The sequence below is a fragment of the Streptomyces sp. NPDC085946 genome, assembly GCF_044540485.1.
In the GTDB taxonomy this organism is placed as follows: Bacteria; Actinomycetota; Actinomycetes; order Streptomycetales; family Streptomycetaceae; genus Streptomyces.
In genome coordinates this window covers 166,028-391,335 of the sequence record NZ_JBITSF010000005.1, presented here as the reverse complement: position 1 = coordinate 391,335, position 225,308 = coordinate 166,028, and the positions used below count along the sequence as shown (strand labels likewise).

199 protein-coding genes, 4 tRNA genes, 1 pseudogene and 1 riboswitch (2 of these 205 running past the window's edge) are annotated in these 225,308 nt (G+C 73.0%); of the genes and pseudogenes, 90 read left to right on the top strand and 114 right to left on the bottom strand.

From position 1 onward, the window contains the following. Positions 1 to 1,034: the 5' portion of a cystathionine beta-synthase gene (locus ACIF8T_RS14010; protein WP_400034594.1), read on the bottom strand. 352 nt of this gene lie to the left of the window's left edge; only the first 1,034 of its 1,386 coding nucleotides appear in the window; its start codon is at positions 1,032 to 1,034; its stop codon lies beyond the left edge, outside the window. Between the two features lie 181 nt (positions 1,035 to 1,215). Between ACIF8T_RS14010 and ACIF8T_RS14005 the strand changes: the two genes are divergently transcribed. The 3 genes from ACIF8T_RS14005 (at position 1,216) to ACIF8T_RS13995 (ending at position 4,820) form a co-directional block, all read left to right on the top strand. After that, a complete protein-coding gene (locus ACIF8T_RS14005; protein ID WP_400034592.1) occupies positions 1,216 to 2,235 on the top strand; it encodes an SGNH/GDSL hydrolase family protein in 1,020 nt (339 codons plus the stop codon). A 255-nt stretch (positions 2,236 to 2,490) separates the two neighbouring features. Then, complete coding sequence (locus tag ACIF8T_RS14000) at positions 2,491 to 3,711, top strand: acetyl-CoA C-acetyltransferase (protein ID WP_400034590.1); 1,221 nt, start codon at positions 2,491 to 2,493, stop codon at positions 3,709 to 3,711. Between the two features lie 296 nt (positions 3,712 to 4,007). Beyond that, the gene (locus ACIF8T_RS13995) at positions 4,008 to 4,820 is read left to right on the top strand and encodes a hypothetical protein (RefSeq protein ID WP_400034588.1); all 813 of its coding nucleotides are present in this window, start codon (positions 4,008 to 4,010) and stop codon (positions 4,818 to 4,820) included. A gap of 56 nt (positions 4,821 to 4,876) precedes the next feature. On the opposite strand, the gene ACIF8T_RS13990 is transcribed toward ACIF8T_RS13995, so the two are convergent. Further along, positions 4,877 to 5,188: a hypothetical protein gene (locus ACIF8T_RS13990; protein ID WP_400034586.1), complete on the bottom strand. Its 312-nt coding sequence runs from the start codon at positions 5,186 to 5,188 to the stop codon at positions 4,877 to 4,879. 102 nt (positions 5,189 to 5,290) lie between these two features. Between ACIF8T_RS13990 and ACIF8T_RS13985 the strand changes: the two genes are divergently transcribed. Further along, the gene (locus tag ACIF8T_RS13985; protein WP_400034585.1) at positions 5,291 to 5,518 is read left to right on the top strand and encodes a DUF4287 domain-containing protein; all 228 of its coding nucleotides are present in this window, start codon (positions 5,291 to 5,293) and stop codon (positions 5,516 to 5,518) included. Positions 5,519 to 5,625: 107 nt separating this feature from the next. Here the strand turns inward: ACIF8T_RS13985 and ACIF8T_RS13980 are convergent, their stop codons facing one another. From ACIF8T_RS13980 to ACIF8T_RS13970, 3 genes are all read right to left on the bottom strand, one after another. Beyond that, entirely contained in the window at positions 5,626 to 6,534 is a 909-nt protein-coding gene (locus ACIF8T_RS13980; RefSeq protein ID WP_400034583.1) for a Bax inhibitor-1/YccA family protein, read from the bottom strand. A 214-nt stretch (positions 6,535 to 6,748) separates the two neighbouring features. After that, a complete protein-coding gene (locus ACIF8T_RS13975; RefSeq protein WP_400034581.1) occupies positions 6,749 to 7,924 on the bottom strand; it encodes a 4-hydroxybenzoate 3-monooxygenase in 1,176 nt (391 codons plus the stop codon). Positions 7,925 to 8,141: 217 nt separating this feature from the next. Continuing rightward, positions 8,142 to 8,225 (bottom strand) — tRNA-Leu (locus ACIF8T_RS13970). 393 nt (positions 8,226 to 8,618) lie between these two features. Between ACIF8T_RS13970 and ACIF8T_RS13965 the strand changes: the two genes are divergently transcribed. Together ACIF8T_RS13965 and ACIF8T_RS13960 are read left to right on the top strand one after the other, a co-directional pair. Next, entirely contained in the window at positions 8,619 to 9,389 is a 771-nt protein-coding gene (locus ACIF8T_RS13965; protein WP_400034579.1) for an ABC transporter ATP-binding protein, read from the top strand. Between the two features lie 89 nt (positions 9,390 to 9,478). Continuing rightward, positions 9,479 to 12,007, top strand: a complete 2,529-nt coding sequence (locus tag ACIF8T_RS13960) for an ABC transporter permease (protein ID WP_400034577.1) — start codon at positions 9,479 to 9,481, stop codon at positions 12,005 to 12,007. Positions 12,008 to 12,077: 70 nt separating this feature from the next. Here the strand turns inward: ACIF8T_RS13960 and ACIF8T_RS13955 are convergent, their stop codons facing one another. Both ACIF8T_RS13955 and ACIF8T_RS13950 read right to left on the bottom strand, forming a co-directional pair. Next, on the bottom strand, positions 12,078 to 13,370 hold the full coding sequence (locus tag ACIF8T_RS13955; protein ID WP_400034575.1) for a class I SAM-dependent methyltransferase: 1,293 nt from the start codon (positions 13,368 to 13,370) through the stop codon (positions 12,078 to 12,080). Between the two features lie 221 nt (positions 13,371 to 13,591). Next, positions 13,592 to 14,980, bottom strand: coding sequence for an NAD(P)/FAD-dependent oxidoreductase (locus tag ACIF8T_RS13950; protein ID WP_400034573.1), 1,389 nt, complete (start codon positions 14,978 to 14,980; stop codon positions 13,592 to 13,594). A 553-nt stretch (positions 14,981 to 15,533) separates the two neighbouring features. On the opposite strand from ACIF8T_RS13950, the gene ACIF8T_RS13945 reads away from it, so the two are divergent. Beyond that, on the top strand, positions 15,534 to 15,806 hold the full coding sequence (locus tag ACIF8T_RS13945) for a type II toxin-antitoxin system Phd/YefM family antitoxin (protein WP_400034571.1): 273 nt from the start codon (positions 15,534 to 15,536) through the stop codon (positions 15,804 to 15,806). After that, positions 15,803 to 16,072 (top strand): type II toxin-antitoxin system RelE/ParE family toxin, encoded by a 270-nt coding sequence (locus ACIF8T_RS13940; protein ID WP_400034569.1) that lies wholly within the window; start codon positions 15,803 to 15,805, stop codon positions 16,070 to 16,072. Before ACIF8T_RS13945 ends, ACIF8T_RS13940 begins: the two co-directional genes overlap by 4 nt. Positions 16,073 to 16,076: 4 nt before the next feature. Here ACIF8T_RS13940 and ACIF8T_RS13935 read toward each other — a convergent pair whose 3' ends face one another. The 12 genes from ACIF8T_RS13935 to ACIF8T_RS13880 all read right to left on the bottom strand — a co-directional run bounded on the left by ACIF8T_RS13935 (position 16,077) and on the right by ACIF8T_RS13880 (position 30,191). Continuing rightward, positions 16,077 to 17,018: an exopolyphosphatase gene (locus tag ACIF8T_RS13935; protein ID WP_400034567.1), complete on the bottom strand. Its 942-nt coding sequence runs from the start codon at positions 17,016 to 17,018 to the stop codon at positions 16,077 to 16,079. After that, on the bottom strand, positions 17,015 to 17,548 hold the full coding sequence (locus ACIF8T_RS13930; RefSeq protein WP_400034565.1) for a DUF501 domain-containing protein: 534 nt from the start codon (positions 17,546 to 17,548) through the stop codon (positions 17,015 to 17,017). The genes ACIF8T_RS13935 and ACIF8T_RS13930 overlap by 4 nt, the downstream gene beginning before the upstream one ends. 30 nt (positions 17,549 to 17,578) lie before the next feature. Further along, positions 17,579 to 18,055, bottom strand: coding sequence for a septum formation initiator family protein (locus ACIF8T_RS13925; protein WP_400034563.1), 477 nt, complete (start codon positions 18,053 to 18,055; stop codon positions 17,579 to 17,581). 95 nt (positions 18,056 to 18,150) lie between these two features. Continuing rightward, positions 18,151 to 19,431, bottom strand: a complete 1,281-nt coding sequence (gene eno / locus ACIF8T_RS13920; protein WP_400034561.1) for a phosphopyruvate hydratase — start codon at positions 19,429 to 19,431, stop codon at positions 18,151 to 18,153. A 251-nt stretch (positions 19,432 to 19,682) separates the two neighbouring features. After that, complete coding sequence (locus ACIF8T_RS13915; protein WP_400034559.1) at positions 19,683 to 20,411, bottom strand: transglycosylase family protein; 729 nt, start codon at positions 20,409 to 20,411, stop codon at positions 19,683 to 19,685. Between the two features lie 4 nt (positions 20,412 to 20,415). Then, positions 20,416 to 20,584: riboswitch (cyclic di-AMP (ydaO/yuaA leader) on the bottom strand. Positions 20,585 to 20,777: 193 nt separating this feature from the next. After that, on the bottom strand, positions 20,778 to 21,815 hold the full coding sequence (locus ACIF8T_RS13910) for a transglycosylase family protein (RefSeq protein WP_400034557.1): 1,038 nt from the start codon (positions 21,813 to 21,815) through the stop codon (positions 20,778 to 20,780). 146 nt (positions 21,816 to 21,961) lie between these two features. Next, positions 21,962 to 23,266, bottom strand: coding sequence for a cytochrome P450 (locus tag ACIF8T_RS13905; RefSeq protein ID WP_400034555.1), 1,305 nt, complete (start codon positions 23,264 to 23,266; stop codon positions 21,962 to 21,964). Continuing rightward, positions 23,263 to 24,270, bottom strand: coding sequence for a nucleoside triphosphate pyrophosphohydrolase (locus ACIF8T_RS13900; RefSeq protein ID WP_400034553.1), 1,008 nt, complete (start codon positions 24,268 to 24,270; stop codon positions 23,263 to 23,265). Before ACIF8T_RS13900 ends, ACIF8T_RS13905 begins: the two co-directional genes overlap by 4 nt. Before the next feature lie 166 nt (positions 24,271 to 24,436). Continuing rightward, the gene (locus ACIF8T_RS13895; protein WP_400034551.1) at positions 24,437 to 25,084 is read right to left on the bottom strand and encodes a SurA N-terminal domain-containing protein; all 648 of its coding nucleotides are present in this window, start codon (positions 25,082 to 25,084) and stop codon (positions 24,437 to 24,439) included. A 158-nt stretch (positions 25,085 to 25,242) separates the two neighbouring features. Next, a complete protein-coding gene (locus ACIF8T_RS13890; RefSeq protein WP_400034726.1) occupies positions 25,243 to 26,730 on the bottom strand; it encodes a protein kinase in 1,488 nt (495 codons plus the stop codon). A 38-nt stretch (positions 26,731 to 26,768) separates the two neighbouring features. Further along, entirely contained in the window at positions 26,769 to 27,413 is a 645-nt protein-coding gene (locus tag ACIF8T_RS13885) for a hypothetical protein (RefSeq protein ID WP_400034549.1), read from the bottom strand. A gap of 396 nt (positions 27,414 to 27,809) precedes the next feature. Beyond that, positions 27,810 to 30,191 carry an N-6 DNA methylase gene (locus ACIF8T_RS13880; RefSeq protein WP_400034547.1) on the bottom strand — a complete coding sequence of 794 codons (2,382 nt, stop codon included), beginning with the start codon at positions 30,189 to 30,191 and terminating at the stop codon, positions 27,810 to 27,812. Between the two features lie 226 nt (positions 30,192 to 30,417). Between ACIF8T_RS13880 and ACIF8T_RS13875 the strand changes: the two genes are divergently transcribed. Continuing rightward, positions 30,418 to 31,110, top strand: a complete 693-nt coding sequence (locus tag ACIF8T_RS13875; protein WP_400034546.1) for a hypothetical protein — start codon at positions 30,418 to 30,420, stop codon at positions 31,108 to 31,110. 257 nt (positions 31,111 to 31,367) lie between these two features. Here ACIF8T_RS13875 and ACIF8T_RS13870 read toward each other — a convergent pair whose 3' ends face one another. Then, the gene (locus tag ACIF8T_RS13870; RefSeq protein WP_400034545.1) at positions 31,368 to 32,123 is read right to left on the bottom strand and encodes an HNH endonuclease family protein; all 756 of its coding nucleotides are present in this window, start codon (positions 32,121 to 32,123) and stop codon (positions 31,368 to 31,370) included. A 281-nt stretch (positions 32,124 to 32,404) separates the two neighbouring features. Between ACIF8T_RS13870 and ACIF8T_RS13865 the strand changes: the two genes are divergently transcribed. Next, on the top strand, positions 32,405 to 32,584 hold the full coding sequence (locus ACIF8T_RS13865) for an antitoxin (protein WP_400034543.1): 180 nt from the start codon (positions 32,405 to 32,407) through the stop codon (positions 32,582 to 32,584). 420 nt (positions 32,585 to 33,004) lie between these two features. Here ACIF8T_RS13865 and ACIF8T_RS13860 read toward each other — a convergent pair whose 3' ends face one another. Continuing rightward, positions 33,005 to 33,919, bottom strand: a complete 915-nt coding sequence (locus ACIF8T_RS13860) for a hypothetical protein (protein WP_400034541.1) — start codon at positions 33,917 to 33,919, stop codon at positions 33,005 to 33,007. A 104-nt stretch (positions 33,920 to 34,023) separates the two neighbouring features. Here ACIF8T_RS13860 and ACIF8T_RS13855 point away from each other — a divergent pair, with 104 nt between their 5' ends. Further along, complete coding sequence (locus ACIF8T_RS13855; protein ID WP_400034539.1) at positions 34,024 to 34,638, top strand: TetR/AcrR family transcriptional regulator; 615 nt, start codon at positions 34,024 to 34,026, stop codon at positions 34,636 to 34,638. A gap of 383 nt (positions 34,639 to 35,021) precedes the next feature. Here ACIF8T_RS13855 and mfd read toward each other — a convergent pair whose 3' ends face one another. The 3 genes from mfd to ACIF8T_RS13840 all read right to left on the bottom strand — a co-directional run bounded on the left by mfd (position 35,022) and on the right by ACIF8T_RS13840 (position 42,240). Beyond that, positions 35,022 to 38,555, bottom strand: a complete 3,534-nt coding sequence (mfd, locus tag ACIF8T_RS13850) for a transcription-repair coupling factor (protein ID WP_400034537.1) — start codon at positions 38,553 to 38,555, stop codon at positions 35,022 to 35,024. Positions 38,556 to 38,875: 320 nt separating this feature from the next. Beyond that, positions 38,876 to 41,455: an ABC transporter permease gene (locus ACIF8T_RS13845; protein ID WP_400034535.1), complete on the bottom strand. Its 2,580-nt coding sequence runs from the start codon at positions 41,453 to 41,455 to the stop codon at positions 38,876 to 38,878. Continuing rightward, on the bottom strand, positions 41,452 to 42,240 hold the full coding sequence (locus tag ACIF8T_RS13840) for an ABC transporter ATP-binding protein (protein ID WP_400034533.1): 789 nt from the start codon (positions 42,238 to 42,240) through the stop codon (positions 41,452 to 41,454). The genes ACIF8T_RS13845 and ACIF8T_RS13840 overlap by 4 nt, the downstream gene beginning before the upstream one ends. A 441-nt stretch (positions 42,241 to 42,681) precedes the next feature. Here ACIF8T_RS13840 and ACIF8T_RS13835 point away from each other — a divergent pair, with 441 nt between their 5' ends. From ACIF8T_RS13835 to ACIF8T_RS13825, 3 genes are all read left to right on the top strand, one after another. Continuing rightward, positions 42,682 to 44,199, top strand: a complete 1,518-nt coding sequence (locus ACIF8T_RS13835; RefSeq protein WP_400034531.1) for an MFS transporter — start codon at positions 42,682 to 42,684, stop codon at positions 44,197 to 44,199. 695 nt (positions 44,200 to 44,894) lie between these two features. Next, on the top strand, positions 44,895 to 45,314 hold the full coding sequence (locus ACIF8T_RS13830; RefSeq protein ID WP_400034530.1) for a DUF485 domain-containing protein: 420 nt from the start codon (positions 44,895 to 44,897) through the stop codon (positions 45,312 to 45,314). Next, complete coding sequence (locus ACIF8T_RS13825) at positions 45,311 to 46,924, top strand: cation acetate symporter (RefSeq protein ID WP_400034528.1); 1,614 nt, start codon at positions 45,311 to 45,313, stop codon at positions 46,922 to 46,924. The genes ACIF8T_RS13830 and ACIF8T_RS13825 overlap by 4 nt, the downstream gene beginning before the upstream one ends. 114 nt (positions 46,925 to 47,038) lie before the next feature. Here the strand turns inward: ACIF8T_RS13825 and ACIF8T_RS13820 are convergent, their stop codons facing one another. The 3 genes from ACIF8T_RS13820 to ACIF8T_RS13810 form a co-directional block, all read right to left on the bottom strand. After that, positions 47,039 to 47,923, bottom strand: coding sequence for a cellulose-binding protein (locus ACIF8T_RS13820; protein WP_400034526.1), 885 nt, complete (start codon positions 47,921 to 47,923; stop codon positions 47,039 to 47,041). Positions 47,924 to 48,111: 188 nt separating this feature from the next. Continuing rightward, a complete protein-coding gene (locus ACIF8T_RS13815; protein ID WP_400034524.1) occupies positions 48,112 to 50,667 on the bottom strand; it encodes an SUKH-4 family immunity protein in 2,556 nt (851 codons plus the stop codon). Positions 50,668 to 50,676: 9 nt separating this feature from the next. Beyond that, positions 50,677 to 51,696, bottom strand: coding sequence for an SMI1/KNR4 family protein (locus ACIF8T_RS13810; protein WP_400034522.1), 1,020 nt, complete (start codon positions 51,694 to 51,696; stop codon positions 50,677 to 50,679). A 307-nt stretch (positions 51,697 to 52,003) separates the two neighbouring features. Between ACIF8T_RS13810 and ACIF8T_RS13805 the strand changes: the two genes are divergently transcribed. Beyond that, positions 52,004 to 52,519 carry a YwqJ-related putative deaminase gene (locus ACIF8T_RS13805; RefSeq protein WP_400034520.1) on the top strand — a complete coding sequence of 172 codons (516 nt, stop codon included), beginning with the start codon at positions 52,004 to 52,006 and terminating at the stop codon, positions 52,517 to 52,519. 94 nt (positions 52,520 to 52,613) lie between these two features. Beyond that, complete coding sequence (locus tag ACIF8T_RS13800; protein WP_400034518.1) at positions 52,614 to 53,108, top strand: SUKH-3 domain-containing protein; 495 nt, start codon at positions 52,614 to 52,616, stop codon at positions 53,106 to 53,108. Between the two features lie 24 nt (positions 53,109 to 53,132). Here ACIF8T_RS13800 and ACIF8T_RS13795 read toward each other — a convergent pair whose 3' ends face one another. Beyond that, complete coding sequence (locus ACIF8T_RS13795; protein ID WP_400034516.1) at positions 53,133 to 54,437, bottom strand: sensor histidine kinase; 1,305 nt, start codon at positions 54,435 to 54,437, stop codon at positions 53,133 to 53,135. A 167-nt stretch (positions 54,438 to 54,604) separates the two neighbouring features. On the opposite strand from ACIF8T_RS13795, the gene ACIF8T_RS13790 reads away from it, so the two are divergent. The 8 genes from ACIF8T_RS13790 to ACIF8T_RS13755 all read left to right on the top strand — a co-directional run bounded on the left by ACIF8T_RS13790 (position 54,605) and on the right by ACIF8T_RS13755 (position 61,118). Beyond that, on the top strand, positions 54,605 to 55,477 hold the full coding sequence (locus ACIF8T_RS13790; protein ID WP_400034514.1) for a hypothetical protein: 873 nt from the start codon (positions 54,605 to 54,607) through the stop codon (positions 55,475 to 55,477). Between the two features lie 6 nt (positions 55,478 to 55,483). Further along, positions 55,484 to 55,554, top strand: a tRNA-Gln gene (locus tag ACIF8T_RS13785). Positions 55,555 to 55,680: 126 nt separating this feature from the next. After that, positions 55,681 to 57,129, top strand: coding sequence for a bifunctional UDP-N-acetylglucosamine diphosphorylase/glucosamine-1-phosphate N-acetyltransferase GlmU (glmU, locus tag ACIF8T_RS13780; protein WP_400034512.1), 1,449 nt, complete (start codon positions 55,681 to 55,683; stop codon positions 57,127 to 57,129). A gap of 135 nt (positions 57,130 to 57,264) precedes the next feature. After that, positions 57,265 to 58,245: a ribose-phosphate diphosphokinase gene (locus tag ACIF8T_RS13775; RefSeq protein ID WP_400034510.1), complete on the top strand. Its 981-nt coding sequence runs from the start codon at positions 57,265 to 57,267 to the stop codon at positions 58,243 to 58,245. A 201-nt stretch (positions 58,246 to 58,446) separates the two neighbouring features. Further along, on the top strand, positions 58,447 to 59,037 hold the full coding sequence (locus ACIF8T_RS13770) for a 50S ribosomal protein L25/general stress protein Ctc (protein WP_400034508.1): 591 nt from the start codon (positions 58,447 to 58,449) through the stop codon (positions 59,035 to 59,037). 69 nt (positions 59,038 to 59,106) lie between these two features. Next, positions 59,107 to 59,709, top strand: a complete 603-nt coding sequence (gene pth / locus ACIF8T_RS13765; RefSeq protein WP_400034507.1) for an aminoacyl-tRNA hydrolase — start codon at positions 59,107 to 59,109, stop codon at positions 59,707 to 59,709. A gap of 83 nt (positions 59,710 to 59,792) precedes the next feature. Continuing rightward, complete coding sequence (locus ACIF8T_RS13760; protein ID WP_400034505.1) at positions 59,793 to 60,284, top strand: hypothetical protein; 492 nt, start codon at positions 59,793 to 59,795, stop codon at positions 60,282 to 60,284. Positions 60,285 to 60,422: 138 nt separating this feature from the next. Continuing rightward, positions 60,423 to 61,118, top strand: a complete 696-nt coding sequence (locus tag ACIF8T_RS13755; RefSeq protein ID WP_400034503.1) for an LPXTG cell wall anchor domain-containing protein — start codon at positions 60,423 to 60,425, stop codon at positions 61,116 to 61,118. A 71-nt stretch (positions 61,119 to 61,189) separates the two neighbouring features. On the opposite strand, the gene ppc is transcribed toward ACIF8T_RS13755, so the two are convergent. Further along, on the bottom strand, positions 61,190 to 63,919 hold the full coding sequence (gene ppc / locus ACIF8T_RS13750; RefSeq protein WP_400034501.1) for a phosphoenolpyruvate carboxylase: 2,730 nt from the start codon (positions 63,917 to 63,919) through the stop codon (positions 61,190 to 61,192). A gap of 291 nt (positions 63,920 to 64,210) precedes the next feature. Here ppc and ACIF8T_RS13745 point away from each other — a divergent pair, with 291 nt between their 5' ends. Together ACIF8T_RS13745 and ACIF8T_RS13740 are read left to right on the top strand one after the other, a co-directional pair. Further along, the gene (locus ACIF8T_RS13745; protein WP_400034499.1) at positions 64,211 to 65,227 is read left to right on the top strand and encodes an acyl-CoA desaturase; all 1,017 of its coding nucleotides are present in this window, start codon (positions 64,211 to 64,213) and stop codon (positions 65,225 to 65,227) included. Next, on the top strand, positions 65,224 to 65,901 hold the full coding sequence (locus ACIF8T_RS13740; RefSeq protein ID WP_400034497.1) for a TetR family transcriptional regulator: 678 nt from the start codon (positions 65,224 to 65,226) through the stop codon (positions 65,899 to 65,901). Before ACIF8T_RS13745 ends, ACIF8T_RS13740 begins: the two co-directional genes overlap by 4 nt. Positions 65,902 to 65,913: 12 nt before the next feature. Here ACIF8T_RS13740 and ACIF8T_RS13735 read toward each other — a convergent pair whose 3' ends face one another. Next, positions 65,914 to 66,732: a trans-aconitate 2-methyltransferase gene (locus ACIF8T_RS13735; RefSeq protein WP_400034495.1), complete on the bottom strand. Its 819-nt coding sequence runs from the start codon at positions 66,730 to 66,732 to the stop codon at positions 65,914 to 65,916. 125 nt (positions 66,733 to 66,857) lie between these two features. On the opposite strand from ACIF8T_RS13735, the gene tamR reads away from it, so the two are divergent. After that, a complete protein-coding gene (tamR, locus tag ACIF8T_RS13730; RefSeq protein WP_400034493.1) occupies positions 66,858 to 67,355 on the top strand; it encodes a MarR family transcriptional regulator TamR in 498 nt (165 codons plus the stop codon). On the opposite strand, the gene ACIF8T_RS13725 is transcribed toward tamR, so the two are convergent. After that, positions 67,314 to 68,081, bottom strand: coding sequence for a LuxR C-terminal-related transcriptional regulator (locus tag ACIF8T_RS13725; RefSeq protein ID WP_400034491.1), 768 nt, complete (start codon positions 68,079 to 68,081; stop codon positions 67,314 to 67,316). The two genes, tamR and ACIF8T_RS13725, sit on opposite strands and share 42 nt — an antisense overlap. Before the next feature lie 304 nt (positions 68,082 to 68,385). Between ACIF8T_RS13725 and ACIF8T_RS13720 the strand changes: the two genes are divergently transcribed. After that, complete coding sequence (locus tag ACIF8T_RS13720; RefSeq protein WP_400034489.1) at positions 68,386 to 68,841, top strand: GNAT family N-acetyltransferase; 456 nt, start codon at positions 68,386 to 68,388, stop codon at positions 68,839 to 68,841. Here the strand turns inward: ACIF8T_RS13720 and galK are convergent. The 3 genes from galK to galT are packed head-to-tail and all read right to left on the bottom strand — an operon-like array spanning position 68,834 to position 72,046. Then, positions 68,834 to 69,997, bottom strand: a complete 1,164-nt coding sequence (gene galK / locus ACIF8T_RS13715; protein ID WP_400034487.1) for a galactokinase — start codon at positions 69,995 to 69,997, stop codon at positions 68,834 to 68,836. The two genes, ACIF8T_RS13720 and galK, sit on opposite strands and share 8 nt — an antisense overlap. 28 nt (positions 69,998 to 70,025) lie before the next feature. After that, positions 70,026 to 70,988: a UDP-glucose 4-epimerase GalE gene (gene galE / locus ACIF8T_RS13710; protein ID WP_400034485.1), complete on the bottom strand. Its 963-nt coding sequence runs from the start codon at positions 70,986 to 70,988 to the stop codon at positions 70,026 to 70,028. Further along, positions 70,985 to 72,046: a galactose-1-phosphate uridylyltransferase gene (galT, locus tag ACIF8T_RS13705; protein ID WP_400034483.1), complete on the bottom strand. Its 1,062-nt coding sequence runs from the start codon at positions 72,044 to 72,046 to the stop codon at positions 70,985 to 70,987. Before galT ends, galE begins: the two co-directional genes overlap by 4 nt. Positions 72,047 to 72,238: 192 nt before the next feature. Here galT and ACIF8T_RS13700 point away from each other — a divergent pair, with 192 nt between their 5' ends. Both ACIF8T_RS13700 and ACIF8T_RS13695 read left to right on the top strand, forming a co-directional pair. Further along, the gene (locus tag ACIF8T_RS13700) at positions 72,239 to 73,933 is read left to right on the top strand and encodes a sodium:solute symporter family protein (protein ID WP_400034481.1); all 1,695 of its coding nucleotides are present in this window, start codon (positions 72,239 to 72,241) and stop codon (positions 73,931 to 73,933) included. Between the two features lie 21 nt (positions 73,934 to 73,954). Continuing rightward, positions 73,955 to 74,266, top strand: coding sequence for a hypothetical protein (locus ACIF8T_RS13695; protein ID WP_400034479.1), 312 nt, complete (start codon positions 73,955 to 73,957; stop codon positions 74,264 to 74,266). 396 nt (positions 74,267 to 74,662) lie between these two features. Here ACIF8T_RS13695 and ACIF8T_RS13690 read toward each other — a convergent pair whose 3' ends face one another. The 10 genes from ACIF8T_RS13690 to rsmI all read right to left on the bottom strand — a co-directional run bounded on the left by ACIF8T_RS13690 (position 74,663) and on the right by rsmI (position 87,696). Further along, the gene (locus ACIF8T_RS13690; RefSeq protein ID WP_400034477.1) at positions 74,663 to 75,340 is read right to left on the bottom strand and encodes a LuxR C-terminal-related transcriptional regulator; all 678 of its coding nucleotides are present in this window, start codon (positions 75,338 to 75,340) and stop codon (positions 74,663 to 74,665) included. A gap of 335 nt (positions 75,341 to 75,675) precedes the next feature. Beyond that, on the bottom strand, positions 75,676 to 77,556 hold the full coding sequence (locus ACIF8T_RS13685) for a PQQ-binding-like beta-propeller repeat protein (RefSeq protein WP_400034475.1): 1,881 nt from the start codon (positions 77,554 to 77,556) through the stop codon (positions 75,676 to 75,678). 46 nt (positions 77,557 to 77,602) lie between these two features. Further along, a complete protein-coding gene (locus ACIF8T_RS13680) occupies positions 77,603 to 79,381 on the bottom strand; it encodes a PQQ-binding-like beta-propeller repeat protein (RefSeq protein WP_400034473.1) in 1,779 nt (592 codons plus the stop codon). Positions 79,382 to 79,606: 225 nt separating this feature from the next. Then, entirely contained in the window at positions 79,607 to 81,415 is a 1,809-nt protein-coding gene (locus ACIF8T_RS13675) for an ABC-F family ATP-binding cassette domain-containing protein (RefSeq protein WP_400034471.1), read from the bottom strand. A gap of 295 nt (positions 81,416 to 81,710) precedes the next feature. Continuing rightward, positions 81,711 to 82,616, bottom strand: a complete 906-nt coding sequence (locus tag ACIF8T_RS13670; protein WP_400034470.1) for a 4-(cytidine 5'-diphospho)-2-C-methyl-D-erythritol kinase — start codon at positions 82,614 to 82,616, stop codon at positions 81,711 to 81,713. Further along, positions 82,617 to 83,483, bottom strand: a complete 867-nt coding sequence (gene rsmA, locus ACIF8T_RS13665; protein WP_400034469.1) for a 16S rRNA (adenine(1518)-N(6)/adenine(1519)-N(6))-dimethyltransferase RsmA — start codon at positions 83,481 to 83,483, stop codon at positions 82,617 to 82,619. It abuts the gene before it with no gap. A 108-nt stretch (positions 83,484 to 83,591) separates the two neighbouring features. Next, positions 83,592 to 85,106 carry a ubiquitin-like domain-containing protein gene (locus ACIF8T_RS13660; RefSeq protein WP_400034468.1) on the bottom strand — a complete coding sequence of 505 codons (1,515 nt, stop codon included), beginning with the start codon at positions 85,104 to 85,106 and terminating at the stop codon, positions 83,592 to 83,594. Between the two features lie 133 nt (positions 85,107 to 85,239). Then, positions 85,240 to 86,121, bottom strand: a complete 882-nt coding sequence (locus ACIF8T_RS13655) for a TatD family hydrolase (RefSeq protein ID WP_400034466.1) — start codon at positions 86,119 to 86,121, stop codon at positions 85,240 to 85,242. A 9-nt stretch (positions 86,122 to 86,130) separates the two neighbouring features. Continuing rightward, positions 86,131 to 86,604, bottom strand: a complete 474-nt coding sequence (locus ACIF8T_RS13650; RefSeq protein WP_400034464.1) for a hypothetical protein — start codon at positions 86,602 to 86,604, stop codon at positions 86,131 to 86,133. Positions 86,605 to 86,850: 246 nt separating this feature from the next. After that, entirely contained in the window at positions 86,851 to 87,696 is an 846-nt protein-coding gene (rsmI, locus tag ACIF8T_RS13645) for a 16S rRNA (cytidine(1402)-2'-O)-methyltransferase (RefSeq protein WP_400034462.1), read from the bottom strand. A 62-nt stretch (positions 87,697 to 87,758) separates the two neighbouring features. Here rsmI and ACIF8T_RS13640 point away from each other — a divergent pair, with 62 nt between their 5' ends. From ACIF8T_RS13640 to ACIF8T_RS13625, 4 genes are all read left to right on the top strand, one after another. Next, on the top strand, positions 87,759 to 89,501 hold the full coding sequence (locus ACIF8T_RS13640) for a dolichyl-phosphate-mannose--protein mannosyltransferase (protein WP_400034460.1): 1,743 nt from the start codon (positions 87,759 to 87,761) through the stop codon (positions 89,499 to 89,501). Between the two features lie 178 nt (positions 89,502 to 89,679). Beyond that, a complete protein-coding gene (locus tag ACIF8T_RS13635) occupies positions 89,680 to 90,273 on the top strand; it encodes a hypothetical protein (protein ID WP_400034458.1) in 594 nt (197 codons plus the stop codon). 114 nt (positions 90,274 to 90,387) lie between these two features. Further along, positions 90,388 to 92,010, top strand: coding sequence for a penicillin-binding transpeptidase domain-containing protein (locus tag ACIF8T_RS13630; RefSeq protein WP_400034456.1), 1,623 nt, complete (start codon positions 90,388 to 90,390; stop codon positions 92,008 to 92,010). Positions 92,011 to 92,105: 95 nt separating this feature from the next. Then, on the top strand, positions 92,106 to 93,776 hold the full coding sequence (locus tag ACIF8T_RS13625; RefSeq protein ID WP_400034454.1) for a penicillin-binding transpeptidase domain-containing protein: 1,671 nt from the start codon (positions 92,106 to 92,108) through the stop codon (positions 93,774 to 93,776). A 45-nt stretch (positions 93,777 to 93,821) separates the two neighbouring features. Here ACIF8T_RS13625 and ACIF8T_RS13620 read toward each other — a convergent pair. Beyond that, positions 93,822 to 94,178, bottom strand: a pseudogene (locus tag ACIF8T_RS13620) (SsgA family sporulation/cell division regulator); the annotation flags it as partial. 180 nt (positions 94,179 to 94,358) lie between these two features. On the opposite strand from ACIF8T_RS13620, the gene ACIF8T_RS13615 reads away from it, so the two are divergent. From ACIF8T_RS13615 to ACIF8T_RS13590, 6 genes are all read left to right on the top strand, one after another. Then, positions 94,359 to 95,438, top strand: coding sequence for an energy-coupling factor ABC transporter permease (locus ACIF8T_RS13615; protein ID WP_400034452.1), 1,080 nt, complete (start codon positions 94,359 to 94,361; stop codon positions 95,436 to 95,438). A gap of 1 nt (position 95,439) precedes the next feature. Further along, positions 95,440 to 96,201 carry a cobalt ECF transporter T component CbiQ gene (gene cbiQ, locus ACIF8T_RS13610; protein ID WP_400034450.1) on the top strand — a complete coding sequence of 254 codons (762 nt, stop codon included), beginning with the start codon at positions 95,440 to 95,442 and terminating at the stop codon, positions 96,199 to 96,201. Continuing rightward, positions 96,189 to 96,968, top strand: a complete 780-nt coding sequence (locus ACIF8T_RS13605) for an energy-coupling factor ABC transporter ATP-binding protein (protein ID WP_400034448.1) — start codon at positions 96,189 to 96,191, stop codon at positions 96,966 to 96,968. Before cbiQ ends, ACIF8T_RS13605 begins: the two co-directional genes overlap by 13 nt. Positions 96,969 to 96,982: 14 nt before the next feature. Continuing rightward, positions 96,983 to 97,456 carry a MarR family winged helix-turn-helix transcriptional regulator gene (locus ACIF8T_RS13600; protein ID WP_400034446.1) on the top strand — a complete coding sequence of 158 codons (474 nt, stop codon included), beginning with the start codon at positions 96,983 to 96,985 and terminating at the stop codon, positions 97,454 to 97,456. A gap of 126 nt (positions 97,457 to 97,582) precedes the next feature. Further along, on the top strand, positions 97,583 to 98,029 hold the full coding sequence (locus ACIF8T_RS13595; RefSeq protein WP_400034444.1) for an organic hydroperoxide resistance protein: 447 nt from the start codon (positions 97,583 to 97,585) through the stop codon (positions 98,027 to 98,029). Between the two features lie 86 nt (positions 98,030 to 98,115). Continuing rightward, on the top strand, positions 98,116 to 99,285 hold the full coding sequence (locus ACIF8T_RS13590) for a serine hydrolase domain-containing protein (protein ID WP_400034724.1): 1,170 nt from the start codon (positions 98,116 to 98,118) through the stop codon (positions 99,283 to 99,285). Positions 99,286 to 99,484: 199 nt separating this feature from the next. On the opposite strand, the gene ACIF8T_RS13585 is transcribed toward ACIF8T_RS13590, so the two are convergent. From ACIF8T_RS13585 to ACIF8T_RS13570, 4 genes are all read right to left on the bottom strand, one after another. After that, positions 99,485 to 99,763 (bottom strand): DUF1876 domain-containing protein, encoded by a 279-nt coding sequence (locus tag ACIF8T_RS13585; protein WP_400034442.1) that lies wholly within the window; start codon positions 99,761 to 99,763, stop codon positions 99,485 to 99,487. Positions 99,764 to 99,843: 80 nt separating this feature from the next. Continuing rightward, positions 99,844 to 100,689 (bottom strand): EamA family transporter, encoded by an 846-nt coding sequence (locus ACIF8T_RS13580; RefSeq protein WP_400034440.1) that lies wholly within the window; start codon positions 100,687 to 100,689, stop codon positions 99,844 to 99,846. Positions 100,690 to 100,853: 164 nt separating this feature from the next. Further along, positions 100,854 to 103,061 (bottom strand): MMPL family transporter, encoded by a 2,208-nt coding sequence (locus ACIF8T_RS13575; protein ID WP_400034438.1) that lies wholly within the window; start codon positions 103,059 to 103,061, stop codon positions 100,854 to 100,856. A 99-nt stretch (positions 103,062 to 103,160) separates the two neighbouring features. Further along, positions 103,161 to 103,760 (bottom strand): TetR/AcrR family transcriptional regulator, encoded by a 600-nt coding sequence (locus tag ACIF8T_RS13570; RefSeq protein ID WP_400034436.1) that lies wholly within the window; start codon positions 103,758 to 103,760, stop codon positions 103,161 to 103,163. Between the two features lie 155 nt (positions 103,761 to 103,915). Here ACIF8T_RS13570 and ACIF8T_RS13565 point away from each other — a divergent pair, with 155 nt between their 5' ends. Beyond that, complete coding sequence (locus ACIF8T_RS13565) at positions 103,916 to 107,149, top strand: S41 family peptidase (RefSeq protein ID WP_400034434.1); 3,234 nt, start codon at positions 103,916 to 103,918, stop codon at positions 107,147 to 107,149. A 322-nt stretch (positions 107,150 to 107,471) separates the two neighbouring features. Here ACIF8T_RS13565 and ACIF8T_RS13560 read toward each other — a convergent pair whose 3' ends face one another. The 4 genes from ACIF8T_RS13560 to ACIF8T_RS13545 form a co-directional block, all read right to left on the bottom strand. Further along, positions 107,472 to 107,651, bottom strand: a complete 180-nt coding sequence (locus ACIF8T_RS13560; RefSeq protein WP_400034432.1) for a hypothetical protein — start codon at positions 107,649 to 107,651, stop codon at positions 107,472 to 107,474. A 76-nt stretch (positions 107,652 to 107,727) separates the two neighbouring features. Further along, complete coding sequence (locus tag ACIF8T_RS13555; RefSeq protein ID WP_400034430.1) at positions 107,728 to 108,612, bottom strand: SDR family oxidoreductase; 885 nt, start codon at positions 108,610 to 108,612, stop codon at positions 107,728 to 107,730. Next, positions 108,609 to 109,526 carry an alpha/beta fold hydrolase gene (locus tag ACIF8T_RS13550; RefSeq protein ID WP_400034429.1) on the bottom strand — a complete coding sequence of 306 codons (918 nt, stop codon included), beginning with the start codon at positions 109,524 to 109,526 and terminating at the stop codon, positions 108,609 to 108,611. Before ACIF8T_RS13550 ends, ACIF8T_RS13555 begins: the two co-directional genes overlap by 4 nt. Continuing rightward, on the bottom strand, positions 109,523 to 111,058 hold the full coding sequence (locus ACIF8T_RS13545) for a flavin-containing monooxygenase (protein ID WP_400034427.1): 1,536 nt from the start codon (positions 111,056 to 111,058) through the stop codon (positions 109,523 to 109,525). Before ACIF8T_RS13545 ends, ACIF8T_RS13550 begins: the two co-directional genes overlap by 4 nt. Positions 111,059 to 111,190: 132 nt before the next feature. Here ACIF8T_RS13545 and ACIF8T_RS13540 point away from each other — a divergent pair, with 132 nt between their 5' ends. Beyond that, positions 111,191 to 111,862 carry a MerR family transcriptional regulator gene (locus tag ACIF8T_RS13540; RefSeq protein WP_400034425.1) on the top strand — a complete coding sequence of 224 codons (672 nt, stop codon included), beginning with the start codon at positions 111,191 to 111,193 and terminating at the stop codon, positions 111,860 to 111,862. A gap of 49 nt (positions 111,863 to 111,911) precedes the next feature. Here ACIF8T_RS13540 and ACIF8T_RS13535 read toward each other — a convergent pair whose 3' ends face one another. Continuing rightward, the gene (locus tag ACIF8T_RS13535) at positions 111,912 to 112,715 is read right to left on the bottom strand and encodes an exodeoxyribonuclease III (RefSeq protein WP_400034423.1); all 804 of its coding nucleotides are present in this window, start codon (positions 112,713 to 112,715) and stop codon (positions 111,912 to 111,914) included. A 102-nt stretch (positions 112,716 to 112,817) separates the two neighbouring features. Here ACIF8T_RS13535 and ACIF8T_RS13530 point away from each other — a divergent pair, with 102 nt between their 5' ends. Further along, positions 112,818 to 113,294 carry a GNAT family N-acetyltransferase gene (locus ACIF8T_RS13530; RefSeq protein ID WP_400034421.1) on the top strand — a complete coding sequence of 159 codons (477 nt, stop codon included), beginning with the start codon at positions 112,818 to 112,820 and terminating at the stop codon, positions 113,292 to 113,294. 80 nt (positions 113,295 to 113,374) lie between these two features. Here ACIF8T_RS13530 and ACIF8T_RS13525 read toward each other — a convergent pair. The 7 genes from ACIF8T_RS13525 to galU form a co-directional block, all read right to left on the bottom strand. Next, a tRNA-Ala gene (locus tag ACIF8T_RS13525) sits at positions 113,375 to 113,448 on the bottom strand. A gap of 83 nt (positions 113,449 to 113,531) precedes the next feature. After that, on the bottom strand, positions 113,532 to 114,803 hold the full coding sequence (gene glpR / locus ACIF8T_RS13520) for a gephyrin-like molybdotransferase receptor GlpR (RefSeq protein ID WP_400034419.1): 1,272 nt from the start codon (positions 114,801 to 114,803) through the stop codon (positions 113,532 to 113,534). Between the two features lie 172 nt (positions 114,804 to 114,975). Beyond that, positions 114,976 to 115,632, bottom strand: coding sequence for a GNAT family N-acetyltransferase (locus ACIF8T_RS13515; protein WP_400034722.1), 657 nt, complete (start codon positions 115,630 to 115,632; stop codon positions 114,976 to 114,978). Next, positions 115,629 to 116,171, bottom strand: a complete 543-nt coding sequence (locus ACIF8T_RS13510) for a molybdenum cofactor biosynthesis protein B (protein ID WP_400034417.1) — start codon at positions 116,169 to 116,171, stop codon at positions 115,629 to 115,631. The genes ACIF8T_RS13515 and ACIF8T_RS13510 overlap by 4 nt, the downstream gene beginning before the upstream one ends. After that, positions 116,168 to 116,662, bottom strand: coding sequence for a cyclic pyranopterin monophosphate synthase MoaC (gene moaC, locus ACIF8T_RS13505; protein ID WP_400034415.1), 495 nt, complete (start codon positions 116,660 to 116,662; stop codon positions 116,168 to 116,170). The genes ACIF8T_RS13510 and moaC overlap by 4 nt, the downstream gene beginning before the upstream one ends. Positions 116,663 to 116,794: 132 nt before the next feature. Next, a complete protein-coding gene (gene glp, locus ACIF8T_RS13500) occupies positions 116,795 to 118,117 on the bottom strand; it encodes a gephyrin-like molybdotransferase Glp (RefSeq protein ID WP_400034413.1) in 1,323 nt (440 codons plus the stop codon). Continuing rightward, positions 118,114 to 119,025: a UTP--glucose-1-phosphate uridylyltransferase GalU gene (gene galU, locus ACIF8T_RS13495; RefSeq protein WP_400034411.1), complete on the bottom strand. Its 912-nt coding sequence runs from the start codon at positions 119,023 to 119,025 to the stop codon at positions 118,114 to 118,116. Before galU ends, glp begins: the two co-directional genes overlap by 4 nt. Positions 119,026 to 119,128: 103 nt before the next feature. Here galU and ACIF8T_RS13490 point away from each other — a divergent pair, with 103 nt between their 5' ends. Further along, on the top strand, positions 119,129 to 119,743 hold the full coding sequence (locus ACIF8T_RS13490; protein WP_400034409.1) for a 5-formyltetrahydrofolate cyclo-ligase: 615 nt from the start codon (positions 119,129 to 119,131) through the stop codon (positions 119,741 to 119,743). Positions 119,744 to 119,809: 66 nt separating this feature from the next. Here the strand turns inward: ACIF8T_RS13490 and ACIF8T_RS13485 are convergent, their stop codons facing one another. Continuing rightward, positions 119,810 to 122,632, bottom strand: coding sequence for a penicillin acylase family protein (locus ACIF8T_RS13485; RefSeq protein ID WP_400034407.1), 2,823 nt, complete (start codon positions 122,630 to 122,632; stop codon positions 119,810 to 119,812). Positions 122,633 to 122,878: 246 nt separating this feature from the next. Here ACIF8T_RS13485 and ACIF8T_RS13480 point away from each other — a divergent pair, with 246 nt between their 5' ends. The 6 genes from ACIF8T_RS13480 to mscL all read left to right on the top strand — a co-directional run bounded on the left by ACIF8T_RS13480 (position 122,879) and on the right by mscL (position 129,038). Further along, complete coding sequence (locus ACIF8T_RS13480) at positions 122,879 to 124,408, top strand: potassium/proton antiporter (RefSeq protein ID WP_400034405.1); 1,530 nt, start codon at positions 122,879 to 122,881, stop codon at positions 124,406 to 124,408. A 249-nt stretch (positions 124,409 to 124,657) separates the two neighbouring features. Continuing rightward, positions 124,658 to 125,947, top strand: coding sequence for an MFS transporter (locus tag ACIF8T_RS13475; protein WP_400034403.1), 1,290 nt, complete (start codon positions 124,658 to 124,660; stop codon positions 125,945 to 125,947). A gap of 67 nt (positions 125,948 to 126,014) precedes the next feature. Then, on the top strand, positions 126,015 to 126,332 hold the full coding sequence (locus ACIF8T_RS13470; RefSeq protein ID WP_400034401.1) for an FmdB family zinc ribbon protein: 318 nt from the start codon (positions 126,015 to 126,017) through the stop codon (positions 126,330 to 126,332). Between the two features lie 337 nt (positions 126,333 to 126,669). Beyond that, a complete protein-coding gene (locus ACIF8T_RS13465; RefSeq protein ID WP_400034399.1) occupies positions 126,670 to 127,512 on the top strand; it encodes an S-methyl-5'-thioadenosine phosphorylase in 843 nt (280 codons plus the stop codon). Positions 127,513 to 127,886: 374 nt separating this feature from the next. Beyond that, entirely contained in the window at positions 127,887 to 128,432 is a 546-nt protein-coding gene (locus ACIF8T_RS13460; protein WP_400034397.1) for a hypothetical protein, read from the top strand. Between the two features lie 129 nt (positions 128,433 to 128,561). Beyond that, positions 128,562 to 129,038, top strand: a complete 477-nt coding sequence (mscL, locus tag ACIF8T_RS13455) for a large conductance mechanosensitive channel protein MscL (protein WP_400034395.1) — start codon at positions 128,562 to 128,564, stop codon at positions 129,036 to 129,038. A gap of 49 nt (positions 129,039 to 129,087) precedes the next feature. On the opposite strand, the gene ACIF8T_RS13450 is transcribed toward mscL, so the two are convergent. After that, on the bottom strand, positions 129,088 to 129,264 hold the full coding sequence (locus ACIF8T_RS13450) for a hypothetical protein (RefSeq protein ID WP_400034393.1): 177 nt from the start codon (positions 129,262 to 129,264) through the stop codon (positions 129,088 to 129,090). Positions 129,265 to 129,614: 350 nt separating this feature from the next. On the opposite strand from ACIF8T_RS13450, the gene ACIF8T_RS13445 reads away from it, so the two are divergent. The 3 genes from ACIF8T_RS13445 (at position 129,615) to ACIF8T_RS13435 (ending at position 133,047) form a co-directional block, all read left to right on the top strand. Then, positions 129,615 to 130,655, top strand: a complete 1,041-nt coding sequence (locus ACIF8T_RS13445; protein ID WP_400034391.1) for a P1 family peptidase — start codon at positions 129,615 to 129,617, stop codon at positions 130,653 to 130,655. Positions 130,656 to 130,902: 247 nt separating this feature from the next. Further along, positions 130,903 to 132,123: an Ig-like domain-containing protein gene (locus ACIF8T_RS13440; RefSeq protein WP_400034389.1), complete on the top strand. Its 1,221-nt coding sequence runs from the start codon at positions 130,903 to 130,905 to the stop codon at positions 132,121 to 132,123. Between the two features lie 177 nt (positions 132,124 to 132,300). Then, entirely contained in the window at positions 132,301 to 133,047 is a 747-nt protein-coding gene (locus ACIF8T_RS13435) for a DUF6227 family protein (protein ID WP_400034387.1), read from the top strand. Positions 133,048 to 133,247: 200 nt separating this feature from the next. Here the strand turns inward: ACIF8T_RS13435 and ACIF8T_RS13430 are convergent, their stop codons facing one another. The 5 genes from ACIF8T_RS13430 to ACIF8T_RS13410 form a co-directional block, all read right to left on the bottom strand. Beyond that, positions 133,248 to 133,538 carry a hypothetical protein gene (locus ACIF8T_RS13430; protein ID WP_400034385.1) on the bottom strand — a complete coding sequence of 97 codons (291 nt, stop codon included), beginning with the start codon at positions 133,536 to 133,538 and terminating at the stop codon, positions 133,248 to 133,250. A 103-nt stretch (positions 133,539 to 133,641) separates the two neighbouring features. Continuing rightward, positions 133,642 to 135,834 (bottom strand): fructose-specific PTS transporter subunit EIIC, encoded by a 2,193-nt coding sequence (locus tag ACIF8T_RS13425; protein WP_400034383.1) that lies wholly within the window; start codon positions 135,832 to 135,834, stop codon positions 133,642 to 133,644. 259 nt (positions 135,835 to 136,093) lie between these two features. Next, positions 136,094 to 137,041: a 1-phosphofructokinase gene (gene pfkB, locus ACIF8T_RS13420; RefSeq protein WP_400034381.1), complete on the bottom strand. Its 948-nt coding sequence runs from the start codon at positions 137,039 to 137,041 to the stop codon at positions 136,094 to 136,096. Beyond that, the gene (locus ACIF8T_RS13415) at positions 137,038 to 137,799 is read right to left on the bottom strand and encodes a DeoR/GlpR family DNA-binding transcription regulator (protein WP_400034379.1); all 762 of its coding nucleotides are present in this window, start codon (positions 137,797 to 137,799) and stop codon (positions 137,038 to 137,040) included. The genes pfkB and ACIF8T_RS13415 overlap by 4 nt, the downstream gene beginning before the upstream one ends. A 163-nt stretch (positions 137,800 to 137,962) precedes the next feature. After that, the gene (locus ACIF8T_RS13410) at positions 137,963 to 139,477 is read right to left on the bottom strand and encodes an MFS transporter (protein WP_400034377.1); all 1,515 of its coding nucleotides are present in this window, start codon (positions 139,475 to 139,477) and stop codon (positions 137,963 to 137,965) included. A 61-nt stretch (positions 139,478 to 139,538) separates the two neighbouring features. On the opposite strand from ACIF8T_RS13410, the gene ACIF8T_RS13405 reads away from it, so the two are divergent. Continuing rightward, positions 139,539 to 140,564, top strand: coding sequence for a helix-turn-helix transcriptional regulator (locus ACIF8T_RS13405; protein WP_400034375.1), 1,026 nt, complete (start codon positions 139,539 to 139,541; stop codon positions 140,562 to 140,564). 184 nt (positions 140,565 to 140,748) lie between these two features. On the opposite strand, the gene ACIF8T_RS13400 is transcribed toward ACIF8T_RS13405, so the two are convergent. The 3 genes from ACIF8T_RS13400 to ACIF8T_RS13390 all read right to left on the bottom strand — a co-directional run bounded on the left by ACIF8T_RS13400 (position 140,749) and on the right by ACIF8T_RS13390 (position 144,438). Then, the gene (locus tag ACIF8T_RS13400; RefSeq protein WP_400034373.1) at positions 140,749 to 141,603 is read right to left on the bottom strand and encodes a TetR/AcrR family transcriptional regulator; all 855 of its coding nucleotides are present in this window, start codon (positions 141,601 to 141,603) and stop codon (positions 140,749 to 140,751) included. 463 nt (positions 141,604 to 142,066) lie between these two features. Next, positions 142,067 to 143,065, bottom strand: a complete 999-nt coding sequence (locus tag ACIF8T_RS13395) for an RNA polymerase sigma factor RpoD/SigA (protein ID WP_400034371.1) — start codon at positions 143,063 to 143,065, stop codon at positions 142,067 to 142,069. 587 nt (positions 143,066 to 143,652) lie between these two features. Then, positions 143,653 to 144,438 carry a dioxygenase gene (locus tag ACIF8T_RS13390; RefSeq protein ID WP_400034369.1) on the bottom strand — a complete coding sequence of 262 codons (786 nt, stop codon included), beginning with the start codon at positions 144,436 to 144,438 and terminating at the stop codon, positions 143,653 to 143,655. A 120-nt stretch (positions 144,439 to 144,558) separates the two neighbouring features. On the opposite strand from ACIF8T_RS13390, the gene ACIF8T_RS13385 reads away from it, so the two are divergent. Further along, on the top strand, positions 144,559 to 145,119 hold the full coding sequence (locus ACIF8T_RS13385; protein WP_400034367.1) for a MarR family winged helix-turn-helix transcriptional regulator: 561 nt from the start codon (positions 144,559 to 144,561) through the stop codon (positions 145,117 to 145,119). Positions 145,120 to 145,235: 116 nt separating this feature from the next. Here ACIF8T_RS13385 and ACIF8T_RS13380 read toward each other — a convergent pair whose 3' ends face one another. Both ACIF8T_RS13380 and ACIF8T_RS13375 read right to left on the bottom strand, forming a co-directional pair. Continuing rightward, positions 145,236 to 146,768: an MFS transporter gene (locus tag ACIF8T_RS13380; protein WP_400034365.1), complete on the bottom strand. Its 1,533-nt coding sequence runs from the start codon at positions 146,766 to 146,768 to the stop codon at positions 145,236 to 145,238. Positions 146,769 to 147,110: 342 nt separating this feature from the next. Then, positions 147,111 to 147,755, bottom strand: a complete 645-nt coding sequence (locus tag ACIF8T_RS13375) for a TetR/AcrR family transcriptional regulator (protein ID WP_400034363.1) — start codon at positions 147,753 to 147,755, stop codon at positions 147,111 to 147,113. Between the two features lie 270 nt (positions 147,756 to 148,025). Here ACIF8T_RS13375 and ACIF8T_RS13370 point away from each other — a divergent pair, with 270 nt between their 5' ends. The 3 genes from ACIF8T_RS13370 (at position 148,026) to ACIF8T_RS13360 (ending at position 151,368) form a co-directional block, all read left to right on the top strand. Beyond that, the gene (locus tag ACIF8T_RS13370) at positions 148,026 to 149,312 is read left to right on the top strand and encodes a M6 family metalloprotease domain-containing protein (RefSeq protein ID WP_400034361.1); all 1,287 of its coding nucleotides are present in this window, start codon (positions 148,026 to 148,028) and stop codon (positions 149,310 to 149,312) included. 238 nt (positions 149,313 to 149,550) lie between these two features. Beyond that, on the top strand, positions 149,551 to 151,227 hold the full coding sequence (locus tag ACIF8T_RS13365; RefSeq protein ID WP_400034359.1) for an IclR family transcriptional regulator C-terminal domain-containing protein: 1,677 nt from the start codon (positions 149,551 to 149,553) through the stop codon (positions 151,225 to 151,227). Between the two features lie 68 nt (positions 151,228 to 151,295). Continuing rightward, positions 151,296 to 151,368: transfer RNA gene (locus ACIF8T_RS13360), tRNA-Arg, on the top strand. A 105-nt stretch (positions 151,369 to 151,473) separates the two neighbouring features. Here the strand turns inward: ACIF8T_RS13360 and ACIF8T_RS13355 are convergent. From ACIF8T_RS13355 to ACIF8T_RS13305, 11 genes are all read right to left on the bottom strand, one after another. Then, a complete protein-coding gene (locus ACIF8T_RS13355) occupies positions 151,474 to 152,604 on the bottom strand; it encodes a tyrosine-type recombinase/integrase (protein WP_400034357.1) in 1,131 nt (376 codons plus the stop codon). Next, a complete protein-coding gene (locus ACIF8T_RS13350; protein WP_086739638.1) occupies positions 152,604 to 152,816 on the bottom strand; it encodes a helix-turn-helix domain-containing protein in 213 nt (70 codons plus the stop codon). Before ACIF8T_RS13350 ends, ACIF8T_RS13355 begins: the two co-directional genes overlap by 1 nt. Continuing rightward, on the bottom strand, positions 152,809 to 154,104 hold the full coding sequence (locus ACIF8T_RS13345) for a replication initiator (protein ID WP_400034355.1): 1,296 nt from the start codon (positions 154,102 to 154,104) through the stop codon (positions 152,809 to 152,811). The genes ACIF8T_RS13350 and ACIF8T_RS13345 overlap by 8 nt, the downstream gene beginning before the upstream one ends. A gap of 153 nt (positions 154,105 to 154,257) precedes the next feature. After that, complete coding sequence (locus ACIF8T_RS13340; protein WP_400034720.1) at positions 154,258 to 154,503, bottom strand: SpdD protein; 246 nt, start codon at positions 154,501 to 154,503, stop codon at positions 154,258 to 154,260. 25 nt (positions 154,504 to 154,528) lie between these two features. Further along, complete coding sequence (locus tag ACIF8T_RS13335) at positions 154,529 to 154,723, bottom strand: hypothetical protein (protein WP_055690856.1); 195 nt, start codon at positions 154,721 to 154,723, stop codon at positions 154,529 to 154,531. A 15-nt stretch (positions 154,724 to 154,738) separates the two neighbouring features. Then, positions 154,739 to 154,930 (bottom strand): mobile element transfer protein, encoded by a 192-nt coding sequence (locus tag ACIF8T_RS13330; RefSeq protein ID WP_085478225.1) that lies wholly within the window; start codon positions 154,928 to 154,930, stop codon positions 154,739 to 154,741. A gap of 2 nt (positions 154,931 to 154,932) precedes the next feature. Beyond that, the gene (locus ACIF8T_RS13325; RefSeq protein WP_400034352.1) at positions 154,933 to 155,115 is read right to left on the bottom strand and encodes a hypothetical protein; all 183 of its coding nucleotides are present in this window, start codon (positions 155,113 to 155,115) and stop codon (positions 154,933 to 154,935) included. Between the two features lie 16 nt (positions 155,116 to 155,131). Further along, positions 155,132 to 155,782 carry a DUF2637 domain-containing protein gene (locus tag ACIF8T_RS13320; RefSeq protein WP_400034350.1) on the bottom strand — a complete coding sequence of 217 codons (651 nt, stop codon included), beginning with the start codon at positions 155,780 to 155,782 and terminating at the stop codon, positions 155,132 to 155,134. Between the two features lie 88 nt (positions 155,783 to 155,870). Further along, positions 155,871 to 157,250 carry an FtsK/SpoIIIE domain-containing protein gene (locus tag ACIF8T_RS13315; protein ID WP_400034348.1) on the bottom strand — a complete coding sequence of 460 codons (1,380 nt, stop codon included), beginning with the start codon at positions 157,248 to 157,250 and terminating at the stop codon, positions 155,871 to 155,873. Next, the gene (locus ACIF8T_RS13310) at positions 157,250 to 157,606 is read right to left on the bottom strand and encodes a hypothetical protein (RefSeq protein WP_400034346.1); all 357 of its coding nucleotides are present in this window, start codon (positions 157,604 to 157,606) and stop codon (positions 157,250 to 157,252) included. The genes ACIF8T_RS13315 and ACIF8T_RS13310 overlap by 1 nt, the downstream gene beginning before the upstream one ends. 155 nt (positions 157,607 to 157,761) lie before the next feature. Continuing rightward, positions 157,762 to 158,547, bottom strand: coding sequence for a GntR family transcriptional regulator (locus ACIF8T_RS13305; RefSeq protein WP_367529854.1), 786 nt, complete (start codon positions 158,545 to 158,547; stop codon positions 157,762 to 157,764). 107 nt (positions 158,548 to 158,654) lie between these two features. Between ACIF8T_RS13305 and ACIF8T_RS13300 the strand changes: the two genes are divergently transcribed. Genes ACIF8T_RS13300 through ACIF8T_RS13285 form a run of 4 tightly spaced genes read left to right on the top strand, consistent with a single transcriptional unit; the run spans position 158,655 to position 160,261 of the window. Then, positions 158,655 to 159,062, top strand: coding sequence for an NUDIX hydrolase (locus ACIF8T_RS13300; RefSeq protein WP_028959277.1), 408 nt, complete (start codon positions 158,655 to 158,657; stop codon positions 159,060 to 159,062). Positions 159,063 to 159,108: 46 nt separating this feature from the next. Beyond that, a complete protein-coding gene (locus ACIF8T_RS13295) occupies positions 159,109 to 159,540 on the top strand; it encodes an ATP-binding protein (RefSeq protein WP_400034344.1) in 432 nt (143 codons plus the stop codon). After that, positions 159,534 to 159,881, top strand: a complete 348-nt coding sequence (locus ACIF8T_RS13290; protein ID WP_400034342.1) for a hypothetical protein — start codon at positions 159,534 to 159,536, stop codon at positions 159,879 to 159,881. The genes ACIF8T_RS13295 and ACIF8T_RS13290 overlap by 7 nt, the downstream gene beginning before the upstream one ends. Further along, positions 159,878 to 160,261, top strand: a complete 384-nt coding sequence (locus ACIF8T_RS13285) for a hypothetical protein (RefSeq protein ID WP_400034340.1) — start codon at positions 159,878 to 159,880, stop codon at positions 160,259 to 160,261. The genes ACIF8T_RS13290 and ACIF8T_RS13285 overlap by 4 nt, the downstream gene beginning before the upstream one ends. Before the next feature lie 2 nt (positions 160,262 to 160,263). Here ACIF8T_RS13285 and ACIF8T_RS13280 read toward each other — a convergent pair whose 3' ends face one another. The 5 genes from ACIF8T_RS13280 to ACIF8T_RS13260 form a co-directional block, all read right to left on the bottom strand. After that, entirely contained in the window at positions 160,264 to 160,698 is a 435-nt protein-coding gene (locus tag ACIF8T_RS13280; protein WP_400034338.1) for a hypothetical protein, read from the bottom strand. A 375-nt stretch (positions 160,699 to 161,073) separates the two neighbouring features. Beyond that, positions 161,074 to 163,104, bottom strand: a complete 2,031-nt coding sequence (locus ACIF8T_RS13275) for an NACHT domain-containing protein (RefSeq protein WP_400034336.1) — start codon at positions 163,102 to 163,104, stop codon at positions 161,074 to 161,076. A gap of 891 nt (positions 163,105 to 163,995) precedes the next feature. Then, the gene (locus ACIF8T_RS13270; RefSeq protein WP_400034334.1) at positions 163,996 to 164,370 is read right to left on the bottom strand and encodes a winged helix-turn-helix domain-containing protein; all 375 of its coding nucleotides are present in this window, start codon (positions 164,368 to 164,370) and stop codon (positions 163,996 to 163,998) included. Continuing rightward, positions 164,367 to 164,765 carry a hypothetical protein gene (locus ACIF8T_RS13265; protein WP_400034332.1) on the bottom strand — a complete coding sequence of 133 codons (399 nt, stop codon included), beginning with the start codon at positions 164,763 to 164,765 and terminating at the stop codon, positions 164,367 to 164,369. The genes ACIF8T_RS13270 and ACIF8T_RS13265 overlap by 4 nt, the downstream gene beginning before the upstream one ends. A gap of 981 nt (positions 164,766 to 165,746) precedes the next feature. Next, positions 165,747 to 166,130: a helix-turn-helix domain-containing protein gene (locus ACIF8T_RS13260; RefSeq protein ID WP_149553074.1), complete on the bottom strand. Its 384-nt coding sequence runs from the start codon at positions 166,128 to 166,130 to the stop codon at positions 165,747 to 165,749. 101 nt (positions 166,131 to 166,231) lie between these two features. Between ACIF8T_RS13260 and ACIF8T_RS13255 the strand changes: the two genes are divergently transcribed. From ACIF8T_RS13255 to ACIF8T_RS13230, 6 genes are all read left to right on the top strand, one after another. Next, the gene (locus ACIF8T_RS13255; protein ID WP_400034330.1) at positions 166,232 to 166,633 is read left to right on the top strand and encodes a RidA family protein; all 402 of its coding nucleotides are present in this window, start codon (positions 166,232 to 166,234) and stop codon (positions 166,631 to 166,633) included. 734 nt (positions 166,634 to 167,367) lie between these two features. Further along, positions 167,368 to 167,592 (top strand): cold shock domain-containing protein, encoded by a 225-nt coding sequence (locus ACIF8T_RS13250; protein ID WP_400034328.1) that lies wholly within the window; start codon positions 167,368 to 167,370, stop codon positions 167,590 to 167,592. A 363-nt stretch (positions 167,593 to 167,955) separates the two neighbouring features. Beyond that, a complete protein-coding gene (locus ACIF8T_RS13245) occupies positions 167,956 to 169,026 on the top strand; it encodes a Gfo/Idh/MocA family protein (protein ID WP_400034326.1) in 1,071 nt (356 codons plus the stop codon). 343 nt (positions 169,027 to 169,369) lie between these two features. Continuing rightward, positions 169,370 to 169,870: a hypothetical protein gene (locus tag ACIF8T_RS13240; RefSeq protein ID WP_400034324.1), complete on the top strand. Its 501-nt coding sequence runs from the start codon at positions 169,370 to 169,372 to the stop codon at positions 169,868 to 169,870. Continuing rightward, complete coding sequence (locus tag ACIF8T_RS13235) at positions 169,776 to 170,198, top strand: CPCC family cysteine-rich protein (protein WP_400034322.1); 423 nt, start codon at positions 169,776 to 169,778, stop codon at positions 170,196 to 170,198. The genes ACIF8T_RS13240 and ACIF8T_RS13235 overlap by 95 nt, the downstream gene beginning before the upstream one ends. A 162-nt stretch (positions 170,199 to 170,360) precedes the next feature. Next, a complete protein-coding gene (locus ACIF8T_RS13230) occupies positions 170,361 to 170,822 on the top strand; it encodes a hypothetical protein (RefSeq protein ID WP_400034321.1) in 462 nt (153 codons plus the stop codon). Positions 170,823 to 171,837: 1,015 nt separating this feature from the next. Here ACIF8T_RS13230 and ACIF8T_RS13225 read toward each other — a convergent pair. From ACIF8T_RS13225 to ACIF8T_RS13215, 3 genes are all read right to left on the bottom strand, one after another. Next, positions 171,838 to 173,166: a phosphatase PAP2 family protein gene (locus ACIF8T_RS13225; RefSeq protein WP_400034319.1), complete on the bottom strand. Its 1,329-nt coding sequence runs from the start codon at positions 173,164 to 173,166 to the stop codon at positions 171,838 to 171,840. 347 nt (positions 173,167 to 173,513) lie between these two features. Further along, entirely contained in the window at positions 173,514 to 174,425 is a 912-nt protein-coding gene (locus ACIF8T_RS13220; protein ID WP_400034317.1) for a hypothetical protein, read from the bottom strand. A 244-nt stretch (positions 174,426 to 174,669) separates the two neighbouring features. After that, positions 174,670 to 175,908: an MFS transporter gene (locus ACIF8T_RS13215; RefSeq protein WP_400034315.1), complete on the bottom strand. Its 1,239-nt coding sequence runs from the start codon at positions 175,906 to 175,908 to the stop codon at positions 174,670 to 174,672. 70 nt (positions 175,909 to 175,978) lie between these two features. Between ACIF8T_RS13215 and ACIF8T_RS13210 the strand changes: the two genes are divergently transcribed. Next, complete coding sequence (locus ACIF8T_RS13210; RefSeq protein ID WP_400034313.1) at positions 175,979 to 176,962, top strand: ArsR/SmtB family transcription factor; 984 nt, start codon at positions 175,979 to 175,981, stop codon at positions 176,960 to 176,962. 9 nt (positions 176,963 to 176,971) lie between these two features. Next, complete coding sequence (locus ACIF8T_RS13205) at positions 176,972 to 177,481, top strand: glutathione peroxidase (protein WP_400034311.1); 510 nt, start codon at positions 176,972 to 176,974, stop codon at positions 177,479 to 177,481. Positions 177,482 to 177,584: 103 nt separating this feature from the next. On the opposite strand, the gene ACIF8T_RS13200 is transcribed toward ACIF8T_RS13205, so the two are convergent. The 3 genes from ACIF8T_RS13200 to ACIF8T_RS13190 all read right to left on the bottom strand — a co-directional run bounded on the left by ACIF8T_RS13200 (position 177,585) and on the right by ACIF8T_RS13190 (position 179,919). Then, on the bottom strand, positions 177,585 to 177,776 hold the full coding sequence (locus ACIF8T_RS13200) for a DUF397 domain-containing protein (protein ID WP_400034309.1): 192 nt from the start codon (positions 177,774 to 177,776) through the stop codon (positions 177,585 to 177,587). Between the two features lie 226 nt (positions 177,777 to 178,002). Next, positions 178,003 to 178,860: a helix-turn-helix domain-containing protein gene (locus ACIF8T_RS13195; protein ID WP_400034307.1), complete on the bottom strand. Its 858-nt coding sequence runs from the start codon at positions 178,858 to 178,860 to the stop codon at positions 178,003 to 178,005. Positions 178,861 to 179,154: 294 nt separating this feature from the next. After that, the gene (locus tag ACIF8T_RS13190; protein ID WP_400034305.1) at positions 179,155 to 179,919 is read right to left on the bottom strand and encodes a GPP34 family phosphoprotein; all 765 of its coding nucleotides are present in this window, start codon (positions 179,917 to 179,919) and stop codon (positions 179,155 to 179,157) included. Between the two features lie 237 nt (positions 179,920 to 180,156). Between ACIF8T_RS13190 and ACIF8T_RS13185 the strand changes: the two genes are divergently transcribed. The 3 genes from ACIF8T_RS13185 (at position 180,157) to ACIF8T_RS13175 (ending at position 186,803) form a co-directional block, all read left to right on the top strand. Then, positions 180,157 to 183,051: a D-alanyl-D-alanine carboxypeptidase gene (locus ACIF8T_RS13185; protein WP_400034304.1), complete on the top strand. Its 2,895-nt coding sequence runs from the start codon at positions 180,157 to 180,159 to the stop codon at positions 183,049 to 183,051. Between the two features lie 164 nt (positions 183,052 to 183,215). Then, positions 183,216 to 185,060 (top strand): MFS transporter, encoded by a 1,845-nt coding sequence (locus ACIF8T_RS13180; RefSeq protein ID WP_400034302.1) that lies wholly within the window; start codon positions 183,216 to 183,218, stop codon positions 185,058 to 185,060. A 174-nt stretch (positions 185,061 to 185,234) separates the two neighbouring features. Next, positions 185,235 to 186,803 (top strand): sodium:solute symporter family protein, encoded by a 1,569-nt coding sequence (locus ACIF8T_RS13175; RefSeq protein ID WP_400034300.1) that lies wholly within the window; start codon positions 185,235 to 185,237, stop codon positions 186,801 to 186,803. Between the two features lie 79 nt (positions 186,804 to 186,882). Here ACIF8T_RS13175 and ACIF8T_RS13170 read toward each other — a convergent pair whose 3' ends face one another. Both ACIF8T_RS13170 and ACIF8T_RS13165 read right to left on the bottom strand, forming a co-directional pair. After that, the gene (locus tag ACIF8T_RS13170) at positions 186,883 to 188,001 is read right to left on the bottom strand and encodes an ADP-ribosylglycohydrolase family protein (protein ID WP_400034298.1); all 1,119 of its coding nucleotides are present in this window, start codon (positions 187,999 to 188,001) and stop codon (positions 186,883 to 186,885) included. Positions 188,002 to 188,181: 180 nt separating this feature from the next. Next, positions 188,182 to 188,979, bottom strand: a complete 798-nt coding sequence (locus ACIF8T_RS13165) for a helix-turn-helix domain-containing protein (protein WP_400034296.1) — start codon at positions 188,977 to 188,979, stop codon at positions 188,182 to 188,184. A 436-nt stretch (positions 188,980 to 189,415) separates the two neighbouring features. On the opposite strand from ACIF8T_RS13165, the gene ACIF8T_RS13160 reads away from it, so the two are divergent. The 4 genes from ACIF8T_RS13160 to ACIF8T_RS13145 all read left to right on the top strand — a co-directional run bounded on the left by ACIF8T_RS13160 (position 189,416) and on the right by ACIF8T_RS13145 (position 191,249). Next, complete coding sequence (locus tag ACIF8T_RS13160; RefSeq protein ID WP_400034294.1) at positions 189,416 to 190,228, top strand: Scr1 family TA system antitoxin-like transcriptional regulator; 813 nt, start codon at positions 189,416 to 189,418, stop codon at positions 190,226 to 190,228. After that, on the top strand, positions 190,225 to 190,440 hold the full coding sequence (locus ACIF8T_RS13155) for a DUF397 domain-containing protein (protein ID WP_400034292.1): 216 nt from the start codon (positions 190,225 to 190,227) through the stop codon (positions 190,438 to 190,440). The genes ACIF8T_RS13160 and ACIF8T_RS13155 overlap by 4 nt, the downstream gene beginning before the upstream one ends. Before the next feature lie 32 nt (positions 190,441 to 190,472). Further along, the gene (locus ACIF8T_RS13150) at positions 190,473 to 190,664 is read left to right on the top strand and encodes a DUF397 domain-containing protein (protein ID WP_400034290.1); all 192 of its coding nucleotides are present in this window, start codon (positions 190,473 to 190,475) and stop codon (positions 190,662 to 190,664) included. A 69-nt stretch (positions 190,665 to 190,733) separates the two neighbouring features. Beyond that, positions 190,734 to 191,249: a DUF2165 domain-containing protein gene (locus ACIF8T_RS13145; RefSeq protein WP_400034288.1), complete on the top strand. Its 516-nt coding sequence runs from the start codon at positions 190,734 to 190,736 to the stop codon at positions 191,247 to 191,249. On the opposite strand, the gene ACIF8T_RS13140 is transcribed toward ACIF8T_RS13145, so the two are convergent. Then, a complete protein-coding gene (locus ACIF8T_RS13140) occupies positions 191,242 to 191,802 on the bottom strand; it encodes a hypothetical protein (RefSeq protein WP_400034286.1) in 561 nt (186 codons plus the stop codon). The genes ACIF8T_RS13145 and ACIF8T_RS13140 overlap by 8 nt on opposite strands. A gap of 137 nt (positions 191,803 to 191,939) precedes the next feature. Then, on the bottom strand, positions 191,940 to 194,525 hold the full coding sequence (locus ACIF8T_RS13135) for a bifunctional FO biosynthesis protein CofGH (protein ID WP_400034284.1): 2,586 nt from the start codon (positions 194,523 to 194,525) through the stop codon (positions 191,940 to 191,942). 286 nt (positions 194,526 to 194,811) lie between these two features. On the opposite strand from ACIF8T_RS13135, the gene ACIF8T_RS13130 reads away from it, so the two are divergent. Continuing rightward, positions 194,812 to 196,344 (top strand): CehA/McbA family metallohydrolase, encoded by a 1,533-nt coding sequence (locus ACIF8T_RS13130; protein ID WP_400034282.1) that lies wholly within the window; start codon positions 194,812 to 194,814, stop codon positions 196,342 to 196,344. Positions 196,345 to 196,546: 202 nt separating this feature from the next. On the opposite strand, the gene ACIF8T_RS13125 is transcribed toward ACIF8T_RS13130, so the two are convergent. Then, positions 196,547 to 197,374 carry an endonuclease/exonuclease/phosphatase family protein gene (locus tag ACIF8T_RS13125; protein ID WP_400034280.1) on the bottom strand — a complete coding sequence of 276 codons (828 nt, stop codon included), beginning with the start codon at positions 197,372 to 197,374 and terminating at the stop codon, positions 196,547 to 196,549. A 338-nt stretch (positions 197,375 to 197,712) separates the two neighbouring features. On the opposite strand from ACIF8T_RS13125, the gene ACIF8T_RS13120 reads away from it, so the two are divergent. Together ACIF8T_RS13120 and ACIF8T_RS13115 are read left to right on the top strand one after the other, a co-directional pair. Next, positions 197,713 to 200,673, top strand: a complete 2,961-nt coding sequence (locus ACIF8T_RS13120; RefSeq protein ID WP_400034278.1) for a BTAD domain-containing putative transcriptional regulator — start codon at positions 197,713 to 197,715, stop codon at positions 200,671 to 200,673. Between the two features lie 222 nt (positions 200,674 to 200,895). Next, positions 200,896 to 201,063, top strand: a complete 168-nt coding sequence (locus tag ACIF8T_RS13115) for a hypothetical protein (RefSeq protein WP_400034276.1) — start codon at positions 200,896 to 200,898, stop codon at positions 201,061 to 201,063. A 93-nt stretch (positions 201,064 to 201,156) separates the two neighbouring features. Here the strand turns inward: ACIF8T_RS13115 and ACIF8T_RS13110 are convergent, their stop codons facing one another. From ACIF8T_RS13110 to ACIF8T_RS13100, 3 genes are all read right to left on the bottom strand, one after another. After that, complete coding sequence (locus tag ACIF8T_RS13110) at positions 201,157 to 201,711, bottom strand: hypothetical protein (RefSeq protein ID WP_400034274.1); 555 nt, start codon at positions 201,709 to 201,711, stop codon at positions 201,157 to 201,159. A 171-nt stretch (positions 201,712 to 201,882) separates the two neighbouring features. Then, positions 201,883 to 204,270, bottom strand: coding sequence for a PQQ-binding-like beta-propeller repeat protein (locus tag ACIF8T_RS13105; RefSeq protein ID WP_400034272.1), 2,388 nt, complete (start codon positions 204,268 to 204,270; stop codon positions 201,883 to 201,885). 189 nt (positions 204,271 to 204,459) lie between these two features. Beyond that, positions 204,460 to 205,182 carry a VOC family protein gene (locus tag ACIF8T_RS13100; protein WP_400034270.1) on the bottom strand — a complete coding sequence of 241 codons (723 nt, stop codon included), beginning with the start codon at positions 205,180 to 205,182 and terminating at the stop codon, positions 204,460 to 204,462. Between the two features lie 135 nt (positions 205,183 to 205,317). Here ACIF8T_RS13100 and ACIF8T_RS13095 point away from each other — a divergent pair, with 135 nt between their 5' ends. Next, a complete protein-coding gene (locus ACIF8T_RS13095; RefSeq protein ID WP_400034718.1) occupies positions 205,318 to 205,953 on the top strand; it encodes a TetR family transcriptional regulator in 636 nt (211 codons plus the stop codon). An 82-nt stretch (positions 205,954 to 206,035) separates the two neighbouring features. Here ACIF8T_RS13095 and ACIF8T_RS13090 read toward each other — a convergent pair whose 3' ends face one another. Next, positions 206,036 to 206,506, bottom strand: a complete 471-nt coding sequence (locus ACIF8T_RS13090) for an Lrp/AsnC family transcriptional regulator (protein WP_400034268.1) — start codon at positions 206,504 to 206,506, stop codon at positions 206,036 to 206,038. 82 nt (positions 206,507 to 206,588) lie between these two features. On the opposite strand from ACIF8T_RS13090, the gene ACIF8T_RS13085 reads away from it, so the two are divergent. The 3 genes from ACIF8T_RS13085 to ACIF8T_RS13075 all read left to right on the top strand — a co-directional run bounded on the left by ACIF8T_RS13085 (position 206,589) and on the right by ACIF8T_RS13075 (position 208,435). After that, the gene (locus tag ACIF8T_RS13085) at positions 206,589 to 207,218 is read left to right on the top strand and encodes a LysE family translocator (protein WP_400034266.1); all 630 of its coding nucleotides are present in this window, start codon (positions 206,589 to 206,591) and stop codon (positions 207,216 to 207,218) included. An 82-nt stretch (positions 207,219 to 207,300) separates the two neighbouring features. Next, on the top strand, positions 207,301 to 207,759 hold the full coding sequence (locus ACIF8T_RS13080; RefSeq protein WP_400034264.1) for a pyridoxamine 5'-phosphate oxidase family protein: 459 nt from the start codon (positions 207,301 to 207,303) through the stop codon (positions 207,757 to 207,759). A 10-nt stretch (positions 207,760 to 207,769) separates the two neighbouring features. After that, the gene (locus ACIF8T_RS13075) at positions 207,770 to 208,435 is read left to right on the top strand and encodes a pyridoxal 5'-phosphate synthase (protein WP_400034262.1); all 666 of its coding nucleotides are present in this window, start codon (positions 207,770 to 207,772) and stop codon (positions 208,433 to 208,435) included. 40 nt (positions 208,436 to 208,475) lie between these two features. On the opposite strand, the gene ACIF8T_RS13070 is transcribed toward ACIF8T_RS13075, so the two are convergent. The 3 genes from ACIF8T_RS13070 to ACIF8T_RS13060 form a co-directional block, all read right to left on the bottom strand. Beyond that, positions 208,476 to 209,429, bottom strand: coding sequence for a GNAT family N-acetyltransferase (locus ACIF8T_RS13070; protein ID WP_400034260.1), 954 nt, complete (start codon positions 209,427 to 209,429; stop codon positions 208,476 to 208,478). Between the two features lie 41 nt (positions 209,430 to 209,470). After that, entirely contained in the window at positions 209,471 to 209,686 is a 216-nt protein-coding gene (locus ACIF8T_RS13065) for a DUF4287 domain-containing protein (protein WP_400034258.1), read from the bottom strand. 88 nt (positions 209,687 to 209,774) lie between these two features. Continuing rightward, the gene (locus tag ACIF8T_RS13060) at positions 209,775 to 210,398 is read right to left on the bottom strand and encodes a GNAT family N-acetyltransferase (protein ID WP_400034256.1); all 624 of its coding nucleotides are present in this window, start codon (positions 210,396 to 210,398) and stop codon (positions 209,775 to 209,777) included. 208 nt (positions 210,399 to 210,606) lie between these two features. Here ACIF8T_RS13060 and ACIF8T_RS13055 point away from each other — a divergent pair, with 208 nt between their 5' ends. Both ACIF8T_RS13055 and ACIF8T_RS13050 read left to right on the top strand, forming a co-directional pair. Then, on the top strand, positions 210,607 to 212,211 hold the full coding sequence (locus ACIF8T_RS13055) for a subtype B tannase (protein WP_400034716.1): 1,605 nt from the start codon (positions 210,607 to 210,609) through the stop codon (positions 212,209 to 212,211). A gap of 289 nt (positions 212,212 to 212,500) precedes the next feature. Continuing rightward, on the top strand, positions 212,501 to 213,724 hold the full coding sequence (locus ACIF8T_RS13050) for a flavin-containing monooxygenase (protein ID WP_400034254.1): 1,224 nt from the start codon (positions 212,501 to 212,503) through the stop codon (positions 213,722 to 213,724). A gap of 410 nt (positions 213,725 to 214,134) precedes the next feature. On the opposite strand, the gene ACIF8T_RS13045 is transcribed toward ACIF8T_RS13050, so the two are convergent. Then, positions 214,135 to 215,478 carry an MFS transporter gene (locus tag ACIF8T_RS13045; RefSeq protein ID WP_400034252.1) on the bottom strand — a complete coding sequence of 448 codons (1,344 nt, stop codon included), beginning with the start codon at positions 215,476 to 215,478 and terminating at the stop codon, positions 214,135 to 214,137. 71 nt (positions 215,479 to 215,549) lie between these two features. Between ACIF8T_RS13045 and ACIF8T_RS13040 the strand changes: the two genes are divergently transcribed. Next, positions 215,550 to 216,575, top strand: a complete 1,026-nt coding sequence (locus ACIF8T_RS13040; protein WP_400034250.1) for a GlxA family transcriptional regulator — start codon at positions 215,550 to 215,552, stop codon at positions 216,573 to 216,575. Positions 216,576 to 217,121: 546 nt separating this feature from the next. Here the strand turns inward: ACIF8T_RS13040 and ACIF8T_RS13035 are convergent. The 3 genes from ACIF8T_RS13035 to ACIF8T_RS13025 all read right to left on the bottom strand — a co-directional run bounded on the left by ACIF8T_RS13035 (position 217,122) and on the right by ACIF8T_RS13025 (position 219,639). Further along, positions 217,122 to 217,598 carry an ATP-binding protein gene (locus ACIF8T_RS13035; protein WP_400034714.1) on the bottom strand — a complete coding sequence of 159 codons (477 nt, stop codon included), beginning with the start codon at positions 217,596 to 217,598 and terminating at the stop codon, positions 217,122 to 217,124. Positions 217,599 to 218,584: 986 nt separating this feature from the next. Further along, positions 218,585 to 219,097, bottom strand: coding sequence for an EF-hand domain-containing protein (locus ACIF8T_RS13030; protein WP_400034248.1), 513 nt, complete (start codon positions 219,095 to 219,097; stop codon positions 218,585 to 218,587). A 161-nt stretch (positions 219,098 to 219,258) separates the two neighbouring features. Continuing rightward, a complete protein-coding gene (locus ACIF8T_RS13025; protein WP_400034246.1) occupies positions 219,259 to 219,639 on the bottom strand; it encodes an STAS domain-containing protein in 381 nt (126 codons plus the stop codon). A 350-nt stretch (positions 219,640 to 219,989) separates the two neighbouring features. On the opposite strand from ACIF8T_RS13025, the gene ACIF8T_RS13020 reads away from it, so the two are divergent. After that, entirely contained in the window at positions 219,990 to 220,577 is a 588-nt protein-coding gene (locus ACIF8T_RS13020) for a sigma-70 family RNA polymerase sigma factor (RefSeq protein ID WP_400034244.1), read from the top strand. Next, the gene (locus ACIF8T_RS13015; protein WP_400034242.1) at positions 220,574 to 222,019 is read left to right on the top strand and encodes a zf-HC2 domain-containing protein; all 1,446 of its coding nucleotides are present in this window, start codon (positions 220,574 to 220,576) and stop codon (positions 222,017 to 222,019) included. Before ACIF8T_RS13020 ends, ACIF8T_RS13015 begins: the two co-directional genes overlap by 4 nt. A 93-nt stretch (positions 222,020 to 222,112) precedes the next feature. On the opposite strand, the gene purU is transcribed toward ACIF8T_RS13015, so the two are convergent. Both purU and ACIF8T_RS13005 read right to left on the bottom strand, forming a co-directional pair. Next, a complete protein-coding gene (gene purU, locus ACIF8T_RS13010) occupies positions 222,113 to 222,994 on the bottom strand; it encodes a formyltetrahydrofolate deformylase (RefSeq protein WP_400034240.1) in 882 nt (293 codons plus the stop codon). Positions 222,995 to 223,055: 61 nt separating this feature from the next. Continuing rightward, complete coding sequence (locus ACIF8T_RS13005; RefSeq protein WP_400034238.1) at positions 223,056 to 223,556, bottom strand: hypothetical protein; 501 nt, start codon at positions 223,554 to 223,556, stop codon at positions 223,056 to 223,058. A gap of 117 nt (positions 223,557 to 223,673) precedes the next feature. Between ACIF8T_RS13005 and ACIF8T_RS13000 the strand changes: the two genes are divergently transcribed. Then, complete coding sequence (locus ACIF8T_RS13000; RefSeq protein ID WP_400034236.1) at positions 223,674 to 224,984, top strand: ABC transporter substrate-binding protein; 1,311 nt, start codon at positions 223,674 to 223,676, stop codon at positions 224,982 to 224,984. Positions 224,985 to 225,056: 72 nt separating this feature from the next. On the opposite strand, the gene ACIF8T_RS12995 is transcribed toward ACIF8T_RS13000, so the two are convergent. Beyond that, positions 225,057 to 225,308, bottom strand: the 3' portion of a protein-coding gene (locus ACIF8T_RS12995; RefSeq protein WP_400034234.1) for a hypothetical protein. 1,497 nt of this gene lie beyond the right edge of the window; 252 of the gene's 1,749 nt are visible here — the last part of the coding sequence; its start codon lies off the right edge, out of view; it ends in the stop codon at positions 225,057 to 225,059.

The following is a 225,308-nucleotide window of genomic DNA, read 5'->3' as shown; positions in this document are numbered from 1 at the left end:
GGGTGCATGTGGACGAGCGAGGGCATGCCGCCCTCCTTGTCCCTGAGGACGTCGGCGACGCGGGCACTGGGGCCCTCGTCCTCCAGGAAGCCGTAGTCGGCCATCCACTCGTCGTTGAAGATCTTGCTGAGGTAGCCGCGGCCGCTGTCCGGCAGCAGCACGACCACCACGTCGTCCTCGGTCAGCCGCTCGGCGACCCGCAGCGCCGCCACGACCGCCATGCCGCAGGAGCCGCCGACCAGCAGGCCCTCCTCCTTGGCCAGGCGGCGGGTCATCTGGAAGGAGTCCTTGTCGGACACGGCGACGATCTCGTCGGCGACCGTCCGGTCGTAGGCGGTGGGCCAGAAGTCCTCACCGACGCCCTCGACGAGGTACGGCCGTCCGGAGCCGCCGGAGTAGACGGAGCCCTCGGGGTCGGCGCCCACGACCCGGACCCGGCCGTCGCTGACCTCCTTGAGGTAGCGCCCGGTGCCGGAGATGGTGCCGCCGGTGCCGACGCCCGCCACGAAGTGGGTGATCCGCCCCTCCGTCTGCTCCCACAGCTCCGGGCCGGTGGAGTGGTAGTGGGAGAGCGGGTTGTGGGGGTTGGAGTACTGGTCGGGCTTCCAGGCGCCCGGCGTCTCGCGCACCAGCCGGTCGGAGACGTTGTAGTAGGAGTCCGGGTGCTCGGGGGCCACCGCCGTCGGGCAGACGACCACCTCGGCGCCGTACGCCCGCAGCACGTTGATCTTGTCCGTCGACACCTTGTCGGGGCACACGAAGATGCACTTGTACCCCTTCTGCTGGGCCACGATGGCCAGTCCGACGCCGGTGTTCCCGCTGGTCGGCTCGACGATCGTGCCGCCCGGCTTCAGCTCGCCGCTCTGCTCGGCCGCCTCGATCATGCGCAGGGCGATGCGGTCCTTCACCGAGCCGCCGGGGTTGAAGTACTCCACCTTGGCCAGGACGGTCGCCCTGATGCCCTGGGTGACGCTGTTGAGCCTGACGAGCGGGGTGTTGCCGACGAGGCTGATCATCGAGTCGTGGAATCGCACCGTTGTCTCCGGATGCCGCAAAAGATGTGGTCGTAGTGGTTCCGCCAGCCTAGGCCCTGCCGCGGGCCCGCGACGGTCGTGCCGGAGACCCGTGACGGTCGTTCACTCCCCGTCGCGATTGGGCGACGCCCTGTACGGGGCAAGCAGTGGGTGTAGGGGTTCGAGGAGGTGGCGGCGACGCATGACGAGCATGGCGAGGGCGAGGGTGGCCCGCCGGATCGCGGCCGGGGCGGCGTACGGCGGCGGCGGGATCGGCCTGGCCGGTGCGGCCGCCGTCGGGCTGCTGGTGGCCCAGGTACAGCTGGCACGGCGCCGCGTGGGCAACGGCACGTCCTCCCGCGTACCGAACGCGGAAGGTCTCTACGGCCGCACCTGTGCCGTTCCCGGTGAGCCGCCCCTGCGGCTGACCATGCTCGGCGACTCCACGGCCGCCGGCCAGGGCGTCCACCGGGCCGGGCAGACCCCCGCGGCACTGCTGGCGTCGGGCGTCGCCGCGATCGCGGAGCACCCGGTCGAGCTGCGCTCGGTCGCGCTGCCCGGGGCGCGGTCGGACGACCTGGACCGGCAGGTGGCGCTGGCGCTGGCGGACCCGACCCGGGTGCCGGACATCTGCGTGATCATGATCGGCGCGAACGACGTCACCCACCGCATGCCCGCGACGCGCTCGGTGCGCCACCTGGCGTCGGCGGTGCGGCGGCTGCGGACGGCCGGCGCGGAGGTGGTGGTCGGCACCTGCCCCGACCTCGGCACGATCGAGCCGGTGCGGCAGCCGCTGCGCTGGCTGGCCCGGCGGGCCTCCCGCCAGCTGGCGGCCGCCCAGACGATCGGCGTCGTCGAACAGGGCGGCCGGACCGTGTCGCTGGGCGACCTGCTGGGACCCGAGTTCGAGGCGAACCCGCGCGAGCTGTTCGGCCCCGACAGCTACCACCCCTCCGCGGAGGGGTACGCGACCGCGGCGATGGCGGTGCTGCCCACCGTCTGCGCCGCCCTCGGCCTGTGGCCGGCGGAGGACGAGCGTCCCGACGCCTCCCGCCGGGAGGGCTTCCTGCCGGTGGCCAAGGCGGCGGCGGAGGCGGCCGAGGAGGCCGGCACGGAGGTCACGGCCGCGATGCCGACCGGCCCCCGGGGCCCCTGGGCCCTCCTCAAGCGCCGCAGGCGCCGCCGCCTGCCGGAACCGGAACCGGCGGCGCCGTCGGCCTGAGGGGGGGCGCGGCAACGCCGGGGCGTTGCCGGCCCGGGGCTCCGCGGGAAGGGCGGGGCGTTGCCGGCCCGGGACCTTCCGGGGGCGACACGCCTCCGGAGGCCCGGACGGAGGCGGCAGGGCCGCCCTCCGGAAAAAGCAAGCGCTTAGAAAACTGCGGCCAGGGTCACACCGCGCCACCCGTGACCCGGGCCATACGTACGGGTAACTTCCCAACCAGCCCGCCCAACCACCCGGTATGCCCCTGGAGCCGTGATGCCCGAAGCCGTGATCGTTTCCGCCGCCCGCTCCCCCATCGGCCGTGCCTTCAAGGGCTCCCTGAAGGACCTGCGCCCGGACGACCTGGCCGCCACCATCGTCCAGGCCGCCCTCGCCAAGGTCCCCGAGCTGGACCCGAGGGACATCGACGACCTGATGCTCGGCTGCGGCCTGCCCGGCGGCGAGCAGGGCAACAACCTCGGCCGGATCGTCGCCGTGCAGATGGGGATGGACCACCTCCCCGGCTGCACGGTCACCCGCTACTGCTCCTCCTCGCTGCAGACCTCCCGCATGGCGCTGCACGCCATCAAGGCCGGCGAGGGCGACGTCTTCATCTCGGCCGGCGTCGAGACGGTCTCCCGCTTCACCAAGGGCAACTCCGACAGCCTCCCGGACACGCACAACCCGCTGTTCGCCGACGCCGAGGCCCGCACCGCGGAGGTCGCCCAGCAGGAGGGCACCACCTGGCACGACCCGCGCGAGGACGGCCTGCTGCCCGACCCGTACATCGCCATGGGCCAGACCGCGGAGAACCTGGCGCGCTGGAAGGGCGTCACCCGCCAGGACATGGACGAGTTCGGCGTCCGCTCGCAGAACCTCGCCGAGGAGGCCATCAAGAACGGCTTCTGGGAGCGGGAGATCACCCCGGTGACCCTCCCCGACGGCACGGTGGTCAGCAAGGACGACGGCCCGCGCCCCGGCGTCACCCTGGAGGGCGTCGCCGGCCTCAAGCCGGTCTTCCGCCCCGACGGCCTGGTCACCGCCGGCAACTGCTGCCCGCTCAACGACGGCGCCGCCGCGCTCGTCATCATGAGCGACACCAAGGCCCGCGAGCTCGGCCTCACCCCGCTCGCCCGGATCGTCTCCACCGGCGTCTCCGGCCTGTCCCCCGAGATCATGGGCCTCGGTCCGGTCGAGGCCTCGCAGCAGGCGCTGCGGCGGGCCGGCCTGACCATCGACGACATCGACCTGGTCGAGATCAACGAGGCGTTCGCGGCGCAGGTCATCCCCTCCTACCGCGACCTGGGCATCCCGCTGGAGAAGCTGAACGTCAACGGCGGCGCCATCGCCGTCGGCCACCCCTTCGGCATGACCGGCGCCCGCATCACCACCACGCTGATCAACTCGCTCCAGTTCCACGACAAGCAGTTCGGCCTGGAGACGATGTGCGTCGGCGGCGGCCAGGGCATGGCCATGGTCATCGAGCGCCTCAGCTGATCTCCGCGCCCCGCCCCCTCGGTGCCGCCGCACGGTGACCGGCGCGGCACCGAGGGTGAAGCTTCGGCCCAGAACCCGGGAAACACCAGGGTTCTGGGCCGTTTTGTGACCCAAACGACCCCAGGATGTGACCTATCTCCCTCGCCTGCCGGATCACGCAGGTCAGAGAGGTGCACTACCGGCGCTTCCGTAAAAACAGCTGTCCGTTTCGTGACGTTACGCACTGACAGCGGGTTAGTCCGCCCTTCAAGCTGATGTAGGAAGTCGGGGGTCGACTTTGAACCGGGAGTACGTCAGTGAGCGCCATGCCGATCGCCTTGCTGGTCACCACGGCAGCCACGGGCGCCGTGGGGGTCGCCGTCCTGCGCACGCTCATGGTGCTGCGCCGCCAGGTGGCGGCCCTGCACACCGAGCTGGCCGCGAACCGCGCCGCCACCGCCCGCGCCCACGTTCCCGCCGCCCGCACCACCGCCGACGCCGAGGAGATACGCGCCGCCGTGGCCGAGGCGCTCGCCGAGGAGCGCGAGCGGGAGCTGGCCGAGGCGCGCGCGTTCTGGGCCGCCCAGGAGGCCAGGGACGCCTCCGACGCGCCCTCCCTGCTGGGCCTGCCCGACAGCGACCTGTTCCTGCCCCGGCAGGCCGACTTCGCGGGCCTGGAGGCGATCGCCGAGCCGCGGGAGGACGCCGACGAGTACTCCTCGAAGGACTTCGTCCAGGGAGGCACCTCCATGGACTCGCCCGAGCTGGCCGCGGCCCGCCGCCGCCACCCCTCCCACCCGGACTTCGTCCCGGCCGCCTCGCCGGTCGTCGACGACCACGAGCGCACGGTCGCCACGCTGGAGGAGCTGGCCGCCGACCGGGTCGAGCTCACCGACGTCCGCCCGGGCCCCCTGGGCACCCTCGACGTCTACGTCTTCGCCGACGGCACCACCCTGTGCATGACCCCGGGCCACCGCGAGACCGCGGAGCGCCTGGCCGCCGCCGTGCGCGCCGGCCGGACCCCGGTCCTGCTGGGCGGATCGGGCGTCTCGGGCGCCTACACGCTGACGTTCGAGTGCGGCGAGGAGAACGTCTACGTCCTGGCCGACCGGGTCATCGCGTCCCTGTAGGGCACCCGCGCCCGCCGTACCGCGGGCGCGTCGGGCGCGTCGGGCGCGTCAGGGGCTCACACCCCCGCCCGCTGCTGCGCCTCCCCCACCAGCCGCACGGCCTCCTCCACCTGGTCCTCGCCGCTCAGCACGACGGCCAGGTCGTGCCCGGCGACCATGATCTGGTCGGCCGCGGCGAACATCCCCGCGTCGGGCATCTCCCGGGGCTCGGCCCCGGGCGCCTCCAGCAGCTGGGCGCGCCGGGCCAGCTCCCTGGCGAGGTGCAGCGCCTCGGCGGCGGCGCCCCGCTGCAGCCGGCTCTGCGGCGCGGCCCTGAGACGGTCGGCGAAATGCTCCACGGCACGGGTGAGAGGCGTCGTATCAACCACGGCGCGAGCCTACGCACCGCACCGGGACTGTTGCCAACGGGCGGACACTCAGGCACGGTGACCTGAAGGACCGGCTTACATCCCATACGTCCGGAGGCGCCGATGTCCCAAGTCTTCTCCGAGGAGACCCACCGCAACCTGCTCGCCCGCATCCCCCACTGCACCGGTCGTGACCTCACCGACTGGCTCCGCACCGTCGAGGAAGGCCCCGCTCTCCGCTTCGAGGAGAAGGTCAGCTGGCTCCGCCACGAATACGACCTGGCCTACGGACACGCCAAAGCGATCATCCACGAGTACGACCTGAGGAGGGCCGCGCGCAAACTGCTCTAGCGCGCACCGCCGGCCGGGCGGCCGGCACGACGAAGGGCCCCGGAGGATTCCGGGGCCCTGTCACGAGGACGGTGCGCGACGCCCTCGGGCGCCGCGGCGGATCGTCGCTAGTCGTTGCTGTTGAGGATCGAGATGAGCCGCAGGAACTCGAGGTAGATCCACACCAGCGTCAGCGTGAGGCCGAAGGCCGCGAGCCAGGCCTCCTCGCGCGGGGCACCGTAGGCGATGCCGTCCTCGACCTGCTTGAAGTCCAGGGCGAGGAAGCAGGCGCCGAGGATGACGCCGATGACACCGAAGAGGATGCCCAGGCCGCCGCTGCGGAAGCCGAGGCCGTCACCGCCGCCGAACACCGCGAACAGCAGGTTCACGGTCATCAGCAGGATGAAGCCGAGCGCGGCCGCCATCACGAAGCCGTAGAAGCGGCGGTTGACGCGGATCCAGCCCGCCTTGTAGGCGACCAGCACACCGGCGAAGACCGCCATGGTGCCGAGCACGGCCTGCATGGCCGCGCCGTCGGCGATGCGGTTGTCGACGATGTTGGAGACGACGCCGAGGAAGACGCCCTCGAAGGCCGCGTACGTCAGGATCAGCGCGGGCGAGGCCTTGCGCTTGAAGGACTGCACGAACGCCAGGACCATGCCGATCAGCGCGGCACCGATGCCGATGCCGTAGGACCGGCTGATGTTGGCGTCGTCGACCGGCAGCAGGGCCCAGGACAGCGCGGCCGTCACGATGAGCACGCCGAGCGTGCTCCCCGTGCGCATGACCACGTCGTCGATCGTCATCCGCCCGGCGGTGACCGGAGCCTGCGGCGGAGCGCCGTGCTGCAGGTCCTGCTGGGCGTAAGGGTTCTGCGCGTACGGGTTCTGCGCGTACGGGTTGCCGGTCGGCTGGGCGTACGGGTTGCCCTGCGTGGCGACGGCGGGTCCCCCGGCCTGCGGCGCGGTGTTGAAGCCCGCGTAGCCGTTGTCGCGGCTGAACCCCCGTCGCGAGAAGACCGGGTTTCTGCTCCTCATTTCACTCCTCCATGGCCACACAGCATGGCCTTGGCTCAAGAGTAATAGGTAGGCAAAGGATTGACCCTAGTGCTTGGGGAGGATCTTTCCCTCGTCGTGCTGCGCAACACGCTACGCGGGTCCGTGATTCCCCTCACCGGAGGAGGGCATTCATGACCGACCCGCTACACGTCCGGTACCGGCCGGAGACCGGCGCCCCGCGCCGGCCCGGGCGTCACGCGAACGGGAAGCCCGTGTAGCCCTCCGCCAGGTCGGTCTCGGCGGCGCGCGAGGAGGTCAGGCGCTCCAGGCGGGCGAGCTGGACGCGGTCCTCGAAGGGGGTGGCGTCGGGGGCGGTGTGCAGCAGCGTCGTCATGTCGTACGAGAACCGCTCGGCCTGCCAGACCCGGCGCAGGCAGGTCCGCGAGTAGGCGTCCAGCAGCTCGGGCGACCCGGTGCTCCGTTCGTGGACCAGGGCCCGCGCGAAGGTGACGACGTCGCCGACGGCGAGGTTGAGGCCCTTCGCCCCGGTCGGCGGGACGATGTGCGCGGCGTCGCCGGCGAGGAAGAGGCGGCCGTGCCGCATGGGCTCGTGGACGAAGGAGCGCATCGGCGTGACCGACTTCTGGGTGATCGGGCCGCGCCGGAGGGTCCAGTCGTCGTCCGTCTCGAAGCGGCGCTCCAGCTCGTCCCAGATCTCCTCGTCGCTCCAGGTCTCGGCGTCGGTGCCCTCGGGGACCTGGAGGTAGAGGCGGGAGACGGACGGGGAGCGCATGGACAGCAGGGCGAAGCCGCGGTCGTGGCGGGCGTAGACGAGCTCGTCGTGCGAGGGCGGGACGTCGGCGAGGACGCCCAGCCAACCGAAGGGGTACGTACGTTCGAACACCTGGGACAGCGAGGCGGGGAACGCCTGGCGCGCGACCCCCCAGAAGCCGTCGCAGCCGACGACGTAGTCGCACTCCAGGACGTCCTCGACGCCCTGGTGCCGGAAGCGGACACATGGGCGGTCGGTGTCGGCGCCCTCGACGGCGAGCGCCTCCGCCTCGAACAGCAGCGGGCCGCCCCCCTCGAGCTGGAGGGCGATGAGGTCCTTGCAGACCTCGGTCTGGGCGTAGACCATCACGGACCTGCCGCCGGTCAGGGCGGGGAAGTCGACGCGGTGGCGGCGCCGGGCGAAGCGCAGCTCGATGCCGTCGTGGCGCAGCCCCTCGCGGTCCATGCGGTCGCCGGCGCCGGCCGCGCGCAGCACGTCCACCGTGCCCTGCTCCAGGATCCCGGCGCGCTGGCGCCGCTCGACGTAGGCGCGGTCACGGCTCTCCAGGACGACCGAGTCGATGCCGGCGTTGTGGAGGAGCCGCGCCAGGAGGAGGCCGGCGGGGCCGGCTCCGATGATGCCGACGGTGGTGCGCATCGGTCGTTCCCCTTCTCTTCTTCTCTTCCGTCCCGCCGTCGCCTCGCGTGCCGACCGGGACCGGAGTATGCTGTTCGTATAGTGAAATTTTCTTCACTTTCGTCGGATGCGAGTCTCCGACGGCGTGCGGCCGCTGTCAACGGGTGTGCGGTGAAGTCCTCGAGGGACGGGGCGGGGAAAGAGCCGCGCGGCGCCGCGGGGGACGGGCGGCGGGAAGTGCCCGGAGCCGGACTCGAACCGGCACGCCCGCGAAGGGGCAGCGAGGTTTAAGCTCGCCGTGTCTGCATTCCACCATCCGGGCAGGCCATGGGCCCCGCAAAGAGGGTCCGAGCCTATCGGGACGCGCTCCTCGAACAGCGGGCGGGCGAGCCGATGTTGTCTTATTTTATTGACGTCTGAGGGAGCATCAGCACTCGGAACGCGCCATCCGCACTTGCCAACAGCCTTGCGTGCGACGGTCGGCCACGCATGCGGAATGACGGAATTTCACCGTCTGAACAAGGGCACTCCACCTGTTCTTGACATGACCCGCTGTCAGGGTCGCTCGTCATCCCCAGGTATGACAGGGACCCGCCCGGTCCCCCCGAAGTCGCCCCCCGGAACCGGAACAGCGGCTGACTCCACGGCGCCCGGCCGCCGGGACGATGGTTCGGACCTCACCGACACCGCCGTCCCCCGACAGGAGCGCCCTCCCGTGACCACCGCACCCCTCGCCGACCGGTCCACCGCCGTGGCCGCGCGCGCCACGGACCTGTCGAAGACCTACGGACAGGGCGAGACCCAGGTGGTCGCCCTGGACCGGGTCTCCGTCGACTTCCGGCAGGCCGAGTTCACCGCGATCATGGGCCCGTCCGGCTCCGGCAAGTCCACGCTGATGCACTGCGTCGCCGGTCTGGACACCTTCTCCTCCGGTTCCGTGCGCATCGGCGACACCGAGCTCGGCTCCCTGAAGGACAAGCAGCTGACCCGGCTGCGCCGGGACAAGATCGGCTTCATCTTCCAGGCGTTCAACCTGCTGCCGACGCTGACGGCCCTGGAGAACATCACCCTCCCGATGGACATCGCGGGCCGCAGGCCGGACCGAGAGTGGCTGGACTCCGTGATCGGCATGGTGGGCCTCGCCGACCGGCTGGGCCACCGGCCCTCCCAGCTCTCCGGCGGCCAGCAGCAGCGCGTGGCCGTGGCCCGGGCGCTGGCGTCCAAGCCCGAGATCATCTTCGGTGACGAACCCACCGGCAACCTCGACTCCCGCTCCGGCGCCGAGGTGCTGGGCTTCCTGCGCAACTCCGTGCGGGAGCTCGGGCAGACGGTGGTGATGGTGACCCACGACCCGGTGGCGGCGGCCTACGCGGACCGGGTGGTCTTCCTCGCGGACGGCCGGATCGTGGACGAGATGTCCGGCCCCACGGCCGACTCGGTGCTCGACCGCATGAAGCGGTTCGACGCCAAGGGCCGCACCAGCTGACCCCCGGCTCCGCCACCGAGGTCCGCACCGGCCGACCCCCGCCCGTCCCTCCGCCTCCCCTCCCCCGTACGTCTGGACTGACGACACCCATGTTCCGTACCGCCCTGCGCACCGTACTCGCGCACAAGGCCCGGCTCCTGATGACCGTGCTCGCCGTGATGCTCGGCGTGGCCTTCGTGTCGGGGACCCTGGTCTTCACCAACACCCTCTCCGACGCCTACCAGAAGAGCTCCGCCAAGGGTTTCGACCAGGTCGACGTGTCCGTGCGGCCGGCCTACCGGGACGCCGAGGGCGACACGGTGGGCCGGGCCGCCGAGCTGGACCGGGCGGTGCTCGACCGGAGCGCCCGGGTGCCGGGGGCCGCGCACGCCATCGGGATCGTCAGCGGCTTCACCGCCCTGGCCGACCGGGACGGCGAGCTGGTCGGCGACGGCTTCCAGTCGCAGGGCGGCAACTACTGGGGCCCGGAGGACCCCCGGTACCCGCTGGCCGGCGGCCGCGCGCCCGAGGGCCCGGACGAGGTCCTCATCGACTCCGCGACCGCGCGGCGCACCGGGTACGAGATCGGCGACCGGCTGCGGCTGTCGGTCGACGGCCCGGTCCTGACCCCGGAGATCACCGGCGTCTTCACCACCGACGACGGCAACGTCGCCGCCGGCGGCAGCCTCGCCCTGTTCGACACGGCGACCGCGCAGCGGCTGTTCGGCAAGCCGGGCACCTACGACGAGATCGCCGTCGAGGCGAAGCCCGGCGTCACCCAGGCCGCGCTCCGGGCCCAGCTGGACGAGGCGCTGCCGAAGGACCTCGTCGAGACCACGACCGGCCGGGAACTCGCCGACGAACAGGCGGAGATGATCGCCTCCTCGATGAGCGGGCTGCGGCAGGGACTGCTGGTCTTCGCCGGCATCGCGCTGTTCGTCGGCACGTTCATCATCGCCAACACCTTCACCATGCTGGTCGCCCAGCGCACCAGGGAACTGGCGCTGATGCGCGCGGTCGGCGCCTCCCGCCGGCAGGTGACGCGGTCGGTGCTGATCGAGGCGTTCGTGGTCGGCGCGGTCGCCGCCGTGACCGGGCTGGTCGCCGGTGTCGGCATCGGGGCCGGGCTGCGGTCGCTGCTGGGCTCGCTCGGGGAGACCGTGCCCGACGGCCCGCTGGTCGTCACGCCGGGCACGGTCGGCGCCGCCTTCGCGGTCGGCATCCTGGTGACCATGCTCGCGGCCTGGCTGCCGGGCCGCCGGGCCGCGAAGATCCCGCCGGTGGCGGCGATGAGCAGCGTGCACGCCAAGGCGACGACCAAGTCGCTGGTGCTGCGCAACACGCTGGGCGCGCTGTTCTCGGCGGCCGGTGTCGCGGTCGTCCTGGCCGCCACGACGATGGACGGCTCCGACGGGCAGGCCCCCATGGGCCTCGGCGCGGTGCTGCTGATCATCGGCGTGTTCGTCCTGACCCCGCTGCTGTCCCGTCCGCTGATCGCCGCGGCGGCGCCGGTGCTGCGCGTCTTCGGCATCGCGGGCAAGCTGGCCCGGCAGAACTCGCTGCGCAACCCGCGCCGTACGGCCGCCACCGCCTCCGCGCTGATGATCGGCCTCACCCTCATCACCGGCATGACGGTGATGGCGGGCAGCCTCCAGAGGTCCATCGACAAGATGGCCTCGGACGCGATCCGCGCCGACTACGTGGTCTCCATGGCGAACGGCCACACCCTCTCCCCGGACGTCGCGAAGAAACTGGAGCGGACCGACGGCGTCACCGCCACCAGCCCGCTGCGCAACGCGCCCTCCCGCATCGACGGCCGGACCGAGTACCTGACCGGCGTGGACGGCGCCACCATCGGCGACCTGACCGACCTCCCGGTCGACGAGGGCTCGTTCGAGGTCGGCGGCGCGCGGGTCGTCGTGGACGACGAGACCGCCGAGTCGTACGGCTGGACGGCCGGTTCGGCCTTCACCGTCGCCTACGAGGACGGCGCGCGGCAGAAGCTGACGGTCGCCGGCGTCTACCGGGGCAACGACATGATCCGCGGCATCATGCTCGACGTCGCGACCCTGGCCCCGCACGAGTCGGACCCGGCGGACATGCAGGTCATGGTGAAGACCGCGGACGGCGCCTCGGCCGCGGCGAAGGACCGGCTGGAGAAGGCCCTCGGCACCAACCCGGCGATCCGGGTGCAGGACAAGGAGGACATCTCCGACGAGATCGCGCAGATGTTCACGCTGCTGCTGAACATGGTCTACGGCCTGCTCGCGATGGCGGTGGTCGTGGCGGTCCTCGGCGTCGTCAACACCCTGGCCATGTCCGTCTTCGAGCGCTCCCAGGAGATCGGCATGCTGCGGGCGATCGGCCTGGACCGCAGGGGCGTCAAGCGGATGGTCCGCCTGGAGTCCCTGGTGATCTCGCTCTTCGGCGGGGTGCTGGGCATCGGCCTGGGCGTGTTCTTCGGCTGGGCGGCCGGGCAGTTGCTGGGCACCCGGATGGCGACGTACGAACTGGTCCTGCCGTGGGGCCGGATGGCCGTCTTCCTGCTGCTGGCCGCGACGGTCGGCGTCCTCGCGGCGCTGTGGCCGGCCCGCCGGGCGGCGCGCCTGAACGTCCTCCAGGCGATCAAGGCGGAGTAGGCGTACGAGCGCCGAGGGCCCCGCTTCCGGGAGGAGGCGGGGCCCTCGGCGTCCGGCCTTGCCGGGGCGGTCAGTTCCAGGTGCGGGAGCGCAGCGGCATCCCGGAGTCGCCCGATCCGGTGGTCTTCACGGCCAGGACCTGGTTGACGCCGATGCGGTTGCGCTCGAAGGACAGCGCGGAGGCCGCCATGTACAGGCGCCAGACACGGGCCCGGCCGGGACCGGCGAGCCGCACGGCCCGCTCCCAGCCGGCCTCCAGGTTGGCGACCCAGCGGCGCAGGGTGAGGGCGTAGTGCTCGCGGATCGACTCGACGTCGCGCACCTCGAAGCCGGCGCGTTCCAGCTGGGTGACGGTGGTGCCGACGGGCTGGAGCTCGCCGTCGGGGAAGACGTAGGCGTCGATGAACGGGTCGGCGTCGTGGGCCGATTCGTCCCGGTGCGGGCGGCGGGCGATCTGGTGGTCGAGCAGCCGCCCGCCGGGCCGCAGCAGGCGGTGCAGGCCGGTGGCGTAGTCCAGGTACCGCCCGGCGCCGACGTGTTCGGCCATGCCGATGGAGGAGAGGGCGTCGTACGGGCCGTCCTCGACGTCCCGGTAGTCCTGGACGCGGATCTCGACCCGGTCGGCGAGGCCCTCGTCGGCGACGCGCTTGCGGGCGTAGGCGGCCTGCTCCCGGGAGAGGGTGATGCCGACGACGTCCACGCCGTGCTCGCGGGCGGCGTGCAGGGCCAGGGAGCCCCAGCCGCAGCCGACGTCGAGGAGGCGCTGACCGGGCTTCAGGGCGAGCTTGCGGCAGACCAGTTCGAGCTTGTCGCGCTGGGCGGTCTCCAGGGTGCTGTCCGGGGCGGGCCAGTAGGCGCACGAGTACACCATGGAGGGCCCGAGGACGAGCTCGTAGAAGTCGTTGCCGACGTCGTAGTGGTGGCTGACGGCGCGTCGGTCGCTGCGCCTGGTGTGCAGTCCGCGACGGGGTCTGCGGGCCTCCTCGCGCGGCGGGGCGGGCGGCAGCGGGAGGCCCGCCAGGGCCACCAGGCCGCGGACGGCGGCGCGGACCCGGGGGTCGCGCAGGGCCCGGGCGAGGGTGCGGGCGTCCTCGTCGCGTTCCCAGACCAGGCCGGCGAGCAGTTCCAGGGCGGGGTAGAGGTCGCCCTCGACGTCGAGGTCGCCGGCCACCCAGGCGCGGGCCAGGCCCAGTTCGCCCGGTTTCCACAGGAGGCGGCGCAGGGCGCGGCGGTCGCGCACGACCAGGGTCGGTGCGCCCGGCGGGCCCGCCAGCGAACCGTCCCAGGCGCGGATGCGCAGCGGGAGAGGTTCCCCCGCCAGCTGTTCGGCGAGGCCCTTCAGCCGCGACGCGGCGTCCGGCATGGTGCACCACCTCCGTGACAGGTGATCCGGAAATGTCCGTCGCCTACGTAAACACCCGCGGGGCCGGGTCGCCGCCCCCGGCACGCGTCATGACCGCGCAGAACCGCTTCTGCACACGCCGGGGGGAGCCCCGCCCCGGCCTCGGCCGCGGACAGGCCGAAGGGGCCGCCCGCACCACGGATGGCGGGCGGCCCCTTCGGGGTGGACCGGGTGACCGTCGGTCAGGAGGCCTTGGCCTTCTCCTCGGTCTTCTCCTTCGGCGCGGCGGCGACCGGGGCCGGCTTGGCGGCCTCGTAGAACTCCTCGCGCGGGGACTCGATGGCACCCAGGGAGACGACCTCGCGCTTGAGGAACATGCCGAGGGTCCAGTCCGCGAAGACGCGGATCTTGCGGTTCCAGGTCGGCATCGCCAGGCCGTGGTAGCCGCGGTGCATGTACCAGGCGAGACGGCCCTTGAGCTTGATCTTCATCTTGCCCATGACGATCATCGCCACGCCCTTGTGCAGGCCGAGGCCCGCCACCGCGCCCTTGTTGGCGTGGCTGTACTCCTTCTGCGGGAAGCCCCGCATGCCGGAGACCACGTTGTCGCCGAGGACCTTGGCCTGGCGCAGCGCGTGCTGGGCGTTCGGCGGGCACCAGGCGTTCTCCACGCCGGCCTTGCGGGCGGCGAGGTCCGGCACCTGGGCGTTGTCGCCCGCGGCCCAGATGTAGTCGGTGCCCTTGACCTGGAGCGTCGGCGCGCAGTCGATGTGACCGCGCGGCCCGAGGGGGATCCCGAAGCGGGACAGCGCCGGGTTGGGCTTGACGCCCGCCGTCCAGACGATGGTGTTGGCGTCGACCTCGAGGCCGTTCTTCAGCACCACGTGGCCGTCGACGCAGGAGTCCATGGAGGTGGACAGGTAGACCTCGACACCGCGGCTCTCGAGGTGCTCCTTGCCGTACGCGCCGAGCTTGGGGCCGACCTCGGGGAGGATCTTGTCGGCGGCGTCGACGAGGATGAAGCGCATGTCCTCGCGGGACACGTTCTTGTAGTACTTGGCCGCGTCGCGGGCCATGTCCTCGACCTCGCCGATGGTCTCCGCGCCGGCGAAGCCGCCGCCGATGAAGACGAAGGTGAGGGCCTTGCGGCGGATCTCCTCGTCCTGCGTGGAGTCGGCCTTGTCCAGCTGCTCGAGGACGTGGTTGCGCAGGCCGATGGCCTCCTCGATGCCCTTCATGCCGATGCCCTGCTCGGCGAGGCCGGGGATCGGGAAGGTGCGGGAGACCGCGCCCATCGCGATGACCAGGTAGTCGAAGGGCAGCTCGTACGCCTCGCCCACCAGGGGGGCGATCGTGGCGACCTTGCGGTCCTGGTCGATGGTGGTGACCCGGCCGGTGAGGACCTCCGCCTTGGGGAGCACGCGTCGCAGCGGGACGACGACGTGACGCGGGGAGATGCTGCCGGCGGCGGCTTCGGGGAGGAAGGGCTGGTAGGTCATGTACGACCGGGGGTCGACGACCGTGACGGTCGCCTCGCCGTAACGCATCTTCTTCTGGATGCGCCGAGCTGCGTACAGGCCTACGTACCCACCGCCTACTACGAGGATCCTGGGACGCTCCGTGGTGCTCATGGCATCGAGTATCCACCCGTCCGGAGGGGGTGGCTCGTGCGCCCCTTCACAAGCTCTGACACCCCCTGTGCTACACTCCCCGGCCCGCGTGACTTAGATCATGTCCAAGTACGGGAACCGTGAGGCATCCCGCCCCGTTGTCAATGCCGCGTGAGCTGCCTCTCTGGGCGGCGGACCCGGGTGTGAGCCGTCCATGACCCGCTCGCGGGTACGTGATCCGAAGGTGCCCCACGCCCACCTTCTGAACATGTTCAACGGCCCTTCGGACCCCCGAAAGGGCCAACCGGCCCCTTCCGCCGGTCCGGCGGGACCGAATTCCTTGTGAAGAACTTCACGAACTTTCCCGACAGCATGTCAACGAGGGGCCCGCGCAGGGCCCCTCGAGGTCGCTCAAACGCTATCCGAGCTGCTCAACCGTGGCTACCGATGAGTAACAAAAGAGAGCTACGCCACCGACCAGGCGATGCCGTCGAGGATTCTCCATGAACGCGACTCCCGCACGCGGCGACGTCTGCACCCGGCTGGTGTACACGCAAGTGCGTACACTTCTTTCATGGCCGACAACACCGTGACCGTCAGGGAAGCACGCGCACACCTCGCGGAGCACATCAACCGCGCCGAGGAAGGCACTCCGACCGTTATCACGCGCAACGGCGTCCCCGTAGCCGCGGTCGTGCCGATCACCGACTTCGAAGCACTGGAGGAGGCGGCCGACGTGATGCTGGCCCGGGAGGCGGAAGCGGTTCTGGCCGACGGCGGGCCCACCGTCTCCATGGCCGAGTTGCTGGCGGACCTGTTCAGCGAGCGCGGTGAAGGCGCCGCGTGAAGTGCGCCTTCCGGTTCACCGCGGCGGCACAGGGGCAGCTTCGGGCCATCAGCCGGCACGATGCCATGCGCATCCTGACCGCATTGACCGCGCTCGGTGACGATCCGTACCGCGAGGACGCCGATGTCAAGAAGCTCACCGGGCCCTCGGGGCTCTACCGGCTCCGGATCGGCAGCTACCGGGTCGCCTACCAAATCAACGATGGCGAACTCGTCATCCTCGTCGTCAAGGTAGGCGACCGGCGGGACATCCACCGCGGCCTGTAGACGGTCAGGCCACCGACCAGGCGATGCCGTCGAGGATGTCGTGCTCGCTCACCACGACCTCCTCCGCACCGATCCGCTCCATGATCGCCAGCAGGACCAGGGCGCCCGCCCCGATGACGTCCACGCGGCCCGGGTGCATCGACCCGATCGCCGCGCGCTCGGCGTGGGTGGAGCGCAGCAGCCGGGTCGTGATCTCGCGGACCCGGTCGCGCGGGACCCGGGAGTGGTGGATGGCCGCCGAGTCGTAGGCGGGCAGGTCCTGGGCGATCGCCGAGACGGTCGTCACCGAGCCGGCCAGGCCCACCAGCGTGCGCGCCTCGCGCAGCGGGACCGTCTCCTCGGCGAGGTCCAGGGCGGCCTCGATGTCGGCGCGCATCGCGGCGATCTGCTCCTCGGTGGGCGGGTCGCTCACCACGCCGTCCCGGACCAGGTGCCGCTCGGTCATGCGGACGCAGCCGACGTCGACGGAGCGGGCCGCGCGCACGTGGTCGTCCCCGACGACGAACTCGGTCGAACCGCCGCCGATGTCCACCACCAGGAACGGCCGGTGCAGGTCCTGCCGCCCCGTCAGCTCCCTGGTGGCGCCCGTGAAGGAGAACTCGGCCTCCTGGTCGCCGGTGATGACCTCGGGCTCGACGCCCAGGATGTCGAGCACCCCGCGCACGAACTCGTCGCGGTTCTCGGCGTCCCGGGAGGCGGAGGTCGCCACGAAGCGCACGCGCTCCGCGCCGTGCTCCTTGACGACCTCGGCGTACTCGCGGCAGGCCGCGAAGGTGCGCTCCAGTGCCTCGGGGGCGAGGCGGCCGGTGCGGTCGACGCCCTGGCCGAGGCGGACGATGGTCATGCGGCGATCCAGCTCGACGAGCTCGCCGGTGTCCGGGTGCGCGTCGGCGACCAGGAGCCGGATGGAGTTCGTACCGCAGTCGACGGCGGCCACGCGGGTCACTGGTCGTCCTCCTCGTCCGTGACGGTCACGCACGCTCCCTTGCGCCACCACTCGGGCAGCATCGCCAGCGCCTCGTCGCCGAGCGGGTTCACGCCCGGTCCGGCCGCCAGGGAGTGGGCGACGAGCACGTGCAGGCACTTGACCCGGTCGGGCATGCCGCCCGCGCTCGGGAAGTCCTTCAGCACCTCGATCTCGTCGCGGCGCCGGATGTAGTCCTCGTGGGCGGCGCGGTACCGGGCGGCCAGCTCCGGGTCGGCCGCCAGGCGCTCGGTCATCTCCTTCATCACGCCGTTCGCCTCCAGCGTGCCGATCGCCGAGGCGGCCTTGGGGCACGTCAGGTAGTACAGCGTCGGGAACGGCGTCCCGTCGGGCAGCCGCGGAGCCGTCTCCACGACGTCCGGCTGCCCGCACGGGCAGCGGTGCGCGATCGCGCGCAGCCCGCGCGGGGGCCGCCCGAGCTGCTGCTTGAAGGCCTCGACGTCCGCGTCGGTGGGGTCGGTGCGCGGGGTGGTCGGCGGAGGCGTGTCCATACCTGTCTTTCTACGGTCTCACGGGAGGTCTCACTGGGCGGAGGCGTCGGACTTGTCGACGCCCTCCCAGACGTTCGCGTACCAGGGGCGGCCGGCCGCCCCCGCGTCGGTGCGGGTCTTCTTCGCCGCGTCCGGGTCGATCACGATGTAGCCGGTCTCCCCGGGCATGACGTAGTGCAGCCGCTGCCGGATCTGCTGTTCCGCGTAGGCGTCGTCCTGCCAGCGCGCCTTGAGGTCGCGCAGCTGCTCGACCCGCTGCCGGGCCTGCTCCTGCCGGCGCTCGTGCTCGGCGATCTCGGCGCGCTGGGAGACGTACTGCCGCATGGGATAGGCCAGGGCCACGATCAGCGAGCAGAGCACCAGCGCGAGCAGCGCGGCCCGGCCGGTCAGCCGGGAGCGGCGGGCCTGGCGCCTGGTCTGCGAGCGGTAGACCCGGGCCGCGGTCTGCTCGCCGATCAGCCGGATCCTGGTCGCGGTGGAGAACCGGTCCCGGTCCTTCACGGCCATTGCCCCGCCTCCCCTTCATACGCACGTACGTCCCCGCACACGGTACGGGACCGAGTACGGGGACGTACGGACGACGCTTCCTACGGAGCGGGTGCTCAGCCCTTGAAGCGCGGGAACGCGCTCCGGCCGGCGTACACCGCGGCGTCGTCGAGGATCTCCTCGATGCGCAGCAGCTGGTTGTACTTGGCGACGCGCTCGGAGCGGGCCGGGGCACCGGTCTTGATCTGGCCGCAGTTGGTGGCGACGGCCAGGTCGGCGATGGTGACGTCCTCGGTCTCGCCGGAGCGGTGGGACATCATGCACTTGTAGCCGTTGCGCTGGGCGAGCTCGACGGCGTCGAGGGTCTCGGTCAGCGAGCCGATCTGGTTGACCTTGACCAGCAGGGCGTTGGCCGCGCCCTCCTCGATGCCCTTGGCGAGGCGCTCGGGGTTGGTGACGAACAGGTCGTCGCCGACGAGCTGGACCTTGTCGCCGAGCCGGGCGGTGATGGTCTTCCAGCCCTCCCAGTCGTCCTCGAACAGCGGGTCCTCGATGGAGACCAGCGGGTACGCCTCGACGAGCTCGGCGTAGTACTCGGTCATCTCGGCGGCCGTGCGGGACTTGCCCTCGAAGAGGTAGGCGCCGTCCTTGTAGAACTCGGAGGCGGCCACGTCCAGGGCCAGGGCGATCTGCTCGCCGGGGGTGTAGCCGGCCTCCTTGATCGCCTCGAGGATGAGGTCGAGGGCCTCGCGGTTGGAGCCGAGGTTCGGCGCGAAGCCGCCCTCGTCGCCCAGGCCGGTGGCCAGGCCCTTGCTCTTCAGGACCTTCTTCAGCGTGTGGTAGACCTCGGCGCCCCAGCGCAGGGCCTCGGAGAAGGACTCCGCGCCGATCGGGGCGATCATGAACTCCTGGATGTCCACGTTGGAGTCGGCGTGCGAGCCGCCGTTCAGGATGTTCATCATCGGCACCGGCAGCAGGTGCGCGTTGGGGCCGCCCAGGTAGCGGAAGAGCGGCAGGTCGCTGGCCTCGGAGGCGGCGTGCGCGACGGCGAGCGAGACGCCGAGGATGGCGTTGGCGCCGAGCGAGCCCTTGTTGTCGGTGGCGTCCAGGTCGAACATGGCCTGGTCGATCAGGCGCTGCTCGGTGGCGTCGTAGCCGACGAGCTCCGGGCCGATCTGCTCGATGACCGCGAGGACGGCCTTCTCCACACCCTTGCCCAGGTAGCGGTTCGAGTCGCCGTCGCGGAGCTCGATGGCCTCGAAGGCGCCCGTGGAGGCGCCGGACGGGACGGCGGCACGACCCGTGCTGCCGTCGTCGAGGCCGACCTCGACCTCGACCGTGGGGTTGCCTCGGGAGTCCAGGATTTCCCGGGCTACGACGACGTCGATGGACGGCACGAGCATCTCCTTCTTGGATGTGACGCGGGTGAGCAGGGCCGCGATGGCTCTGCGAGACGAGCCTAACGGGCTCCGGGTAATCGGCCAGCCGGTCACCCATCTGTTGGACAGAACAGAGCGTAAATTGTTTTCGTACGGAACAAAAGATGCCGTCCGTCCCTCGCGTCACCCGGCGCCGCGCACGGCCCCGCCCCGGCGCGTACGGGGGAACACGCACCGGGGCGGGGAGCTGGGCGGGAAGCCGCTGCCTCTTACTTGAGGTGCAGCTGCTGACCCGGGTAGATGAGGTCGGCGTCCGCGACGATGTCCTCGTTCAGCTCGAACAGCTTCGCCCAGCCGCCCGCGACGTTCCGGTCGGCGGCGATGGAGCTGAGGGTGTCGCCCTTGACGACCTTGTACTCGCCGTCGCCCTTCTTGACCTTCTCGCCGGTCGGGGTGGTGACGGTCTTGTCGCCCTGCTGCGGCTGGGCCGCCGGGCGCTCGGCGGAGCGGGAGGCCGGCTGCTGCTCGGCCTCGCGCGTCTCGGTGGTGCCGGCGGAGCTGTCGGAGCTGCCAGAGCTCTCGGTGCCGGCGGAGCTGTCGGTGGTGCCGGCGGCGGAACCGCCGTCGTAGGCGGCGCCCGACAGGTTCTTGCCGCAGACCGGCCAGGCGCCCTTGCCCTGGCCCGCGAGCACCTTCTCGGCGATCGTGATCTGCTGCGCCTTGCTGGCCTGGTCGGCCGTGGCGGCGTACTGGGTGCCGCCGTAGGCGGCCCAGGTGGACGCGGAGAACTGCAGGCCGCCGTAGTAGCCGTTGCCGGTGTTGATGGACCAGTTGCCGCCGGACTCGCACTGGGCGACGGCGTCCCACTCGGCGGTGGTGGCGGCGGAGGCGTTGCCGGCCGCCATCAGCGGGGCGGCGACGGCCGCGCCGGCGACACCCGCCATGGCGATGGCACGGGTGGCCTTGGACGAACGACGGTGCTTGCCGGAAAACAGCATGGATGGATCCCCTCACCGACGCCTGCGAGGTGAGCTGTCGGGTTCGGGCCGGTTGAGTTGCCCGGCCGCGCCCCTCACGGGACGCGGCTTCACCCCTAGCCGGACTCAGCCTCAAGTGCTGGGCCTGGCACCTACCTTGGGTCCCCCGCTCCTGCCCACGGCGCTTGACGCGACGACTGTTCCCGGGCAGCCGCTGGCAGGATTCGGCGTTGCGGCGGCCGGGGCCCGCGATGGCGAGCGGTCTCGACCGTAGACACGCGATCCGCGGAATTTCAAAGACGATCAGGGCTTCTGAGATCTATCTCTCACCGCACTTATATGGGACATTCAGTGCGAATCGTGGCGCCAACTCCCGCTGTCCGATTACTACTTTTCGTCCGCTCCGGTCTCGACCTCGAGCGCCTGACCGGGCTGGATGAGGTCCGGGTCGGCCCCCACGACCTGCTCGTTCCCGGCGTAGAGCGCGTTCCATCCGCCGTCGTAGTCAAGGGAGTCGGCGATGGACCAGAGGCTGTCGCCGGCGCGCACGGTGTAGGAGCCGTTCACCCCGCCGCGCGCGGCACCGTCGTCGCGCGAGGCGTGCCGCCCCGCCGCCTCGGCCGTACGGGCCTCCTGTGCGCTCTCCTCGGCGCTGGGGCCGCGGTGCCGGCCGGTGCCCGTCGTCGCGGTGTCGGCCGGCGCGGAAGAGCCGTCGCCCTGGACGGACTTGGCCGGCGCGTCGCCCTCCGGCGCGGCCGCGGACGGACTCCCGGATTCCGCCACGTCGTCACGCGAAGCGTCCGACTTGGACGTTTTGCCCTTCTTGTCCGACACATCGTCAGATGACGGCGACACCGACGGGGAGGCGGACGCCGAGGGAGAAGCGGTGGAGGCCCCGGCGGAACCGGAGGAATCCGCGCCCTCGGTGGATTCGGCCGGATCCGGGGAAGCCGAGGACTTGGAGGAATCGGTCAGACCGGACGAACTGGGCGAACCAGAAGTACCGGTCGCGTCCTTCGCCACCCCGGTGTCGACCTCGACCGAGGCCGAGTCCTTCTCCAGGCCGGCGAGCAGTCCGCAGGTGCGCCAGGCGCCGACCCCCTGGTCGGCGAGGATTCTCTCGGCGACGGCTATCTGCTGGGAGCGGCTGGCCTGGTCCGCGCTCGGGGCGTAGTCGAGACCGCCGTGGTTCTCCCAGTCCTCCTGGGTCACCTGCAGTCCGCCGTAGTAGCCGTTGCCGTTGTTCTGGCTCCAGGCGCCGCCGGACTCGCACTCCGCGACCCGGTCCCAGGTGGTGCCGTCGGCGGCGCTGGCGCCGCCGGCCCCCAGGAGCGGGATGGCGATGGCGGAGCCGGTCACTCCGGCCGCGACGAGGAGAGCCGGAGCCTGGCGGGGGCGACGGTGACGACCGTTCCCGGAGAGCATACGGAGACCTTTCGCATGGCAGCAGGGACCGGCGCGGCGTGTGGTGCTGGGTGCCGCGCGCTGATGGGTGAACGTATCGGCAGACGATCACTTGTCACAAGTTCATGCCGCACAGATCACGTGAAGATCACGAAGTTGAGGATGTGTCACGTTCGTGCAGGTGGTGATGGTTGTCCCACCGGCGTGAACGCCACGGGCAGGGTGCGCAGCCCGCGCATGATGAGTCCGCCGCGCCACCGCAGGTCGGCCGGATCCGCCGCCAGGCGCAGGTCCGGGAGGCGGGTGAGCAGCGTGGCGAGCGCGGTCTGGCCCTCCAGGCGGGCGAGCGGGGCGCCCAGGCAGTAGTGGATGCCGTGGCCGTAGCCGAGGTGCTGGTTGTCGCGGCGGCCGAGGTCGAGCACGTCGGGGTCGGCGAACCGCTCCGGGTCGCGGTCCGCGGCGGCCAGGACGACGAGGACGGGGTCGCCGGGTGCGATGTCCTGCCCGCCGAGGGTGAGCGGCCGGGTGGCGAACCGCCAGGTGGCGAGCTCCACCGGCCCGTCGTAGCGCAGGAGTTCCTCGACGCCGGTCTCCAGCAGGCCGCGTTCGCCGGCGGCGAGGGAGCGCTGGAGCCGGGCGCGCTGGCCGGGGTGGGTGAGCAGGGCGTAGGTGCCGTTGCCGATCAGGTTCACCGTCGTCTCGAAACCGGCGAACAGCAGGATGAAGGCCATCGCTGCGGCCTCGTTCTCGGTGAGGTGCTCGCCGTGGTCGGAGGCGCGGATGAGGCCGGAGATGAGGTCCTCGCCGGGGGCGGGCCGGGACGGCAGGGCCTCGCGCTTGCGGTGGATGAGGTCGGCGAGGTAGCCGCGCATCTTCTTCACCGACCGCGCGACGCCGCCCCGCGGTCCGCCGCCGTGCCGGATCATCATGCCCGCCCAGTCCCGGAAGTCGTCCTGGTCCTCGCGCGGGACGCCGAGCAGGTCGCAGATGGCGTAGATCGGCAGCGGGAAGGCGAAGTCGTGGATGAGGTCGGCTGAGCCCTCGGCGGCGAACCGGTCGATGAGCCCGTCGGTGAGCTCCTGCACGCGGGGCGCGAACTCGGCGACCCGGCGGGGCGTGAACGCCTTGGAGACGAGCCGGCGCAGGCGGGTGTGGTCGGGCGGGTCGATGTTGAGCAGGTGGGTCATCAACTCGGCCTTGCGCTCACCGGGGATGCCGGTCTTGCCCTTGGCGTGCGCGGGCTCGTCGTGGTGCGCCGGGTTCTTGGACAGGCGGGGGTCGGCGAGGGCCTGCCTGGCGTCGGCGTACCGGGTGACCAGCCAGGCCTCGACCCCGCTGGGCAGGCGTGTGCGGTGCACGGGCGCGTGCTCGCGGAGCCAGGCGTAGGCGGGGTAGGGGTCGGTCGCGAACTCCCAGGTGAAGAGCTCGGGGGCGGCGGGGGTGGTGCGGGAGGGCTGAGGCTGGTCGGTCACTCCTCGACGGTATCGGGGCGGGAGTCTCCGCCGGCCGTGCCCTCCGCGCTGCGCACCGCGTCCCGGTACGCCCGTGCCGCCGCCCGCAGCGCCGCCTCCGGGTCCACCCCCTCCGCCTCGGCCCGCACCGCCAGCTCCAGCAGCTCGTAGCCGACGCCCTCCACCCGCGGCAGGGGGACGTCCAGGCCCGCGGTGCGCACCCGGGAGGCCAGCTTGGCCGCGAGGGCCAGGCCGGGCTGGCCGAGGGGGATGCCCTCGGTGACGGAGGTGCGCCGCTTCTCCACCGCCTTGGTGCGCAGCCAGTGCGCCTTGACCTCCTCGGGGGTGGTCGCCGTCTCGTCGCCGAAGACGTGCGGGTGGCGGTGGATGAGCTTGGCGACGATGCCGCCGGCCACGTCGTCGACGGAGAAGGGCGCGTCGGGGTGCTCCTCGGCGATCCGGGCGTGGAAGACGACCTGGAGGAGCACGTCGCCGAGCTCCTCGCGCAGCTCGTCGCGGTCGCCCTCCTCGATCGCCTCGACGAGCTCGTACGCCTCCTCGATGCCGTACTTCGCCAGGCCCTGGTGGGTCTGCCGCGACGACCAGGGGCACTCGGCGCGGATGCGGTCCATGACCTGCACGAGGTCGAGGAGGCGGGCGCCGGGCAGGTCGTAGGAGGCGGGCAGCAGCTCCAGGTCGGGCATGCGGACCCGGCCGGAGCCCGCGAGGCGCGCCAGGCCGTCGGTGAGGGCGGGCTCGCCCTCACCGGTCGCCACGACGACCACCGTGCGCCCGCCCGCGCAGGCGTCCACCAGTTCCTCGGCGGTCGGGGACGCCGCGTCGACGGTTATCCCCGCCTCCCGCAGGTACGGCAGCTGCGGGTGCGCGCCGTCCGCGCACAGCACCCGGTCGGCCGCGTGCAGGGCCTGCCAGGCGGGCCAGGACAGCAGACCGGGGGCGACACGGTGGCTGGTGGTGAGCAGGACGATGCGGCCGGGGGCGGTGTCGGGACTCGAAGCGTTCACGGTCCGACGCTAACCCACGGGGCGGACGGGGAGGCGAGTCGTCCACAGGGGTGAGGGTGCGCCGGGGGGCGTCCACGGGCGACGGGCCGAAACGGGCGTCCGGGGAAGGAGGTCGTCCGCGCGGAGGGCCGAGCGGTCCGGGCAGGGAGCCGGCGGGCGGGCCGCCCTACGCCGGCTGGTCCGCCCGGCCCGCCGTGACCTCGCGGAGCCACGGGGTCCTGCCGTCGACGCGGCTGCTCTTCTCCACGTCCCAGCTGCCGTAGCGCGGGTTGAGGTCGATGTCCAGCTTGCCGGACGCGTCGGACAGGGCCTTCCAGAAGTCCGGCCGGCTGGTGTCGGTGCCGAGCTTCTCGGCGAGCTTCTGGGCCTCCAGCTGGAGGCGGAGGTTCTCCTCCAGCCGCAGGGGCGGGATGCCGTACTGCTGGAGCCAGGCCGTCTCCAGCGCCTCGGCGCCGCCGGCCTGCTCCTCCAGCCCGGAGCGCATCCGCTGGACCTCCTTGCGGGTCACCGTGACGCCCGCGTCCTCGGCGGCGCGGTGCAGCACCCGGTCGAGGACCATGGTGTGCAGGGTGTCGCGGGTGAGGCTGCCGGTCCTGGCGATGACCTGCCGGTACTGGGCGTCCCCGTCCACGGCCTCGCGCTGCGCGGTGCGCACCTCCTCGACCCGGTCCTCCAGCTGGGAGACGGTGATCCGCTGACCGCCGACGACGGCCGCCGCGCCGGGATGCGCGTCGTTCCCGCAGGCGGTGAGGACGGGCGCCGCGGCGGCGATCACGGCGGTGAGCAGGAGCGCGGTGCGACGGCGGCGGTGCAAGGAAACCTCCCGAGGAGATTGTGCGACGGTGCACAAAGTCTTGCGGTGATCGATGGTAGGCAGCGGCCGGGCTCTGGCCAACCCATTCGACCAACGATTCGCGACGACTTCCGGCACCGCCGCGCCGCCCGCGCCTCGCGGCCCGGCGCGCGGAGGGGTCAGCCGCGCACCTGCACCAGCCACTGGAGCGTCCGCCGGACCTCCGCGGCCAGGGGGTGCGCGGGGCCCTGGGTGCGCTCCACGTCGTGCAGGAGGCGGACCAGCATGTCGTGGGCGGCGGCGCGGTCGCCGAGCGCGAGGAGGAGGTGGCCGATGCGGCGGCGCACGTCGTGGGCGAGCTCGGGGTCGCCGGCGGCGACGTACTGGTTCTCGTAGTACGGCAGCAGTGCCCGGTACTCGGCGAGCGCCGCCGCCGGTTCACCGAGCTGCTCCAGGCACTGGGCGGCCTCGTAGCGGAAGCGCAGGGACTGCGGGTCGGCCCGGCCGGCCTCGGCGGCCCGCTCGTCGGCGAGGCGGCGCAGTTCGGGCAGCGCGCGCCGGTACTGCCCGTCGTCCAGGAGCGTGGCCGCGTACTGCTTGCGCAGGGTGCGCACCACCGGGGAGCGCTCGCCGTGCTGCTCGGCGGCGACGGGCAGGATCGCGCCGAGGATGTCGACGGCCTGGGTGATGCGGCCCTGCCCGAGCAGGCGCTTGACCTCGTCGACGGCGGCGGCGACGTCGGCCTTCCCGTCCGCGGGGACGGCCGGCGCGGGCTGCGGCGCGGGCGTGCGCGCGCGGTCGGGCCAGGGGGCGTGCGGACGCAGGAAGGGGCGGGTGGGGTCGAGCGGCGCCCCGGTGGGCGTCCCGCGCGCGGGCAGCAGCAGCTCCAGGTGCTCGTACACCTCCTGCGCGGAGGCGGGCCGGTGCTGCGGGTCCTTGGCGAGCAGGCGCAGGACGAGGGCCTCCAGGGCCTCGGGCACCTCGGGGCGGATGCGGCGCACCGGCAGCGGCGGCTCGTACAGGTGCCGGTGCAGCACCCCGAGCGCGGTCGAGCCCGCGAACGGCACGTCCCCGCTGAGGAGTTCGTGCATCAGGACGCCGAGCGCGTACAGGTCCGTGTACGGGCCGACCGCGCCGCCCATTGCCTGCTCCGGGGCCATGTAGGCGGGCGAGCCGATCGGCGAACCGGTGTGCGTGAGGCGGGTGGTGTCGCTGTCCATGACGGACGCGACGCCGAGGTCGAGGACGGTGACCGCGCCGTCCTGCTTCACCATCACGTTGCGCGGCTTGAGGTCGCGGTGCACGATCGGCACGGCGTGCACCGCGCTCAGCACGGCGCACAGCTGCGCGGCGACCGCGACCGCCCACTGCCAGGGGTACGGGGTGTGCTCGGCGAGGTGGTCGGACAGGTCGGCCCCGTCGACGTACTGCATGACGAGGAACAGCTCCTCGCCCTCGCTGCCCGCGTCGTGCACCGTGACCAGGCCGGGGTGGTCGACCTGCGCGGTCACCCGGCACTCGCGCACGAAGCGGCGGCGCAGCTCGTCGGCCTCCTGGCCGGCCACCTTGTCGGGGCGCAGCAGCTTCACCGCCACCCGCCGGTCGAGCCGCTTGTCGTAGGCCGTCCACACCTGGCCCATGCCGCCCTGCCCGATGAGCGTGGACAGTTCGTACCGGCCCGCGACGACCCGGCCCGCCGCCACGCTCACCGTCCGCCCTCGCCGCCGCCGTGGGGGCCGTCCTGGCCGCCCTCGCCGCGGCGCAGGTAGTCGCTCAACTCGTCGAGCTCGGCGCGGACCTGGTCGATGCGGGCGGGCGCCGGGCGCTGGGGCGGCGCGGGCTGCGGTGCCGGGGGCTGGGGCAGCGGGGTCTGCGGCAGCGGCGGCCGGGGCGCCGGCGTGGCGTGCGGGTGCGCCTGCGGCGGGCCCGGGACGGGCGTGGGCGCGTACGGCGAGCCGGACTGCGGATAGCCGTACGGGCCGTGCACGGTCGGGGCGTGGGGGCCCGCGTAGCCGCCGAACTGCCGCGGCCGGTCCTGCGACCGGACGTCCACGACCAGGAAGTAGGTGCTGCTGGCCATGCCGAGCAGCAGGACCACGGCCAGGGCGATGTCCGTCCGGACGTCCTCCTGCGGCAGCGCGCCCACCACGACGAAGCAGGTGATGGACAACGGCATGCTCAGCCAGGCGCCCACCCAGTCCCAGGCGCGGCCGCGCAGGAACGCGATCCGGAACAGCGGAACGCAGGCCAGCACACCGCACGAGAGGATTCCGGCGGCGGCGATCAGCACCCGCAGGGTGATGACCGCTGCCGCGCTGCGGGTGGGCGGCGCCGCGCCGTGGCCGTACATGACTGCTCCTGGACCGGTGTAGCCGATGGGGACGGACGTACAAGGATGGGGACGGACGTGCGAGAGGGGGGTGAGAGCGGGTGATCGGGGTGGAAAGGGGCGGACGGGTCGGTGACGGTGCTCGGTTGGGACTCCGAGCGTATAGGCCGACACGGACAACCGGTCCCGGGTTGTACCGAACCGTTGTCGTGCTGATCACGTCGGGAGATGCCGCAGGTGGCCGCGGGTGGCCGGAAGGGGATCTTCCGGGCCGCCCGCGGGGCCGGGGAGGCGGGTGCGGCACGGGGTGGCCCGGGGTGGCCGGGCGGGTGGTCCGGGGTGGCCGGGCGGTGCGGCCCGGGGTGGCCGGGCGGTGTGGTCCGGTTCCTGTCCGGGGTGGCCGTGGGTGACCCGGTCTCAGTCGGGGGCGACCGTGCCGTCGGTGAGGCCGTCGTACATCCCGCGCACGAGGTGCTCCCCGAGGCGGCTCGCGTGGTGCAGCGCCCGCTCGAACTCGTCCAGCGAGCGGAAACGGGCCCCGTAGCGCCGCTGTTCGTCCAGCGGCAGGCGGGGCACCTGGAGCCGGCGCACGTCGAGGCGGGTGGCGGTGGACGCGTAGCTGCTGGCCCGGCGGTGGTTGGCGGTGCCGCGCAGGAACCCGGCGAGGAACCAGGGGTCCAGCGCCGCGGGGTCGGGGCGCAGCAGGACGAGGTTGCGCCCCAGGGCGGCTCCGGCGGTCGCCTCGTCGATCACCCGCGCCACCGAACCGCCGCCGAGCACCGGGACGACGACGTCGCCCGGCGCGGTGAGCACGGCCTCCTCGTCGCTCTCCGGCAGCGTCCCGGAAGGAGGGCTTCCGGCCAGGACGTCGTGGTCGGTGAGGACGGGCACCCGCGCGTGGCCGCCGTGTCCGCCCGTGCGCATCACCAGCGCGCCCCCGCGCGCGAGTTCGCCGACCGTGGTCAGCGGCCAGCGCGGCACGGTGGGCGTGGTCCGCGCGGGCGGCGGGGTGAGGCCGGAGGCCAGCCGCAGGGTCTCGCCGAGGCGGTCGCGCACCTCCGTGAGCCGCCCGGCGCCGTCGGCCGCCGCCGGGGGCGGCAGATGCCGGGCCGGGGCGAGGTCGACGTCGTCGTCGAGGAGGTCGATGACGGGCAGGGAGCGGGCCAGGCCCGGCCGTTCGTCGAGGTGCCCGGCCCGGTCGAAGGCGTGCCAGGCGTCGAGGACGGCGTCCCGCACGGCCGGCCAGTCCGGCCCGCCGCGCCCCTCGCCGGCGAACTGCCCCGCATCGGCCAGCAGCACCTCGGGCTGCGCGACGACCTGCCCGGACGGCTGCTCGGGCCGGCGCAGCACCCACAGGTGGAGCGCGATGTTGTACGGGGGCGCGGCCCCGACCGGCAGCGCGACGACGGCGCGCAGCGCGCCCCGGCGCAGCAGGTCGGCGCGGATGCGCCGGCCGGAGCGGCGGGAAGCGGCGGCGGGCGGCATGAGCAGGACGGCGGTGCCGCCGTCGCGGAGCCGGGCGAGCGCGTGCTGCACCCAGGCCAGCTCGGACTCGGTGCGGGCCGGGAACCCGTACTCCCAGCGCGGGTCGTAGGCGAGTTCGTCGTGGCCCCAGTTGCGCTCGTTGAACGGCGGGTGGCACAGGACGGCGTCGGCGCGCAGCCCGGGGTGGGCGTCGGCGCGCAGGGTGTCGCCGACGGCGGTGCGCACGCGGGCCCGGCCGTGCAGGGCGAGCCGCAGCGCGGTGAGCACGGCCAGGTCGGGGGCGGCGTCCTGCCCGTACAGCTCCTGGTCGGGGCGGGGGGCGGCGGCGCGCAGCAGGGCGCCGGTGCCGCAGGCCGGGTCCAGGACGCTGCGGGCGGGGCCGGCCAGGTCGGCCATGACGGCGGCGAGGTCGGCGGGGGTGAGCGTGTACTGGCGCGGATTGGCGTCCAGATGCCGGCCGAGCAGGAACTCGAAGGTCTGGCGGGCCCCGAGCTGGGCGGCGAGTTCGGCGACTCCGCGCAGGAGGGGGGCGGAGGGGAGGAGGGCGGGGCTGGTGGGGGGATGGAGGGTCGGGGTGGGCGTGGGGGGTGTGGGTGGGCCGGTCGGCGCGGGGGGTGTGAGTGAGCTGTTCACAGCCGCTGCGGGCGTGAGGGGGTTGTTCACGGCCGCCGGGGGCGCACCGTTCACAGCCGGGGGCGCACCGTTCACAGCGGTCGCCGGGGTGGAGGCCTGCTGGGCGGCGGAGGCCTGCTGGGCGACGGAGGGTTGTTGATCGGCGGGGACTTGGTGGGTGGCGGAAGTGTGTACACGGGCGGAGTCGTGTGAAGGGCCGGAGGTTTGTGAACTCCCCTGACCGTCGACCTCATTGTGAACACCACGGTCTCGGTCGCCCCGCGAAGGGCCGCGATCGGGAGTCGGCCGGCCGAAGCGCGGGGTGAACACCTGCTCCAGGGCATCGGGCAGCAGCGCGGCGAGGCGCTCGTCGGAGCCGGCACCGATCTCCAGCCAGACGGTCGGGCGGTCGTGGATCAGCAGCAGGACGCAGCCGGCGTGGGTGAGGGCGGTGACCGGGCCGTCGGGGTGGCCGACGAGCTGCTGCCAGACGCGTTCCCGCAGGGGCACTTCGGCGAGCTTGCCGTTCCGGCGCAGCCAGGCCTCCACCTCGGCGAGGGCGAAGGAGGGACTGGTCTCGGTGCCGCCCACCGGCTTGGGGAAGTCGGGGTGCCGGCGGCGCCAGTTGCTGACGGCGGCACGGCCCACCCCGGCCAGCCGGGCGATCCCGGCGGCGGTCACCTCTGTCGCGTTGTCCCGCACCCGAACCGCTCCCCTCGCTCTGTGTGCCGCCGAGCATACCGACGAACTCACGACCACAAGTTCACGGCCGTGTACCCAGACCATCGCGTGAACCGTGTTGACTCGGTTCACAAGTTTTGCTGTGATTGTCGACGCCAACGAGCGATCGACGGCGGTCGACGGTCACACCCGTCCCGTCGCTGGTCCGACAGGGGCGGCTGCCGCCGCCCGGGGGAGGGACACAGTCATGGGCATGAAGGGCAAGATCGCGCTGGGCGCCGTCGTGGGGTTCGTCGTCATCGGCGCCGTCTCGGCCAACGGCGGCGGTAGCGGGGAGGGCGGTTCCGGTTCCGGTAGTGGTTCCTCGGCCTCGGCCGAGCGCGCCGGGGGCGCCGGGAGCGACAAGAAGGCCGGGGACTCCTCGGGCGCCGCCAAGCGGAAGGCCGCGTTCGAGGGCGACGGGGACTTCCAGGTCGGTTCGGACGTCAAGCCCGGCACCTACCGCACCACCGGCAACTCCGACGGCATGTGCTACTGGGAGCGCGCCAAGGACGCCTCCGGCGAGCTGGACTCGCTGCTGGCCAACGACAACGTCACCGGCAGCAGCTACGTCACCGTCAAGTCCACCGACAAGCTGTTCTCGTCGAACGGCTGCAACGACTGGGAGGCCGTCGACCTCAAGGCGAAGGGCTCCCCCGACGCCACGCCGGACGGCGACGGCGGGATGTTCCGGGTTGGCGCCGACATCGCCCCCGGTACCTACAAGTCCACCGGCAACGCCGACGACTCCTGCTACTGGGAGCGCGCGAAGAACGCCGAGCACTCCCTCGACTCGATCATCGCGAACGACAACGTGACCGGTACGGCCGTCGTCACCATCAGCGCCTCGGACGGCTACTTCAAGACGACCGGCTGCGAGGACTGGAAGAAGACGGCCTGAGCGTCCGGCTCCGCGGTCCCGTTCCGTTCCCCCGCCGGCTGCCTGCCCGGTGACGGCAAGGCGGACGGCAAGGCGAGCGAGTCCCGCCGGGCCGACCCGCCGGGCACGCCGGGCACGCCGGGCACGCCGGGCACGCCGGGCACGCCGGGCACGCCGGGGGAAACGAAGAAGAAGGAGGAGCCGTTCGCCGGGTCGTCCGGCGGGGAGGTCGCCGACCGGGCCGCGCGGGCCACGACCGGCGCCTCGTCACCGTCGCCTCACCCGCCGCACTGCCTGAGCATGGCCTCCCGGTCGGGCGCGGTCACCGGCATCTCGTACTTGAGGGCGACCTGGGCGAAGCGGACCGCGTAGGCGCACCGGATCCGCTGGTCCGGGGGGAGCCAGGACGCGGGCCCGGAGTCGCTCTTGGCCGAGTTGGCGCGGCCCTCGACCGGGATCAGGTTGAGGGTGTCGTTGGCCAGCCGCTCCCGCTTGGCCTCCGACCAGCGGGAGGCACCCATCTGCCAGCTGTAGGACAGCGGTACGACGTGGTCTATCTGCACTTCGGTGGCCCGCTGCTTGCGCCACTCGATGGTCGTGCCGGTGTACGGGTCGTTCAGCGTCATGGCGACGACCACGCAGCGGGAACCGGAGCGGAAACGCAGCTCCCGGCCGTCCCGCTGGAGGAGGTCGTTGCGGGTGTCGCAGCCGTTGCGGGCGAGCGGGACGCCGTCGGCCGTGTCCATCCACGCGTAGCCGAACTCGTCCCGGTCGTAACCGGTCTTCGGTCCGCGCCCCTTGGTCCGCACCTTCTCGATGAGGGTGCGGGCCGCGGCCCTGTCCTCTTCGCTCGTCACGGGCGCCAGGCCGGGCCCGGTGCCGTCGGGGTTCTCCAGCGGGCTGACGGCGCGCCCGTCGGACGACTGCGCGTCGCCGCCCGTCGCGGAGCCGCTCTGGTCGAGCCCCTCGCACCCGCTGAGGAGTGCCACCGCGGCGAGCACGGCCGTGCCGGTGCGCAGCAGGGAGCCCGTCACCGCGCCGTGCGCACCGAGGGGACCGCGCCGTGCGCCTCGCCGGCCGCCGTGGTGTCCGTCCCGCCGTGCAGTGCGGCCACCTCGCGCGTGCTGCGCCGCCCCGTCCCTCACTCGTGCCACGGTGCGCTTCTCCTCCCGCTCGACTGCCCCGCCCCGCACGGGCGGGCTGTGCCCTGTTCCACCGTAGCGAGCGAGAGGTCCAGACCATAGCGGGCCTCAGAGGGCATACCTCCCATGTCGCGCGTATCGTCGTTTCTGAGTCACCTCGGAAGGAGCTCTGGATGGGCATCTTCGACAAGCTCAAGGAACAGGCGCGCAAGAGGGGCAAGGCTCCCTCCGACGCCGCGGAACGGAAGATCAACGAGAGGACCGGCGGCAAGTACGAGGACCAGGTCGACACCGGGCAGCAGCGCGTCGAGGGCCAGCTCGGCGTGGAACGCGACCGGCCCGACCGGCCGTAGCGCCTCGACCAGCCGTAAGCCGGAGACTCACGGAGGACAGGAGACCCGCCGGTCCCCGGCCCCGGCGTTCCGCACCCCGCGTCCGGTGTCCGGCGCCGGGCATCAGGCACGCGGCGAGGGGCGCCGCCCGGTGGGCCGGTGCTGAACCACCTCGCACACGGGAGCCGCCCGCGAAGTCCCAGCCCCCGCGGGCGGCTTCGCGCGCTTCCGGCAGTCCGTATCCCGGTGGGCCGCCGGGCGGAACGCGGCGGCTCGTCGAGCCGCGGCCCGTACTTCGTCCCGGAGCCGTACGTCCCGTCGCAGAGCGCGCGGCCAGGGCGCCGTAATCGTGCCTGACGACGTCCCTGGGGTCCCCGGGAGCGGCGGGCTCCTCGCGGTCGGTGCGCGCGTTCCCGTCCATGCCGGTCGACGCCGGCCGCCTCACACCTTGCCTATGCCCAGCGTCGACTCCGAGGGCAGGAGTCCGGAGCCCAGGACCGCCACCCAGTAGTCGCCGAGCAGGTCGGCGAGGCGGTCGGTGTCGTCCGGGCCGAGGGCCTGCCAGGGACCGGCGGCCAGCCGGTCGGTGTCCCGCTCCACCCGGTGGCGCAGGTCGCGCCCCGCCCGCGTGGCGGTGCCGTCCCGGTCGACGAGGCCGCGGGCGGCCAGGCGGTCGCGCGCCGCCGTCCACTCGGCGGCGCTCCAGCCGCGGCTCCCGAAGCGCTCGACGGACGCGGCGCCGACGGCGGCGAAGGAGACCAGCGCCTCCACCGGGTCGAGGCCGGCGACGAGCAGGGCGGCCAGGTGACCGTCGCCGCGGTGCTCGCGCAGGATCGTCGCCGCGTGCCACAGCTGGAGGTGTGGAGGTTCCGGCCAGTCCAGCGCGGCGTTGGCCGCGGCGAGCGGGCGGCCCGCCGTGTCCGCCGCGGTCGCCGCGCGCCGGGCCAGGGCGGCGGCCTGCGCCAGTCCGGGCCGGTCCAGCAGGTCGCCGAAGAGGGCGCGGTAGGCCCGGTCGACCGCCCGGAGTCTCGCCCGCAGCACGGCGTCCGGGGGCGCCACCGTCCAGGCCCGCTCCGTGTACGCCGCGACCATGCGCGGGCTGAAGCTGTAGAAGGCGGAGGCGACCGGCCGCGCGCCGACCGCCCCCAGCGGTGCCGCGCGGTACGGGAAGTAGCTCGACCAGCGCTCCCGCGTGCCGTAGCCGAGCGCGGCGGCCTCCTCGAACGCCTCCGGCGCGTAGTACAGCACCGCGTGCAGCGGCTCCAGCAGGTGCCACATCCGGCGCACCCGGCCGAGGTCCGCGCCGCCGTCCGGCACCGCCGCGGTCCTGTCGGTCCCGCTGATGTGTTCCGACATGTCACAACCCCCGTACACGACCGTCCACCCACAACTTGACACTGACAAGATTGCCTCGGCCGCCCGAACTTGTCAATGCCTAGATTCGGCGTACGCTGCCGTCCATGAGCTCCAGCAAGGCTTCCGGGAACGACCCGGGGACGCCCCCGGCGGCGCGCCGCCCGTACCACCACGGCGACCTGCGCCGCGCCGTCCTCGCCGCCGCCCTCGACGTGATCGCCGCCGACGGGCCGGGCGCGCTCAGCCTGCGCGACCTCGCCCGTCGCGCCGGCGTCTCACACGCCGCGCCGGCCCACCACTTCAAGGACCGCACCGGGCTGCTCACCGCCATCGCGGCGGAGGGCTTCGGGCTGCTCGCGACCGCGCTCGGGCAGGCGGCGGACCTCAAGGAGGCGGGCGTCCGCTACGTACGCTTCGCCCGCGAGCACCCGGCGCACTTCCAGGTGATGTTCACGCCCGGGCTGCTGCGCGCCGACGATCTGGAACTGACCACGGCCCGCGCCCTCGCCTCGCAGGCGCTGCGCGACGCCGTCGCCACCGTGCCGACGGGCAGCCGCGGCACCGACGCCCGGCTGGCCGGCGTCGCCGCCTGGTCCCTGGCCCACGGCTTCGCCACCCTGCTGCTCGGCCACAACCTGGACGACCCGGTGGGCGACCGGGACCCCGAGGAGGTGTTCCGCCGGCTGGCGGCGATGCTGTTCCGGCCGGCCGGGGAGTAGCCCGGCCCGTCCGGCGGCCGGTGGACCGGAGGCGACGGGCGGGCCGTACCGCGCGAAGGCCGCCGGTCTCCCCGGCGACGGTCGCCGCACGATCGCCCGCCGCACGATCGCCCGCCGCACGGCGGCCCGCTGCACGGCGGCCCGCCGCAGCCTCCCGGCCACCGCCGACACACCGACCCGGTGGCACACCGGAACGACGACACACCGGCACGGCGGCGGGCAGCCGTGCGGCGAGGTGGTACGGCGGCGTGGCGGCACACCGGCACGGCGGGCCGGCACCGGCACCAGCACCAGCACCAGCACAACGGACCCCGCGGACCGCCGGACCCGTCAGAGTCTCCGGACCCGCCAAGCCTCCGACCCGCCGCCCCCGCAAGCCCCGCCTACGACCCGAGGACCGACGTCAGGAACTCCCCGACCCACGCCAGCAACTCCCGCCCGACCAGCGGCTTTCCACCGATCTTCGCGGTCTTCGGGCGCGGCACCAGCACCTGGTGCGCGGTCGGCTTGATGACCGTGCCGGGGTAGAGCCGCTTGAGCCGCAGCTCCTGCGACTCGCGCAACTCCACCGGCGCGAAGCGGACGTTGGTGCCCTGCAGGACGATCTCGCCGACGCCGCAGGCCCGCGCGAGCATGCGCAGACCGGCCACGAGCAACAGGTTCTCCACCGGCTCGGGCAACTTGCCGTAGCGGTCGACGAGTTCCTCGCGGACGGCCCTGATGTCCTCCTCCGTGGTGGCGGAGGCGATGGCGCGGTACGCCTGGAGGCGCAGGCGCTCGCCGGGCGCGTAGTCGTGCGGGACGTGCGCGTCGACGGGCAGCTCGATCTTGACCTCGAGCGGTGCCTCCTCCTCGACCCCGCCGGTCTCCAGCTGGCGCCGGTAGTCGGCGACGGCCTCGCCGACCATGCGGACGTACAGGTCGAAGCCGACGCCCGCGATGTGGCCGGACTGCTCGCCGCCGAGCAGGTTGCCCGCGCCGCGGATCTCCAGGTCCTTCATGGCGACGTACATGCCCGCGCCCATCTCGGTGTGCTGGGCGATGGTCGCGAGCCGCTCGTGGGCGGTCTCCGTCAGCGGCTTCTCCGGCGGGTAGAGGAAGTAGGCGTAGCCGCGCTCGCGGCCCCGGCCGACGCGGCCGCGCAACTGGTGCAGCTGGGACAGGCCGAAGGTGTCGCCGCGCTCCACGATCAGCGTGTTGGCGTTGGAGATGTCGATGCCGGACTCGACGATCGTCGTCGAGACGAGCACGTCGAACTTCTTCTCCCAGAAGTCGACGACGACCTTCTCCAGCGCCGACTCCGACATCTGGCCGTGGGCGGTGGCGATGCGCGCCTCGGGGACGATGTCCCGCAGCCGGGCCGCCGCCCGGTCGATGGACTCGACCCGGTTGTGGATGTAGAAGACCTGGCCCTCGCGCAGCAGTTCGCGGCGGATGGCCGCGCCGATCTGCCTCTCCTCGTAGGGGCCGACGAAGGTCAGAACCGGGTGGCGCTCCTCCGGCGGGGTGGTGATCGTGGACATCTCGCGGATGCCGGTGACCGCCATCTCCAGGGTCCGGGGGATCGGCGTGGCCGACATGGTGAGCACGTCGACGTTGGCGCGCAGCTTCTTCAGCTGCTCCTTGTGCTCGACGCCGAAGCGCTGCTCCTCGTCCACGATGACCAGGCCGAGGTCCTTGAACTTGGTCTCCGAGGAGAACAGGCGGTGGGTGCCGATGACGACGTCCACCGAGCCGTCCTTGAGCCCTTCCAGGACCGCCTTGGCCTCGGTGTCGGTCTGGAAGCGGGACAGCGCCCGCACGTTCACCGGGAACTGCGCGTACCGCTCGCTGAACGTGCCGAAGTGCTGCTGCACCAGCAGCGTGGTGGGCACCAGGACGGCGACCTGCTTGCCGTCCTGGACGGCCTTGAAGGCGGCCCGCACGGCGATCTCGGTCTTGCCGTAGCCGACGTCGCCGCAGATCAGGCGGTCCATGGGGACCGTCTTCTCCATGTCCTCCTTGACCTCGGCGATGGTGGTGAGCTGGTCGGGGGTCTCCGCGTAGGGGAAGGCGTCCTCCAGCTCGCGCTGCCAGGGCGTGTCGGGGGCGAAGGCGTGGCCGGGGGCCGCCATGCGGGCGCTGTACAGCTTGATCAGGTCGGCCGCGATCTCCTTGACGGCCTTCTTCGCGCGGGCCTTGGTCTTCGTCCAGTCGGCGCCGCCCAGGCGGTGCAGGGTGGGCGCCTCGCCGCCGACGTACTTGGTGATCTGCTCCAGCTGGTCGGTGGGGATGTACAGCCGGTCGCCGGGCTGGCCGCGCTTGGCGGGGGCGTACTCCACCACCAGGTACTCGCGGGTCGCGCCCTGCACGGTGCGCTGCACCATCTCGATGTAGCGGCCCACGCCGTGCTGCTCGTGGACGATGTAGTCGCCCGCCTCCAGGGTGAGCGGGTCGATGGTCTTGCGGCGCCGGGCCGGCATGCGGGTGCCGTCGCGGCCGGCGGCGCGCTGGCCGGACAGGTCGGTCTCCGTCAGCACGGCCAGCCTCAGCACCGGGTCGACGAAGCCGTGCTCGATGGAGCCGCACGCCACGTGCACGACGGACGGGGCGATCCGTCCGAGGTCGGACTCCATGCGGGCCGCGATGCCCTCGCCGCCCAGCACCTCGACCGTGCGGGCCGCGGGGCCGTGGCCCTCGGTGACGAAGACCGTGCGCCAGCCGTCGGCGAGCCAGCCCTTGGTGTCGGCGAGGGCCCTGGCGGTGTCGCCGCGGTAGGTCTCGGGGGCGTGCATGCCGAGCTTGAGGGTGTCGGCGTCGAGTTCGGCGTCGGCGGCGAACGGCGACACCGACCACCACATCATGTCCAGCTCGCGCGCCCGGTCCCGGACGTCGGCGATGGACCACAGGGAGGCCGCGCCGACGTCGATGGGCGCCTCGCCGCCCCCGGCGGTGGCCGCCCAGGAGGCCTGCAGGAACTCCTGGCTGGTGGCCACCAGGTCGGCGGCGCGCGTACGGACCCGCTCCGGGTCGCACACGACGGCCATGGACCCCTCGGGCAGCACGTCGAGCAGCAGCTCCATGTCGTCGACCAGGACCGGCGCGAGGGACTCCATGCCCTCGACGGCGATGCCCTCGGCGATCTTGCCGAGCAGTTCGCCGAGTTCGGGGTGCTGTTCGGCGAGGGCACGCGCGCGCGTACGGACGTCCTCGGTCAGCAGCAGCTCGCGGCACGGCGGAGCCCACAGGCCGTGCTCGGCGACCTCCAGGGAGCGCTGGTCGGCGACCTTGAAGTAGCGGATCTCCTCGACGTCGTCGCCCCAGAACTCGATGCGCAGGGGGTGTTCCTCGGTGGGCGGGAACACGTCGAGGATGCCGCCGCGCACGGCGAACTCGCCGCGCTTCTCGACCAGTTCCACGCGTGCGTACGCGGCGGCGGCGAGGGCTTCGACGACCTCGTCCAGGTCGGCGTTCTGGCCGGTCCTCAGGGACACCGGCTCCAGGTCGCCGAGGCCCTTGACCTGCGGCTGGAGCACGGACCGCACGGGGGCGACGACGACGGAGACGGGGCCGGTCTCGGGGTCGTCGGGCCGGGGGTGGGCCAGGCGGCGCAGCACCGCGAGGCGGCGGCCGACGGTGTCGCTGCGGGGGCTGAGCCGCTCGTGCGGGAGGGTCTCCCAGGACGGGTACTCCACGACGGTCTCGGGCGGCAGCAGGGAGCGCAGGGCCGCGGCCAGGTCCTCGGCCTCGCGGCCCGTCGCGGTGACCGCCAGGACGGGGCGGCCCGCCTCCCGGGCCAGGCCGGCGACCGCGAAGGGGCGGGCGGCGGGGGGACCGACCAGGTCGACGTGCATGCGGTTGCCGTCTGCGGCCGCCTTGATCGCTTCCGCGAGGGCGGTGTCCTTGACGACGGCGTCGAGCAGACCGTGCAGGCTCATTCGGGGGCTTTCCGTCCGGGGGGTGGGCAACACGTCGGGCCCGACGCGCGCTGCGGGCCGGGGGTCTCCAGCGTACGACGCCGCGGTCGCGGGCGCCCGGCCTGTGGATGACGCCCTTTTTCCCGGCCGGGGCGCCGTCTCACCACCCGTCGGGGGGCTCCGCCCTCCGGGTCCCCGGGCCTGTGTCCACCCGCCGTCCGGCACGCTCGGCGACGAAGCCCGGCCCCCGGTCGACAAAGCGCCCGGCGCCGGAAGGTCCTCCTGGACTTCCCGGCGCCGGGCGCTCCCCCGCAACCCCCGTGTGCGGTGGTTCTCGGCGGCTACTCCGTGGCGATCGCCTTCAGGACGTTCATGCGGCCCGCGCGGAACGCCGGGACCAGGGCGGCGAACAGGCCCACGAACGCCGAGCCGATGAAGACGCCGGTGATCGTCGGCCAGGGGATGTCGAGGACGCCCATGCCCTCCAGGGCGAGCAGCCGCTGGGCGGTGGCGCCCCAGCCCATGCCCAGTCCGAGGCCCAGGAGGGCGCCGAAGAGGGCGATGACCACGGACTCCAGGCGGATCATGCGGCGCAGCTGGCGGCGGGAGAGGCCGATGGCCCGCATCAGGCCGATCTCCCGGGTCCGCTCGACCACCGACAGGGCGAGGGTGTTCACCACGCCCAGGACGGCGACGATGATCGCGAGGGCGAGCAGGCCGTAGATCATGTTCAGGAGCTGGCCGATCTGGTCCTTCAGGGCCTCCTTGTAGTCGGTCTGGTCGCGCACGGTGTACTGCGGGTAGTCGTGCAGCGCGGACTTCAGGGCCTGGTAGGCGGCGTCCTGCTGCCCGTCCTTCGCCGAGGCGAAGACCAGGGTGTCCAGCGGCATCTTGTCGGCCGGGACGTACTTGGCCAGGGTGGCGATGGAGGTGTACATCGCGCCCGCGTCGATGACGACGTCGCTGCTGGTGATGGCCCGGACGGTCAGGGTCGCCGTGCGCCCGTCCCGGAACGCCACGTCGATCGTGGAGCCGAGGCGGATGCCGTGGTCCTCGGCGAACTTCTCGTGGACGGACATCGAGTCCGGCTCGTAGGCGTCCGCGAGGTTGCCGGCGACCGTCTCGGTGCGCAGGTCGGTGGCGTAGGTCGGGTCGGCCGCGGTGATCGCGGTGTCCTTGAGGGTCTTGCCGTCGGGGGTGGTGAAGTCGGCCTCGGTCCACTTGTACTCGGTGACCCGCTCCAGGCCCGGCGTGGCCTTGACGGCCTCGACCGCCTGCCGGGTGATCAGCTGGCCGTTGTCGTCCTGGACGATGAAGTCCGTGCCGACGGTCTTGTCGAGCTGGTCGGTGGCGGAGGCGACCATGGAGGAGCCGACCACCGACAGGCAGGCGACCAGGGCGAGGCCGATCATCAGCGCGGCGCCGGTCGCGCCGGTGCGGCGCGGGTTGCGCAGGGCGTTGCGCTCGGCCATGCGGCCGACGGGGCCGAAGACCCGCAGCAGGACCGCGCCGAGGACGCGGACCACGCCGCCCGCGAGCAGCGGGCCGACGACGACGAAGCCGATCAGGGACAGCACCACGCCCACGCCGAGCCACAGGGAGCCCTCCGCGGCCCGGTCGGCCCGCGCCGTCAGGTACAGGGCGAGGACACCGGCGCCGGTGAGGACCGTGCCGAGCACGCCGCGGATCCAGCCGGCCCGGGCGTCCGCCGGGGCGCCCGCGTCGCGCAGGGCGGCCATCGGGGAGATCTTCCCGGCCCGGCGGGCGGGCAGGTAGGCGGCCAGCACGGTGACGACCACGCCGAGGACCAGTCCGGTCACCGGGGTCGTCCAGGCGACGGTCAGGTCGTCGGTGGACAGCTCCATGCCCATCCGGCCCATGAGCTTCATCAGGCCGACGGCGAGACCCACGCCGGCGCCGACGCCGAGCACCGATCCGACGAGGCCGAGCAGCAGCGCCTCGACGAGCACCGAGCGGTTGACCTGCTTGCGGGAGGAGCCGATGGCCCGCATGAGGCCGATCTCCCGGGTGCGCTGGGCGACCAGCATGGAGAAGGTGTTGATGATCAGGAAGATGCCGACGAGGAAGGCGATCCCGGCGAAGCCGAGCATCGCGTACTTCATGACGTTCATGAAGCTCGCGACGTCCTTCTGGCCGGCGTCCGCGCTCTCCTTGGCGGTCTGCACCCGGTAGTCGCCGCCGAGTTCGGCCAGGACGTTCTTCTTCAGCTGTGCGTCGCTGACGCCGGCCGCGGCGGTGACGTTGACGTTGGTGTAGACGCCCGTCTCGCCGACCAGGGTCCGCTGGGCGGTCTCCGTGTCCAGGTAGAAGATCGCGGCACCGGGGTTGGTGACGGTGAAGTCGGCGATGCCGGAGACCTTCGCGGTGTGCGTGCCGACCGCGGTGATCACGCCGATCTCGTCGCCGAGGCCGAGGCCGTGCTTGTCGGCGGTGTCGGCGTCGACCATCACCTGGTCCGGGCCCCGGGGCGCGGCACCGGAGGTGATCTCCATGGTGCGGGCCTCGTTGGCGTTCCAGCCGCCGACGATGGTCGGGGCGCCGCTGGAGGGCGACAGCTTGTCCTTGTCGGCGTCGACGACGGTCACCGAGGTGGAGAACACCGCGCCCTCGGCGGACTTCACGCCGTCCGCCGCGCGCACCTGGGCCAGCACGGACGCCGGCAGCACCGGCGGCTTGCCGTTGTCGGCGGTGGTCTCGCCGCTGTCGGAGGCGCCCTCGGGGCTCACCGTCACGTCCGACGAGGTGGCCGCGAACAGCTTGTCGAAGGTCGTGTTCATCGTGTCGGTGAACACGAGCGTGCCGCACACGAACGCCACCGACAGCAGCACCGCCACCGCCGACAGCGCCATGCGGCCCTTGTGCGCGAGGAAGTTGCGCATCGAGGTCTTGAGCACGGTCATGACGTGCGCCCCCGGGCGTCGAAGTCCTTCATGCGGTCCAGGACCTGCTCGGCGGTCGGCTGGTGCATCTCGTCGACGATCCGGCCGTCGGCGAGGTAGAGCACACGGTCGGCGTACGAGGCCGCGACCGGGTCGTGCGTGACCATGACGATGGTCTGCCCCAGCTCGTCGACCGAGCGGCGCAGGAAGCCCAGCACCTCGGCGCCCGCGCGGGAGTCGAGGTTGCCGGTCGGCTCGTCCCCGAAGATGATCTCGGGCCGGGCGGCGAGCGCCCGGGCCACGGCGACGCGCTGCTGCTGGCCGCCGGAGAGCTGGGTGGGCCGGTGCTTGAGCCGGTCGGCGAGCCCGACGGTCTCCACGACCCGCGCCAGCCACGCCTTGTCCGGCTTGCGCCCGGCGATGTCCATGGGCAGCGTGATGTTCTCCACCGCGTTCAGCGTCGGCAGCAGGTTGAACGCCTGGAAGATGAAGCCGATCCGGTCCCGGCGCAGCTGCGTGAGCTTCTTGTCCTTCAGGCCGGTGATCTCGGTGTCGTCGAGGTAGATCTGCCCGGACGTCACGGTGTCCAGGCCGGCGAGGCAGTGCATCAGCGTGGACTTGCCGGACCCCGAGGGGCCCATGATCGCGGTGAACCGGCCGCGGGCGATGTCCACGTCGACGTGGTCCAGGGCCACGACCCGGGTCTCTCCGGACCCGTACGCCTTCACGACCTGCCGCGCCCGCGCGGCGACGGCCGTACGCTCTCCAGTGCCCCCGTGCCTGGGAATGGTTACAGCCGAAGTCACGGTATGTCTCCTATACGGGTCGTCAAATGCGGGTGTACGGGTCGTCGGACGCAGGCGGAAAGCGGCTGGCGGCCGCCTCTCGTGCGGGGTGACGCGGATCAGTCTTCCGGCGGGGAGGGGCCGGGCGCGCTGGTGCCCGGCGCACTCTTTTCCTGGGGAAAACCCCACCCCCGCCGCTGCGGCCCACCGCCCCCCGACGGCGTAAAGCCAGGTTAAGGACGGTCTCGTGCCCGTCTCGTCCTCCGCCGGTACGAACCCACCCCGGGCCGTAATACCGAGGTACCCCTAAGGGCTCTCCGCCGCCGGGTGGAGGTCCTCTCAGGGTCGCTCCTCCCGACGGCTCGTCCGGGCTCCACCCTCCCGCGGCGTCAGGGTCGAGTGGGAAGCTGTCCGGCGGCAGATAGGTGCAAGGGGCAGACAGGTCCGAGGGAAGGATTCCGGGTGGACGGCACCAGATCCGCGGCGCGCGGGACGGCACGGCCCGCGGCGACCGGCCGGCGCGGTGCCGTCGTCGCCGCGCTGATGCTCACGATGGCGCTGGCGGCGCTCGACTCCACCATCGTCTCGACCGCCGTCCCGCAGATCGTCGGCGACCTCGGCGGCTTCTCCGTCTTCTCCTGGCTCTTCTCCGGCTACCTGCTGGCGGTGACCGTCACCCTGCCCGTCTACGGCAGGCTCTCCGACACCTTCGGCCGCAAGCCGGTCCTGGTCGCGGGCGCGGCCGTCTTCCTCCTCGGCTCCCTGCTGTGCGCCCTGGCCTGGAACATGGCCGCGCTCATCGCCTTCCGCGTCGTGCAGGGCCTGGGCGGCGGCGCCCTGCAGGGCACGGTGCAGACCCTCGCCGCCGACCTGTACCCCCTGAAGGACCGGCCCAGGATCCAGGCGAAGCTGTCCACGGTGTGGGCGGTGTCCGCGGTCGCCGGCCCCGGCCTGGGCGGCGTCCTGGCCGCGTACGCCGACTGGCGCTGGATCTTCCTGGTCAACCTGCCGGTCGGGGCGGTGGCGCTGTGGCTGATCGTCCGTCACCTGCACGAGCCGCGGCGCGCGCCGGAGGCACGCGCGCGCGTGGACTGGCCGGGCGCGCTGGCGGTGTTCGCGTGCGGCGGCGCCCTGCTCACGGCGGTGGTGCAGGGCGGGGTGGCGTGGCCCTGGCTGTCGGCGCCCTCGGCCGCGCTGTTCGGTACGGGTCTGGCGCTCCTGGCGGTCGTGGTGGTCGTGGAGCGCCGGGCGGCGGACCCGATCATCCCCGGGTGGGTGTGGCGCCGCCGGACGATCGCCGCGGTGAACCTGGCGCTGGGCGCGCTGGGCCTGCTGATGGTCGCCCCGACGGTGTTCCTGCCGACCTACGCGCAGTCGGTGCTGGGCCTCGCGCCGGTGGCCGCCGGGTTCGTGCTGTCCGTGTGGACGGTGAGCTGGCCGGTGTCGGCGGCGCTGAGCCAGCACGTGTACCGCAGGATCGGCTTCCGCAACACGGCGATGCTCGGCATCGGCACGGCCGCGCTGGTCCTGAGCGCGTTCCCGTTCCTGCCGTACCCGGGGCGGGCGTGGCAGCCGGCGCTGCTGATGCTGCTGCTGGGCGCGGCCCTGGGCCTGTTCCAGCTGCCGCTGATCGTCGGCGTGCAGTCGACGGTCGGCTGGGAGGAGCGCGGTACGACGACGGCCTCCGTGCTGTTCTGCCGCCAGACGGGCCAGACGGTCGGAGCGGCGCTGTTCGGCGCGGTCGCCAACGGGGTGCTGGCCGCGCGGCTGGGCGGCGCGGGCGACCTCGACGCGGTGACCCGGGCGCTGGACGGGGGCACGGCCCCGGAGGCGACCCGGCGGGCCATCGCGGACGCCGTCCACGCCGTCTACCTCGGGGCGGCGGGCGCGGCGGCCCTGGCGTTCCTGGTCCTGCTGTTCCTGGCGCCGCGGAAGTTCCCGGTCCTGGGGGACGAGCCGTCCGCGTCCTCACGCCCGTGACGGCACCCGCCCGCCCCGGCCCTCGCCCGTGACGGCCCCGGGCGCCGCCCCGCCCGGTGACGCCGGAGCGGCTCCGCGCCCGCCCCGCGGACGCGCCGCTGGACTCCGAGCGCCGCGACCGGGCCTCCTGCGCGCGGTCCGGGCCGGACCGCGGGGACGCCCGCCCCGCACCGGCCGGGCGCGCGGGGCGCCACCGGGCCCTCCGGGCGGAGCGGCGCGCGGGCGCGTGCCGCTTCCACGTCGTCCTGGACGAGGAGGGGCGGCCGGCCGCGTGAACCCGGTCGGTGTGGCGGACGGGCGGGCCGAACTCGGCTGCCGGGCCGGCGCGCACGCGGCGCGCCGGGGCGCGGCGACGGTGGCTGTGGCTGTGGCTGTGGCGTACCGCCTGACCGCCCACGCGTACGGGCCGACGGTCCTCACGGCGGTCAGCGCCCTCGACGGCCCGGTCTCCCTGACCGTCCCGGCCCGCAGCGACTTCCCGCGCGTCCGGGACACGGCCGTCGGCGGCCGCCCCGGCGTCCGCCGGTCCGCCGCCCGGCGCGTGACCGCCGGTAACGTCACAGCTCGGCATACCGACCGCTCAGTTTGGCGAAAAGGCCCTGTGCGCGCGGACAGCCGAGTAGCGTGCGTGGCCCGCACCCCCCACCCTCCCTGCGGTCCGCCCCGCCGGACCCGAGCCGCGCAAGGAGCACGGGATGTCCCACGACCCGTACGCCCGGAACCTGCACCCTCCGCACCGTCCCCAGGACGCCTCACCCCCGTACGCCGCCCACCCCTACCCCTGGCAGCCCGCACCGCCCCCCGAGCCGGCCGGCCACCACGGCGACCTGCGGATCCTGCGCGGCGCCTACCGCTGGCAGCGCCGCACCGCCACGCTCACCGCCCTCGGCTACTTCGTGGTCTTCCTGGTCCTGTCGGCGTCCGCGCCGTCGTTCATGACGGGCACCGTCACCGACGGCGTGCCCACCGGCCTGCTGCTCGCCCTGGTCCAGGTGCCCGTCACCTGGCTGGCCATCTGGCTGTACGAGCGCACGGCCCGCCGCCACGTCGACCCGCTCGCCGCCCGGATCCGCCGGCACGCCGAGCTCGACGCCGGGCGGGGGGCGGCCCGGTGACCACCGAATTCAGCGGAAACGCCCAGGCCATGTCCCTGGTCGGCTTCTCCGCCGTCGCCACGGTCACGCTGCTGCTGTGCGTGATGACCGGGCCCGACCGGGACGACCTCGACGAGTTCTACACCGGCTACAGCTCCCTGTCGCCGCTGCGCAACGGCCTCGCGATCGCCGGCGACTACATCTCCGCCGCGACCGTCCTCGGCACCACCGGCGTCATCGCGCTGGGCGGGTACGACGGGATCGCGCTCGCCCTCAGCACGGCCCTGTCGCTGATGCTGCTGATGTTCCTGCTGGCCGAACCGCTGCGCAACGCGGGCCGGTTCACCATGGGCGACGCGCTGGCCCTGCGCATGCCGGGACGCGCCGTGCGCATCGCCGCCTGCGTCGTGACCCTCGCCGCGCTGCTGCCGCTGATGCTGGTGCAGCTGGCGGGCACCGGGCACCTGATGTCCTTCATCCTCGGCTTCAGCGGCGAGGCGATGCAGACGGGCTGCATCATCGGCGTCGGCGCCCTGATGATCAGCTACGCCGCCATCGGCGGCATGAAGGGCACCGCCCTCATCCAGATCCTCAAGATCGTGCTGCTGCTCGGCTCCGGCGCGGTCGTCGCCGCCCTGATCCTCGCCAAGTTCGACTGGAGCCCGGGCGCCCTGTTCAGCGCGGCCGCCGGCAACAGCGGCGTCGGCCCGGACTTCCTCGCCTCCGGCGTGCAGTTCACCGGCAGCGCCAGCCCCGGCCTGGACATGATCAGCACGCAGCTGACGGTGGTCCTCGGCGGCGCCGTCCTGCCCCACATCACCATGCGCATGTACACCGCCTCCAGCGCCCCGCAGGTACGCCGGTCGATGTCCTGGGCGGTGTCCCTCACCGCCCTGTTCGTGCTCGTCATCACGGTCGTCGGCTTCGGCGCGACCGCCCTGGTCGGGCGGGAGGCCATCGCGCGGGTCGACCCCCAGGGCAACACGGCCTACCTGCTGGGCTCGGGAGCGGCGTTCGGCACCCACGTGTCCACGGCGGAGACCTTCCTGTTCACGACCGTCACCACGGCGGTCTTCCTCACCGTGCTCGCCTCCGTCGCCGGCATGATCCTGGCCTGCGCCAACTCCCTCGCCCACGACGTCTTCGCGGCCCGCGTGCACGAGATGTCACCGCGCCGCGAGATGACCCTCGCCCGCCTCTCCGCCCTGGCGGTGGGCGTCCTGGCGATCGTCCTGGCCACCATGGTCCAGCACCACAGCCTCCAGCCCCTGGTGACCACGTCGTTCTGCCTGGGCGCCTCGGCGATCGCCCCCGCCCTCGTCTACAGCCTCTTCTGGCGCCGCTACACCCGAACGGGCCTGCTGGCCACGCTGATCGGCGGCTCCCTCGCCGTGCTGGTGCTGATGCCGGGCACCAGCCTGGTCTCCGGATCCCCCGTCGCCGCCTTCCCCGACGCCGACTTCAACTGGTTCCCGTTCACCACGACCGGCGTCCTGTCGGTGCCCTTCGGCTTCCTGTGCGGCTGGCTGGGGACGGTGGCCTCCGGCCGGTCCACCACGCAGGAACAGCGGCGCCAGTACGAGGCGGTCGAGGGCTGGATCCTCGCGGGGGCGGTGCACAGGAGGAGTTGACAGCGGGCGTCGCCCGCCGGGAGCCGGCGGCGAGGGCTCCCGGCCGGGAAACCGGCGCGGGACCCCGCCGCCGCTCACCCCGCTCCCTGCCCCGTCACCCCGCCCCTCGCCCCGTCATCCCGCCCCCTGTCCCGTCACCGCGGCCAGCCTGTCCCGCATGTAGTCCATCTGCGCCCGCATGCCCTCCCCCAGCCGCCCGTGCTCGCGCAGCACCCGCTCCGTGTCCCGGGCGATCCGCTCCTCGCGCGCCCGGGCCTCCTCGACGAGCTGCGCCGCCCGCCCCTCGGCCTCCTCCTGCCAGCGCCGCGCCGACTCGGCGGCCTCGGCGAACTCCCTTTCCGCCTCGGACAGTTCGCGCTCCGCCCGCGAGAGGGACCGCGCGTGCCGCGCGTCCAGCTCCGCGGCCCGCGCGGCCTCCTCCCGCTCCAGCCCGGCCCACCGCTCGGCCTGCTCCCGGGCCTGCTCGGCCAGCATCCCGGTGCTCCGCTGCCGCATCTCGCGCAGCGCGGCCAGCGCCTCGCCGCGCCGCTCCTTCGCCTCCCGCCGGGCGCCGGCGCGCATCCCGTCGGCCTCGGCGCGCGCCGCGAGCAGCCGCTGCCGGACCCGTTCGTCGGCGTCCATGCGCACGGCGTCGGCGTACGCCCGCGCCGCTCCGCGCACCCCGTTCGCGTACGCCCGCGCCTCCTCCGCCCGCCGGTGCGCCTCCCGCCACGCCCCCTCCCGTACGGCCGCGGCCTCCTCCTGCCCCATCTCGAACAGCCGCCGCGCCCGCTCGCCGAGCGCGTCGTACGTCTGCGGAGCCAGCCGTGCCACCGCCTCCCGCAGCCGTCCCAGTTCCTCGTCCATCTCCCGGGCGAGCACGGTGAGCCGGGCGGCGCGCTCCCACGCCGCGTCACGGTCCCGGCAGAGGGCCGCGGCGTACGCGTCGACCTGTCCGGGACGGTAGCCGCGCCCCCGTGCGGCCGCGAAACCGTGCGGTGACGCCGATGTGCTGCTCATCCTGGGGCCCCTCTCCGCGGAATGGTCACCGAGTCAAAGAACATGAATCGGATGATTCCGCGCACATCTTGACGGTTCAGAGGGAAGTGTTCACAACACGACACTCCGCACCGGGCCGACGCGCGAAAGGGCCGGGCCCGGCCGACTCCGCGGTCGGCCGGGCCCGGCCCTTCGGGGACCTCAGCGCCTCACAGCAGCCCGTCCCACATCTGCTCCAGCAGCACCGACCACCAGCTCTCCGGCGACCCGAGCGCAGCCGGGTCCAGGGCGGCCAGCTGGGCCTGGAAGTCGACGGTCCAGCGGCCCGCCTGCTCCTGGTTCAGCCCGAACCGCAGCCGCCACATCCGCCCCAGCAGGGCCAGGCAGCGCTGGAACTCGGGCAGGCCGGTGTTCACGAACTGCGGCGGTACGGGCGCCCCGCCCGGCCCCGCCTCCACCGGCACGGCGACGATGTTGGCGGTGCCGTACTGCACGCAGACCGCCTTGCCGAAGTCGCTGCCCATGACCAGGTAGGAGCCCGCGTCCGAGGCCGGCCGCACCCCCCGCTCCTGGGCCAGCTCCGCCAGCGTCGGCACGGGCCGCCCCGGCTGGGCCTGCGCCCAGAAGAACGGACCCATGTCCACCGGCAGACCCGCCACCACCAGCGTGTGCGCCACGATCGGCGGCACGCCCTGCCGGGACACCGCCGCCTGCTCGAACCGGAAGATCCCCGGCCCGAACACGGCCGCCAGCTCCTGCGCGATGCCCTCCGGCGGCACCGGCGGCACCGGCGGCACGGGCGGCAGCGGCGCACGCACCGGCGCCGGACGCGCCGGGCCGTCGGCCACCTGGTGCAACTCGCCCTGGTGCGCCAGCAGTTGCCGCATGCCCTGCTGCCGGCTCGCGTGGTCCGTGCCGTACGGCGCGATGCTCGTGATGCGCGCCTGCGGCCACTGCTCGCGGATCATCCGCGCGCAGTACGCGCCGGGCAGCTCGCACGACTCCAGCTCCGTGTGCAGCTCCAGCACCTGGTCCGGGGGCACGTTCATGGCCCGCAGCTCGTGGAAGATCTGCCACTCCGGGTGCGGCGTCCCCGGCGCGGAACGCCGGATCAGCTGCTGCTCGGAACCGTCCTGCGCGCGGTAGCGCAGCACGGCCTGGTAGCCGGGGCCGACCGTCGGCTGCCCGACGGGCGGCTGCGGGTAGCCGTACGCCGGCGGCACGGCACCGGGGGGCGGGACCGCGCCGGGCGGCACCGGCCGGGGCGCGCCCGGCGTCCCCGGGGCCGGCGGGGGCGTGCCGGGAGCACCGGGGGCCTGCGGCGGCGGAGGGGTGCCGGGGGCGCCCACCGGGGGCCCGGCCAGCACGGTCTCCGCGTGGTGCACCGGCCCGCGCCCGCCCGAGGTGCCCGGCGCACCGGGCGCGCCCGGGGTGCCCGGCGCGCCGGGCGGGTGCGGGACGCCGGGTGCGCCGGGAACTCCCGGCGGGCCGGGCGGGTTCGGCGCGCCCGGCCGGCCCGGGTCGGCGAACATCGTGGCGGCGTGGTGCACACCGCCCGCGGGCGTCCCGCCGGGCGGCTGCGGGGCGCCCGGCGCCTGCGCGGCCCCCTCGGGACCGAGCGAGGACACGAACTGCGTCGGCACGTAACCGCCCGCCGCGCCACCGGGAGCACCCGGCGCACCGGGCGCGGGCGGCGGCGGGGGCGTGCCGCCCGGCCGCGCGCCCGGCGCACCCGGGACGCCCGGCGGAGGCGGCGGCGCACCCGCGCCGCGCCCGCGCCGCGGCGGCGGAGCCGCCTTGCTGGTCGCGGCGTCGGCGATCTCCCCGGCGTGCGGCGGAAGCGGCCGCTCCGCCGCACCCGGAGGCGGCGTACCCGGAACCCCCGGAGGCGGCGTGCCCGGCACACCCGGCGGAGGCGTACCCGGAACCCCGGAGGGCGGCGTGCCCGGCACCCCTGGCCCCTGCGCACCCCCGCCCGCGCCCGGCCCGCCCGCGGTGGCGTCGATCACCGGCGCGAGCGCCGTCGGCGGCAGTCGGCTGCCGCCCGACATCAGCGCCGTCTGCGCGTCCGACATCGCCGCGGGCGGCGCCCCCTCGTCCGTCCCGCTCAGCGGCGGCGCGAACACCGTCTCGGGCAGGGGCACGGAACGGTCGTCGCCGGAGTCGGCGTTGGTGTCCGTACCGGCCCACGGCGTCGCCGCGGCGGGCACGCCCGGCGCCCCCGCGGCGGACCCACCGGACACCCCGGCACCCGCGTCCGCGTCCGCGCCGGAATCGCCCCCGGCAGCCGGCCACGACGCACCGCTCCCCGGCGCACCCGGCACCCCGCCGGCGGTGCCGGACGCGGCACCGGCCGGACCCGCCGCACCGCCCTCGCCCCGCCGGTCCGGGATCCCCAGCCGGTCGGCCGCCTCCTGCAACCACTCCGGCGGAGTCAGCAGGAACGACGTCTGGTTCAGGTCCACCCGCGCCGCGGGCGCCGGCACCGGCTCGTCCCCCGCGTCCGTCCGGCCGTACTCCTCCTCGTACCGGCGGATCACCTCGCCCACCGGCAGCCCGGGCCACAACGTCGCCTCGCCGCTGTCCCGGGCGATCACCAGCCGCTGCGCGCCGCCGTCCGAACGCGGACCGTCCGCACGGTCCTCCGCCCACACCACGAACCCCAGGTCGAACTCCCGCACCCGCACCTCACGGTGCTGGTACGACGGCACGTCCCCGTTGACCCACTCCTCGGCGCGCTCCTGCGCCTGCGCGAACGTCACCATCGCCGCACCTCACTCCCCCGCCGGGGACACCGGCACGACACGCGCGAACCCGCCGTCCACCATCAGATTCGCCACCGTCTCCAACTCCGGCGGATTGCCCGCCAGCCGGGACAGGAAGGCGTCGAAGTCCTCCCCGCACGGCAGCAGCAGCCGCGCCACCCGCTCCGCCGGCGGCCACGAGGGATCCACGTCCCGCGCGTCGTCGTACGCGCAGAACCACACCGAACCGACCCGCTCGCCCTTCACCTTCACGGCCAGCAGACCGCCCTGCACGAACGCCACTCCGAGGTAGTCCTTCGTCAGGTGGTCGCGCAGGCACTTGTTCACGTACACCAGGTCGTTGACCGCCGCCTCGTCCCGCACCGTGAAGAACGGCTGGTCCACCAGCAGCCCCAGCTCCGCGTCCAGCGCCGCCCCCACCGGAGCGCACCCGCCCGCCGCCTTCAGGAACGACCGGTACGCACCCGGCAGCCGGTACCCGAGGTCCTCCTCGACCTGCAGCACCTGCGCCTCCGACACCGCCACACCCGACTTCGGCAGCCCGAAGTGCGCCGGACGCGTCTCCTGCAACGGCCGCGTCCCCCGCTTGTCCTGGTCGACCCCGGCCGTCGCCACCCCACCGTGGTGCCGCAGCAGCGCCTTCACCTCGACCGGCACCAGCTCCAGCCGCCGCGTCCCCGCCACGTGGTGCCACGTCCAGCCGTGCGGCGTCGCCACCGCCGGCACCGTGTCCCACAGCTCGTGCCCCGACGCCGCCAGCGCCGCGTTCGCCGACACGTAGTCCGTCAGCCGCAGCTCGTCGACCCCGAACCCCTCCGGCGGCTCCGCGATCTCCGCGGCCGCCCGCGCGTACGGCGAGAAGTCGGGGTAACCACGCTCGTCCACCCGCACCCCTCTCGGGTGACGGGCCGCCCGCACCGGGTCCGGGAAATGCACGACCTGCCCGGCGTAGGCCGCGTTCGGCGGCGCGGCGTGTCCCCCGGCCTGGCGGCCGGGAGGCGCCCCCAGCCCGAGCCGACCTGTCGTCATGGCGGTTGCCCCCTGCGGCATTCTGTACGACCCGTACCGCCCACCTTTGGCGCACTACGGCCCGTATCGACTGTCACGTCCCGCTCCACGCATCACCCGCGTGGACCGCGGTGCCGACAGCCTATGCGGTACGCCGACACCGGTCACCGGCACCGGTCACCAGCCCCTCCGCTTCCGTGACCAGGCGTCACCCCACCGTGACAGCCTGCCCGAACACGGGCGTGTCGCCCCGCCCCAGCTTCCACAGCGGCCACGCCGTTTGGCACTCTGTGACCTCCCGGGGGATGCACAGGAGGGGATGAACACCATGAGTGCGACACGGACAGGACCGCACACGGGCCGCTCCGGCGACCCCCGCGTCGGCTGGAGCGCCACCGACACCCCCCACGCGCCCACCCTGCGCCACCGCCGCGACGGCATCCTCCCCACCGTCGCCGCCGCGCTCTCCGTCCGCGGCGCCACCCTCACCGGCACCGCCGCCCGCGGCGACACACCCCCCGCCCTGCACCCCCTCGTCCAGGACTTCCTCGACACCCTCACCAGCGGCCAGCGCGACCGCTTCACCGGCCGCTGCGCCGAGACCATCCTCATCTCCCGGCACATCGCCGCCGCCGACGCCGCCCGCAGCAAACGCGCCGCCCGCAGACCCATGACCAACGGCGAAGCCCGCAAAGCCCTCAAACACGCCAAACTCACCGCCCGGCGCATCCGCGAGGACGGCGACCCCCTGCACGGCAGCTTCGCCGCCCCCTGCCGCGCCTGCACCGCGCTCAGCGCCCACTTCGGCGTCCGCATCGTCGACCCGGCCACCGACCAGCGCTGACCCCCGGCCCACCACCCGACCCCACCGCACCACCCACCGGACGACAGCGGCCACACCCCCGGCCGCACCCCCACCTCGACGAGACGAAGGGCAGATGCACACCGACCGCCACTCGACCACCCGATTCCCCGTCCCCGTCGACGCCGCCCTGCGCGCCGCCGGCTGGCAACCCGGACGCTGGGACATCAGACAGGCCGAGATCTGGGCCGACGCCCTGCGCGACCACGTCTCCCCCGCCGGACACCGCCACACCGTCTTCCCCGCCGCCGTCGAGGCCTGGGCCGAATTCGGCGGACTCCACATCACCCCCACCGGCCCCGGCCGCCAGGTCGCCCCCGCCGCCCTCCACCTCGACCCCCTGCACGGCCTCCACCTGGCCCGCACCCTCGGCGACCTCGGCCGCGCCCTCGACACCGAGGTCTGCCCCCTCGGCGCCGAGACCGACACCCAGGCCCTCCTCGCCATCGACGCCGAAGGCCGCGTCTACGCCCTCGACCACACCGGCGACTGGTACCTCGGCCCCGACATCGACCAGGCCCTCGCCACCCTCGTCTCCGGCATACAACCCCTCCGCCTCACCGCCGGCTGAACCCCGCCCCGCCGGAACACCGGCCTACGCCGCCGGAATCACCGCCGACACCCGGAAACCCCCCGCCTCCGTCGGCCCCGACACGAACACCCCGCCCAGCGCCGCGACCCGCTCCTTCATCCCCACCAGCCCGTTCCCCCCGGACGGCAGCCGCGCCGACGACGCCGCCTCCGGCGGCGGCCCGTTCTCCACCTGCATCGCGATCTCCGACACCCGGTGCGCCAGCCGCACGTGCGTCTTCGCCCCCGCCGCGTGCTTGTGGACGTTGGTCAACGCCTCCTGCACCACCCGGTACGCCGTCTGCTCCACCTCCGGCGCGTACGACCGCACCTCCCCCTCCACCGACAGATCGACCACCATCCCCGCCGCGGCCGACTGCCCGATCAGCTCCTCCAGCTCCGACAGACACGGCCCGCTCTCCTCCTCGACCGCCCGCGAAGCCGCCACGGCCGCCGCCACCCCCACCGCCGCCAACGGCACCGACGCCGACGCCCGCCGCTCCACGGCCTCCCCGCCACTGCGCAGCACCCCGAGCATCTCCCGCAGCTCGGTCAGCGCCTGCCGCCCCATGTCCCCCACCAGCGCGGCGTTCCTCACCGCCTTCTCCGGATCCTTGCGCGCCACCGCCTGCAACGCCGCCGCGTGCACCACCATCAGACTCACCCGGTGCGCCACCACGTCGTGCATCTCCCGCGCGATCCGCGTCCGCTCCTCGTTGCGCGCCCACTCGGCCCGCTCCTCGGCCCGCTCCGCGAGCAGCTGCAGCTCCCGCTCCAGACTGTCCGCCCGCTCCCGCAGACTCTCCATCAGCCGCCGCCGCGCCCCGACGTACAGACCCAGCAGCACCGGGGGCGCGGTCAGGCCCAGTGACGTGGTGATCGCGGCGAACGGCACGAACCAGTCCCCCAGGTCCAGGTCCCCGCGCCCCATGCCCTGCCGCACCCGCACGAACGTCACGATGAGCGTCCCCACCAGGCTCATCCCCGCCAGCGAGGCGATGATCCGCCGCGGCAGCTCCGACGCGGCCAGCGTGTACAGGCCGACGATGCCCATCAGGAAGCCCATCTGGGCCGGCGTGACCGCGATCGCCACCAGCACGACGGCGATCGGCCACTGCCGCCGCACCACCAGCACGGAACCGGCCAGCAGCCCGAACACGACACCGGCGGCCACCGGAACACCGGCGGCCCGCGCGAACGGGATCCCCTCCAGCCCGCACTCCAGCGCGGACACCACCGCCAGGCCGACATCGAGCACGGCACTGCGCCGCCTGGCCCACCACCACGGCCCTCCCCGGGCCGCCACGTGGTCTTCCCCCGTCGTGGTCATGTCTCCAGCCTACGGGCGGCCCTCGCGCGTTTTCCGGTGAGTTTCCCGGACCGGCCCCCACCACGGCGCGTGACCGGACGGAAGCGATACGCCCCGATATCCCTCGAACTGCTGAACCGCACACCGTTCGACTCCGGAACTCGCCGTTCCGCCAGGACGGTATGCCCATGGCACATGCACACGGCACACCCGCCGACTTCGAGGAACTCCGGGAACGGGCGGTGGCCCTGCGGCGGGCCGGCCGCAGCCTCCGGCAGATCCGTGACGAGCTGAAGGTCTTCGACAACGACCTCCTCAACCGCCTCGTGAAAGGAGAGCCGCCCCCCGAGTGGACCAGGCGCCCGAACGCGAAGGACGACCTCCGCGAGAAAGCCCGGGAACTCCGCCTCCAAGGGTGGACGTACGACCGGATCCGGGCGGAACTGGGCTGCTCGAAGAGCTCGATCTCCCTGTGGGTCCGGGACCTGCCGAAGCCGGAGCGGCACGACCCGGCCGAGCAGGCGAAGCGCGCCGCGCGGAAACGGTGGGAGCGCGAACTGGCGGTCCGGGACGAACAGCGGCGACGGACCAAGGCGGTCGCCGCCCAGGAGATCGGCAGGCTCTCCGACCGCGAGGTGTTCCTGGCCGGCGTCGCCCTCTACTGGGCCGAGGGCACCAAGGACAAGCCTCACGCCCGGCGCGAACGGGTCACGTTCGTCAACAGCGACCCCGACATGATCCGCCTCTTCTCGGCCTGGCTGCGCCTGCTCGGAGTGGAGCCGGAACGCATCGCGTATCGCGTGATGATCCACGAGTCGGCCGACGTCGAGCGGGCCGAGCGCTACTGGGCGGACGTGGCGCAGGCGGACCGCAGCGCCTTCGGCAGGACGACCCTGAAGCGGCACAACCCCAGGACCGTGCGCAAGAACACCGGCGACGGCTACCACGGGTGCCTTGTCCTGACCGTGCGGCAAAGCGCCGACTTGTACCGTCGCATCGAGGGGTGGTGGTACGGCATAGTAGGGGCTGCCACCGCGCCCGATCCACAAAATCGGACATAGCGGCTATCCCGGGTCGTCTAAGGGCAAGACGTCAGATTTTGGTTCTGATCATGGGGGTTCGAGTCCTCCCCCGGGAGCCCATGCACAGTTCGGGCCCTGACCCCCTCACACCGAGGTCAGGGCCCGCACTCGTACCCCCCACAAAACCCCCCGGTATCCTGCGGATGTCCACCCCCACCCCATCCACAGCCGAAGGGCATCCCGTGAGCGCCAACCGCCCGGCAGCCGTCGTCGTTCTCGCAGCGGGTGAGGGCACCCGTATGAAGTCGGCCACACCCAAGGTCCTGCACGAGCTCTGCGGTCGCAGTCTCGTCGGGCACGTGCTCGCCGCCGCCGGCGAGCTGGACCCCGAGAACCTGGTCGTGGTGGTCGGTCACGCCCGCGAGAAGGTCACCGCGCACCTCGCCGGGATCGCCCCGGACGTCCGCACGGCCGTGCAGGAGCAGCAGAACGGCACCGGCCACGCCGTCCGCATGGCGCTGGAGGAGCTCGGCGGCTCGGTGGACGGGACGGTCGTCGTCGTGTGCGGCGACACCCCGCTGCTCACGGGCGAGACGCTGCGGGCGCTGTCCGCCACGCACGGCGCCGACGGCAACGCCGTGACCGTGCTGACGGCCGAGGTGCCGGACGCGACGGGGTACGGCCGGATCGTCCGCGACGCGGCGACCGGCGCCGTGACGGCGATCGTGGAGCACAAGGACGCGACCGAGGAGCAGCTCGGGATCCGGGAGATCAACTCCGGGGTGTTCGCGTTCGACGGCGCGCTGCTGGCGGACGCGTTGAAGAAGGTGCGGACGGACAACAGCCAGGGCGAGGAGTACCTGACGGACGTGCTGGGGATCCTGCGGGAGGCGGGTCACCGGGTGGGTGCGTCGGTGGCGGGTGATCACCGGGAGATCGCGGGGATCAACAACCGTGTGCAGCTGGCCCAGGCGCGGCGGATCCTGAACGACCGGTTGCTGACGCGGGCGATGCTCGCGGGTGTGACGGTGGTCGATCCGGCGTCGACGTGGGTGGACGTGGGGGTGACGTTCGAGCAGGACGTGACGGTGCACCCGGGGACGCAGCTGCACGGTGCCACGCATCTGGCGGAGGGCGCCGAGGTGGGGCCGAACTCGCGGCTGACGGACACGCGGGTCGGTGCGGGGGCGCGGGTGGACAACACGGTGTCGGTGGGTGCGGAGATCGGTCCGGAGGCGTCGGTGGGTCCGTTCGCGTATCTGCGGCCGGGGACGCGTCTGGGGCCGAAGGGCAAGATCGGTACGTACGTGGAGACGAAGAACGCGTCGATCGGTGAGGGCACGAAGGTGCCGCACCTGTCGTACGTGGGGGACGCGACGATCGGTGAGTACACGAACATCGGTGCGGCGAGCGTCTTCGTGAACTACGACGGGCAGGAGAAGCACCACACCACGGTGGGGTCGCACTGCCGTACCGGTTCGGACAACATGTTTGTGGCGCCTGTCACGGTCGGGGACGGTGCGTACACCGCCGCCGGGTCCGTGATCACGAAGGACGTGCCGCCCGGTTCGCTGGCCGTGGCCCGTGGTCAGCAGCGGAATATCGAGGGTTGGGTGGCTCGCAAGCGTCCGGGGAGCGCGGCGGCGAAGGCGGCCGAGGCGGCTGCCCGGGAGACCGGTGGCGAGGACTGACCGGAAACCGGTGCGTCGGACACGGCGTACCGTGATAAGTGCACACCCGCACCCCTACCAGCTGAGACGGCCTCTCTCACCCAGCTGAGAGGTCTCTCGACAGCCAGCTGCGACATACCTCTGAGGAGAAAGTCTGTGACCGGGATCAAGACGACCGGCGAGAAGAAGATGATGTTCTTCTCCGGCCGCGCCCACCCCGAGCTTGCCGAGGAGGTCGCCCAGCAGTTGGGTGTCGGGGTCGTCCCGACGAAGGCCTTCGACTTCGCGAACGGCGAGATCTACGTCCGTTACCAGGAGTCGGCGCGTGGTGCCGACTGCTTCCTGATCCAGAGCCACACGGCTCCGATCAACAAGTGGATCATGGAGCAGTTGATCATGATCGACGCGCTGAAGCGTGCGTCGGCGCGGTCCATCACCGTCATCGTGCCGTTCTACGGTTACGCGCGGCAGGACAAGAAGCACCGCGGACGTGAACCGATCTCGGCGCGTCTGATCGCGGACATGATGAAGACGGCGGGTGCCGACCGGCTTCTGACGGTGGACCTGCACACGGACCAGATCCAGGGCTTCTTCGACGGTCCGGTGGACCACCTGTTCGCGCTGCCGCTGCTGGCGGACTACGTGGGCAAGAAGGTGGACCGGGAGAAGCTGACGGTGGTGTCTCCGGACGCCGGCCGGGTGCGGGTGGCGGACCGCTGGTGCGACCGGCTGGGCGCGCCGCTGGCGATCGTGCACAAGCGGCGGGACAAGGACGTCGCGAACCAGGTCACCGTCCACGAGGTCGTGGGTGAGGTGAAGGGCCGCGTGTGCGTCCTGGTGGACGACATGATCGACACCGGTGGGACGATCTGTGCCGCGGCGGACGCGTTGTTCGCGCACGGTGCGGAGGACGTGATCGTGACGGCGACGCACGGTGTGCTGTCGGGTCCGGCGGCGGACCGGCTGAAGAACTCGCGGGTGAGCGAGTTCGTGTTCACGAACACGCTGCCGACGCCGAACGAGCTGGGCCGTGATCTGGACAAGATCAAGGTGCTGTCGATCGCGCCGACGATCGCGAGCGCGGTGCGTGAGGTGTTCGAGGACGGTTCGGTGACGAGCCTGTTCGACGAGCAGTAGGGGTTCGCCGGCCCCGTCGGGGGGCGTGGAGATCGTTTTGGGTGCGGCCTCCTTCTCCGAGTAGACTGCTGCAGTTGCTCGGCGAGGGAGGCCGTACCGCTTCACAGGAGGCTCGTACGGCGGTCCGTAATCGACGCGCTCTTCGTAGCAGGCCGTTCGTGGCCGGGTGACCACGTCCGTTCTGATCTATGAGGAGTGATCATGTCCGAGGTGAAGCTCGCCGCCGAGACGCGCACCGAGTTCGGCAAGGGTGCCGCGCGTCGTATCCGTCGTGACAACAAGGTTCCGGGTGTGCTGTACGGCCACGGTTCGGACCCGCTGCACCTGACCCTTCCGGGTCACGAGCTGCTGCTGGCGCTGCGTACGCCGAACGTCCTGATCGCGCTGGACATCGACGGCAAGACGAGCGAGCTGGCGATTCCGAAGTCGGTGCAGCGCGACCCGCTGAAGGGCTTCCTGGAGCACGTGGACCTGCAGCTGGTCCAGCGTGGCGAGCAGGTCAACGTGGAGATCCCGGTGCTCACCGAGGGCGAGCTGGCCGCGGGTGGCAACCTGCTGGAGCACGTGCTGAACGCGCTGCCGGTCGAGGCCGAGGCCACGCACATCCCGGAGTCCGTGACCGTCTCCGTCGAGGGTCTGTCGGCCGGTGACTCCGTCCTCGCCAAGGACATCGCGCTGCCCAAGGGCGTGACGCTGGCCGTGGAGGAGGACGCCGTGGTCCTGCAGGTGCTGGCCGCGCAGGCCGAGGAGGCCGCGGAGGGTGCCGAGGGCGAAGAGGCCGCCGAGGCCTGATCCTCGCCGTCATCGTGTGGTCGGCCGCTGTTCCCGTGCGGGGCAGCGGCCGACGCGTATCAAGGAGACATGGACGTGACGACCGACGCGGGCGCCCCCTGGCTGATCGTGGGGCTCGGCAATCCGGGGCCCGAGTACGCGATGAACCGGCACAACGTGGGGTTCATGGTGGCCGATCTGCTGGCGGAGCGGATCGGGGGGAGGTTCAAGCGGGCCGGGAAGGCGCAGGCACAGGTGGTCGAGGGGCGGATCGGGCCGCCCGGGCCGGGGAGCCGGCGGGTGGTGCTGGCGAAGCCGATGTCGTACATGAACCTGTCGGGCGGGCCGGTGAACGCGCTGCGGGACTTCTACAAGGTGCCGGTGGCGCATGTGGTGGCGGTGCACGACGAGCTGGACATCGACTACGGGACGCTGCGGCTGAAGCTGGGCGGCGGGGACAACGGTCACAACGGGCTGAAGTCGATCACGAAGGCGATGGGGTCGGACTACCACCGGGTGCGGTTCGGGATCGGCCGGCCGCCGGGGCGGATGCCGGTGGCGGATTTCGTGCTGAAGGACTTCGGGTCGGCGGAGCGCAAGGAGCTGGACTGGTTCGTGGACCGGGCGGCGGACGCGGTGGAGTGCCTGGTGATCGACGGGCTGGAGCGGGCGCAGGGGACGTACAACTCCTGAGCCGGGGGACGGGGGTGGACAACTGCTGACTTGTCCCCCACCGGAGTTGACCGGCCGTGCAGGTATGGCCAATGATCCCGGCCATGCCTGCCTCCGCCGTCTCCTCCCGCCGGGCCCCGTCCGCCGCGCTGCGCTGGGGGCGGCTGCTGGCGATGGGGGCGGTCGCGGTGCTGATCCTGGTCGCGGGGGTGTGGGCGTCGTGGGGGACGGCGCAGCACGTGATGCTGACCAAGGGCCGGGAGCGCGGCACGATCGAGGTGACCCGGTGCCGTGCGGGGACCTGTTCGGGGCCGTACGCGCCGCTGTCGGCGGGGTCGCAGCCCCGGCCGAGGGTCGTCATCGAGGACTCGGTGGCGGTGGCGGAGGACCGGACGTACACGGTCGTGGTGAAGCCGGGCGGTGACGAGGTGGTCCGGTCGGGGCCCGCCGGGGTGCTGTACGCGTGGGTGCCGCTGGGCGGGGCGCTGCTGCTGGCGTCGGTCGTGGTGGCGGGCGGGCTGGCGCGGACACGGGCCGCGTGGGTGCTGGCGGGGGCCGGGCTGGCGCTGCTGACGGCGGCGTTCGTGACCATCTGAGGGATTGGCGCGTTCTCCACGTCTGTGGAGGGTCCGAGTGTGGCCGGTTCGTGATGGACAGGCCGCCGGGCGGGGCTGGATGCTGAGCCGCCCCCTCCACGTCTTCCCGTTCCCGTCTCGAAGATGGACGTCTGCCTCATGCGTACTCTCTCCCGCGCCGGTGCTGTCTGCGCCGTCGCTTCCGCGGCCCTCGTGTTCGCTCCGGCCGCCCGTGCCACGGTTCCCGGTGACAACGGGACGGTGAAGATCCACGACGCCGCGACCGACGAGGAGCTGCGCCGCAACGAGCCGCACGTGTGCGCGTTCTACCTGGACGCGTTCGGGTTCGACGGCGGTCAGCGGGTGGACTGGCGCATCGAGGCGGTCGCGCCGAGCGCGAACAAGGGCGAGACGGTGGAGTCGGGCGCGCTGACGCTGGACGGCGAGGGGCACGGCCGGACGGCGGACCTGTCGCTGCCGGACGGGCACTACAAGCTGTTCTGGACGTTCGAGGGCGAGAAGGGCGCGGCCAAGCACAAGGTGTTCTGGTCGGAGTGCGAGGACGGGGAGCAGGAGGGCGGCGGCGCGGTGCCGTCCGGTTCGGCTTCGCCGTCGGTGTCGGCGTCGGTGTCGGCGCCGGCCGCTCCGTCGGGCGCTCCGGGGGCGTCGGTGTCCCCGGGGTCGTCCGCGGGCGGGGGCACGGCCGCGTCGCCGTCCCCGCGGGGCGCCGCGGAGGGCGACCTCGCGGAGACGGGCAGCGGGGTGCCGGTGGGTCTGCTGTCGGGTGCCGCCGCGGCGCTGCTGGCGGCGGGCGGCTGGCTGGTGGCCCGGCGCCGCGGGGCCGGCCGGAGCTGAGGTGACGCGCACAGGGGTGTGCCCCCGGGTCCGTACGGGCCCGGGGGCACACCCCTTCTGCGGCGGGCGGGTCAGCCGGTGTTGCGCAGGCCCGCGGCGACGCCGTTGACGGTCAGCAGCAGGGCGCGGGCGAGCAGCGGGTCGGCTTCCCGGCCGGCGGCGACCGCGTCGCGCTGGCGCTTGAGCAGGGCGACCTGGAGGTAGGAGATCGGGTCGAGGTAGGCGTCGCGGATGGCGAAGGTCTGCTTCAGGACCGGCTGGGCGTCCAGCAGTTCGTCCTCGCCGGTGACGCGCAGGACTTCGGTGACGGTGAGTTCGTGTTCGGCCTTGATGGTGTCGAAGACGTGCTTGAGCTCGTCCGGCACGAGGGTGTCGACGTAGTGCTGGGCGATCCGCAGGTCGGTCTTGGCCAGGGTCATCTCGACGTTGGAGATGAAGTTGCGGAAGAAGTGCCACTGCTGGTGCATCTCGTCGAGCACGGTGTCCAGGCCGGCCTCGCGCAGGGCCTTCAGGCCGGAGCCGACGCCGAACCAGCCGGGGACGATCTGCCGGGACTGGGTCCAGCCGAACACCCAGGGGATGGCGCGCAGGCCGTCCAGCGAGACGCCGGAGCCGGGGCGGCGGGAGGGCCGGGAGCCCAGGTGCAGGTCGGCGAGCTGGTCCACCGGCGTCGACGCGAGGAAGTACGTCGGCAGGTCGGGGTCCTCGACGAGGCGGCGGTAGGCGGCGTGGGCGGCGTCGGAGACGACGTCCATGGCGGCGTCCCAGCGGGCGAGGGCCTCGGTGGACTGGCGGGGTGCGGTGTGCAGGGCGGAGGCCTGGAGGGTGGCGGCGACCGTCAGCTCCAGGTTCTCCCTGGCCAGGGAGGGGATGAGGTACTTGTCGGAGATGACCTCGCCCTGCTCGGTCACCTTGATCTCGCCCTCCAGGGTGCCCCAGGGCTGGGCGAGGATGGCGTCGTGGGTGGGGCCGCCGCCGCGGCCGACGGTGCCGCCGCGGCCGTGGAAGAGGCGCAGCCGGACGCCGTAGCGGTGGGCGACGTCGCGCAGGCGGCGCTGGGCGCGGTGGATCTCCCACTGGCTGGTGGTGATGCCGCCGAACTTGGAGGAGTCGGAGTAGCCGAGCATGACCTCCTGGACGTCGCCCCGCAGCGCGACCAGGCGCCGGTAGGACGGGTCGGAGAGCATGTCCTCCAGGATGGTGTCGGCGGCCTTCAGCTCGTCGGTGGTCTCCAGCAGCGGCACGATGCCGATCTTCGCCCAGCCGGCGTGCAGGTCGATCAGGCCGGCCTCGCGGGCGAGGACGGCGGCGGCGAAGACGTCGTCGGCGCCCTGGCACATGGAGATGATGTACGACTCGATGACCTCGGGTCCGAAGACCTCCAGGGCCCGCTTGACGGTCTGGAAGACGCCGAGGGTCTTCTCGCCGGCCGCGTCGACGGGGGCGGGGGTCGGGGCGAGCGGACGCCGGGAGCGGAGCTCCTTGGCGAGCAGCTTGGCGCGGTACTCGCGGGGCATGTCGGCGTAGCGCCAGGACTCCTCGCCGAGGCGGTCGAAGAGCTGGCCGAGGGCGTGGTGGTGGGCGTCGGCGTGTTCGCGGACGTCCATGGTGGCGAGCTGGAGGCCGAAGGCGGCCAGGGTGCGGATGGTGCGGGAGAGGCGGCCGTCGGCGAACAGGCCGCCGCGGTGCTCGCGCAGCGAGGCCTGGATGATGCGCAGGTCCTCCAGCAGCTGGCCGGTGCCGAGGTAGTCCCGGCCGGGCTCGTGGGGGGTGCCCTTGGCGAGGCGCTGCTTGGTGTTCTCCAGCTTCTGCCGGATGCAGGTGGCCTTGAGCCGGTAGGGCTCCTCGGCGTTGAGGCGCTTGTAGCGGGGGCTGATCTCGGGGAGGTTCTCCAGGTCGGCCCGGAGGGAGGTCAGCAGGTCCTCGGTGGCGCCGGCGTAGCGGATGGAGTTGGACAGGAAGCCGCGCAGCTCGTCGATGGTCTCCAGCGCGTCGTTGATGCCGTGCTCGTGCTGGAGGATCAGGATGTCCCAGGTGACCTGGGGGGTGACGTTGGGGTTGCCGTCGCGGTCGCCGCCGATCCAGGTGCCGAAGGTCAGGGGGCGGGTGTCGTCGGGGAGCTTGACGCCGACGCGCTCCAGTTCGGCGGTGAGGTCCTCCAGGACGTCGCCGACGGCACCGGCGTGCAGTTCGTCGAGGTAGTAGATGGCGTTGCGGGCCTCGTCGGCGGGCTCGGGGCGCACCACGCGCAGCTCGTCGGTCTGCCAGACGAGGTCGATGTTCTCGGCCAGCCGGGTGTCGAGGCGGCGCCGGTCGGAGGCGATGACCGGGGTCTCCAGGAGCGCGGCGATGCGCCGGAGCTTGTTGAGGACCGACCGGCGCGCGGCCTCGGTGGGGTGGGCCGTGAACACCGGGCGGACGTTGAGGTTGCGGACCGTCTCGCGCAGGTGCTCGGGGTCGGCGTCCTTGAGCCGGTCGGCGGTGCGGGCGAGCAGGCCGCCCTCGGCGGCGCGCTTGGCGCGCAGTTCGCGGCCGCGGTGCACCTGCTCGGTGACGTTGGCCAGGTGGAAGTAGGTGGAGAAGGCGCGGACCAGCTTGGCCGCGGTCTCCAGTTCGGTGCCGCGCAGCAGCTCGGCGGCGGCCTCGCCGTCCTCTCGGGTGAGGCGGCGTACCTTCTCGACGAGTTCGAGCAGCTCGGGGCCCTCCTGGCGGACGAGGGTCTCACCGAGGAGATCGCCCAGCCTGCGGATGTCGGCGCGCAGCTCGCTGCTGGTCGTGGTCTGGTCGTCGGCACTGCTCACAGGTGCGGCTCCTTGCAGTGTTGAAGCTCGTCTGGGAGGGGAACCCGGACGGCCTCTCGCGCGGCGGGAGCCGCTTACGGATCGGACATCCGGGAAAACTTCAGAGCGGACCGCGCTGTCCGACCGACACAAGGATAGGTGTCGGCCGTGACGCGCAGGCTCACGGGCTCTTGCCGGGGCCCGACGCGCTGCCATACTTACGGAGCCGTAGGTTACGGAACCGTAGGAAGTGCTGTTCGGCTCCGGCGGCCCGGTATCGCCTCAATCCACAAAACCCCACAGGGGACGCGTATGACCAGTAGTTCCGATGTGATCGACGAAGCGCCGAAGACGCCCGGCCGGACCGGTGACGACGTAGCCTCCGCCACGCTGGGCGGGGAGCGGAAGCGCTCCGTCGAGCAGATCACCCTTCTTCTCTTCATCATCGTTCCGTTCGTGGCGCTGCTGGCCGCGGTGCCGCTGGCGTGGGGCTGGGGGGTGAGCTGGCTGGACCTCGGGCTGCTGGTCTTCTTCTACTTCCTGGGCTGCCACGGCATCACCATCGGCTTCCACCGCCACTTCACGCACGGTTCGTTCAAGGCCAAGCGCCCGCTGAAGATCGCGCTGGCCATCGCGGGGTCGATGGCGGTCGAGGGGCCGCTGGTCCGCTGGGTCGCCGACCACCGCAAGCACCACAAGTTCTCCGACGCGGAGGGCGACCCGCACTCCCCGTGGCGGTACGGCGAGACGGTCCCGGCGCTGATCAAGGGCCTGTGGTGGGCGCACATCGGCTGGATGTTCGACGAGGAGCAGACCCCGCAGGACAAGTACGCCCCGGACCTGATCAAGGACCGGACGCTGCGGGCGATCTCCCGGCAGTTCGTGCTGTGGACGATCGTGTCGCTGGGGCTGCCGGCGCTGATCGGCGGTCTGGTGACGATGTCCTGGTGGGGCGCGTTCACGGCGTTCTTCTGGGGGTCGCTCGTCCGGGTGGCGCTGCTGCACCACGTGACCTGGTCGATCAACTCGATCTGCCACGCGGTCGGCAAGCGCCCGTTCAAGTCGCGCGACCGGTCGGGCAACGTGTGGTGGCTGGCGATCCTGTCCTGCGGCGAGTCCTGGCACAACCTGCACCACGCCGACCCGACCTCCGCGCGGCACGGGGTGATGCGCGGCCAGCTGGACTCCTCCGCCCGCCTCATCCGCTGGTTCGAGGTGCTCGGCTGGGCGTACGACGTGCGCTGGCCGTCACGCTCGCGTATCGATTCGCGCCGGAACACCACCGAAGGCCGCTCCCGGCAGGGGAAGGAACCCGTCGAGGCGGCATGATGGTCGGCGTGGCGACCGACTCGAGCAGCACTCCCAGCAATGACAAGCCGCGGCGCGCACGGCGGACCCGGATGACCGGTGCGGAGCGCCGCCAGCAGCTGCTGGAGATCGGTCGCACCCTCTTCGCCGCGAAGGGGTTCGAGGGCACCTCGGTGGAGGAGATCGCGGCGAAGGCCGGGGTGTCCAAGCCGGTGGTCTACGAGCACTTCGGCGGCAAGGAGGGGCTGTACGCGGTGGTGGTGGACCGCGAGATGCGGCGTCTGCTGGACATGGTGACCAGCTCGCTGACCGCCGGCCACCCCCGCGAGCTGTGCGAGCAGGCCGCGTTCGCGCTGCTGGACTACATCGAGGAGTACACGGACGGTTTCCGGATCCTGGTCCGTGACTCCCCCATCCCCCAGTCGACGGGGACCTTCGCCTCGCTCATCTCGGACATCGCCACCCAGGTGGAGGACATCCTGGGCCGCGAGTTCAAGTCCCGCGGCTTCGACCCGAAGCTGGCCCCGCTGTACGCGCAGGCCCTGGTCGGCATGGTCGCCCTGACCGGCCAGTGGTGGCTGGACGTGCGCCGCCCGAAGAAGGCGGAGGTCGCCGCGCACCTGGTGAACCTGGCGTGGCACGGGCTGGACGGCCTGGAGCAGAAGCCGCGGCTGATCGGGCACCGCAAGAGCTGACCGGGCCGGCGGTCACCGCTCCCGGCGGGCCACGGCGAACACCCGGCGGAACGGGAACGCGGTGCCGTGCGGCCGGGCCGGGTAGGCCTCGCGCAGGGCGTCCCGGTACTCGGCGACGAACGCCTCCCGCGCGTCCGGCTCGTCGGCCAGGGCGGCCAGGACGGGCCGCAGCCCGGTCCCCGTCACCCAGTCCAGCACCGGGTCCTCCCCCTGCAGCAGGTGCACGTACGTCGTCTCCCACACGTCGGCGGCGCAGCCGAGGGCGGTCAGGTGCTCCAGGTAGGCCTCGGGGGTGAGGACGGCGTCGTCGTGGCGCAGGGTGCCGGCGAGGCGGCCGCGCCAGCGCGGGGAGCCGGCCAGGTCGCGCATGAGCCGGTGGCTGGGGGCGTCGAAGTTCCCCGGGACCTGGAAGGCGAGGGTGCCGCCGGGGGCCAGCGCGGCGATCCAGTCGGGGAAGCGGCCGGCGTGTCCCGGGACCCACTGCAGGGTGGCGTTGCTGACGATCAGGTCGCAGGTCTCCGCGGGCGTCCAGGTGCGGGCGTCGGCGTGGGCGAAGTCGAGGCGGCCGCCGCCGGGCGTGGGGCCCTCGTGCTCGACGTGGGCCCGGTCGAGCATCTGCGGCGAGTTGTCGTAGCCGGTGATGCGGGCGGTGGGCCAGCGCCCGGCGAGCAGGGCGGTGGCGTTGCCGGGGCCGCAGCCGAGGTCGGCGATGCGGGGCGGGTCCCCCGGGAGGCGGGGGACGCGGGCGAGCAGGTCGAGGAAGGGCCGGGCGCGGTGGCCGGCGTGGCGCAGGTACTGGGCGGGGTCCCAGGTGGGGGTGGCTGAGGACATGACGCTCCTGGGGGACCGGTGGCCGTGGTCGGCCCGGGTACCCAGCGTGACCACCTTTTTATCTTGATGCCAAGAGACTCAACATCAAGAGACTTCATGTCGACACAACCACTACACTGATCGCCATGGAGGACGAGGTCGATCGGCTGGTCGCAGCGTGGCGCCGGGAGCGCCCTGACCTCGACGTGGAACCGCTCGAGGTCCTCAGCCGGGTGAGCAGGCTCGCCCGGCACCTGGACCGCGCGCGCCGGCTGGCCTTCGCCGAGCACGGCCTGGAGCCGTGGGAGTTCGACGTCCTGACCGCGCTGCGCCGCGCGGGCTCCCCCTACCAGCTCTCGCCCGGGCAGTTGCTGACCCAGACCCTGGTCACGTCGGGCACCATGACCAACCGCATCGACCGCCTGGCCAAGAAGGGCCTGGTGGAGCGCCTGCCCGACCCCAGTGATCGGCGGGGCGTGCTGGTCCGGCTCACGGAAGACGGCCGGGACCGCGCGGACCAGGCGCTGGCGGGCCTGCTGGACCAGGAGCGGGCGATCCTCGCCGAGCTCTCCCGCGCCCAGCGCGGCGAGCTGGCCGCCCTGCTACGCCAGCTGACCGCCCCGTTCGACAACATCCCCGGCTAGGTCCGCCGGCCCGACACCGGCCCGCCGGGCGAGCGCGACGGCGGCGAGGGTGGAGTGCACGCCCAGCTTGCCGAGCACGTTCTGCATGTGGGTGCGCACGGTGTGCGGGGACAGGTACAGCCGCTCCGCGACGGCCTTCCTGCCCAGCCCGGCGACCATGCAGCGCAGCACCTCGCGCTCCCGCGGGGTGAGCGACTCCACCAGCCGCTCGCTCTCGGTGCGGTGCTTGCGGGCCGCGGTCAGCTCGCGCAGCACGCCCGTCAGCAGGGCGGGCGGCAGGTGGGTCTCGTCGCGCAGCACCCCCCGGATGACCGTGAGCAGCCGGGACAGCGAGCAGTCCTTGGCCACCCACCCGGAGGCGCCGGCCTGCAGGGCGAGCGCGGCCCGGCGCGGATCGTCCTTCTCGGCGAGCACGACCGTGCGCACGTGCGGCTGCGCGGTGCGCACGCCGGCGACGAGGGAGATCCCGTCGACGAGTCCGTCGGCGTTGCCGTCCTGCACCGGCACGGCGGGCCGGACGCCCGGCACGTTGCCCCCCAGATCGGCGTCGACGAGCAGCACGTCGAACCGCCGCCCCTCGGCGGCCGCCCGCTCCAGGCTGCGCAGCGCCGCCGGGCCGCTGCCGGCCGCGGACACGTCCACGTCGGGCTCGGCGGCCAGCGCCGCGGCGAGCGACTCGGCGAAGATGCGATGGTCGTCGACGACCAGGACTCGGATACGAACCACGAAACCCCCTTCCCCACGCTCTCGGAGAGCCGGGGATACACCGTCGTCGGAGGACAGCACCGGCGCGGGTACGACGCCGGAGTGCCCAGGCCTGCCGCGCCGTTCGTCCTCGCCGCCACCTGGCCGGGGCGCCGCGGCCGCACGGCCGCCGCCGTGCAGGAACCGCTACCCCCGCTCCGGGCGCCGTACCCGGCCGTCTCGCCCCCTGATGAACAGCACCGGCCCCCACCGGTGCTGTTCATCAGGGTACGGACGGGGGGCGGGAGCGGAAGGTTATTTGCAGAACTGACTGCCCGGCGCGTTTATGGTGAGCCGCATGTTTCGCCTTGAGACAGAAGTCGACAGAGCCCGACGTGATCTGCTCCGCGCGCGGCTGCGCGACACGAACACGGCCGCCTCGCCCGTGCTCTCCGCGCTGCGCGGCACCCCGGGCGAGCGGGAGGTTCCGCTCCACGTCTGGGCGATGGACGCGTCGGACGACCTGGCCGGCGGCCTGGTCGGCCACACCTGGGCGACCTGGCTGCACATCACCTACCTGTGGGTGGCCGCACCGCACCGGGGGGCGGGCCTGGGGACGCGTCTGCTGGCGGAGGCGGAGCGCGTCGCCGCCGCGGGCCGGGGCTGCCGCTCGGCGCGCCTGGAGACCTGGGACTTCCAGGCGCCGGGGTTCTACCGCAGGCAGGGGTACGAGGTGGTGGGCGTGGTCCCCGACTACCCGCCGGGGATCACGGAGTTCACGTTGGTGAAGCGGCTCAGCTGACGCGCCGCGCCCCCGCCGAAGGCACCGCCTCGAACACCCGGGGGGCCGTGAAGCCGCGGGCGGCGAAGGCCTCCTGCACCGCCTTGGTGATCGGCTCCACGCCGGACTCCTCCGCCAGGACGATCGCCGAGCCGCCGAAGCCGCCGCCGGTCATGCGGGCGCCCAGCGCGCCGGCCGACAGGGCGGTGTCGACGACCAGGTCCAGCTCCGGGCAGGAGACGCGGAAGTCGTCGCGCAGCGAGGCGTGGCCCTCGACCAGCAGCGGGCCGATCGCGCGGGTGTCGCCCGACTCCAGCAGGGCCACCACCTGCTCCACGCGCCGGTCCTCCGTCACGACGTGGCGCACCAGGCGGCGGACCTCCTCCTCGTCGCCGAGGCGCTCCAGGGCCGCGTCCAGTTCCTCGTACGGCACGTCGCGCAGGGCGTCGACGCCGAGCAGGGCCGCGCCCTTCTCGCAGCCGGCGCGGCGCTTGCCGTACTCGCCCTCGCTGTGGGAGTGCTTGACCTGCGTGTCCACGACCAGCAGGCGCATGCCCTCGGCCGCCAGGTCGAAGGGGATCTGCCGCTGGGACAGGTCGCGGGTGTCGAGGAAGAGGGCGTGGCCGGCCTCGCAGCAGGCGGACGCCGTCTGGTCCATGATGCCGACGGGGGCGCCGACGTAGACGTTCTCGGCGCGCTGGCACAGGCGGGCCAGCTGCCAGCCGCGCAGGCCGAGCGCGAACAGGTCGTTCAGCGCGAGGGCCACCACGACCTCCAGGGCGGCCGACGAGGACAGGCCCGCGCCCGCCGGGACGGTGGACGCCAGGTGGACGTCGGCGCCGGTCACCGGGTGGCCGGCCTCGCGCAGCGCCCACACCACGCCCGCCGGGTACGCCGTCCAGGTCCGGTCCGACTCGGGGGCCAGGTCGTCCAGGCGCAGTTCGGTGACGCCGCCCTCGACGTCGGCCGAGTGCAGGCGCAGCACGCCGTCCGCGCGCCGCGCCACCGCCGCGACCGCGGTGTGCGGCAGGGCGAACGGCATGACGAAGCCGTCGTTGTAGTCGGTGTGCTCGCCGATGAGGTTGACGCGGCCCGGTGCCGCCCACACCCCGTCCGGCGCGGCCCCGTACAGCTCCGCGAACCGCTCGGCGACCGTCTCGGCAACAGCCTCGCTCATGCCCTGACCCCTGACCCTTCCGTACGTTCTAGTTGCCGTGCCGCCGCGCGAAGTCCCACGCGTCGGCGACGATTCCCGCGAGGTCCGCGCGGGACGGGTTCCAGCCCAGCTTCTCGCGGGCCCTGGCGGCGGACGCCACCAGGACCGCCGGGTCGCCGCCCCGGCGGGGTGCCACGATCTCGGGGATCGGGTGGCCGGTGACGCGGCGGACCGTCTCGATGACCTCGCGGACGGAGAAGCCGTTGCCGTTGCCGAGGTTGCAGATCAGGTGCTCGCCGGGGGTGGCGGCCCCCAGGGCGAGCAGGTGGGCCTCGGCGAGGTCCGCGACGTGGATGTAGTCGCGCACGCAGGTGCCGTCGGGCGTGGGGTAGTCGTCGCCGTAGACGGAGATCGCCTCGCGCCTGCCCCGGGCGACCTGGAGCACCAGCGGGATGAGGTGCGACTCGGGGTCGTGGCGCTCGCCGTACGCGCCGTACGCGCCCGCCACGTTGAAGTAGCGCAGCGAGACCGCACCGAGGCCGTGGGCGGCCGCCTCGCCGGTGATCATGTGGTCGACGGCGAGCTTGGAGGCGCCGTAGGGGTTGGTCGGGGAGGTCGGCGCCGACTCGGTGATCGGGACCTGCTCCGGCTCGCCGTAGGTGGCCGCCGTGGAGGAGAAGACCAGGGTGCGGACGCCGGCGCCGCGCATGGCGTCCAGCAGGGCCATGGTGCCGCCGACGTTGTTGTCCCAGTACTTCTCCGGCTTCACCACCGACTCGCCGACCTGCGAGGACGCGGCGAAGTGCAGGACGCCGTCGAAGGAGGGGTCCAGCCACTTGGCGGCGTCGCGGATGTCGCCCTCGACGAAGGCCGCTCCGGCCGGGACGCCCTCGCGGAAGCCCGTGGAGAGGTTGTCGAGGACGACGACCTCGTGCCCCGCCTCCAGCAGGTGCTGGGCGACCACGCTGCCGACGTACCCCGCGCCCCCGGTGACCAGGTACTTCCCGCTCATGAACTCGCTACCTCTCGCAGTCGCTCGGCCGCGCGCTCCGGCGGCACGTCGTTGATGAACACGTTCATGCCGGACTCGGAGCCCGCGAGGTACTTCAGCTTGCCGGACGTGCGGCGGACGGTGAAAAGCTCGAGGTGCAGCGCGAAGTCGTCGCGCGTCACGCCGTCGAACTCCTCCAGCGCGCCGAACGGGGCCTGGTGCCAGGCCGCGATGTACGGCGTCGGCGGCTCGCCCTCGCCGAAGATCCGGTCGAAGCGCCTCAACAGTTCCAGATAGACCTGGGGGAACTCTGTGCGCGCGGCCTCGTCGAGCGCGAGCAGGTCCGGCACCCGGCGCCTAGGGTAGAGGTGGACTTCGTACGGCCAGTGCGCCGCGTACGGCACGAAGGCCAGCCAGTGTTCACCCTCCAGGACGACCCGCCCCTCGGCGCTCTCCCGCTCCAGGACGGCGTCGAAGAGGTTCTCGCCGCCGGTCGCCTCCTTGTGTGCGGCCACCTGGCGCAGCATCAGGGAGGTGCGGGGAGTGGTGAAGGGGTAGGCGTAGATCTGCCCGTGCGGGTGCTGGAGGGTCACGCCGATCTCCGCGCCCCGGTTCTCGAAACAGAACACCTGCTCGACGGAGGGCAGATGCGACAGCTCCGACGTCCGGTCGGTCCACGCCTCCAGCACCAGGCGCGCGTGCTCCTCGGTGAGGTCGGCGAAGGACGCGTCGTGCGCGGAGGTGAAGCAGACGACCTCGCAGCGCCCGGAGTCGCCGGCCAGGGAGGGGAAACGATTCTCGAAGACGGCCACGTCGTACGAGGAGTCGGGGATCTCGCTCAGCCGGTCGCCCTGGGAGGGGCACAGGGGGCACTCGTCGGCCGGCGGGTGGTAGGTGCGGCCCTGGCGGTGCGAGGCGATCGCCACGGAGTCGCCGAGCAGGGGGTCGCGGCGGATCTCGGACGTGGTGACGGTGCGGTCCAGCGGACGGCGGTCCACCGCGCCGCGGACGGTGTCGTCACGCAGGTCGTAGTAGATGAGCTCGCGACCGTCGGCCAGTCGGGTCGAGGTCTTCTTCACGCCGGACTCCTCGTTCGAGCCGCTCACTGTCGAGGCTGGCTACCGTTCCAACAAAACCAAACATACCAAAACACAACCCACCCCGGCCGTCAACATCACAATCCAACAAAGTGCATCACCGTAAGTGTTCAATTACTGAACGCGGAGGCATAGGTTCCGCACGGATCAGTTCGCGCAACGAAGCGAGGGCTTATGCAGACCCCCACATATCGGGCCCCCATCCCTCTGGCCGCGGAGCTACGGCTCCCCACCAACTGGCTCGATTACACGATCCTCGGTATCTACTTCGTCGTCGTCCTGGGCATCGGTTTCGCCGCCCGCCGCTCGGTCAAGACCAGCCTCGACTTCTTCCTGTCGGGCCGGTCCCTGCCCGCCTGGGTCACCGGCCTCGCGTTCATCGCGGCCAACCTGGGCGCCACCGAGATCCTCGGCATGGCCGCCAACAGCGCCCAGTACGGCGTCTACACCACCCACTGGTACTGGATCGGCGCCATCCCGGCCATGGTCTTCCTCGGCCTGGTGATGATGCCCTTCTACTACGGCTCCAAGGTCCGTTCGGTGCCCGAGTTCCTGCTGCTGCGCTTCGACAAGGCGGCGCACCTGCTGAGCTCGATCCTGTTCGCCTGCGCGGCCATCCTGATCGCCGGCGTCAACCTCTACGCCCTGGCCATCGTGGTCGAGGCGCTGCTGGGCTGGCCGCAGTGGGTGGCGATCGTGGTCGCCGGCTTCTTCGTCCTCGCCTACATCACCCTCGGCGGCCTGTCCTCGGCCATCTACAACGAGGTGCTGCAGTTCTTCGTGATCCTCGCCGCGCTCATCCCGATCACGGTGCTCGGCCTGAAGAGCGTCGGCGGCTGGGACGGTCTGTCGGACTCGCTCACGCAGAGCCGCGGCGACGACTTCATGACCGCCTGGGGCGGCACCGGCATCGGCAGTGACAACCCGCTGGGCGCCAACTGGCTGACGATCGTCCTCGGCCTCGGCTTCGTGCTGTCGTTCGGCTACTGGACGACCAACTTCGCCGAGGTGCAGCGCGCCCTGTCCGCGAAGAACCTCTCGGCGGCCCAGCGCACCCCGCTCATCGCCGCGTTCCCGAAGATCTTCATCGTCTTCCTGGTGATGATCCCGGGCCTGGTCGCCGCCGTCCTGGTCCCGCAGATCGGCACCCCCGACTCGGACCTCCAGTACAACGACGCCATCCCGTACCTCATGGAGCAGCTCCTGCCCAACGGTGTGCTCGGCATCGCGGTCACCGGTCTGCTGGCGGCCTTCATGGCGGGCATGGCGGCCAACATCTCGTCCTTCAACACGGTGTTCACCAACGACATCTGGGCGAGGTACGTGGTCAAGCACCGCGACGACACCTACTACGTCCGCTTCGGCCGGCTCATCACCGCCATCGGCGTGCTCGTGTCGATCGGGACGGCGTTCCTGGCGTCGTCCTTCTCGAACATCATGAGCTACCTCCAGACGCTGTTCTCCTTCTTCAACGTGCCGATGTTCGTCGTCTTCATCATCGGCATGTTCTGGAAGCGGGCCTCGATGAAGTCGGGCTTCTGGGGCCTGATCGCCGGCACCACGGCCGCGATGGTCAACTACTTCGTCATCTACAAGCAGGGCATCATCAGCATCCCGTCCGACCAGGGCGCCAACTTCGTCTCCGCGATCGCGGGCTTCGTCGCGGGCGCGGTCGTGATGGTCGCGGTGTCCCTGTTCACCAAGCCCAAGCCGGACGACGAGCTCCAGGGCCTGGTGTACGGCACCCGCTCGCCCGGCATGGCCGAACCGCCCGCGCCCGGGGACGAGGCCTGGTACCGCAAGCCGGCCCTGCTCGGCTGGGGTGCCGTCGTCCTTGCCGCCGCCTGCTACATCCCGTTCTCGTTCTGATCGCGGGAGGATGGAGAGACCATGTCCGAGTTCTACTCCGAGAAGGACGTCCAGCGGGAAGTCACCGACCTGGAGGGCAAGTCGGCCACGGCCGCACGGCTGTTCGACATCCGGCGGCTCATCGGCGGGCTGTTCGTCGTCTACGGCGTGATCGTCACGATCGCGGGCCTCACCGCGTCCGACGCGGACATCGACAAGGCGGAGGGGGTCAACATCAACCTCTGGACGGGGCTGGGGATGCTGGCCCTCGGGGTGTTCTTCCTGGTCTGGCTGAAGCTGCGGCCCGTGGCTCCGCCGCCGCCGGGAGCCGCCGCCGAGGAGAAGGGCGAGTAGCGGTCCGGCCCGGCAGGGGAGCGCGGCGGGGCAAGCGTTGCGCGCCCCCGGCGCAGCGGGGTGGTGCGGGGCGCGGGCGCGCGATCCGGCGCCACGGGGGTGGCCGCCGGGGGCAGGTCGCTCCGCACCCCGGCGCCCCGGGGCGCCGCCCGCGCCCGCCCTCCCCCGCCCTCGGGCCCTCGGCCGCGCTCGGGCAGGGAACCCTCGTCGCCCCGCGACACGCACGCCCGCGGCTCGCGGCCCCGCCGGCCGCCGTGCGCACGCGCGGATGCCGGACACCCCCGGCACCTTGCCCGGGACCGGTCCGGCGGACCGGGGACGGATCCCCCCGGCGCGGCGCCGGGCTCCGCCGGCCGGCCCCGGGCCGCCGCGGGCGCCCCCGTCCACCGCCGGAGGCTACGGCTCGCGTACGTCCCCCGCCCGGTCCAGCAGTCCCGTCCGGGCGGCCAGCGCGGCGGCCTCCAGGCGGGAGCCGACGCCCAGTTTCATCAGGACGCGCTGGACGTGGGTGCGGGCCGTGGACGGGGCTATGCCCATGCCCGCGGCGATCAGGCGGGTGTCCTCGCCGTCGGCGACCCGGACCAGCACCTCGACCTCACGGGGCGTCAGCATCTGTAGCAGGCGCTGCCCCTCGTCGTCGGGCTGCGCCGCCGGGTTCAGCAGCTCGCCGAACGCGCTCTGCAGCAGCTGCGGCGCCACCGCCGCCTCCCCCGCCCGCGCCTTCATGATCGCCCGCTCGACGCCCTCTATGCGCTCGTCGTGCCGCACGTAGCCCACGGCCCCCGCGGCGAACGCCGCCGCGATCCCGCGCGGGCTGGGCACCGGCCCCAGCACCAGCACCGCCACCTGCGGCCGCTCCCGCTTGATCTTCACCACCGGGTCGAACACCCCCGGCTCCGCCGGCGCCGCCGTCCCCAGCAGGCACACCTCCGGCGCCCGGCTGATCACCAGGTCCGCCGCGCCCGCGGCCGGCGCCGCCGCGGCCAGCACCCGGTGCCCGCGCAGTTTCAGCGCCGAGGCCAGTGCCTCGGCGAGCAGCCGGTGGTCGTCGACCACCATGAGCCGCACTCCCATCGAGCAAACCCCCCAGTCCCCCCGTGGATCCTCATGGATGCTCCCCTATGGATGCCCACAGACCTCCACAGACGCGCACGGTGCCCACGGGTCCGCACGGACGGGAGCCCCCTCCCGGCCCACCCCGCCCTTTCATGCCCCCGGAAGCTACACGCTTGTTCGACGTTGCGCTCCCCCTACCGGCGAGAATCGCCCCGGATCGCCGAACTTCCTCGCATTCGCGGCTCATTCGAAGGTGATGCGCGGTACGTGCACGGCCCCGCCCCTGAGCAGGGACGGGGCCGCAACCCTACAACGGCGGGCCTCCCGGGCCGGCCGCCGTGATCGACCGCCGATCAGCTCGTACCGAACGCGACCGCGAGGTACTCCTTGCCGCCCGAGCCGGACCGCGCGGAGGCGAACACCTGCGACATGAACAGGCGGCCCTGCGAGAAGAGCAGCTCGGCGTACTCCGGCAGCATGCTGGTCTCCACGTCGCGCACCGTGTCCGTGGCCGGGTTCTCCAGCAGCACGGTCTGCTCGAAGCTGCCGCCGTCGATGCTGACGACCTGACCGCCCTTGTCGTACGGCGGGCGCTTGTACGCCAGCAGGTTGCCGCCGTCCATGCGCAGCGGCGAGAGGACGTAGCCGTCGCCCGCGTCGGCCCGCTGGCCGGTCTGCTTCCCGGTGGCCAGGTCGAACGCCACGATCTTGTTGGTGCGCCCGTAGGTGCCCTCGGCCTCTTCCTCCTCGGTCGGCACGAACAGCCGGTCGTTGCCGACCGCCAGTTGGGTGCAGTGCTCGATCCGCGTGATGCCGTCGCAGCGGCCGGCGTACTGGTCGCCGGGCGCCGAGATGCGGGCACGCAGCTTGCCGGTCTTGTTGTCGATGGAGAAGAAGTCCGAGATGCCGCTGCCGTCACCGGCGCTCTCGCCGACGTCCGCCGCCACGACGAGCGGGTTGGTCCACACGATGCCGGCGTACTCGATGCCCTGCGCCATCTTGTACTCCGAGATCACCTTCCCGGACTTCGGGTCGATGGTCTGGACGTGCAGCTGGCGCTGGCCGTACGACCCGCACTTGCGCATCGCGACCAGCTTCTCGCCGCCGCCGTAGCCGGCGTCGTAGCAGGTGTCGCTCGGCTTGGGGCTCCACAGCACCTTGCCCGAGGCGAGGTCGAAGGCGGCGCCGCCGCTGGTGCCGCCCACGGCGACGGTGCTCCGGCTGACGGTGACGTTGTCGAAGTTGGCCGGCTGGTCGCCGTCCTTGACCGTCTTCGTCCACAGTTTGGTGCCCGCGTCGAGGTCGATCGCCGCGATCTGGCTGCACCCGTGCGAGGGCTTGGCCTTGGTCGGCATCGCGGGCTGGAACAGGACGGCCGTCACGTTGTCGGTGCCGATGTGGCGGCTGGCCTGGCAAACCGGGCCGGGCAGCTCGATCGTCCACCGCTCGGTGCCCTCGGCCGGGTCGTAGCCGACGATCTCGGCGACGCCGCTCTTGGCGTACGTCGTGCCGGTGAGCCACGAGCCGTTGACGACGACCGTGCTGACGTCCTTGCTCACCTCCGGCATCGGCACCTGGAAGAGGACCTCGGCGGCCGGGTCGGCGGGCGCCTTCTCCTTGCCGTCCGAGGAGGTGCCGCCGGTGCCGCCCTTCGCGTCCCCGCCGCCGGTGCCGCCGCTGGAGCTGGCGGTGTCGTCCTTGCCGCCGTCGTCCTTGCCGGACGAGTACCAGACACCGCCGCCGACGATCAGGGCGATCGCCACGACCGCCGCGACGATGATGGCCAGCTGCGCGTTGATCTTCCGCCCGCCGCCCGGCTGTCCCGGCTGCGGCTGGAGCGGCATGGTCGGCTGCGGGTAGCCGTAGCCGGGCTGGCCGTAGGGCGGCTGGGGCTGGCCGTACGGCTGCTGCGGCCGGCCGTACGGGCCGGGCTGCTGGCCGGGGTAGCCGTAACCGGGCGGGGCCTGGGGCGGCTGGGGGGCCGTCTGCGGGTAGCCGTAGCCGGGCTGCGGGGCCGGCGGCGCCGGGGGGCCCGCCGGAGGGGTCTGCGGGGTCTGCGGGTAGCCGTAGCCGGGCTGGGGGGTCTTGTTCAGGTCGGGGCCGGGCGCGGGCGGCGGCGTCTGCGGGGGCTGCGGTGCGCCGAAGCCCTCCTGCTGCTGGGGCGGCTGGTCCTGCGGCGGGCCGAAGCCTCCGCCCTGCGGGGGCTGGCCGGGCGGCGGGGGCGGCTGGGTCATGGCGTGGGTACCTCGGTGACGGGGACGGACTGCGGGCGGGAGAAGGTCACTTGCCGTAGGCGAGCATCAACTTCTCCTTGCTCTCGTCGTTGCCGGTCAGCCGGGTCGTGGAGAGGTAGAACCGGCCGTCGACCCAGTCGACGTCCTTGGAGAAGAAGCCGTTCTCGATGTCCGCGGCGCCCTGCGGGTTCTGGAGCAGCGTGACAGGCGCGTGGCTGCCGCCGGTGGTCGGCAGGGACACGACCCGGCCGCCCGCGTCGTACGACGGCTCCACGTACGCGATGAGCTTGCCGCCCTCGGCCTTCAGCGGCTGCATCGTCTCCTCCACGGGGGACTTCACGCGCCACTTCTCCTTGCCGTCGGCAAGGCCGACGGCGACGATCTCGTTGGCCCCGGTGGTCGCCTCGGTCGGCAGGTAGAGGGTGTCGCCGTCGACCACGACGCCCTGGCAGCCCTGCAGGTCGCGTTCGAGGATGGCCCAGCCGCACTCGGGGGCGAAGTCCTCGTCGAAGCCGACCTGGGAGCGGAACTTGCCGCCGGAGGTGAAGGCGGAGATGTTCCAGGCCTTCTTGTCCTCGTTGGTGCTGTAGATCACCAGCGGGTCGAGGGAGTAGGCCCGCGCGACCCGCCAGCCCTTGTCGAACTTCTGGGTCCACTTGACCTTGCCGGTCTTCGGGTCGAGCTCCTGGATCTCGTCGTGCTCGTTGGTGCCGCCGGCGCCGCAGGAGGCGACCTGGATCAGCTTCTCGCCGCCCGCGAAGCCGGCCGGGAAGCAGGTGTCGTCGTACCGCTTCTTGTCGAACAGCTTCTTGCCGCTGGTGACGTCGTACGCCGTGCCGGACTGGGAGCGGCCCGCCATCAGCGTGTCGCCGGTGATGGTCAGCTCCAGGGAGAGCGTGGAGTCGAACAGCTCGCCGTCGGCGACCTCGCCCTTCCAGCCCTTCTCGCCGGTGTCGAGGTCGATCTCCTGGAGCCGGTTGCACTCGGCGCGGTCGCTGCTGCCGCTCATGTACGCGACGACGATCTTGTCGTCGGACGTCTGCTGCGGGGTGGTCGCGCAGATCTTCTGCGGGAAGGTGATCGGGTCCCAGGCCGGGTTGCCGTCGCCGACCCTGTACGCGAAGAGCTGCTTGTACGCCGCCTTCACCGCGGTCTTGTCGGTGATCCACATGCCGGGGGCGTCGGCGCCGGAGGCGGGCGCGTCGGGCGCCGACTTGTACCAGAGCACCTTGGCCTCGCCGGCCCGGCGGCCCTCGTTGAGGTTCTCCGGGTCCTCGCCGCCGTCGCCGCTGCCGTCACCGGGGTTGACCGGGGAGCCGGAGGAGTCGGGCTTGGGGTCGTCGCTGCCCTGGGCGACCGGCTTCTTCCCGCCGCCGTCGTCGCCGCCGGTGACCGCCCACACCGTGCCGCCGACGACGAGCAGCGCCGCGACCGCCGCGCCGATGACGACGGCCGGCCTGCCCTTGAACGGGTTGCGGGAGCCGCCGCCGGGCGGGGTGCCGGGCGCGCCGGGGTACTGCGGCTGCGTCGGGTAGCCGTAGCCGGGCTGCCCGTACGGGCCGGGCTGCTGGGGCTGGGTGTAGGGGCCGGGCGGCCCGTACGGACCGGGCTGCTGCGGCTGGCCGTAAGGCCCCGGCTGGGTGTACGGGCCCGGCTGCTGGGGGTAGCCGTAGCCGGGCTGCGGGGGGCCGGCGGGCGGGGTGTGCGGCGGCGTCTGCGGGGGCTGGCCGGGCGGCTGGGGGGCGCCGAAACCGCCGCCCTGCGGCGGCTGGTCCTGCGGCGCGCCGAAGCCGCCCTGCGGCGGCTGGCTGGGCGGCTGGGTCATCAGTGGTTCCCCCTATGCGACCGATGTGGCACCGCGCCGGACGGCGCTGCGTTTCCGCCACACCCCTGCTTCTCAGACGGTTCTCAGACGGCCCTTTCTATCACCCGGCGCGGACAGGACACCGGGCCGGATCCGCCCCTGTTCCCAAGGGAGGACCGGCCCGTGATGCCCCCGTTACGCGCCTTCACGCCCCCTTCACGCGCCGCACGCGCCCCGCGCGCGGGCTCAGGCGTCCTCCGCCAGTTCCAGCCACCGCAGCTCCAGTTCCTCGCGCTGGCCCGCCAACTCCCGCAGCTCGGCGTCGAGTTCCGCGACCCTGGCGAAGTCCGTCGCGTTCTCGGCGATCCGCGCGTGCAGCGCGGCCTCCTTCTCGGAGACCTTGTCCAACTGCCGCTCGATCTTCTGGAGTTCCTTCTTGGCGGCGCGCACGTCGGCGGCGCTCTTCTCGGTGCGTTCGGCGGCGGGCACCGCGGCGGGCACGGCGGCCGCCACCGCCTCCTCCATGCGCTTGCGCCGCTCCAGGTACTCGTCGATGCCGCGCGGCAGCATCCGCAGCGCGCCGTCGCCGAGCAGGGCGAACACCCGGTCGGTGGTGCGCTCGACGAAGAACCGGTCGTGGGAGATGACGATCATCGAGCCGGGCCAGCCGTCGAGCAGGTCCTCCAGCTGGGTGAGGGTCTCGATGTCGAGGTCGTTGGTGGGCTCGTCGAGGAAGAGGACGTTGGGCTCGTCCATGAGCAGGCGCAGCAGCTGGAGCCTGCGCCGCTCGCCGCCGGACAGGTCACCGACGGGCGTCCACTGCTTCTCCTTGCCGAAGCCGAACGTCTCGCAGAGCTGGCCGGCGGTCATCTCGCGGCCCTTGCCGAGGTCGACGCGCTCGCGCACCCGCTGCACGGCCTCCAGCACCCGCCAGGTGGGGTCGAGTTCGGCGACCTCCTGGGAGAGGTAGGCGAGCTTGACGGTCCTGCCGACCTTGACGCGCCCGCCCGCGGGCTGCCGTTCGCCCTCGCTGTACGCGGCGTCGGCGAGCGCCCGCAGCAGCGAGGTCTTCCCGGCGCCGTTGACGCCGACCAGGCCGATGCGGTCGCCGGGGCCAAGCTGCCAGGTGAGGTGCTTGAGCAGCACCTTGGGGCCGGCCTGGACGGTGACGTCCTCCAGGTCGAAGACGGTCCTGCCGAGCCGCGAGGAGGCGAACTTCATCAGCTCGCTGCTGTCCCGGGGCGGCGGCACGTCGGCGATCAGCTCGTTGGCGGCCTCGACGCGGAAGCGCGGCTTGGAGGTGCGGGCGGGGGCGCCGCGCCGCAGCCAGGCCAGCTCCTTGCGGACCAGGTTCTGCCGCTTGGCCTCCTCGGTCGCGGCGATGCGCTCGCGCTCGGCGCGGGCGAAGACGTAGTCGGAGTAGCCGCCCTCGTACTCGTGGACGGTGCCGCGCTGCACGTCCCACATGCGGGTGCAGACCTGGTCGAGGAACCACCGGTCGTGGGTGACGCACACCAGCGCGGAGCGGCGCTCCTGCAGGTGCCGGGCGAGCCAGGCGATGCCCTCGACGTCGAGGTGGTTGGTGGGCTCGTCGAGGACGATCAGGTCCTGTTCCTCGATGAGCAGCTTGGCGAGGGCGATGCGGCGCCGCTCGCCGCCGGAGAGCGGGCCGATGACGGTGTCGAGCCCCTTGGGGAAGCCGGGCAGGTCGAGCCCGCCGAACAGACCGGTCAGCACGTCCCTGACCTTGGCGTCGCCCGCCCACTCGTGGTCGGCCATGTCGCCGATGACCTCGTGCCGGACGGTGGCCTCCGGGTCGAGGGAGTCGTGCTGGGTGAGCACGCCGAGGCGCAGCCCGCCGGAGTGCGTGACGCGCCCGGAGTCGGCCTCCTCCACCTTGGCCAGCATCCGGATCAGGGTGGTCTTGCCGTCCCCGTTCCGCCCGACGACCCCGATGCGGTCTCCTTCGGAGACGCCGAGCGAGACGCCGTCGAGGAGGGCACGGGTGCCGTACACCTTGCTGACGTTCTCGACATTGACCAGGTTGACGGCCATTTCTCTCCTGACAGGGGGGTCGATCGACCTTCCAGGGTAGTCGGGCGGCGGGGGCGGCCGGCCCGGGTCGCCGGCCCCCGGTCCCCGCGCACCGCTGCCGGTCCGGCACCGGCCGGCCGCGCGCGGCAGCCGGCCGGGGCGGTCCGGCAGGTCCCGGGGGTACGCCCGGGTCTCCTCGCCGGCGTCCCCGCGCCGCACGGCCGCGACCGGGGCTTCCCCGCCCGTCCTCCCCCTCCCGGCGCGACCGCCCGGCTGGCGGCCACCGGTTGGCGGCGACCGGCGACCGGTCAGCCTCTCAGCGGTCCAGCACCGTCGCGCCCGGCACCGGACCCGATGCCGTGCGGACCGTCCGGCAGGTGCCCGACGCCCGCAGCGCCCCGGCGACCGCGGCCGCCGCCGCGGCGTCCCGGGCCAGGAACGCCGTGGTCGGGCCGGAGCCGGAGACCAGCGCCGCGAGGGCGCCCGCGGCGCGGCCCGCCGCGAGGGTGGCGGCGAGCTCGGGGAAGAGGGAGAGGGCCGCGGGCTGGAGGTCGTTGGAGACGGCGGCGGCGAGCGCGTCGGGGTCGCCCTTGGCGAGGGCGTCGATCAGCGGCCGCGACGCGACGGGCCCGGGGATGTCCGTGCCCTCGCCGAGCCGGTCGAACTCCCGGAACACGGCGGGCGTGGACAGCCCCCGGTCCGCCATCGCGAACACCCAGTGGAAGGTGCCGCCGGTCTCCAGGGCCGTGAGCCGCTCGCCGCGCCCGGTGCCGAGGGCGGCCCCGCCGACCAGGCTGAACGGCACGTCGCTGCCCAGCTCGGCGCAGATCTCCAGCAGTTCGTCGCGGGAGGCGCCCGTGCCCCAGAGCGCGTCGCAGGCCAGCAGCGCGCCCGCGCCGTCCGCGCTGCCGCCCGCCATGCCGCCGGCGACGGGGATGTCCTTGGCGATGTGGACGTGCACGTCGGGGCTGCGGCCGTACCGCCCGGCGAGCGCCTCGGCGGCGCGGGCCGCGAGGTTCGTGCGGTCGAGCGGGACCTGGCCGGCGTCCGGGCCCTCGCAGGTGACGCGGAGCCCGTCGGCCGGGGTCACGGTGACCTCGTCGTACAGGCCGACCGCGAGGAAGACGTTGGCCAGGTCGTGGAAGCCGTCGGGGCGGGCGGGGCCGACCGCGAGCTGGACGTTGACCTTGGCGGGGACGCGGACGGTGACGCTCGCGTTCACTTACGCGGACTCCTTGTGCTCGGCGATGCGCGCGAACTCCTCGACGGTGAGGTTCTCGCCGCGCGCCTGCGGGGAGACGCCGGCGGCGACCAGGGCGGCCTCCGCGGCCGCCGCGGACCCCGCCCACCCGGCGAGCGCCGCCCGCAGCGTCTTGCGGCGCTGGGCGAACGCCGCGTCGACCACGGCGAACACCTCGGCCTTGGAGGCGGTGGTGTCGACCGGCCGGGTGCGGCGGACCAGGGACACCAGTCCGCTGTCGACGTTGGGCGCCGGCCAGAAGACGGTGCGGCCGATGGCGCCGGCCCGCTTGACCTCGGCGTACCAGTTCGCCTTGACCGACGGGACGCCGTACACCTTGGAGCCCGGGCCCGCGGCGAGGCGGTCGGCCACCTCCGACTGCACCATGACGAGGGTGCGCTCGATGCCCGGGAAGGTGTCGAGCATGTGCAGCAGCACGGGCACGGCCACGTTGTAGGGCAGGTTCGCGACCAGCGCGGTCGGGGCGGGGCCCGGCAGCCCGGTGACGTGCAGGGCGTCGGAGTGGACCAGCGCGAACCGGTCGGCGCGGTCGGGCATGCGGGCCGCGATGGTGGCCGGGAGGGCCGCGGCGAGGACGTCGTCGATCTCCACGGCGGTGACGCGGTCGGCGACCTCCAGCAGCGCGAGGGTGAGCGAGCCGAGCCCCGGACCGACCTCGACGACCACGTCGTCGGGGCGGACGTCCGCGGTGCGGACGATGCGGCGGACCGTGTTGGCGTCGATCACGAAGTTCTGGCCGCGCTGCTTGGTGGGGCGGACGCCGAGGGCGGCCGCCAGTTCGCGGACGTCGGCGGGGCCCAGGAGGGCGTCGGGGGTGGGGCTGGTCACGGCACTAGGGTACGGGGCTCCCGCCGGCCCCCTCGCCGGGCCGCCCGGCGCCGCACCGCGCCCACCGGCCGCGACGCGCCCCGGCTGCCGCGCCGCTCCGGCCGCCGCTCACCCCTGCAACCGCGCCCCGCAGTGCGGCCAGGGACCGGTCCCCCGGCGCATGTAGAGCTTCTTGGCGCGGTAGGTCTGCTCGGCCGCCGGGGCGTCCTGGGGGCGCCCGCTGCCGCCGAGGCTCTGCCAGGTGCGGGTGTCGAACTGGTACAGGCCGCCGTACGTGCCCGACGGGTCCACCGCGTCGGGCCGGCCGCCCGACTCGCACACCGCCAGGTCCCGCCAGTCGAGGTGGTCGGCGCCCCGCACCGTCGTCGGCTGCGGTCGCGTGCCGACCCGGACCAGCCGGGGGCGCGGCTCGCGCACCAGCTCGGCGCGGACGCGGCGGGGCTTCTGCCGGACGCCGTTGACGGTGCGCACGGTGTAGGTGACGCGGCGCAGGCCGGGCCGGCCCGCCTGGTCGACGACCTCCGTGCCGCGGAACAGGGCGGGGTCCTCGGTGCGGCGCACCTGGAAGGGGACCGGTTCGTCGTGGACCTCCCTCGTGCCGGTGATCCGCAGCACCGTGACGGTCTGCCCGTCGCGCGGGAAGCTCGCGGGCGGCACGGACGTGGTGTCCTGGCCGCGCAGCGTGATCCCGGCCGCCTCGACGACCTCCCGCACGGTCGCCGCGTTGGTGCGGACGGTGCGCGCCCGGCCGTCCGCCATGACCGTCACCGCGCGCTCGGTCCGCACGTCCAGCGCGAGGCCCTCCCGGCCGATCCGCCGGGAGCGCGAGGCGGACAGGTACGCGCCCTCCACCCGCACCCCGAGTTGCCGCAGCGCCCCCTCCACGGTGCGCGCGGTCGTCCACACCTCGCGGCGCCGGCCGTCGAGGGTGAGCAGCACGGGGCGCCCGTAGTGCACGGCGACCTCGTCGCCGCTGGTCAGCGCGGCGCCGGGGCCGGGTGCCACCACGTCGTGCGCCCCCACCTCGACGCCCTCCTCGGCCAGCAGCTCGGTGACGTCGTCGGCGAAGGTGTGCAGCGTGCGCGGCCGGCCGTCGACGTTCAGCTCGATCGCCTTGTCCTCGGCGACGAAGGCGGTGGTGCCGCCCGCCAGGAACGCCACGACCAGCGCCTGCGGCAGCAGGCGGCGCATGGAGCCGTCCGCGCGCTCGGCGGACCGGGCCCTGCGCCGGCGGGCGGACCGCCGTCCCGGGGCGGTCCGCGCGGCGGGCACGGCGGGCGCGGCCGCCTCGGTGTCCTTCACGCCCGGCGCGTCCGGCCCGCCCCGGCGGGGCGGCGTCGCGGGAGCCGGGGTGCCCGGTGCCGTGCCGGCGCGGGTCTGCTCGTAGGCGGGCCGGTAGGTGTCGGCGTACCCGTGCCCCTCGCCGCAGAGGGGGTCCGTGCCGTACGGCTCCCGCGCGGTCTCGTGGGCCTCCCGGTACGGGGCGCCGCCGTACCCGTCACCGCGGCGGTGCCGGCCGGTGGGCGCGCCGTACGCCACTGTCGGGGCGGTGTGCACGTCGAAGCCGCCGTGGGGCGGCCGGGGCTCGTGGGTCTCGAACGTCCCGTACTGCGAGTTGCTCACGCCGACACGCTCCAGGGGGCGGAGGGGGTCCAGAGGGGCCCGGATCGGGCCCCCAGAACCTAGCGGAGCGACTGTCACTCTCCAAAGCGACGCGACTGCGCAGCGTAGCGGCGCCGGGGGTCGGCGGCGGAGGTCAGTAGCCGAAGGCGCGGGCCGTGTTGGCGGCGAGGGCCGTGGCCATCGCGTCCTCGTCGACGCCGCGCACGGCGGCCATCGCGCGCACCGTGACCGGAACGAGATAGGGGGCGTTGGGCCGTCCGCGGTACGGCGCCGGCGTCAGGAACGGCGCGTCCGTCTCCACCAGGACCAGCTCCCGCGGGGCGACGGCGAGGGCGTCGCGCAGGTGCTGGGCGTTCTTGAAGGTGACGTTGCCGGCGAAGGACATGAAGTAGCCGGCGCGGGCGCAGACCTCCGCCATCCGGGCGTCCCCCGAGTAGCAGTGGAACACCGTCCGCTCGGGCGCGCCCTCCTCCTTGAGGATGCGCAGGACGTCCGCGTGGGCGTCGCGGTCGTGGATGACCAGGGTCTTGCCGTGCCGCTTGGCGATCTCGATGTGGGCGCGGAAGGACCGCTCCTGGGCGGCCTTGCCCTCCGGGCCGGTGCGGAAGTAGTCCAGGCCCGTCTCGCCGACGCCCTTCACCTGGGGCAGCGCGGCCAGCCGGTCGATCTCGGCGAGGGCCTCGTCCAGCGCCGCGTCCCCGCCGGGCTCGCGGGCGCCCTGCCGCGACCAGCCGTCGGGGTCGCCGTGGACGATGCGCGGCGCCTCGTTCGGGTGCAGCGCGACCGTCGCGTGGACGCTGTCGTACGCCGCCGCCGTCTCGGCCGCCCACCGGGAACCGGCCAGGTCGCAGCCGACCTGCACGACCGTGGTGACCCCCACCGACGCGGCCTTGGCGAGCCCCTCCCGCACCGTGCCGGACTGCATGTCGAGGTGGGTGTGCGCGTCGGCGACCGGCACCCGGAGGGGGTCCGGCAGCGGCGGCGGGGCGTTCTTGTCGGGGGCGTTCGCAGGCATGCCCCGATCCTACGGAAGGGGCACGCCCGTCCCGCCGGCCGCTCGGCCGGCCTTGCGGTGGAAGGGGTGCAGCAGGCCGGACAGGTGCCAGGGGCGGTGCTCCCCGGGCGCCCCGGGTTCCCCGCCCCGCCCGGGCGCCTCCGTCCCGGCGGCCGGCCGCGGCGGCTCGACGGGCCCGGCGGGCGCCGCCCGGTGCCGCGCGGGCCGGGCCGCGTCCCGGGCGGACGACACCTGGCCCGGCCGCATGATCCGCACCACCCGGCCGTCGCAGTGCCGGCACCTCGGCCGGTTCAGCGGCGAGGGCACGATCCGGCCGTCGGCGACGTACCGCACGAAGGTGTGGCCGTGCGCGTCCGTGTGGTGCTCGATCTCGTACGACTGCTCCCAGCCGTGCCCGCAGCGCATGCAGGCGAAGGAGTACGACTCGTCGACCACGGCGGTCGCCCCGTCGCGAAGGCCGGTCGGTGCTGCGATCTCGCTCATGCCAGCTCCTGTGGTCCGGGGACCCGGCGTCCCACCGACCAGTGGACGCCCGAAGCCAGGCAAAAGCACGCGAAAGAAAGGGAGTTGGGAGTGATTTGGCGTCCGTTGCCGTCTCTTGCCGCAACGCCGCAGCCCGCTTTGCCCCTCCGTGGGGCAACGCCGGGAAAGGGCGCGGGGAGCCGCGCGCCCGGCCGCGGACGGCCACGCCGCCCGAGCCGGCGCGCCCCGGCGCCGAACCCCCCGGCGTCAGACCCCCTTCTTCGCGGCCACCACCGCGTCGAACACCTCGCGCTTGGGCAGCCCCGCCTCGACCGCCACCGCCGCGATCGCCTCCTTGCGCCGCTCCCCGGCCTCCTCGCGCACCCGGACCCGGCGCACCAGCTCGGCCGCGTCGACCTCCTCGGGCCCCTTCTCCGGGGCCCCCTCGACGACGACGGTGATCTCCCCGCGCACCCCCTCGGCCGCCCACGCGGCCAGCTCGTCCAGCGTCCCGCGCCGGACCTCCTCGTAGGTCTTGGTCAGCTCCCGGCACACGGCGGCCCGCCGGTCGGCGCCGAACACCGCGGCCATCGCGGCGAGGGTGTCGTCGAGGCGGTGCGGGGCCTCGAAGTAGACGAGGGTGCGCCGCTCCCCGGCCACCTCCCGCAGCCGCCCCAGCCGCTCCCCCGCCTTGCGCGGCAGGAACCCCTCGAAGCAGAACCGGTCCACGGGCAGCCCGGACAGCGCGAGCGCGGTGAGCACGGCGGACGGTCCGGGCACGGCGGTGACCCGCACGCCCTGCTCGACGGCCGCGGCGACCAGCCGGTAGCCGGGGTCGGACACCGACGGCATGCCGGCGTCGGTGACGAGCAGCACCCGGGCCCCGCCCACCAGTTCCTCGACCAGCTCCGGCGTGCGGGCGGTCTCGTTGCCCTCGAAGTACGACACCACGCGGCCCTTGGGGGTGACGCCCAGCGCCTGCGTGAGCCGCCGCAGCCGCCGGGTGTCCTCGGCGGCGACGACGTCCGCGCCGGCCAGCTCCTCGGCGAGCCGGGGCGGGGCGTCCGCGATGTCGCCGATGGGGGTGCCTGCCAAAACAAGGGTTCCTGTCACGTTTCCATCCTCGCAGGGGCGGTCCACGGGACTCCCACAGACGTGTTCCCTACGATGGCGCGGTGACCAGTACCGCGTCCTCAACGGACACCCGGCAGGACCAGGCACCGCACGAGCAGCGGCCCACCTGGCAGCAGCGGCTGCGCCGTTTCGGCTGCACGGCGGGTCCGACCAGCGATGTCCGTGACCGCCTGGTGCCGCCCTACGCCGCGCCCGGTCCGCGCCTGTGGGCGGCGCTCGGCATCCCGCACGCGCCGGCGGAACGCATCGCGCGCTGGTCGGCCTGGGCCGGTCCGCTGCTGATCACGCTGCTGGCCGGGGTGCTGCGGTTCTGGCACCTGGACCGCCCGAAGGGCGTGATATTCGACGAGACGTACTACGCCAAGGACGCCTGGGCGCTCGTCCACCGCGGCTTCGAGGTCAACTGGGACAAGAACGCCAACAACCTGATCCTGTCGGCGGACGGCGCCGTCCCCATCCCCACGGACGCGGCGTACGTCGTCCACCCGCCGGTCGGCAAGTACGTCATCGGGCTGGGCGAGCTGATGTTCGGCTTCACCCCGTTCGGCTGGCGCTTCATGACGGCGCTGCTCGGCACGCTCTCCGTGCTGATGCTGTGCCGCATCGGCCGCCGCCTGTTCCGCTCCACGTTCCTCGGCTGCCTGGCGGGCGCGCTGATGGCGGTGGACGGCCTGCACTTCGTGATGAGCCGCACCGCGCTGCTCGACGGCGTGCTGATGTTCTTCATCCTCGCCGCCTTCGGCTGCCTGCTCGTCGACCGGGACAGGGCGCGGGCCAGGCTCGCCGCCGCGCTCCCGGTGGACGACGACGGCCGGGCCCGGCCCGACGCCCACGTCGCCGAGACGACCCGGCTGGGCCTGCGCCCGTGGCGGTGGGCGGCGGGCCTGATGCTGGGCCTGGCCATCGGCACCAAGTGGAACGGCCTGTACGTGCTGGCCGCGTTCGGCATCATGACCGTGCTGTGGGACGTGGGCTCCCGCCGCGTCGCCGGCGCCCGCCGGCCCCGCCTGGCCGTCCTCAGGCACGACCTGGGCTGGGCGTTCCTGGCGACGGTTCCGGTGGCCGTCTTCACGTACGTCGCCTCCTGGATCGGCTGGATCCTCTCCCCGAGCGACGGCTCCGGCGGCTACTACCGCAACTGGGCCGCGACCGACGGCAAGGACAGCAGCTGGTCCTGGCTCTTCCCGGACTGGTGGCGCAGCCTGTGGCACTACGAGGCGCAGGTCCTGGACTTCCACACCCACCTGACCTCGCCGCACACCTACCAGTCGAACCCGTGGAGCTGGATCGTCGCCGGCCGCCCGGTGTCGTACTTCTACGAGGACCCCGCCCCCGGCACGGACGGCTGCCCCGTGGACGCGGGCGGCAAGTGCGCCCGCGAGGTGCTGGCGCTCGGCACCCCGCTGCTGTGGTGGGTGGCCTGCTTCGCGCTCCTGTACGTCCTGTGGCGCTGGTTCTTCCGCCGCGACTGGCGGGCGGGCGCCATCGCCTGCGGCGTCGTGGTCGGCTACCTGCCCTGGTTCTTCTTCCAGGAGCGCACGATCTTCTACTTCTACGCCGTGGTCTTCCTGCCGTTCCTGTGCCTGGCGGTGGCCATGCTGCTCGGCGCGGTCGTCGGCCCGCCGCGGGCCACCGACACCCGCCGCGTCGCGGGCGCCACCGGCGCGGGCGTCCTGGTCCTCCTGATCGCCTGGAACTTCATCTACTTCTGGCCGATCTACACCGGCCAGGCGATCCCCATCGACGACTGGCGGGCGCGGATGTGGCTGGACACGTGGGTGTAGCCGGGCCGCGCCGTGCGGCGGCGGCCCGGCCCGCCGGCTGATCCGATGCGCTGACGTCCGGTGATCCGATGTGCTGACGTCCGGCGTGTCCCGGCCGGGCGCACCCCGCCGCCGCGGCGCGCGGGAGTCAAGCTCGCTCTCGACTCCGGAACCCCCGTACTCGAAAGGGAGCGCGCACATGAGGGCTGGGCTGGGAAGCAGGGCAGGGGCGGCCGTCTCGCTGGCGGTGGCCGTGGCGGCGGCCGGGGCGGTGGTCACGCCCGCGGCGGCGACGGGCGGGAGCGCGCGGCCGGTCGCGTCGCACGGCGCGGCGGACCCCTGCAAGCCCGGCCGGCCGGGCCCCGACGACCCGTGCGACGGCGGCGGGCCCACGCCTCCGCCCGGGGCCGCGTGCGGGCCCGCCGTCGACTCGACGCAGCCCAACGGCAACGAGGAGTACCTCGGCGCGCTGTACCAGGGCGTCCCGTTCGCGGGCAGGCGGGACGTCGCTCCCGACCCGGAGAACACGGTCGTCACGTCCGGCCCCGCCGACGCCGTCGGCTGGGACGACCTCAGCGACGTCGCGGGCTTCCCCGGGGACTCCCCGGTCTGCGACATCTCGGTCGCCGCGAACGGCAGCGACGTCTTCTACAAGATCATCACGCTGGACGGCGACGTCTACACCCTGCACTGCGACGGCAGCGGTCAGGCCCTCGTCTGTCCCGCGCCGGCCCAGGGGCAGATCCCCCCGTCGCAGTGGCGGGAAGTGACGGATCTGCCGAACTCGCCGTGAGCGCGGTGTCCCGCACTGGCTGATTCTCGGTCAAGAACAAACAGAAACTCCCCTCACAGACCGCTCTCACGCCCCATACAGTGCGAGGACGGAAACGGGGAGGGGACAGCCGGGATGGGCAGGGGGGTCAAGGCCGCCGTGATCGGCGGCGTGTTCGCGGTGATGGTGGGCGGCGCCGGGTACGGCGGCTACAACATCGTGACCGCGCTGAGCGGCGGGGGCTCGGGGACGGCCGCGGAGACGAGGTCCGGGCCGCCGAGCGGGGACGAGGTCGGGGAGACGACCGAGGCGTTCTTCGCGGCCTGGGAGAAGGGGCAGGCCGCGAGGGCCGCGTCGTACACGAACAACCAGCAGGCGGCCGAGCCGCTGCTGACCGCGTTCGGCGCGGACGCGCACCTCACCGACGTGCGCATCACGCCCGGCACCGCGAGCGGCGCCACCGTGCCGTACACGGTGAAGGCGACGGTGGCCTACGAAGGGAAGTCGAAGCCGATCCGCTACCGGAGCGAGCTGACCGTGGTGCGCGGGGTCACCACCGGGCGGGCGCTGGTCGACTGGCAGCCGTCCGTCGTCCACCCGGAGCTGACCAAGGGCGACACGCTGGTGACGGAGGAGTCGGCGAGCCCGCCGATCGAGGCCGTGGACCGCGACGGGGCCGTGCTGACCGAGGAGAAGTACCCGTCCCTGGGGCCGGTCCTGGACACCCTGCGCGCCAAGTACGGCGCCAAGGCGGGCGGCACCCCCGGCATCGAGCTGGTGATCCGGCACGCCGACGGGACCGCCGACACCCCGCTGCTGACCCTCGCCGAGGGCAGGCCGGGCAAGCTCCCCACCACCCTGGACGCCGGCGTGCAGGCGGCGGCCGAGCGGGCCGTCCGGCGGTACGCCCAGTCCTCGCTGGTCGCCCTGAAGCCGAGCACCGGCGAGGTGCTGGCGGTGGCCAACCACCGCGAGGACGCCTTCAACGCGGCCTTCGAGGGCCGGGTCGCCCCCGGCTCCACCATGAAGATCATCACCGCGGCGATGCTCATCGACCACGGCGTGACCTCGATGAACGGCCCGGCGCCCTGCCCGGACACCGCCGTCTGGCAGAGCCAGACCTTCAAGAACCTCACCGGCATGGAGCCCGACGGGAACGCCACGCTGGCCGACAGCTTCCTGCGGTCCTGCAACACGGCGTTCGTCAAGCTCATCGACGAGGAACCGCTCACCGACGCCTCGCTGACCGCGGAGGCGCAGGAGCGGTTCGGACTGGGCCGCGACGACTGGAAGACCGGCATCACCTCCTTCGACGGCAGCGTCCCCGCCGTGAGCGGCCCGGACCGCGCGGCGGGCGCCATCGGACAGGGCCAGGTCCAGATGAACCCGCTGAACATGGCGTCGGTGACGGCCACCGCGATCACCGGGACGTTCCGCCAGCCGTACCTGGTCCCGCCCGAGCTCGACGGCCGCGCGCTGGCCACCGCCGAGGGCCTGCCCGCGGGCACCGCGGCCCAGCTGAAGCAGATGATGCGGCTCACCGCCACGCAGGGCACCGCCGCCCGGGCCATGTCCGGGCTCGGCGGCGACATCGGCGCGAAGACCGGCTCGGCGGAGGTCGAGGGGAACGCCGCCTCCGACAGCTGGTTCACCGGCTTCCGGGGCGATCTCGCGGCGGCGGCCATGGCCCAGCAGGGCGGGCACGGCGGCGACGCGGCCGGTCCGATTGTCGCAGCAGTGCTACGAGCGGGTGGCTGAGCTCGCCCGCACAGGACGGGACTCTAGGGTGGTGGCCGTCGTCGGCACACGTGAGGGCGACGGGACCCTGGGGATTTCCGGAGGAACGAACAGCAGTGGGCAACAGAAGGCGCGCCGCCGGGCGACGGAAGACGAGTCCCGCCGTGATCGGCTCGGTGATCGCCGTGATCGTCGGCGGTGCCGGGGTCGCGGGGTACGCGCTGTCCGGCGGCGGGTCCGCCGCCGAGAACGGGACGCCGTCGGCCGGCAGGACGAAGGTCAGGACCGGCCCGCTGACCGCGGCCGAGGTCACCGCCGCCGCCGACCGCTTCCTCACGGCCTGGCAGCGGGGCCGGGTGGCCGAGGCCGCGGCCGCCACCGACGACCCCGAGGCCGCCACCGCCCTGCTGACCGGCTACACCAAGGACGCCCGCGTCAAGGACGTCACCCTCACCGCGGGCGCCCGCAGCGGCGCGAAGGTCCCGTTCGCGGTGAAGGGCACGGTGGCCCACAAGGACACCGTCAAGCCGCTCGCCTACGACAGCGCGCTGACCGTCGTCCGCCGCGCCGGGGACGGCGAGCCGCGGGTCGCCTGGCGGCCCTCCGTCGTCCACCCGGACCTGAAGGACGGCGACCGGCTGGTCACCGGCGAGGCGGGCACGCCCCCGGTCAGGGCGCTCGACCGGGACGGCGGCGAGCTGACCACCGCGCGGTACCCCTCGCTCGGCCCGGTGCTGGACGGGCTGCGCGAGAAGTACGGCAAGGAGGCCGGCGGCACCGCCGGGGTCGAGCTGCGCGTGGTGCGCGGGAAGTCCTCCCTGGCCGCCGAGCTGTCCGACAAGACCCTGCTGGAGCTCGGCGAGGGCACGCCCGGCACGGTGCGGACCACGCTGGACCCGCGGCTCCAGGCCGCCGCCGAGCGGCAGGTGGCGAAGAAGGCCCGGGCGTCGGTGGTGGCGCTGCGCCCGTCGACCGGCGAGATCCTCGCGGTGGCGAACTCCTCGCGCGGCTTCAACACCGCCTTCCAGGGCTCGCTCGCGCCCGGCTCCACGATGAAGGTGATCACCTCGTCGCTGCTGATCGAGAAGGGCCTGGCGTCGGCCGACAAGAAGCACCCGTGCCCGAAGTACTTCTCGTACGGCGGCTGGAAGTTCCAGAACGACGACAAGTTCGAGATCAAGGGCGGCACGTTCAAGGCGAGCTTCGCCCGCTCCTGCAACACCGCCTTCATCAGCCAGGCCCCGAAGCTGAAGAACGACGACCTGACCAAGCAGGCGCAGCAGGTCTTCGGCCTGGGACTGGACAACTGGTCCGTGGGGGTGCCGACCCTCGACGGCTCGGTGCCGGTGCAGTCGGCCGCCCCGATGGCGGCGTCGCTGATCGGGCAGGGCGGGGTCCGCATGAACCCGCTGAACATGGCGTCGGTGTCGGCGACCGTCAAGTCCGGCGTCTTCCGCCAGCCGTACCTGGTCTCCCCGGAGGTGGACGGGCGCAGGCTCGCGACGGCCTCGCGCACGCTGTCCGCGGGCACGCTGGCGCAGCTGCGCGAGCTGATGGCGTACACGGCGGCGTACGGCACGGCGGCCGAGGCGATGGCCGGGGTGTCCGGTGACGCCGGCGCGAAGACCGGGTCCGCCGAGGTCGACGGGCAGAAGAAGCCGAACGGCTGGTTCACCGCCTACCGGGGCGACCTGGCGGCCGCGGGCGTGGTCCAGGCGGGCGGCCACGGCGGCGAGACGGCCGGGCCGATCGTGGCGGCGCTACTGAAGGTGAAGGCGGGCGGCTGACCGGGCGGCGCCGGACGCCTGGCCCACCGGTTCGGCGGTGCGCCGGACCGGCTCGGCGGCGGCCAGGTAGGTGCGCCGCAGGAACCTGAGCAGCGTCTTCGTCTCGAACTGCACCACCGACACGCCCTGCGCGGAGTGGAACTCCACCACGGTCTGCACGCGGCCGCACGGCCACACCCGCACCTCGCCGCTGCCCGCGGGGGTGCGCAGGCCCTGTTCGAGGAGCGACCGGGGGAAGCGCCACTCGCGCGCGCCGGCGCCCGGCAGCGCCATCCGCACCGACCGGGGGTCCCCGTCGGGGTCGTACCGCAGGACCACGGGCACGGAGCTGTGCTCGTCGTCCAGGAGGACGTCCGCGTCCGTGACGATGTGGGCTCGTGCGTACTGCTCGACTACGGACATCGGCCGACTCCTCACGGTGCGCCACCAGTCGGAAATACTGCGCGTCCACCCCCTCTCCAATGTCGCATACTTCACAGAACGCGCTTCCCGGACAGGTCCGTCCTGCGGACGGGAGGCCGGCCGCGGCGTAGACGCCCTCGCTCTTGCAAACCGTTCGCATCAAGCCTCTATCATCGAACGGTGCACGTACCTGACGGATTCATCAACGCCCCCACCTCGGTCGCCGCCGGCGTCGTCGCCGCGGGCGCCGTCGCCGTGAGCCTGCGCGGCGCGCGCCGCGAGCAGGGGGGCGCCTCCGGTCCGGACGCGGTCGGCGGGGAGCGGACGGCGCCGCTGGCCGGACTCGTGGCGGCGTTCATCTTCGCGGTGCAGATGCTGAACTTCCCGGTGGCGGCGGGGACCAGCGGCCACCTGCTCGGCGGCGCCCTGGCCGCCATCCTCGTCGGCCCCTGGACGGGGATCCTGTGCGTCTCCGTGGTGCTGCTCATGCAGGGCATCCTGTTCGCGGACGGCGGGCTGACCGCGCTCGGCGTGAACATCACCGACATGGCGATCGTCACCACGGTCGTGGCGTACGCCCTCTTCCGCGGGCTGGTGAAGGTGCTGCCCCGCACCCGCCGCTCGGTCACGGTGGCCTCCTTCGTCGCCGCCCTGGTCTCCGTCCCGGCCTCCGCGCTGGCCTTCACGCTGATCTACTGGATCGGCGGCACGACCGACGTCTCGATCGGCAGGGTCGCCACTGCCATGGTCGGCGTGCACGTCCTCATCGGCATCGGCGAGGCCGTGATCACCGCGCTGACCGTCGGCGCCGTCGTCGCCGTGCGCCCGGACCTGGTGTACGGGGCGCGCGGCCTGCGGCAGAAGCTGCGGCTGCGGGTGGGCGGCGAGCTCGTCGACGTGCCCGACGCCGAGACCGCGCCGGTGGCCGCCCGGGCCTCGCGCCGCACGGTGTGGATCGCCGGCCTGGTCACCTCCCTCGTCCTCGCCGGGTTCGTCAGCTTCTACGCCTCCGCCGACCCCGACGGCCTGGAGAAGGTCGCCGCCGACCACGGCATCGACGAGAAGGCCGAGGACCACGCGGTCGCCGACTCGCCGCTGGCCGACTACGGCGTCCGGGACGTCGACGACGCCCGGCTGTCCGGCGGGCTGGCCGGGGTGATCGGCGTCGGCCTCACGGTCGTCGCGGGCAGCGCGGTGTTCTGGACCGTGCGCCGCCGCCGCAGCGACGACGCCTCGCCCACGGCCGTCGAGCGCGTCTGACATGGGGGCGGGGCACGCGCACCGGCTGTACCGGCACGGGCACTCACCCGTGCACGGCCTGCCGCCGCACACCAAGCTCGCGGCGACCGTCGCCTTCGTGGTCGTCGTGGTGTCGACGCCGCGGGAGGCGGTGTGGGCGTTCGGCCTGTACGCCGTGCTGCTCGCGGCCGTCGCGGCGGCGGCCCGCGTACCGGCCGGGTTCCTGCTCAAGCGGCTGCTGATCGAGGTGCCGTTCGTCGCGTTCGCGGTGCTCATGCCGTTCGTGGCGGAGGGCGAGCAGGTCGAGGTGCTCGGCCTGTCCCTGAGCGTGAACGGCCTGTGGGGCGCCTGGAACGTCCTGGCCAAGGGCACGCTCGGCGTCGCCGCCTCCGTGCTGCTGGCCGCCACCACCGAACTGCGCGAGATCCTCCTCGGCCTCCAGCGGCTCAGGCTCCCGCCGCTGCTGGTGCAGATCGCGTCCTTCATGATCCGCTACGGCGACGTGATCACGGACGAGATGCGGCGCATGCGCGTCGCCCGGGAGTCGCGCGGCTTCGAGGCGAGCGGCGTACGCCACTGGGGCGTCCTCGCCAAGTCGGCGGGCGCGCTGTTCATCCGGTCCTACGAGCGCGGCGAGCGGGTCCACCTGGCCATGGTCAGCCGCGGGTACACCGGTTCGATGCCGGTCATCGACGAGGTGACCGCGTCCCGGGCGCAGTGGTCGTACGCCCTGGCCCTCCCCTTCGCCGCGCTCGTGGTCTGTCTGCTGGGATGGATGCTGTGACAGCTTCTCTGGAGGTCTCCGGCCTCGCCTTCGCCTATCCCGACGGACACCAGGCCCTGTTCGGCGTCGACTTCGCCGTCCGGCGCGGCGAGCGGGTCGCGCTGCTCGGCCCGAACGGCGCCGGGAAGACCACGCTCGTCCTGCACCTCAACGGCATCCTCACCGGCGGCACCGGCACGGTGAAGGTCGCCGGGCTGCCGGTCGGCCGGCAGCACATGGCCGAGATCCGGCGCCGGGTCGGCATCGTCTTCCAGGACCCGGACGACCAGCTGTTCATGCCGACCGTGCGGGAGGACGTGGCGTTCGGGCCGGCGGCGGCCGGGCTGAGGGGCGCCGAGCTGGAGGAGCGGGTCGACCGGGCGCTCGGCCTGGTCGGCATGGCCGCCTTCAAGGACCGGCCCCCGCACCACCTCTCCTTCGGCCAGCGGCGCCGGGTGGCGGTGGCGACCGTGCTGGCGATGGAACCGGAGATCCTGGTCCTGGACGAGCCGTCCTCCAACCTCGACCCGGCCTCCCGCCGCGAACTGGCCGACATCCTGCGCGCCCTGGACGTGACCGTGCTGATGGTCACGCACGACCTGCCCTACGCCCTGGAGCTGTGCCCGCGCTCGCTGATCCTCAGCGACGGCGTGATCGCGGCGGACGGCGCGACGGGCGACCTGCTCGCCGACGACGCGCTGATGCGGGCCCACCGCCTGGAGCTGCCGTACGGCTTCGACCCGCGTTCGGTGCCCACCGCGCCGGGACGCCGAGCCGGTCGGGCCTGAGTGACAATGGCCGCGTGACGAACCGCTGCGAGGACGACGGGACCGAGGGCGCGCCGCTGCTGGACGAGCAGCTCTGCTTCGCGCTGTACGCCGCCCACCGCGCGGTGACCGCGGCCTACCGTCCGCTCCTCGACGAGCTGGGCCTCACCTACCCGCAGTACCTCGTGCTGCTGGTCCTCTGGCAGCGCGGCGAGACCACGGTCAAGGAGCTGGCCGGGGCCCTGCGGCTGGACTACGGCACGGTCTCCCCGCTGCTGAAGCGGCTGGAGGGCGCCGGTCTGGTGCGCCGGGAGCGCGCGGCGCACGACGAGCGGTCGGTGCTCGTGGCGCCGACCGGGCGCGGGGAGGAGCTGCGCGAGCGCGCGGCGCGCCTGCCCGGGGCGCTGCTGGCGGCCACCGGCCTCGGGGAGCCGGAGGTCGCGCGGCTGCGCGAGGAGCTGTGGCGGCTGGCGGGCAGGGCGCAGGCCGCCGCGGACCGCGACCGCTGACCCGGGACGCGGGCCCGGCCCGGGGGTTACCCGCGGTTGCCTCCCCCTGGTGACGACCGCCTCCCTACCGGCCAGTACCTTGTGCACGATGTATCCGCGCGAGCGTGTTTCCGGGGGAGGGCGACCATGACCGACGGCACCGCTGTCGACACCCGTCCGACGAAGATCGTGTACGTCGCCGAGGCCACCGCGCACGGCGGTCGCGAAGGCTATGTGACCAGCCAGGACGGCATGCTGGACCTGAAGGTCGCGATGCCCGTGGCGCTGGGCGGCGACGGCGCCGGCACCAACCCGGAGCAGCTGTTCGCGGCCGGGTACAGCTCCTGCTTCCACAACGCGCTGATCATGGTCGGCAACCGCGCGGGCTTCGACCTGAGCGGCTCCACCGTCGCCGCGAAGGTCGGCATCGGCCCCAACCGGCAGCGCGGCTACGGCCTCGCGGTCGCCCTCAGCGTCTCCCTGCCGGTCCTGGACGCCGACCTCGCGGCGAAGCTGGTGGACGAGGCGCACGCGGTGTGCCCGTACTCCAACGCCACGCGCGGCAACATCGACGTAACGATCGTGCTGGGCTGAGGAGGCCGGGGAATCGCAGGCACGGGGCGGGCGTTGCCCCCACCGTCGCAGGAGATCGGGAGAGGACGGCGGACGTGACGGCGGACGTGGACGTGCACGGCACGGTGGCCGAGGGCTTCGAGCCGGTCAGGGAGGCGTTCGCGCGGAACTTCGCCGCGCTCGGCGAGCGGGGCGCCGCGGTCGCCGTCTACCGGCACGGGCACCGGGTCGTGGACCTGTGGGGCGGCACCCGCGACGTGGACGGGGACGCGCCCTGGGAGCGGGGCACCGCCCAGGTGGTGCGCTCGGCGACCAAGGGCGTCGCCGCCGCCGTCCTCCTGCTGCTGCACCAGCGCGGGGAACTGGACCTGGACGCGCCGGTCGGGCAGTACTGGCCGGAGTTCAAGGCGCACGGCAAGGACCGGGTGCTGGTGCGGCACGTGCTGAACCACCGGGCCGGGCTGCCGGTCCTGGACCGTCCGCTCACCCCCGCCGAGGCGCTCGACCCGCTGCGCGGCCCGGAGGCGGTCGCCGCGCAGGCGCCCGTGTGGGAGCCGGGCACCGACCACGGCTACCACGCGCTGACGTACGGCTGGATGCTCGACGAGCTGGTGCGGCGCGTGACGGGCCGCGGCACCGGCGCGTGGATCGCCGCGGAGATCGCCGGGCCGCTGGGCCTGGACCTGTGGCTGGGGCTCCCGGGCACGGCGGCCGGCCGGGTGGGCCGGGTCGGCCCCGTCGAGGGGCCCGAGCCCGCCGGCGGGCCGCGGCTGCGCCCCAAGCGCTCGGTGACCGCGGCCTACCAGGACCCGGACTCCCTCACCCGCCGCGCCTTCGCCGCGATCACCCCGTTCCCCGACCAGAACGACCCGGCGTACCTGGCGGCCGCGCTGCCCGCCACGAACGGCGTCGCCACGGCCGACGGGCTGGCCCGCTTCTACGCGGCGCTGGTCGGCGAGGTCGGCGGGGTGCGCCTGTTCGACCCGGCCACGGCCGGCCTCGCCCGCGCCGAGGAGTCGGCGGGCCCGGACCGCGTCCTGGTGGTCGGCACCCGCTTCGGCCTCGGCTACATGCTGCACGGCAGCGCCTCCCCCCTGCTGTCCCCCGGCTCCTTCGGCCACCCGGGGCGCGGCGGCGCCCTCGGCTTCGCCGACCCGGACTCGGGCGTCGCGTTCGGCTACGTGACGAACGGGTTCCGCAGGACGGTGACGGCCGACCCGAGGGCGCAGGCGCTGGTGCGGGCGGTGCGGACGGCGCTGGGAGAGACCGCCGCGTAGGTCCCCGCCCGCCTAGGGGCTGTCGTTCGGATCCCGCCGCGGACGCGGGGCCCGGCACGCGCATCCGCGGCGTTGTCGTCGGTTGCCGATGCTCCGCATCGCCGCCCTCCTCCGCCTTGCGGCTACACGCACCGGGCCCCGCTCACCGGCGCCGACGACCTACAGTCGATTCCCCGCGACCTGATCCGAACGACAGCCCCTAGATGTGGATGGGGTGCGAGGTCCGCCCCGACGCCTCGTCGATCTCCTCGTGTGCCTTGGTCAGCAGCCGCATGGCCAGTTCGTTGAGCGCACGGGCCCCGGCGATCTCCTCCCCGACCCGCGGCTGATTGGAGTCCGTGCGGTGCCGGGACGCGTGCCCGTGCGCCCGGACCTCGTTGCCGTCGGGCAGCCGGACCAGCGCGGCCGCCTCGGTGCGCTGGTCGTCCTCCCGGAACTCCAGCTCCACGTGCCATCCCACAGCGGTGTGCATTGTCATGACGTCACCTCCGGAACACCTACTTCCAGGGTGCTCCTCACCGCGTGCGGACGCACCCACGGGGACGGCACCGGACGCCCCTACCCGGCGTGCAGCATCAGCCCGATGCCGACGACCACCAGCCCGGCCGCGGCGATCCGCGGGGCGCCGAACCGCTCCTTGAAGAACACGGCCCCGATCGCCGCGCCCACGATGATCGACGACTCCCGCAGCGCGGCGACGGGCGCGAGCTCCGCCTTCGTCTGCGCCCACAGCACCAGGGCGTACGCGGTGACGGACAGCGCGGCGCCGACCAGCCCCAGACCGGCGTGGGGCCGCAGCAGGGCGAAGGTCCGCCCGCGCCGCCGCCACAGGACGTACGCCGGGATGACCGTGCCCTGCACCGCCATCAGCCAGGCGATGTAGCCGAGGGAGGAGCCGGAGGCGCGCACGCCCAGCCCGTCCACGAGCGTGTAGGCGGCGATGCTCAGCCCGGTCGCCAGGGCCGCGCCGATCGCCGCCCAGTCGGGCCGCCGCCCGCGCAGCCCCCACAGGGCGACGCCGCTCAGCCCCGCGCAGGACACCGCGATCCCGGCGGCGGCCCACCCGTCGGGCACCTCGTGCGCGAAGAGCGCGGCGAGGACGGCGACGACCAGCGGCGCGCTGCCGCGCGCGATCGGATAGGCCTGGCCGAAGTCGCCCAGCCGGAAGGACGTCATCAGCAGCGCGTAGTAGGCGATGTGGAGGGCGGCCGAGCCGAGGAGGTACGGCCACGCCCCGCCCGCCGGGAACGCCGTGAACGGCACCAGGGCCAGCCCGATGAGCAGGCCCCCGCCCGAGATCAGCGTGAAGCCGACGAGCTTGTCGGTGATCTTGTGGGCGATGGCGTTCCAGGCGGCGTGGGTGACGGCGGCCAGCAGGACGGCGGCGGTGACGAGCGGCGTCACGCGAGGCGCTCGCGCACGTCCGGGGCGGTGGGCGTCATGGGGGGCACCGTAGCGGTGCGTGGGCGCGGCACGCGAGGGCCGGGCCCGGTCCGGGCGGCGGGAAGCCGGTGAGGGCGCCCCGTCGCCGTGGAGCCCTCACCGGCCGGTGCCGCGTGCCGGGGCCGTCAGACGCGGGCCAGTGCGCCGTCCGCGTCCGTGCCGGCGTCGGCCGTGCGCAGTCCCTCGCCCTCCACGTCCACGGCGGGCAGGGCGCGGTCCAGCCACTTCGGCAGCCACCAGGCCCGGCGGCCGAGCAGGGCGAGGACCGCCGGGACGAGGGCCATGCGGACGACGAACGCGTCGAAGAAGACCGCGATCGCGAGGCCGAAGCCGATCATCTTGACCATGGACTCGCCGGAGCCGATGAAGCCCGCGAAGACCGCCATCATGATCACGGCCGCCGCCGTGACGACCCGGGCGCCGTGCCTGAAGCCGGTCACCACGGCCTGGCCCGGCTTCTCGCCGTGCACGTAGGCCTCCCGCATGCGGGTCACGAGGAACACCTCGTAGTCCATCGCCAGGCCGAAGACCACGCCCACCATGAAGATCGGCATCATCGACATGACCGGGCCGGTCTCCTCGACGCCCAGCAGGCCCGCCAGCCAGCCCCACTGGAAGACCGCGACCACGGCGCCCAGCGCCGCCGTCACGCTGAGCAGGAAGCCGAGGGCCGCCTTCAGCGGGACCAGGAGCGAGCGGAACACCACGATCAGCAGGAGGAAGGCGAGGCCGACCACCAGGACCAGGTACGGGACGAGCGCGTCGTCGAGCTTCTGCGAGACGTCGATGTTCATCGCGGTCGAGCCGGTCACCAGGACGCCCGCGTCCGTGTCGGCCCGCACCTGCGCGCCGGTGTCGCGGATGGCGTGCACCAGGTCCTCGGTGGTGGCCGAGGACGGCTTGGAGTCCGGGACGACGGTGATCGTCGCGGTGTCGCCGGCCTTGTTGGGCGCCGGCGGCGTGACCGTCACGACGTCGTCCAGGCCCTTGATCTCGTCGCCGACCGCGGTGAAGGCGGCCTGCGGGTCGTCGGACCCCTTGGCGTCGACCACCACCACGAGCGGGCCGTTGAAGCCGGGGCCGAAACCCTCGGAGAGCAGGTCGTAGGCGCGGCGCTGGGTCGTGGACGTCGGCTGGGAGCCGTCGTCGGGCAGGCCCAGCTCCAGCGAGGCCGCCGGGACGGCCGCCGCGCCCAGGCCGACGACACCGAGGAGCAGCACCGCGACCGGGCGGCGGACCACGAAGCTCGCCCAGCGCGTGCCCATGTTCGGGCGGGCCGGCTGCTGCGCCGCGCGCCCGCCGCCCCGCAGCCCGCCCCTGGCGCCCGCCGGGTGCACGCGGCGGCCGGCGTAGCCCAGCAGGGCCGGGATCATGGTGAGGGCGATCAGGACCGCGAGGGCGACCGTGCCCGCCGCCGCGACGCCCATCTTCGTCAGCATCGGGATGTCGACGACCGACAGGCCGACCAGCGCGATGACGACCGTGAGGCCGGCGAAGACCACCGCCGAGCCCGCGGTGCCGACGGCCCGGCCGGCCGCCTCCTCGCGTTCGCGGCCCTCGGCCAGCTCGGCGCGGTAGCGGGAGACGATGAACAGCGCGTAGTCGATGCCGACGGCCAGGCCGATCATCGTGGCCAGTGTGGACGTGGTGGAGCCGAGGTCCAGGGGGCCGGCCAGCGCGGTGATCGCCGAGACGCCGATGCCGACGCCGACGAGCGCGGTCAGCAGGGGCAGGCCGGCCGCGAGCAGCGAGCCGAAGGTGATGACGAGCACCACCGCGGCGACCGCGATGCCGATGATCTCGGTGGTCCCGGTGTGCGGGACGGTCTGGAGCGCGTCACCGCCGATCTCGACGGTCAGCCCGGCGTCCCGCGCGTGCTGCGCGGCGTCCTCCAGGGCGTCCTTGCCGGCCTCCTCGAGCTCCATGCCGGAGACCTCGTAGGACACCTGGGCGTAGGCGATCGTGCCGTCCTCGCTGACGGACTTCGCCCGGTAGGGGTCGGTGACGGAGGCGACCTGGGAGCCGTCGGACAGTTCGCCGACGGCCTTCCGCACGGTCGCCTTGTGACCGGCGTCGGTCATCTTCTCGCCGTCGGGCGCCTTGAAGACGACGCGCGCGGTGGCGCCGTCGGCGCTCGTCCCGGGGAAGCGCTCTTCCAGCAGGTCGAAGGCCTTCTGGGCCTCCGTGCCCGGGATCGAGAAGGAGGTGGAGCCCGCGGCGGGGGCACCGGCCGCGCCGGCGCCCGCGAGCGCCAGCAGCGCCACCCATATCAGGGCGACGAGGTGCCGTCGCCGGAAGGAGAACCGTCCGAGTTTGTAGAGGAACGTGGCCACGAGGGCGTACTCCCGGTCAGGTCGTGGGTGTGTCAGGGCAGGGGTGCTCGGCCCGACGACGTGAGCGGTGACGTCAGGTGGGACTGGCTCGGGGACGTGTCAGGGGGTGGCGACGCCGAGGGCGGGGAGGACCACGGCGTCGAGGTACGAGGTGAGGAAGGCCCGGGTGGGCGGCTGGTCGTCCAGCAGCGCCCGGGTGGCGAACCCTCCGACCATCATGTGCAGGAGGAAGTCCAGCGCCGGGCAGTCGGGGCGGACCTCGCCGCGGTCCACGGCGCGCTGGATCACGCGCCGGAACTCCGCCATCTCCGGTTCGATCAGCTGGTCGCGGAACTCCCGGCGCAGGTCCGGGTTGTTGTGCATGGCCATCGCCACGCCCCGCATCAGCGCCGAGTTCCGTTCGATGGTGCAGTCGTCGTCGCGCGCCACCAGGGCGTGCAGATCGCCGCGCAGGGAGCCGGTGTCGATCCCGTCGACCGGGCCGGGCTTGGTGTGCCGGACGGCTCTGACGACCAGCTCGGCCTTGCCGCCCCACTGGCGGTAGAGCGTGGCCTTGCTGGAGCGGGTGCGGGCCGCCACGGCGTCCATGGTCAGGGCGTCGTAGCCGACCTCGCGGAGCAGGTCGAGCACGGCCTCGTACAGCTCGGCCTCGCGTTCGGGCGTGATGCGGCTGCGCCGCGCCGTCGCGCTGTCGGCCATCCCGGTCACCCTCCATCAGAACGACACCGTTTCGTACACGTCGAGAGTAGCGCATCCGCCCTACAGAAACGAAACGGTTTCGTACGTGGTGCGGGTCACGTCCGTCCGCTCCGGCACGAGTTGCCCCGGCCCGGCCCGCGGAAAAGCATGGGGAGGTGAGCTATCTGCGCCTTCCGCACCTCCATGGCGATCTCGTGTGCTTCGTGGCCGAGGACGATCTCTGGCTCGCGCCCCTCGACGGACCCGGCCGCGCCTGGCGGCTCACCGTGGACCGCACCAAGGCCGGCCACCCCCGCTTCTCCCCCGACGGCCGCCACCTCGCGTACACGAGCTGGCGCAGCCTCGTGCCGGAGGTGCACCTCGTGCCGGTCGACGGCGGCCCGGGGCGCCAGCTCAGCTACTGGGGCAGCGCGGACACGCGCGTGTGCGGCTGGGACCCGGACGGGGCGATCCTCGCCGTCGCCTCGCACGGCGAGCCCTTCTCGCACTTCACCTGGGCCTACAAGCTCTCCCCCGACGGCGACCCGGGCCGCAAGCTGCCCTGGGGTCCGGTCTCCGACCTCCAGGTCGCCGAGATCGACGGGGAGCGCAGGAGCCTGCTGCTGACCGGCACCCCGCCGCACGAGCCGGCCGCCTGGAAGCGCTACCGGGGCGGCGCGACGGGCCGCCTGTGGCTGCACGGGCAGCGGCTGCTCGCCGGCCTGGACGGCCACCTGGACGCCCCGATGTTCGTCGGCGGTCGGATCGCGTTCCTCTCCGACCACGAGGGCGTCGGCAACCTCTACTCGTGCGCGTACGACGGCTCCGGCCTGCGCCGCCACACCGACCACGACGCCTTCTACGCCCGGCACGCCGCGAGCGACGGCACGCGGGTGGTCTACCAGTGCGCCGGTGACCTGTGGGTCGTCGACGACCTGGCCGCGGACTCCGCGCCGCGCCGGATCGAGGTCCGGCTGAGCGGGCCGCGCGCGGGACGGCGCCGCCACCACGTGCCCGCCGCGCAGCACGTCGGCGGGATCTCCGTCGACGAGACGGGCCGCGCCAGCGCGGTCGTGGTCCGGGGCAGCCTGTACTGGCTCACCCACCGGGACGGCCCGGCCCGCACCCTCACCGACACCCCCGGGGTCCGGGTGCGGCTGCCGGAGATGCTGGGCGCGAGCGGGCAGGTGGCCTACGTGACGGACGCCGAGGGCGAGGACGCGATCGAGATCGCCTCCCTGCCCCGGGCCACCGGCGACCGCGCGCCGCGGCGGCTGGCTCCGGGACGGCTCGGCCGGGTGCTGGAACTGGTGTCGGACCCCGACGGCGAGCGGCTGGCCGTCGCCTCGCACGACGGCCGGCTGCTGCTGGTCGACGTGGCGGAGGACTCCGGCGGCGAGGTCGCCGAGCTGGTCCGGTCGGTCAACGGGCCGGTGCGGGACCTGGCGTTCTCCCCGGACGGCACCTGGCTGACGTGGTCCCACCCGGGGATCGGCCGGTCGCTGCGGCAGATCAAGATGGCGCGGATCAAGGACACGTTCGTCGTCGACGTCACCAACGGCCGTTTCGAGGACGAGAACCCGGTGTTCACCCGGGACGGGCGCTACCTCGCCTTCCTGTCCTGGCGCGGCTTCGACCCCGTGTACGACGTGCACACCGGGGACCTGTCGTTCCCGCTGGGCTGCCGCCCGTACCTGGTGCCGCTGTCCTCGGCCACCCCCTCGCCCTTCGCGCTCAACCCGGAGGGCCGTCCGGCCGCGGGCGGCCTGGACCCGGTCGCCGAGGAGGAGTCCGGCGAGGCGGGGGCGGTGACGGTCGAGGCGGAGGGGCTGGAGAGCCGGGTGACGCCGTTCCCGGTCGCGGCGTCCAAGTACTCGGCGCTGCACCCGGTCGCGGGCGGCGGCCTGGTCTGGCTGCGCTGGCCGATCTCCGGCGCGCTGGGCGAGACCTTCGCCAACCCGGACGACCCGAGCGAGCGGCCGACGCTGGAGCACTTCAACCTCGCCAAGGCGAAGAAGTCCGAACTGGTCGGCCACCTCGACTGGTTCGCGGTGAGCGGCGACGGCACCCGGCTGGTCCTGCTGGACGAGGGCGACCTGCGCGCGGTGCCCGCCACCGAGCCCGGCGACGGCGACTCCACCACCTGGATCGACCTGCGCCGCATCCTGCACCAGGTGGACCCGGCCGCCGAGTGGCGCCAGGCCTACGACGAGGCCGGGCGCCTGATCCGCGCCTACTTCTGGGAACCGGGCATGTGCGGCATCGACTGGGACGCGGTGCTGGACCAGTACCGTCCGCTGGTCGAACGGGTCGCGTCCCCGGACGAGTTCGCCGACCTGCTGCGCGAGGTGCTCGGCGAGCTCGGCACCTCGCACGCGTACGTCGCCGCCGCCCGCCGCAACGAGGGCCCCGCCCACTACCAGCGCTGGCAGGGCCTGCTCGGCGCCAACCTCGTCCTCCGCGACGGCGGCTGGACGGTCCAGCGGATCCTGCCCGGCGACTCCTCCGACTCCAAGGCCCGCTCCCCGCTGGCCGGCACCGGCATCCGCGAGGGCGCGGTCCTCACCCACGTCGACGGCCGCCCGGTCGACCCGGTGGCGGGCCCCTACCCGCTGCTGGCCGGGGCGGGCGGCACGACGGTCGAGCTCACCTTCACCCCGGCGGAGGGCGCGGGCCCGCCCCGCCGGGTCGCGGTCGTCCCGCTGGTCGACGAACGGCCCCTGCGCTACCAGGACTGGGTGGCCAAACGCCGCGCCGTGGTGCGGGACCTGAGCGGCGGCCGCTGCGGCTACCTGCACATCCCCGACATGGGCGGCTCGGGCTGGGCCCAGTTCAACCGGGACCTGCGCATGGAGGTGTCCCGCCCGGCCCTCATCGTCGACGTGCGCGGCAACGCGGGCGGCCACATCAGCGAACTCGTCATCGAGAAGCTGACCCGCACCATCCTGGGCTGGGACCTCACGCGCAACGCGCAGCCGGTGTCGTACACCTCCAACGCCCCGCGCGGCCCGGTGGTGGCCCTCGCGGACGAGGCGACCTCCTCCGACGGCGACATGATCACGGCCGCCTTCAAGCTGCTGAAGCTGGGCCCGGTGGTCGGCCAGCGCACCTGGGGCGGCGTGGTCGGCATGACCGGCCGGCACCGCCTCGGCGACGGCACGGTCATCACCGTCCCGATGAACGCCGCCTGGTTCGAGGCCTACGGCTGGTCGGTCGAGAACCGGGGCGTGGACCCCGACGTCGAGGTGCCGCGCACCCCCCTGGACTGGGCGGAGGGCCGCAACGCCCAGCTGGCCGAAGCGGTCCGCCTGGCCCTGACCCTCCTGGAATCCAACCCCCCGGCCAAGCCCCCCACTTACGAGGACGTGCCCGACAGGTCCCGCCCGAAGCTCCCGCCACGACCTTCCTGACGGACAGCAGGGGCGACACCCCTCCGGGCGCGCGGGGAACAGCACACCTCAGGCACGCGGGGAACAGCAGACCTCAGGGGCGCGGGGAACAGCACACCTCAGGGGCGCGGGGAACTGCGCACCCCAGGGACGCAGGGAACAGCACACCTCAGACACGCGGGGAACAGCACACCTCAGGGGCGCGGGGAACTGCGCAAACCCCCCACCACCGCCACCCGACGACACACCCCACCCGGCACAACACCCCGAAGACCCGCACGACAACGCGGGGCACCCTCCAAGGAGGGCACCCCGCATCACCTGCTCAAGCCGAGCGCAGCGACTACGCGTCGTAGTCCTGCTCGACCCGCTCCCGCTCCTCGCGCCGCATGCGCTCGGTGTCCTCGTCCTCGGGACGGCGCCCGCGCTGCTGCTGGCCGCGCTCCTTGGCCTCGCCGATCTTCTGCTTGGCCTGCTCCTGCATGCGCTGGGACTTCTCCTGGAACTGGTCCTTCATACCCATGTGGGTTCACTCCCGTGGGGGGTGAGGGGATCTGGCCCGACCAGATTCACACGGGCGATGACCCTGCGCATGTCGATCACTTACGGTGCGTGACGCGCTCCTGTTCGTCCGCCGCGCCGCCCGCTCCGACCAGCCCCGTGCGCATCCCCTCCAGCCGGTCCGCGAACCGCCGCATCTCCCGCTGCCCCACGGTCCCGATGACCGCGGGCAGATACCCGCGCACGCCCTGCATGCCGCGCAGCCACCACTGCCCGTACACGTGGCCGGCCCGCCGCTCGATCCCGGCCACCAGCCGGTCCACCGCCGGGCCCAGCGGGTACGTCTTGTTGGACGGCCAGGGCAGCCGCTGCCGCAACTCCCGCATGACGTCCTCCTGGTCGGCCCCGCGCACCATGTCGGTGTCGGTCCACGACAGGTAGCCGACGCCGACCTTCACGCCCCGGTACCCGACTTCGGCGCGCAGGCTGTGCGCGTACGCCTCCACACCGGACTTGGAGGCGCAGTACGCCGTCATCATCGGCGCCGGGGTGATCGCGGCGAGGGAGGCGATCTGGAGCAGGTAGCCCCGGGTCTCCAGCAGCAGCGGCAGGAAGGCGCGGGCCGTCACCGCCGACCCGACGAGGTTGACCTCGATCACCCGCCGCCAGGACTCCGGGTCGGACTCGGTGAAGGGCCCTCCGGTGGCGACCCCGGCGTTGGCCACCACGATGTCGACGCGGCCGAAGCGCTCCTTGACCTCCCGGGCGACCCGGGCCATCGCCTCGTGGTCGGTGACGTCGGCGTGCCAGTGGTCGCTGTCGCTGTGCAGCCGCGCGGAGACCTCCTTGAGCGCGTCCGGCTCCAGCCCCACCAGCGCCACCTTCACGCCGCGGGCGGAGAGTTTGCGGGCGAGCAGTTCGCCCACGCCGCGCGCCGCCCCGGTCACCACGGCGACCCGTCCCTCCAGGCTCACCCTGCTCATGCCCCCTCCTTCACCTTCACGTACGTGCTGACGAGTTCGCGTATCTTCCCGGTGATCAGGTCCGGCGCCTCCACCGGCGTCATGTGGCCGATGCCCGGCAGTTCGGTGAGCCCGAGGCACTGCGGCAGCGCGGCGGCCAGCGCCCGGGACTGCGCCGGCGGGGTCAGCCGGTCCGCCGTCCCGACGACCACCGCGGCCGGCACCGCCAACTCGCGTACCGCGTGGTCGAGATCGAGCAGGTCGAGCACCTGCGACCAGCTGTGCCGCACCGCGCGGGGACAGGCGTGCACGATGCGGGCGCAGGCCTCCACCATGTGCGGGGCCGAACCCGGTCCCATGGTGCCGTACTTGAGGATCCGGCGGGCCAGCGGCGTCACCGGTCCGAGCGGGGCGCGGGAGCCGAGGACGTGCCGGGTCAGCCAGGTCCGCAGCGGCCCGGCCCGCATCGGCAGCACCGTCGAGCCGGCGACCAGCTCCGAACTGCCCGTGCTGCACAGCAGGACGGCCGCCGCGTGCTCCCGGAAGCCGGCCCGGGCCGAGGCCGCCATCACCGTCATGCCGCCCATGGAGTGCCCGGCGACGACGGCCTTCTCGCCGGGCGCGAGCGCCGCCGCCAGCACGGCCTCCAGGTCGTCGGCGAGCGCGTCGGTGCTGCACGCGGGGCTCGCCGGACTGCGCCCGTGGCCGCGCTGGTCGTAGGCGACGACCCGGTGGTCGGCGGACAGGGCGCGGATCTGGGCCGCCCAGAAGGCCGTCGAGCAGGTCCAGCCGTGGGCGAGGACGACGGCGGGGGCGCCCTCGGGCCCGTGCACCTCGACGTGCAGCCGGGCACCGTCCGCCGACAGGGCGGTCAGTTCACGGACCGGGGCGGGCGGGGCGTACGGCCCCGAGGAGACGTGCAGCAGGCGGCTCACGCGCCCACCTCCGCGTCCCGCCGGGCACCGGCGTCCCGCCCGGCCGGGGCGCGCAGCACCTCGTACTCACCGAGGTCGACGCGGCGCGTCGCGCGCCGGAACTCGGCGGTCGTGCCGGGCCAGATGGTGGTGTTGCGGCCGCCGGCGTCGAGGTACCAGCTGGTGCAGCCGCCGGTGTTCCACACGGTGCGCTTCATGCGCTCCTGCACCTTGTCGTTCCAGGCGCGCACCGCGCCCGGGCGGGCGTCGAGGGCGACCCGGCCGCCGAGCACGTCGAGCTGGCGCAGGTAGTCGGCCAGGTAGTTCAGCTGGGACTCGATCATGAGGATCATCGAGGAGTTCCCGAGGCCGGTGTTGGGCCCGATGATGGTCATCCAGTTGGGGAAGCCGGCCGCGGAGGCGCCGCGCAGGGCCGCCATGCCGTCCTTCCACGTCTCGGCGAGCGTGCGCCCGTCCGCGCCCACGACCCGCTCGGCGATGGGCATGTCGGTGACGCGGAAGCCCGTGCCGAAGACGATCGCGTCGGCCTCGGCCTCGGTGCCGTCGGCGGCGACGAGGGTGGAGCCGCGGACCTCGGCGAGGCCGCTGGCGACGAGGTCGACGTTGGGCCGGGCGAGCGCCGGGTAGTACTCGCTGGACAGCAGGATCCGCTTGCAGCCGATGCGGTAGTCCGGGGTCAGCTTGGCCCGCAGGGCCGGGTCCTTGATGGCGCGGGCCATGTTGCGCCTGGCCAGCTGCTCGACGAAGCCGAGCTCGTCGGGATGCTTGGTGAACGCCTGGACCTGCAGTTCCCGGATGCCCCACAGCAGTCCGCGGCGCAGCCGGGTGGTGACGGGCAGCCGCCGGTGCAGCCACCGCTCGGCGCCGGTGATGGCGCGGTCCATGCGGGGCATGACCCAGGCCGGGGTCCGCTGGAACAGGGTCAGCCTGCCGACCACGGGCTGGATCGAGGGCACGATCTGGATGGCGGAGGCGCCCGTCCCGATCATGGCGACCCGCTTGCCGCGCAGGTCGTAGTCGTGGTCCCAGCGGGCGGAGTGGAAGACCTTGCCGGGGAAGGAGTCCAGCCCCGGGATGTCGGGGATCTTCGGGTCGGACAGCGGTCCGGTGGCGGACACCACGACGTCGGCGGACAGGTTCCCGCTCGCGGTCTCGATGTCCCAGCACAGCCGCTCGCCGTTCCACGTCATCCGCTGCACCTCCGCGTCGAAGCGGAGGTGCGGCCGCAGCCCGAAGACGTCGGTGACGTGCTCCAGGTACGCGCGGATGTGCTCCTGCCCGGAGAAGGTGCGCGGCCAGTCGGGGTGGGGCGCGAAGGAGAAGGAGTACAGGTGTGACGGCACGTCACAGGCGCACCCGGGATAGCTGTTGTCCCGCCAGGTGCCGCCGACGCTGCCGGCCCGCTCCAGCACGACGAAGTCGGTGATCCCCTCGCGGCGCAGCCGCACGGCGGCGCCCAGCCCGCCGAACCCGGATCCGACCACCGCGACCCGTACATGTTCCTGCGCACGCTCGTGTTCGTGCTCGGCCATCCCGAAGCCTCCACGCATCGCCTAGAACTCCGCCAGTGAACACTGGCGCAATGGGGAGGGTAGAGCAGCTCCGTACTCATGGGTAGGGGTCTCGCGGGGAAAGTTACCGGCGGTACGACTTAAGGTGCCCCCGTGGCCGAGAAGCGTGAATACCGCATGGAAGAGCTGGCGCGTCTGGCCGGCATCACGGTGCGCACCCTGCGCTTCTACCGCGAGCGCAAGCTGATCCCGCCCCCGCGCCGCGAGGGCCGCATAGCCTGGTACGACGACCACCACCTGGCCCGCCTGCGCACCATCGCGGCGCTGCTGGAACGCGGCCACACCCTCAGCGGCATCGCCGAACTCGCGGAGGCCTTCGACCACGGCCGGGACGTGGCCGACCTGCTGGGCTTCGGCACCCTCACCGAGGAGGAGCCGGTCCGCCTCACCCCCGAGGAACTCGCCGCCCGCTTCGAGGGCCAGGACACCCCCGGGAACCTGGCCGCCGCGATGGAGCTCGGCTACCTCGGCACCGACGGCGACGAGATCGTCCACATCAGCCGCCGCCTGCTCGACGTCTCGACGGCCCTGGTCCGCGAGGGCATCCCGCTCTCCGCGGTCCTCCAGGCGGGCGCCCGCGTCCGCGAGCACGCCGACGCCCTCGCCGAACTCTTCGCCGACCTGATCCTCGGCCACGCCCCCGAGGAGGACCTCGCCCGCCTGCGCCCGCTCGCCCAGAGCGTGGTGGACGCGGAACTCTCCCTGGCCCTGGACCGCCGGCTGCGGGAGCAGGGGCGGGAGGCGCCGGACCACGGGCGCGGATGACGCCCGCGCACCGCGCCGCCGTTCCCGGGCCGCCCGCCGGGCGCCGCCGCTACGGCCCGTAGACCACCGTCACCGGCGCGTGGTCCGACCACCGCTCCGCGTGCGTGGCCGCCCGCTCCACGAACCCCTTGACCGCCCGCGCCGCCAGCCCGGGCGTGGCCACGTGGTAGTCGATGCGCCATCCCGCGTCGTTGTCGAAGGCCCGCCCGCGGTAGGACCACCAGGAGTACGGGCCCGCCACACCGGGGTGCAGCGCCCGCACGACGTCGGCGTAGCCGCCGTCGGCCGGGTCCAGGACCCGCCCCAGCCACTGGCGCTCCTCGGGCAGGAAGCCGGAGTTCTTGCCGTTGGCACGCCAGTTCTTCAGGTCGGCCTCCTGGTGGGCGATGTTCCAGTCGCCGCAGACCAGTACCTCGCGCCCGTCGGCGGCGGCCCGCTCCCGCAGCTCCTTGAGGTAGCCGAGGAACTCGCCCATGAAGCGCGTCTTCTCGTCCTGCCGCTCGGTGCCGACCTCGCCGGAGGGCAGGTAGAGGGAGGCGACGGTGAGCCCGGGCAGGTCGGCCTCGACGTAGCGCCCGCTCGCGTCGAACTCGGACGACCCGAAGCCGATCCGGACGCGGTCGGGCTCCCGCCGGGTGTACAGCGAGACCCCGGCGCGCCCCTTGGCGGCGGCGGGGGCGTGCACGACGTGCCACCCCTCGGGCGCGCGGACGGACCCGGGCAGCTGCTCCGGCTCGGCGCGCACCTCCTGCAGGCACAGCACATCGGCGGAGGTCTGCGCGAGCCACTCCACGAAGCCCTTCTTCGCGGCGGCACGCAGCCCGTTCACGTTAACGGAGGTCACAGTGAGCACCCCGGCACGATACCGGCACACTGGACGAGGTCCGATTCTGGACCACGCGCACTCCGCGCCCCCTCCCTCACCACGAGAGTGAATTGATATACGGTGACCAGCATGACTATCCGCCAGGTCCCCTTCGACCACCCCGACGCCGTGAAGCTGAACGACGAGGTCCAGGCCGAGTACCACGTCCGGTACGGCGACGGCGGCGACGCGACCCCCCTGGACCCGTCGGACTTCAAGCCGCCGAACGGCCTGTACCTGCTGGCGTACGACGTGAACGGCGTGCCCGTGGCCTCGGGCGGCTGGCGCGCCCAGGACGCGAACGACGAGGGCAACCTGGACGGGGACGCCGAGCTGAAGCGGATGTTCGTGGTCGAGTCGATGCGCGGCCGCGGGCTGGCCCGCCGCATCCTGGCCGCCCTGGAGGAGGACGCCCGCGCGGCCGGCCGCGTGCGCATGGTCCTGGAGACCGGCACCAAGCAGCCGGAGGCGGTGGCCCTCTACACCTCCAGCGGTTACGAGCCGTGCGCGAAGTTCGGCTACTACCGCTTCCACGAGTCGAGCCGGTGCTACGCGAAGGCGCTGTGACCCGGGCCACTTGAGGCCCCGTCAGCACGGACACGCGACAGAGCCCCTGCCGGGGATCCCGGCAGGGGCTCTATGCTGCGTGGACCTGAGGGGATTTGAACCCCTGGCCCCCTCGATGCGAACGAGGTGCGCTACCGGACTGCGCCACAGGCCCTTGCAACGAGTGAAACTTTAGCACCCCGATCGGCCTGCTCGGAAATCCGCTCCCGGACGGCGGCCACCTGCGGCTTCGCGGGGCTACTCGTTGGCGGCCCGCGGCCGGTCCCCGTCCTCGTACTGGTCGAAGAGCGGCGTCCGTCCGCGCTCCCGGGCCCGCCGGGCCGACGCCCCCGCGGAGGCGCCCCCGCGCGGGCGTTTCCGGGCCTGCGGGAGGGCGTCGCCGTGCCCGGCGTCGTCCGCCTCGACCTCGGGGTGCGTCCCGGCCTCCGCCGGGTCCGCCGCGCCGGCGGTCTCCGCCCCGTCCTCCCGGTCCGGCGCGGCCGCGCTGGACCGCGCCGAGCTCCACGCGTCGGGCGCCCCGAGATCCACGTCCGGCGTGGCCCGCGGCGCCACCGGCGCGGTCACGTACGTCGGCAGCGGCACCGGCACCGGGTCCCAGCTGTCGCCCTGGCCCGGCCGCCGCTGCCGCTCGCGCTGCTGGTCGACCCACTCGGCGTGGTCGGTCTGCTCCACGAGCGCGCGCCGGTCCGCCGCGAGCGCCGACAGGCCGGGGTCGGCCTCCTGCTCGGGCGCCCGGTCCGGTTCGTCGGTCTCCTCGCCGAGCGACGCGGCGGCCGGGCGGCGGCGCGGCTGGCGCTGGCGCTCCCGCAGCCGCTGCGCGGCGGCCTCGGCCAGACGGCGGTCCATCTGGTAGGTGAAGCGGCGGCGCTCCTGGCTGCGCAGGTAGGCGATGTACACGCTGAGCAGCACGGCGGGCACCCCGGGCGCCCACAGGAAGGCGAGCCCGCCGACCGCGGCGACGATCGCGCCGAGGGTGAAGGCGAGGAAGAGCATGATGGTGGTGCGCCGCCGGCGCGCGAGCACCTTCGAGCGCTGGGCCCGTGCGGCGGCCGCCTGCGCGGCCTGCACCGACGGCGCCCGCCGGGCCGCCGGCACCCGCCGCTCCGCCGGCGCCTCGGCGGGCCCGGAGGGCCGGTCGCCGCGCTCGGACACCAGCGGCTCCACGCGCTCGACGCGCTCGGTCACCGCCTCGGGGTCGGACCGCTCCGCCGCGGGCACCTGTGCCTGCGGGCGGGTTTGGGACACCGCGAAGGCCCGGACGTCCACCGAGTCGGTGACCGCGTCCGGGTCGACGGCGTCCGGCTCCCCCTCGTCGGCGGAGCGCGCCTGCAGGTCCCTGGCGTACCGGCGCTCCATGCCCGCTCGTCCGGACAGGAGCCGGATGGCGGTGCTGAAGCGTTCCGTCGGACGGGCCTCGTTCAGCTCGTCTTGCCTACGGAGCCACATCGGCACCAAGTAGGCGGCCCAGGCCCCGACAATGACTGCGTAGATGAGGCCGCTGCTGCTCACGCCTCACACGGTAGAGGGGTTTGCGTGAGGCCATCTGCCAATTGAGCCGGTGTGTCGCACGATCTGGCTGATATTTCGAACTTTTTTTGTGATCCATGTGATCAGCAGGACACCGGGCCCGCGAATTCAATGCCCCGACACGGCCGGCGGGCGATCAATTTCGAACATTTATTCAATTTCCCGGGCTTCGCGGGATTCCCGGGTTCCGCGGCTCGTTGTGGGAACGTGCCCGGTGCCAGCGCCTGAGCAGCCCCTCCGGCGCCTCTTCCGCCGTCAGCGCGAAGACGAGATGGTCGCGCCAGGCCCCGTCGATGTGGAGATAACGCGGCCGCAGCCCCTCCTCGCGGAATCCGAGTTTCTCCACCACCCGCCGGCTGGGACCGTTCTCGGGGCGAATGCAGACCTCGATGCGGTGCAGTCCGACGGTGCGGAAACAGTGGTCCACGGCGAGCGCCACGGCCGTCGGCATCACCCCGCGCCCGGCCACCGCCTCGTCCACCCAGTAACCGACGTGCCCCGAGCACATCGATCCCCAGGTGATCCCGGCGACCGTCAGCTGGCCCACCAGCCGGCCCTGGTACTCGATGACGAACGGCAGCATCCGGCCCGCGTTCGCCTCGCGCCTGAGGTGGCGGACCATCTGGCGGTACGTGGGCCGGTGGGCGAGGGGGCCGCCGGGGGCGGGCGGCGGGATGGTCGCCTCCCAGGGGCGCAGCCAGTCGCGGTTGCGCCGGTTGACCTCGCGCCAGGCGGCCTGGTCGCGCAGCTTTATCGGCCGGAGCAGGACGTCGCCGTCCGCCAGCTCGACGGGCCAGGAGGGGGTGTTCAGCTCGCACCCCCGCCGTCCGCGTCCGGTCTGGGGTGGTCACCGCCGCGCAGCTGGTCCACGGCGTGCACCAGCAGGGGCTCCAGGACGGCGAGGCCGTCCTTCACCCCGCCGGACGAGCCCGGCAGGTTGACGATCAGCGTCCCCGCCGCCACGCCGGCCAGTCCGCGGGACAGGGCCGCGGTCGGCACCTTGTCCCGCCCGTACGCCCGGATGGCCTCCGCGATGCCCGGGATCTCCCGGTCGACGACCTTCCGGGTCGCCTCGGGGGTGCGGTCGGTGGGCGAGACGCCCGTGCCGCCCGTGGTGACGATCACGTCGTAGCCCGCCTCGACGCCGGCGCGCAGCGCGGCCTCCACGGGGTCACCGTCGGGGACCACCTGCGGCCCGTCGACGGCGAAGCCGAAGCCCCTCAGGCCCTCGGCGACCAGCGGGCCGCCCCGGTCCTCGTAGACCCCGGCGGCGGCCCGGTTGGAGGCCGTGACGACCAGGGCGCTGTACGGCGCGGGCAGGGCGCCGCCGATCGGCGCGTCGCCCGTCATGCCCGGCTCCAGTCGCCCGACTTGCCGCCCGTCTTCTCCTCCACCCGCACGTCCGTGATGACCGCTCCCTTGTCGACCGCCTTGACCATGTCGATCACGGTGAGCGCGGCGACGGAGACCGCGGTGAGGGCCTCCATCTCGACGCCCGTGCGGTCCGTCGTCCGCACGGTGGCCCGGATCTCCACGGCGTCGTCCGCGACCGACAGGTCCAGTGTCACACCGGACACCGACAACGGGTGGCACAGCGGGATCAGGTCGGGGGTGCGTTTGGCGCCCATGATGCCCGCGATCCGCGCGGTGGCCAGGGCGTCGCCCTTGGGGACGCCCGCGCCGCGCAGCAGCTCGACCACCCGGGGCGAGACGAGGACGCGGCCGCTGGCGCGGGCCGTGCGCGTGGTCACGTCCTTCTCCGAGACGTCGACCATACGGGCGGCGCCCGCCTCGTCGAGGTGCGTCAGTCGGTCCTGCGGGGGTCGGTCGTGCGTGCTCATGCGTGTCTGGCGCTCCCGGTCCGGGCCCGTCGCGGTACGGCGCACGGGCCTGCTGTGCGCGACACGGTACCGCCAACCGGGGGCGCCCAGCCGGGCAGGACCGCTCTGCGAGCGCCCCGCGAGCGCCCCGGCTCAGCCGAGCAGGACGACCTCGACCTCGGTGCCGGGCTCCACGGACTCGACGTCCTCGGGGACGACGATCAGCGCGTCGGCGTGCGCGAGGGCGGCGACCAGGTGGGAACCGGCGCCGCCGACCGGGCGGACCGCGCCGTCGGCGTACGTGCCGCGCAGGAACTGACGGCGGCCCTTCGGCGAGGTCAGCGCCTTGTCGGCGGTCAGGGTGGCCCGGGTCCGGGGCCGGTGGACGTCCTCCAGCCCCATCAGGGTGCGGATCGCGGGGCGGACGAACAGCTCGAAGGAGACGTACGAGGAGACCGGGTTGCCGGGCAGGGCCAGCAGGGGCGTGTGGTCGGGGCCGATGCAGCCGAAGCCCTGGGGCTTGCCCGGCTGCATGGCGAGCCTGCGGAACTCCACGCCGCTGCCCGGCTCGTCCTCGTCGCCGACGTGCGCGAGGGCCTCCTTGACGACGTCGTACGCCCCGACGCTCACCCCGCCGGTGGTGACCAGGAGGTCGGCGCGGACGAGCTGGTCCTCGATGGTGGAGCGCAGCGTCTCGGCGTCGTCGGGGACGGCGCCCACCCGGTAGGCGAGGGCGCCGGCGTCGCGGGCGGCGGCGGTGAGGGCGAAGCTGTTGGAGTCGTGGATCTGGCCGCTGCCCAGCTGCTCGCCGGGCGGGACCAGTTCGCTGCCGGTGGAGAGCACGACCACGCGCGGGCGCGGGCGGACGCGGACCGTGCCGCGGCCGATCGCGGCGAGCAGGGCGATCTGCGGCGGGCCGAGGACGGTGCCCGCCTCCAGGGCGCGCTCGCCGGCCCTGACGTCGCTGCCCTGGGCGCGCACGTGCGCGCGTGCCGCGGCGGAGCGGTACACGTGCACATGCCCCTCGGCGCCCTCCGGGGCGAGGCTGCGGGCGCGCATGCCGCTCACCGGGCCCTCGCCGAGCCCGCCGTCGGTCCACTCGACGGGCACGACGGTCTCGGCGCCGGACGGCAGCGGGGCGCCGGTCATGATGCGGGCGGCCTGGCCGGGGCCCACGTGGAGCAGTCCGGCCTGGCCCGCCGCAATGTCCCCGACGACCTCCAGGACCGCCGGGAACTCCTCGCTCGCGCCCGCCACGTCCGCGACCCGCACCGCGTACCCGTCCATGGAGCTGTTGTCGAACGGCGGCAGGGAGACCGGCACCGTGACGTCCTCGACCAGGACGCAGCCCTGGGCGTCGAGGAGGTTCAGTTCGATGGGTTCGAGGGGGCGGACGGTCGCGAGGACGTCCTCCAGGTGCTCGTCCACCGACCAGAGGTGGTCCGGGCCTGGGGTGCGGGGCGCGGCGGTGCTCAAAGTTGCTGCATCTCCTCGGTGACGTAACGGCGGAGCCAGGTCCGGAAGTCCGGTCCCAGATCCTCACGTTCGCACGCGAGCCTGACAATGGCACGCAGGTAGTCGCCGCGGTCGCCGGTGTCATAGCGGCGGCCCTTGAAGACGACGCCGTGCACCGGGCCGCCGATCTTCTCGTCGGCGGCGAGCTGCTGGAGGGCGTCGGTCAGCTGGATCTCGCCGCCGCGGCCCGGCTCGGTCCGCCGCAGTATGTCGAAGATGTGCGGGTCCAGGACGTAGCGCCCGATGATCGCGTAGTTGGACGGGGCGTCGGCCGCGTCCGGCTTCTCGACCAGTCCGCCGACCTTGACGACGTCGCTGTCCTCGGTGGTCTCCACCGCCGCGCACCCGTAGAGGTGGATCTGCTCGGGGGCGACCTCCATGAGCGCGACGACGCTGCCGCCGTGCTGCTCCTGGACCTCGACCATGCGCCGGAGCAGCGGGTCGCGCGGGTCGATCAGGTCGTCGCCGAGGAGGACGGCGAAGGGCTCGTCGCCGACGTGCGGGGCCGCGCACAGCACCGCGTGACCGAGGCCCTTGGGGTCGCCCTGGCGGACGTAGTGCAGGGTGGCGAGGTCGCTGGACTCCTGGACCTTGGCCAGGCGCTCCGCGTCGCCCTTCTTCTCCAGGGCGGACTCGAGCTCGTAGTTGCGGTCGAAGTGGTCCTCCAGGGGGCGCTTGTTGCGGCCCGTGACCATGAGGACGTCATCGAGACCGGCGGCGACGGCCTCCTCGACCACGTACTGGATCGCCGGCTTGTCGACGACCGGCAGCATCTCCTTGGGAGTGGCCTTGGTGGCCGGCAGGAACCGGGTGCCGAGGCCTGCTGCGGGGATGACAGCCTTGCTGATCCGAGGGTGCGACTGGCTCATGCCCGACACCTTATCCGGTGCCTTTACAGAGAATCTGAGGCTCCGGTTATTTCACTCTCATATGAGCGGATTGAAACGGTACGAGAACGGTACGGGAACGAGTTTGAGACACGACGGACGCACGGACGAGCCTGACAAGCGGGAGTTGCGGCGGGAGATCCTCGCGGTGAGGAACAGGTTGACGCCCGGTGACGTGCGGGAATCCGCCGCCGCGCTGGCCCGCGGGGCGCTCGCCCTCACCGAGTTGGCGCATGCGCGCACGGTGGCGGCGTACGTCTCCGTGGGGAGCGAGCCCGGCACGCTCGCGCTGCTGGACGCGCTGCGCGCGCGGGGCGTGCGCGTCCTGCTGCCGGTGCTGCTGCCCGACAACGACCTGGACTGGGGCGCGTACGCCGGGGAGGGCTCCCTCGCGCGCGTGCAACACGGCGGCAGGATGGCCCTCTTCGAGCCGGCCGGGGAGCGGCTGGGGCCGGACGCCGTGACGGCCGCCGACGCCGTGCTGCTGCCGGGCCTGGCGGTCGACGCGCGCGGGATGCGGCTCGGGCGGGGCGGAGGGTCCTACGACCGGGTCCTCGCGCGGCTGGAACGGGCGGGCGCCGATCCCGCCCTGGTGGTGCTGCTGTACGACGCGGAGGTGGTCGCGCGCGTGCCCGCGGAGCCGCACGACCGGCCGGTGCACGCCGTGGTGACGCCGTCGGGGGTGCGGCGCTTCCGCTGAGGACGGCCGGGAACGGGAAACGGCCTCCACGCGCGCGTGGAGGCCGTTTCCGTCAGCGGGCCGGGGTCAGGGACGGAGCACCAGGGTGTCGCTGGTGCTGTCGTCGACCGCCTTGTCGGAGTACGCCCACGGCAGCAGTTCGCCGTCGGCCCACTTGTCCGTCTGGTCGACGTAGTGGGCGTTGTAGGCGTGCCCGGAGGCGCCGGTGAGGTTGATCCACCGCGACTTGTCGAGGTCGCCGAGGTTGACCACCATCCGCATCGACGGCACCCACACGACGCCGTAGCCCCCGGCGGCGTTCCAGCCGGTCGCGTTGACCGCGGCCTCGCCGCCGCTCAGCTTCCAGGGACCGCGGTTGAGGACGTACTTCACGAAGCCGGGGCCCTCGGCGCCCAGGGTCTGGTTCTTCAGGAACAGGCGGTGCAGCCGGCCCCAGCTCCAGGAGTCGATGTCCTTGCCGAGCTTGGCCGTCAGCTCCCAGCGGGCGTCGATCAGGGCGCGCTTGAACAGCTCGTCCCGGGTCCGCGCGTCCGGCCGGGTGCCGGCCTTGGACGTCGTCCACCAGTCGCTGTCCTCGTCGGCCATCAGGCGGCGGACCACCTCGAACCAGCGGTCGCCGCCGTCGGGCTGCGCCTGGTCGGCGTCGCGCAGGCCGCACTCGCGGACCTTGTCGGCCTCGTCGGCGGGCCCGGTGGTGTTCACCGGCTCGACCCACAGGCACTGGCCCTTGACCCGCAGCTCCTTGGGCAGCTTGTTGCCGAAGGCCAGCTTCAGGATGTTGCGCCAGACGGAGTTGAAGTAGGCGGCGGCCGCCGAGTCGGCGTCCTGGGTGTAGTCCCAGCCCTCCAGCAGCTTCTGCGCCTCCCGCACGTCCTTGTCGTCCGGGTCGATCTTCAGCAGCTGCGGCACCAGCAGCTTGGCGATCTCGCTGCTGTTGTCGAGCTGCATCTGGCGCATGTCGTCGGTGGAGATCTTGCCGCCGTCCTTGATCTTCGACTGGATCAGGTCGGTGATGCGCTGGCTGCGGGTGCCGTAGCCCCAGTCCGTGGTGAGCGTGTAGGGGTAGTCCTTGTCGACCACGGCCTGGTTGGCGGTGACGATGTAGCCGCGCTCCGGGTCGTACTCGTAGGGCAGCTCGTCCTGCTCGATGTAGCCGGTCCAGCGGTACGCCGGGTCCCAGCCCGGCGCCGGGACGGAGCCGTCGTGGCCCTCGGCGCGCGTGGGGATCCGGCCGGGCAGCGTGTAGCCGATGTGGTTCTCGGTGTCGGCGTAGACCAGGTTCTGCGAGGGCACCTCGAACAGCGCGGCCGCCTTGCGGAAGTCGCTGAAGTTCTTCGCCCGGTTCATGGCGAAGACGGCGTCCATGGTGGTGCCGGGCTGGAGCGCGGTCCAGCGCAGGGACACGCCGTAGCCGTCGCCGCGGTCGGGGGCGGCGGTGTCGACGGCGGCCTTCCGGCCGACCCGGACGAGGTCGTCGGAACGGTCGGAGAGCAGCGGGCCGTTGTTGGTCTCCCGGACGACGATCTTCTTCGGCGTGCCGCCGGCGACCTTGATGGTCTCCTCGCGGGTGGCGAAGGGCTTGACCTTGCCGTCGTACAGGTAGCCGTCGCCGCTGATCTTCTCCAGGTACAGGTCGGTGACGTCGACGCCGGAGTTGGTCATGCCCCAGGAGATGTCCTGGTTGTGGCCGATTATCACCCCGGGCATGCCGGCGAAGGTGTAGCCGGTGACGTCGTACCGGCACGTGGCCGAGACGCTGCGGCAGTGCAGGCCCATCTGGTACCAGACGGACGGCAGCGCGGCCGACAGGTGCGGGTCGTTGGCCAGCAGCGGCTTGCCGGTGATGGTGTGCTCGCCGCCGATCACCCAGGAGTTCGAGCCGATGCCGTTGCCGTTCACGCCGACGGCGGCGGGCAGGTCGTCCAGCTCCTTGTACAGGCCCGTCAGCTGGCTCTGGAGAGCGGAGGCGCCGGAGTCCGTGCCGGTGCCGGTGCCGGTGCCCGTCCCGGTGCCGGTGCCCGTCCCAGTGCCGGTGCCGGTGCCCGTCCCTGTGCCGGTCCCCGCGGAGGAGCCGCTCGTCCCGCTGCCGGCGCCGGCGCCGTCCGCCTCGAACGTCTGCGTGAGCTCGCTGTACTGGCCCTCCTGCACGATCGCCTTGTTGCGGCTGTACGGGTACTCCGGGTACAGGTCGGCGATCTGCTTCGGGCCGAGGCGGCTGGTCAGCAGGGCGCGGTCGATCTCGTCCTGCATGTTGCCGCGCAGGTCCCACGCCATCGCCTTCAGCCAGGAGACGGAGTCGACCGGGGTCCACTTCTGCGGCTTGTAGTCGTTGGTGAACCCGAGCGCCGCGTACTCCAGGGAGATCTCCTCGCCCTGCTTGCCCGCCAGGTAGGCGTTGACCCCCTTGGCGTACGCCTGGAGGTACTTCTTGGTGGCGGCCGACAGCTTGGTGTCGTACTCCTGCCTGGCGATCCGGTCCCAGCCCAGGGTGCGCAGGAACTCGTCGTTGTCCACCTGGCCCTTGCCGAACATCTCCGACAGGCGCCCGGCGGTCATGTGGCGGCGCACGTCCATCTCGTAGAACCGGTCCTGCGCCTGGACGTAGCCCTGCGCCATGAACAGGTCCTCGTCGGACGAGGCGTAGATCTGCGGGATGCCGTAGCCGTCGCGCTTGACGTCGACGGGGCCCGACAGGCCGTCGAGCGTGATCGAGCCCTTGGTCTGCGGGAAGGAGGCACGGACGGTGCTGATGGACCAGTAGGCCCCGTAGGCGACGCCGCCGACGAGGGCCAGCACCAGTACGAACACGATCAGACGGGCTTTGCGCCCCTTCTTCCTGCCGGACTTGCCGGGCTGCTGACCCGTGGAGGCGGTGGTGTTGGGGGGCATCGCTGTCCTTGCTGTCCTAACGCGAGCGGCAGGTTCGGCTGTGCTTTTAACTGAGCGCTGGAGCAACGATAGGCGCAGGGGCCGACGCCACTTGACGCGGAGTGGGGAACCGGCGCGTACGAGCGTTCGATCTTGCCCTGTCGAGTGTCAAGAAACAGTCAAGAGTTAGGTAAGGTAACGAAGTAGTTTGCCGCGAAGCATGACGACTTCGTGTGCGATGTACGTGATACGTGAGCTCCCGCGCGCGTGCGTGCGAGCCAGGGAAGGAATCGGCCGCTGACTGTTCACCACCTCAACCAGCTCCTGCTCGTCTGCTCGATCGTCCTGCTCGTCGCCGTCGCAGCGGTCCGGATCTCCTCGCGCAGCGGGCTCCCCAGCCTGCTCGTCTACCTGGGCATCGGCGTGCTCATGGGCCAGGACGGCATCGGCGGCATCCACTTCGACAACGCCGAACTGACCCAGGTCATCGGCTACGCGGCCCTGGTCGTGATCCTGGCCGAGGGCGGTCTCGGCACGAAGTGGAAGGAGATCAGACCCGCCCTGCCGGCCGCCTCGGTGCTGGCCCTGGCCGGGGTCGCGGTGAGCGTGGGCGTCACGGCGGTGGCCGCGCACTACCTGATCGGGCTGGAGTGGCGCCAGGCGCTCATCATCGGCGCGGTGGTGTCCTCCACCGACGCGGCGGCCGTCTTCTCGGTGCTGCGGAAAATACCGCTCCCCGCGCGCGTGACGGGCACCCTGGAGGCCGAGTCCGGCTTCAACGACGCCCCGGTGGTCATCCTGGTGGTCGCCTTCTCCACGGCCGGCCCGGTGCACCACTGGTACGTCCTGCTCGGCGAGATCGCCCTGGAGCTGGTCATCGGCGCGGCCATCGGGCTCGCGGTCGGCTGGCTGGGCGTGTGGGGGCTGCGGCACGTGGCGCTGCCCGCCTCCGGCCTCTACCCGATCGCCGTCATGGCGATCGCCGTCGCCGCCTACGCGGTGGGCGCCCTGGCCCACGGCAGCGGCTTCCTCGCCGTCTACCTCGCCTCCATGGTGCTGGGCAACGCCAGGCTGCCGCACTGGCCCGCCACCCGCGGGTTCGCCGACGGACTGGGCTGGATCGCCCAGATCGGCATGTTCGTCCTGCTCGGACTGCTGGTCACCCCGCACGAGCTGGGCGACGACATCGTGCCCGCGCTCGTCATCGGGCTGGTGCTGACCATGGTGGCGCGTCCGCTCAGCGTGGTGCTGTGCCTGGTGCCCTTCCGGGTGCCGTGGCAGGAGCAGGCCCTGATGTCCTGGGCCGGGCTGCGCGGGGCCGTGCCCATCATCCTGGCGACCATCCCGATGGTGCAGGGCGTCGAGGCCAGCCGCCGGATCTTCAACATCGTCTTCGTCCTGGTCGTCGTCTACACCCTGATCCAGGGGCCGACGCTGCCGTGGCTGGCCCGACGGCTGCACCTGGGGGACGACCAGGAGGCCGCCGACCTCGGCATCGAGTCGGCGCCCCTGGAGCGGCTGCGCGGGCACCTGCTGTCGGTCGCGATCCCCGAGGGCTCCAGGATGCACGGCGTCGAGGTGCACGAGCTGCGGCTGCCCTCCGGGGCCGCCGTCACCCTCGTCGTCCGGGACGGACGGTCCTTCGTGCCCCTGCCCACGACGGTGCTGCGGCGCGGGGACGAGCTCCTGGTGGTCGCCACGGACCCGGTGCGGGACGCGGCGGAGCGGCGGCTGCGCGCGGTCGGCCGGGGCGGCAAGCTCGCCGGGTGGCTGGGCGTCAACGGGGCGCAGGAGTAACCGCAGGTCGGAGCGCACATGGTGCTCGGTTTCACAGGTGTGTCGAATGTGTTTCCTGTAAGATGCAGGCGTCACCCAGATCGAACCAACTCTGCCTGATGCAGAGCTGGCGCGACCGTATGGCGGCCGGGACGCCCCTCCTCGACTCAGCGGGCGCCGGTATCTACCGCAGTCCGCGCAAGAGGACAGCTCTCGGCGCGCCCGTGACGTGAACGGGCCGCGCTACCAGGCGGCAGAAAGGCACGGGCCGTGGCATCCACGGTCACTCCGTCGAAGAACTCGGCGGCGCCCTCCCGCCCGGGCTACGGACAGCTGCTGCGCACCCGCGGCGCCTGGACGTTCCTGCTCCCCGGCTTCGCGGCGCGCCAGCCGTTCGCGATGCTGACGATCTCCATCGTGCTGCTCGTCCAGCACACCACCGGCTCCTACGGCGCGGCGGGCGCCGCCGCGGCCGTCACCGGCGTCTCGATGGCGCTGTTCGCGCCCTACAGCGGACGCCTGGCCGACCGCTACGGGCAGCGCGCCGTCCTGGTCCCCGGCATCCTGCTGCACGCCGTGTCCGGGCTGACCCTGACGGCGCTGGCGCTGGCGGACGCGCCCCTGTGGGCGCTGTTCGCGGCGGCCGTGCCGACGGGCGCCTCGGTGCCGCAGATCGGCCCCATGGTGCGGGCCCGCTGGGGCGTCACCCTCAAGGACTCCCCCCTGATGACCACGGCGGCGGCCTTCGAGTCCGTCACGGACGAGCTGACCTTCGTCGTCGGCCCGCTGCTGGCCACCGCCCTGTGCACCGCCGCGCACCCGGCCGCCGGCCTGGTGACGGAGGCCTCGCTGACCCTGCTCGGCGGTCTGCTGTTCGCCGCGCAGAAGCGCACCCAGCCGCCGGTCACCGCGACCGCCGGGCACGCGCGCGTCGAGCACGTCTCCGCGCTGCGCGTCCCCGGGGTGCGCGTGCTGATCGTGACGTTCCTGGGCATCGGGTCGGTCTTCGGCGGCATGCAGGTCTCGCTGGCCGCGTTCACCGAGTCGATCGGCGAGCCCGGCCTGAACGGCGTCCTGTACGGCGTCTTCGCCGCCGGCAACATGCTCGCCGGCCTGGTCTGCGGCGCCGTCGCCTGGAAGGCGGCCCCCCGGCAGCGCCTGGTCGTCGGCTACGCCGCCCTCGCCCTGGCCGCCTCCGGCCTGTGGGCCGCGCACTCGGTGCCGGTGCTGGCCGGGCTCGGCCTGCTCGTCGGCATGTGCATCGCGCCCTCCCTGATCACCGGCTACACCCTGGTCGAGGACCTGGTGCCGGCCGGGGCCCGCACCGAGGCGTTCACCTGGCTGACCGGTGCGGTGGCACTGGGGCAGGCGGCCGCCGTGACGGTCGCCGGCCAGCTGGAGGACCGCTGGTGGACCGGGGCCGGTTTCCTGGTGCCGATGGGCGGCACACTGCTCGCTCTGGTCACCCTGGTGGCACTGCGTTCGCGGCTGGCGGCGGGCCCCGGGGGCCGTACCGTCGCGCGTGGCGTCGGTCACCGCGTGCCGGTGGCAGTGGACTGAGGGCGCGGAATAGGTCACTATGGATCGTCGTTAGCACTCATTGAGTGAGAGTGCCAGGAGGAAGACAGTGCCGACCTACCAGTACCAGTGCACCGAGTGCGGCGAAGGCCTCGAGGCGGTGCAGAAGTTCACCGACGACGCCCTCACGGAGTGCCCGAGCTGCAAGGGGCGCCTGAAGAAGGTGTTCTCGGCGGTCGGCATCGTCTTCAAGGGCTCCGGCTTCTACCGCAACGACAGCCGCGGCTCCTCGTCGAGCAGCTCCCCGGCCTCGTCGAAGTCGTCGAGCACGACCTCGTCGTCCTCGGACTCCGCCGCGTCGAGCTCCGGCAGCTCGTCCTCGTCGTCCGGCTCCAGCAGCTCGGCCGGCAGCAGCACCGCGGCGTAGCTCCGGCCCGCTGCGGCGGGCCGCCGACCGCGCGGGACCGACTGCTGCGGGCGCTGCCTGGCGGTTCGCGCGGGTGCTGTCCGTGGTTCCTGCGGGCGCTGCCCGCCGGTTCGCGCGGGTGCTGTCCGTGGTTCCTGCGGGCGCTGCCTGGCGGTTCGCGCGGGCGCTGTCCGCGGTTCGTACAGGCCTTGTCCGCAGTCCGTGCGGGCTCCCTGCCGGTCCGTGCGGATGCTCACCGCCGGCCCGTGCAGGCGTATCGCGCCGATCTCTCACGAGACCCTGTCGCCCTCCGGCGGCGGGGTCTTCGGCGTCCGCGGATGCGGTTAGGGTGCGGACCATGGCGAACAAGGCGAACGCCGAGATCGGCGTGATCGGCGGCTCCGGTTTCTACTCGTTCCTCGACGACGTGACCGAGGTCCGGGTGGACACCCCGTACGGGCCGCCCAGCGACTCCCTCTTCCTCGGCGAGGTCGCCGGCCGGCGGGTCGCCTTCCTCCCCCGGCACGGCCGCGGCCACCACCTGCCGCCGCACCGCATCAACTACCGGGCCAACCTGTGGGCCCTGCGCTCGGTCGGCGTGCGCCAGATCCTCGGCCCGTGCGCGGTGGGCGGCCTGCGCCCCGAGTACGGCCCCGGCACCCTGCTGGTGCCGGACCAGCTCGTCGACCGGACCAAGTCCCGGGCGAACTCCTACTTCGACGGGCTGCCGCTGCCGGACGGCACGGTGCCGAACGTCGTGCACGTCTCGCTGGCCGACCCCTACTGCCCCGCCGGGCGGACCGTCGCGCTGAAGGCGGCGCGCGGGCGGGACTGGGAGCCGGTCGACGGCGGCACGCTGGTCGTGGTGGAGGGGCCGCGCTTCTCCACCCGTGCGGAATCGTTGTGGCACCAGGCGCAGGGCTGGTCGGTGGTCGGCATGACCGGGCACCCGGAGGCCGCGCTCGCCCGCGAGCTGGAGCTCTGCTACACGTCGCTGACCCTGGTCACCGACCTCGACGCGGGCGCCGAGACCGGCGAGGGCGTCTCCCACGAGGAGGTGCTGCGGGTGTTCGCGGCGAACGTGGACCGGATGCGGGGGGTGCTGTTCGACGCGGTGGCGGCGCTGCCGGCGACGGCGGAGCGGGACTGTCTGTGTGCGACGGCGCTGGGCGGGATGGATCCGGGGTTCGCGCTGCCGTAGGCAGGGCGTGGCGGGACGTCTCGGGGTGGGGCGAGACGTCTCGGGGTGAGGCGTGCCGGGTGGGGTGGAGCGTGCCGGGGTGAGGCGTGCCGGAGTGAGGCGGAACCGCACCTTCGGGTGAGGGGGTTGTCCACAACCGCCGACCGTGTCCACAGGCCGCGGCGGGCGACGGCGGAAGGCCGCATCGTGGGGGTCGCGAGCCCTTCGCGGGCTCGCCGGTCGGTCCCTCGTCGCAGGTGGTGGTTCGCGTGTCGCTGCTCTCCCCTTCCCTCTCCCCCTTTTTCCTGTCTCCTCCCGTGTCCCCTTCTCCCTCCTCTTCCGCCCCCGCTTCCCCTTCCTCTTCTGTCACCCCGCCATCGGCTCCCGCCCGCTCCGTGCCGTACCCGCCGGGCGCGGACGTTCCTCCCACCCGGGAGGTGCCCGGCTTCGCCCCCGTGCGCGTGCGGGGCGGGCGGCACGGTCCGGGGCGTCTGGTGCGCCACCGCGGGCGGGCCGTGGCGGCCGGGCTCGCCGTCACCGCGGCGGCCCTGCTCGCGGCCGCCCCGGAGGACGCCGACCGGGCGCGCGGGCATCCGCACGGGCCGACGGCCACCCGTGCCGCGTCGTCCGCGGCGGGCGGGCCTGCCGCACGTCCCCGCCGGCCGGCGGCGAAGGTGACCGCGCCCGTGCGGATCGCCGACGCGGCCACGGTCCGGCTGCTGCGGCCCGGTGACCGGGTCGACGTCATCGCCGCCGAGGAGACGGTGACCGGCGGCGAGGCGCGCGTGGTCGCACGGGGGGCCCGGGTGACGAAGGTGCCCCCGCCTCTGGAGGGGGCGGGCGACGGCGGGGCGCTGGTGGTCCTGTCGGTACCGCGCTCCACGGCGGCGCGCCTCGCGGGCGCCGGCGCCACGGCACGGCTGGCGGTGACGCTGTGGTGACCAGGGCATCGACGGCCCCGCGGTCAAGTCCCTCGTCGGGGGGATCCGGTTGCGCTGGTCGGCCCCACGGTGACGTAGGTTGCGGAGCGTTTTGCTCCACAACCTGTGTACGCGAGGAGAGGCCCCGAGGTGAACGAGAAGAAGGAACCGAGCGTCCTGCAGGGCTTCAAGGCCTTCCTGATGCGCGGGAACGTCGTCGATCTGGCCGTGGCGGTGGTGATCGGCGCCGCCTTCACCAACATCGTGAACTCGGTGGTGAAGGGGATCATCAATCCGCTGGTCGGAGCGGTCGGCACCAAAAGCCTCGACAACTACCGCTCCTGCCTGAAGGACCCCTGCAAGGTGGCCGCCGACGGCACGGTGACGAGCGGTATCCCGATCATGTGGGGATCCGTCCTCGGCGCGACCCTCACCTTCGTGATCACCGCGGCGGTCGTCTACTTCCTGATGGTCCTGCCCATGTCCAAGTACCTGGCCCGGCAGGAGGCCCGCCGCAGGGAGCGCGAGGGCACGAAGGAGATCGTCGAGGTGACCGAGCTGGAGGTGCTCAAGGAGATCCGGGACGCCCTGGTCGCCCAGCGCGGCTCGGGGCACGACCGGCAGTGACGGCCCGGGCCGGCGGGTGGGCGGACCACCCCGTACCCGCCGGTGCTGCCTACAGGTGGTGGGGCGGCTTCTCGTCGAGGAAGCGCTTCAGGTCGGACGCGCCGTCGCCGTCCGTACGGTCGCCCCACCCGCGGTCGGTGTCGTCGGAGGACTGCTGGTCCAGCGGGTCGTCGAAGAACAGGGCGGGCTTCGGCTCGCGCGGCTCGGGGTCGGGGGCGGTACTCATGCGTCCAGGGTACGGGCCCACTCCGCCCTCACCGGCTCAGCGGGGCGGCCTGACCCGCCGGGGTGGCTGATCCGGCAAGGTGGTCTGCCCCGGCAAGGCGTCCTGGCCCCGCGGGGTGGCCTGCCCCATCGGGACGGCACGCCGCTGCGGAGCGGCTCGTCCAGCCGGGCGGCTCGATCCGGCAGGGCGGCTCGCCCCAGCAGGGCGCTCGATCCGGCGGGGTGGCACGGCCCGGCGGGACGGCACAGCGGGACGGCACGGCCCGGCGAAGGGCCTCAGCGCGGCGGGCGGCGCGGCCGCCCGGTCCCGATGCCGGGACCGGCCTCCGCCGCCTGGCCCAGACTGGCGCCATGACAGTTGACGCTCTGACAGGTGGCTCTCTGACGGATGTCCCGGGTGTGCGGGTGGGGCACGCGACACGCATCGGCGACGGTTGGCTCACCGGCACGACGGTCGTGCTCGCCCCGGAGGGCGGGGCCGTCGCCGCCGTGGACGTGCGCGGGGGCGGGCCCGGCACCAAGGAGACCGACGCCCTCGATCCGCGCAACGTCGTGCAGAAGGTCGAGGCGGTCGTGCTGACGGGCGGCAGCGCGTACGGCCTGGACGCGGCGTCCGGGGTGATGGCCTGGCTGGAGGAGCGGGGGCGGGGCGTGCGCGTCGGGGCGGACCCGCTGCACGTCGTGCCGGTGGTGCCCGCCGCCTGCGTCTTCGACCTGGGGCGGGGCGGCGACTTCCGGGCCCGGCCGGACGCGGCCACCGGGCGGGCCGCGGTGGAGGCCGCAGCGGCGGGCGAGCCCGGGGCGCCCGTCGCCGAGGGGTGCGTCGGGGCCGGGACCGGAGCGGTGATCGGGGCGCTGAAGGGCGGCGTGGGCAGCGCGAGCACCGTGCTCGACTCGGGGATCACGGTGGCCGCCCTGGTGGTGGCCAATGCCGTGGGGTCGGCGCTGGATCCGGAAACGGGGGTGCTGTACGGGGAGTTCTTCCAGGGGCGCGTGCGTTGTCCGGAGGCGCACGTCCACGAGGCGGCACGCCGGCGTCTCGACGAGGTCGCCGCGCGGAACGCGCCTCCCCCGCTCAACACCACGCTCGCCGTGGTCGCCACCGACGCGGAGCTGTCCAAGGCCCAGGCGCGGAAGCTGGCCGGCACCGCGCACGACGGCATCGCCCGTGCGGTGCGGCCGGTGCACCTGCTGAACGACGGGGACAGCGTCTTCACGCTGGCGACCGGGCGGCGCCCGCTCGGCGACGGGCCGCTCGCCCTCAACGAGATCCTCGCCGCGGGCGCGGACGTGGTGACCCGGGCGATCGTCCGGGCGGTGCGCGCCGCCGAGCCGGTGGACGGGCCGGGCGGGGCGTGGCCGTCGTACGGGGAGCTGTACGGGGGCCGTTGACGGGAACGTGCCGGGAACGCGCCGGGGCGCCCGGTCGTGCCGGCGGGTGACCGGCCCGGGGCGCCTTCCCGGGCGACGTCCGGGAAGGCGCCCGAGGGGGCCGTTCCGGTGGGTGTCCGTGCGATTGTCCCGGTTCTGTCACGTGGCGGCGTTCCGGGCGGCCGACGGGAACCCGAGCCGCCGCAGCACCCCTCTTCCTCCGCGTACGGGAGCGGATCGCGCACATCGCACGAAGAGGGGGAAGCCCGTGACAACGCCGGACATTGCAGCGCGGCGCGTACTGGGGGCCTGTGCCGGCTTGGTGGTCGGCGCGCTGACGCTCACCGCCTGCGGCGGCAGCGCCAGTGCCGAGAACGGCGACGAGGGCGGCCGGGGTTCCTCCGCCAGGACGTCCGTCGCGAAGATCGTCATCTCGGCGAAGGACGGCTCGGCCGGCGCGTCCATCAACCGCACGGGCGTGAAGGTCAGCGGCGGGAAGCTGACCGGCGTGCGGATGACGGTGGCGGAGACGGACGAGACCGTACCGGGGGCGATGTCCGCCGACGGCAGCGTGTGGAAGCCGAAGGAGCAGCTGGAACGCGGGACGAAGTACCGGATATCGGCGACCGCGAAGGACTCGGACGGCCGTACCGCCGCCGCCGACTCGGTCTTCACGACCGTGTCGCCGGCGAACAGCTTCATCGGGACGTACACCCCGGACAACGGCGCCACGGTGGGCGTCGGGATGCCGGTGTCGTTCACCTTCGACAAGGCGATCACCGACCGGAAGGCCGTGCAGTCGCACATCACGGTCCGTTCCAGCAGCGGGCAGAAGGTGGTCGGGCACTGGTTCGGGGCGCAGCGGCTGGACTTCCGCCCCGAGGAGTACTGGAAGGCCGGCTCCAAGGTCACGATGAAGATCGACCTGGACGGCGTGCAGGGCGCCGACGGGATCCACGGGGTGCAGAAGAAGACGGTCACCTTCACGGTCGGCCGGTCGCAGGTCTCCACCGTCGACGTGAACACGCAGACCATGACGGTCGTGCGCGACGGCAAGACCCTCAAGTCGGTCCCGATCTCGGCGGGCAGCCCGGACACCCCGACGTACAACGGGCAGATGGTGATCTCCGAGAAGTTCGTGCAGACGCGGATGAACGGCTCGACGGTCGGTTTCGGCGGCGAGTACGACATCCCGGACGTGCCGCACGCGATGCGGCTGACGACCTCCGGGACCTTCCTGCACGGCAACTACTGGTACAGCAAGGGCAGCCCGCCCTTCGGCCGCCAGGGCACCAGCCACGGCTGCGTGGGCCTGCAGGACGTGCAGGGCGCGCGGGGCAGCACCCCCGCCAAGTGGTTCTACGACCACTCGCTCGTCGGGGACGTGGTGATCGTCAAGAACTCCCCCGACAAGACGGTGGCGCCCGACAACGGCCTCAACGGCTGGAACCTGCCGTGGGGCGAGTGGGTCGCGGGCAGCGCCGTCTGAGGCACCGAACCGGCTCCTGATCAGGAGCGTTCGACGACGCGCCGGGTCGCGCGGGAACGTTCCGCGCGGCCCGGACGTTTTCCCCGCGTACGTTTTCTCGGTTCCCGGGCATGATGTCCGACCGAGGGGCTACGGTATGCACCCACAAGGTGACATGCAGCAACGCCGGGAGAAACCTTGAGCGTTCCGTACGAGACGGCAGCGTACGAACCACCCGACTCGCCCGAGCCTCCGGAGGAGCACCTCGCGCGACTCCTCGGCCGTGCCCTGAACTCCTTCGAACTGCCCGACGAGACGATACGGCGGCTGGACTGTGCGCTGGCGTACGACAGTTCGCTGCACTCGGCGCACCACAGCGCGGGCCTGCACCGGGAGACCTACCGGCACACCTGGCTGCTCGCCGACGGCTCGGCGCTCACCCTCTGGGAACTCGTCCACAACACCGCCCCGGGCAGCGAGCCGCAGCACGAGGTGTACACCGACGAGGAGGAGCTGCGCGCCGCCACGGCCCAGCTGCCGCTGCCGCCGGACGCGCCGGCCTTCGAGCTGCCGGTGACGGTGCAGCTGTCACCGGTCCTCGCGCCCCGCCACGCGTACCTGACCGACGACTCGGCGGACCACGCGCGCCGTTTACTGCGCCGGGCGGAGAACCCGGACCGGCCGGGCGCCGAGACGGCCGCGCTGCTGGCGACGGCGTGCGCGCACCGGATCACCCAGGCCTTCGGCCGCCCGCGCCGCGCGGAGCGGACGGGGCTGTCCTTCTCGCTCTACGAGCACGCGTTCCTGCTGCGTGACGGCAGCGAGGTCTCCTTGTGGGAGGTCGAGCACACGGCGACGCCGGACGGCCGGCACATGTGCGAGGTGTACGTCACCGAGGACACGGCCCGGGAGGCGATGGAGCGGCGGGCGGCGCAGGTGTCCTGAGGGGCGTGCCCCTCGGCACCGCGTCGCCGGGATGCGCGTGTGCTGCCGCCGCCGCATCGCCGGGAGCCGGTGTTCCTCGCCGCGGGGGCAGCACACCGTCCTCCGCGCCGGGCCGGAGACCGGGAACCGGCGTCCCGCGCCGCGGGGGCAGTGCCCCGGCCGGGCGGCCGGGCCGCCCGGCGGGACCCTTCTCGCGCATCTCAGCCGCGGGCCGGACCCTCTCGCCCGGGCCCGTCGGATCGGGGTCCTTCGTCGAGGCGTTGCACCAGGCTCGCGAAGGCGGACCGTTCCGCCGGGGTCAGTTCGACGGCCTCCAGCGCGGGGCCGGTCCGCCGCTGCGGCGGGAGGGCGGTGAGGGGGCGGGGCACCGGCCAGGAGGTCTCGGCCCTGCCGCGGCGCAGGACGCGGACCAGGCCGACGCTCCAGACCCCGGCCGCCAGGGCGAGGAGGACCACACCCGTCAGCCGCAGGATCGAGTCGTGCTCAGGCATGGCCCCAGTACACCTCACGGTCCGGGGCGGGCGCCCCGGACCGTGATGATCGTGATCTATCTCGCAGGCCCGGCGGGCCGGACCGTGGAGGCCCTGCGGGTCCTCACGCCGCCACCGGCTGCTTGGCCTCGGACGTCGGCGCCGCCGGGCCCTTCCCGGATCCCGCGGCCGCGGTGCCCGGCTGTGTCTTGCGCAGCCCCTTCAGGACGATGACCAGGCCGGCCGTGACCGCCGTACCGGCCGCGATGGCCAGCAGGTAGAGGAACGGCTTGCCGATCAGGAAGGTGACCCAGATGCCGCCGTGCGGGGCGCGCAGGGTCGAACCGAAGGCCATGGTCAGGGCGCCGGTGACCGCGCCGCCCGCCATGGAGGCGGGGATGACCCGCAGCGGGTCGGCGGCGGCGAACGGGATGGCGCCCTCGGAGATGAAGGACGCCCCGAGCACCCAGGCCGCCTTGCCGTTCTCCTGCTCGGCGGGGGTGAACAGCTTCCTGCGGACGGTCGTCGCCAGCGCCATGCCCAGCGGCGGGACCATGCCGGCGGCCATCACCGCGGCCATGATCTTCATGGCGGAGTCGCTGGGGTCGGCGACCGCGATGCCGGCCGTGGCGAAGGTGTAGGCGACCTTGTTGACCGGGCCGCCGAGGTCGAAGCACATCATCAGGCCGAGCAGCACGCCGAGCAGGACGGCGTTGGCGCCGGACAGGCCGCTGAGCCAGTCGGTCAGGCCCTTCTGCGCCTCGGAGATCGGCTTGCCGATCACCACGAACATCAGGAACCCGACGACCGCCGTGGAGATCAGCGGGATCACCACCACCGGCATGATGCCGCGCAGGACCGGCGGGATGTCGACCCGCTGGATCGCGAGCACCACGGCACCGGCGATCAGACCGGCCGCCAGGCCGCCGAGGAAGCCGGCGCCGATCGTCACGGAGATGGCACCGCCGACGAAGCCGGGCACCAGACCGGGCCGGTCGGCCATGCCGTACGCGATGTATCCGGCGAGGACGGGGACGAGGAAGGCGAAGGCCGCCGCGCCGATCTGGAACAGCAGCGCGCCCCAGCTGTCGACCTGGCCCCAGTCGAAGTGCTCGGTGACCGGCTTGGCCTCGTTGATCTGGTAGCCGCCGATCGCGAAGCCGAGCGCGATCAGCAGACCGCCCGCCGCGACGAACGGGACCATGTAACTGACGCCGGACATCAGCCACTTGCGCAGCTTGCTGCCGTAGCCCTCGCCGGGTTCGCCCGCGCGCTCGACGGGTGTGCCGCCGGGCCTGGCGGCCGTGGCCTCGCCGCGCTCCGCCTTGGCGCGCACCTCGCCGATCAGCTCGGCGGGCCGGTTGATGGCCGCCTTCACGCCGGTGTCCACGGTGGGCTTCCCGGCGAAACGGTCCTTCTCCCGGACGGCGACGTCGTGCGCGAAGATCACGCCGTCCGCCGCCGCGATCACGGCCGGGTCGAGCCGGTTGAAGCCGGCCGAGCCCTGCGTCTCGACGACGATCTCGACGCCCGCCTCGCGGCCGGCGTTCTCCAGCGACTCGGCCGCCATGTAGGTGTGCGCGATGCCGGTCGGGCAGGAGGTGACGGCGACGATGCGGAACGGACGGTCCGCGGCGGGGGTCCCGGTGTCGGTGCCGGCCGTGGCGGCGGCGGGAGAGGCCGCTCCCGCCGACGCCACGGGGTCCTCGGAACCGGCCGCGGCGGCGTCCTGGCCGCTCGCGGTCGCGCCCTGGCTTCCTGCGGAGGCGCCCCGGCCGGCCTCGGGGACGCCCTGGTCGGCCTCGGGGACGTCCCGGCCGGCCTCGGGGGTGTCCGCGGAGGCACGCTCGCCGGTTCCGGCGGCCGCCCCGGGCGCCTCGTCGCCGCGGATCAGCGCCGCCGCTGCCGCCGTGTCGCCCACCGACCGCAGCGCGTCGGTGAACTCGGCGTTCATCAGCTGCCGGGCCAGCGACGACAGGATCGTCAGGTGGGCGTCGTCGGCACCGGCCGGGGCGGCGATGAGGAAGACGAGGTCGGCGGGGCCGTCGGCCGCGCCGAAGTCGATGCCGGCGGCGCTGCGCCCGAAGGCGAGCGTCGGTTCGGTGACGTGCGCGCTGCGGCAGTGCGGGATGCCGATGCCGCCGTCGAGGCCGGTCGGCATCTGGGCCTCGCGGGCGGCCACGTCGGCGAGGAAGCCCTCCAGGTCGGTCACCCGGCCCAGGGCCACCATGCGTGCGGCGAGGGTGCGCGCCGCCGCTTCCTTGGTGTCGGCGGACAGGTCGAGATCGACCAGTTCCGCCGTGATCATGTCGCTCATCGCGGGCTCCTTCGCACGCGTATCGCCCGGGGGGAGGGGTGGGCGCAAGAGGGGACGGGGGTGGTGTGGGGGGAGGGAGCGGGGCGGGCGGGGCCGGGGAGACCCCGCCTCTCCGGGGCGGCGGCGTCCGCCGGGGCGGGGACGTCCGCCGGGGCGGGGACGTCCGCCGGGGCGGGGGCGTCCGCCGGGGCGGGGGCGGAGGCGGCGGGTGGCGTGGCGTTCCGCCGTGCGCGCGGCGGACCGGGCGGCCGGACGTGCGTCATGACACCGGCTCCTTCAGGGCGCGGTCCGCCGGGACGCGGTCCGTGACCGTCACCGCGGCCGGGTCGAGGTCGGCCGGCGTGGGCATCACGCTGCCGGGCAGCCGGACGGCCGCCGCGCCGTGCGCGACCGCCGAGGCGAGCGCCTGCGGACCGCGGCCCCCGGCGATCAGGAAGCCGGCGAGGGAGGCGTCGCCGGCCCCGACGTTGCTGCGCACGGTGTCGACGCGGGCGCTGCCGAACCAGGCTCCGGCGTCCTCCACCAGCAGCTGCCCGTCGGCGCCGAGGCTCGCCAGGACGGACCGGGCACCCCTCTCACGCAGTTCCTCGGCCGCCTTCAGGGCGTCGCCCACGGTGGCCAGGGGGCGCCCGACCGCCTCGGCGAGCTCCTCGGCGTTCGGCTTCACCACGTCGGGCCGCTCGCGCAGCGCCCGCAGGAGCGCGGGCCCGGAGGTGTCGAGCGCGATGCGCACGCCGGCGGCGTGCGCCCGGGCGACCAGCTCGGCGTACCAGGAGGGGGCCAGCCCGCGCGGCAGGCTGCCGCAGCACGCGATCCAGTCGGCGCCCCGGGACTGCTCCCGCACGGTCTCCAGGAGGAGTTCCTGCTCGGCGGGCGACAGCTCGGGGCCCGGCGCGTTGATCTTCGTCAGGACGCCGTCCGCCTCCGCGAGCGCGATGTTGGACCGGGTGGCCCCGGCGACGGGGACCGGCGCGACCGCGATGCCCTGCGCGTCGAGCAGGTCGGCGACGACCGCGCCCGGGGCCCCGCCCAGCGGCAGCACGGCGACGGTGCGGCGCCCCGCGGCGGCGACCGCGCGGGAGACGTTCACGCCCTTGCCGCCCGGGTCCATGCGCTCGCCGGTGGCGCGGACGACCTCGCCGCGGTCGAGCGAGGGGACCTCGTAGGTGCGGTCCAGGGAGGGGTTGGGGGTGACGGTGAGGATCATGCGCGCACCACTTCCGTGCCGCCGCGCTCGATGGCGAGGGCGTGTTCGGGGCTCAGCCCGCTGTCGGTGATCAGCTGGTCCACGTCGTCCAGGCCGCCGAAGCGGGCGAAGTGCTCCTGGCCGTGCTTGGAGGAGTCGGCGAGCAGCACCACCCGGCGGGCGGCGGCCACGGCGGCCCGCTTCACGGCGGCCTCGGCGAGGTCGGGGGTGGTCAGTCCGTGCTCGGCGGAGAAGCCGTTGGCCGCGACGAAGAGCAGGTCGGCCCGGATCTCGCCGTACGCGCGCAGCGCCCAGGCATCCACGGCGGCGCGCGTGCGGTGCCGTACGCGCCCTCCGACCAGGTGGAGCTGGATGCCGGGGTGGTCCGCGAGGCGGGCGGCGATGGGCAGGCTGTGCGTGACGACCGTGAGGGAGGACTCCAGCGGCAGGGCGGCGGCGAGGCGGGCCACCGTCGTCCCGGCGTCGAGGATCAGCGTGCCCTCGGCCGGCAGTTCCGCGAGGGCCGCCTTGGCGATGCGGTCCTTCTCGTCGGCGGCCGTGGACTCCCGCTCGGCGAGGTCCGGCTCGAAGTCGAGGCGTCCGGCGGGGATGGCGCCGCCGTGCACGCGGCGGACCAGACCGGCGCGGTCGAGGGCCTTCAGGTCGCGGCGGATCGTCTCCGCCGTCACCTGGAACTCCTCGGCGAGCGAGAGCACCTCGACCCGGCCGCTGTCGCGGGCGAGTCGGAGGATCTCCTGTTGCCGCTCCGGCGCATACATGTCCGTTCGCCTCCGACTCTTGCCCGAACGTGTGGTTTCAAGGGGAGGCTACGCCGAGATGTCCGGTAAGTAAACAGGTTCGGGCTCAATCGGGCATGAGCAGGCAGGGGCCCGGCACCTGAGGTGCCGGGCCCCTGCCCCGTACGGGTTCCGCGACGGCGGGTCAGGAGACGAGCTCGGGCTCCCGCTCCGCCGCCCCGGTCTCCTGCCCGGCCCCCTCCAGGTGCTGCGCCGGCCGCCTGGGCAGGGCGAACATCAGCAGGAAGATCACGCCCATCACCGCGGCGACCCAGCCCAGCGCGTGCCGGAACGCGTCCACGAAGGCGGGGCCCACCTGCGCCGGGGCGAGCCGGTCGTCCATGACGCCGAAGAACACCACCGACACCAGTCCGAGCCCGAGGGCGTTGCCCATCTGCTGCACCGTGTTGATGAGCCCGGAGGCGGACCCGGCGTGCTCCCGCGGCACCTCGGAGAGGATCGCGTCGGTCAGCGGGGCGAAGACCAGGCCCATGCCGCCGCCCATGACGACCAGGGGGAGCGCCATCTGCCAGGGGGTGATGGCGAGGCCGTAGTGCCCGGACTCCCAGACGTAGAGCAGGACCCCGGCGGCCAGCAGCAGCGCGCCCGCCTGGAGCACCCCGCGCCCGAAACGCGGCACCAGCTTCTGCACCGACATCCCCGCCGCGACCGACACGGCGATCGAGAACGGCACCCCGGTCAGCCCGGCCTTCAGCGGGCTCCAGCCGAGACCGATCTGCATGTACAGCGTCCACACCAGGAAGAACACGCCGAGCCCGATGCCGAGGACGGTCTGGACGGCGATACCGGCCGCGAAGCTCTTCACCCGGAACAGCGACAGCTCGACCAGCGGGGAGCCGTCCCGCGCGCTCTTGCGCCGCTCGTACACCACCAGCGCCGCGCCGACGACCGGGGCGCCGGCCATCGCGGCGTACCCCCACACCGGCCAGCCCAGCTCGTGGCCGCGGGTGAGCGGGTAGAGCAGCAGGAGCAGGCCGGAGGTCACCAGGACGACGCCCACCACGTCCAGCTTGAGGGCGCGCGGGGCCTTGGACTCGGTGATGAAGCGGCTGCCGAGGATCAGCCCGGCGACGCCGACCGGCAGGTTGATGAGGAAGATCGGGCGCCAGCCGAGCCCGAAGAGGTCCCCCTCGGTCAGCAGCGCGCCGAGCAGCGGCCCGGAGACCGCGCCCAGGCCGACGATCGCGCCGAACAGCCCGAAGACCTTGCCGCGTTCGTGCGCCGGGAAGGTCGCGTGCACGATCGACAGCACCTGCGGCACCATCAGCGCCGCCATGGCGCCCTGCAGGAGCCGGGCGGCGACCAGCATCTCCGGGTTCACGGCGAGGCCGCACAGCGCGGAGGCGACGGTGAATCCGCCGATGCCCACGAGGAAGACCCGCTTGCGGCCGTGGATGTCGCCGAGCCGTCCGCCGGTGATGAGACCGGCGGCGAAGGCCAGCGCGTAGCCCGCGGTGATCCACTGGATCTGGCTGAAGGAGGCGCCTTCGTCCCGCTGGATCGACGGGATCGCGATGTTGACGATCGTGACGTCGACCAGGTCCATGAAGGCGGCGGTCATCACGATCGCGAGGGCGTACCAGCGGCGGCGGTCCGGCGCTCCGGCCGGCTTGCTCACAGGGGTTTCGGTGGAGGACATGCCCCGAAGCTAGGGGCCGTATAGGTCAGATCGTGTCCTAGTGGCCGGGCATCCTGGTCCCATGACGACGGACACCCCGGCCCGGCTGCTGCAGCTCCTCTCCCTCCTCCAGACGCCCCGCGAATGGCCCGGCGGCGAACTCGCCGACCGCCTCGGGGTGTCCCGCCGCACGGTCCGGCGGGACATCGACCGGCTGCGCGAGCTGGGCTACCCCGTGCAGGCGAGCATGGGCTCCGACGGCGGCTACCGGCTCGTCGCCGGCAAGGCCATGCCGCCCCTCGTCCTGGACGACGAGGAGGCGGTGGCGATCGCGGTGGGGCTGCGCGCCGGGGCGGGCCACGCGCTGGAGGGCGTGGACGAGGCGTCGGTCCGGGCCCTGGCCAAGCTGGAGCAGGTGCTGCCGGGCCGCCTGCGTCACCGCGTGGCCACCCTCCAGGCCGCGACCACTCCCCTGACCAGCGGCGACGGCCCGACCATCGCGCCCGAGACGCTGACCGTCATGGCCTCGACGGTGGCCGGGCGGGAGCGGCTGCGGTTCGCCTACCGGGCGGCGGACGGCGCCGCGTCGCGGCGCGTCGTCGAGCCGTACCGCCTGGTGTCGACGGGACGCCGCTGGTACCTCGTCGCGTACGACCTCGACCGCGCCGACTGGCGGACGTTCCGCGTCGACCGGGTCAGCGAGCCGTTCGCGACGGGGGCGCGGTTCACCCCGCGGGAGCTGCCGACGGGCAGCGCGGCGGAGTACCTGCGCCGGTCGATGCAGCGGCGGCAGGAGACGTACGAGCTGGACGTCACCTTCGCCGCGCCCGCCGAGTCGGTCGCCGCGCGCCTGCCCGGCTGGCTCGGGTCCCCCGAGCCGGTCGACGCCCGCACCTGCCGGCTGCGGGCCGCGGTAGGGGAGAACGTGGAGTGGCTGGCGGTCCGGCTGGCGATGCTGGGGTGCGACTTCACGGTGCGCGAGCCGGAGGAACTGGTGCGGTGCGTGCGGGAGCTGGGGGCGCGGCTCGGTCGGGCGGCGGCGGGGACAGGGGCAGGCGACCCGACGGCCCGACGGGGGAGCGGAACGACCGAGCACCTGAGTGGCTGAAGGGCCACGTGGCCGATTAGCTGGGTGACCGAGTGGCCGCGTGGCCGCGTGGCCGAGTGGCCGCGTGGCCGCGTGGCCGCGTGGCCGAGTGGCCGAGTGGCCAGGTGGCTGGGTGACCGCGTGGCGAGTGACGGAGCAGCATCTCAGCGGCCCGTCGGCCCCCCTGCCTGCCGCGTCCGGGCCGTCAGCCGGCCTGCCGCACGCGCGGGTCCACCGCCTCCCACGGGAAGCCGCGCAGCGCCGCCAGGTTCCGCACCGCCCGTTCGGCGGGACCCTCCGGCCCCTCCGCCGGGGCGTCCCCGGCCGCCCAGCCCTCCACCGCCACGCGCACGGCGGCGCTCGCGACGGCCGCGGCGAAGGACAGCAGCTCAGCGGGTGCGGCAACGTTGTCGTCGGCCCCGGCGGCTCCGGTGACTCCGACGGCCCGGGGACTTCCGGCCGCTCCGGCGAGTCCGGCGCCTCCGGCGGCGCGGGACGTCCCGCCGTCTCCGGCGAGTCCGGCGGCTCCGGTGTCCTCAGTGTCTTCGGCGTGCTGGAACGTCCGCGCGTCCCCGTCGTACGCGGCCGCTCCCCCGCCCCGCGACCGCTCCGCCAGCACCTGTGCCAGCGTCCGCTCCGCCGCCTGGCACACCTCCGCCCACACCATCCGCAGGGACGGGTTCTCCATGGCCAGCCGGACCAGGACGCGGACCCATTCCCAGGACGCCGCCGACACCCCGAGTCCCGGTGTCAGCGTGTGCCGGACCGCGTCGTCCAGGGCCCGCGGCACGGGCACGCCGGCCGGGGCGGTGCGCACGGCCTCCACCCAGCGCTGGGCGCCGGTCGCGTAGAGCGGGGCCACCGCCTCCTCCTTCGTGGCGAAGTACCGGTAGAAGGTGCGCGGGGCGACGCCGGCGGCCTGGGCGATGTCCTCCGCCCGGGTGGCCCGCAGACCGTGCCGTACGAAGAGGCCGGCCGCCGCCCGGGCGATCTGCATGCGGGTCTCGGCCTTGCGCCGCTCGGTCAGCGAGACCGGAGAGGAGGGGGTGGTGCTGCTCACGTCGGGCAGGCTATGCCGCTGTGGCAGAATCTGTCACCTGGCAGGTCACCCCGGGGTTCAGGTCCGGGGTGGCCCGCCCTCCAACGTGGCGGCACCGTGGCGGAAGATCGCCCTCCGGCAACGAAGTGGAGCCGGGCTTCGGCACCCGGGGGGGGAGGGCCGCCGAAGCCCGGCTCGGGGAAAGTCCCGGCGCCGGGGGGGATGTGCGTCGGGACGTGGTTCTGGGGGCCTCAAGAGGCCCGAGGGGCGCCGCTCCCGGTCCGAACACCAGGGCCCTGGATTCTTGTTCCCCCGGCCCTGCCGTTTGAAGCGGCAGGACAGCGCCATGTTCGCGCGGTCTTTCGCCACCCGGCGTACGCGGTGCCCGCCGGACCGGCCGGGCCCGCACCGGGCACGCCCCCTGCACGACGGCCCCGCACCCGCCCCCTGCGGCAGGCAGGGGGCCAGGACGCGGGTGCCCGCCTCACGCCGCCGCGTCGAACCCGGTGTCCCGGGCCAGCTTCTTCAGCTCCAGCAGGGCGTGCTTCTCGATCTGGCGGATGCGCTCGCGGGTCAGGCCGTGCTCCTTGCCGACCTCGGTCAGCGTGCGCTCGCGGCCGTCATCGATGCCGTACCGCATCTTGATGATGGAGGCCGTGCGCTGGTCGAGACGGCCGATCAGGTCGTCGAGCTCCTCGCTGCGCAGCAGCGTCAGCACCGACTGCTCGGGAGACACCGCGGAGGTGTCCTCCAGCAGGTCGCCGAACTGGGTCTCGCCCTCGTCGTCCACCGACATGTTCAGCGACACCGGGTCGCGGGCCCAGTCGAGCACGTCGGTGACGCGCTCCGGCGTGGAGCCGAGCTCGGCGGCGATCTCCGCGGGCTCCGGGTCACGGCCGTGCTCGCGGTTGAACTCGCGCTGCACGCGCCGGATCCGGCCCAGCTCCTCCACCAGGTGGACGGGCAGGCGGATGGTGCGCGACTGGTCGGCTATCGACCGCGTGATGGCCTGGCGGATCCACCAGGTCGCGTACGTCGAGAACTTGAACCCCTTGCGGTAGTCGAACTTCTCGACCGCGCGGACCAGGCCGGCGTTGCCCTCCTGGATCAGGTCGAGGAGCGGCAGGCCGCTGCGGGGGTAGCGGCGGGCGACCGCGACGACCAGGCGCAGGTTGGAACGGATGAAGACGTCCTTGGCACGCTCCCCGGCGGCGACCAGGGCCTCGAGCTCCTCGCGGGTGGCGTCCGCCTTGGTGTCCTCGTACCCGTCGAGGACCTGCTGCGCGAACACACCCGCCTCGATGATCTGTGACAGCTCGACCTCCTTGGCGGCGTCGAGCAGCGGTGTACGCGCGATCTCGTCGAGGTACATGCCGACCAGGTCGCGGTCGGCGATCTCGCCGCCATGGGCGCGAACACTGCTTGCCGCGTCGGCCGTCTCGCCGGTGGCGGACTGACGACGGGCGACGGCACGGGTTGCCATGCGTGCTCCCTTGCGATGTGAGGTCAGCGGGTGGTCCATCGGACGCTCGGCACTGTCTTCAGGTCCCTCCGGACTCTGGTCGAGTGCCCTGCATCCGTGGGAAACAACGACTGGAATCAGGACAGAATTCCCAACCCACCCATCGATTTTTCTGATCATGCAGTACCCTGTCCCGCCACACGGGCCGGAGCGGTGCCGCCGGACCCCCGGAGGCCCAGGTCAGACGGGGCGTCACGGGTGGTTCCGACAGCCTCGTCACCCCCTTGGAGCACTGCGCGCGTGAGACGGCGGTCACACGCGGCGAGACGGCCCCTCCGCCTGGATGAACGAAGCCGGCGGCCGCTCCGTTCCCCCCGGAAGACGGCCGGCACCGGCCGGAGGTTGCCGCGGGCGGCCGAACCTCGGTGCGCACCCCGGCACGGCCCCGCACCAGACGCACCTCACCCGGACCGCACGACCCCGCACCGGACGTACCTCACCCGGACCGCGCGACCCCGCACCGGACGCACCTCGCCTGAACCGCACGCCCTCCGTCCCGTGCGCACCCGGACCGCACGGCCCTCACCCCGATCGCGCCCGGCCGCACCTCACCCGAACTGCACGGACCGCTTCGCCAGCCCCATCCAGAACCCGTCGATCACCGACCGGTGCGCGTCCAGTTCGCCGGCCGCGTCGGCGGCGCCCAGGGTCACGAACAGCGGGGCGAAGTGCTCGGTGCGCGGGTGGGCGAGCGCGCCCGCCGGGGACTTGCGGGTGAAGTCGAGCAGCGCGTCGACGTCACCGGCCTCCAGCGCCCGCCGCCCCCAGTCGTCGAACTCGGCCGACCAGGCGGGGACGCCGCCCTGCCGCAGCGCGGCCAGGTTGTGGGTGAAGAAGCCGGAGCCGACGATCAGGACGCCCTCGTCGCGCAGCGGGGCCAGCTTGCGGCCGACCTCCATGAGCCGCACCGGGTCCAGGGTCGGCAGGGAGACCTGCAGGACGGGGACGTCGGCCTCGGAGTACATCTCCACGAGCGGGACGTAGGCGCCGTGGTCCAGGCCCCGGTCGGGGATGTCCTGCACGGGCATGCCCGGCGCCCGCAGCAGCTTGCGGACGGACTCGGCGAGCGCGGGGGCGCCGGGAGCCTCGTACCTCACCCGGTAGTAGTGCTCGGGGAATCCCCAGAAGTCGTGGACGAGCGGGACCGTCTCGGTGGCGCCGAGGGCGAGCGGGGCCTCCTCCCAGTGCGCGGAGACCATGAGGATCGCGGTCGGGCGCGGCAGGCCGGCGGCCCAGGCGGCGAGTTCACCGGGCCAGACCGGGTCGTCCGCCAGCGGCGGGGCGCCGTGGCTGAGGTACAGGGCGGGCATGCGTTCCCGGGTGGCGGCGGACATGGCGGCGGCTCCTACGGACGAGCGGTTCCCACGAAGCTTGAATCCTCAAGCTTCTGTCGAGAACCGACTGTACATCCCATTTGTTTAATTTTAAAGAAGCGGAGTCGTAGAGTGGGGGACATGAAGGCACCCGCATCCGCCCCGGCCACAGCCCCGACACCGGACCCGGCCCCGGAAAGGTCACCGGCGGCGTCCAGCGACGCCCGCTGGCTCACCGACGACGAGCAGCGCGTCTGGCGTTCCTACCTGGAGGCCACCACCCTCCTCGACGACCACCTCGACCGACAGCTCCAGCGCGACGCGGGCATGCCGCACATCTACTACGGCCTGCTGGTCAAGCTCGCCGAGTCCCCGCGGCGCCGGCTGCGGATGACCGAGCTGGCCAGGTACGCCAAGATCACCCGCTCCCGGCTGTCCCACGCCGTCGCCCGGCTGGAGAAGAGCGGCTGGGTGCGGCGCGAGGACTGCCCGTCGGACAAGCGCGGCCAGTTCGCGGTGCTGACGGACGAGGGCCACGCCGTGCTGCGGCGGTCCGCGCCGGGCCACGTGAACGCCGTGCGCCAGGCGGTCTTCGACCGGCTGACCCCGGAACAGCAGAAGTCCCTCGGCGAGATCATGCGGATCATCGCCGAGGGACTTCAGCCGGACGAAGCGGGTGCGGACCTGCCCTGGCTCCGCTGACCGCTCGTCGGCGGAGCCGGGGCAGGCCCCGGGAACCGCGCGGACCAGGCGTCCCCTCCTCGTCCGCGCGGAGGGCCCGAAGGGGTACGGCGCCCGGGGGCGCCGTCAGCGCGCCGTCAGTGGGCGATCACCGGGACGGGCAGCTCGTCCCCGGCGTGCTCGGCGGCGCCGCCGGTCACGGTGGTGCCGCCCGGGCGGCCGGCGTTGACGAAGGTCACGGCGATGGCCGCGGCCACGACCAGGATGCCGACGGCGAACCAGATGGCGCTGGTGTACCCCTCGACCATGCCCTCCAGCTGGACGAGCTGCTGCTGGGACCGGCTGGTGGCCCCGGCGATGTGGTCCGCGATGTAGGACGTGGTGGCCGAGGCGGCGATCGTGTTCAGCAGGGCCGTGCCGATGGCGCCGCCCACCTGCTGCGAGGTGTTGACCATCGCGGAGGCGATGCCGGCGTCCCGCGGCTCGACGCCCTGGGTGGACAGCGACATGGCGGGCATGAACGCCGTACCCATGCCGAGGCCGAGCAGCAGCATGGCCGGCAGCAGCACGGCGGCGTACGAGGTGTCGATCTCCAGCTGGGTCAGCAGCAGCATGCCCAGGGCGGCGACCAGGAAGCCCGGGCCCATCAGCAGCCGGGGCGCGACCCGGGTCATCAGGCGGGTGCCGATCTGGGTGGAGCCCGTGATCATGCCCGCGATCATCGGCAGGAAGGCGAAGCCGGTCTTCACCGGCGAGTAGCCCTTCACGATCTGCAGGTAGTAGGTCAGGAAGAGGAACAGGCCGAACATCGCGATGATCGCGAGGCCGAGCGAGAGGTAGACACCGCCGCGGTTGCGCTCGGTGACCACGCGCAGCGGCAGCAGCGGGGCCTTGACCTTCGCCTCGACCAGCACGAACGCCAGCAGCAGGACGGCGGAGGCGACGAACATGCCGACGGTGACGGAGTCGCTCCAGCCGTCGGACTCGGCGCGGGTGAAGCCGTAGACCAGCGCTACCAGGCCGAGCGTGGACAGGATCACGCCGGGGATGTCGAGCGGCGAGCGGTTGCGGCTGCCCTCCGGTTCGCGGATGACGAACCAGGCACCGGCCGCGGCGACGATCGCGAACGGGATGTTGACGAAGAACGTCCAGCGCCAGTCCAGGTACTCGGTGAGGAAGCCGCCGAGGATCAGGCCGACGGCGCCGCCGCCGCCGGCGATCGCGCCGTAGATGCCGAACGCCTTGGCGCGCTCCTTGGCGTCGGTGAACATCACCGCGAGCAGGGACAGCGCGGCGGGCGCGAGCAGGGCGCCGAAGACGCCCTGGAGGGCGCGGGAGCCGAACATCATGGCCTCGTTGGTGGCCGCGCCGCCGAGGGCGGAGGCCGCGGCGAAGCCCGCGAGACCGAGGACGAAGGTGCGCTTGCGGCCCCACAGGTCGGCTATGCGGCCGCCGAAGAGCAGCAGACCGCCGAAGGCGAGGGCGTAGGCCGTGACGACCCACTGCCGGTTGCCGTCGGAGATGCCGAGGTCCTGCTGGGCGGAGGGCAGGGCGATGTTCACGATGGTGGCGTCGAGGACGACCATCAGCTGGGCGAGCGCGATGAAGACGAGCGCCTTCCAGCGGTTTGCGTCCGGTGCGCCCGGGGCCTTCGAGGCTGTTTCAGACATGGGGGTACCCACTTCGGGACTTCGTGACGGAGAAACTTCGGGACGTGAGCGAGGAGAGACGTAGGTGAGAGACGCGGAAAGACGTAGGCGAAGAGAGACGTAGGTGAAGGGAGACGTAGGCGAAAAGAGACGTACGTGCAAAGGGAGAAGACGCGGACGGAAAGCGGCGCCTTCGGTCAACTGGCAAGCGGCAAACGGAAAGTGACGGTCCGTCAGTTCTGACGGCCCGGCTGTCCGCTGTGGGCGGCGGCCGGACTGGCTGCCCGGCACGGGTGGTGGACTGCTCGGTGCGGGTGACGGCGGGGCCGGGGCCCGGCCGTCACCGCCCCTGTGAGGCGTCTGTCAGCGTGCGCGCAGCTCCTCCAGGGTCATGGCCGCACCCGGCAGGACGGACGGGGCCGGCGCCCGCATCCCGTCCAGGAGCAGCTGGAGATGGCGGTGGACGAAGCGGTCGGCGCGCAGGCACTCCGTACCGGCCGGCGGCCGGCTGAGCTGCCCCACGGCGATCATGAGGTCGCCGACCCCGACGTCGCGGCGGAGCTGCCCGGCGTTCCTGGCCCGCTCCATGACCTCGGCGACGAGCTCCTCGACCCGGCGGCGCGCGGCCTCCAGGTCGGGGTGGTGCTGGTCGAAGGTGCTGGAGATCATCGGGCACAGCGCGCTGATCCGCTCGTCGGCGGCGGCGTGCACGAAGCGCTCCAGCGCCTCGAAGGCGTCGCCGGTCTCCGCGAGCGCGCGCTCGGCCGCCCGGGCCGTGCGCTCCATCACGGAGCAGACGACCTCGCGGACCAGGGCGTCGCGGTCCGGGAAGTTGCGGTACACCGTGGCGTTGCCGACGCCGGCCCGACGGGCGACCTCGTCGAGCGGCACGTCGGGGCCGAACTCGACGAACATCTCGCGGGCGGCGGTGACGATCCGCTCCCGGTTGCGCAGGGCGTCGGCACGCGGCCGGCTCGCCTTGCGCTGCGCGGGGGTCGCGGTCTGCACGGTGCACTCCTCGTCGACGGTCGGTCGATGGTCTGAAGGGTGCGATCCGGGGACCCGGTCCCCGTTTCGCTCGGACGCTGGGTTAAACGGGGAATCCCTCCCCGGTTATTTCCCACCCGCCCGACTATCCCTTGTGAGCCGGCTCACACCTCTACCGGCGGGAAACCCACGATCGGCCTCCCCCAGCGCGCAGCACCGCACCCCCCGACGCAGGGTGAGCGCAAGGGTGCAGCCGGTGACGGCGGCTGCCGCGGAGCGGAGGGCCCTTGCATGCAGCAGCCGCCGAGCAGCCGACGGATACGCACCCGCCGCGTGGCCGCCCTGGCGTCGGTGACCGCGCTGACCCTCGCCGTCGGCACCTCGGCCGACTCCGGACGCCTCTCCCCGGGCACCACCGTCACCGGCGCGGGCCCCGGCACCGTCGCCCGCTCCGCCGGCCACGGCCCCTGCCTGATCCACGGCGACCCCCACGTCCAGATGTCCGAGGGCGTCCCCACCCCCACCGGGTACGTCCGCTCCACCGGCACCGTCCGCGCCCTCACCCTGATGATCGACTTCTCGGACGCGCCCGGCGACGGCGACGCCCTCGACCGCTTCGGCGAGTTCTTCCCGCAGACCAGCCAGTGGTTCCGCACCAGCTCCTACGGCCGCCTCGACTACCGTCCCGAGACCCCGATCCCGACCTGGCTGCGCATGCCGCAGTCCTTCCGCGCGTACGGCATAGAGCGCGGTGCCCCCTTCGAGCCCGGCTACCGCGCCCTGGTCCAGGACATCGTGGCCGCGGCCGACCCGGAGGTGGACTTCCGCGCCTACGACCTCCTCAACGTCCTGGTCACCCCGAACGCAGGCCCCTCCGCCCTCGACACGGTGCTGTCCGTCACCTTCGCCGGCAACCCGGAGGCCCCGACCGCGGACGGCGTCCCGGTCTCCAACGCGTCCTTCGTCTACTCCCGCCAGGACGACGGCTCCGGCTCCTACGACCGCACCGGCTACCGGGTCCTCCCCCACGAGAACGGCCACGTCTTCGGCCTGCCCGACCTCTACACCCAGGAGGGCGGGGGCGCCGTCGGCCACTGGGACATCATGAGCGAGGACTGGGGGGTCAACAACGACCTGCTCGGCTGGCACAAGTGGAAGCTGGGCTGGCTGGACGCCTCCCAGGTGCACTGCGCGGCGGCACCCGGCACGACCGAGTACGGCCTGACGCCCCTCGCCGAGGCGGGCGGCACCAAGCTGGTCGTCGTCCCGCTGGACGCCACGAGCGCGTACGCCGTCGAACTGCGCACCCGCGCGGGCAACGACGAGGCCGTGTGCCGCCCGGGCGTCCTGGTCTACCGCGTCGAGGCGGACGTGGACACCGGGATGGGACCGGTGAGGGTCCACGACTCCCGGCCCGACAGCGGCGGCTGCACCCGCGCCCCCAACGTCCACGCGGAACTCTCCGACGCGGCCCTCGCCCCGGGCGAGGAGTTCGTGGATCCGCGCAGGGGCATCCGGATCAGCGTGGCCGGGGCGGATCCGGCGGGGAACCACCGGGTGCGGGTGACCCGGGGCTAGCGGCCGGACGTGGCCGGGGGCGGGCGGCCCCGTTCCACGGCCCGCGGATCGCCTCCCGGCCCGCGGACCGCCTCCTCGGCCCGCGGATCATCTCCCCGGCCCGCGGATTACGGTAGGCCTGCCGGACCCGCACACCGCGCACCACGCACCGCGCACCACGTACCACGCACGGACACGGGTACGGCCCACCGCCGCGCACCCGCGCGGCCCGCACCCCGCCGTCCCGGAGAGCCCTTCGATGCCCGCGAGAGACACCGACACCCCGCCCCCGGCGACCGCCGTGCCGGCCGAGGCGGTCACGCCGCTGATCCGCGGTGTCGCGGTGCTGCGCGAACTGACCGGCGCGGGCGGGACGCTGAGCCCGAGCGCGCTGGAACGGGCCACCGGACTGGCCCGCTCCACCGTCGACCGCGTCACGGCCACGCTCGCGCGCATGGGGTACGTCCGCCTCGACGGCCGGGACGTGACCCTCGCCCCCCGCCTGATGGAACTGGGCAACGCCTACCTGGCCGCCCTGCGCCTGCCGGCCCTGCTGTCCGGGCGGGCCGACGCCCTCGCCGACGAACTGGACGAGTCGGTCTCCCTCGCCGTCGCCGACCGCGACGGCATCCGCTTCATCCACCAGGCCACCCGCCGCCGCGCGATGTCCCTGAGCTTCCGCATCGGCGACCTCCTCCCGGCCGAACGCACCGCCCCCGGACCGCTGTTCGCGACGGAGTGGACGGACGCCGACTGGCGGCACTGGCGCGCGCGCCGGGCGGCGGACCCGTACGACGAGGGCTTCCCGGCCGTACCGCCGCGCGCCCGCGCGGGAGCCGACGACGAGGACTTCGTGCGCCGCAGCGCGCGGGCGGCCGGGACCGGCTGGGCCTTGGACGACCAGCTGATCGAACCGGGCCTGGTGGCCGTGTCCGTACCCGTGCGCGACCCCCGTACGGGCCGCGTCGCCTGCGCGGCGAGCGTGGTCAGCCACACCAGCCGGCACACCGCCGAGGAACTGCGCGCCGACCTGCTGCCGCGGCTGCGGTCGGCGGTGGCGGCCATGGAGGAGGACCTTCGCCAGGCGCCGCCCCCGCGGCCGGGCCCGCCCCCGTCCGGCCTGGCGATCTGGACGGGCGCGTCCAAGCAGCAACTGGGCCGGGAGTTCGTCGAGTCGCTGGCCCGCGGCCTCACCGTCCTGACGGCGTTCGGCGAGGACCGCCCGGAGCTGACCCTCACCGAGGTGGCGAAGGCGACGGGCCTGGCCCGGGCGACGGCCCGCCGCGCACTGATCACCTACGACCACCTCGGCCTGGTGCGGCCGGCCGGCGGCCGCGCCTTCGCCCTCACCCCGCGGGTCCTGTCCCTGGGCTTCCCGCCCCTGTCCCGCACCACCCTCCCGCAGATCGCCCAGCCGCACCTGGCGGCCCTCGCGGACCGCGTTCACGAGTCGACGTCACTGGCGGTGCTCACGCCGTCGGGCGAGGAGATCCAGTACACGGCCCGGGCGGCGACGGGCCGCGTCATGAGCGTGAACATCACGGTCGGCACCCGCCTGCCCGCCCACGCGACCTCCCTGGGCCGCGTCCTGCTCGCCGGCCTCCCGGAGCGGGACCGCCGCCCGGGCCCGCTGCGCCCCCTCACCTCGCACACCGTCACGGACCCGGCGGCCCTCGCCCGCATCCTGACAGAGGTCCGCGCCCAGGGGTACGCCCTGGTGGACGAGGAACTGGAGGAGGGCCTGCGCTCCATCGCCGTCCCGGTCCGCGACCGCACGGGCCGGGTGGTCGCGGCCGTCAACACCGCGATGCACGCGACCCGCCACACGGCCGAGGAGTGCGTGACGGACCTCCTGCCCGCGCTCACCGCCACCGCCGCCCGCATCGAGACGGACCTGCACACCGCGAGCCACTTCACCCGCGTCCCCCTGACCTGACCCCTGACCCCCCACCCACCCGACCCGCATCCGGTACGCTGACGCCTGTGGCCGCACGGCCACACCCGGCCTTCGTAGCTCAGGGGATAGAGCACCGCTCTCCTAAAGCGGGTGTCGCAGGTTCGAATCCTGCCGGGGGCACGGAAGAAGGGCCAGCTCAGGAGGGTTTCCTCCCGGGCTGGCCCTTCGTCGTGTCCGGGGTCGTGCCACACGCGTGCCACTAATGCCACGCGGATGCCACATCCTCTACTCGGAGGCCCCTCCCCCGCCGTCGCGGATCATGACCCCGAGCCGGTCGGCGATGGCCCGGTCCCGGTCGCTGGTCATGTGCTGATAGATCAACGCGGCCCGGGAGCTGCTGTGCCCCATCCTCGTCATCAGCTCCCGCGTGCTGGCCCCGGCCGTCGAGGCCAGCGTGTTGCCCGTGTGCCGAAGATCGTGGAAGTGCAGCTCGGTCGTGACGCCCGCGGCCTTCCGGGCCTTGACCCAGTCGTCCCGGAAGTTGCTCCGCCGCAGCTGCCCGCCCTGCGGCCCGACGAAGACGTGCCCGTCGCGGCCAGGAGCGGCGAAGTGCTCCAGGTGATGCGTGACCGCGTCGAGCAGTTCGGCGGGGAAGGAGACGGAGCGCACCCCGGCCGCAGACTTCGGCGCCTTGTCGAAGAGCCGGCCGTCCTGCAGCTCGGCCTGAGCCCGGCGCACGGTGACGGTCAGCCCCTCCAGGTCGATGTCCCGGCGTCGCAGGGCCGCCAGCTCCCCGAACCGCAGGGTGGTGAAGGCCGCCAGGAGCACAAGCAGCCGGTAGCGCGGCGCGATGGAGTCGGCGACGGCGAAGACCTCCGCCACCGTGAGGACCGGCCGCTCGGGCACGTCGTAGCGGTCCGCGCCCTTGATGCGGCACGGGTTCCGCCGGATCAGTTCGTCGTCCACGGCCGTGTTCATCAGGGCACGCAGCAGCTGGTACGCCTTGACCACCGACGGCTCACCGACGCCGGCCGCGAGGAGCTTGCCGCGCCAGCCGCGCACCCGGGCCGTCGTCACGTCGGCCACGCTCCCGGCCCCGAAGGTGGGCAGGATGTGCAGCCGCATCACCGACTCGTTCCGCTCACGGGTGCGGTCGGCGAGCTTCCGGTCCCGCAACCACGCGGTGGCGTACTCCCCGAAGTTCACCGCCCCGGCGTCCGGGTCCGACCACTGCCCGCGCGCGATGTCCGACTCGATGTGGGTCAGGGCGACTTGGGCATCGGTCTTGGTCGCGTACGTCTTCTCCGCCGGACGCAGCTGCCCCGTCTCCGGGTCCCGGTAGCGGACCTGCCAACGACCGGACGGAAGCTGCCGGACCGAGCCGAAGTTCCGCCGCTTACCTTTTTTGTTGGCCATCAAGCGGCCCTCCCCAGGGAACTGCGGCGGTCGCCGATCGGCTGCACCGTGTTGGCGTCGATGAAGGCGTTCAGAGCACTCTCCGGGATGCGGACGTGTCGGCCGACCTTGACGAACACGATGCGTCGCTCGGCGATCAGGCGGCGCGGGAAGCGTTCCGTGGTGCCGAGGAGTTCGGCCACCTGCGCCACGGTCAGGTAGCGGTCAGCCATGGGTGGGTTCCCCTTCCGTTCCGAGGGCGGGTTCGAGGGTTTCGGCGAGCCAGGCTTCGGCGTCGGTGAGGCCGGTTCCGGCGTAGACCCAGTGCGCGAGGACGAGGGTCGTGTCCGGGTCGGTCTCGGCCGCTGCCAGGGCTTGTGCACGGCGCCATTCGGCGCGGGCGTCGCGGAGGGCGCCGAGGGTGGTGGAGTAGCGGCGGGACTTGGTGGAGAAGTGGCCGCGGAAGCCGAGCATGTGGGCCCAGGCCCGCAGGCGGAGGTGTTCCAGGTCCTTACGGGCGCCGAGGGTCCAGGCGGTGCGAATGAGCCGGCGGGCGTGGTCGCTGATGTCGAGCTGGGCGAGTTCGGCGAGGAATTTCAGCGGTCGGTCCAGAGCTCCCGTGGCGGTCTCGGCGCCCTTGGTGGCGTACTTGGCGATGTAGGCGGCGACGGCCCGTTCGGTCAGTTCTTGGCCGCCGTCGAAGTCGGCCGAGCGGATGGTGCGGACGTCGAGCTGTCGGCCGAAGGTGAAGGTGTGAGCCCGGTCGTCGATGACCGGGCCGTCCACGCGGGCGGCGGTGGCGGCGGCCCGGATGGAGTCGGTCAGCAGCTCGGCGGTAGCCCAGGCGGGAGGCGGGGTGTCGCCACCCTCGGGGCCGTCGATGCGGATGACGGCGTGGAAGTGGACTGCCCCGCGCTTCTGGTACTCGGCGACCTTGGCGAAGGACACCCGGGCGTACTCGCGGAAGGCTCGCTGGGTGAGTCCGGCGCGCTTGGCGACCTCCCGGCGCAGGTAGATGGAGAAGCGCCGCCACAGCGGACCGGCATGCGCATTCCAGAGAACAGCCGCTTCGTAGTCGTAGGTGTCCGGGTCGAGGGGGGTGCCGAGGGCGGGGTCGTCCTGGTCGTGGAGGGCGCCGCAGCGGCAGCGGCGGACCGAGCCGGCCGGGCCGGTGGGGCGGTTGTGAACCGGGCCGAAGCTCGGGGCCGTGAAGGTGGCGAAGACGCGCGGGTGGGCGGCGACGCGTTCGGAGACACCCTTGCCGCCGCGCAGTCCGGAGGTGATCAGGTGGAAGGTGTCGCGGCGGTACACCTCGGCGCAGGCCGCGCACCGAGTCGTGCGGCGGTTGTTGCAGCGGACCAGGAGGTGACCGGCCGGGAGGCTGGAGGAGTCGAGGTGGTGGAGGACGTTGCCGATCTCGCCGGTGCGGGTGTCGACGGCGTACTCGGTGCGGTGGCCGTCGAGGCGGATCGGGTGCGTGCAGCCTCCGAGGCTGGCGAGCTGGCGCAGGAGTGCGGGCATGGTGCCCAGGGCGGCCAGTTCGCCAAGTTCGCGGAGCGGAGGCGGAGTGGCGCGGGTGATGATGGCTTTCTCCTTCTGGTTCGGCTGGAGGGAGACGGCCCCCGGGGCGGCGGATGCTTGGCGGTATCGAGGCCGCCCCGGAGGTCTGGTGCGTTAGCGGCGATGCTGGTCGCGGAGCAGCGAGCGCAGGACCACGGCGGCGACGGCCACGGAGACGGCCGTGACGGCGACGGCGGCCAGGAGCGCGGTCAGCACGACGCCGCCGACGAGGACGGCCGCGACCGCTCCGGTGCTGATGGAGATCTGATGAGCTGGCCACCGAGCGGGCACCTGGTCGGCCACGGTGTGGGGGTGCGTGGGCGGCGGTGTCGGGCTGTCGGGGTACTTGGGCAGGAACACGGCGAAGCTCTCCTCATCTACTCGTCTAGTCATGTGAGCCGTTGACGATGTCCACGCCGGAGCGCGTGCCGGACTCGATGGCCGGAGCCATGAAGGTGTCCGAGAGCCAGAAGCCGAAGAGGGCGATCAGGACGACGATCCATGTGCGGACGCCGAGGAACTTGACCGCTCCCCAGGCGAAGAAGCCGAGGAGGACGACGAGCGGCAGGCTGACGGTCACGGTGTGCGGGTCCTTTCAGCGGACGGGGCAGCGGTGGGTACGGGCGGCCAGTTCGGCGGCGGCGCGGCTGTCGTAGTCGGCGGAGAAGCCGCAGCGCGGGGCCGTGCAGGCGGCGGTGTGCTTCTCCCGACCGCGCCCGTCGTAGGACGTGCCGACCTGGACGGGGCCGATGCGGCTGACGTTGCGGAAACGCTTCGGTGCGGGCATGGTCAGTTCTCCTGTCGCAGGCTGGGGCCGGGGAACTCGCGCAGGATCCGGGCGGCTTCCCCGGGGTCCGACATGCGGTCGGCAGCTTCTTCGGCGAGGAGCCGAGCGAGCGCCAACCGACCGCTCACGGCCATCTCACGGGCCGCTTCGAGATAGTCGGCGGCCGTGTTGAAGCAGAGAGGCATGGTTCTCCTTTGTCGGTCAGGTGAGCTGGGCGGCAATGGCGTCGGCCATGGGCGGCGGGACGCCGAGGCGGGCGCGCAGGGTCAGGGTGTCGATGGCCGTTCCGGTGCGGGCGTGGTGCTCGGCGGCGACTTTGCGGGCGTGCTCGACCAGGGCGGCCGGGACGGTGACCGGCGGCGGAGCCGGTGCCGGCTCGACTGCCGGAGGCGCCGGGGGTTCCGGTGCGGGATCGGGCGTGTCCTCCTGGTCCTCGATGTCCTCGGGCGTCTCCTGGTCCACGGCGTCACTCGTCTCGTCGTGCGTGGTCGGCGACGAGTGGACGAGGAGGGTTCCGCCGAGGAAGGCGACCGCGGGCCAGCCCGCGACGAGGATGCGGAGCCAGGACGGCACATGGTCCAGGTCGAGCAGTCCGGCGGTGGCGACGTTCGCGCCCAGGGACGCGGCGAGGGCGATCAGGAACCAGCACCACCCGGCCGCTTTCGCCTCGCCGGACCGCAGTCGGCGCCAGGCGGCGACGAGCAGCAGGTCGACCGAGACGGGATAGGCCCACGCCTTCCACCCGTCCTGTCCGGCCGCCGAGGCGACGTCGTGCAGGTGGGCGAAGGACAGCGCGGCGGCGATGACCGCTTGGACGAGCACCGCGTCGACACGGGCCAGGTGGGCGCGCATGCTGCGGCTCCTTCCGGGTTCGGGCATGGGAGGGGTAGGGACATGGCGTGAGGCAGTCACGCCGACCGGGGGTGAGCGCGGACGCGGGTCAGTCGGTCACCGGGCGGGGCCGTACGACCGGGCCCGGTGTCTCGGCGGGCGGCCGTACGGGCACGTCGGGCCGGAAGGGCTTGAGCGCGGGCAGGTCGGGGACCAAGTGGGCCGACTCGCGGCAGGTCTCGGCGGCATCACCGAGGGAGAGGTACGGCGTGCGGATGCGGGACCAGCCGCCTGAGGTGTCACCGGCCACGGCGAGGCCGGGCCGTTCGGGGGCGATGGCGCAGGCGGCGGAGACCGCTTCGGGGGCGATGTCGCCGAGCGCCATCTTGGCGGAGGCTTCGTCGTTGACGCGGTGGCAGACGCGGCCGGTCAACTGGGCCCGCAGCATGGTCGCGCCCTTGCCCAGTTCGGCGCCGAAGCGCTGGCCGCAGACCTCCAGGTAGATGCCGGCGGCCCGGCCGAGCTGGGCGAGCCGGATGAGTTGGGTGACCATCTCGTCCCGGCGTTCCTCGTCCTTCTTCGTGGCGACGAGGAAGAGTTCGGCCACTTCGTCGACGAACAGCACGACAGGCACCGGGCGTTCGTGCTCGGGTAGGCCCCAGATGTCGGAGGTGATCTCCTCGTCCGGTGTGCTCGGCGCGATGCCCTGCCGGACCTTGATGAGGTCGTACCGGTCCTCCATTTCCTTGATGAGCACGGGCAGCAGCTCGGCGGCTTGCTCCGGGTCGGTGGCGAGCGCCGACAGGCGTGGGGCGAAGGGCGCCAGTTCCACGCCCCGCTTGCAGTCGATGCCGACCAGGGCGACGGGCCGACGGGCGAGGCCGGTGACGAGGTGACGCAGGTACATGGACTTGCCGGACAGCGTGGCGCCGAGGGTGAGTTGGTGCGGAACGGTGCGGTAGTCGCGTACGAACGGAGTGGCGTCCTCGCGCAGCGCGACCGGCACCCGGAGGAGGTCCGGGCGGAGCTTGCGTGGCATGCGCACCCGCCGCAGCACGTCGAAGCCGACGAGCCGCAGTTCGACCACGCCCGGTTTGACCGTGGTCACGTAGACGGCGTGGACGCCCCAGGCGTGCCGCAGTCGTTCGGCGGAGGCGGCCACGTCGGCGGGTTCCTGCCCCGGGGCGAGCCGCAGGCGGACCCGCAGCCCCGTCGTGGTCGGCCGGATGATCCCCCGGCGCGGCGGTACGGGCCGGACCTCACGGCGCGTGGTGGCCTTGACCGCCAGTACCCGCAGCCGGGAGGGCGCCACGGTCAGCCCGCACGCCTCCATGACGGAGCTGTAGGAGCCAAGCAGCCGGACCGTGGACACCGGTAAGCCGACCGTGGACCAGTAGACGCCGGGGTGTCGCGCCCGGGCGTAGGCGGCCCCACAGCCGAGCGCGGCGACGGGACCACCCACCTCCAGAAGCGTTGCCAGGTCGGTCATCAGGCCGACGCCCCCACGGCGGCCGGGAAGGCGGCCGGAGTGACGGCGGCGGCCCGGAAGGCGATGCCGTGGCGCTGCTGGCCGTTGAACACGCTCTCCCACGGCCGGGCGGCCAGGCCCGGCAGGGAGACCGGGGCACCGAGGGCGAGCCCTTCCGACACCCCGCTCTCCGGAACGGTCACCTTGATCAGGGACGACTCCCCCTCCTCGATGTACACGACGCCGATGGTCATCAGCGCCTCACCGCTGACGGCGTCCTTCGCGATTTCGCCCGACTGCCGGTCGCGGACCTTGGGCTCGGGCGCCTCGGTCAGCAGGATCGTCGCGGCCGAGGTCTCCACACGGATGGTGCGCAAGGTTTCTTCCCATCTACTCGTCTAGACAAGATGCGCCCTTCGAACCCGGCGACGCCGGGAACGGGATCACCTTGCCACACAACTTGCCCACTCGTCTATACGAGTATGCATGCCGGTGTGTACGAGTCCGGAGAAGTGGCCTCGCGCACCGCCGATCAGGTCGCCGGAAGCTGGTAGGAGAGGACGTACGCGTCCGCCGCCATCACCGTGTCGCAGACCTCCACGGCCCGCCCCGCAGTGTCGAAGGCGGTGCGGATCAGGTGGATCACCGGCACACCGGAGGCCAGTTGCAGCGTCTTCACCTCGGACGGCGAAGGCATCCGGGCCCGGATCTCCTCCTCGAAGTGGTCGAGCTGGTGGCCCAGTTCCTCGAGACGGGCGTAGATGCCGCCGGGGCCCGGGTTGGGCTCGGCGATCTGCGTACCGCGGGCGATGTCGAGCGGGAGATACGACGTGGCGAACTCGACCGGCCGGCCGTCGAGCAGGTAGCGGCGACGCCGGGCGAGCACGCGCCGCACGGAGCCGAGCCGGGTGGAGACGTCCTGACTGGCTTTCTCCTCCTTCACCTCCAGACTGTCCACGGTGGGGTGACTGCCGGCGGCGTCGGCCTCCACGATGAACGCGGACTTCCCCTGCTCGCGGTGGCGCCGGGCGAACCGGTCGGAGGCGAGGCGGCGCACCGGAGGCCGGGGCCGGACGAAGACGCCCCGGCCGTGCTCGGCGTGCACCAGGCCCTCGCCCTGGAGGATGGAGAAGGAGTTCCGGACCGTCATCCGGGAGACCCCGTAGTGCTCGACCAGCTCGGCCTCGGAGGGCAGCTTCTCCCCCTCCTTGAATCGCCCACGGTCGATGGCCTCGCGCAGCTGGTCGGCGATCTGCCGGAAGACCGCGCGATCACTGGTCGGGTCGAGGCCGCCGAGGATGCTCGGTAGAGACGCCATGCGTACTCCTTTAGGTATCTAGACGAGTGGGCGAGTCTTGTTGCTACGGTGGAGAGCCTAGTCAGCCGAGAGGGCCGAGGAACGTGAGCACAGAACGCCCGCACTCCGTGAGCGTCGCCGGGGTCATTGTCGATGGCCAAGGCCGAGCCCTCCTGATCAAGCGCCGCGACAACGGCCACTGGGAGCCCCCGGGCGGAGTCCTCGAACGCGAGGAGACCATCCCCGAAGCCCTCCAGCGCGAAGTCCTCGAAGAGACCGGCATCAAGATCGAGCTTCCCGCGACCCTGACCGGCGTCTACAAGAACATGACGGGCCTGATCGTCTCCCTCGTCTTCCGCTGCCAGGCGGCCGACGGTACTCCCACCACGGGGGACGAGACCCACGCACTGCGCTGGGCCACCCGCGAAGAAGTCATCGAACTCGCCGACGAGGCGTACGCGATCCGCGTGCTTGACGCACTCGACGCGGCGTCCCCGCCGGCCGTCCGCGCCCACGACGGCGTGAAACTCGTCTAGCCCGAACCCGCTACACATGGCGGCCTACCAGCACGAAGGAACTTGTATGCACGAGTATACGAGTAGCGCCCGGGTCTGGGGGCTCAGTTGCCCAGGATTCCCGGAAGAGGTCAGCCGGGCCCGCCGCTGGACCCGCGACATCCTGCGAGGCTCGCCGTTGGCCGAGGACGCCGAGCTGATCGTCAGCGAGCTGAGCGCGAACGCAATCCTCCACACGGCCAGCGGCCAGACATCCGGCAGTTTCCATCTGGCCCTCGCGGTCTCCCCGCAGGTGATCGCCCTGTCCGTCACGGACGACGGAAGCACCGGCACCGCACCGAAGGTCGAGCACCAGGACCAGGACGCGGAACACGGCCGAGGGCTCGGCATGGTCAGCGCACTCGCTCACCGGGTCGTCGTCCACGGCAGCCACGGCGGTCACACGGTCACCGCGGAACTCTTCACCGATGCCGGCCCGGCAGGAGGGCACCCGTGCTGACGTCCGCTCCTCCCGCAGCGCTGAGCACAGGCAGCCGGCCCCTCCCCTACCGATGCAGGGCCGCCGCCTACCCGTTGAACGAGGTCTGTTCCATCCCCTTGGGATCACACGACGCCACGAGCCCACGCCTGGCACTGCGCTGGTTACGCGAGCGCACGCAGCACATCACCGACCAGCTCGACGCCGCATACGCACAGCCGGGCCTGCACTGGCTGACGGACGAGGCCGAACACGAACGGGCCCTCGCCTACCTGACCGGTGGCACGGGGTACCAACTCACCCTCTACGACGAGAGCACTCACTACGTATTACTGGCCTACCCTGCGGGAGCGACCCCATGAACGGGCCCACCCGCGGCTACTGGTGCGAATGCTGGACCGAAGAAGTCACCAGCACGGGAGGGCCGGCGCGCCTGGCATCGTTCGACGCGTACTCGGCACCCCAGGCAGACCGATGGGTCGCCATCGCTCTCCGCACCATCTCACCGGCACTCGACTCCGACGCGTCGGACGAAGCCTGGACGTGGCTGTACGAAGAGCGCGCCGAGACCCGCAGAGCCCTGATGCGCTCCGAACCCTGCACGGTGACCATCACCCATGCCGACGTCCGCATCACCTGGACGATCCGCCCCGTGCTCTTCCTGCCCCTCGCCCACCGAGAGGAAGGATTACCGGCCTGCGCAGGGCTCTCCTCACCGGCGGCTGGCGAGTCCTACCGATGACGTCACTGAGGCACCCGGCCGACTGTGAACCCCTCACCGTCCTGGAACTCGATCAACACTCCACTGTCGACAAGGTAGACCCAGCACTCATAGCAGTCCGCCAGAACCGCATCGGCATGCGCTGCCACCAGACCAGCCTCCACAGCGACCGAAGGCACCATGTGGTTCCCCCAGAACAGAACAACCAGTTCATCCGGGCCTGCCAACTCACACAGCATCTTCCGGAGCTCCCCACCGTCGAACGCCGGGGAGCTCCGCAACACTTCAGTACCTCGCCAGTCCAGTCGGCAGGACCCCACGGCACCGAAGCGGTTCAGACTCAGTGCGGCAAATGTCCTGTCCTCCTCGTAGGAGAGAACCACGGCCGCATCACCGAAAGCCTCCAGCAGGCCCTCAAGCACTTCGACCTGCTTCCCGTAACCGGCCTCAGCTCCCAAGCCCGTTCCTCCTCTCCGCCCATCGCCGACTGAGTTACAAGTTTCTCTACTGGTTCAAGGCGGCTCGCTCCGCTCCCCGCGCGCGGCCCGGCCCCCGGCCGGGCCTGCGCTCCTGTCTCCGCCCCGCTCCAGCCCGGCCGGCGCCCGTGCCGCGCACACAGTGATCAGCGCCTGACGTCAGAGAAGGGGTACGTCGTGGCTGGGGCGGTCGGCTCCACGGCTTTAGGCAGCCACTTTGGCGCGAGCCTCGAAGATCATGGCCCCAACGTCGTGCTTTACCGGGCAGGTCCACAGACTGCCCGACGCGCCAGAAGCTTACGGGCCATGATCACTCGCGCCAAAGCAGCTCCAGCCCAAAGCCGTTCCGCCGACCTCTCATGTCCATCGAGAATCAGCATCACAGTCATCAACAAGCGAAATGTTGCGACGCGGAATCAGACTGTCTGGCGCTTTCTTGGCCAGGTAGTCACGAACCATCAGGTGACGAAACTCAAATGACCCCAGACGGGGGATCAAGATTGATGACTTCCGCAGAGAATCAAGTACCTTGAAATACCTTTTAGGGAGGAGCCCCCTTCGCATCATTATTACCATGCAGAGATGGCGTCTAATCAGGTCAGCACCACCGTTTTGCAGGGCAGCAAGTAGGCCAATGGGTACAGCATAAAATAGGGTGTTGATGCCAGGCTGAAAGAGCAAGACCGATTTGAGAGCCGGGTACAGGGCATACATCGACAAACTTACGCAGGCGTAGAAACCGCCACCAACAAGAAGGCCCACAGCCAACGCCGCCCGCCGCAGGCTTGCTAACTCAGCTCCCGGGAATAGGGGCATGCGTGACTTTTCAGCCCGCTCTGACGACCAGATCATGCGCATTGGAGGCCACATCATTGAGCAAGGGAATCCAATTACAACGATGGTATCGACGACAGCATTACCCGCGAACGGAATCAGCAGTGCCGCGACAATCCCTTGAGCAATGAATACGGCAACCAGTCGCTTGAAGAACAGCTTCACATTCTTTCGCGCCATCATCGTGCGAGACACTGGGGACAGCGGAAACTCATCCTTAGCTATTTTGACTGCTAGGTAGCCAAAAGTGAGGGGGAGAAAAAATGTGAGAATCCAGTACACGGGCCGAATAGTCGACTCTTCAGCCGAGGCGGTCATGACGGAGCGAACTGCAATCGTCGGCATAACGAAGGCTAGAAAACAGGACCAGAGCATTGCTCTTTTTAGAGTACCCTCAAGGGTTACAGGGAAGTGCTCGACCACCGCCCGGTCTGGATAAAAGGAAACGAGCTTTCGCGCTCTCAGCGTTTGGGCGATACTGGCTAGCCAAGACGTCTGGACAGGCCCATGTAGGTCAAGATTTACGCGCTTCTCACAGTGTGAAATGTACTCCCTCAACAAAGCTGACTCCATGTCGCGCGCATCAGTAACACCAATCGCGTCAACATCGCGATAGGTTATTAGCGCTAGACGAAGGAAAAGGGGATTCTGCAATAAAGAACGAAATTTGCGACTACCTTGGATCCCTTTCAGAAGCTGCTCAAAATCCGGACCGAGAATGCTTACGGCACCTACCAGATCTTGCGCTTCGATCGGATGCAAATCAATCGATCCGCGCAGCGCGAGGAACTTCCTGGCATCTTCGTATTCTCTCTTCCTGCAAGCTACGACTGCTTCCAAGCTCGGATAGCGGGACAGGAACTTATTCAGCGCAACTATGCATTCCCGGCGCTGGCGAAGGCCAAGTTCATCAAGACCGTCAATGAAGAGGGCTAGTTCTCCGTCCGCGAACCAGCTTTCAAGATACTGTTCGTGAATCCCGTACTGTCGGTTAAGTGTGTCAATAACCCACTCTTTTATCTCCCGTCGGGGCCCCAACCATGATGAGACATGGAGGTAGAATGGGATGGGATCATGCGAGTTCTCCCTAGCCTTCTCGAGAGAGTACCGCATAATGCGACGAAGAATATAAGTCTTACCAGCCCCGGGCTCACCGAGCACAAGCAGGCGACCTAGGGATGACTCAAAAGCATAGACCGCTTCAGCGCCTGAAATATGCTTACTATTTCCCGCCCCGGGAAGAGTCGCAATTTCTCTGCGCGGGTGAGCAACATATCCCACGCCATATCTCGCCGTAACCGGGAACTCTGGACCATCATCCCCAGACCACAGGTCCTCCTCGGCGAGCCACTTTGGCAACAGTTTAGTCACTAACCGTTGACGTACTTTGTCGGCTCGACTTTCACGCCAGAGGTTAGGTACGTTGGCTGCCAGTTTACGGATTCTGATGTCTCTACCTGCGGCAAAGTAACCCGAGATTTCGACATCTCCAAATATCGTCTTCGCGCCGCTACTTTCGCCATCTTTGCGCAGCCGACTCCAGCGCTTGAGCATGTGCGGGCTTCTTACTGACGGTCGAATCGAATATCGCGACCTGCGACATACTTACCCCTAAGTGTCACGTCACCGTAGACTGTGCCAGCACCCTCGATTTTGGATTCCGACCTAGAAAGAATTTGGTCCAGCTCTTGGGCGTCCTCGGGGTTCTCCCGCAGTGCTCTCAAGATTGCAGCGGAAAGATTTTCCTCGTCTGCCCCCAATGCGGGGGCAATGTTGCTACGTGATGTCAGGAATGCGCGAAGTCGCTCGAACCCTGATCGGGCCGCGGCGTCTGTAGCCGCTGCCGCGTGTGTAGAGAGGCCCGTCACGTAGGCAGTCGCCGCCGCGTCAGCAAGATGGACAAGTTCCATGGTTCCCCCCGATGGCCAGGTCTCAACTACATAAGCCTGCCACAGACACAGAGACTTGAGAGGTGGTTTGCGCCAACGAGGCGCATCAGCGCAGTCCCGTTGTCGTTCGTGCCCAGAAACGTGCCAGATGGCACGGGGAGTTACGCGAAACACCGCGGGTCAGGGCAGCGATGAGCGGGAGTGCACCGCTGCCTCACCGCAGGTCAGGCGGGTGAGCCACCTCAGATCACCCGAGCTTCCCAACCTGAGGGCTCAGTAGCACGTGTCGGCTGTCGTCGCTTGCTCTGGCCAACAGCATTGGCAGCGTTGTGAAGGTCGGTGGGGGTGCAGCGAGGCACACGCGCGCCTGGTCGAACGGCGTGCCCGCCGTCGTGGCTGACTGTCGTCGGCTGGAGTTCGTGCCACAACCGTGCCAGAAGCAGGGGTCAGCCACGGCCAGCACCGGTACGGCGCAGTCGAGTAACCACACGCTGCCTCGGCCGGCGAAGCCGCAGCTCAGCACGCAGATCACCCAGCCGCTCTCCTAAATCGGTGATCATGTGTCGGATGTACCGGGCACGGGGCGGGGAGCCTCAAGACGTAGCACGAGTGCGCGTAGGGCCCGGAGTTCGGCGTCCAGGGCCTGCGCACCCTCACGGGTGAGGGCTACCCATGTTCGGGGGCGTCGACCGGCGTAGCCCTTCTCTACGGTGATCATTCCGGACTCCTCCAGCACCTTCAGGTGCCGGGAAAGATTTCCGTCGGTGACGGCCAGTTGCTTCTTCAGGAAACTGAACTCGACCCGGTCGGCTTCGCGAGCGATGGTAAGGACGCCGAGCCGTACGCGCTGGTGGACGGTGTCGTCCAGCACCTGAGTGGGATGCAGTTCCTCTTGGTCGTCCTGCGTAGCGGTCGAGTCTTCGACGCTCATGAGACGACCGTACCCGCGACTGCGACACCGGGCGCGCCCCGGCGTCGGACCGCTGTCCACTCGCCCAGACCGGCGAGGAGCAGGACGGCAGCGAGCAGAAAGGCCTTGGCTTGCGGTCCGTCGGCCCAGCCGGGGTGGGCGGGGTGCTGCCAGGGAAGCCATCCACTGCCCCAGGAGGCTCCCAGGTACCCCGTGAGCAGCAGGGCGTGAGCGGTGCCGGCCGCCGCGGCGATCCAACTGCGTTCGGTAATGCCGAGAGCGAGAAGTCCGATGCCGACCAGGTACCACGGGGAGGCGTAGCTGTTCTCCAGCAGCACGGCCTCCCACGGCTGGTCCTTGCCGAACAGCAGCGCCCCCAGGGCTGCCGTGATCACAGTGGTGGCTGTGGCGGTCACGCGGACCCACATGCCGCGCCGGGGGACGACGCCCCGGGTCTCGCCACGCAGGCGGTACCAGCGGGCGAAGACGAACCATGCAAGGGGGAGGAGCGCGAACCAAACGCCCCATGCCGTGAAGCGCAGGACAGCTCCGTCGAACTCGCCCTTCAGACAGGGGGTTCCCGGTTCGTGGACGACGCACAGGCCTGTCAGCTCAGCATAGGCAAAGGCCGGATAGGACCCGATGTAGCGCCCGTGGGCTCCGAAGTTGAAGGCGTACCGGGCGACCGGAACGGCCGCCAGTGCAAGGAGCCCGAAGCCGAGAAGGGGAGTCCATGCTCCGTTGGTCTGCGTGCGGGTCCTCGACCGGAGGCCTTCCGTCGCAGCCAACAAGGCGGCTGCGGTCGCCCTCGGTTCCGATCCCGCGCTGCTCGATACGGATGTCCCCATCTGTCCCCCTTGTGGTCGGCGCTTTGGCGGCGCTCGTGAGCGGACTACCAGAGGGTCGCCCACCGAAGATCTAACTTTGCAGCACAAAGTACATGGCAATCAAGAGTAAGCCGGGTACTGGCAACATCAGAGAACCCTTCCAAGGGGCAACGCCAGGCAGGCCAGACGACAGCCCTAAGAGACGTCAGTGACTGCTCCGCTCACAACTCGGGACGAAGGGTCCGCGCCACAGACGTGCCAGGTTGTGCGGAGAACCACAGGGAACACCGGGAATCCAGCGGCGCCCCATCAGGTGGCTTCGTTCACTTCAAACAGCAGCGTTTGTCGGCTGGTTTCGGCAGCAGTTGGTGATCTTGAAGCTCGTGGATGTCCACGAGAAACAGCAGCAAGTCCATGAGACGGTCAGCCGCCTGTGACATGTCTGTTTCTGAACCTGTGGCATGGGATGGCTCGGTAGCCCGATCAGGTGAAGCGCGGGCCACGTCGGCGCCAACGACGTGAGATCGATCAAGGAATCGCGCAACGCGCGAGGGTGTCACTGCTGGCCCGTCAGGCGTCGAAACGGCCGCGTGCACTCTCGATGTGCCCGAGGTACTGGTGGGTCCAGCCGCAAATGGCGTCGACCGCGGTGCGCAGGGCCCGGCCCGGCTCGGTGAGGGTGTACTCGACTCGCGGTGGCACGGTGGGGTGCACCTTCCGGTCGACCAGGCCATTGCGCTCCAGCATGCGCAGGTTCTGGGTGAGCATCTTGTGGCTGACGCCCTCGACCTCGTTGCGCAGCTCGCTGAAGCGCAGGGTGTGCTCGCCGAGCGCCTCGATGATCAGGAGCGCCCACTTGTTGGCGACGTCCGAGAAGATCTCCCGCGCGAGGGAGTCTGCGCGCCGCAGGTCAGCGTCCTCGGGCAGGCCCTTGAGCAGCTGCTTGGTCACCATTGGGTTCCCCAGTCACCGAAAAGTGCGTTCTTCCAGGTCAGACATCACTCTCCTACAGTCCCTGAGTAACTACAAGAGAGCACACCGGAAGGGCGCGCACCGTGACCACCATGGACGTCTTCGACTACAACGTGCCGGCCGAGAGCGACTTCGGCTACTCACAGGCGATCAAGTCCGGCGAGCTGATCCACGTCTCTGGACAGCTCTCGTTCGGTGAGGTAGGCGAGTTCCTCTACGCGGGCGACTTCGCCGCCCAGCTCAAGCAGACCTACGCCAACATGGACAAGGTCCTGGACCACTACGGCTCCACTCGGAACCAGGTCGTCTCGCAGACCCTGTACGTGGTGAACCTGCGGCAGAACGCCGCGGCGACGGCGAAGGGCAACCTTGGGTACTTCGGCGACCACCGCCCGGCCAGCACGGTCCTGGGCGTCCCTGAACTGACCTTGCCCGGCCAGGTCATCGAAATCAGCTTCGTCATCGACACGAAACTGCCCGCTTGAGGTCTCCTCCTCGCACGCTCTCCCGCCAGCTGCACGGCCACGTCGCCGAAGTCGGCTTCCGCCTCAATGCCGGGCGAATGGGTGCGCGGGCTGAACCTCGATGGGCGCCTTGCCCGCCTCCATCGCGATCTGAGGCTTCGGCCGGCGACATAGCCCCTGACCAACGCATAGGACACGCCGGCGCAGTCTTCCTCGATCAGCCGGTGGAAGATCCGGGTGTCCGTGTGCCGCTGCTTGCGCGGCGCGTCCAGGTCCGCCCGCAGGATCCCGTCGATCACCGCCTTGTACGGATCCAGCGCTGACGGCCGCGGCGGCAGCGGCTTGCGTGGCTCCGGCCAGGCCGGGCCCAGGGCCTTGCGCACCGTCCGCCGGGCAACGCTGTGCTTGCGCTCCAGCTGCCGCATCGTCATGCCGACTCGGTGGTCCCGCCGGATCGCCGCGTACAGCTCGGCCTTCGACATTTACTGCATGACCAGGGCCTTCCACCGGGAACACCCCGACGCTGTCCTGGCAAGCCCTCCACTGCCCTCACCACCCGTGAACACCGCCCGACCGTGGAAACGGGTGCCTCCCAAACTCGTGTACAACCGCCGTCACGAGTCGTGAATAAAGCCAATCAGGGGCTGCAACGCCCTTGACCGCAGGTCAGCATGGCAGTCAGGGCCAGGTCACATGAGCTTCCCAAGCTGAGGTCCTCGGTATGTCGGCGCAGACGGAGCCGTAAGGTTCCACCCATGGTGACTGCGACTGTCCGCGAGTGGCACGGCGAGGAAGGATGGGGCGTGCTCGACTCCTCCGAGACTCCCGGCGGATGTTGGGGCCACTTCTCCCACATCCAGATGAAGGGCTTCCGAACGCTGTCGCCGGGACAGCAAGTAGACCTCCAGTGGGAAGCTCCTGGCTTCAAACAGGACGGGTACAGCTACCGGGCCGTGAACATCGTTCCTCGACCCGCCTGACATCACCAACTGACATCACCAACTGACATCAACGACAGCGAACGATGGCGCACCGAAGCGGCCACGGTCGGACCCACTAGCGACCACTGAGCCCCGTTTCGGCACGCCGCGCGACAAGGTGATCGAACTCTGAAGCGGGTGTCGCAGGTTCGAATCCTGCCGGGGGCACAGAGTAAAGGGCCAGCTCAGGAGGGGTTTCCTCCCGGGCTGGTCCTTCGTCGTGTCCGGGACGTCGTCGTGTCCGGGACGTGTGCCTCGGTCAGTCCATCCACCTGCTGCGTTCTCACGGTGGGAAACCAGCTGTGAAGGAAGGGGAGTCCGGCAGAGGATGTCTGTATGCGGTTAGGAGTGGTAGGGCTCAGGATGGGGCTTCACCTGGCGGACTGGTGCCGCAAGGTGGGCATGGAGGTCGTGGCGGCATGTGACCGCGACCCCGGACGCCGTGCCGTGGCGCGGACGCAGTTGTCCGGCGCGGTGCTGGTGGAACGGTGGCAGGAGCTGCTGGAGCACCCTCTTGACGGGGTCGTCCTGGCCAACGACTTCGACGAGCACGCGCCGTTGGCCATCGCGTTCCTGGACCGTGGGGTGCATGTGCTGTCCGAGTCGGCGGCGTGCGTGGACGCTGCGGAAGGAGAGCGGCTCATCGCGGCGGCGGACAGGTCGTCCGCGACCTATTCCTTCGCCGAGAACTACGTGGTCCATCCGCACGTCCGTCTCATCCGGCAGGCGATCGAGGCCGGGGAGCTGGGCCGGATCAGCCTGATCGAAGCGGACTACCTGCACGGCATGTCCCCGGCCGAGGTCGCGGGCCTGATCGGTGATCCGGCGCACTGGCGCGGGCGCATCGCTTCCACGGCGTACTGCACGCACACCCTCTCACCGATACTGGCCCTCACGAAGGCCTGGCCGGTGGAGGTGTCGGCGTTCCCGGTGGACGAGGCGGACCCACGCGCCGCGGTCGTCATGACGGTACGGCTGTCCACCGGGGCACTGGCCCTCACCCGGCACGGGTTCCTCCAGGGCGAGCCCGACAGCCACTGGAGCTGGATCTCCGTACGCGGCACCAAGGCGCTGGCCGAGTCCGTCCGGGCCGCCGGCGAACGGTCCTGGTCCGTCCGTGTCAGAACGGAGGGCTGGGCGACCCCGGAGGGCCACGCCCGCGAGGAGGAACGCACCCCTCCGCCTTTCACCCTCGCCGGGGAACCCGTGGCACGCGGGGCCGAGGGCACCGTACGAGTACTGCGCGCCTTCCGGGCCACGATGGAACACGGAGAGCCACCGCTGGTACCGGTACGGCCCGCCGTGGCCGCGTCACTGGTCGGCGTGGCCGGCGCGGAGTCACTGGCCAACGGTTCCCGCCCGGTCCCGGTACCCGTGATGACGACCGGCCCACAAAGAACCACGGGCCAGGCAGATCCTGACGTCCATGGCTGACATCAACGACACCGGACGGGAAGGCACGCCGGCGTCTCCGTCCGGCCGTCGCACCAGTCGCTGACAGCAGCCTCAGCGGTCCCGCATCGAACTCCTGAAGCAGGTGTCGCAGGTTCGAATCCTGCCGGGGCACAGAGCAAAGGGCCGGGTCAGGAGGGGTTTCCTTCCGGGCTGGCCCTTGCCATTGCGGACGCCGTGCCCCAGGCGTGTCACCAGCATCCACGCGGAATCCGCATCTCCTGGCCGGGGCCGCTCCCGTCCTTGCGGATCATGGTCCCGAGGAGATGGGTGACGTCCCGCCGGTGCCAGCGCTGTTCCGCAAGCTGCCGCTACCCTCTGGCCCGTGAAAGAGGACAGCCGACGCCTGTCGAACTTCCGAGTCCACCTCGTCCCGGCAGTCCTGGCCCTGGCCAACCCTCCGTGGCAGCGGGACGTATGGCTGGACCCGTCAGCGTTCGAGAATCTGGACCATATCTTCCACACGCTCTTCGACGACTTCTGCGACGCCGACAACCCCGAGAGCTGCCTGGGCACCAGCCTGAGGACCCAGGAAGAGGTCGTCCTCATGCGGCAACTGGGCACCGCACTCAACGCGGCGACGGCCGACGCGCCCAACGACACCGACGAAGAACACTTCGCCTCGCAAGCGTGGCCCGAGGTCGTGGCGATCGCGGGACGTCTCGCACAGGTCATGGTCGCGAATGACCTGAAGGAACTCGTCGCACTGCACGAGTCCGAGCCGGCAACCGATGACGTGCTGCCCCGCACCTCAGAAGCCGCACCGCAAGCGCACCAGATCGAGCGGGGAACAGCGGGGAACCGTTCGCCCAGTTCAGCGCCCTAGCTGGTTCCAACATTCCGCAGCTTCCCGAGCTGATGGCTCCACTGGCTGGGCAGCTCGTCCTTATCGGCTCGTGAGCGGCGGCGATGTCAGGCAGCATGCCCGGATGGTCACTCCGTTCGTCAACGCCCAAGGTGAGCCTGAGGACGGCCCGTACCCCTGTCCTTGCTGCGGCTTCCTGGCGCTCGGTGAGCGCAGCACCTTCGAGATCTGTTCGGTGTGCTTTTGGGAGGATGACGGGCAGGACGGTCTGACATCACCAGCCGGCATCAACGTCATCGGACGACGGCGGATCCCGGCAATCGGAACCGGACTACGGACCGCCCGGTGAGTACGAGCCAGGGCCGTGCGTACGGCTGAGGGATCGAACTCCTGAATTGGGAGTGGAGGTCGGTCCCTGTCGGAGCTGCTGTCGTTGCATGCATGCCCCCAGCCGGTCACGACCCGAAGGGGCACGGTATGCCTTCGCGGTGGTGCGTTAACGTCTGGCGACATGAAGAGAATCGGAGCGGGGGTCCGGTTGACCGCTGTCGTGTCCGTTTCGGGGTTACTGCTGTTGGGGCTGCCCGCGCTGTATTTCCTGGCCTTCTACGGCTGCGGCGAGAAGGAGGACCGGCTTGCCGAGGTGATGGCCGGCGAGGCGGTGCTGGACGCGGTTCCGGAAGGGGCGGGCCGGAAGGACCGCTACCAGGAGTGCGATGACGATGACCGCTTCGTGGTCGTGGGGACGCAGTACCGGTACGACGGTTCGCCGGAGAACGTCTTGCAGCACTACGAGGAGGTCGCCCGGGCCGGCGGTTGGCAGCCGCGGATCACGGCCGGAGGCGAGACGGTGGCCGGTTGTTTCACCAAGTCGATGGGAGGCACGACCGCCTACCTCGACGCAGGGGGACCGCACGACGGCCTTGTCCAGGTGGAGATCGTCGCGGACCGCGCGAACTCCCGGTGGTGCTGAACAACGGCCATGGTCGAGTCACCGGTGATCCACCGCAACCACGGCGGCAAGCCGGTCGCCCCCGTATCGGTTACGCCCGCGTGACATCACCGGCTGACATCAACGACGACGGGCATAGGCGGTCTTGAGCAATCCCCCGGGCCGTGGCGGGAGAAGCCCGAAAGCCTCACCGCGGTTACCGGATCGAACGCCGCCCTGACCCTCCTTCGGCTGGGCGGTTACGTGACGGTGCTGGCGAAGGCCCGCGCGTTCTTCGAGCGGCCTGTCGTGCGGCGGGGCACGGCGCGCGTCACCGGAGTCGTCCTGGTGGGCTTCGGCGTCGAGGTCGCCGCGACGTAGCCGCCGCCCTTCGCGGACGGCGGTGGGCCGCTCCGGCGGGCGAAGCGCGGTCGTGCCTGGCGGAGGGCACCAGCGTCTGCCAGGATCGGGCCGTGAACGAGCCTTCGGCCGCCGAGAGATGGAGCAGGGCCCTGGACTGGGCGGGGCTGCCCGTGTCCGTCCTCCTCCTTGCGGCCGGCATCAGAGACTACCGCGCGGGAGGGTCCGTGGGCTGGCCGATCGCCGGGGTGCTGCTCGTTCTGGTCAGTCTCTGGGTGATCCGCCGCGGGTTGCCTCGCCGGAGCGGCAGGACCACCGGGTCACCGTAGGGAAGCACGGCAGCGCGCGAACCGCGTGGCGGCCGGGGCCGCGTCCCGTTCCGGCGCCGCAGGGCCCTGCCCGGGCCGGTGCGGAAGCGCGGGCTTCGGGGAGGAAAGCCGCCGGGTCCTGCCCGCCGCGCGACGGCGGGAGGGTGCCTGTCCGGGCGATCGGCCGTACGAGGGTGTGGGGGCGGTTTCTTCGTCCGGTGGCAGGGGGGGGGGGGGGGGGGGGGGGGGGGGGGGGGGGGGGGGGGGGGGGGGGGGGGGGGGGGGGGGGGGGGGGGGGGGGGGGGGGGGGGGGGGGGGGCGCCGCCCGGGCCCCCCCCCCCCCCCCCCCCCCCGCCCCTGCTGCTCCGCGGCTGCCGGTGCCGCCTGGTTCACGTCAGTTCGGGCTGGGGTTCCGGGCGGGGCACCGGTGCGGTGTCCGGGCGGTGCCGGGCGGTGGTGCGGGCGTAGGCGTAGAGCACGGAGGTCATGGCCAGGACGAGGAGGGGGCCGGACAGCCAGGGGTGCCGGGCCATTTCCAGGGGCAGGTAGCGGTAGGAGAGCAAAAGGGCGGCGAAGACCGCCGTGCCGTAGGCGACCAGTCGAAGGCCCGGCCGGTCCCAGCCGTGGTCGAACGAGCGCAGGGCCGCTTCGACGGTGAGGGTGAAGACCACTCCGGCGATGAGGTCCACGCCGTAGTGGTAACCGAATCCCAGGGTCGCGGTGAGCGTGGCGATCAGCCAGAACGTGCCGGCGAAACGCAGGAGTCGCGGGCCCTTCCGGGAATGGATGAAAAGGGCGACGGCCCACGCGGTGTGCAGGCTGGGCATGCAATTGCGCGGGGTGATCCCGTCGAAAGGCATGGGGTACGGGGCGGTGACCGGCGGCGGCGTCTGCGGCCACAGGTGGGCCACCGCCCAGTGGGCGCTGGACGGCGTGTCCGCCCACAGGCTGACCGCCTCCCAGTGTTCGGCGCCGGTGCCGTAGGCGAAGATCGGTCCGACCACCGGGAAGACCAGGTAGACGGCCGGTCCGAGGAGGCCGATGACCAGGAAGGTGCGCACCAGGTGGTGGGACGGGAAGCGGCGCTCGGCCGCGACGCCGCGCAGTTGGTAGAGCGCGACGACGACCGCGGCGACCGCGAGCTGGCCGTAGACCACGTCGAGGACGTTGAAGCCGATCGGTCCGGTGGCCGTGACGAGGCGGCCCGCCAGCCATGACGGGTCGCCCAGCGCGTGGTCGGCGGTGGCCACGTACTGGTCGAGGACGGTCGGGCGGGTCTTGGAGGTGATGATCAGCCAGATGTCGCCGGTCTTGCGGCCGGCCACCAGCAGCAGGCCCAGTCCCGCCCCCTTCAGCAGCAGGACGCGTTCCCGGCCGGTGCGGCGCGTGAGGGCGACGGCCGCGCAGCCCAGGATCACCCACAGAGCGCCGTTGCCGAAGGGGTGGCCGTCGGTCGCCGGGGCGTCGACCGCCCAGCGGACCAGCGCGAAGGCGATGTCGATGCCGACGGCGGCGCCGGCCGCGATGAACCGCTGGCGCCAGGTGAGCACCACCGTCGTCAGCGCCATGCCGGCGTACAGCAGGAAACCCGACTTGGGGGCGAATACCAGCTCCCGCGCCTGGTTGGTGATCGGACCCGGCAGGCCGTAGCCGCGTGCCGTGATCTCCAGTGCGACGAGGAATCCGAGGGTCACCGCACCGGCCGCGGCCCACACCATCGCCCGGGGTCGACGCAGTCCGGAAAACACCGTTCTGCTTTTTATGCGCGAAAACACCCGCGATGCTGTAGGTATCAATTGATTGACCGATTTGTTGGGTTTTGGCGTCGACGATTGCCCATCGTGCCGAATGGCGTTTTTTTCCGGTACAGGAAGGGCGATAAGGGCGTTCATCGCGAGTTTCGAACATGTTAATGGAACAGTGCCCGCGCCTCCGGGGAATGCGAGATGTCCCGCTCGGGGCGGCGGGGGCGGTCCCGGCCCCCGGCCCGGGCGGGCCGACGGCAAGGGCCGGGCCGGGAGGCGTGTCGCCTCCCGGCCCGGCCCGTCGAGCGGCCGGCCGGCGGTCAGCCGCGCCGCAGGTGCACCGCCACCGTCTCGGCGGCGGTCACCGGCTGCGCGTAGTCCGGGTCGGTCGCCGTCGCGCGCGCCGCGACCTCCACGTCACCGCGCTGGAAGGGCACGTCGCCGGTGGGGGCGGCCGTCGCGGTCCAGGCCACCGGTGCGCCCGGGACGCAGGACACCGACGCGCTGTAGGAACCGCGGATCAGCTTCTGCCGCTTCACCTGCGTGACGTCACCGGCCAGGGCGACCTGCACCGGCTTGTTGCAGCTCACCGTGCCGTGCACGGTCGCCTTGCCGTTCAGGGTGCTCGCGGTGCCCTCCAGCGCCACGGCGAGTCCGAGGTCGAGCTCGGCCGGCGGCGCCGGGTTCTCGATGTGGACCTCGCCGCGGGCGGCGGCCGGGCCGCCCTCGCAGTGCTGCACGAAGCTGGCGTCGAGCTTCCTCACGTAGCCCTGCGGGCCGAACTCGATCGCGGAGATGGTGAACTCGCCGGTCAGCTGGTTGCAGCCGCGCCCGTTGCCGCTGAGGTCGAGGCCCGGCTCGGCCGGTCCGTTGAACGGGTGGCGGGTGGCCCCGGTGTAGGTGCCCGGGACGAGCTTGGTGCCGGACGGCGCGGCGAGGTCCAGGGACCACCAGTCGCCGTTCGCGCCGTTGACCCAGAGGCGGACGGCGTTGTCGTCGCCGCTGGAGGTGATGTCCAGGCTGTCCTGGGACGCCGTCGAGTAGGCGTACGACCGGCCGCCGCTGATGTAGTCGCCCTCGTCACCGCTGAAGGTGAGGGAGCCCTCGGCGGCCGGCAGGGCGTGCGCCTCGGTGCCGGACAGCAGGCCGGTCGTGCCGGCCGCCATGCCCAAGGCGAGCACGAGGACGGCCGTGGCGCGGGCCAGGACGCGTCCGGGTGCGAGCAGGTGCATCAGTGTGTCCCCCCTGAGAGATGAAGTACCCCGTCGCCGGCGAGAGCGCTTTCCGCGCCGGCGGGGGAAGTCTGGCAACCAGTGCGGTGGTTGGACAACTGTGTTTTAAGGGCGGCGAGTTGATGTTTCGGCCAACCTCCGGTGACCTGCGGCCGGGTGGGGTGCGGGGGTCGGACGGCATCGCCGAGCGGCTCGTCGGGGGCGGGGCACCGGACGACGAGCGCCCCGGGCCCGGGCCGGGTCCTCACTCCGCCCTCCGCGCCTCCGTCCCCCGGCCGCCCCGCGCCCCGGTGTCCGGTACGGCCGCCTCCCGTTCCGCGCGCCGTGCGGGGCGGCGCCCGGCCGTCCACAGGGCGGCCGTCACCCCCAGCGACGCCGCCGCCAGCGCCGTCATGGCCGTCGGCGGTGACGTCAGCTGGGCCACCGCGCCCGCGACGGCCGCGCTGACGCCCTGCATCGTCACCATCCCCGCGGAGTGCAGCCCGAGGGCGTGGCCGGCCAGGTCGCCGGGCGTGCGGGCCATCAGGTGCTCCTGCTGGACCAGGCTCGCGCCGAAGCCGACGGAGGCCAGGGCGGCCAGGGCCGCCCCCAGTGGGAGCGGCGGGTGCAGGGCGAAGGCCAGGTAGGGCGCGGCGAGCAGCAGGAGCAGCGGGGTGCCGAGGCGGTGGCGCAGCCGGGCCGGGACCAGGCGGCCCACCGCCACGTCCCCGGCGAGCATGCCGGACGCGGCGCAGGCGAACAGGGTGCCCGCGGCACCGGGGTCGTAGGAGACGTACAGCGACTCGCAGCCGACGATCAGGCCGTTGGGGACCCACAGGGCCAGGTACAGGTGGCGGCGGGACGGCGACGACCACAGGGCGGCGTTGGCGCGCCGGGTCGCGGTGACGGACGGGCGGCCCGCGGCGCGCGGCGGGCGGCGGGTCAGGCCGAGGCGCAGCCCGGCGGTGGCCGCGGCGTACAGGGCGGCCGCGAGCAGCAGGGCGAGGCGCGGGGAGAGCAGCGCCACCAGGACGCCGCCCGCCGCGAACCCGGTGATCTGCATGACCCCGCTCATCATGTTGAAGGCGGACCGCCCCAGCAGGTAGCCGTCCCGGGTGAGGACCTCGTTCAGCAGGCCCCAGCGCACTCCCCCGCCGACGGCCTCGGCCAGCCCCTTGGCGAGGACGACGAGGAGCAGCGCCCCCACCGGCAGTCCGGGCAGCGCCAGGACGGCGGTGACGGCCGCGAAGACCAGCGAGAGACCCGCCAGGGCCGCCCGCGGGGGCAGCCGGTCGGCGGCCGACAGCAGGAGGGCGGCGCCCAGCACCTGGGCGAACGACGAGCCGAACATGCTCAGCGCCGACAGCAGCGGCGACTGCGTCGCCCGGTACACCAGGGTGCCCAGCGCCAGACCGGCCATGGTGTGGGCCACGGTCTGCACCGAGGCCGCGAGGAAGAAGGGGGTGAACTCCGGGATGCGGAAGAGGTCGCGGTAGCTGCGCATGCGCCGGAGTCTGCGGCGGGCCGGGAAGCGGCCGTTAGAGTTTCGCGGACACGCGAAAGGCGGGGCGCCGATGGGCTGGTGGCAGATCACCGCGGACACCCTCGCCCGCAGCCGGTTCGTGCTCTCCCCGCTCGCCGAGACCTTCGCGAGCCTGCGGCTGCTGCACACCGCACGGGCCTCCCACCCCGGGGAGCGCGCCTGGCTCGACGCCCGTCTGCCCGCCTACCGGCGGCGGCTGGCGGACGACCCGGTGACCGCGCTGCTCGTGCGCGCGGGACTCGGGCCGGAGTGGATCGCCGACTTCCTCACCCCCGTGCCGCGCCCCGGGGAGCCCTTCGAGCGGGAGGTGGCACGCGTGCGGGACGCCTGTCCCCGGGCGGCGCGCGGCCACCTGGCCACGGCCCTGCGCGGCCCGCTGCCGGCGGCCCTGGACCGCGACGACCTCCCGGAGCGGGCCGCGCGGCTGCTGACGTACGTGTGGGAGGAGGCCGTGCGCCCGGACTGGCCGCGGCGCCGGCGGATCCTCGAAGCGGACGTGCTGGCGCGGACCGCTCGGGTCGGCGAAGGAGGCTGGGCCGCCGCCCTGGACACGCTGGGGCCGGGGACGCGCTGGCTCGGCGGGAACCGCCTCCAGGTCAATCTCCACGAGTACCCGCCGCGCGCGATCCCCGGCGCAGAGCTGGTCTTCGTGCCGGTCACCCCGCAGCGCATCGGCTGGGTGGCCTGGCAGGGCACGCGCCGGCACGCCCTGGTGTACGCGTGCTCGGGCGCGCTCGCCGACGGCGGCGCCCGGACCGTGCCCGTCGCGCTGCGCGCCCTGCTGGGCGCCGGGCGCGCCGACGTGCTGGTGCTGCTCGGCTCGCCGATGAGCACCAGCCAGCTGGTCGCCGTGACCGGGCAGGGCCTCGGCTCGGTCGGACGGCACCTGCGGGTGCTGCGGGAGGCGGGCCTGGTGACGCGGCGGCGGGCGGGGCGGTCCGTGCTGTACGCGCGCACCGCGGCCGGGGAGGTGCTCGTCGAAGCCGGACACGGGGGCGTCGCCCCGCGGGGTTAGCATCCGCGCATGACGACAGACATCCGGGGCGGCTCGCCCCTCACGGTGGAGATCGCCGCCCTGCAGGGCGGCCCGGCGGACCTCTCCCAGTACCTCGGCCGGGTCGTGCTGCTGGTGAACGTGGCCTCCAAGTGCGGTCTGACCCCGCAGTACGGCGGCCTGGAGCGGCTGCACGAGCGGTACGCGGAGCGGGGCTTCACCGTGCTCGGCGTGCCCTGCAACCAGTTCCTCGGGCAGGAGCCGGGCAGCGCGCAGGAGATCGCCGAGTTCTGCTCCGCCACGTACGGCGTGACCTTCCCGATGACCGAGAAGGTGGAGGTGAACGGCGAGGGCCGGCACCCGCTGTACGACCGCCTGGTGGGCTTCGCCGACGCCGGGGGGCACAGCGGCGACATCCGCTGGAACTTCGAGAAGTTCCTCATCGGCCGGGACGGCGCGGTCGTCGCCCGGTTCTCCCCGCAGACCGAGCCGGAGTCGGCGGAGGTCGTGTCCGCCGTGGAGGCGGAGCTCGCCGGCTGACCCCGCCCCGGGACACGCCGAGCCCTCTCGGCTAGGACGGCGAACTGGTCGAGAGGGCTCTTCGGTGGTGCTTGTGCTGTTGTCGGTCGGACCGGTGCGGCCGTCAGGCCTTCACCGAGGCCACGAAGGCGCTCCACGCGTCCACCGGGAAGGCCAGCTTGGGGCCCTCGGGGATCTTGGTGTCCCCGAGTTCCAGCGCTTCCTCGGTGGTCGACCGGACCATCACGCACGCGCCGTTGTTGTTGGTGTAGGAGGACGTGGTCCACGTTTCCGTGGCGCCCAGACGAATCGCCATGTTCGCTCCGTAGCAAGTTGCTGAGTTGCTGAAACCGTGCCGCATCGTTCCGGCTGGATCCGCGGAACGGTTTGCGCCAACGCTCAGGCGCCGTTGGCGTGATCGACGCTACTCGCCAACTTCCTCGTACGGAGCAGTCATTCACTCGACCGGATGGCATATACCAGGCGAGACTTCCAGCCAGGCGTGTCAGGGGTGTAGCATCCCGCGCCGCCCGGCACAGGGGTCAGCGCGCGTACTCCTTCGCGATCCGCTCGACGAGCTGGCGTGACTGGTCGACGTTCAGGGCCTGGGCCCGCAGGTGCTCGTACATCACCGTGTACTTCTGCACGTCGTGCGGCTTCTCCAGGTACAGGTCGCTGGTCACGCCCTCGATGTAGACCACGCTGGAGTCGGCCGCGTCGGCGAACTCCAGGATCGAGTACTGGCCGTTGATGCCCGCGTGCGCGCCGACCTCGAAGGGCAGCACCTGCACGGTGATGTGGGGCAGCCGGGACATCTCGATGACGTGCTCCAGTTGCTCGCGCATCACCGGACGGCTGCCGACGACCCGGTGCAGGGACGCCTCGTCCAGGACCACCCACAGCCGCAGCGGGTCCTTCTCGGCGGTGATGCGGCTCTGCCGGCGCAGGCGGACCTCGACGCGCTTGTCGTTCTCCGCCTCCGTCGCCTCGGGCGAGCCGCCCTGGATGATGGCCTCGGCGTAGGCGCGGGTCTGCAGCAGGCCGGTGATGATCTGGGGTTCGTAGACCCGCAGCGACTCGGCGTCCGTCTCCAGGCCGATGTAGACGCTGTAGGGGATGTCGCCGAAGGCGTGCCACCAGCCCTGCTGGCGGGAGTCCTTGGCCATCTGCATCAGCGACTCGACGATCCGCTGGTCCTCCACCTCGTAGACGCCGCACAGGTCGCGGACGTCCCGCTGGCTGATGCTGCGGCGGCCGTTCTCCAGGCGGCTGATCTTCGACTGGGACACCAGCAGCCGCTCGGCGACCTCCTCGGCGGTCATGCCCTTGAGCTCCCGGAGCCTGCGCAGCTCCTGGCCCAGCCGGCGCCGCCTGACGGTGGGGTTGACATTGGACGCCACGGGACGTGCACCTCCGGCTGCGTGCCTCTACTTTGCGTATCTGCTGTTGAGCAGACTGCCACCAAGGTGCTTTCTACCGCTGGGAAACGGCGGATATGCGACGGGTACACGCCAGTTGCGGCCGATGGCACGCCGAGCGGGGCGACAGGACGTCGACGTCCTGCCGCCCCGCTCGGACTGCGGCTCCCGGTGACGGGTCTGGGGTCCGTGGCGTGCGGCGCGCGCGGTGCGTGCGCCGGCCGCCGTACGGCCGTGCCGCGGCACGGTGTCCGGGTGCCGCCGCGGCGCCGCGGCTCAGTGCGCCACGGCGCGTGCCATGGATCCGCGGCGCGGCTGCATCGGGACACCGCGGGCGGGTTCCGGCGCGGCCCTCCCTCCGACGGCCTGGCGTCCGGTCGCGGCCGGGGCCGGGGCCGGGGCGCGGCGCGGCTGGGCCGCCACACCGTTCTGGACGTCCATCACGGCGTGCGCCACGAGGCCGCCCATCGGGTCGTGCCGGATCAGGTCCCTGAGCCGCGAGCGGGACGAGCGTCCCTCGTTGCCCGGGTACAGGTGCTTGCCGAGACCGACCGCGTGGGCCAGGGCGGCGAGCGCCGCGGTCCGCGGGTCCGGCGGAACGCCGGTGCGGATCGCGGAATCCAGCCGGGCCCTGATCTCCCGGCTGATGACGTTGTCCGTCGCCTGGTAGCGCGTCGTCGGAAGCACCCCGCACATCTGGCCTTCCACGGCGTGCACCATGCCGCACCTCTCCAGGTACGAGAGATACGTCTGGCGGAGCCCGAGACGCGGCCCGCCGATCCAGTGGACGGCGCGTACCGGAGCGCCGCGCCTTCGCAGCAACTCCAACGCGCAGTCCAGAGTCGGATCTCCTGTCGGCCGTGGTACCACCACGGCGATACGATCCCCGTCTGGGGCTATCCGTCCGGCCAGCGCCAGCTCCACTAGCTGTGCTCCGGCCAGACCGAGGTCGAGCGACTGCGGCTGTGCGGTGGTACCCGTGGTCGGGTCCAACGCCAGCAGCAGAAGCTCCTCCGGAAGTGTTCTGCGGCTCCTGCCCATCCATGCCTCCCCGCGTGGATGAATGACAGGGTGACCCCTCTCACATTGGTCTGTCGAGGGTGCGTGACCGGTTCGTAGTGGAACCAGTAGGTATGTCGTTCTCGTCTACCGCGTGAGTCAGGTCCGCACACAGGACACTGGTACATGGTTCGGACACGCCGGAGGATCGGTGTCCCGGGCGGCGGTTCACGGTTCGGTTCGCGCACGCGGGGCGTGCGGCGCATGGAGGAGGCATCGGTGGCGGGCGAGTCCCCCGACAGGTCGAAGCAGCGCGAGTCGTCGGCGGAACCGACGTCGGGGAGCGCGGGTCCGGTTCCCGGCGCGAGGGACGAGGCGGACGCACCGCGCGATCCGCGGCTGGCGGTGGCCCGTGAGGCGGCGGCGTCCTCGGGGGCGCGCGGCACCGTCGAGACCGCGACCCGGGTGCGGGAGTCCGAGGAGGCCGAGCGGAAGGCCTCCGACTCCGGTTCCGACTCCGACTCCGACTCCGGTTCCGGCTCCGGTTCCGAAGTCACCGACGACCCGGGCGTGTCGGGCGCTTCCCGTTCGCCCCGTTCGTCCGATTCTTCCGGTGGCGGCAAGGGCGAGGGGGTCGCCGAGGCCCGTGACGGGCGGCTGCGGGACGCGGTCGCCGCCTGGGTGCGGTCGGCGGACGACGCCGAGGAGAGCGCCGCCGAGGGCCGCGAGGACGGCGCGCAGGGCCCGGCGGGCGCCGGGCGGGACGGGGACGCCGAGGGCGGTACGACGGGCGACGCCGCCGAGCAGGACACCGCGGACGCCGAGGAAGCCGACCGGAGCCGGGACACCGGCGCCACGGCCAAGAGCGGGAACGCCCCGGCGAAGGCCGCCACCGGTACGGAACCAGCCACCCCCGACGCGGGCACCACCAAGCCGCTGCCGACGGTGACACCGGACACCGACACCGACGCCGACGGCGACTCCCGGGACACCGGCGCCACGGCCAAGAGCGGGAACACCCCGGCGAAGGCCGCCACCGGTACGGAACCAGCCACCCCCGACGCGGGCACCACCAAGCCGCTGCCGACGGTGACACCGGACACCGACACCGACACCGACGCGGACAGCGACTCCCCGGGTGTCGCGCCCGCGGGCGAGCGGGCCGTGACGGACGCCCAGGACGGCGCGGACGGCGCGGACGGCGCCGGGAAGCCCGCCCGGGACCGTTCCGCCGAGGACGGCGGCGACAAGGCCGGCGGTGACGAGACCGGCGGCGGGGAGCGGGTCGTCGACCAGCCGACCGCCGTCTTCAAGACCGTACGGCCCTCCGCCCCGGCCGTCGACCAGCCGACCACCATGCTCAAGCTGGGCGGTGCGGCCAAGGCCGACGGCACGGCGGGCGACGAGCCGGGCGCCGGGTCCGACGGCACGGCGGACCCGAAGACCGGCGCCGAGGCCAATGGCGAGACGAACGCGCGGGCTGACGGCAAGGCGGACGCGAAGGCCGGCGCCGGGGCGGGCGCCGAGCCCGGCGCGAAGACCGACGCCAAGGCCGATGCCAAGGCCGATGCCGAGCCCGGCGCGAAGACCGACGCCGAGCCCGACGCCGAGCCCGGCAGTCCCGCCGTCGGGAAGGACGCCCCGGCCGGGAAGGGCGCCGCCCGGACGCCCGAGGCCGACGCCGAGCGGACCAGCAAGTTCGTCGCGCTCAAGGACCCGGACGACCCGGCGACGCGCAGGCCGAAGGCGGCCGGCGCGACGACCGTCCTGCCGCGGGTGCCGGCCCCCGGCGGGACCGGCGGGACCGGCGAGCCGCCCCGGGTCTCCCCGGCGGAGGCCACCGCGGCCGTGCCGCAGGTCGGCCCGGAGCGCACCACGCAGCAGCCGCTGCCGCCGAAGCCGCCGCTGGACCTGCTGGCCGAGCTGACGAACACCCCGCCGCCGCCGGAGACCCCGCTGCGCACGGCCGTGCGGCGCGTGAAGATCTGGACGCCGCTGGTCCTGCTGCTGGTGGTCGTCTTCGCGGTCGTGCAGAGCGTGCGGCCGCTGCCGGCGCCGACGCTGGACCTGACCGCGAAGGACAGCTACACCTTCGAAGGCGGCAAGGTCGACATCCCGTGGCCGTCCGCCGGGCAGGCGGCGCTGGACGTGCAGGGCATCGGCACGTTCGGCTCGTCGGGCGAGCAGAAGCCCGTGCCGATCGCCAGTGTCGCCAAGGTCATGACGGCGTACCTCATCCTGCGCGAGCACCCGCTCAAGAGCGGCGCGGAGGGGCCGGAGATCGAGATCGACCAGGCCGCCGAGGACCAGTCCGACGCCGGCCAGGAGTCGACGGTCAACGTGGAGAAGGGCGACAAGATCTCCCAGCGGGAGGCCCTGGAGGGCATCCTCATCGCGTCCGCGAACAACGTGGCGCGGTTGCTGGCCCGTTGGGACGCGGGGTCGGAGAAGGCGTTCGTGGCGAAGATGAACGACGCCGCGAAGGACCTCGGGATGACGAACACGACGTACACCGACCCGTCGGGCTTGAACAACACGACGGTGAGCACGGCCGTGGACCAGGTGAAGCTGGCCAAGGCGGCGATGAAGCAGCCCGCCTTCCGCGAGGTCGCCGCGATGATGTCGTACGACGACTACAAGGACGTCAACCACCCCAACTGGAACCAGCTGGTCGGCAGCAACGGCGTCGTGGGCATCAAGACCGGCACCACGACCTCGGCGCTGGGCAACCTGGTGTTCGCGGCGAAGAAGGAGATCGGCGGCGAGACGCGGACCATCGTCGGCGCGGTGGTGCGCCAGCCCGCGGGCGGCCCGGACAACACGATCCTGAGCGCCGCCCTGTACGAGGGCGACCGGCTGATCCGGGCCGCGCAGGGCGCCCTGGAGTCGGCGACGATCCTGAAGAAGGGCGACGTCGTCGGGTACGCCGACGACGGGCTCGGCGGCCGGACGCCGGTCGTCGCCACCGAGGACGTGAAGGCGGTGGGCTGGGCGGGCCTGACGGTGAAACTGACGTTCGCCGCGGACGACCTGCCGCACACGGCGAAGGCCGGCACCGAGGTGGGCACGCTCACGGTCGGTGACGGCAGCAGCAGCGCCGTGACGGTTCCGGTGGCCCTCCAGAAGGACCTCGCGGAGCCCGGCTTCGCGGACAGGCTGACGCGTATCGGCTGATCCGCGGCGCCGCGCCGCGGACCGCACCCCGCAGGGGAGCTCCCCTGCGGGGTGCGTGCTAGCGTCACGAAACGGACAGGTCGCCGCGCGGGGAACGCGTCTGTGAAGACGGGGCCGGCTGGACACGGTCCGGACAGAAGACGGGACACGGGGAGTGCCTACAGGTGGCCACTGCGGAGCCGACACGCGCCGACGACACCGGACCGGGCCCGGACGCCGGCCCGCGAATAGACCGTCCCGCCCCGGACGGGGGGCCCGGCGGCACCCGTGACGGGTCCCGGGTCCGGGCCGCCGCGCCGGCCGTGCGCGCGCGGATGCTGCGGCACCCGGTGCTGTGGGTCACGGGCCTGGCCGGTGTGCTGCACGTCGTGTGGTTCTTCACGTTCGCCAACAGCGGCGGGGACCTGGCGGCGCAGGACGCCTGGGCGGAGTTCGTCGGCCGGCACCCGGACTCGGCGTACAACCTGGCCTGGTACGGCGGGATGCACCCGGTGTCGTACAGCGTGGTGTCGCCGTACCTGATGTCGCTGCTCGGGGTCCGGACGACGATGATGATCTCGGGGACGGTGTCGGCGGGGCTGCTGACGCTGATCCTGCTCCGCAGCCGGTCGGTGCGCAATCCGCTGTGGGCGGCGCTGGCGGGCGTCTTCGCGCTGCTGTGCAACGCGGCGTCCGGGCGGGTCACCTTCGGGCTCGGCATGCTGTTCGCGCTCGGCGCGGTCGCGGTGGTGTTCTGCTGGCCGTACCGCTGGCGCTACAAGCGCTGGGCGAAGGCGCTGTGCGCGGCTCCGCTGGCGGCGCTGGCCACCATGTCGTCGCCGGTGGCGGGCCTGTTCGTCGGGCTGGTGGCGGTCGCGCTGTTCCTGCAGAAGCGCCTCCCCGGCGCGTGGGCGCTGGGGCTCGCGCCGACGGCCGTGGTGGCGGTGTCGGCGTGGCTGTTCCCGTTCTCGGGGACGCAGCCGATGAGTTACGCGTCGGTGATCCTGCCGCTCGCCTACTCGGTCCTGGTCTTCCTGCTGGTGCCCGCGGAGTGGAGGACGGTCCGGCTGACGGCCGCGGTGTACGGGCTGTCGGTGGTGCTGGTGTGGCTGATCAGTTCGCAGATCGGGTCGAACATCACGCGGCTGGCGATGCTGTTCGGCGGGGTGGCGCTGATGGCGGCGCTGCCGTTCGCGGTGCCGCGGTCGCGCAAGTGGTACGCGATCGTGGTGGCGTTCGCCGGGTTCACCGTGTGGATCGGCTACAAGTCGGTCGACGACGTCGTGCACACCACGCCGGCCGCGTCCTGGGCGCGCGAGCTGGCGCCGCTGGTCAACCAGTTGCAGCAGGTCGGCGCGGAGCGGGGCCGGGTGGAGGTCGTGCCGGCCCGCTCGCACCGCGAGGCCTCCGCGCTCGCCCCGTACGTGAACCTGGCCCGGGGCTGGAACCGGCAGGCCGACATGGAGCGCAACCCGCTCTTCTACGACGACACGCTCAACTCGGCGAACTACCACGAGTGGCTCAAGCGCTGGGCGGTGCACTTCGTGGTGCTGCCGAAGGACGAGCCGGACGGGGACGGCGGCGAGCGGGAGCGGCAGCTCGTGCAGCGCGGCCTGCCCTACCTGAAGCAGGTCTGGGGCGACGCCAACTGGCAGTTGTTCGAGGTGGCGGACCCGACGCCGCTGGCCGAGCCGAACGCGGTGGTGCAGCGGGCCGAGCAGGGCGAGATGACGATCGACGTGCGCGAGGCGGGCCGGGTGCTGATCCGCATCCCGTACTCGCCGTGGCTGAGCGTGGTCGACGCGCAGGGCAGGAGCCTGGAGGCCCCGCAGGAGACGGAGGAGTCCCGCGCCCGGCCCGAGGGCGAGCCGAAGACGTACGAGAACGTCAACGGCTGCCTGATGGAGACCGAGGAGGACGCGCACGGCGACACGTGGACGGTGCTGCTGGCGCCGAAGGCGGGAACGTACCGGCTGGCGGCGCCGTACCAGCTTCCGCGCGGGACGCCGTGCCCGGAGGAACTGCGCTGACCACCGGCTCGCGGGCCCTCCGCGACCACCCCCGCAGACGTTCACGTCCTTGAACGCAGGTCATCACGCCGAACTTTTTTACTCGCTCTTGACCTGACGTCGGCTTGTCGTGCCCACTTCCGCCCACCCACCATGAGCGAGCCGTTCACATGGCGGAACCCTGGAAGGGGGCACATGAACAGTCTCGACTGGGCCGTGCTCATCGGCTACTTCGCCGTGATGGTCGTGATCGGCGTCTGGTCGCACAAGCGAGTGGACAACGTCAGCGACTTCTTCACGGCCGGCGGCAAGATGCCCTGGTGGCTGTCCGGCATCTCGCACCACATGTCGGGTTACAGCGCGGTGATGTTCACCGGGTACGCGGGCATCGCCTACACCTACGGCGTCACGTCCTTCGTCACCTGGTCCTTCCCGATCGCCCTGGGCATCGCCATCGGGTCGAAGCTGTTCGCACCGCGCATCAACCGGCTGCGCTCACGGCTCCACGTGGCCTCCCCGCTGGAATACCTGAAGAACCGTTACGACCTGAAGACCCAGCAGGCGCTGGCCTGGTCGGGGATGCTGCTGAAGATCGTGGACGTCGGCGCCAAGTGGGCGGCGATCGCGACCCTGCTGTCCGTCTTCACCGGGATCTCCCTCAACCAGGGCATCCTCATCACCGGCGGGATCACCGCCGTCTACTGCACCATCGGCGGCCTGTGGGCCGACGCGCTGACCGAACTGGGCCAGTTCATCATCCAGTTGCTGGCCGGCATCGCGATGTTCTACGCCGTGGCGATACGGCTCGACGACCACGGCGGCTTCTTCGGCGTCTGGGACTCCCCCGAGCTCCAGGGCCACGAGAAACCGCTGGTCGGACCGTACGGCACGGTGTTCCTGCTGGCGTTCCTGTTCATCAAGCTCTTCGAGTACAACGGCGGCATGCTCAACCAGGCCCAGCGCTACATGGCCACGCCGTCGGCGAAGGAGGCCGAGCGCTCCGCCCGGCTGTCGGCGATCCTGTGGCTGGTCTGGCCGCTGGTGCTGTTCTTCCCGATGTGGATGTCGCCGCTGCTGGTCGAGTCGCAGAAGCCCGACGGCTCGGACTCCTACGCGCTGATGACGGAACAGCTGCTGCCGCACGGCCTGCTGGGCCTGGTCATCGTCGGGTTCTTCTCCCACACGATGGCGATGTGCTCCTCCGACGCCAACGCGATCGCGGCGGTGTTCACCCGGGACTGCGCGCCGGTGATCTGGCGCCGGGCGCGGGTGTGGAGCGAGGGTCAGGGGCTGCGGGTGGCGCGGATCGCGACCGTCGTCTTCCTCGGGCTGTCCATGGCGGCGGCCACCCAGGTCAACTCGCCGGCGTTCAAGGACATCATCACGGTCGTCATCAAGTGGGTCGCGGGCCTGATGGGCCCGATGGCGATCCCGATGATGCTGGGCCTGCTGCGGCCGTTCCGCCGGTCGGGGCCGACCGCGGCGCTCGTCAGCTGGTCGGCGGGCCTGCTGGCCTTCTGGCTGGTGAACTACCCGATCAACTGGAACGTCGACGGCGGGGTGCCGCTGCAGTACCAGGTGTCGGTGCCGCTCGCGGTGTCGCTGGTGCTCTACATCCTCATCGGCTACCTCAAGCCGGAGGACACCCCCGAGCGGCTGGCGATCATCGAGCGGATCAACACCGACGGCGACGGCGCGGCGGCGGCCGTCCCGACGCCCCGGGGCGGTGCGGACGACGCGGTGCGGACGCCGGTGAAGGACTGAGGCGGTCCGGCCGGCCACGGCGGCGCGCCCCGGACCCCTGGGAGGGGGTCCGGGGCGCGCCGGGTTCTCCTCCGGCCTGCTAGGCACCGCCCCGGGGATACCGGGCCAGCCACCCCGGGGACGAGCCGGCCGGGCCGTGCAGGGCCGGGCCCTGGGTCATCTCCATGGCGAAGTCGTCGGCGAGTTCGAGCAGGGTGGGGCGGCCCTCCAGTTCGGCCAGCCAGGCGGGCGGCAGGGCGGTCTCGCCGTGCAGGGCGCCGAGCAGGCCGCCGGTCAGCGCGCCCGCGGCGGCCGACGGACCGTCCTGGTTGACCGCGAGGCACAGTCCGTGCCGGACGTCCTCGGCGACCAGCGCGCAGTACACGGCGGCGGCGACCAGCCCGTCCGCCGTGCCCTCCCCCGCCAGCCGGGCCACCCGCTCCGGCGTCGGCATGCCCTGCCGCACCGCGCCCAGCGCCCGCTGGAGCGCGTCCGACACGGGCGGGTGCCCGGGCCGGGCGGCGAGCAGCGCGAGGGCCTGCTGCACGGCCCCGTCGAGGCTGTCGCCCCGGGCCAGCGCGTGCACGACGACGGCGTACGCGCCCGCCGCGAGGCAGGCGGTGGGGTGACCGTGGGTCTGCGCCGCGCACTCCACGGCGAGCTGGACGACGAGGTGCGGCTCCCAGCCGACGAGCAGTCCGAACGGCGCGGACCGCACGGCCGCCTCCGGTCCCGCCTCGCCCGGGTTCTTCGGCGCCTCCGGCGTGCCCATGGTGTCGTCGCCCAGGCCCAGCAGCAGGGCGCGGGTGGGGTCGCGGCGGGCGTACAGCCACTCCTCGCGGGCCAGCCAGCCGTCCTCCTTGCGGCGCTCGTCCGGGCCCCAGTCCCGCTGGGTGGCGGCCCAGCGCAGATACGCCCGGTGCAGGTCGGTCGGCGGGTGCCAGGCCCCGGTGTCGCGCCGGACCTGGGCACGGATCAGGCCGTCCACGGAGAAGAGGGTCAGCTGCGTGAGGTGGGTGACGGCGCCGCGCCAGCCGTAGGCGGGGGCGAGGTCGAGCAGCCCCTCGGGGCCGTACGCCGCCCGGATCCCCGCCAGGTCCAGCCCGTCGGCAGGCGCCCCGAGCGCGTCCCCGACGGCCACCCCGAGCAGCGCCCCGCGCACCCGGCTCCGGAAGTCCTGCTGCTCGGTACGCCCCCAGACGGCACCCGTCGCACTCACCTAGACCTCCCCGGGGGCACCGTCCGTATGTACGACGTCCAGCACTGTAATCGAACGGGGTGAAGGGGTCCGGGGGACGAGGCGACAGAGGTGTGACAGGCGGGCACCGGGGGCGGATATCAGCCGTACCAGGTGACGTTGCAGCCGTGGACGCACGCGCGGCGGGGGACGGCCAGGACGCTACGCCGCCTCTCGTGCCGGCCGTCGTGCCGGGCGGCAGTCGCGGCAGCGGCCCGGGGCCGGGGCGCGGAAGGCCCGGTCGCAGCCGTCGCAGGTCTGGAGGGGGACGGGGCGGGCCGCGGCCGGGGGCGGGGCCGGAGCGGGCAGGGCCGGGGGGAGGCCGGTGGTGAGGCGGTGGGCCAGGAAGGCGGCCGGGTGGCGGAGGGGTTCCGCGGGCAGCCCGGTCGTCAGGGCGCGCTGCACGGCCGTGACGGGCACGCCCCGGTCCAGCCAGGCCGTCACCGCCGGGGCGAGGCGGTGCACGTCCCGCTCGGTGAGGAGCAGGCGGGCGTCCAGCGCGCGCAGGCCGGCGAGGAGACCGGTGGCGGCGCGGTCCGGCCGTGCGGCCGGGGTCTTCCCGGGCGGGGTCGGGGACGGTTCGCGGGAGGACCGCGGCCGCTCGGCCGCCCGGGGCTTGTTGTACGAGACGGTCCGGGTCACGACTCGGCCGGATCGAAGACGCTCCCTGGCGCGTGTCAGGTACCCGTGCGCCTCCAGCTCCCGCAGGGCCGCGGCGATCCGGACCTCCCCCTCGGGGAACTTCGCGGCCAGCGCCTTGATCCCGACCGGGGCCCCGGCGGGCAGCGACTGGATGTGGACCGCCAGGCCGATCGCCGTCAGCGACAGGTCCGGGTGCTGGGCGAGGTGGTTGCCGACCACGGTGAAGTGCTCGTGGTGGGGTTCGGTGACGTGCTGGACTCCGGAACCGGAAGCACCGGACCGCGCGCACGCGGGCGCGCTAGGCTGCTGGTCAGTCATCGGGAAGGCTCGTCTTCCTTGGTGATCAGGCCCTCGCACTGGGATGGCAGTCCCGGCGAGGGCCGACGCATGGGTGGGGTCGTCGCGGCCGACGCTGCACCATCGACTCGGTGCCGCGCCAGCCGAGTCGGCGATGTTCACCCGCGCGGGTGATCGCCGGGGGCGGCGGGGGCGGGTGGGTTCTTTCCCCGGTTCTTTGGTCTTTGGCGTCGGGCCGGACCAAGTCGTGGCTCGCCGCGCTCCGGTGGCGGTCCTGACCTGTGCGCATTCCCACGGCCCGGGTCGGTGGCCACCGGGTCCGGGACGCCCGCGACCCGGTCACCGCGCGCCCCGGAGGGCGGTTCTCGACTCGCGTCACCCGGTGCGGCTGCCACCCCTACTCTTCTTCGTGACGTACTCACCACACAGTGTCATCAGTACGCCGGGAGGGGATGGCGTGGAGGACGAGGAGGCCGCGGCCGTCGTCAGGACGGTCGCGCGGCAGATCAAGCTGTGGCGCAAGGCCGCGGACCTGACACAGGCGGAACTCGGCGCGGCGATCGGCTACGGCGAGGACATGGTCTCGGCGGTCGAACAGGGACGGCGGATCCCCAAGCCCGACTTCCTGAACGCGGCCGACGACGTGCTGGGCGCGGGCGGCAAGCTCTCCGCGATGAAGGAGGAGGTGGAGAGGGCCCGGTATCCGAAGAGCGTCCGGGATCTGACCGAGCTGGAGGACGAGGCCGTCGAGATGGGGGCTTACTCCAACCACAACATGCACGGCCTGCTGCAGACGGAGGCGTACGCGCGAGCCTTGTTCGCCCTGCGGAGCCCCGCGCTCACCGAGGATGAGATCGACCGGCAGGTGACCGCGCGCATGGCTCGTCAGGCCGTCTTCGAGCGGGTGCCTCCGCCTCAGCTCACCTTCGTCCTGGAAGAGACGACACTGCGACGGCCCATCGGCGGCAGAATGGTGCTGCGCCACCAGCTCGAACACCTTTTGGAGAGAGCCCAGTTGCGGCACGTCGCAATCCAGGTGATGCCCACGGACCGGGAGGAGCACGCTGGCATGGCCGGGCCGATCCGGCTGCTGAAGCTTCGTGACGGAAAGACGCTGGGACACTCGGAAGCCCAACTGCACAGCCGGGTGATCAGTGATCCTCGGGAGATCCAGATCCTGGAAATGCGCTATGGAATGATCCGCGCGCAGGCTCTCACCCCTCGGGAGTCACTGGCCTTCATCGAGAAAGTGCTGGGAGAACACACATGACCTCCGCGCTGAACTGGTTCAAGAGCAGCTACAGCAGCAACGACGGCCCCGACTGCGTCGAAGTCGCCATATCCCCCGCCCACTCCACCGTCCACGTCCGCGACTCCAAGGACACGGCGGGTGCGCAGCTGCTCTTCGGCGACGGGGCCTGGTCGTCGTTCGTCGGCTTCGCCGCTCGGCGAGGCAGCGCAGGACTGCCCCCCGCCGGATGAGCGCCCAGGCGAAGAGCACGGGAAGAGGCGACATGACCCCCACCCTGCGGTGGTTCAAGAGCAGCTACAGCGGCAACGACGAACCCGACTGCGTCGAAGTCGCCATATCCCCCGCCCACTCCACCGTCCACGTCCGCGACTCCAAGGACACGGCCGGTGCGCAACTGGCCTTCGGCGACCGCTCCTGGTCGTCGTTCGTCGGCTTCGCCGCTCGGCGGACGTGACCCCCAACTGCCCACCGTGGTAAGCGAAAGTGGCTCAATGCCTACCGGGTCGCGAGGGCCGTGCGGAAAATGATCCGCATGACCACCACCCCGCGCACCCTTCCGCTCGCGGCCACCCTGCTGACCGCCTCCGTCGCCCTGTACATGGTGCTCGTCGCGTTCGGGAACATCACCGACTTCGGGACCAACCAGCAGTTCGTTCGGCACGTGCTGGCCATGGACACCACGTTCAAGGACGAGGACCTGATGTGGCGGGCGATCACCAGCAGACCCCTCCAGGACGCCGCGTACGTGGCGATCATCGTCTGGGAGACCGTCGCCGCGCTGGTGCTCTGCTACGGGACCTGGCTGTGGGCCCGCCGCGACCACGTCCGGGCCCGCCGCTTCTCCACGTACGGCCTGCTCATGGTGATGCTGCTGTTCGGTGCCGGGTTCATAGGGATCGGCGGTGAGTGGTTCTCGATGTGGCAGTCCGGGGACTGGAACGGACTGGACGCGGCGACCCGGGTGTTCACGTTCAGCGGCATCGTGCTGATCGTCAACCACCTGCCGTCCGGACCCGCCCGGCAGGCCGACGTTACCTGACGACCACGACGGTCGTCCCGGCCGTCCCGAACGCCCACAGCGCCGTGCCGTCCGCCTTGCGCATCCGGATACCGCCGGTCTCCTTGCCCGGGGCGGGCGGCGGGGGCGAGGAGCCGTCCACGGCGTTGGAGAAGGCGATGGAGATGCCGGACTCGACGGCGAAGTAGACGATGTGCTCCACGGCCACGCCGTCGGAGCCGGTGGTGGCCTCGTTGCGGTCGCCGACCGTGTACGAGCCGGGGTCCGGACCGACCGTCCCCGGCCACACCGCGAACGTGCGGCGCGTGGCGTCGCTCGCGTCGACGAGCCACACCCGCTTCTGGCTCAGGGAGTAGACGATGCGCCGCCCGGTCCCGGAGTCGTCCGGGACCACCGCCGGGGCGGTCCTCGTCGGCGCCGGCTTGGGATCCGCGGAGGCGGTGGCGCTCGGCCGGTCCGTCGCGGCCGTGGGGTGCGGGCCCCGGTCCGCCTGCACGGCGAGGACGGACACCGCCGCGATCGCCCCCACGGTCAGACCGGTCACCCAGGCCGACGAGGGAATTCGGGCAGGCACGGGCACGCATCTCCTCAGCTGTGCGGGCCCTGGCAGCCGGGGGCCCGGTCGGAGCCCCTGACAACCGGGGCCCGATCATCGTACTGCGGGCCGCCGGGCCCCTTCCCCGGCCCGCCGGCCCTCTTCCCCGCCCCTCCTCAGTCCAGCACCGGCAGCAGCTCCGGCAGGTGCCCGTCCGAGGCCTCGGCCGCCCGCCGCCGCTCCTCGGGGACCGTGCCGTACAGGGTGGTGCGGGGCCGGGCCGGGCGGCCCGCCGCCTCCGCGACCGCGACGAGGTCCCGGACCGACTTGTACGAGCCGTACGAGGAGCCCGCCATGCGGGAGATCGTCTCCTCCATGAGCGTGCCGCCGAGGTCGTTCGCCCCGGAGCGCAGCATCTCGGCGGCGCCCTCGGCGCCCAGTTTCACCCAGCTCGTCTGGATGTTGGGGATCCACGGGTGCAGCAGGAGCCGGGCCATGGCCGTCACCGCGCGGTTGTCGCGGACCGTCGGGCCGGGGCGGGCGATGCCGGCCAGGTACACGGGCGCGTTGGTGTGCACGAACGGCAGCGTCACGAACTCCGTGAAGCCGCCGGTGCGCTGCTGGATGCCGGCCAGGGTCCGCAGGTGGCCGAGCCAGTGCCGGGGCTGGTCCACGTGGCCGTACATCATGGTCGAGGAGGAGCGGATGCCCAGGTCGTGGGCGGTTTCGATGACCTCGATCCAGGTGGCGGCGGGCAGCTTGCCCTTGGTCAGGATCCAGCGGACCTCGTCGTCGAGGATCTCGGCCGCCGTGCCCGGGACGGTGTCGAGGCCCGCCTCCTTGGCGGCGGTCAGCCACTCGCGGATCGACAGGCCGGTGCGGGTGGCGCCGTTGACCACCTCCATCGGCGAGAAGGCGTGCACGTGCATCCCCGGCACCCGCTCCTTCACCGCCCGCGCGATGTCGAAGTACGCCGTGCCCGGCAGGTCGGGGTGGATGCCGCCCTGCATGCAGACCTCGACCGCGCCGACGTCCCAGGCCTGCTGCGCCCGGTCCGCGACCTGTTCCAGGGACAGGGTGTAGGCGTCGGCGTCCGTGCGGCGCTGGGCGAAGGCGCAGAAGCGGCAGCCGGTGTAGCAGACGTTGGTGAAGTTGATGTTGCGGGTGACGATGTACGTCACGTCGTCGCCGACCGCCGCCTTCCGGACGTCGTCGGCGATCCGGCACAGCGCGTCCAGCGCCGGGCCGTCGGCGTGCAGCAGGGCGAGCGCCTCGGCGTCGGTCAGCCGCGTCGGGTCGTCGGCCGCGGTCGTCAGGGCCTGCCGTACGTCGGTGTCGATGCGCTCCGGCGCCATGCCGGGGGCGGCGGCCTCGCGCAGGGCGCTCCAGTCGCCGTACACCTCGTCGAAGTCGTCGCGGCGGTCGGCGGTGCGGCCCTCGGTGTCGATGGTGCGGTGCAGGTCGGTGCGGCCCGAGGGGACGAACGCCTCCTCCGGCTCCTGCCAGGGGCGGCCCTCGACCACGGCGTCCTCGCGGGCCAGCCCGGTGTCCGGGTCCGCCAGCGCCGCCACGTGCGGGCGCAGCCGCGGGTCCAGCCAGGGCTCGCCGCGCCGCACGAACTCCGGGTAGACGCAGAGGCGTTCGCGCAGCTCGAACCCGGCGGCGCGGGACCGCTCGGCCAGCTCCTCGATCTGCGGCCAGGGCCGCTCGGGGTTGACGTGGTCGATGGTCAGCGGGGAGACGCCGCCCCAGTCGTCGATGCCGGCGCCGATCAGCCGCTCGTACTCGGCGTCGACCAGGTTCGGCGGGGCCTGGAGGCAGGCCGACGGGCCCATGATGTGCCGGGCGACGGCCACCGTGGCGACCAGCTCGTCGAGTTCGGCGTCCGGCATGCCGCGCATCGCCGTGTCCGGCTTGGCGCGGAAGTTCTGGATGATCAGTTCCTGGATGCCGTGGTAGGCGCGGGACACCTTGCGCAGCGCGAACAGCGACTCCGCGCGCTCCTCGTACGTCTCCCCGATGCCTATGAGCAGCCCGGAGGTGAAGGGGACGGAGGAGCGGCCGGCGTCCTCCAGGACCCGCAGGCGGACGGCCGGTTCCTTGTCCGGGGAGCCGTGGTGCGGGCCGCCCGGCTCGGACCACAGGCGGGTCGCCGTCGTCTCCAGCATCATGCCCATGCTCGGGGCGACCGGCTTCAGGCGCTGGAAGTCCGTCCAGGACATGACGCCCGGGTTGAGGTGGGGCAGCAGGCCGGTCTCCTCCAGGATGCGGACGGAGACGGCCCGGACGTAGGCGAGGGTGTCGTCGTAGCCGTGCGCGTCGAGCCACTCGCGCGCCTCCGGCCAGCGGTCCTCGGGCTTGTCGCCGAGGGTGATGAGGGCTTCCTTGCAGCCCAGCGCGGCGCCCTTGCGCGCGATGTCCAGGACCTCGTCCGGGGACATGAACATCCCGTGCCCGGCGCGGCGCAGCTTGCCGGGCACGGTGACGAAGGTGCAGTAGTGGCACTTGTCCCGGCACAGCCGGGTCAGCGGGATGAAGACGCTCTTCGAGTACGTGATGACCCCGGGCCGGCCCGCCGCCTCCAGACCCGCGTCCCGCACCCGGGCGGCCGACGCGGCCAGGTCCTCCAGGTGCTCCCCGCGGGCCTGGAGCAGGACGGCCGCCTCGGTGACGTCCAGGGCGACGCCGTCCCGGGCGCGTTTGAGGGCGCGACGCAGGGAGTTCTCGGTGGGGCCGGTTCCGGAGGTCGCGGAAGTCGTCATCCTTCGAGCATACGGTCGGGCTGATCAGCCGGGCCGATCAGCGCCGGGCCGGCCGGGAAGGCCGTGACGGCGACGCGCGGGTCCCCTGTGCCGGGCGCGAGCGCGGCCGCTGTACCGGGCGCGAGCGCGGCCGCGCGCACGGCCGGTCCGCGGCGACGGCCGGATCGGACCCGGACGGCTGCCGATCCCCTTGCCTTGTCCGGGAGTTCACCGCTCACTACCAGGGTTGCCCGCACCACCCCGCACCACCCGTGCCATGTCACCCACGATCCCTGGGAGCAGCAGCATGTGCGAGGACCACCGGAACCCGGACCCCGGCGGCGGCCACGGCGCGGTCGGCCGACGCGCCCTGTTCGTGACCGGCACCGCCGCCGCGCTTACGTTGGGAGGCGTGAGCTTCGCCTCCCCGGCCGGCCGGGGCCGGGAGACCAGGACCGTGCGCGGCACCCTGCCGCCCGGCTCCCCCGACTACGTGTACGTCCCCGTGGACGTGCCGGACGGGGTCCGGGAGATCCGGGTCTCCTACGGCTACGACCGCCCCTCCGTGCCCGCCGGGACCCCCGGGAACGCCCTCGACATCGGGATCTTCGACGAGCGCGGCACCGACCTGGGCGGCCGGGGCTTCCGCGGCTGGTCGGGCGGGGCGCGCACCGAGTTCTTCCTGCGCGCCGACGACGCCACGCCCGGCTACCTGCCGGGCCCGGTCCGCGCGGGCACCTGGCACCTCGCCCTCGGGCCGTACACGGTCGCCCCGCAGGGCCTGGCGTACGAGATCACGGTCACGCTGACCTACGGGGAGCCCGGCGAGGCCGCCCGGCCGGTGTACCCGCCGGAGCGGGCCCGGGGGCGGGGCCGGGCCTGGTACCGGGGCGACTGCCACCTGCACTCCTGGTACTCCGACGGCCGCCGCACGCCCGCCGAGATCGGGGCGCTGGCCCGGGCGGCGGGCCTGGACTTCATCAACAGTTCCGAGCACAACACGCACGCGGGGCACGCCCACTGGGCCGACGTGGCCGGGGACGACCTGCTGGTCCTGCTGGGCGAGGAGGTGACCACGCGCAACGGCCACGTGCTGGCGCTCGGCACCGACCCGGGCACCTTCGTCGACTGGCGCTACCGGGCCCGCGACGGCCGCTTCGGCCGCTTCGCCCGCCGGATCCGCCGGGCCGGCGGCCTGGTCGTCCCGGCCCACCCGCACGCCACCTGCATCGGCTGCGCCTGGAAGTTCGGCTTCGGCGAGGCGGACGCGGTGGAGGTGTGGAACGGCCCGTACACGCCCGACGACGAGGTGGCCCTCGCCGACTGGGACGCCATGCTCGTGGCGTCGGTGCGGGAGGGCCGGGGCTGGATCCCGGCGATGGGCGGCAGCGACGCGCACCGCGACCCGGACGTGATCGGGCGGCCCCAGACGGTGGTCCTGGCGGACGACCTGACACGGCGGGCCGTCCAGGACGGCATCCGCGCGGGCCGCTCCTACGTCGCCGAGTCGCGGCACGTGTCGCTGGACTTCACGGCGACCGGCGGGCGCGGCGCGCACGCCGGCATCGGCGAACGGCTGGCGGTGGACCGGGACGCGCCGGTCACCGTCCGCCTGGAGGTCACGGGCGCCCCGCGCTGCACGGTCCGGTTCGTCACCGACCAGGGCGTGCTGCACACCGGCGCCCCGCTGCCGGTGTCCGGGTCGGGCGTGGTCGAGTGGCGCACGACCCCGTCGCACGCGTCCTACGTCCGGGCCGAGCTGCGGCACGAGACGGCGGCGGGACCGGTGCCGGGGGCGCTGGCCGCGTTCACCAACCCGGTCTTCCTGGGGCACGGGTGAGCGGCCCGGTCGGCGGACCGTGAGGGTGCGGGGGGAGGACGCCGGGCCCCGGCCCGGCCCCGGTGCGCCCGCCGGGCCCTCTGCACCCGCCGGGCCGGGCGCGACCGCCCAATCCGGTGCGGCCCCGGGCCCGGTGCGACCGCCCGGTCCGGTACGGCCGCCGGGGCTGCGCGCCCGCCGGGTCCTGCGCATCCGCCGGCCCCTACGCGTCCGGTGTGTCCGCCAGGTCCGCGACGACCGCCGCGTGGTCGGAGGGCCAGACGCCGTCCTGGGGGCCGTCGCAGGCCCGCCGGACCGTCCGTACGTGGCCGAGCCCGCCGGGGCCGGGCGGACCCACGTGGATGTAGTCGATGCGCGCGCTCGGCTCCCTGAGCCCGGCCACGTACGGGTTGGCCGCGTCCCAGGTGGCGGCGGGCGCCGCCGGGTCGGCGTACTCCCACGCGTCGAGCAGCACCTGCCCGGGCACGGCGGGCGCCGTCCGGTACCCGCCGAACAGCCGTATCTCGTCGGAGTCGGGCCAGGCGTTGAAGTCGCCGGTGACCACGGGCGGGAAGCCGGTGCCGCCCCGGTGCGCGGCGACGAACTCCGCGAGCGCGGCGGCCTGCCGGCAGCGCACCGCCGAGGCGTGCGGCGCGGACGTCAGGTGCGCGGTGAAGAACGGCACCTCGTGCCCGGGACCGGCCAGCCGCGCGTACAGGGCGAGCCGCCCGTCGTCGAGGTCCTCCGGCGCGGGCAGCGGCAGCACGGCCCGGTCGACGACGGGCCACCGGCTGAGCACCGCGTTGCCTATGTCGACGGCCGGGTCGCCGATGCGCCGCCGCCAGCGCTCCGGGGCGTGCGAGGCGGCCCAGGTCCAGTGCAGTCCGAGCTCCCCGGCGAGCCACTCCGCGAGGTTCTCGCCGTCGGCGGCCCACACCTCCTGCAGGCCGACGACGTCCGGGCGCAGGTCCCGCAGGGCCGCGAGGATCGCCTTCTGCCGCGCCTCCCAGGGACCGAAACGCCACCAGAGGTTCCAGGACACCACCCGCATCCGCAGCCACCCGCTCTCGTCACGCCGCGTGGGAGGCCATTGAACCAACAGCACGAGCACCGGTGCGCAGCAGCCCCACCGGCGGCGTCCCGTCCCACCGGCCTCGGACTCCGCGCCACGACGGCCTTCCGGCGCCCTGGCACCGGTCACCGTCTGACGGTTCGTCAACAGGCGGGCGGGACGCGGGTGCCGCTCGGTGGTGTGCGGATATGTGCGGAGCCGGTGTGGGCCTTGTGAGCTCCCGTGCGCCGGGCTGTGATCGGTGTCTCCCACGGCTGACGCACATGCCATGAACAAGGCAAACTGGCGTGGTTGTTCAGGAAGCCTAGGGGGACTGCATGGACGGTGTACCGCGAGTGCCGGAGCAGTGGCGTCCCGGCTCCTCGGCCCCGGCCGGGCCGTCGGCGCTGCGCTTCGGCGTGCTCGGACCGGTGCGCGCCTGGCGCGACGACGAACCGCTCCAGACCGGCTCCCCCCAGCAACGCGCGCTGCTGGCCGCCCTGTTGCTGCGCGAGGGCCGCACGGCCACGGCGGCGGAGCTGATCGACGCGCTGTGGGGCGCGGAGCCGCCCTCGCAGGCCCTGGCGGCGGTGCGGACGTACGCCTCCCGGCTGCGCAAGGTCCTTCCCGGTGTCCTGGCCAGCGAGTCGGGCGGCTACGCGCTGCGCGGCCTCGGCGAGGGCGCCCTGGACCTGGCGGTCGCCCAGGACCTGGCGACCGAGGCGGAGAAGGCCAGGTCGGCCGGGGACCTGTGCCACGCGCGTGACGTGCTCCGGCGGGCGCTGTCCCTGTGGGACGGGGAGACGCTGGCGGGCGTGCCCGGCCCGTACGCGGAGACGCAGCGGGTGCGGCTGGAGGAGTGGCGGCTGCAACTGCGGGAGTCCTGCCTGGACATGGACCTGGAGCAGGGCTGCCACGCGGAGGCCGTCTCGGAACTGACCGCCCTGACGGCGGCCCACCCGCTGCGGGAGCGCCTGCGGGAGCTGCTGATGCTCGCCCTGTACCGCAGCGGCCGGCAGGCGGAGGCGCTGGCGGTGTACGCCGACACCCGGCGGCTCCTGGCGGAGGAGCTGGGCGTGGACCCGCGGCCGGGCCTGCGGGAGCTCCAGCAGCGGATCCTCCGGGCGGACCCGGGGCTCGCGGAACCGTCGTCGCCGGCGCCGGAGCCCGCCGTGGTGCCGGTGCGCCCGGCGCAACTGCCCGCCACCGTGCCCGACTTCACCGGCCGGGCCGCCTTCGTCCGCGAGCTCGGCGAGGTGCTGGCGTCGGCCGAGGGCCGGGTGATGGCGGTGTCGGCGCTGGCCGGGATCGGCGGCGTCGGCAAGACCACGCTGGCCGTGCACGTCGCCCACCAGGCGCGCGCCGCGTTCCCGGACGGGCAGCTGTACGTCGACCTCCAGGGCACCGGCCCGCGGCCCGCGGAGCCGGAGACGGTGCTGGGGTCCTTCCTGCGGGCGCTCGGCACGGCCGACTCGGCGATCCCGGACTCGCCGGACGACCGGGCGGCGCTGTACCGGTCCGTGCTGGACGGGCGGCGCGTGCTGGTGCTGCTGGACAACGCGCGGGACGCCGCCCAGGTCCGCCCGCTGCTGCCCGGCACGGACGGCTGCGCGGCCCTGGTCACCTCCCGGGTCCGGATGGTCGGCCTGGCCGGCGCCCACCTGGTCGACCTCGACGTGATGTCGCCGGAGGAGGCGCTGGCGCTGTTCACGACGATCGTGGGCGAGGAGCGGGTGGCGTCCGAGCGGGAGGCGGCGCTGGACGTGGTCGCGGCGTGCGGCTTCCTGCCGCTGGCGATCCGCATCGCGGCGTCCCGGCTGGCGGCCCGCCGGACGTGGACGGTGTCGGTGCTGGCGGCGAAGCTGGCGGACGAGCGGCGGCGGCTGGACGAGCTCCAGGCGGGCGACCTGGCGGTCAAGGCGACGTTCGAGCTGGGCTACGGCCAGCTCGAGCCCGCCCAGGCCCGCGCGTTCCGCCTGCTGGGCCTGGCCGACGGCCCGGACATCTCCCTGGCCGCGGCGGCCGCGGTCCTGGACCTCCCCCAGGAGGACACCGAGGACCTCCTGGAGTCCCTGGTCGACACCTCCCTCCTGGAGTCCGCCGCCCCCGGCCGCTACCGCTTCCACGACCTGGTCCGGCTCTACGCGCGTGCGTGCGCCGAACGCGACGAACTCCCGCCCGCCGAACGGGAGGCGGCCCTCTCCCGCCTGCTGGACTTCTACCTGGCCACGGCGGCGGGGGTGTACGCGATGGAGCGGCCCGGGGAGCGGGTCCTGGACCACCTGAGCGGCACCGCCTACCCGGGGCTGACGTTCCCGGACCGGGACAGGGCCCTGGACTGGCTGTTCACCGAGGCCAGCGGGCTGCTGGCGGCCGCCCAGCAGGCCGGCGCGCCCGGCATGGTCCAGCGGGCGGCCGACCTGCTCGTCGTGGGCATCGACCTCGGTGAGTCCGGGGTGAGTTCGCGCCAGTACGTCATGGCCGCCAAGGCGGTGATCTCGGCGGCCCGGGAGGCGGCGGACGCCTACGCCGAGGGCCGGGCCCGGCTCGTGCTGAGCCATCTGCTGGGCATTTCCGGCCAGTTCGACGAGTCCCGCACGGAGGCGGGCCGGGCGCTCGACCTGGGCTCGGCCGCCCACGACCCCGTGGTGTGCGCCCAGGCCCCGAACCAGCTCGGCATCATCGCCCTGTACAACGGGCGGCACGACGAGGCGGAGCGGCACCTGACGCAGGCGCTGGCGGCCTTCCGCGCGGACGGCAACCGGCCGGGCGAGGCGAGCGCCCTGTGCAACCTGTCCCGGGTGCACCAGGCCACCGGGCGCACGGACAGCGCGGTCTCCCTGGCCCGCCAGGGCGTCCTCCTCTACGAACGCGGCGACACGGGCATGGCCCTGCGCCTCGCCAACGGCAAGTACGCCCTCGGCCTCGCGCTCACCAGCGCGGGCGAGCTGCAGCTCGCCCGGGAGACGCTCGTCGACGCCCTGCGCACCTTCCAGGACGCCCGGCAGCGCCTGTGGCACGGCATGACGCTCTTCCGCCTCGCCGAGGTGCACCTGGCCGACCGGACCCCCGCGCAGGCCGCCGCCTACGCGGAGCAGGCCCTGACGGTGCTGAACGGCATCGGCGGCGACTGGCGGCGCGCCAACGTGCTGACCCTGCTGGGCCGCGGACTGCACTGCATCGGCCAGACCGACCGTGCGAAGGTGTGCTGGCAGGAGGCGCTCACGCTCTTCGAGCACGGGTCGTCACCCGAGGCCGCGGACGTGCGCAAGCTGCTGGAGGCGGCCCCGGTCGGCTAGCCGTACCGCCCGGTGGGGCCGGGGCGCGGCCCGCGTTCATCATTCGTTTATCGCCGCCCGGCATGCTCAGGGGCAGCCGAACCGTCGCGTCGGGGGGCAGACGGTCCGGTCCTCGGCCGCCTCACTAGGGTGAGCGGCCGTGAGACGCCTGTCCGGCAGCCCGCGGGGGGACTGCCGGACAGGCCTTCTCACCTCGTTGTCCCACTTGCCAAGGAGTCACCCATGACCGAGAAGACCGGCGACACCAAGCCCAACGACTTCCACGCCACGGGCGCGGAGACCACGGCCCCGGCCTCCGAGGAGACCGAGACCACCACGCAGGACTTCCACGCCACGGGCGGCGGCGAAGCCACGACCGAGGACTTCCACGCCACCGACGAGAAGCCCTGACCCCAAGGACTTTCCTCCACGGGGATCGGCCGCGGCGGCGCGGAGGGGGAGCCGCCGCGGCCGAGGCGTGTCCGGGGGCGGGGCGCGGGTGCGTCAGCGCACCGACGGGGCGGCCTCGTCCAGGGCGCAGCGGGTGACGTCGCCGGCGCGGTCCTCCTGGGTGCCGAGGCCGACGCGCGCGGTCACCGTGCCGTTCGCCGGCACCTCGACCTCCTCGAGCGACGAGACGATCACGTTGCCGATGGCGTCCTCGAAGCCGACGGTGACGGCGAACCTGCCCTCGACGGGATTGGGGTTGGAGACCTCGACGGTCGCGTACGGGGTCTTCGGCGAGGCGCAGCTCACCAGCTTCGCCGTCGCGTCCGCCACGGACGGCTCGGTGCTCTCCTCGCCGCCGCTGCCGGAGCCGCTGTCGCCGGAGGAATCGTCGTACGGGTCGTCGTACGCGCCGGACCCGCCGTACGCGTCGTCGTCGTCCTCCTTGTAGGTCCCGCCGTCGTGGTCCTGCTGGGAGCTGCTGCAGCCGCCGCCGCTGTCGCCGCCGCCGCTGCCGCCGCCGTGGCCGCGGCCCGTCGAGAAACCGGTCAGGGCGAGGACGACCAGGGCCGACACCGCCGTGAGCTTGAGTGCGTGCTGCCGTGACTGCATACCGTCACCCTAGCCAGTCGCCTGTCACGGTCATGTCACCACCTGGCGACCGCCGCGTCCCCGGCGTAGCGTCTGCGGTGAGGGCGGCGTCCGGGCCGCTCCCCGATGCGACGGCCGCCGTCTGGATCCCCTTCCGTGTGCCGGTGCGACGGCCGTCCCCGACCCGGCCGGTCAGGTGGTGCGGGCCGTGCCCGTGCCCAGTTCCGCGTCCAGCGCGTACACGCAGCGGTCCTTGCTGCACGCGTACACGATGCCGTCCCGGACCACCGGGGAGCCGGTGATCTCGCCGCCCGTGGCGAGCTTCCAGCGCAGCCGGCCGTCGTCCGCCTTCAGCGTGTACAGCAGGTGGTCCGTGGAGCCGAAGTGGATCCGGCCCTCCGCCACCGCCGGGGCGCCCACGATGTCCCCGCCCGCCTGGAAGCGCCACTTGGGCGTGCCGGTGACCGCGTCCAGGGTGTACAGGCCCTTGCCGCTGCCGACGTGGACGTGGCCCGCGGCCACCAGGACGGGTTCGACGGACGTCCGGGCCTCCGTCGCGATGCGCCAGCGGTCGCGGCCGTCGGTGGCGTCGAGGGCATACACCGTGCCGAGGTAGTCGGCGAGGTAGACGCCGCCGCCGGTGACGGCCGGGCCCGGCACGAAGGCCGGCGGGGAGAGGAAGACCGCCGGGGCCTCGAAGTGCCAGCGGACGTGTCCGGCCGCGACGTCCAGGGCCAGCACGCGGGTGCCCGCGGAGACGTACACGTACCCGTCGGGCCCCTGCGTCAGCCGGACCGGGACGCCGCCGCAGGAGGCCGCGTCGCCGATCGGGTACGACCAGCGCTCGTCGCCCGTGCGGGCGTCCAGGGCGCGCAGCCGGGCGTCCTGCCAGAGGTACACCGTGCCGTCGTGGAGGGCCGGGCCCGCCTCCGGGGACTCGAAGTCGCTCTGGCAGCCGGTGACTTCCCACAGCTTCTGGCCGTTGGACGCCTCCCAGGCCTGGACGCCGCCGCCGCGGGTGCCGGTGACGACCGTGCCGCGGTCGGCCTTGAGCGCGTACACCCAGGCGTCCGTCTGCAGCCGCCACAGGTCGGTGCCCTCGCGGGCGTCCAGCGCGAAGAGCGTGGGCCCGTCGGAGGCGTGCACCCGGCCGTCGGCGACCGCCATCGACCAGGCCACGTCCCGCGTCTTGAAGCGGCGGCGGCCGGTGGCGACGTCGAGGGCGTGCACCTCGAAGGAGGTGACGTAGACGAGGTCGTCGGCGACCGACGGGGTGCCCCAGACGTCGTTGGACATGCGGAACCGCCAGGGCCGCCAGCCGCTCGGCTGCTCCGGCGGCACGGCGGGGGCCGCCGGCGCGGGGACGGCCGGGTCGGCGCCGTTGACGCCGGGCCGGGGCTTGGACCAGGAGGCGGCCAGGGCGGACTCCGGCGGGGGCGCCGTGACGGCGGCGGCCCGCACCGCGGCGACCCGCGGGCCCGGCCCGATCGGCACCTTGGCGCCGGCCAGCCGCACCGGACCGGTGTCGGGCGCGCCGGCCGGCGCGGGCACCGGGGCGGGCCCCGGCGGCGGCGCCGGGACGACCGGGTCGTGCGGGGGCGGCGGCGGAACGGGGGGCGCGGCGGGCCGCGCGGGTCCCGCGCCGGCGCCGCGGCCGCCGCCGGAGGTGTGCCGGCCCGGCGGGCGGCCGTTGCGGCGGTCCTCGATCAGGCCGACCGCGCGCTCCGGCAGCCACGCCGAGGCGGTGCCGCTGTCGTCGGAGCCGGAGCCGAACAGGTGCGGGGCGAGCTGCGCCTGGAGGTCGGCCGGGGTGGGCCGGGCCGTCGGCTCCATCTGCATGCAGGACTCGATCAGCGGGCGCAGCTCGTCCGGCAGGCCCTCCAGGTCCGGGCCCTCGCGCAGCAGCATGAAGACCGTCTCGACCGGGTTGGCCCCGTGGAAGGGGGCGTGTCCGGTGGCCGCGAAGACGAGCGTGGAGCCCAGCGAGAACACGTCGCTCGCGCCGGTGACGCTGCGCGAGTCCTTCGCCTGCTCGGGCGACATGTAGGCGGGCGTGCCGACGGCGACGTTGGTCATGGTCAGCCGGGTGTTCGAGACGCCCGAGGCGATGCCGAAGTCGATCACCCGGGGGCCGTCCTCGACGACGAGGACGTTGGAGGGCTTCAGGTCGCGGTGGACGAGCCCGGCGCCGTGGATCGACTGGAGCGCCTCGGCGACGCCCGCGGCCAGCCAGCGCACCGCCTGGGCCGGGAGCGGCCCGCACTCGTTCACTATCTCCTCGAGGGAGGGCGCGGGGACGTACGCGGTGGCCAGCCACGGCACGGCGGCGCGCGGGTCGGCGTCCACGACGGCCGCCGTGTAGAAGCCGGAGACCGCCCGGGCCGCCTCCACCTCGCGCGTGAAGCGGACCCGGAAGAGCTGGTCCTCGGCCAGCTCGGTGCGGACCGTCTTGATCGCCACGCGCCTGCCGGACGCCGAGCGCGCGAGATAGACCAGCCCCATGCCGCCGGCCCCCAGCCGGCCCAGCACCTCGAACGGCCCGATCCGCCGCGGATCGTGCTGCGTCAGCTGATCCACCACTTGCCTGCCACCTCCCCGTACGAGCCGCGCCGGTCACATCGGTACGCGACCCCGTGCAGCGTCTCACCACCGCACCGCCATGGCGGCACGCACCCTGATTCTTCCTGTCCGGGGCGCTGGTTGCGAACCCGGTGAGGAATGGGGTGTCCAGCACCATATACGGATCAAAAGGAGCCGAGAAGCGGCAGCTCAGCGGTGCAGCAGCGCGAACGACGCGCCCTGGTCGTCGGTGACGACGGCGACCGTGCCGTACGACGTCCCGAAGGGCGGCGCCTGGACGCGTCCGCCGAGCCCGGTCACCTTCTCCAGCGCGGCCGGGACGTCCCGGACGGCGAAGTGGACGAGGAAGTGCGGCGGCATCTCGGCCGGGAAGACGTCGGAGACGGGGGCGCGGCCGACGTCGGGCCGGGCGCCCGGGCCGAACAGGGCGTCGTGGAACAGGTTCCCGTAGAAGGCGTTGGCCGCCTCGGTGTCGCGGGTGTACAGCTCGGCCCAGGCGAAGGTGCCCGGCTCGTGGCGCAGGCCGAAGCCGGGGTGGCCGCCCGGCTGCCAGAGGGCGAAGACGGCGCCCTGGTCGTCGGTGACCAGCGCGGTGACGCCCAGTTCGGCGACCGGCAGGGGCGCGGAGACGACCTGCCCGCCGGCGGCGCGGATCCGGCCGGCCAGCGCCTCGGCGTCCGGGGTGGCGAAGTACACCGTCCAGACGGTGGGCAGCCGGCCGTCCGCCTTGGGCACGAGCGCGGCGACGGGTTCCCCGTCCTTCAGCGCCCAGGCGGCCGAGCCGGCCCGCGGCTCGAAGGTCCACCCGAAGAGGGCGCCGTAGAACCGCTTGCCCGCCTCGACGTCGGGGAGCTGGGCGTCCACCCAGCAGGGGACGCCCTCTCCGTACACCGATGCCCTGTTTTCGGCCATGTGGTCAAAGTAACCGCGTCGCGCGCAGCCCGCAGACCAGGCACACCAGCCCCAAAGACCCCCGTCCACCCCATTTGCAGTCGGCCGAATCGCGCCCCGATGCCGCCTCGGTAAGCTGACGACATGACAGGACAAGTGCGTACCGTCGACGGCCGGGTGGCCGGCCGGCGTGGGCAGGCGACCCGGCAGAAGCTGCTGGACTGCCTCAGCGAGATGCTCGGTTCCTCGCCCTACCGCGACGTCAAGGTCATCGATGTCGCCCGGAAGGCCGGCACCTCGCCCGCGACCTTCTACCAGTACTTCCCGGACGTCGAGGGCGCGGTCCTGGAGATCGCCGAGCAGATGGCCGCCGAGGGCGCCGGGCTGACGCAGGTCCTGGAGGGCCGGTCCTGGACGGGCAAGGCCGGCTGGCAGACCGCGCAGGAACTCGTGGACGGCTTCCTGGAGTTCTGGCGCCGCAACGACGCCATCCTGCGGGTCGTCGACCTCGGCGCGGCCGAGGGCGACAAGCGGTTCAACAAGATCCGCACGAAGATCCTCAACTCGGTGAACCACTCCCTGGCGGACACCGTGGCCGAGTTGCAGTCCAAGGGCAAGGTCGACAAGGACGTGAACCCGGCGGCGATCGCCGGGTCGATCGTCGCGATGCTCGCGGCCGTGGCCTCGCACCAGAAGGGCTTCTCCTCCTCGGGCGTCAAGCCCGCCGAACTCAAGCCGAACCTGGCGCTCCTGGTGCACCTGGGCGTCACCGGCCGGAGGCCCACGAAGTAGTCCGGGCCGGCGGTCCCGGCCCCCGCGCACGTCCTGTCCGGCAGGCGGCGGTCCACCCCGGTGGGCCGCCGCCTGCCGTGTGTCACCGGTCCGTCCGGCGCTGCGCGGGCAGCGGACGGTCCTTGACCACGTGCTTCATCACCAGCGTGGACGTCAGCCGCTGCACGCCCGGCAGGGTGGCGAGCCGCTCGTCGTAGAGCCGCTGGTAGGCGGCGAGGTCGGCGGTGACGATCCGCAGCAGGTAGTCCGGCTCCCCGAAGAGCCGCTGCGCCTCCAGCACCTCCGCGACCTCGCTCACCGCCCGCTCGAACTCCTCGACCGTGGCCCGGTCCTCCTGCCGCATGGAGACGAAGACCAGCGCCTCGAAGGCGAGCCCCACGGCGGCGGGGTCGACGACGGCCCGGTAGCCGCTGATCGCCCCCGACCGCTCCAGCTCGCGCAGCCGCCGGTGGCAGGGCGAGACGCTGAGGCGCACCCGCGCGGCCAGCTCGGTCACGGTCAGCCGCCCGTCCTGCTGAAGTTCGGCAAGAATCTTCCGGTCCATGTCGTCCATGGGGTAAATCCTGCCCCACCGTGCGAGAAGGCGGGGGAACTTCGGGAACACTTTCGGGCCTTACCGGCCTAAAGTCCCCGCCATGGACTCCGCACTCCTCCTCTCCTTCCTCGCCGTGGACCTGCTGCTGGTGTGCGTGCCGGGCGCCGACTGGGCGTACACGATCTCGGCCGGGCTGCGCGGCCGGTCGGTGGCGCCGGCCGTGGGCGGCCTGGTGACCGGGTACGCCGTGCACACGGTGCTCGCGGCGGCCGGGCTGGCGGTGCTGGTGGCGGGCTCGCCGGCGCTGCTCACCGCCCTGACGGCGGCCGGGGCGGCGTATCTGGTGTGGCTGGGCTGGGGCGTGCTGCGCCGGCCGGGCACCCCGGGCGCGGACGGGACGGCCGCCGGCGCCGTGAGCGGTCCGCGCGCCTTCCTGCGCGGGGCCGCGATCAGCGGGATGAACCCCAAGGGCCTGCTGCTGTACCTGTCGGTGCTGCCGCAGTTCCTCACGACCGGCGGCGCGGGCCGGCTGCCGGTGGCCGTCCAGACCGGTGTCCTGGGGCTGTTGCACATGGGGTGCTGCGCCGCCGTCTACCTCGCGGTCGGCCTCGCCGCGCGGACCGTCCTGGGCGCCCGCCCGGCCGCGGCGCGGGCGGTGGTCCGCACGTCGGGCGCGGCGATGCTCGGCATCGGCGCGCTCCTGCTGGCCCAGCGGGTGGCCACCCTCTGACGGGGCGGGAACAAGCCCGCGCGGCACGGGGGTTGAAGGAGGAGCAAGGCCGACGAAGTCCGAGCCCGCGGAGGAGAGCGACATGGCGCTGAGCCGCGCAGAGCGCGAGAAGTTCCTGGCCGAACCGCACGTCGCCGCGCTGTCGGTGGACGCGGGACCGGGCAGGGCCCCGCTGACGGTGCCGATCTGGTACCAGTACGAGCCCGGCGGCGACGTCTGGATCATGACCGGGCGCGATTCCCGCAAGAACCGGCTCATCCAGGAGGCGGGCCGGTTCTCCCTGATGGCCGACCGGCAGGAACCCACCGTCCGGTACGTGTCGGTCGAGGGCCCGGTCGTGGAGACGGTCCCCGCCACGGAGGAGCTGCTGCGGGAGCTGTCCGCCCGCTACCTGCCGGCCGGGGCGGTCGACTCCTACGTGGCGTACTCCCTGGCGCACCACGGCGAGCAGGTCGTCGTGCGGATGCGGCCCGCGCGCTGGGTCTCCTCCGACCTCGGCGCGGTGTCCGACTACGGCCCGGACGCGGCCGGTCCCGCGTGACAATCGTGGGGTGAGTACCGATCTGCACGCACTGCTGAGGTCCCTGCGGGTGTGGGACCCCGAGGTCACCGAGCTGCCGCCCTTCGACCCGGCCGCCGCGCCCGCCGACCCGCTGACCCTGTTCGAGGAGTGGTTCGCGCGGGCGGTGGCGGCCGGGCAGCCCGAGCCGCACACCGTGTCGCTGGCCACCTCCGGCCCGGACGGCCTGCCCGACGTGCGGATCGTGGTGCTGCACGGCGCGGACGCCGACGGCTGGTCCTTCGCCGGTCACGCCGGCAGCCGCAAGGGCCGCCACCTCGCCGCCCGCCCGTACGCCGCGCTCGCCTTCTACTGGCCGGTCCTGGGCCGCCAGGTGCGGGTGCGCGGCCCGGTCGCCGCCGCCCCCGCCGAGCAGTCCCTGGCCGACCTGCACGCCCGCTCCACCGGCGCCCTGGCCGCCGCGCTGACCGGGCACCAGAGCGAGGTGCTGGGCTCGGTGGAGGAGCTGGAGCGCGCCTCCGACGCCGCGTGGGACCGGGCCCGGCGCGAGCCGGAGGCCGCCGTGCCGTCCTGGACGCTGTACCGGCTGCGGCCGGAGGAGGTGGAGTTCTTCCAGGGCGACGCCCGGCGGCGGCACGTGCGGCTGCGGTACCGGCGGGAGGCGGACGGGTGGGCCAGGGACATGCTGTGGCCGTGAGGCGGTCCGGCGCCGGGGACCCGCGCGGGGGCGCCGGGACCTAGCCGAAGTCGTACACCGCGAAGTCGGCGACCGGGCGGTAGCCGATCCGCCGGTACAGGCGGTTGGCGACCGGGTCGGCCAGGTCCGTGAAGAGCAGCACCTCGCGGGCGCCGGCGGCCAGCGCGGCCCGGCTCGCCGCGGCGGTGGCGGCGCCCGCGCAGCCCCGGCCGCGCAGGCCGGGCGGGGTGTAGACGCCTCCGACGCGGACCTGGCCGGCGATCTCGGGAGTCGTGCAGGCCATGGCGGCGGGAGCGCCGTCGGGGCCCTCCCAGAAGGTGACGTCGCCGCGCTCGATCCGGGCGTCCGCCCACGCGGCGGGGGCGCGCACGGCGGTCTCGCCGACCGCCGCGCAGAACTCCCCGTACCAGCGCACCAGGTGGTCGCGGTCGGCCGGGCCGGCGGTCCGCGGGCGGCCCGGCGGCGAGGGCCGCGGGACGGTCAGGGTGCCCAGCCGGTACAGCCGCTGCTCCTTGTGGAGCGTGACCGTGGCGCCCGTGCGGTGCCGCCAGGCCCCGGCGAACGCGGCGGCGGTGCGGCGGCCGGCGATGACGCCGGGCAGTGGGCGGCCCGGGTCCGCCAGGCGTGCGGCGAGCGCCTCGGCCTGCGCGCCGGTCGCGGAGGTGAGGTGGAGCCGGTGCGGCGGCGTGCGGAGGAAGGCCGCGCGGACGGCGCCCTCGCGTTCCAGCACGCCGAACTCGGGCGCGCCGTCCCCGTGGACGTGCGGCCCCCGGGTGCGCAGCGCCTCCGTGACGGTCAACGGCACGGTGTGCAGGGCGGGTTCGGACCGCAGGAAGGCGCCGGCGCGGGCGAGGAAGTCGTCGAGGCCGGCCAGGACGTGCCAGTCGCCGGGCTCGGGTGAGCCGTCGGCGCGGTGACGGTCGTCGGCGCGGTGACGACCGTCGGCGTGGTGGTCGCCGGCGGTCCGGAAGCCGGCGGTGTCGTCGCAGGGCATGCCCCATGGTGCCGTCCGCGCCCGGCGGACGCCCGCGGTTTTCAGGCGCCGCGGGTCTCCGCGAGGGTGTGGGCGACCAGCGCGTTGGCGTGGCCGTGGCCGAGGCCGTGCTCGGTCTTGAGCCAGGTCACGAGCTCCATGTGCCGCGTCAGCGGGGAGGAGCGGATGAGGTCCTGCCACTCGGCGACCGGACGGCCGTACTTCTTCTCGATGGAGGGGAAGTAGCTGGCGGGGCCCTTCACGGGTGCTGCGCTCATGACGGTGTCCTTCCTGCGTTCGTCGACGGTGTCCCTCTTCGGACCGCGGGAGCGGCACGGACTGATCGGCCCGCGGACGTGATCCGGGTCACATCGGCGGGGAAGGCTCCGGGACCGGTTCCGGCTCGGGGTCCGTCGCGAGCCGGGCGTGCAGGTGGGCGTCCCGGAAGGCGTCGTGCCGGCCTGCCTCGAAGATCGCCTCGCGCAGGGTCCCCTCGTACGCGAAGCCGCAGCGCTCGGCAACCCGGCAGGAGGCGGCGTGGCCGACGGCGTGGTCCAGCTCCACCCGGTGCAGGCCGAGGTCCTCGAAGGCCCAGCGCGCGGTGAGCAGCAGGGCGCGGGTGGCCACGCCCCGGCCGCGGGCCTCCGGGAGCACCCAGTAGCCGACGCGGCCCGTCCGCAGGGCCGGCTTGATGTCGTTGACGCCGATGTGCCCCAGCGTCACCCCGCTCGACGCGTCCGTGATCCGGAACGACACCGAGGTGCCCTCGGCGGCGGACCGCACCCGGGCGCGCAGCGACTCCCGGGCGGCCGGGCGGTCCGTGACCGTCCTGAGCGGGGTGTTCCAGCGCAGGAACTCCGGGTCCCGGTTGCCGCGCAGCCACGCCTCGACGTCGGCGTCCGACGCGGCGTCCCAGGAGCACAGGCGCAGGCCGTGGCCGTGCGGCTCGGGGAGGGAACGGGTCCGGAAACGGGTGCGGGGAGGGGCCATTGAGTCATTGAAACCCGGGGGCCGCGGGGATTCACCCCGGATCTGTGCACCCGCTGTGAAGCTGTGGGTCGGCCATGAATACGGCCGGATTGTTGGCAATTTCGTCAGCCATCCGGCTAGGTTCGCAGACGCAAGCTCCGATCGGGGTTCCGACCACGCGAGAGGCACCAAGGTGAAGCACAGGGCAGTGAAGCGCAGGACGGTCGTCATGGGGATCGGCGCGACCGCCGGAGCGGCGGCGGCGGGCGGCTTCGCCCTGAGCGCGCGGGCGTCGGACGCCGCGTCCGCCACCGCGCCGGCCACCGGCTCCCTGGTCTTCGACGAGGACGCGTACACCGAGCTCACGACCACCCTCGCCGACGCGGACGGCACCGACCACGAGGTGACCTACCGCTTCTGGAAGGCCGTCACCTACGTCGCCGAGCCGGTCGACGAGAAGTACCAGAGCCTGAACGTCAGCGTCCCCGTCACGATCGACGGCAAGGCCGTGGACGCGAGCGGCGCGCCCATCCTGTTCGCCAACTCCGTGGGCGGCTACATGCCCTCCTCGGTGGCCGACGCCACCGGCGTGGGCGGCGGCGGGACGACCGGGATGCCCGGCGGCGGCACCGGCGGCTCCGGGGCGCCGACCGCCTCCGCCTCCGCCCCCGCCGGCTCGGGCGAGGTGCAGTCCGGCGGCAACGCGATGCTGAACGGCCGGGGCAAGAGGGTCAGCCTGCCCGAACTGGCGCTGGCGGCGGGCTACGTCGTCGTCGAGCCGGGCGCCCGCGGCAGGACCCTGAAGAACTCCGCCGGGGTGTACTACGGCACCGCCCCCGCCGCCATCGTCGACCTCAAGGCCGCCGTCCGCTACGTCCGGGCCAACAAGGGCCGCATCCCCGGCGACACCGACCGGATCGTCTCCACCGGCACCAGCGCGGGCGGCGCCCTGTCCGCCCTGCTCGGCGCCTCCGGGGACAGCCCGCTGTACGCCGGGTACCTCGAGGAGCTCGGCGCGGCCGACGCGTCCGACGCCGTCTTCGCCACCGGCGCCTGGTGCCCGATCACCGACCTGGAGCACGCCGACGGCGCCTACGAGTGGAACTGGGGCACCAACCCCCTCGGCACCGGCGGACAGGTCGACCAGACGGTGTCGAGGGAACTGGCCGCCCGGTTCGCCGAGTACCAGGCGGGCCTCAAGCTGCGCGGCCTGAACGGCTTCGGCACGCTCACCGCCCGCAACTACGACGCGTACCTGCTCAAGCAGTACATGGAGCCGTCGGCCACCACCTGGCTCAAGGGCCTGTCGGACGCCGACCGCGCCTCCTACCTGGCCGCGAACCCCTTCATCACCTGGAAGAACGACCGGGCGCGCTTCTCCTGGGCGGACTTCCTCACGCACGTCGGCGCCCGGAAGAAGACGGTGCCGGCGTTCGACGCCCTCGACCTGTCCACCGGCGAGAACAACCTGTTCGGCACGGGCACCACCCAGGCCCGCCACTTCACGGCGTACGGCCTCGCGCACGACACCGCCGGCGCGACCGGCACCCGGGTCGACGCCGACATCCCCGCGAAGCTGCGGCTGATGAACCCGATGTACTTCCTCGTCGAGAAGCCCAACCCGCACCGGGCCCGGCACTGGTGGATCCGGCTGGGCACGGCCGACTCGGACACCTCGCACACCGTCTCCGCCAACCTCGCGGCCGCCGCCCACGGCCTGGGCGACGACGTCAGCCACCTCTACTACTGGGACGAGGGCCACGGCGCGAACACCGACGCCGGCGACTTCATCGCGTGGATCGCCCGGGTGGCGGGCCGCGGGGCCGCGAAGTAGCCCCCGGCCGCGCGCCGTTCACCCCTCCCCGGCGGACGCGTTCCGCCGCCCCGGCCGCGGTCTCCGGTCTTCCCGTCTGTCCCGGAGGCCGCACCCTCCCCCGACGCCGGGCCCGCAGCGCACCCGGGCCCGGCGTCGCGGCACGCCCGGGCCGCCCGTACGGACCCCTCACCCCTGCGCACGCCGCACCACCGTTCCCGCCCCCTCCCCTCACGACCGTGATCGATCCGCAACCAATTCCGGTCTTGACCGAGACCCATCAAGCAGGTGCGTGGCTACGCTCGCGGCCATGGCAGACTCCACAGCGTCCGCACATCCCGCGGCCCCCGACCCGGGGCGTCACGCACACCACCCCGCCGACCGCCCCGTCTACGTCATCGGCGGCGGCCCCGGCGGACTCGCCGCCGCGTACGCGCTGCGCGCCCGGGGCGTACGGGCCGTCGTCCTGGAGAAGTCCGACCGCGTCGGGGCGTCCTGGCGGCGCCACTACGACCGGCTGCACCTGCACACCACCCGGCGCCTGTCCGCCCTGCCCGGACTGCCCATGCCCCGCCGGTTCGGCCGCTGGGTCTCCCGGGACGACGTGGTGCGCTACCTGGAGAAGTACGCCGAGCACCACCGGCTGGAGATCGTCACCGGGGTCGAGGTCTCGCGGGTCGAGCGCACGCCCGACGGCACCGGCTGGCTGCTGCGCGCCACCGGGGGCCGGGAGCTGACCGGCGCCGCCGTCGTGGTCGCCACCGGCCACAACCACACCCCGCGTATCCCGGACTGGCCCGGCCGCGCCGCCTACACCGGGGAGTTCCTGCACGCCTCCGCCTACCGCAACGCCGAGCCGTTCGCCGGCCGGGACGTCCTCGTCGTGGGCGTCGGCAACACCGGCGCCGAGATCGCCGTGGACCTGGTGGAGGGCGGCGCCTCCCGGGTGCGGCTGTCCGTGCGCACCGCCCCGCACATCGTGCGCCGCTCCACCGCGGGCTGGGCCGCCCAGTACTCCGGCGTGCTGGTACGGCGCCTGCCGGCCTGGCTCGTCGACCGGCTCGCGCGGCCGCTGGCCCGGCTCAGCACGCCGGACCTGTCGGCCCACGGCCTGCCCCGGCCCGACACGGGCCTGCTCACCCGGGCCGCCGAGGGCGCCGTGCCCGTCCAGGACGTCGGGCTGATCGACGCGGTGCGCAAGGGCAGGGTCGAGGTGGTCGCCGCCGTGACGGGCTTCGAGGACGGCGAGGTCGTCCTCGCCGACGGCAGCCGCATCGCACCGGACGCCGTCATCGCCGCCACCGGCTACGTCCGGGCCCTGGAGGACCTGGTCGGCCACCTCGACGTCCTGGACGCCCGCGGCAGACCGGTCGTCCGCGGCGCCCGCACCCCGCACAACGCGCCGGGCCTGTACTTCACCGGCTTCACCAACCCCATCAGCGGCATGCTCCGCGAACTGGCCCGCGACGCCCGCAGGATCGCCAGGGCCGTCGCCGAAAGACACGCGGAGTCGGCCTCCCGGCTGCCGGGCTGAGCGGCCGCGTGGCCGAGGCGGGGCGGGCGCGGAGCAGGGCGATGTACGGCGCGGTGCGCCGGGGGGCGCGGACCGGGTGCGGGCGCTGACCGCGTCCGGGGCGGACGCGGAGCGGCGGATCGGTGAGTACGGCGAGTGGGCCCCTGGCCGCGGACCGGGGACACCGGCCGGTCGCCGAGGTGCCGCTCGACGCCGGGGCCGACCCGTCCGGCCGCGACCGGTCCGGCCTGTTCCCCCTCCTGCCGGCCGCGAACCCGCGCGTCAACGGGCATCCCGGCCTCGTGGCCCTGCTGCCGGACCGCCGGACGGCGGCGCCGGGCCCGGCCAGGGGCTGTGGTCCGGATCAGGTCGCGGGGAATCGGCTGTATGCCGTCGGCCCCGCGTCCGCGGCGTGATCCGAACGACAGCCCTCAGGCCGCCAGGGGCGCGGCGGCGGCCGGGCGGCGCCGGATGACCAGGGCCATCAGGGCCGCTGCCGCGCACAGCGCGCCGGACGCGTACCAGACCGGGGTGTACGTGCCGAAGACGTCGTGGGCGAGGCCGCCGAGGAAGGCGACCAGGGCGGCGCCGACCTGGTGCGAGGCCAGCACCCAGCCGAAGACGATCGCGCTGTCCTCGCCGTAGTGCTCGCGGCACAGGGCGATGGTGGGCGGCACGGTGGCGACCCAGTCCAGGCCGTAGAAGACGATGAAGAAGAGCATCGGCGGGTGCACGGACGGTCCGAGCAGCACCGGCAGGAAGAGCAGGGAGACGCCGCGCAGGGCGTAGTAGACGGCCAGCAGCCGGCGGGGCTCGAAGCGGTCGGTGAACCAGCCGGAGGCGACGGTGCCGACCACGTCGAACACGCCGATCACCGCGAGCAGCGAGGCCGCGGTCCGGACGGGCATGCCGTGGTCGTGGGCGGCGGGCACGAAGTGGGTCTGGATCAGGCCGTTGGTGGAGGCGCCGCAGATCGCGAAGGTGCCGGCGAGCAGCCAGAACGGGCCGGTCCGGGCGGCCCGGAGGAGGACGGCGACCGTGCGCCGGGCGGCGCCGGCGGCCGGCGGCGGCTTGGGCACGAACTCCCGCGCCCCGTACGGCTCCAGGCCCACGTCGGCCGGGTGGTCGCGCAGCAGCAGCCAGACGAAGGGGACGACGGCGAGGGCGGCCAGGGCGACGGTGACGGCGGCCGGGCGCCACTGGTGGTGCGTGACGATCCAGGACAGCAGCGGCAGGAAGATCAGCTGGCCGGAGGCGGAGGCGGCGGTGAGGATGCCGGTGACCAGGCCGCGCCGCTCGGTGAACCAGCGGTTGGTGACCGTCGCGGCGAAGGCCAGCGCCATCGACCCGGTGCCGAGCCCCACCAGCAGGCCCCAGCACAGCAGCAGCTGCCAGGCCGCCGTCATCCACACCGTGAGCCCGGAGCCGAGCGCGATCACGACGAGCGCGACCGCGACGACCCGCCGGATGCCGAAGCGGTCCATCAGGGCGGCCGCGAACGGGGCGGTCAGGCCGTAGAGCGCGAGGTTGACGGAGACGGCCGCGCCGATCGTGCCGCGCGACCAGCCGAACTCCGCGTGCAGCGGGTCGATGAGCAGGCCCGGCACGGACCGGAAGGCGGCGGCGCCGATGATCGTCACGAAGGCGACGGCGGCGACGAACCAGGCGCGGTGGATCCGGCGGGTGCGGGCGGGCCCGGCGGGGCGCGGTCCCCGCTCGGCGGGCTCGGCGGGCTGTGCGGGCTCGACGGCCGACGCATCGGTTGTCTGGGTCACGTCATCGAGGATCGGTTTCCGGACCCGCCCGGACGAGTGGCCCGAGGGACAGCGTTCGTTAGGATCGGGCCATGACCCGTGACCCGGGCACCGACGCCGCGTTCCGTCCGCACCGCGTCGTCGTGCTCGCCCTCGACGGCCTGCTCCCCTTCGAACTGGGCATCCCGCACCGCATCTTCGGCCGCCCCAAGGACGCCCGGGGACGCCACCTGTACGAGGTCGTCACCTGCTCCGTACGGCCGCCGGGCCCGGTGGAGACGGACGCCGACTTCGCCGTGCACGTCGGCCACGGCCCGGAGGCCCTGGCCACCGCCGACACGGTGATCGTCCCGGCGTCGTACGAACTCGGCCCGGTCCACGAGCGGGGCGTGCTGACCGAGGAGCTGGCCGCCGCCCTGGCCCGCATCCGGCCCGGCACCCGGCTCGCCTCCATCTGCACCGGCGTGTACGTGCTGGCCGCCGCCGGCTACCTCGACGGCCGCCCGGCGACCACCCACTGGGCCGACGCCGAACGCCTCCAGCGGATGTTCCCGAAGGTCAGGGTCGACGCGGACGTGCTGTTCATCGACGACGGCGACGTGCTGACCTCCGCGGGGGTCGCGGCCGGGATCGACCTGTGCCTGCACATCGTGCGCCGCGACCACGGCACGGCCGTCGCCAACGAGGTGGCCCGGCGCACGGTCGTGCCGCCGCACCGCGACGGCGGGCAGGCGCAGTACATCCAGCGCCCGGTGCCCGACCCGCAGCAGGCCACCACGACCGCGGCCCGCGCCTGGGCGCTCGGCCGCCTCCACGAGCCCGTCCAGCTGCGGGACATGGCCGAGCAGGAGGCCATGTCGGTGCGCACCTTCACCCGCCGCTTCCGCGAGGAGACCGGCGTCAGCCCCGGCCAGTGGCTCACCCAGCAGCGGGTCGAACGGGCGCGGTACCTGCTGGAGTCCACCGACCTGTCGGTGGACCGGGTCGCCCGGGACGCGGGCTTCGGCACCGCCCAGTCGATGCGGCAGCACCTCCAGGCCGCGCTGGGGGTCACGCCCACCGCGTACCGCCGGACCTTCCGGGCGGGCGGGGCGGCCCCGACGCGACGACCGTCGTGAAGGGTCCATGACCGAGGTGTGCGTCCACGCCTGCCGGCGGATGCCCTCCGGGCGGCGGTCCCGGCGCGTTCGTCCGCGCGGTCCGCGACCGCGATCCTCCGGGTCCGGCACGGCCGGACGGAAACCGGAAGTCCGTCCACAGCCTGTGGACGGCGAGTCGGGCGGCGGCGCGGCTTCCCCATCCGGCCGTGCTCGGCGGGACCCCCGCCCCGCTCCCGGCACGGCACCACGCGCCACCACCCGACTCCGGCGTTACCACTCCGGCCCTGGGGCCCTGAAGGAGCCGACGCCGCGTCACGACCCGCACTCGCCGAGGGCCCGTCACCGGAACCCTCGTCGTCCCCTCGCGGCGAATCGCTGACCTCAAGCGTGTTCGGACGGTCACGAGGCGTCAACGACCGGCAGTCGATTCATCCCGTACGTCCCGATTGCCGTCGGCGCGCACCGAAGCACACCCGGCGCACCGCACCGCACCCCGCCCCCACGACCGGGCCGCCGTGCCCCCGTGCACCGCCCGGGCCCCGGCGCCCCGGGCCCGGCACCGCGCTACACCGCCTCGTACGCCAGCCCTTCGAAGCCGGCCGCTCCCCCGCCGAACACCCCGCCCCCGCACATCCCGGCGGCCTCCCGCGGCCGGGCGCACCGGTCCAGTTCGCACCAGATGCGCTTGCCGGCGCCGTCGACGCTCCAGCCCCACCGGTCGGCCAGCCCGTCGACGAGGGCGAGACCGCGGCCGTTGGTGGCGTCGTCGTCCGGGCAGCGCGGCACCGGAGCCCGGCCGCTGCGGTCGGCGACCTCCAGGCGCACGGTGGCCTCCGAGACGGCCACGCCCGACAGGGACAGGCGCAGCACGGCGGGGCGGCCGGTGTGCACCACGGCGTTGGTGACCAGTTCGGAGACGAGCAGGATCAGGGTCTCGGCGAGCGGTTCGTCGGCCTGTATCCCGCACCCGGCCAGACGCGAGCGGGTCCACCGCCGGGCACGCCCCACCTCTGCGGGGTCGGGCCGGATCTCCAGCTGCACTTGAAGCACCTGCACCGCTCACACCATCCGAACCGGCGGACACTTAGGCTCGCGCCTCACGAGGGCCACGATCGTAGCCATTTTCTGCATGGCCAGAACAACGGCCGGGACAGGGGTCACGGACCGTGAATTCCTTGTGCGACAGCATGGTTGACGTACAGTCACCCCAACAAGCGCTTCGGGCATATTCCAGCGCGAAGGAGTACCCGTGCGGCATACTGTGCGACGCTCGCCGCGGTGAGTCGAACAGGCGGCGCCACAAGGCCATCCTGCCCCGCGGAGACCGGCGGGCACCGGTGCTTGCGGGAACGTCCCGGGGGCAGTTCCGGCACGGCGTGTGTTCTGGACCACTCGCATCCCCCACAAGGTACCCGAGCGGGATGCCGACTCCGGGCCGTGACGAGTCGCGCGCGGGACACATCCCGGCATCAACGCTGAGTGATCATCGCGTGCCACGATCCGTGACATCCGTCCGGGCCGCTCCGCCAACACCCCAGCCAGGCCGCCCCGGAGGCGACAGGACCGCCCCCTCCGAGCGCACACGTTCCGTCACGCTCCGTGACGCCGGCGGCGTTCCGGGGCGGTCCGCCGGCACGCGCCGGGACGGCCGACGCGCAGGTGGGGCGCGGGATGCCGGGTTCACGGGGGCCGTTCCCAGGGGGCGCGTACCGCCCGGCCCTTCGACGGGAGGAGGGGCGCGGCGGACCGGTGGCCGTGCACCCGCGCCACGCCCGGATCCCGCCCGCGCCGGCCCGCTCCGCCGCACGCGTGCCGCCGCACGGAGCCCTTCCGGCCGCGCGCCCGAACTGCTGCCGTGCCCGGGCGTGTTGCGCCGCCCGGGAACGGAAGGGGCCGCCGCGGGGCGCGCGGCGGCCGGTCCCGGAACGCGGCCGCCGGGCCGGAGGCGCCGCTCGTGCGCGTCCGGCCCGGCGGGCCAACCTGCTGTGTCCACTTGTCTGTTCGACTGCGGCACACGGCCGCGAACGCTACTCGGGGACCGTGAAGTAGCGGGCGAAGGCGGGCAGGACCTCCGGCTCGCCGACCTTGCCGTCGCCGTCCGCGTCCAGGGCGGCGGCGGCCGTCCGGGCGGCGTCCTCGGGGGCGCCCAGCACCCGCAGCACCCGGGCGGCCTCCTCGACCGTGGCCGCTCCGTCGCCGTCGCCGTCGGCCACGGCGAGGGCCGCGTGCAGGAAGGGACGGGCGATCTCGGCGAACCGGTCCGGGTTGTCGCGCAGCCGCTTGACCGCGCCGTCGACGAACTCCTCCTGGGTGATGCGCTGGTCGCCGTCGCGGTCCGCTATGCCCGCCATGCCCTGCCAGAACGCCTCGGCTCCGCCGTACAGCGCCTGTCCGCGGTCGGACCGGGCCGCGACGGCGAACTCGGTGAGCAGGGCCTGGGCCGCCCTGTTGAAGTCCTCGCGGTCGATGTAGCCGTTGCCGTCCTGGTCGAAGGTGGCGAACCGGGCGGCGATCCTGCGCTCGTACTCGCTGCTGACCATGTCTGTTTCGGGCCGCCTTACGTCGAGTGGGGGTGCGTCTCGGTCGGAGCGTACGACGGGGGGAGGTGTTCGGGAGCGCGAAAACGTCGCTTGTGCCAAGACCGGGGGAAATCCGGGACAACGATGTGGCACGGGCGGGTGCCCCGCACCGCACGCCGGTCTCACGCCGGCAGGGGGCGCGACTCCTCGTCCACGGCCGCGGGCAGGTCCGGGTGCACCTCGAAGAGGCGGCGGACACCGAGCGCGCCGAGGACCCGGTTGACGTGGCTGCCCTCGACGGCGCCCTGGGCCGGCAGGATCAGGCGCAGATCGCCCCGGCAGGACCGCAGCAGGCGGCGGGCGGCGATGAGCACGCCGACCCCGCTGGAGTCGCAGAACCGGACCTCGGACAGGTCCAGGACGAGGCGGTGGCGTCCGTCGGCCACCACGTCGTGCACCCGCTGGCGCAGCACCGGCGAGGTCACCAGGTCCAGTTCGCCCGAGACCTGGAGCACCGCCCACCGGCCCTGTTCGTCGTCGCTCACATGGAAGGTCACCACCACGCCCTTCGTTCGCCAAACGGAAGCAGTGCCTACGCTTCCTTGCAGCGCGGCTGCCCAGCGGGCGTTTCCCCGAAACGCGGGCGGGAAAACGAATTCCCCCGTGGGCAAGGCTTGTTCCGGCCGACTTCGATCCTGTTCGATCGGTTCTGTTCACAGCGGGCGCGGGCAGGCGCCGCCCGGACGGAGAGGCGGAGGCCGTGCCGCCCTTTACCACCTGCGACTCGCCGAGGGGCGCACATTGGCACAAAGGGGCGTGCGGTGCCGGCCGTGCCGACTACATTCGACGAGACGGTGGGCTCAGGCTGGACAGGACACGGCCGTGGCGGACGGGCCGGGGACGAGGGGGCCGCATGACGAAGAGGGACGTACCGCCCCGCTGGGACCGCAAGATGCAGCAGCGGCTCGCGCGCGGGGAGGCCGCCGCGCTCGGTGAGCTCTACGACCGCTTCGCCTGCCTCGTGCACGGCCTCGCCCACCGGGTGCTGGGCGACGAGCACGCCGCCGACGCCGTCACCCGCGAGGTCTTCGCACACGTCTGGCAGCACCCGGACGCCTACGACCCCAAGCTGGGCCCGCTGCGCACCTGGGTCGCCACGCTGACCCACCGGCTGGCCGTGCAGCGGCTGCGCGCCGACGGGACCGCCGCCCTGGCCCGCGGCGGCCCCGGCACCGCCCAGGAACTGGAGCACCGGGTGCGCCACGCCTCGGTCGCCGCCCGCGCCGACTACATCGTCCAGTCCATGCCGGTGCCGCTGCGCTCCGCCCTGGAGCGCGCCTACTTCCAGCGCCGCGACTACCGCCAGACCGCCGCCGACCTCGGCATCACCGAGGACGAGGCCCGCCGCCGGCTGCGCCTGGGCCTGCAACTGCTGTCCACCGCCCACGACACCGAGGCACCGGGCGCCCCGCCGGGGCCGGGACTCGGAGGTGCGGCGTGAACGCAGGCGCGGAGCGGTGCGAGGCGTACGACGAGCCCGGGGACGGCCGGGGACGAGGAGCGGACGGGAAGGACAAGGGCACCGGTGGGTACGGGGGCGACGCCGGTGGGCACGCGGGGAACGCCGGTGACAGGCCGGGGACGGGAGCCGGGCCGGGCGGCTCCGGCGGACCCGGTGGCGTGGGCGGACCGGGCGGACCCGGCGGGCCGGAGCCGGACGGCGGGCCGGAGCCCGGGCGGCCGCCGCGCGTACCGGTGCCGCGTGTCCGCGCCGGGGACGGCGGACCGCCGCTGCCCGCACCACCACGGCCCGGCGACCCCGCACCGCCCGTGCTCGACCACGGCGTGCTGAAGTCCCTGCTGGGCGCCTGGGCGCTGGCCGCCTGCTCGGCCCCGGAGGCGACGGCCGTCGAGGAGCACCTCGGCACCTGCGGCGCCTGCGCGGACGAGGCGCGGCGGCTGCGCGAGGCGGTCGGCCTGCTCCAGCGCCCCGAGAGCCTCGACCTGGACCCGGGCCTGCGCACCCGCGTGCTGGACTCCTGCCTGGAGCGCCGCCCGCCGCGCGTCCCCGTACCGCAGTGGGCGGCCGCGTACGACGCCGAGACCGCGCGCCTGGACGCGCTGCTGCAGGACTTCGGGGACGCGGAGTGGCACGCGCCCGTGCGGCTGCGCTGGTACGAGACCGACCGGGCGACGACCCGCCGCACCACCGTCGCCGGGGTGATCGCCCACCTGATGTCGGTCGACGGACTGGTCGCGGTCGCGCTCGGCCTCGGCGACCCGCTCGGCGAGGCACCCGCCGGGGCGGCCACCCCGGCGGCCCGCACCGAGGCGTACTGGCGCGCCTCGCACCTCCCGCCCACCCGCTCGGTGCGCACGCCGTGGCGGGAGCAGACCCACGACCTCGTCCGGACGGTGTCCTTCACCGGCGGGCGGGGCGAGGGGCGGCTGCCGGTCTCCTACGGCGACTTCGAGCTGCCGCTGCGCGACGCGATGCTGGACCGGGCCTTCGAGTGCTGGGTGCACGCGGAGGACATCGCCGAGGCGGTGGACTACCCGTACGACCCGCCCACCGGGCGCCATCTGCACCACATGGTCGACCTCGCGGCGCGGATGCTGCCCCTGGTGCTGGCCGAGCGCCGCCGCGCGGGGCTGGCCGCGCCCGCCGGCCACCGCCACCTGGTCGCGGCCGGCGAACCGGGCCGGAGCCTGCGGCTGGAGATCGAGGGCTCCGGGGGCGGCGAGTGGCTGATCCCGCTGGACTCCCCCGCGGCGAAGGGCTCCGCCGAGCACGAGGTGGCCCACATCGCCCTGGACGGAGCGGAGTTCTGCCGTCTGGCCGCGGGCCACGTGCCGCCGCAGGAGGCCGCCGCCGGGCAGGTCGGCGACCGCGAGGCGATCAGGGACGTCCTGCTGGCGGCGGCGAGCCTGAGCCGGATGTAGCGGCGGACCGCCGTTCCCGGGCAGGTCGGGTGCGCATCCGGGGGCGCGGGAACCGCGCGGCCGGTCGCGGACCGGACGGCCGGGGCCCGGCCCTTAGGCGAACACCACCGTCCGCCTGCCGTTCAGCAGGATCCTGCGCTCGGCGTGCCACTTCACGGCCCGGGCCAGCGCCTGGCACTCCACGTCCCGGCCGATCGCGACGAGGCCCTCGGGCGTCGCGTCGTGGCCGACCCGCTCGACCTCCTGCTCGATGATCGGCCCCTCGTCGAGGTCCGCGGTCACGTAGTGCGCGGTGGCGCCGATCAGCTTCACGCCCCGGGCGTGCGCCTGGTGGTAGGGCTTCGCGCCCTTGAAGCTCGGCAGGAAGGAGTGGTGGATGTTGATGATCCGCCCGGAGAGCTGCTTGCACAGGTCGTCCGAGAGGACCTGCATGTAGCGGGCGAGGACGACGAGTTCGACCTTCTCCTCGCGCACGATGTCCAGCAGCCGCGCCTCGGCGTCGGCCTTGGTCTCCTTCGTCACCGGGATGTGGTGGAAGGGGATGTTGTACGACGCCACGAGCTCGGCGAAGTCGGTGTGGTTGGACACCACCGCGGCGATCTCGACGGGCAGCGCTCCGATCCGCGCGCGGAACAGCAGGTCGTTCAGGCAGTGGCCGAACCTGCTGACCATGACGACGACGCGCATCTTCTCGTCGGCCCGGTTGATCTGCCAGTCCATCTGGAAGGAGTCACCGATCGCCGCGAAGCTGGCCCGCAGCTTCTCCACCGTCACCGGCGCCTCGGCCGAGAAGTGGACCCGCATGAAGAACAGACCCGTGTCGTGGTCCCCGAACTGCTGGCTGTCCTCGATGTTGCAGCCGGTCATGAACAGGTAGCTCGACACGGCGTGCACGATGCCCTGCTTGTCCGGGCACGACAGGGTCAGGACGTACTGGTCGGCCGGGGCCGCGGCGCGGGTGGACTGCTCGTTCATGCACCACAGGGTCCCATATCCACGCGGCCCGCCGGGCCCTCGTCCGCTGTCCGGACCGCGGTCAGGCGGTCCGCGTCACTATGCGCAGCACCTCCAGGCTCTGCGGCGGCGCGTCAGGGTCCTCCCCGTCGCTCGCCGCCAGGCGCACGTGCGCGTCCCGGGCCGCCCGGACCGCCTCCGGCCAGCCGGGGTGCTCCAGGTAGGTGCCCACCGGTGCGTCCGGCCCGACCTGGTGCATGATCCGCAGCACGCGCAGGACGGCGGTGTCGACGAGGGCCGCCTCCTGCGAGTCGCGGAAGATCGTGCCGACGTACTTCTCGGCGGACCAGTGGTCGAGCCAGGTGTCCTCGACCAGCCGGTACACCGCGTCGGTCACGTCGCCGTAGCCGTCCACGCCGGCCAGCCAGACGTCCCGCTGGAAGACGGGGTCGGAGAGCATGTGCAGCGCGGAGCGCACGTTGCTGCGCCAGCGCCACCACGGCATGTCGTTCAGTGGCATGCCGCCCATGGTGGATGAGCGACGGCCACGACGGGAAGAGTTCTCCGTACCTTGCACGGTCATCGATCGTACGTTCCCCTCCTCGGGAGCCTCACAGGCCCCCGTAATTCACCTCTGTGCCACCCTTCGTTGACCGGCGGTCACTCCAGGGTTAGTCGTGTGTCGGAATCGTGCGTGTGCATGACCGGTAGGCGTCGTACCCGCAGCACATTCCTCCCCCGCCTCCTCACCCGTCAGGCCAGAACCGGTGCCCTCACCGCCGGCGCGCTGGTGGCGGCTGCCTCGCTCGTCACCGGTTGCGGACTCGTCCCCGCCGTCACGGGGGGCGCCGCGGACGAGCCGATCACCGTCATGACCTGGGCGCCGGAGGACACCCGGGCGACCAACAAACCAGGCATGCCCGCCTTCGCACGCGCCTACGCCCGCTGGATCAACGCCAGGGGCGGCATCAACGGCCGCAAGCTCAACGTCCTGACCTGCAACGACCGCAACGACCGCGTGACCGCCGCGCACTGCGCCCGGCGCGCCGTCGAGGAACACGCCGTCGCGGTCGTCGGATCCTACAGCCAGTACGCCGACGCCTTCTTCCCGCCGCTGGAGAGCGAGGGCATCCCGTACATCGGCGGCTACGGCATCACCAACGAGGAGTTCACCAGCCCGCTGTCCTACCCCGTCAACGGCGGGCAGCCCGCGCTGCTGGCCGGTCTCGGCAGCGCGCTCGCCGCCGGCTGCGGGCCGGTCGCGCTGGTCCGGCCCGACACCATCGCCGGCGACGAGCTGCCCGCCCTGCTCGACTCGGGCCTGACGGCGGGCGGGCACCCGGCGGCGGACGACCAGCGGGCCCCGGAGGACGCCACCGAGTACGCGGCCCAGGCCCGGGGCGCGCTGCGGACGGCGACCGCGGACCCGGTGGAGAAGGGCTGCGTGGTGCCCGCGCTCGGGGACCGCACCGGCACCTTCATGGACTCCTTCCGGCGCGCCCGCGAGGACTACCCCGCCGTGCGCACGGCGACCGTGCTCGGCAGCGTCGACCAGACGGCGATCGACGCGGCCGGCGGGGCGTCGGGCCCGTACGAGGGGTCGTACATCACCGGCTGGTACCCGGTGGCGAGCGATCCGCGCTGGGACGGGATGAAGCGGGTGATCCGGCAGGCGGCCTTCGGCGACAACCGCATCGACCCCGCGGACGCCGGCGTGCAGACCACCTGGATCGCCTACACCGTGTTCCGCGCGGCCGTCGAGTCGCTCGGCGGCGGCGAGGTGAGCGCCGACACGGTCCGGGAGACCCTCGACGACGGTCTCGAGGTCGGCACGGGCGGGCTCACGCCGACCCTGCGGTGGACGTTCCAGGACGAGCTCTCCTCCGTCGGCTTCCCGCGTCTGGTCAACGCCAACGCCACCCTCCAGGTGGTGCGGCAGGGGCGGCTGGTCTCGGCCCGCAAGGGCTTCCTGGACGTGACGCGCACGCTCCAGGACGCCGACGTGACCTGACCTGACCTGACCCGGGCCGAGCCGGGCGGGCCGGGGCGTCCCCGGCCCGCCGCGCGGCTCAGAGCTGGGTGGTCAGAGCTGGGTGGGCTGCCGCTCGGTCAGCCCGTACTGCTTCGCGATCGCGTTCCACAGCCGGGCGGCCTTGGCCTTCTCCGTGGTCGCGGTGCCGCTGGCCCGGTTGCCGGCCTGCGTCTGGGCGGTGGAGCGGGCCTGGCCCTTCTTGCAGAGGCTGCCCTTCTTGGCGGCGACCTGGTCGGCCCACGCGGCGTAGTGGTTGTCGGCCGACTCCGAGGCCTGCCAGGCCTTGGTGAGCGCGCTGGTCAG

What these genes read in the sequence shown, in the direction of transcription:
- ACIF8T_RS14005 (WP_400034592.1), top strand. Translation starts at nt 1,216, where the DNA reads ATGACGAGCATGGCGAGGGCGAGGGTGGCCCGCCGGATCGCGGCCGGG.
- ACIF8T_RS14000 (WP_400034590.1), top strand. Translation starts at nt 2,491, where the DNA reads ATGCCCGAAGCCGTGATCGTTTCCGCCGCCCGCTCCCCCATCGGCCGT.
- ACIF8T_RS13985 (WP_400034585.1), top strand. Translation starts at nt 5,291, where the DNA reads ATGTCCCAAGTCTTCTCCGAGGAGACCCACCGCAACCTGCTCGCCCGC.
- ACIF8T_RS13980 (WP_400034583.1), bottom strand. Translation starts at nt 6,534, where the DNA reads ATGAGGAGCAGAAACCCGGTCTTCTCGCGACGGGGGTTCAGCCGCGAC.
- ACIF8T_RS13975 (WP_400034581.1), bottom strand. Translation starts at nt 7,924, where the DNA reads ATGCGCACCACCGTCGGCATCATCGGAGCCGGCCCCGCCGGCCTCCTC.
- ACIF8T_RS13960 (WP_400034577.1), top strand. Translation starts at nt 9,479, where the DNA reads ATGTTCCGTACCGCCCTGCGCACCGTACTCGCGCACAAGGCCCGGCTC.
- ACIF8T_RS13955 (WP_400034575.1), bottom strand. Translation starts at nt 13,370, where the DNA reads ATGCCGGACGCCGCGTCGCGGCTGAAGGGCCTCGCCGAACAGCTGGCG.
- ACIF8T_RS13950 (WP_400034573.1), bottom strand. Translation starts at nt 14,980, where the DNA reads ATGAGCACCACGGAGCGTCCCAGGATCCTCGTAGTAGGCGGTGGGTAC.
- ACIF8T_RS13945 (WP_400034571.1), top strand. Translation starts at nt 15,534, where the DNA reads ATGGCCGACAACACCGTGACCGTCAGGGAAGCACGCGCACACCTCGCG.
- ACIF8T_RS13930 (WP_400034565.1), bottom strand. Translation starts at nt 17,548, where the DNA reads ATGGACACGCCTCCGCCGACCACCCCGCGCACCGACCCCACCGACGCG.
- ACIF8T_RS13925 (WP_400034563.1), bottom strand. Translation starts at nt 18,055, where the DNA reads ATGGCCGTGAAGGACCGGGACCGGTTCTCCACCGCGACCAGGATCCGG.
- ACIF8T_RS13915 (WP_400034559.1), bottom strand. Translation starts at nt 20,411, where the DNA reads ATGCTGTTTTCCGGCAAGCACCGTCGTTCGTCCAAGGCCACCCGTGCC.
- ACIF8T_RS13910 (WP_400034557.1), bottom strand. Translation starts at nt 21,815, where the DNA reads ATGCTCTCCGGGAACGGTCGTCACCGTCGCCCCCGCCAGGCTCCGGCT.
- ACIF8T_RS13885 (WP_400034549.1), bottom strand. Translation starts at nt 27,413, where the DNA reads ATGTACGGCCACGGCGCGGCGCCGCCCACCCGCAGCGCGGCAGCGGTC.
- ACIF8T_RS13875 (WP_400034546.1), top strand. Translation starts at nt 30,418, where the DNA reads ATGGGCATGAAGGGCAAGATCGCGCTGGGCGCCGTCGTGGGGTTCGTC.
- ACIF8T_RS13865 (WP_400034543.1), top strand. Translation starts at nt 32,405, where the DNA reads ATGGGCATCTTCGACAAGCTCAAGGAACAGGCGCGCAAGAGGGGCAAG.
- ACIF8T_RS13860 (WP_400034541.1), bottom strand. Translation starts at nt 33,919, where the DNA reads ATGTCGGAACACATCAGCGGGACCGACAGGACCGCGGCGGTGCCGGAC.
- ACIF8T_RS13855 (WP_400034539.1), top strand. Translation starts at nt 34,024, where the DNA reads ATGAGCTCCAGCAAGGCTTCCGGGAACGACCCGGGGACGCCCCCGGCG.
- mfd (WP_400034537.1), bottom strand. Translation starts at nt 38,555, where the DNA reads ATGAGCCTGCACGGTCTGCTCGACGCCGTCGTCAAGGACACCGCCCTC.
- ACIF8T_RS13845 (WP_400034535.1), bottom strand. Translation starts at nt 41,455, where the DNA reads ATGACCGTGCTCAAGACCTCGATGCGCAACTTCCTCGCGCACAAGGGC.
- ACIF8T_RS13830 (WP_400034530.1), top strand. Translation starts at nt 44,895, where the DNA reads ATGTCCCACGACCCGTACGCCCGGAACCTGCACCCTCCGCACCGTCCC.
- ACIF8T_RS13820 (WP_400034526.1), bottom strand. Translation starts at nt 47,923, where the DNA reads ATGAGCAGCACATCGGCGTCACCGCACGGTTTCGCGGCCGCACGGGGG.
- ACIF8T_RS13815 (WP_400034524.1), bottom strand. Translation starts at nt 50,667, where the DNA reads ATGGTGACGTTCGCGCAGGCGCAGGAGCGCGCCGAGGAGTGGGTCAAC.
- ACIF8T_RS13810 (WP_400034522.1), bottom strand. Translation starts at nt 51,696, where the DNA reads ATGACGACAGGTCGGCTCGGGCTGGGGGCGCCTCCCGGCCGCCAGGCC.
- ACIF8T_RS13805 (WP_400034520.1), top strand. Translation starts at nt 52,004, where the DNA reads ATGAGTGCGACACGGACAGGACCGCACACGGGCCGCTCCGGCGACCCC.
- ACIF8T_RS13800 (WP_400034518.1), top strand. Translation starts at nt 52,614, where the DNA reads ATGCACACCGACCGCCACTCGACCACCCGATTCCCCGTCCCCGTCGAC.
- ACIF8T_RS13795 (WP_400034516.1), bottom strand. Translation starts at nt 54,437, where the DNA reads ATGACCACGACGGGGGAAGACCACGTGGCGGCCCGGGGAGGGCCGTGG.
- ACIF8T_RS13790 (WP_400034514.1), top strand. Translation starts at nt 54,605, where the DNA reads ATGGCACATGCACACGGCACACCCGCCGACTTCGAGGAACTCCGGGAA.
- ACIF8T_RS13770 (WP_400034508.1), top strand. Translation starts at nt 58,447, where the DNA reads ATGTCCGAGGTGAAGCTCGCCGCCGAGACGCGCACCGAGTTCGGCAAG.
- pth (WP_400034507.1), top strand. Translation starts at nt 59,107, where the DNA reads ATGGACGTGACGACCGACGCGGGCGCCCCCTGGCTGATCGTGGGGCTC.
- ACIF8T_RS13760 (WP_400034505.1), top strand. Translation starts at nt 59,793, where the DNA reads ATGCCTGCCTCCGCCGTCTCCTCCCGCCGGGCCCCGTCCGCCGCGCTG.
- ACIF8T_RS13755 (WP_400034503.1), top strand. Translation starts at nt 60,423, where the DNA reads ATGCGTACTCTCTCCCGCGCCGGTGCTGTCTGCGCCGTCGCTTCCGCG.
- ACIF8T_RS13745 (WP_400034499.1), top strand. Translation starts at nt 64,211, where the DNA reads ATGACCAGTAGTTCCGATGTGATCGACGAAGCGCCGAAGACGCCCGGC.
- ACIF8T_RS13740 (WP_400034497.1), top strand. Translation starts at nt 65,224, where the DNA reads ATGATGGTCGGCGTGGCGACCGACTCGAGCAGCACTCCCAGCAATGAC.
- ACIF8T_RS13735 (WP_400034495.1), bottom strand. Translation starts at nt 66,732, where the DNA reads ATGTCCTCAGCCACCCCCACCTGGGACCCCGCCCAGTACCTGCGCCAC.
- tamR (WP_400034493.1), top strand. Translation starts at nt 66,858, where the DNA reads ATGGAGGACGAGGTCGATCGGCTGGTCGCAGCGTGGCGCCGGGAGCGC.
- ACIF8T_RS13720 (WP_400034489.1), top strand. Translation starts at nt 68,386, where the DNA reads ATGGTGAGCCGCATGTTTCGCCTTGAGACAGAAGTCGACAGAGCCCGA.
- galK (WP_400034487.1), bottom strand. Translation starts at nt 69,997, where the DNA reads ATGAGCGAGGCTGTTGCCGAGACGGTCGCCGAGCGGTTCGCGGAGCTG.
- galE (WP_400034485.1), bottom strand. Translation starts at nt 70,988, where the DNA reads ATGAGCGGGAAGTACCTGGTCACCGGGGGCGCGGGGTACGTCGGCAGC.
- ACIF8T_RS13700 (WP_400034481.1), top strand. Translation starts at nt 72,239, where the DNA reads ATGCAGACCCCCACATATCGGGCCCCCATCCCTCTGGCCGCGGAGCTA.
- ACIF8T_RS13695 (WP_400034479.1), top strand. Translation starts at nt 73,955, where the DNA reads ATGTCCGAGTTCTACTCCGAGAAGGACGTCCAGCGGGAAGTCACCGAC.
- ACIF8T_RS13690 (WP_400034477.1), bottom strand. Translation starts at nt 75,340, where the DNA reads ATGGGAGTGCGGCTCATGGTGGTCGACGACCACCGGCTGCTCGCCGAG.
- ACIF8T_RS13685 (WP_400034475.1), bottom strand. Translation starts at nt 77,556, where the DNA reads ATGACCCAGCCGCCCCCGCCGCCCGGCCAGCCCCCGCAGGGCGGAGGC.
- ACIF8T_RS13680 (WP_400034473.1), bottom strand. Translation starts at nt 79,381, where the DNA reads ATGACCCAGCCGCCCAGCCAGCCGCCGCAGGGCGGCTTCGGCGCGCCG.
- ACIF8T_RS13675 (WP_400034471.1), bottom strand. Translation starts at nt 81,415, where the DNA reads ATGGCCGTCAACCTGGTCAATGTCGAGAACGTCAGCAAGGTGTACGGC.
- ACIF8T_RS13655 (WP_400034466.1), bottom strand. Translation starts at nt 86,121, where the DNA reads ATGCCTGCGAACGCCCCCGACAAGAACGCCCCGCCGCCGCTGCCGGAC.
- ACIF8T_RS13650 (WP_400034464.1), bottom strand. Translation starts at nt 86,604, where the DNA reads ATGAGCGAGATCGCAGCACCGACCGGCCTTCGCGACGGGGCGACCGCC.
- ACIF8T_RS13635 (WP_400034458.1), top strand. Translation starts at nt 89,680, where the DNA reads ATGAGGGCTGGGCTGGGAAGCAGGGCAGGGGCGGCCGTCTCGCTGGCG.
- ACIF8T_RS13630 (WP_400034456.1), top strand. Translation starts at nt 90,388, where the DNA reads ATGGGCAGGGGGGTCAAGGCCGCCGTGATCGGCGGCGTGTTCGCGGTG.
- cbiQ (WP_400034450.1), top strand. Translation starts at nt 95,440, where the DNA reads ATGGGGGCGGGGCACGCGCACCGGCTGTACCGGCACGGGCACTCACCC.
- ACIF8T_RS13605 (WP_400034448.1), top strand. Translation starts at nt 96,189, where the DNA reads ATGGATGCTGTGACAGCTTCTCTGGAGGTCTCCGGCCTCGCCTTCGCC.
- ACIF8T_RS13595 (WP_400034444.1), top strand. Translation starts at nt 97,583, where the DNA reads ATGACCGACGGCACCGCTGTCGACACCCGTCCGACGAAGATCGTGTAC.
- ACIF8T_RS13585 (WP_400034442.1), bottom strand. Translation starts at nt 99,763, where the DNA reads ATGACAATGCACACCGCTGTGGGATGGCACGTGGAGCTGGAGTTCCGG.
- ACIF8T_RS13570 (WP_400034436.1), bottom strand. Translation starts at nt 103,760, where the DNA reads ATGGCCGACAGCGCGACGGCGCGGCGCAGCCGCATCACGCCCGAACGC.
- ACIF8T_RS13560 (WP_400034432.1), bottom strand. Translation starts at nt 107,651, where the DNA reads ATGGGTATGAAGGACCAGTTCCAGGAGAAGTCCCAGCGCATGCAGGAG.
- ACIF8T_RS13555 (WP_400034430.1), bottom strand. Translation starts at nt 108,612, where the DNA reads ATGAGCAGGGTGAGCCTGGAGGGACGGGTCGCCGTGGTGACCGGGGCG.
- ACIF8T_RS13545 (WP_400034427.1), bottom strand. Translation starts at nt 111,058, where the DNA reads ATGGCCGAGCACGAACACGAGCGTGCGCAGGAACATGTACGGGTCGCG.
- ACIF8T_RS13530 (WP_400034421.1), top strand. Translation starts at nt 112,818, where the DNA reads ATGACTATCCGCCAGGTCCCCTTCGACCACCCCGACGCCGTGAAGCTG.
- ACIF8T_RS13510 (WP_400034417.1), bottom strand. Translation starts at nt 116,171, where the DNA reads ATGACGGGCGACGCGCCGATCGGCGGCGCCCTGCCCGCGCCGTACAGC.
- moaC (WP_400034415.1), bottom strand. Translation starts at nt 116,662, where the DNA reads ATGAGCACGCACGACCGACCCCCGCAGGACCGACTGACGCACCTCGAC.
- galU (WP_400034411.1), bottom strand. Translation starts at nt 119,025, where the DNA reads ATGAGCCAGTCGCACCCTCGGATCAGCAAGGCTGTCATCCCCGCAGCA.
- ACIF8T_RS13485 (WP_400034407.1), bottom strand. Translation starts at nt 122,632, where the DNA reads ATGCCCCCCAACACCACCGCCTCCACGGGTCAGCAGCCCGGCAAGTCC.
- ACIF8T_RS13465 (WP_400034399.1), top strand. Translation starts at nt 126,670, where the DNA reads ATGGCGAACAAGGCGAACGCCGAGATCGGCGTGATCGGCGGCTCCGGT.
- ACIF8T_RS13450 (WP_400034393.1), bottom strand. Translation starts at nt 129,264, where the DNA reads ATGAGTACCGCCCCCGACCCCGAGCCGCGCGAGCCGAAGCCCGCCCTG.
- ACIF8T_RS13445 (WP_400034391.1), top strand. Translation starts at nt 129,615, where the DNA reads ATGACAGTTGACGCTCTGACAGGTGGCTCTCTGACGGATGTCCCGGGT.
- ACIF8T_RS13430 (WP_400034385.1), bottom strand. Translation starts at nt 133,538, where the DNA reads ATGCCTGAGCACGACTCGATCCTGCGGCTGACGGGTGTGGTCCTCCTC.
- ACIF8T_RS13425 (WP_400034383.1), bottom strand. Translation starts at nt 135,834, where the DNA reads ATGAGCGACATGATCACGGCGGAACTGGTCGATCTCGACCTGTCCGCC.
- pfkB (WP_400034381.1), bottom strand. Translation starts at nt 137,041, where the DNA reads ATGATCCTCACCGTCACCCCCAACCCCTCCCTGGACCGCACCTACGAG.
- ACIF8T_RS13415 (WP_400034379.1), bottom strand. Translation starts at nt 137,799, where the DNA reads ATGTATGCGCCGGAGCGGCAACAGGAGATCCTCCGACTCGCCCGCGAC.
- ACIF8T_RS13410 (WP_400034377.1), bottom strand. Translation starts at nt 139,477, where the DNA reads ATGTCCTCCACCGAAACCCCTGTGAGCAAGCCGGCCGGAGCGCCGGAC.
- ACIF8T_RS13405 (WP_400034375.1), top strand. Translation starts at nt 139,539, where the DNA reads ATGACGACGGACACCCCGGCCCGGCTGCTGCAGCTCCTCTCCCTCCTC.
- ACIF8T_RS13395 (WP_400034371.1), bottom strand. Translation starts at nt 143,065, where the DNA reads ATGGCAACCCGTGCCGTCGCCCGTCGTCAGTCCGCCACCGGCGAGACG.
- ACIF8T_RS13390 (WP_400034369.1), bottom strand. Translation starts at nt 144,438, where the DNA reads ATGTCCGCCGCCACCCGGGAACGCATGCCCGCCCTGTACCTCAGCCAC.
- ACIF8T_RS13385 (WP_400034367.1), top strand. Translation starts at nt 144,559, where the DNA reads ATGAAGGCACCCGCATCCGCCCCGGCCACAGCCCCGACACCGGACCCG.
- ACIF8T_RS13380 (WP_400034365.1), bottom strand. Translation starts at nt 146,768, where the DNA reads ATGTCTGAAACAGCCTCGAAGGCCCCGGGCGCACCGGACGCAAACCGC.
- ACIF8T_RS13370 (WP_400034361.1), top strand. Translation starts at nt 148,026, where the DNA reads ATGCAGCAGCCGCCGAGCAGCCGACGGATACGCACCCGCCGCGTGGCC.
- ACIF8T_RS13365 (WP_400034359.1), top strand. Translation starts at nt 149,551, where the DNA reads ATGCCCGCGAGAGACACCGACACCCCGCCCCCGGCGACCGCCGTGCCG.
- ACIF8T_RS13355 (WP_400034357.1), bottom strand. Translation starts at nt 152,604, where the DNA reads ATGGCCAACAAAAAAGGTAAGCGGCGGAACTTCGGCTCGGTCCGGCAG.
- ACIF8T_RS13350 (WP_086739638.1), bottom strand. Translation starts at nt 152,816, where the DNA reads ATGGCTGACCGCTACCTGACCGTGGCGCAGGTGGCCGAACTCCTCGGC.
- ACIF8T_RS13345 (WP_400034355.1), bottom strand. Translation starts at nt 154,104, where the DNA reads ATGCCCGCACTCCTGCGCCAGCTCGCCAGCCTCGGAGGCTGCACGCAC.
- ACIF8T_RS13330 (WP_085478225.1), bottom strand. Translation starts at nt 154,930, where the DNA reads ATGCCCGCACCGAAGCGTTTCCGCAACGTCAGCCGCATCGGCCCCGTC.
- ACIF8T_RS13325 (WP_400034352.1), bottom strand. Translation starts at nt 155,115, where the DNA reads ATGCCTCTCTGCTTCAACACGGCCGCCGACTATCTCGAAGCGGCCCGT.
- ACIF8T_RS13320 (WP_400034350.1), bottom strand. Translation starts at nt 155,782, where the DNA reads ATGCGCGCCCACCTGGCCCGTGTCGACGCGGTGCTCGTCCAAGCGGTC.
- ACIF8T_RS13315 (WP_400034348.1), bottom strand. Translation starts at nt 157,250, where the DNA reads ATGACCGACCTGGCAACGCTTCTGGAGGTGGGTGGTCCCGTCGCCGCG.
- ACIF8T_RS13305 (WP_367529854.1), bottom strand. Translation starts at nt 158,547, where the DNA reads ATGGCGTCTCTACCGAGCATCCTCGGCGGCCTCGACCCGACCAGTGAT.
- ACIF8T_RS13295 (WP_400034344.1), top strand. Translation starts at nt 159,109, where the DNA reads ATGCACGAGTATACGAGTAGCGCCCGGGTCTGGGGGCTCAGTTGCCCA.
- ACIF8T_RS13285 (WP_400034340.1), top strand. Translation starts at nt 159,878, where the DNA reads ATGAACGGGCCCACCCGCGGCTACTGGTGCGAATGCTGGACCGAAGAA.
- ACIF8T_RS13275 (WP_400034336.1), bottom strand. Translation starts at nt 163,104, where the DNA reads ATGCTCAAGCGCTGGAGTCGGCTGCGCAAAGATGGCGAAAGTAGCGGC.
- ACIF8T_RS13270 (WP_400034334.1), bottom strand. Translation starts at nt 164,370, where the DNA reads ATGAGCGTCGAAGACTCGACCGCTACGCAGGACGACCAAGAGGAACTG.
- ACIF8T_RS13260 (WP_149553074.1), bottom strand. Translation starts at nt 166,130, where the DNA reads ATGGTGACCAAGCAGCTGCTCAAGGGCCTGCCCGAGGACGCTGACCTG.
- ACIF8T_RS13250 (WP_400034328.1), top strand. Translation starts at nt 167,368, where the DNA reads ATGGTGACTGCGACTGTCCGCGAGTGGCACGGCGAGGAAGGATGGGGC.
- ACIF8T_RS13245 (WP_400034326.1), top strand. Translation starts at nt 167,956, where the DNA reads ATGGGGCTTCACCTGGCGGACTGGTGCCGCAAGGTGGGCATGGAGGTC.
- ACIF8T_RS13235 (WP_400034322.1), top strand. Translation starts at nt 169,776, where the DNA reads ATGACGTGCTGCCCCGCACCTCAGAAGCCGCACCGCAAGCGCACCAGA.
- ACIF8T_RS13230 (WP_400034321.1), top strand. Translation starts at nt 170,361, where the DNA reads ATGAAGAGAATCGGAGCGGGGGTCCGGTTGACCGCTGTCGTGTCCGTT.
- ACIF8T_RS13225 (WP_400034319.1), bottom strand. Translation starts at nt 173,166, where the DNA reads ATGGTGTGGGCCGCGGCCGGTGCGGTGACCCTCGGATTCCTCGTCGCA.
- ACIF8T_RS13220 (WP_400034317.1), bottom strand. Translation starts at nt 174,425, where the DNA reads ATGCACCTGCTCGCACCCGGACGCGTCCTGGCCCGCGCCACGGCCGTC.
- ACIF8T_RS13215 (WP_400034315.1), bottom strand. Translation starts at nt 175,908, where the DNA reads ATGCGCAGCTACCGCGACCTCTTCCGCATCCCGGAGTTCACCCCCTTC.
- ACIF8T_RS13210 (WP_400034313.1), top strand. Translation starts at nt 175,979, where the DNA reads ATGGGCTGGTGGCAGATCACCGCGGACACCCTCGCCCGCAGCCGGTTC.
- ACIF8T_RS13205 (WP_400034311.1), top strand. Translation starts at nt 176,972, where the DNA reads ATGACGACAGACATCCGGGGCGGCTCGCCCCTCACGGTGGAGATCGCC.
- ACIF8T_RS13200 (WP_400034309.1), bottom strand. Translation starts at nt 177,776, where the DNA reads ATGGCGATTCGTCTGGGCGCCACGGAAACGTGGACCACGTCCTCCTAC.
- ACIF8T_RS13190 (WP_400034305.1), bottom strand. Translation starts at nt 179,919, where the DNA reads ATGGGCAGGAGCCGCAGAACACTTCCGGAGGAGCTTCTGCTGCTGGCG.
- ACIF8T_RS13175 (WP_400034300.1), top strand. Translation starts at nt 185,235, where the DNA reads ATGAACAGTCTCGACTGGGCCGTGCTCATCGGCTACTTCGCCGTGATG.
- ACIF8T_RS13165 (WP_400034296.1), bottom strand. Translation starts at nt 188,979, where the DNA reads ATGACTGACCAGCAGCCTAGCGCGCCCGCGTGCGCGCGGTCCGGTGCT.
- ACIF8T_RS13155 (WP_400034292.1), top strand. Translation starts at nt 190,225, where the DNA reads ATGACCTCCGCGCTGAACTGGTTCAAGAGCAGCTACAGCAGCAACGAC.
- ACIF8T_RS13150 (WP_400034290.1), top strand. Translation starts at nt 190,473, where the DNA reads ATGACCCCCACCCTGCGGTGGTTCAAGAGCAGCTACAGCGGCAACGAC.
- ACIF8T_RS13145 (WP_400034288.1), top strand. Translation starts at nt 190,734, where the DNA reads ATGATCCGCATGACCACCACCCCGCGCACCCTTCCGCTCGCGGCCACC.
- ACIF8T_RS13135 (WP_400034284.1), bottom strand. Translation starts at nt 194,525, where the DNA reads ATGACGACTTCCGCGACCTCCGGAACCGGCCCCACCGAGAACTCCCTG.
- ACIF8T_RS13130 (WP_400034282.1), top strand. Translation starts at nt 194,812, where the DNA reads ATGTGCGAGGACCACCGGAACCCGGACCCCGGCGGCGGCCACGGCGCG.
- ACIF8T_RS13125 (WP_400034280.1), bottom strand. Translation starts at nt 197,374, where the DNA reads ATGCGGGTGGTGTCCTGGAACCTCTGGTGGCGTTTCGGTCCCTGGGAG.
- ACIF8T_RS13120 (WP_400034278.1), top strand. Translation starts at nt 197,713, where the DNA reads ATGGACGGTGTACCGCGAGTGCCGGAGCAGTGGCGTCCCGGCTCCTCG.
- ACIF8T_RS13115 (WP_400034276.1), top strand. Translation starts at nt 200,896, where the DNA reads ATGACCGAGAAGACCGGCGACACCAAGCCCAACGACTTCCACGCCACG.
- ACIF8T_RS13110 (WP_400034274.1), bottom strand. Translation starts at nt 201,711, where the DNA reads ATGCAGTCACGGCAGCACGCACTCAAGCTCACGGCGGTGTCGGCCCTG.
- ACIF8T_RS13100 (WP_400034270.1), bottom strand. Translation starts at nt 205,182, where the DNA reads ATGGCCGAAAACAGGGCATCGGTGTACGGAGAGGGCGTCCCCTGCTGG.
- ACIF8T_RS13090 (WP_400034268.1), bottom strand. Translation starts at nt 206,506, where the DNA reads ATGGACGACATGGACCGGAAGATTCTTGCCGAACTTCAGCAGGACGGG.
- ACIF8T_RS13085 (WP_400034266.1), top strand. Translation starts at nt 206,589, where the DNA reads ATGGACTCCGCACTCCTCCTCTCCTTCCTCGCCGTGGACCTGCTGCTG.
- ACIF8T_RS13080 (WP_400034264.1), top strand. Translation starts at nt 207,301, where the DNA reads ATGGCGCTGAGCCGCGCAGAGCGCGAGAAGTTCCTGGCCGAACCGCAC.
- ACIF8T_RS13070 (WP_400034260.1), bottom strand. Translation starts at nt 209,429, where the DNA reads ATGCCCTGCGACGACACCGCCGGCTTCCGGACCGCCGGCGACCACCAC.
- ACIF8T_RS13065 (WP_400034258.1), bottom strand. Translation starts at nt 209,686, where the DNA reads ATGAGCGCAGCACCCGTGAAGGGCCCCGCCAGCTACTTCCCCTCCATC.
- ACIF8T_RS13060 (WP_400034256.1), bottom strand. Translation starts at nt 210,398, where the DNA reads ATGGCCCCTCCCCGCACCCGTTTCCGGACCCGTTCCCTCCCCGAGCCG.
- ACIF8T_RS13055 (WP_400034716.1), top strand. Translation starts at nt 210,607, where the DNA reads ATGGGGATCGGCGCGACCGCCGGAGCGGCGGCGGCGGGCGGCTTCGCC.
- ACIF8T_RS13050 (WP_400034254.1), top strand. Translation starts at nt 212,501, where the DNA reads ATGGCAGACTCCACAGCGTCCGCACATCCCGCGGCCCCCGACCCGGGG.
- ACIF8T_RS13040 (WP_400034250.1), top strand. Translation starts at nt 215,550, where the DNA reads ATGACCCGTGACCCGGGCACCGACGCCGCGTTCCGTCCGCACCGCGTC.
- ACIF8T_RS13030 (WP_400034248.1), bottom strand. Translation starts at nt 219,097, where the DNA reads ATGGTCAGCAGCGAGTACGAGCGCAGGATCGCCGCCCGGTTCGCCACC.
- ACIF8T_RS13020 (WP_400034244.1), top strand. Translation starts at nt 219,990, where the DNA reads ATGACGAAGAGGGACGTACCGCCCCGCTGGGACCGCAAGATGCAGCAG.
- purU (WP_400034240.1), bottom strand. Translation starts at nt 222,994, where the DNA reads ATGAACGAGCAGTCCACCCGCGCCGCGGCCCCGGCCGACCAGTACGTC.
- ACIF8T_RS13005 (WP_400034238.1), bottom strand. Translation starts at nt 223,556, where the DNA reads ATGACCGTGCAAGGTACGGAGAACTCTTCCCGTCGTGGCCGTCGCTCA.
- ACIF8T_RS13000 (WP_400034236.1), top strand. Translation starts at nt 223,674, where the DNA reads ATGACCGGTAGGCGTCGTACCCGCAGCACATTCCTCCCCCGCCTCCTC.